The organism is Ruegeria sp. AL3, assembly GCF_056536065.1.
Genome location: NZ_JBQFJG010000001.1, coordinates 1445517 through 1672707, shown reverse-complemented (window position 1 = coordinate 1672707; position 227191 = coordinate 1445517). Strand labels below are relative to the sequence as shown.

Here is a 227191-nt window from a genome sequence, read left to right as displayed (position 1 = left end):
AGTGCAATTCGCATCATGGGATCCTGTCTGAAATTTCTGCTCTTTCAATTTCCTTCAGAATGCCTGATCTGACCGCTGTGGCAACGGTGGGATTTTCGAAAGGCGGATTCCCACTGCTTCGCCATACGATTTGTTCTTGATCCCGGCACTCAATACCCTTAAACGACCGCAATCCGGTGCCGCATTCTGCGACTCCGGTGTTTTGGTTTGATTTTCGGCTTAAAGCCCGGCTTTCTTCGGCGGGGATGTGTCAGATCAAACCAGACCAAAGGAACATTCGATCTGACCTCTGGCGGGCTGCATGCAGGACCCGGTGAAGACCAAGAGCTCTCAGGCCGTGCCCAAACTTCGTGGACCAACCACGAGCATATAGGAGTACCTGCGATGGATCTTATCGCACAGCTTGAGGCGGAACAGATTGCCGCCCTGGGGAAAGACATCCCCGACTTCAAGGCCGGTGACACCATTCGTGTCGGCTATAAGGTGACCGAGGGGTCGCGCACCCGTGTGCAGAACTACGAAGGCGTCTGCATCGCGCGCAACAACGGCAATGGCATTGCCGGTTCGTTCACCGTTCGCAAGATTTCGTTCGGCGAAGGCGTGGAGCGTGTGTTCCCGCTGTATTCGACCAACATCGACAGCATCACCGTTGTCCGCCGTGGCCGCGTTCGTCGCGCCAAACTGTACTATCTGCGCACCCGCCGCGGTAAATCCGCACGTATCGCAGAGGTCACGAACTACAAGCCCAAGGCTGGCGCCGAAGCGTAAGGAACGGAAAGATGAAAAAAGACATCCATCCCGATTATCACGTCATCGACGTCAAAATGACCGATGGCACCGTGGTTCAGATGAAATCCACCTGGGGCGCCGAAGGCGACCAGCTGGCTCTGGAAATCGACCCCTCCGTGCACCCTGCATGGACTGGTGGTTCGTCGCGCCTGATGGACGCCGGCGGCCGCGTGTCGAAATTCAAAAAGAAATACGAAGGTCTGGGCTTCTAAGTCTGACCGGTTTCGATTTCGAAAGGCCGTCCCTTGGGGGCGGCCTTTTTTGTTGGAAGCTTCCATGTGTCTTATGGACGCGAAACCGGACTAACCGAACAAGATGCGTTTTGGCAAAGGCCCAGGGATGCTACACTCCGGTTGACCAACGCTCAGCTTCCACGGAGATCCGGACATGCCCCAGTACAATGACATGATCGAGCTTTCAATCGATGATATGGATCTGATTGAAACGGCGTTGCGCGACTCGATCGCTTCGTTGTCACATGTTGCTTCGGATGAACCAGAGGACAGCAGGACCGACCGGGAAGACACGTTGAGGCGCATTCACGAACTTCTGGGCAAGCTACACGATCAGAAGGTCTTTTTTCGCCCGCAGAAAGGGGTTTACCTCGGCGGTTAGGGGCTTGGTTGTCGCGGATTGCGGGTCAATTCCGCCGCACTGTGTACAGGGGGAACCGGCCCGCGCAACAACATCAGCGCCAGTGTCATTCCGGCCAGTGCCGCAATCGCGGCAACTAACATGGCATTGTCAAAGGCGTTGTCCTGCACATCCCGCAGGGCCTTCGCCAATGTGTCTCCCGCAGTCGGATCCATCCCCGATATCAATTGCTGTATCTGGTTCGGCGTTCCGTGTGTCAGCGCATGGGCCAGATTCTCGCGCTGGGTTGACCCGGCAGGCAACGCGTCGATCACCTCGGACAGACCTCGGCGTCTGGTAATCGCTTCAGCCAGACCGCCCACCACGGCACCAAGGGTTGCTCCGAAGTAGAGACAGGCGTTGATGACCCCAGAACCCTGCCCCACATGCTGCTCGGGCAGCAGGCGCAGACCCAGACGTGGCAACAGCGAAAAGCAGATGCCCAACCCGACACCGACGATCAGCAGCTTCCACCAGATTTCGGAAAACTGCGTTGTGTTCGTTGTTGCCATCAGCAGCAGGAACCCGCAGGCCATCGCCCCCAGGCCAATGGCGATCGGCCATTGAAAGCTGTAGGGGGCAAGAAAGCGGGGTGCGGTAGCCGATATCAAAAACATGCTGAGGCTGAGCGGCATGATCGCCAGCCCCGCACCGATGGACGAATACCCAAAGGCATCGGGCGATTGGACGAATGTATTGAAATAGACGAAGAAGCAGAACAGCGTGAAGCCAGTAAAGAACATCCCCGCCGCAGCCATCAGATAACGCGGATGGCGAAAGTACCGAAGCTCGATCAAAGGATCGTCGCTGCGGCGGGATACGATGACAAGGGCAATTGTCGACACGGCCGCCACGACCAGGGGCACCAGTGTCAAAGGCGAAGTCCACCCGCCGCTTTCCCCGTTGCTGAGCGCAAAGGACAATGGCCCGAGGAAAAAAAGAATGGCAACGGCCCCCGCATAATCGAACTTTGCCCCGGCAAGGCGGGTATCGGGAACGTATTTCCGTTTGCTGACATGCAGCCCGATGGCAAAGGCCACAGCCAGCAGAACCAGGTCGGCTGCAAAGACGGCGCGCCAGCTGACATAGTGGCCGAAAGCGCCACCGACGATGGGCCCGACACCGATCGCCAGACCGACAATCGCCCCCCAGACGCCGGTAACGCTGGCGCGCTGCTCTTCGGGCGTGGCCGCCGTCAACAGTGACAGGGACGTGCCGAACAAAGCAGCCGCGCCCGCGCCTTGCGCGCCGCGCCCGATAAGCAGCATCGCCCCATCCTGCGCCAACAGGGCAAAGGCAGACCCGATTGCAAAGACGATCATGCCAAAAAAGAACACGCCCATCTTGCCGGTAATGTCACCCAGCCGGCTGACGATGCAGACAAGTGTGGCGCTGGTCACGGAATACGTGGCCATCACCCATTGCAAACCTGACGGGGTCAAATCGAACTCGGCCCTGAGATTGGGCAATATGGTGGACACAGCGGTGGTGTTGAACCCCACGACCATCATGCAGATGGCCGTCATGGCCAGCACCACGCGGGCGCGGGACTGCGGAGATACACTTGCCGAGCTCTCATCGGCCATAAAACACCCACTGACCAAGAATGTTAAATACAATCATCATCAGTTTAACGATTTCTGGCCCTGCGCATAGAGTTGCGTCAGATCCAGTAAGACAGCGCAACTGGCAGCACCAGCACAGTACCGAGCGTCGAGACAAGAATGAACCCTGCCACATCCGGCCCGTATTCCGGAACATGCTGGTCGATAAACAGATAAGTCGCCACGGAAGAAGGCATCAGGCAACACAGGATCAGCGCACCCCGCTCGGTTCCCGTGAAACCAAACAACCAGATCAGAACACTGGCAATTGCAACCGCCATCGCCAGATGCAGGGCCGTTAGCAGAACCGCGCGACCCAGGCTTTTCACACGCAGCGTCGCGAGCGTATGCCCCAGGGTCAGCAGCATGAGCGGGATGGACAATCCACCCAAGATGTCAAAGGACTTTGCGACCGGTTGCGGCAGGCTCTGCCCCGTTGCCATCAGGATCAGGGCGAGGCCCACGGCATATATAATCGGGGACGTCGCCAGTTTCCTGGGCGAGAATTCTCCGGCCGGGATCCACATGCCGACGGTGAAGATGCTGATCAGCACAACCACCACGAACGCCATGGTATAGGCCATACCTGCATCGCCCAGCGCCAGCAAAGTGATTGGCAGGCCGATGTTGCCGACATTCCCGTGCATCAACGGCGTCAGAAAGGCCCTCACCGGCAAGCGAAGAGCCTTGAGCCCGACATACCCCAACACCCCGAAACCGGCCACCGCAAGGGCAGCGGCGGTCATCATGTCAAGAAACGTGCCCACGGCCAGTTTGGTGCTCGACAGATGAGAAATGATCAATGTCGGATAGCCGACTTTTGAGACGATCCCGCCAATGACCTTGTTGTCGAAAGGCGCCTGAATCACGGCAAGAACATAGCCAATACCAGCACAGATCAGGACAGGCAGAACCACGTTCAAAACATTCAGGAACAGGTGCTCCAAGCAAAAAACTCCTTGCCGAAACCGTTTGTCGACAGTGAATCAGTGCCATTGCAATGGCAAGCGCCCTGTGTAACCCGTGCACGGCGTTGGGTTTTCCCGATTGGAGTCTGATATTGCCCGAAAGCGCCGCTTGAGGTTCTTTCCTTCGCCGCCGACACAACATATAGTGGCTGACAACAACGTGTAGTGAAGCACGGCGGGACTTGGGAATACAAGCATGGCACATATCATTGTGGTCGGGAACGAAAAGGGTGGCGCAGGCAAATCGACCGTGTCGATGCATGTGGCGACCGCGCTGGCCCGATTGGGACACAAGGTCAGCACGTTGGATCTGGATCTGCGTCAGCGCAGTCTGGGACGATACTTCGAGAACCGCAACAACTTCCTCAAGAGCTCGGACCTGACCCTTCCCAGCCCGCGCCATCACGACCTGCCCGAGATCGATGCCGCAACGTTGAAACCGGGCGAGAACATCTATGACCATCGCCTGTCTGCTGCCGTATCCCAGCTGGAAAGCGACAGCGACTTTATTCTGATCGACTGCCCGGGGTCTCACACCCGTCTGAGTCAGGTGGCGCATTCGCTGGCCGACACCCTGATCACCCCGTTGAACGACAGCTTCATTGACTTCGACCTTTTGGCGCGGATCGACTCGAAGGGCGAAAAAATCCTTGGCCCGTCCGTCTATTCCGAAATGGTCTGGAACGCTCGTCAACTGCGGGCACAGGCAGGGCTGAAGCCGATCGACTGGGTCGTTGTCCGCAACCGGGTCGGTACGCAGCGCATGGTCAACAAGGAAAAGATGCAACGCGCGATCGAAATGCTGTCCCAGCGCATCGGCTTCCGCGTCGCCTCGGGCTTTTCCGAGAGGGTTATCTTCCGCGAACTGTTCCCGCGCGGCCTGACCCTGTTGGACCTGAAGGACATAGGCGTCAAACAGCTGAACATCTCGAACATCGCCGCCCGGCAGGAATTGCGTGACATGATGAAAGAGCTGAACCTACCGGGTGTAGAGATTGATTTCTGATCAGCTGTCCCGGCGACCGCCATGCCGACAAAGTGAGCTGCGCGGCGGCTGAGCGTCACACTGCTCGCCCCGGCCGGCCCGCGAGGCGATGTCTATCTCATGACGGAGAGTACGTTTTGCGTTGGATGCTCAGACTGCATTTCCCGGATCGCATGGCGAAGGGATCTCCGAGAGCGGGCTTCGTCGGTGGCCGGATGCGGTGAAAGCCGGGCGGTCAGCTGCGGCTGATCTTCGGCGACGTGACGGTCGAGCCCGCCGCCGACACCTCGGCACGGCTCGGGGGCGACGGCATTCAGAATTCCCGGCTTCGAAGATTTCCTTCGGTCAGATGTCGTCAAGCTTCGGCTTGCAGGCCGGCTTTACGAAGACTGTTCATCAGTTTCCTCTGAAACGAGTCATCGAATTGCCAGATTGAAAAAATGTCCCGCGCCTTTGATGCGAAATTTGGCTGTAGCGCCCGCAGTTCATTCAATGACGCCTGGGCCGCTTCTTGATTCCCCAACTCACCATTCAAGGCAGCCCCCCACAGATGCGTCCAAAAGAAGTTCGGCATGTCGATTTGATCCAGAATTGTCAGGGCCTGCTGGTGGTTTCCCTGATCGAACTCATAAATGACACGCGGGAAACGATACCAGTGCGGATGGACCGGGTTCAGGGCGATGGCCCGTTCCACGAAGGTCAGCCCTTCGTCCCATTCGCCACTGAAGGCCAATCTCATTCCGTAATGCGCCAGAACAGCCGTGTCATTCGGGCTCAGATCAATTGCGACCTGACCCGCCTGGCGAAACCCCTGAATATCGCCAAGAACAAAGCGCATGTTGGCCAGCATCAAATGCCCGGCAGCCAAATTTGGATCAATCTCCACCGCCCGACGCGCAGCCGCATCCGCGGCGGCAAAAAGATCTTGGCGGTCTCCGCCAAGACTAAACCGGACTTGTTGAAGATACAGGTTGGACAGTACTGCCCACGCTTCGGCATAGTCGGGGTTTTGTTCAAGCGCTCTCAGGATACAGGCCTTGATTGCGTCGTGCCGATCAAGATCGATTGTGACCTGATAGCTGTAGTAACTCAACACGCAGTCAAGGGCATCACGGTTTCCGGGCGGGGTGCGCGCCGCCTTCTTCATCGCGTCTTGCGTAAGAACACCGTATTTACCCGCAAGTTTTCCGATCACATCCTGTATGACCATGTCTTGCGCGGCATAGATGTCACTGGGTGAGCTGCCAACCTTGTATTCGTGAACCCAGATGTAGCGCTGGCTCTTGAGGTCTATGAGACGGGCAGACAATTCTACCGTGTCGCCCATGTCCATGACACTGCCTTCCAGCGCGAAATCCGCGTCGAACTCAGCGCGCAAAGCTTGTGAATCCGTGCCCCCTTGCGAAAACCTCCGCACGCTGCCCAAAGGGAGAACCCAAATATCACGAAACCGGACCAGCTCGCTGGTCAGTTGCTGTGTAATGCCATCGGCGAAATAGCTTGGCCCCTCACCCAGAGTGTCGAATGGCAGTACCGCAACCACAGGACCCTGCGGCAACGGTTGAACCGAGAGCTGAGCCGTTTTTGTGGGCGACGCAAAAAAAGAAACCCAGATCAATTCCCAAAGCACCAAAGCCCCGAAAACAGCCAACCCAGCCCTGAAAAATCGCCGGGGGCCGAAGCCGGAAACATGAGGGGGCGCAGGCTGTGCCGGTACTGGTTCCGCCGGGGGGGCAACGCTTTCAAACCTTGGGGCATAGCCGCCCTTGGGAATGGTCAATCGAATGGGATCTGATCGGCCGGGCCCAGCATAGTAGCCGTCTATATCTTGACGCAGTCGCCTCGCTTCAAGCCTGACAATCGGATCAATTTGCTGATCGAAGGTTTCATCCCGGCCGAAAACGGACATGGCGATGGACACGCCTTTGATTTGGTCCGCGCGCCCGGCCAGATACTCATCCACGATATAAGACAGAAAAGCGCGGCGCTGGGGTGTGGCGGTGAAATCTTGATGCTTCAAAAGGCGGTGCAACTGCGCCCGAATGTCATTTTCCGATAAGCCCAACTGAAGAATCCCGGTCCCGTAAAAAGTTCCTATAAATTAAGCACTCAGAGAGCTACGGGAACGTTCATACATGGGATTGAACTCGGGTGGCAACATGTTCGCACTTCACTGATCTTTTTCTCAGGTTAGCAGGAACGTGCAGTTTGCCACGCAGGCAGGCGCCGGAGCCTCAAGGAAGTGGCATTTGTGTTCAAAACAGCTACCGTCCCGTGCGGACGGTCTGATTTTCCCTAGTGGTGTGATTTTATTGCTGCTTCCTTGTCGCTTTCGTTATTTGCATTCAACTCGACAGGAACCGTTTGAACATGGCACGCCGACATACACTTTTTTTCTCTACCGCGCTTTCGATTTTGACGGCTGGTGCCGCGGTCGCGCAGGATCACTTTGACCCCAAGGGCAAGATGCCATCGAAATTCACGGTCGAATTTCAGGAGCAGATGCGCGACTCTCTACCATTTGACGATCAGCGCGATTTTGAAGAAAGCCGCAAAGGTCTGATCGCCGTTCCGGATTATCGCCAAATCAAGACCGAAGACGGCACTGTCGCGTGGGACATCGGCAGCTATGACTTCCTGTTGGAAGAAGGGCAGGATTTCGACTCGATCCATCCATCGCTGCAACGTCAGGCGATCCTGAACATGAACTATGGTCTTTACGAGATTCTGGAAGGCAAGATCTATCAGGTGCGCGGCTTCGATCTGTCGAACATCTCGTTCATCCGCGGCGAGACCGGCTGGATCATCTTCGATCCACTGGCATCGAAGGAAACGGCGGCGGCGGCGTTGAAACTGTTGAATGACACGGTAGGCGAGTTGCCGGTCAAGGCGGTTGTCTATTCGCACTCACATGCCGACCATTACGGCGGTGTCCGTGGTGTCATCACCGATGAAGATGTGGCCAATGGGGTCGAGGTCATCGCACCCGAAGGGTTCATGGAACATGCAGTGTCCGAGAACGTCTATGCAGGAAACGTGATGAACCGCCGTCTGTTCTTCCAATACGGTGTTTTGCTGCCGCGCGATCCGCATGGTCATGTGGATCAGTCGATCGGCAAGAACATCTCGGCCGGAACCACCGGCTTGATCGAGCCGACCCGCTATGTCTCGGACGATTATGAAGAGATCACCATCGACGGTGTGCGCATGATCTTCCAGAATACGCCTGGCACCGAAGCCCCTGCCGAGATGAACACCTATTTCCCCGACCTCAAGGCGTTCTGGGCTGCGGAAAACATCACCGGCACGATCCACAACATCTATACCCTGCGCGGCGCGCTGGTCCGCGATGCGCTCAGCTGGTCGAAGCATATCAATGACGCGCTTTATGAGTTCGGGCAGGAAGCTGAGTTGATGTTCGCTTCGCATTCCTGGCCGCGTTTCGGCAATGATCGCATTCAAGAGGTCATGCGTGCACAGCGCGACACCTACGCCAACCTCAACAACGGAGTGTTGAATCTGGCTAACAAGGGTGTGACCATCAATGAGGTCCATAATGTCTATGAGGTCCCCGAAAGTCTTCGGCAGCAATGGGCTGCGCGCAGCTATCACGGCTCGGTCGAACATAACAGCCGGGCAGTGATCAACCGGTATCTTGGGTATTGGGATGCGAACCCGACCACCTTGACGCCTCTGTCGCCCCAGGACAGCGCACCACTGTATGTCGAGATGATGGGCGGTGCCGATCCGATCCTGTCCAAGGGGCAGGACTTGATTGACGCAGGGCAATACTTGCACGCAACCGAGATCCTGAACAAACTGGTCTATGCCGAACCGGAAAATCAGCAAGCCAAGGACCTGCTGGCTGATGCGTTCGAGCAGATCGGCTATCAAAAAGAAAGCCCTTCGGTTCGCAACTCGTTCCTTGGTGCCGCTTACGAATTGCGCAACGGCATCCCGCAAGGTGCAACTATCGAAACCACCGGCCCTGACACGATCCGGGCGATGGAAACCTCAATGTGGCTTGATTTCATAGCCATCCGCGTCAACAGCGAAAAGGCGGCGGGTATGGAATTCACGATCAACCTGTCGATTCCGGACCGGGATGAAAACATCGTCGTCGAGATGAGCAACGCCACGCTGACCCACATCGTTGATCGAAAGGCACCCGACGCAGACCTGTCGATCGTCTTGAACAGAGCGGATCTGGAGAAAGTCATGACCGGAGAGAGCAAGCTTGTCGATATGCTGGCGGACGGAACCGCTCAATCCGAGGGCAACACCGATGTTGTGTCGCAATTGGCTTCGACTCTGGACCAGTTTGATCTTGGGTTCGAGTTGATGCCCGGAACCGGAGCCGCGGACCTGACACCGCCAGCCAATGACTTTGCTCAACCGCCGCTGGCGAACTCAAACGGAGGCTGAGTTCTACATGGATTGAAACTGGCAAGACCCAAGTCGGCATGGATTCATGGCAGCAGGAATAAAGCTGGCAAAACCCAAAACCGGCTTGGGTCACCTTTTCCGGCAGATATCAGAATTATGTGAGGTTCTGTCGCTTGTCCCCGGTGCAGCATCGGTGGATCTGGGTTCGAACCAGATACTGGCTCAAATCCACAACATACGCGATTATCCGATCAATCCCGGCGGGTCAAAGGCGTTCCATCACGTTTTTCAGCTTCGGCACCGCTGGAAGGAATAGCCGCAGTTTCAATTGGTTTCCGATGGCCCGCCGGGGCTGTACACCGTAAACAGCTCTTTCGGTTCATTCACCCCGCGCAGCATGTAGCGACCGACCGAGACAAGCTCCTGCGCGCAGGGCTGTGCAGCGCGGGCGACATCATCCGAGATCAGGATCCTCTGACCCAAAGACCGGTGCATTCCCGCAATGCGGGCGGCCTGGTTGACAGCCGGGCCGATCACCGTGAAGTCCAGCCGGGTCTCGGACCCGATATTGCCATAGAGAATCTCGCCCGAATGCAAGGCCAGCGTATAGTTGGCCACCGGCAGACCCTGCGCGCGGCGCCTTGCGTTCAGTTCATCCATGCGGGACTGCAATAAGGGCACGGCCTCAAGCGCGGCACGGGCGTCTTCGTCGATCTCTCCGACATCGAACATTGCCATCAGGCCGTCACCCATGAATTTCAGGATGTTGCCGCCCTTGTCATGCACCACACCCACGGCGACGGCCAGATAGTCGTTCAGCATGTCGATGATCTCATGCCCCGGCAGGTCTTCGGACAGCGTGGTGAAGCCTTCGAGGTCGAAATTCCAGATCACAGCGTCGATTTGCTGCAAAGACCCACGCCGAATTTCACCCGACAGAACCCGGCGACCGGCATCCCGCCCCAGATAAACCCGCATCAAATCCTTGGCCAGTTCCTGGTTCTTGGCGGATTTGAGCGCCAGCCCCAGATGCGGCAGTACAGTTTGTATTTGGTTCAGATCGCTGTCTTCGAATCCGTTCGGTGCGTCGCTGGTCCAGGACATCAGAACACCATCGCTGACCTTTTTCGTACCGTCGGGGCGCAGTTGTCTGGCCCCTTCATATGACAGGCCGGTGGCATAATAATCGGTCGCTCCGATTTCACGCAGATCATTCAACAAGGGAAAGCGGCTGGGTTCATTATGGTCGACCAGTTTGACCCGAATTTCATCCAGATCACCGTTCAGCAGCGTATAGAGTGGGCTTTGCTGCCAAACTTCGCTGGGCGTTTCCGTGAACTCAAATTTCTCGGATTCACCGCCCGCGCCGTTGTACCAGCTGTAACCGGTACCTCCGTAAACCGGATGCAGAGTCGACTGCGCCGCATGAAAGCGCATCAACGGAATACCCATTTCCACCAATCGGGCACAAAACCCTTCCAACAGCTCTTCTTGCCCGGCGCCCTCCAGCCCCTTGCTGACCAGCCATTCGATCAGGGAATGTGAGAAAACTGAAGCGGAATCTGGCAATGTCATTTTGTTGTCCGTATCAAGTATGATCCCCATTTGGGGGCAGGCCGCGTCAATTGCCATAGGTCAGTCCAAACCAGCCAACCTTTGCAGCATTTGCCGCAATAACGCGGCCTCTTCCGGTTTGAACAGGCCTGACAGTTTCGCATCGTAATTGGCAGCTACGCCGCGCAGGTCACGATACACAGCTTGCCCTGCTGGTGTTAGTGTCAACCATTCCGCCCGCCGATCCGCTTCGTCCCGTGTGCGTTTCAGGTATCGACGCTGTTCCAGCTTGGCGACAGCACGGCTGATTTTGGTTTTGTGCATTCTGGCGCGCTCGCCGATTTCTTTGGCGGTCATCTCGCCAAACAAACCCAGATGGAACAATACCCGCCATTCGGTTCTGAGCATCCCATAGCGGCCCTTGTAAACTGCCTGAAACTCTAGCGAAGCCCGTTCGGCCGCCTGATTCAGCAGGAAGGGCAGAAAATTTTGCAGATAAAAGTCATCATTTTTTTCGGATTCATCGTGTGTCATGCTTGTTAGTTACAAAATCAACTATTACCCGACAAGCAGCAAACGGAGGAAAACGCAATGAATCGTCCGACTGATCCGCATACGCTGACACAGGCTGCGACGCCTGTCGGAACTCATGCAGGCTATATGCCTGGCTTTGGAAATGACTTTGAAACCGAGGCCCTGCCCGAGGCCCTGCCGCAAGGCATGAACAGCCCGCAACGGTGCAACTATGGTCTTTACGGAGAGCAGCTGAGCGGCACCGCCTTTACCGCCAACCCGCCCGAGCGCACCTGGTGCTATCGAATTCGCCCATCGGTAAAGCACTCACACCGTTATGAAAAAATCGATCTTCCCTACTGGAAATCGGCCCCCTGCATTGATCCGGATGTGATCAGCCTTGGACAATACCGCTGGGATCCTATCCCGCATTCCGATGAAGGTCTGAACTGGATGACGGGTATGCGGACCATGACGACCGCAGGTGACGTGAACACGCAGGTCGGCATGGCAAGCCACATCTATCTGGTCACGGAATCCATGGTGGATGACTATTTCTTTTCGGCTGATTCCGAATTGCTGGTTGTGCCACAGGAAGGACGCCTGCGATTTGCGACGGAATTGGGAATCATCGACCTGGAACCCAAGGAGATCGCTATCATTCCACGCGGTTTGCTGTACCGGGTCGAGGTTCTGGAAGGCCCTGCGCGCGGCTTTGTCTGCGAGAATTACGGTCAGAAGTTTGAACTGCCGGGTCGCGGACCAATCGGTGCCAACTGCATGGCCAACCCGCGCGACTTCAAGGCGCCGGTGGCCGCTTATGAGGATCGTGAAACCCCTTCTACCGTGACAATCAAATGGTGCGGGCAATTCCACACCACCAAGATCGGCCACAGCCCGCTGGATGTCGTGGCATGGCACGGCAACTATGCGCCCTACAAATACGACCTGCGCAACTATTGCCCCGTCGGCGCGATCCTGTTTGACCACCCCGACCCGTCGATCTTTACAGTTCTGACGGCTCCGTCCGGCCAGCCCGGTACGGCCAATATCGACTTTGTCCTGTTCCGTGAACGCTGGATGGTGATGGAAGACACGTTCCGCCCGCCGTGGTACCACAAGAACATCATGTCCGAGCTGATGGGCAACATCTACGGCCAGTACGACGCGAAACCGCAGGGCTTTGTTCCTGGCGGCACAAGCCTACACAACATGATGATCCCACACGGCCCCGACAGGGAGGCCTTCGACAAGGCGTCATACTCAAACCTGGGGCCGGACAAGCTGGACCAGACAATGTCGTTCATGTTCGAAACCCGCTTCCCGCAGCACCTGACCTCGTTTGCCGCCACCGAAGCGCCGTTGCAGGATGACTATATCGACTGCTGGACATCGCTTGAGAAGAAGTTCGACGGAACGCCGGGCAAGAAATGAGCCACCCATCGGTTCAGTTTCATTGCCGTCGTCCTGCCCGCGCTGAACATGCCGGAGTTGAACCGGTTGCCGAGCCAACGTGCCTCGGCAACCGGTGTGCAGTGACGCCTCGTGCATATGACATGCCACAACCGCGGCGGCTTCGTGCTTTTGCTATCGCCGTTCCAAAGCTAAAATCCTCTCGAACCTCTTAGAACATAACAAAATAGGGGCAAGATATGCCTTTGATGACTTCGTGGGTGGCGTCGGCCAATGACGCGACACATCCGTTCCCACTGAACAATTTGCCTTATGGTGTCTTCTCGACCGAAGGTGATGATCCCCGCTGTGGTGTGGCCATCGGTGACATGATCCTCGACGTCACCGCCGCCGAAGCCGAGGGGTTGATCACCCTGAGCGATGAGCCGCTGTTCGACATGCCGTTCTGGAACCCTCTCATGGAGGAAGGCCCAGCCGTCTGGGCGGCCCTGCGTGAGCGGCTGATCAGCCTGCTGGCCGAGGGTTCAGATGAACAAGCCAAGGTCGAACCGCTGCTTGTCAAACAAGAAGATGCGGAAATGCATCTGCCCTTTGCGGTCAGCGAATACACCGATTTCTACGCAGGCCGAAACCATGCCTTCAACGTGGGCACCATGTTCCGGGGGCCGGAAAACGCCCTGCCACCGAACTGGCTGCACATTCCCATTGGTTACAACGGCCGCGCATCTTCGGTCGTGGTATCAGGCACGGATATTCGCCGCCCCTGGGGTCAGCTGAAAGCCCCCGATCAGGACTTGCCCGCCTTCCTGCCCAGTCGCCGTTTTGACATCGAGCTTGAGATGGGCGCGATTGTCGGAACACCCTCGGATGGTCCGATCACCGTTCAGGAAGCGGATGACAATATCTTCGGCTACGTGCTTCTGAATGACTGGTCCGCGCGCGACATCCAGGCATGGGAATATCAGCCGCTGGGCCCGTTTCAGGCAAAGGCCACGGCAACCTCGATCAGCCCGTGGATCGTGACCAAGGCGGCGCTCGAGCCATTCCGCTGTGACACGCCACCCCGCGAGTTCGAGCTTCTGGATCACCTCAAGGATTGCGGCCCGATGCTCTATGACATCGATCTGGCGGTCACCATGGCACCTGCCGGGCAACCCGCCACGACGATTGCCCGGACCAATTACAACCAGATGTACTATTCCGCTGCGCAGCAATTGGCGCATCACACCACATCAGGATGCCCCATGAACACGGGCGACCTGCTGGGATCGGGGACCATTTCCGGGCCAACCAAACCTGAACGTGGCTCGTTGCTGGAGCTTAGCTGGGGCGGCAAAGAACCTCTGACATTGGACAGCGGTGAAACCCGCAGCTTCATCGACGATGGCGACACGTTGACCCTTACCGGCGCAGCTCGTGGCGACGGCTACACGATCGGCTTCGGTGAATGTGTCGGCACCGTTTTGCCCGCTCTTGAAAACCCATATTCACGATAAGGAACCCACCATGGCCAAGGCATTCGCGTCCCAGGGGGACATGTCGGAAAAAAAGATCAGCTTTACTGAAGTCGGAGAAGGGCTTTATGCCTTTACCGCCGAAGGCGACCCGAATTCGGGTGTAATCATCGGCGACGACAGCGTGATGATTGTCGAGGCGCAGGCGACTCCGCGTCTGGCAAATAAGGTGATCGAATGCGTGCGTTCCGTCACCGACAAACCGATCACGCATGTGGCCCTGACCCACTACCACGCAGTGCGTGTTCTGGGCGCAAGCGCATTCGGCGCGCAGCAGATCCTGATGTCGGACATGGCCCGCGCCATGGTCGTCGAGCGGGGTCAAGAAGACTGGGACAGCGAATTCCAGCGCTTCCCGCGCCTCTTTGAAGGGCATGAAAGCATCCCTGGCCTGACATGGCCCACCACCACCTTCAGCGATACGATGACGGTGTATCTGGGAAACCGCCGGATCGACCTGATGCATCTGGGCCGCGCGCATACAGCTGGCGATATCGTCATCCATGTGCCGGATCAGAACGTGATGTTCACCGGCGATATCGTCGAATATCACTCGGCCTGCTATTGCGGCGACGGTCATTTCAGCGATTGGGGCGACACGCTGGACGAGATCAAGTGGTTCGACGTCGACGCCATCGCACCGGGGCGCGGTGACGCGCTGGTTGGCAAGGACATGGTGAATGCGGCCATCGAGAACACCCGCGATTTTGTCGAAAGCACATACCGGCCGGCGGCGAAGGTTGCCGCGCGCGGCGGGTCCCTGAAAGAGGCCTGGGACGCAGTCCGCGCTGAGTGTGATCCGAAGTTCGCCGACTACGCAATCTACGAGCACTGCCTGCCGTTCAACGTGGCCCGCGCCTATGACGAGGCGCGCGGCATTGACACGCCCCGCATCTGGACCGCCCAGCGCGACCTCGAGATGTGGGAAGCCCTGCAAGGCTGACGAAAAACGGTCGAGTTTGATCCAGATCGTTTTTTGCGGCGGGATTCGATGAAACCATAATCTAAGACCTCCGGCGCCCGTCGCCGGGGGACAGGACATGCAGCACATCGGTGCATCTGTTTCGGGGGGAGCCCATGAACAAGATCTTTGAAACGCCGCTTTACGGATATGAACGCAGCCCGGATCAGGACAGCCCGACGCCCGTCAGGCGCAAGGTGATCGTTATCGGTGCGGGGCCGGTTGGTCTGGCCGCCGCCATCGATCTGGCCCAGCAAGGGGTCGAAGTTGTGGTTCTGGACGAGAATGACAAAGTCAGCTTCGGCAGCCGCGCCATCTGTTTTTCTCAGCGCACGCTGGAAATCGCAGACCGGCTGGGTTGCGGCCAGCAATTGGTCGACAAAGGTGTGCTGTGGGACCGGGGCAAGGTCTTTTTCGACGACCGTCAGGTCTATGATTTCAACCTTCAGCCGGACGAAGGTTATGCCAACCCGGCCTTCATAAACTTGCAGCAATACCATTTTGAAAACTTCTTTGTGGAACGCGTGCGCGAGTTGCAGACAGAAGGCGCACCGATTGAAATTCGCGGGCGCAACAAGGTTGACGCAATCGGTACGCACGAAGATCACGTTCGGCTGGAGGTCGAAACCCCCGAAGGCCCTTATACACTCGAGGCCGAATGGCTGATCGCCTGCGATGGTGCCGCGTCCCCCACCCGGCGCATGCTGGGCATCGATTTCGAAGGGCGTGTTTTCGAAGACAATTTCCTGATCGCGGACGTGATCATGGATGCCGATTTCCCCTCGGAACGCTGGTTCTGGTTTGACCCGCCGTTCAATCGCGGGCAATCCGCGCTTTTGCACAAACAACCCGACAATGTCTGGCGTATTGACCTGCAACTGGGTTGGGACATCGACAAGGAACGCGAAAAGCGCCCCGAGAATGTGATCCCGCGCCTCAAGGCGATGCTGGGCGATGACGTCGAGTTTCAGCTGGAGTGGGTCTCGATCTATACGTTCCAGTGTCGCCGCATGGAGAGCTTCCGCAAAGGGCGTGTCCTATTCGCAGGCGACAGCGCGCACCAGGTCAGCCCCTTTGGCGCGCGCGGTGCCAATTCCGGCCTGCAAGACACTGACAACCTGTGCTGGAAACTGAAACTGGTGCTGGATGGGAAAGCCCCCGAAAGCCTGCTGGACAGCTACAACGCGGAACGCGTGCACGGGGCTGATGAGAACATCCAGAAATCCAGCCGCTCCACCGATTTCATCACGCCGAAATCCGAAATGTCGCGGGTTCTGCGGGATGCGGTTCTGGACCTCAGCGAGAAGTACGAATTTGCGCGTCCGTTGGTGAATTCGGGACGCCTGAGTCAACCTTGCACCTATGACGGCTCGACCCTGAATTCTGCCGACGCGCTGGATGGCCCAGCCGAAACGCGCCCCGGCTCGGCCTGCCCGGACGCGCCGCTGGGTGATGCGTTCCTGTTGCCCAAACTGGCAGGCAAATTCACCCTTTTGACGATTGACGCGGATGCCCCGGAGGTGCTGGAAGAAGACGGGGTCGAGGTCACGCGGTTGGCGCTGTCGGTCAAGGATGACCAGACCCTGGCGCTGAAACGTCGCTATCTAGGCGACGCAACCAGCGCGGTTTATCTGATCCGTCCTGATCAGCACGTGGCGGCGCGCCGGGACAGTTATGAAGAAAACAGTTTCCGCCATGCAATCCGCAGAGCCTGTGGTAAGGAGTGAGCGAGATGTCTGACCTGATCCTTTCCCCGAATATCGACGATGCTGACGACTTCTATGCCGAGCTGCTGGCCGCGCATGAAGGGCTTGAAAAAGCCGACAGTGACGCGCTGAACGCCCGACTGGTTCTGGTGCTGGCCAATCACATCGGCGACAAGGCGGTGTTGTCTGACGCTATTCGCGCCGCCACCCTGGCCGACACGTGACGGATTCGAATGTGAGCAAAACCGTCCTTTATGACTATTGGCGGTCCTCGGCCAGCTATCGGGTGCGGATCGCCCTGAATCTGGCCGGGATCGACTATCGCGCGGTTGTCGTCGACCTGGTGGGCGGCGAACACAAAAGCGATGCACATATTGCGCGAAATCCACAAGGGTTGGTTCCGGTGCTGGATATTGACGGGCAGCGGCTGACTCAGTCTCTGGCCATTCTCGACTATCTGGACAAGACACGTGAATTGAACCTTCTGCCCGACGATGCAGCGGGGCGCGCGCGCGTGCAGGCGCTGGCCTATGCGATTGCGGTGGACATTCACCCTGTTTGCAACCTTTCAGTTGCTCGCCATGCGACCACCCTCAGCAAAGATCCGACCGACATGCCCGGAGAGTGGATGCGGCACTTCATCCGGCCGGGGTTGCAGGCCTTCGAGACCATGTTGGGTGAGTTTGAACAAACCCCCTATTGCGTTGGTTCACAGCCCGGCCTCGCCGACATCTGCCTGATCCCGCAGATCTACAATGCACGCCGGTGGAAGGTCGACTTGTCGGACATGCCGCGTCTGCTGGGTGTCGAAAAGGCCTGTGCCGATCACCCCGCATTTGTCGCGGCGCATCCTGACAGGCACGCACCCCAATAAGCTTGCACAGGTCCTGTGTGCCGGTGTGCCTAGGCGTTCGTCGCAATCGGACTTAGCTTTGTTTCATCAAAGCAAAAGAGGTTCTGATGCCCGAGATCACCGGATACCACGCCCATGTCTATTTCGACGCCGATACGCAGCACACGGCGCAACAGGTCTGCGAAGAGGCCGCCCGTCTGTTCCCCGTCCGGATGGGGCGCATGCATAGCCGCAATGTTGGCCCCCACCCGCGCTGGAGCTGCCAGTTGAGCTTTGCCGCTGATGCCTTCGATCAGGTCACTCCGTGGTTGATGCTGAACCGGCGAGGTCTTACCGTTTTCACCCACCCGGAAACCGGCGACCATCTGGCCGATCACCGCGATCGCGCGATTTGGATGGGTGAAATGCTGGATCTGGACCTGTCGATCTTTGACACGCTTCAGCCCAGCGCCCGCGCCTGATCCCGCAGAACGAATTTCTGCACCTTGCCGGTTGAAGTCTTCGGCAGGGTGCCAAACACCACGGTCTTGGGCGCTTTGAAATGGGCCATGTTGTTCCGGCAAAAGGCAATCAGCTCTGCCTCGGTCGCGGTTGTACCAGGCTTCAGCTCGACAAAGGCACAGGGGGTTTCGCCCCATTTCTCGTCTGGCCGGGCCACAACCGCCGCTTCCATTACTGCCGGGTGTTTGTAGAGAATGCCCTCGACCTCGACGGAGGAGATGTTCTCGCCGCCTGAAATGATAATGTCCTTGGACCGATCTTTGAGCGCGATATAGCCATCCGGATGCATGACGCCCAAATCGCCGGATGCAAACCAGCCGCCCTTGAAGGCCCCATCGGTGGCATTAGGGTTCTTGAGATACCCTTTCATCACCACGTTGCCCTGCATAAAGATCTCGCCCATGGTTTCGCCATCCGCGGGCACGGGCTCCATCGTTTCGGGATCGGCCACCATCAGGCCAGACAGTGCCGTATACCGCACGCCCTGCCGTACTTTCAGGGCAGCACGGTCTTCGGGTCCCTTGTCGTTCCATTCATCCTTCCAGGCACAAACGACCGAGGGCCCGTAAGTCTCGGTCAGGCCATAAACGTGCGTGACTTCGACCCCCATCGCCTCCATCGCTTCGATCACGGCGGCCGGCGGCGGAGCACCAGCGGTCATCACCTTGATCTGATGGTCAAAGTCTTTCAGTTCATCCGGCGCGTGGGCCAGCATGTTCAAAACGATAGGAGCACCGCAGAAATGGGTGACCTTCTCGTCGCGGAATGCCGCATAGATCGGCTCGGCACGCACGGCGCGCAGACAGACGGACACGCCCGCATTGGCGGCCATGGCCCAGGGGAAGCACCAGCCGTTGCAGTGAAACATCGGCAAGGTCCACAGATAGATCGAATGCTTGGGCATGTCCCAGTCCAGCAAATCCGATTGTGCATTCAGGGTGGCGCCGCGGTGGTGATAAACCACGCCCTTGGGATTGCCCGTTGTGCCGGACGTATAGTTCAGCGTGATCGCGTCCCATTCGTCCTCGGGCAGTGACCAATCAAATTCCAGGTCGCCCTCTGATATCAGGGCGTCATAGGTCAGGCTGCCAAGCCATTCACCGCCTTCAAAGCTGGGATCCTCGATGTCGATTACCAGAATATCATGATCAACCTGCTCCAGCGCCTCCTTCACGACGCCGGAAAACTCGGGGTCAACCAACAACGCCTTGGTTTCGGCGTGGTTCAGGATGAAAGCGACTATCGGAGCATCCAGACGCGTGTTGATGGCATTCAAAACGGCGCCCGCCATGGGCACACCAAAATGCGCTTCGTACATCTCGGGGATGTTTGCGGCGATAATTGATACGGTATCTCCCTTTCCGATACCCCGCGCATTCAGGGCCCCCGCCAGCCGGCGGCACCGGGCATAGGTTTCAGCCCAGGTATACCGCCGCTCACCATAAACGACCGACGGGTAATCGGGATAAACCTGCGCCGTGCGCTCAATGAAGGAGAGGGGCGACAAGGGTGTGTAATTCGCCCGGCATTTGTCCAAATGACGCTCATAGATATTGGTCGCTGCCAACTGCTGATCCTCCCTGCACTCGGTTTGCGCGACTTGAGCATAAACTTGGTGCTCTGACAAATCCGTAGTATTACGGTCCCCTTATTGACTGGCAATACGGGATGGTGCGATCTGGCCCTACTTAGATCCGGCCATTCGCGGTGATCTGAAGTATCTTAAACATATGCCGGGGCACGCCATCTCCGCACCCCGTGCACCGCACCTCACTGAAAGGACTTGTCATGGACGGCACGTTCAACGAAAACGATCTTTCCCGCGTGGTCGAAGCCGACCGCGCCCATATCTGGCACCATCTGATTCAGCATAAACCCTTTGAAACCAATGATCCCCGCATCATTGTCGAAGGCAAAGGCATGCGCGTCTGGGACCAGAAAGGCAAAGAGCATCTGGATGCGGTTTCCGGCGGCGTCTGGACTGTGAACGTCGGCTATGGCCGCGAATCGATTTGCAAGGCCGTTTACGACCAGCTGATGAAACTGTGCTATTTCGCCAATACCGCAGGCTCGATCCCCGGCTCCATCTTCGCGGAAAAACTGATCGACAAGATGCCCGGCATGAGCCGCGTGTATTACACCAATTCGGGCTCTGAAGCGAACGAGAAGGCGTTCAAGATGGTGCGCCAGATCGCGCACAAGAAGTACGGCGGCAAGAAGACCAAGATTCTGTATCGCGACCGCGACTATCACGGTTCGACTCTGGCAACCATGTCGGCAGGCGGTCAGGACGAGCGCACCGCTCAATACGGACCTTTTGCACCTGATTTCGTCCGCGTGCCGCACTGCATGGAATACCGCAAGCACGAGCTGGATGGCGCACCGGAAGAGAACTTCGGCGAATGGGCCGCAGATCAGATCGAACAGGTCATCCTGCGCGAAGGTCCCGACACCGTTGGCGCGCTGTGCCTTGAGCCAGTGACCGCAGGTGGCGGCGTGATCGAAGCGCCCGAAGGATACTGGCAGCGCGTGCAGGAGATCTGCAAGAAATACGACGTGCTGCTGCATATCGACGAGGTTGTCTGCGGCGTGGGCCGCACCGGCACATGGTTCGGTTATCAGCAATACGGCATCAAGCCGGATTTCGTGACCATGGCCAAAGGCGTCGCCTCGGGCTATGCCGCGATTGCCTGCATGGTCACCACCGAGGAAGTCTTTGACATGTTCAAGGATGATGCTTCGGACCCGATGAGCTATTTCCGCGACATCTCGACCTTTGGTGGCTGCACTGCCGGTCCGGCGGCTGCGATCGAAAACATGCGCATCATCGAGGATGAAAACCTGCTGGGCAATTGCGCGGCCATGGGTGACCGCATGATGGGCAACCTTCAGGCGCTGATGGAAAAGCACAAGGTTATTGGCGACGTGCGCGGCAAGGGCCTGTTCCTGGGTGCCGAGCTGGTCGCAGACCGTGGTTCTAAAGAGCCGGTGGACGAGAAACTGGCGCAGGCGGTTGTGGCCGACTGTATGAACCAGGGCGTGATCATCGGCGTCACCAACCGCTCGATCCCAAGCCGCAACAACACGCTATGCTTCTCGCCCGCCCTGATCGCCACGGCGGATGACATCGACCAGATCACCGACGCGGTCGATGGCGCGCTGGGGCGTGTGTTCGGATAAGTTACCTTAACGGAACCTATGAAAACCGGCGCTAAAATGCGCCGGTTTTTTCGCTCGCATGGCATCTACGCGGACTTTCCTGCCATTCCTCTAATTTCTCAGACTTCTGAGAATTCGTTGATAGAACGCGCCGTTTGCATCTTCAGCGGTAGGTTCGTTGATCAATTCCCAATCCAAATCCAGTGGTCCAGCCGGAACTAGTTGCCGCGCGATCTCGGCTGGTGTGGTTTCATCGCTGGTTCCGCTCTCCCAATCGTGAAAAGCCGATGAGTATCGAACGACCGCCCCGCTGGTGGGCAAATCCAGCGAACCTCCCTCGGCAAAAAACGTCAACCCGTCACCCATTTCTTCCCCTATGAGCTTGAGCCTAGGTCCCAATCGATGTTTGAGGATGGCGACAAAAACTATCGCAGCCGAAAACGTGAATTTATCGACAAGCACAACAACCTGCCTGCTTGCGTTTTCAGAGATGGCGTCGATCAAGGGCATCGTTTTAAGAAAGTCGCCACCGGTGTTTCCACGAATATCAATCAAGAGCGTTTTTTCCGAGCAAACGCGTACTTGTTCTGCTGCACCTGAGATGGCTTTCGGCAGCGCACCTTCTCCTGAATCGAGAAAACTGGGCAACAGTATCGAAAGCCCAAGTCCCCGCCAGCCCTTAGTCTCCACAAGTCTCTCGGGTGTCCAAGCCGGATCGGCCCGGCCATGCTCGTTTCTCGGGTAGAGCGTTGATGCAGGAACCGTATGACTGTTTTCCACTTTGAATTCGGATATCTGACCGTTCTCGTCTTGCACGCGATACTCGGTCGTTTCGTCTTTTGAGGAAAAACCGAGACGAGCCAAAGCATAGGGCCACACCAGTATAATCGATCCGATTACCCGTTTCCTTTGGCGCGTTCCTGCCAGAAATGTTCCTGAAGCGGCTTCGATTCGGCTTAATGGTGTACCGTTGACTGCAACCAGCTTTCCTCTGGGCGCAGTTGTTTCTGGTGCCTTACCAACTAACTGGATGGCAGTTCCGATGCTCACGAATCTCAGCGGGAGCACCGAGATGGCATCATTCGGAATCAGCCGTGTGTGCCCGTTGTCGGGAAGTGCCAGTAGGCGCATTGTTGAAAACAGAAAGGCCTCTTTTAGACCTTCTGAAGCGTATCTTCGGGCATCACTAATGCAACTGTCTATCACCGTCTGTTCGATCCGCCGAAAGCTGGGATCACGTGGCAAGGCAGTTTCTAAAACTTGCTCAAAGTCTTGTACCAGCGACATAGTTTAAGGTGCGCACGACTGCCGGACGATGTCCAGAGTGTGCTTAACACCGACGTCCAATCCATGGAAAACAAAAAAGCCGCCCCAAATGGGACGGCCTTTCTTTCACTGTCTCTCGAAAGAGGATCAGGCAGCCAGAGCAGCCTGAGCTTTGGCGACGATCGCGCCGAACGCTTCCGGTTCGTGCACGGCCAGGTCGGCCAGAACTTTGCGGTCCACTTCGATACCGGCCAGGTTCAGGCCGTTGATGAAGCGGGAATATGTCAGTGCTTCGTCATGCGAACGCACAGCAGCGTTGATCCGCTGGATCCACAGTGCGCGGAAGTTGCGCTTGCGGTTCTTACGGTCGCGCGTTGCATACTGGTTGGCCTTGTCGACGGCCTGACGGGCAACCTTGAAGGTGTTCTTGCGGCGACCATAGTAACCTTTGGCGGCCTTGATGACCTTCTTGTGACGGGCGTGAGTTACGGTTCCACCTTTAACGCGGGACATGTCTTAATCTCCTCTTAGCGGTCGTAGGGCATGTAGCCCTTGACGATCTTGGCGTCGGGGGCGGACAGGGTGGTGTTGCCACGGGCGTCGCGGATGAATTTCTTGGTCCGCTTGATCATGCCGTGACGTTTGCCGGCCTGGCCAGCAAGGACCTTACCGGTCGCAGTCACCTTGAAGCGCTTCTTGGCGCTCGACTTTGTCTTCATCTTAGGCATTTCCGTCTCCTTTTTCGGGTTCGGTTCCAGACGCGACTCGGCATGCCATCTCGGCCGGTCACGCGATCAGAAGCGCCGTTTACGCAAGTTCGGTCATACTGGCAAGGGGGTTTGGATCAGATTCTGCGCTTTTTGCAGGCTGATCGGGCACTGGGGCGACAGAAGCCGCCCCAGTGATTGGATTTAGTGTTCGAATTTGCGGATTTCACCGGTTTTCAAACGCTCGGAGTACGAGGCCAGCTCCTGACGCACCACTTTCATCAGGAAGTAGAGCGCAAAGACGTTGACCACCGCCATCGCAAAGATCGCCGCATCCGAGAAGTCGATGACCGGGCCAAGATTGGCTGCGGCGCCGATGACGACGAAGATGCAGAAGATGATCTTGAAGATCAGCTCTTTGGTGTGGCCCTCACCGAACAGGTAGGTCCAGGCCTTGAGGCCATAGTAGGACCAGCTGATCATGGTCGAGAAGGCAAACAGGATCACCGCAACCGCCAGGATATACGGGAAGAAACCGAATGCGCTGCCGAAGGCGGCAGAGGTCAGGCTGACACCCGAGTTGCCGTCAACAGTGGCAATCGCCGTACCGGCCTCATTCAGCATGTAGTTGCCGGTTTCCGGATCGATGATCAATTGCTGGGTGATGATGATGACCAGAGCGGTCATTGTGCAGATCACCACGGTGTCGATGAACGGTTCCAGCAAGGAAACGAAGCCTTCGGTGATCGGCTCCTTGGTCCGAACAGCCGAGTGTGCAATCGCTGCCGAGCCAACACCCGCTTCGTTCGAAAACGCCGCACGTTTGAAGCCCTGGATCAGCGCGCCAACCATGCCGCCTGCAACACCCAGACCGGTGAAGGCGCCGGCGAAGATCTGGCCAAAGGCCCAGCCGATCATATCCGCATTCATCAGGATGATGACAAGAGCAGTCAGAACATAGAGAACGCCCATGAACGGTACGACCTTCTCAGTCACCCGTGCGATGGACTTCAGGCCGCCGACGATGACCATGAAAACAACCGCTGCAAAGACCAGCCCGGTAATCCAGCCCGGATAATCGCCCACGATGCCTGCGATCTGCTGATGCGCCTGATTGGCCTGGAACATGTTGCCCCCACCCAGCGCGCCAAGGATACAGAAGATCGAGAACAAAACCGCAAGGATCTTGCCACCCGGCAAGCCCAATTCGTTGAACCCTTTGGACATATAGTACATCGGGCCACCCGAAACGGTGCCATCTTCGTACTCGTTGCGGTATTTCACACCCAGCGTACATTCGGTGAATTTCGACGCCATACCCAGAAGACCCGCCAGGATCATCCAGAAGGTTGCACCCGGTCCGCCGATGCCGACGGCAACAGCGACACCCGCGATATTCCCCAGGCCGACTGTGCCCGAAAGCGCCGTGGCCAGAGCCTGAAAGTGGCTGACCTCGCCTGCATCGTTGGGGTCGGAATAGTCACCTTTGACAAGACTGATTGCGTGACTGAAGAACCGCATCTGCACAAAAGCAAAATACAGCGTGAAGACCGTCGCAGCGATCACCAGCCACATCACGATCCATGGGAAGCTGGTCCCGGGGAATGGCGCGAAGATGAAGCTGACGAATGGACCGGTCAGATCAGCGAATGTCTGATTGATTTTTTCATCAAGCCCCGGAGCATCTTGCGCAAAGGCAGGGCTGGCGACAATGGCGGCTGCCATCGAGGCGCCGAGTTGTTTGAGCATTCTCATTTTGTCCCTCCCTTCAGTTCACAACCGTGACCGGAACATCGGCATGCATCACAAGGTTCTGGGTCGAGCTGCCGAAGATACGTTTCTTGATCCCGTCCGCCGAAGACCGGCCGACAACGATCTGCGAGCCGCCCATTTCCATTGTAATGGCGTTCAAGGTCTCGGCCACGTCGCCGTGGCGAACGACACCGTGCGCTTCAAAACCAGCCTCTCTGAGGGCCTCAACGGCAGGTGTCACGATACGTGACGTCGCCAGATCAACCTCTTCTTCCCGTCGCTTGTGACGCTGTGCGTTTTCTTCCGGTGTCTGAAAGGTGTAAGGGGACCATTCGATCACGTAAGCGACCACCAGTTCACACGACCCGATCAACTTTGCCAAATCCTTGGCAAAGGCAATCACGCGCTCACCGGTCTCTGTCCCGTCGAGTCCTATGACAATCTTTGTTGTCATGTCGTTCCTCCATTATTTTTCATTTGGCCGAGGCCCGTGCCCCCGGCAGGGCAGCCGGAACTTGGAACTTTCAATAAGACCACCCTTTGGTAAGTATCAGGAATTTTCACTAGGAATTGGGGATTTTTTTGGTCTATACTCAGTGGAAATTGTCGTTTTGCACTAAAAAAACAGGAAGTTTTACTGATTAGTAGAGAATTGGACAATATCGATCAACGCATCCTGCACGAGCTTGAGGCCAATGGCCGGCTCTCAATAGTTGAGCTTGCGGCGCGCGTAAACCTTACGAATACGCCCTGTTCCGAACGTGTGAAACGGCTGGAAAAGAACGGCTATATCAAGGGCTATAGCGCCATCGTCGACAAAGAGAGAATGGGCCTGGCCCTTCTGACCGTCGTACAGGTGTCGTTGACCGCAACGGCCGAGCAATCCCTGGAAAAATTCAACGAGGCCGTACGCGATGTGCCGGAAATCGAAAGCTGCCTGATGGTGGCAGGGTCGTTCGATTATCTTTTGACTGTCCGCACCCGCGATATCGCGCATTTCCGGATGATACTGGGCGAGAAAATCAACAAGCTGCCCGGGATTCACCAAACCAGCTCATTCACGGTCATGGAGGCCGTGAAAGAGCCGGTTGGTCAACGGGTGTCCGAGCTGTGATACCCGTTCTGGTTATTCGGGATCCGTGCTGTAGATCAGTCGCTCGTCACAAGGTGCCACGCGCAGAATGTTGGTGGTACCCGGTACGTTGAACGGCACCCCGGCGGTGACAACGATCTGGTCAGTTTCAGTTGCAAAGCCCCCTGCCCTTGCGGCGCGCGCTGCGTTTACAACCGCGCTTTTGAACCGTTCAAGCTCGGGCGTCATGACGCAGTTGCAACCCCAGCTCAGGCAGAGTCTGCGCGCCGTTCCCATCAGCGACGTCATCGCGATAATCGGAACACCGGGACGTTCGCGCGCGGTCAATGCGGCTGTCGTGCCACTTTGCGTAAAGCAGCAGATCGCTTTGATATCGGTTTTCTCGGCTATTTCACGCGCGGCGGCAACGATCCCGTCCGCAACGGTGGTTCCCTTGGCGGTACGCGAGGCTGCGATGATCTGTGTATACGTCGGGTCGGCTTCGACTTCGATGGCAACCTTGTTCATCGTCTGCACCGCTTCGATCGGATAGGCACCGGCAGCCGATTCCGCGCTGAGCATGATGGCATCGGTACCTTCGTAGATCGCCGTCGCAACGTCCGACACTTCGGCACGGGTCGGCATCGGGCTTTCGATCATGCTTTCCAGCATCTGTGTGGCGACGATGACGGGCTTGGCTGCCCCACGGCATTTACGGACCAGTCGTTTCTGGATCGGAGGCACGGCAGACACGGGCAGTTCCACACCCAGGTCGCCGCGTGCCACCATGATCCCGTCCGACGCATCAAGGATGTCGTCAAACGCCTCAACTGCCGCAGGCTTTTCAATCTTGGACAGGATCGCTGCGCGACCATCCGCAAGCGCGCGAGCCTCGAAAACGTCCTTGGCGCGCTGCACGAAGCTCAGCGCCAACCAGTCCACACCCAGTTGGCAGACAAACTCCAGATCCTCTCGGTCCTTGGCCGACAAAGCCGCCAGCGGCAGCACCACATCAGGAACGTTGACACCCTTGCGGTTCGAGATCGTGCCACCCACCTCGACCGTGCAATTTGCAAAATCCTGCCCACAGTCCTGAACGATCAGTCGGATCTTGCCGTCATTCACCAGCAGGCGCGCGCCCGGCTCTAGCGCCGCAAATATCTCGGGATGCGGCAGGCAGACACGTTTGGTGTCGCCCGCAGCAGGGTCGAGGTCGAGCCGGAAGGACGCACCTTCTTCCAGCTCCTCTGCCTCATTGGCAAAGACACCAACGCGCAGCTTGGGCCCCTGAAGGTCGGCCAGAATGGCAATCGGGCTGTCCAGATCCTTTTCCACCTGCCGAATGATCTTGTGCCGTTCGCGGATCTCATCATGGCTGCCATGGCTCATGTTCAGACGAAAGACATCCGCGCCAGCCTCGTGCAGGGCACGAATTGTGTCATAGTCATTTGACGCTGGCCCCAGCGTCGCCACGATTTTCACATTTCTCAGGCGTCGCATTGGCATAGACCTCCTTACGTCATCTCAAGTTTGCAGATCAGATTTCGCGAAATGTTACCGCAAACATCATTTCGATGCTTATTGCGCAATTCCCTTTCCAAAGCAACTGCCCTACATCTGCGGCAAACAAGATGACAGGCTCATGACATACACTCCATTTTTCGTCCACGGTGCGGATCGCCCGTCTCGCTGGCTGATTACATGCGACCATGCAACCAACACTGTTCCCCCAGACGTAAATGGTGGCGACCTCGGTCTGCCGCGCGAGGATATGGAACGCCACATCGCCTATGATGTGGGCGCGTATGAGGTGTCTAAACACTTGGGCGAGATCCTGAACGCACCGGTGATTGCCGCCAACTTCTCGCGGTTGGTCATCGACCCTAACCGGGGTGAAGACGATCCCACGCTGTTGATGAAGCTCTATGACGGGTCAATCATCCCCGGAAATCGCCATGCAGATGATGACGAACGCGAGCGTCGCCTGAATATGTGCTACCGCCCTTACCACGAGGCACTGGCACAAATGGCGGCCCTGCCCCATGCTGTGATTGTTTCGATGCATTCCTTTACGCGCCAGCTGCGCGGTCGTGAGCCCCGCCCATGGCACATTGGCGTGCTGCACACCTCGGACGAGCGGTTCTCTGGCCCGCTGATCGAAAGGCTTCAGGCCGAGGAAGATCTGTGCGTTGGCGTCAACGAGCCGTATACCGGAGTTCTGCCGGGGGATGCGATCGACAAACACTGTACCGCGTTCGGACGCCCCAACGCACTGATCGAGCTGCGCAACGACTTGATCGCAGACCATACGGGTCAAAGGGAATGGGCCGAGCGGTTGGCGGTAATCCTGCAGGACGCATTGGAAGCCGGCGACCTTTGACCGCAAGTCCTGCGCATGCTTTTCCGCGCATCACGCTGTTGTGAGCACGGCCTTCATTTCCCATATCAACGGGGAAAGGGGGTCATCATGACACAAGAGTTTTTGACGATGTTTTTTGGTTGGATGGCCGTGCTCAATATCGCGGTGCTTCTGTTTACCACCCTGATGGTTCTGCTTTTGCAGGATTGGATTGCCGGCATTCACGGCAGGATGTTTCGGATGGAACGCCCGGATGTGAAACGCGCCTATTTCAGGTATCTTGCGAACTACAAAATCCTGACGCTGGTTTTCTGCATCGTGCCGTGGCTGGCTTTGAAACTGATGTGAAAAGGCGCTTCGGCACGTCCGTTTCTTGTAACGGGTCCACTGGATTGTTAGGTCAGAAGCAACTCAATCGCCATCCGGAGCCAGATCATGGACAAGCAAACCGAAATTGAACTTCAGGCTGCCGCATTTCGCCGGTTGCAAAAGCACCTGATGGAAGACCGCACGGACGTTCAGAACATCGACATGATGAACCTCGCCGGGTTTTGTCGCAACTGCCTGTCGCGCTGGTATCAGGAAGCGGCAAACGAAAAGGGAATCGAACTGGGCAAGGATGAAGCCCGCGAGATTTTCTACGGCATGACGATGGATGAATGGAAATCGAAATATCAAACCGAGGCCAGCCCCGAGAAACAGGCCGCCTTCAAGGTTGCGTTCGAAGAAAACGTCGGCACGAAAGACTGACAGAGCTGAGCTCATGCTCTGAAACCTGATTTGCCGGCCTTTTGTGATTAGAGTATTCCGCGACGAATCCCTCGTTGGAGCGGGATCGGAAGCGATGAAAGCAGCGAGATTTACGGACGCACAGAAGGCGTTTGTTTTGACGCAGGTCGAAGAAGGCAAGACGGTTGCCGAAGTGTGCTGAGAAGCTGGGATCAGCTCGGCAATCTACTTCAAATGGAAGAAGAAGTATGCGGGGATGTTGCCATCCGACATGCGGCGGTTGCGAAAGCTTGAAGGCGAGAACGGCCGTCTGAAACGCATCGCGGCCGAACTGACGCTGGATCGGGAGATGTTGCAGGACGTCATCAAGCGAAAGCTCTGAGGCCGGATCGGAAGCGCGAGCTTATCGACGGTGTTCGGGAAGACTGGCGAGTGTCTGTCAAACGCGCCTGCAAGGTGTTGCGGTTCGACAGATCGACCTGCCAGTATGTTTCCCGGCGCACCGATCCGGCCGTCCTGAATCGGCGTATCAAGGAGATCTGCGAGACCCGTGTTCGCTATGGATACAGGCGTGTGCACTATCTGTTGCGCCCGGAGGGTTGGGCAGCCAACGTCAAGAAAGTCCACAGGATTTACCACGCAATGAGGCTGCAATTACGGAACAAATCACCAAAACGGCGGGTGAAAGCCAAGCTGAAAGAGGATCGTTCGGATGCCGTGAGGCCCAATGATGTGTGGGTCATGCCTTGCCCGATAGGCGATTGCGCAAGTGCAATCTGCCGAAAGGGACTTCGTTCATGATCAGCTTGCGACTGGCCGCAAGCTACGTATTCTGACCGTGGTCGATACGTTCTCGCGCGTCTCACCCGTCATTGCCCCAAGGTTCAGCTAAAAGGGCGAAAACGTTGTTGTCACGCTGGATCGAGTGTGTCGGCAGATCGGATTCCCAGCGACGATACGGGGGGACAACGGCAGCGATTTCATCTCTCGGGACTTTTGGATCTATGGGCCTACCACAACGGCGTTACGCTCGACTTCTCCCGCCCTGGCAAACCGACCGACAATGCTTTCATCGAAGCGTTCAACTCAAAGTTCAGGGCAGAATGCCTGAACACGCATTGGTTCCTGTCGCTGGCAGATGCTTGCGAAAAGATGGAGGAATGGCGTAGATACGACAACGAAGAAAGACCGCACAGCACCATCGGGAACATCCCACCGGCAATGCTGGCAAACCCACATGGCGATACCAGCCCGCCATGCTGAGACAAGGTGGAAGACTCTATGCCCAAGTGGCAGAAGGTTGGGTATCAGAGCAACTTACAGAACGAGCGATGAGTTGAACGAACTGCTGAATCGGGTTGTTGTTTCATACGACCATGGAGCCAAGAACCGCATCCTGGACATGCAGGGCGCTTTGATCACTATGCCCAAAAAAGCAAAACCCGCTGATGAGGCGGGCCTTGATTCCGACGACTGTTCGCTAAAGTTGGTTGCGGGAGCGGGATTTGGCCTTTGCCGAACTACTTCGCTCCTAAGCAGAAATGCCTAGACCAAATCTAATTTCGACAGTCCTGCCTGACCTGCCCCCGAGGCTCCCAGATTCATAACGAGAGTCTGCGGTTCTGGTTTTCATATTCTTCGTCGTTGATTTGGGCAAGCGCGCCGGGCGCGGAGCCCTCAAGTTGCTCAAGCGTCCGGCGCGCTTCTGCGGGCGTTTTGTTCCCCAACGATGAGTGCGGTCTGACGTTGTTGTAATCGTATCGCCACAGCGCCAGCTTTCGTCGGGCATCGCCCAGACTGTCGAACATCTCCTCGTTCAAGAGCTCATCACGCAGGCTACCGTTGAACGACTCGATGAAGGCATTCTGCTGGGGCTTACCTGGGTCGATGTAGTGCCATTCAGCACCATTGTCGTTCGCCCACTTCAGGATCGCGCGGCTGGTGAACTCTGTCCCGTTATCGCTGACAATGCTGTCAGGCTTGCCATAGACCCGCACAAGCGCATCCAGCTCCCGCGCCACGCGGGCGCCCAGCGCCGTCTCCTGACGCGACGGGCTGGGTAGTGCCGCCCGCGCACCGTGTATAAGCAGCGTGCGCAGGTATCGGTTCCCTCGTTTGGTGATACCCAGCAACTTCGGCTTGCCGCCGGTCGTCATCTGCCGCGGCACCAGACCGAGCCAGGCCGGCATGTCGCGCGCCCGACGGAATGCCTCACCGTCCCCGACCGCAGCAACCAGGGCTGTCGCGCCAAGCACACCGATCCCGGGGATCAACGTCAGTCGGCGCGCCGCCGCGTCGCACCGTGCATGGTCGGCCAGATCGTCATTCAATGCATCGATCCGCCCATCAGGCGACCGCCGCTCGGCGCGCATGTCTTCGATCAGCGTCACGATACGGGGCGACAGTTCCGACGGCGGTTCGGCATGAAACGGGCCAAGCTCTCGCTCGAGAACCTTGCGCTCCTGCCGGAACGCATGGCCGCGTTCAAGCAGGATCGCGCGAAGCTGGTTCAAGAGCGCCTTGCGCGCGGTCACCAGACGGGAGCGGACCCGGTGCAAGGTCTGCAGGTCGAGCCGATCCTGGCTTTTCATCTCGACGAAACGCATCGTTGGTCGCGTCGCCGCTTTGGCGATCCCGGCCGCATCGTTGTCATCGTTCTTCTGCGCGCGGACATAAGGGCGGTCGTATTCCGGCGACATCAGTCGCACTTCATGCCCGTTCGCGGCGAACTGGCGACCGACATGATGCGCCCTGCAGCACGCCTCCATGGCAACGGTGCAAGCCGGAAGTTTGTTTGCAAGATCGGCAAGCGTCGCCCGCCTGACGCGTCGGCGCAGAACGATCTGCCCAGTCTCATCCAGTCCAACTACGCTGTTCAGGTTCTTGCCCAGGTCAATTCCAAGGGTCACAATAGTCATCGGTTCGCTCCTTCCTCTCTGAAACAACGGCACCATAGCCTGGTACCGGCGGGAGGGGCGGGCCATTCCGCAAAAGACCCGCGCCGGTGTTTAAGTCGCTCTCGCGGCGGATTAGGAACGAAAATTCATGCGCTTACCAATCAAGACGGACTGCTAATCCGATATGAATTGACACCCGCCAAAGCCCATGACGCGCCGCCGTGCAAGACGCTCTTGGACAACCTGCAACCAGGCCAACATGTGTTGGCGGACAAGGCATATGATGCAGACTAGATCAGGGACATGATCTGGGAACAGGGGGCAATCGACGTGATCCCTCCGAAGGTCAACCGCAAACTACCCGCCGAATTTGACCCTGAAATCTACCGAGAGCGCAACAAGATCGAGCGCTTCTTTGGCAGACTGAAATCCTCGTTCCGCCGCATCGCAACCCAATACGAGAAGACATCACGAAACGTCCTGTCGATGATCAAACTGGCCTCGGTCAGGCTGTGGATCGAGTTTTATGAGTCGGCTGCCTAGTCCCGCAATCGTGCGCAGTACGAAAGTGCTTGATGCCCGATCAACTCTAAATAGGCCTTTGAAACAGTTCGATCCGGGATCCTTCCATTGCTCTCTTTCTCCCGGTCGATTTCCTCTTTCGCCTCCACATAAGCCGCGTGCTCGTTTCTTATGACTACCTCTTGCTCCCGGACGTCCTGAGTAACATCGCTGGGTTCTGGCACAACCATGTGCAAGACTTCCTCGGTCGAGCCGTGAAACTTTATTTCTTGAACCTCGTCGGGAACACTCACTCCCCACTCGCGAAGCAGACCTAGTATGCCGATTTATTGCACATCGACTTTGTCGGTTGAGATATCAAAAATGATCTTACCAAGGTGCCGTTTCTGCATTGGTGACAGTTCTAATCGAGCCATGGAAAACCACCGTTCCTGTGTATTGGTTCGAAGCTGTATTCACATCCTTCACACCCCTATCGTGTCCACAGATTTCATTGACCAATACGTTTGATTGCTTCGAACGAAACACGGTGAGGTTGTGACGCAAAATCACTGCGCTTGCACGACCTTGCAGGATACACCGTTGGGTGGATCGATGTTGTCCCATCACCAGACAGTCCCCGCATTCGGATACCTTGAACTGGCTGCGTGTGTTATCGATGCAAGCTCAGCGGTGAGCTGGGTTTAGAAGTTTCCCTTTGCGGTTTCCGCTAGGATAAGCTTGTCCAACGTCAGATCAGACACCGCGCGTCACAATCGCTCGTTTTCCTTCGTAAGCCGAACGGCTTTCTGCGCTTTACCCCCGAACAGCAAACGGCTATCTATCGCTTCAATGTGCTGCTTGGGGATTTGAACCTGCATGTCCGACTTGAAAATAACAGATCCTGAGTTCGATGCAGCATGGGAGACCGTCAAAGATTACACCATGACCAGCCGCGAACGCGGGTATGCATTGTGGTGTGCCGTCAACACGGTAATCGACAACGACATCAAAGGGTGCATTGTCGAATGCGGGGTTTGGAAGGGCGGGTCAGCGATGCTGATCGCTTTGGCGCTCAATCAGCGCGGTGCCGCACGTGATATTGTGCTTTTCGACACGTTCTCGGGCATGTCTGACCCACTGCCCGAAGATATCGATATCAGCGGGGATCATGCCTCTGTTCTCATGGCAGGCAAACACGGCCCCGAAATCGCGGAACTCGTCAAAGCCGAAGCTCCGCTTGACCAAGTTCGCGAGGCTGTCGAAAGCACCGGCTATGACATGCGTCTTGTTCGTTTTGTCGAAGGGAATGTCTGCGACACACTTCTCAAGACGCAAACGCTCGACATCGCGTTGCTGCGGCTTGATACGGATTTTTACGACAGCACACTGGCCGAGCTGAACCATTTATATCCGCGCCTGTCCCAAGGCGGCGTTATGATCATTGACGACTATGGCCATTGGCAAGGCGCCCAAAAGGCCGTGGAAGAGTATTTCCAGACGGTTGAAGAAACAGGTCACAAACGCCCGATGCTGTGGGTCATCGACTATACGGGTCGGGGTGCAGTTAAGATCGAACCCACGGGTACGACAGAGATCGAGCGCTATGACTACATCCCGCCGGGGATGGAACCGCCCGATCTGCATTCGCTGTTTCCCCACGCTGTTGCCGGGAATCCTTGGACGGTAAACTGGCCCTATCTTCGTTGCTCTGCCCCCCATGTGTGGCGGTATGACGACCGACACAAGGGCTATGTCACCGGGAATGCGTCAGTTGAAGAAGCGGCCTGTCTTTATACATTTGCCAAGCAATTTGCCGGCAAGCGCGGAATCGAAATCGGTACCTATTATGGCTGGACCGCTGCGCATCTTATGGCGGCGGGCCTTCGTTTGGATTGCGTCGATCCCGCATTCTCGATGCCAGATGTTGATTGGGACGTTCGCAATGTCTTGGACAAAGTTCCGGGATCAAATGGCTATACGCTTTGGGCAGAGTCGTCGCCCCAATGCATTAGCAAGGTAAGGGATTCGGATCCTGAACCTTGGTCCTTTGCCTTCATTGACGGCAACCATGATGACCATGCTCCGCGCGATGATGCGCGCGGAGTTCTGCCACATCTCGCAGAAGATTGCATGGTCATGTTCCACGACTTGACGTCACCATTTGTCGAAGCCGGGCTTGACGTTTTTCGCAAAGCCGGGTTTGAAACACGCATAATAAATACAATGCAGATCATAGGTGTTGCATGGAGAGGCAATGTGACCGTTCCGGATCACATACCCGATCCAAACGTGCCACACCCGTGGCCTGGACATCTACAAAAATACTTCGCCTAAAACATTCCAGTACCAACCAAAACGAGTGGGCACATGAATCGTATTTCCAGGGCCATCAAGGTACTGAACCGCAAAAGCGCTCCAGCACCGGCAATGGCTGTTAAAAGCCCCCAAGCAACAGAAACCGCATCACATCAGCGGGAGGCCTCTGAATCCATGGCAAATATCTGGGAAAACCTAGTAACACTGAACTCCGACGTTGAACCGAACTTTGAATTGCTGTCCCGGGCCGGTGAATATCTGGCGACAGATTCCAGAGCAGCTGATTGGGGCGATCTCAATTATCACGCCGCGCTTGAACGCGATCACTATCCGATCCCTGAAACCGCAGATAGGGAAGGGTATTATGGCACAGACCACTTTAGCTATTGGGCAAGCGGCCTGAAAGATGCCCGGCTTTTGGACGATGTTGTAAGACGACATGGCACCGGCGAGCTAAAAGCCTGTCTTGATCTTGGATGTGCTTCGGGGCGCGTGCTGCGCCATTTGGCACTGGAAAACCCGAATTGTCGGGCCATCGGCTGTGATATCAACCGTCTTCACGTCGAATGGTGCAACGCACATCTCCCGCCGAACTGCTCTGTGTTCCAGAACCATTCGATTCCGTCGCTGCCGATTGAAGACAATTCACTGGATGCGGTTACAGCCTATAGCGTCTTTACGCATATCGAAGCACTTGAAACCGGATGGCTTGCTGAAATTCGTCGCGTCCTCAAACCTGGGGGCATTGCCTGGCTGACGGTGCATACAGAACATACGCTGGCCGATATGAACGAAGGCTGGCCGCTTTGGAAACCGACGATGGATCACCCGGATTCACCATCGCTTTTGGATGAAAATCGGAACTTCAAAGGCGATCGCATGGTGCTGCGCTGGCTGGCTGAGCGGTCGTATTCCTCGAATGTCTTTTACAAGTCCGACTATTTGACCAGTCATTGGACGCGTCAGCTGGAATTGCTGGAATTGCGCAGACGTCATCCGAGCTTTCAGGATGTGATGCTGATGCGGAAACCACTCTGAGCAGCAGATACGTTCGTCGAACGTAAGGACCTTTTGTAAGAGAGAAATATCATGCGTGCTATTGTGTTGGGAGGCAATGGATTCATCGGCTCACATGTTGTCGATGCTTTGCTTGCCGGTGGGCACACGGTCACGGTCTTTGATCGCGTGCCAGACAAATTTCGAGACCCCCTGCCGGGGGTAAAATTTTTTCTGGGCGACTTTCAGGACAAGATGGCTATAGCCGAAGCCCTGAACGGCAAGGACGCGGTCTTTCATCTCGTCAGCACGACTTTTCCCGGTACGGCCAATCTGGACCCCAAAGCGGATGTTACCGGGAATTTGATCGGCACGCTAAGCCTAATTGAATCGATGAACTCGATGGGGATCGAACGTCTGGTCTATCTGTCGTCAGGGGGCACCGTTTATGGACCAGCCCCAGGACATCCTATTCCCGAAGATCACCCTCTTAACCCAATAAACTCGTATGGAATCGTTAAGGTCGCGATCGAGCAATACCTGAACATGTACCAAAAGAGTCATGGGCTAAAGCCGATCGCAATTCGCGCTGCCAACCCCTTTGGCCCACGTCAGGCACATACAGGCGTTCAGGGTGTCATTTCCACGTTCTTGAGACGCATCTACGAAAATGAACCGATCGAGATTTGGGGGGACGGGCAGGTCGTACGAGATTACCTGTATGTCGAAGATCTGGCCGATCTTTGCGTTAAGGCCGCCGAGACCGATTATTGCGGGGCCGTGAATGCGGGGTCTGGACAGGGCCGATCCCTGCTCGACGTGATCGATGCGATCTCGCGCGTGACCAAAACGCCGCTTGAGCCTGTTTTCAAACCTGGTCGAAAAATCGATGTGCGCTATTCCGTTTTGGATATCTCTTGGGCCAAGACGCTTTTTGACTGGGCCCCATCGGCAGATTTCGACCGAGCCTTGGAACAAACCTGGCAATGGTTGCAAAACACATCCAGTTAATGTGCAAATGCATTACACACTGCTAATATAGGCAGTACTCAGAAGACCATTAGAAATAACGTGCGACCCTCTACATTTTTGGCCATCAAATAGGACCGAAATTCAGATGCCTCAACCAGATGAAATCGAATATCTTTACGACAGGCTCGCATATTTTGAACGGAATTCGACGCGATCGTCTTGGCTATTTCGCCAATTGGGCAGAAAGATCAAATATTTCCCGCGCGATTTCTCGCGCAGATTGCGGCGCTCAATAAAGAAGCGGCGCTTGCGCAACGAGACGGCGCATCAGGTTGACACCACCACGCCGCGAAAAGCGTCACGGGGGGACGACTTTTTCATGTCCGCTGAGATGCTGAGCTTGGTTGCGAAAGCCCGCAGCTTTGATCCCGAAATCGGGGAACTTACCGGCGATGAGCCGCATTTCAAGCCGCGTGCGAATGATGCAGGCTACGAAAAATTGCGTGAGGCGACCAAGATCCTGCCAAAATCACGATACGACTCGGTTGTTCTGATGCCCGCCGGCCGCATGGGCGGCGCGGATTTGGTCGCCGCCATCCTGGTTCGAGCATTAGTCAAATCCAAGAAAGTTTTAATTCTTCGCACCGACGACTCGCACTGGGATTGCCCGCACTGGTACCCGGAAGATGTCGATTCCATTGATATTTCCCCGTATCTGAAAGACATCCAGAACCAACACCAAGGCATCCCGGTCCGCCACCGCGCGCTTTACGTCATTCTCACCGAAATCGCCGCGCCACAAATCTTTAACGTCAACAGCCGCTTGGCGTTTGAGACCATGGTGTCCTATGGGGCCCAGCTTGCCAGCCAGTTCAAGCTGTATGCGTACTATTTCTGCGCGGACCGGACCGAGAACGGCAGCGAAACAGGCTATCCTGTTCTGTTTTTCCACAACATTTTCCGCTACCTGGATGCGGCAATCCTCGATACGAAATATTTGGCAAACATACTCGAGAACCGGTTCTCCCTGCCGCTGTCAGAAACCCAGCGTCTGAAAACCATCTATACGCCCGCCCAGGTCGACGCCGAGCAACTGCCGGTTTCCGAACGCCACAAGTCAGAACCGGATCGCAGCCGCCCCCGCATCTTGTGGGGTGGGCGGCTTGATCGTCAAAAACGTTTTGATCTGGTGGTACAGATCGCCCGCGAGATGCCGGATGTCGACTTTCTGTGCTGGGGCAAGGCCGTTCTCGACAAAGCCCCTTCGATGAAAAAGGCGCCTGAAAATCTTCACCTTAATCCTCCCTTTAAGGATTATGATGAGTTGCCTTTGGGGGATTGTGACGGCTGGCTTTACACATCTGAATGGGATGGGCTGCCGACAATCCTCATTGAATTGGGCGCGTTGGGCATGCCGATCGCAGCCAGCGCCGTCGGAGGCGTCCCTGAACTCATTGACGAGGAAACCGGCTGGCTTGTTCCGGAAACCGCAAGTGTCGATGAGTATGTCGCTCAGATTCGCGCTATGATTGATGATCCCGAGGCCCGCGTGTCGCGCGGCCGCGCGCTTCAGCAACGCGTGCGGGAAAGACATTCGATGCAGGCTTTTGTCGATTCAATTGATTCAATTTAAGGCGTATATATCATGACGGATCAACCTCCTGTATCAGCCATTGTCACAGCGCATCGCGAAGGCCTTATGGCCGGGCCTGCGGCGCGCAGTCTTTTGGCCGCTGTGGCAGACGCTGAAAAGGCGGATATCAGCTGCGAGATCATCGTGGTTCTGGACATTGCCGATGACCTGACCCGCGATGTTCTGAACGGCGCATTGGGCGAACGCGCAAAATACGTCGAAAGTGCGACTGGCGATCCCGGTCTCGCACGGAACACTGGAATTGCCGCCGCCACGGGCGAACATGCGTGTTTTCTGGATGCCGATGATCTGTGGTCTGAAAACTGGATTTCAGCGGCTATCGCGGCCGCCCGGAAACGTCCCGATGCCATTCACCATTCCGCCTGCAACATGGTTTTTGGGTTCCAGAGACTCATGTTCTGGCACATGGATTCAGAAAGCGACGGTTTTGACAAATCCTATCTGGATTGGAGCAACTACTGGGATTCACTCAGTCTTGCCAAAACTCAGATCTATCGGGATACCCCGTTTGAAGCCAACGAGCTTTCCAAGGGGTTTGGCCACGAAGACTGGCACTGGAACGCGATCACGATTGCCAAAGGTATTCCTCACAAACCTGTGGCGGGCACCATGCATTTCAAACGAGCGCGGACCGATTCTCAGATGAGCAAGGTGGATTCCGTCGGCGGCATTCGTGCGCCTTTGGGCGATGGCGAAATCCTGCGCCTGCAGGACTCCTGGACCTGAACGACAGCGATATTTGGGTTGCAATAGACCTGAGCCCCCACGAGTGGGAGGCACCGCAAAGTGTGGGGCAATTACGCTGCCACTTTGCCGTCTGCGCACGCTTTCAAGGGGTCGACGCCTGTTAGACCCAACAGCACCGAGTCGAGTGTATGGCCGCCTCCTGGAGCGCAAACAGAATCTGGAGGTGAACAAGACAGATTCTTCACCAGAGCATTCTGAAATCGGTGGTTAAGTGTAATGACCTGCAATCACAATCCGTTCGGCTTGCAAACATCCCGGATTCTCGCCCGAATTAACTGCGACTATCCGGGGCGCCAAACCCACATTATTTGAGAATGAGCCCAGATTGTGTGCGACCAGCTTGCAATCATCCGCCCCGGGTTCACATTAAATGCGAATAGGATTTTGGACTTGTTTTTAAGCGCCTGCATATGTCTGGCTTCCCATCTGAGAATTGCGGCGCTGAACGTAGATACTCGGACGGGACTTCCGGACAATATTATTCAAGGTCTCTGGGCGAGTGTTCTGGGACGTCGCGGTGTCTGGGAAACCCCCGTTTCCCAGACCAGCCGTTCGGGCAAAGCGCGGCAAATTCAACGAACGAGCCCGAGTAGTACCTGGGGTTTTCTTGCTGCGCGCGCTCGCAGCAGGGATTTTGCCGCGCATGCATCATCCTGAGTTCTGCAATGCGGCGTAGAATGCGGCCATTGGCACCGGGCGCAGCGAGATTTCGTCAAGCAATGAGCAAGACGCGGGACGGAGTTGCCGTAGGGCAGGAACGCCTGAACGGCAGGAAACTGCGGTTTGTGGACATTGCCCGAATTGGACATTGCGCTTGGATGCCGGTGATTGAAGGACCTGCCGTGAGGTTCCAGGTTTCGCATTCCCGCCATTCGTACGACCTGTAGTGCTTTCAGGGTCAGCAATGACCCGGTCGCGGACGTAGCTGCCGGTTGAAGGAACCCTTCCGTCCGGCCGCTTAGGCACTGCTACCAATCAAGAATTGGGTTGCCTCTACGGATCGCATTCTGGCGATACCGGACCTCTCAGCAGGAAGTCGCTTAAGCTTAGTCGTTCCCAGTCGCACTATCACGAAACATCCTCCAGAATCTGTCGTCCTAGCGCGCCCGCTTGAGCGCTAAAAGTTGTTCAGGTTTTTTCCAGATATCCGTTTGGATTGAATGAAAGATTATATCCGAAAAAGTCGTTGTAGTTATCCATAAGGCGATACTCATCGGGATTATTTAAGAAAAACTCATGAACAGCGCGGTTCGGGCCACCATCATAACGCCAATTCGCACCTTGATCCTCGATGATGCCATCTTCGACAATAAGGCATTCACCCGTTTGCATGCGTGATTTGAAGTATTCCAATACCGCGTATGACACTTCAAACGTATGCGCACTATCCTCGATCACCATCCACGGCCTTGGCGCGGTTTTCAGTCGCTCTTCCAAATCGCTACCATCGAGTTTTAGTGCGTCGGTCTGCACAAATTCGATCCCTTCCGTCCCAACCTGCTCGTCTTGATACTGGTTAGAGCGGAAATCCACGGTGATGACCTGGGTATCAAGTCCCCATGCTCGGGTGATGTCTCGATAGAACATCGCAGCGCCGCCGTGGAACGATCCAATTTCCACGATGGTGCCCGGCTTCTTCTCAAAAAGGATCAACATATAGACGGCGAGATCAATGGGACTCTTGAGACATGTCACTCCCCGGTACTGATACTTCATCACACCAGCATGGTAAGCGGCTAAGATGTCTGGCGTGAAAGTTGATCCAAACGGTCTCGGCACAGGCGGGGTCGTACCGAAAGCACCTTCTTCATTGTCGATGTTCTGCTCTTGCGGACGCACATCGGGGTTCAAAGTGTGTTCAGCGAGCGGGTCGAGTGCTTCGGCGGGGTCTTCCTGCGCTGCAACAACCTGCATCTGAGCCGGCTCGGTTGGTAGCGATGTTGAGGGATTTGGTTTCGACGTCATTTGTTTATCCATTTGTGTAACATATCCCGAGCGGAACAATGTCACTGGCATACTGACGCTAGGATTCATGTAAGACAAGAGGTAGTATCGCAAACTTTTGGAACGACGAAAGCCAGCGATATGCTAGACGCAGTTATCCTGCGATCTCAACAAACATCCGAAAGCCGGAAGTCGTATCACTAGAGAATTGCCGCTTCCGGATCATGTTGGCGACCTCGATGCTGTCCAAAGTGGCGGAAGCGGATTCGAACGACTTAAACCCACACATGTGCCGAACACGTCGTTTTTTGAACCGATGGCCCTGTTTGTTCATGTTGGTCAAAAATTTGGACCTAATCGTCTGTACTTTGGCTGGGCAACGGAACCGCTTCAGGATTCTGTTCACTTCTCGAATGCCAGCTGCATTTGCGCCACTTTTGTCGATGACGATTTTGTTTGGGATCCCGTTGGACGACAGTGCTTTGGCAAAGAACCTGGTTGCTGCTGGACGATTTCGTCGCTCAGACAGCATGAAATCAAGGGTGTTTCCCGCTTTGTCGACCGCTCGATAGAGATACATCCACTTCCCGCGCACACGGAGATAGGTTTCGTCCATGCGCCAGAAACTCAGCGTTGGTCGCTTCTTCGATTGCGCGCTCGCGGTGAAGCTCGGCAGATATCAACGCAAAATACGGGCGTGCCCCGGGTCTCAAGTTTTACACCCACATCTCCGATCAGTTCAGCCCGTTCCACTCGACGGTCATCAACGCTACAGAAAGCGAAGCGCCCTTTGTTTTGGATGGTCTGCTTCGCCACCAATCGGGCGTCGCAATCGAAGAGCATCATGTGGACACTGGTGGCGCGACGGATCACGTCTTTGCCCTGTGTTATCTCTTGGGCTTCCGTTTCGCACCGCGTTTTCGAAACTTCAAGGATCGCAAATTGTATCTCCTGCCCGGCATGAAATCCCTGCCCATCATGGCACCCTTCATTGGCGGCACCATCAAAGCAGGTCACATTGTCGAAAACTGGCCCGAGATCCTCAGGCTGGCAACGTCCATCAAGGCCGGGACCACCACCGCATCAGCGATCCTCAAAAGCTTGTCCGCATACCCGCGGCAAAACGGACTAGCAATCGCCCTACGTAAACTGGGGCGGTTGGAGCGGACCTTGTTTGCCCTGGAATGGATGCAAAGCCTGGAATCGCGTTTTAAGATTTAGGTGGAGACCCGGTACTGCGGCTTGGCAAATTGGCCATGCGCCGTGGGGAATGTCGGTTAAGAGTGGCTTGGTCAGCGCAGCGGGCATAGGCCATCAGGCAAGGGCCGCGGCCCGGCAGACATGTAGATCGAGCCAGCCGGGGGCAAGCTCCTGGTCGAGCGCCCGCAATGTGTGCCATTGGCGGTAGATGTCGGCAATCTCGCTTAGCGGGCGCCACTTGGCAGGGTCCAGCTCGCGTCCAAAAAGCCCGCTCATTTCGCCCGTGAACTGTGCCTCGACAAAGCTGCCCTCGCGCGGGGGCTTCGGCGGGGTCTTGAATGGATTAAACCACTGGTTGACGATCTGTCCAACCTCATAGCCGCATTTAATCAAGATGTCGGGTTCGTTCCCGTCGTTCATCTCGATTGACACAAAACGAGGTCGCTGCACGCAGGACAAGAGCTGCTCACGCATGATCAAATCGCCGCCCTCCATATCACATTTGAGATAATACGGTGTGCCATAGGTCTCGAAGAGGGTCATGAGATCCACTGTCTGAACCTCGATCTCGACCGCAGTCTCCACGCCTTTTTCGGCGATGTTGCGATCCAGGCTGCCCCAGTCATCCTTATTGGGAACCGTAAAGAAAGAAACTGTCTCGCCTGCCCGGTGATACAGGGCCTTGTTAATAAGTGTCGCACGGGTTCCGAACGCACTGATGTTTTCAACCGCCGCGTTGTACAGTTCTGGCACGGCTTCGAGGCCAAGCACGCGAAACCCTTTTTTGAGATAGAACTCTGTATCATATCCTTTGTGCACGCCAAAATCGTAAATTAAGTCGTCTTGTATAGCTTGGTGCTTCACAACTACAGCCTTTCGCACGCGTTCTTCCGCTCTCTGAAGCGGTTACCCTACTCCAAGTATTTCTAGCATGTATCGCTCGAAAGCAACCTGCGAAATTGGTTGAGAGACACGCGGCCTGGCCGAGATGTTTGTTGCATGGCCGATTAATGGTCGGTTGGCCGCTTGGCGTTCTAGCATGAGCGAAATTTACGGCAAAACCTTGCGAAGCTCCAAGTAAGCAAGTCCAATGATCTCCCAAGGGCGCAAGACGCAATGATTTCAAGAGGCGGTGCCAACCTAGGGGACAAGACAATACTTGACTCCATGGATGCAGTTATCACCGCCACAAAAGGACTAGAGGATCCGGAAGCGTTGTACACTGCAGCAGCCATCGCCGCGTAAGAAGCGCGCGACACTTACAAAGACAAGCCCAACAAGATCGGCCGGGCTCGAGTATATGCTGACAAATCGATTGGCCTGGAAGATCCGGGCATGGCGGCACTCGTTCGACTGATCGATGCTTTGAAGAAATAGCAAATTTCGTTCTATCTCCCCGACTGGCGGTGTGGGTTTCCACGCCGCCTTTTTTTTCGCAATCGTTTATTGAAACGCGGCAACATTGCAGGGTTTACGAGATTTTTACCAAGATTTTTAAACCCGTGACCGTCTTGTAAAAACTGTCGTTTGCGGAAGGGGCACTAACACTTACGGTATCGAAGCAAGTGACAAGATCATTAAGATTCAAGGCTGCTTGATGCCGAAGGAGATATTCAGTTGGCAAAAATAGTTGTCGAATAGGACCGCCGTTTCCTTAGGCGTTGAACTCGGGCCCGAATAGACTTAGCCGAGCCAGCTACTTATCCTAGGGTCAGGACTCATAACCAATAAATGACGGTTGCGGCGAGGGCGATGGCGGAGAGGAAGACCTTCGGGCATCTGTCGTATCTGGTCGCCACACGCCTCCAATCCTTGAGCCTGCCGAACATGATCTCGATGCGGTTGCGGCGTTTGTAGCGGCGCTTGTCGTACTTCACCGGCTTCTTCCGCTGTTTCCTGCCAGGGATGCAGGCGCGTATCCCTTTGTCTTTCAAGGCTTCTCTGAACCAGTCGGCGTCGTAGCCACGGTCTCCGAGCAGCCAGTCGACATTCGGCAGACTGCTCAGCAATGCCCGTGCGCCGATGTAGTCGCTGACCTGACCGGCGGTGACGAACAGGTTGAGCGGCCGGCCTTGGCTATCGCAAATAGCGTGCAGCTTGGTATTCATGCCGCCTTTCGTCCGACCAATCAGGCGTGCACGCCCCCTTTTGACGCCCATGCTGGTCGCTGTCCGGTGGGCTTTGAGATAAGTCGCGTCGATCATTACGGTCTTCTTCTCGCCGTGTTCGGCGGCTAGACCGGCCATCATCCGGGCAAAAACGCCCTTGTCGCTCCATCGCTTCCAGCGATTGTAGAGCGTCTTGTGAGGACCATAGACAGCGGGAGCATCGCGCCATCGCAAACCATTGCGGTTGATAAAGATTATCCCGCTCAACACACGCCGGTCATCGACACGCGGCTTACCGTGAGACTTGGGAAAGAAGGGCTCAAGACGCGCCATCTGCGCGTCGGTCAACCAGAAAAGATCAGACATGTTCACCGCTCGTTTTTCAGCCGTGAATCATGCCGCTCGCTGAAAATCAATGAGTCCTGACCCTAGCCATGCCTGGAAGTCCCCAAGTTTCAAGATCGACTTCCCGGTGGATATGAAACTTGAGATGCTCGGAAATGCCACCGTAGGCCAGCATTCCCAAGATAATAGCGTCACGCTTTTGCCTCTCGTTTTTAATTTTTTGCAGATCATTGATGGTGTACGGCTCGCTAAGCTCAATTTCTTGCTCAAAACCACCCCAGTTAACCGTGTCTTTATTCTTACGATATACGTGCTTCTTAACGGCAGAAAACTTCAGAATGTTAGTGTCAATAAATACGTCCGCTAAGGATTTTACTTCTGTCAAAGCGACCCTTTCTTTTTGGTGAGGTTCACACGGTACTAATTGCTCATTTACGAAGCGCTACGCAATGCATTCTGTAAAAACGATGCACGGGAAACCAGCAGCTACCACACTCGTTTCAGTTGGCACTTCGGTTCCGCGAAGGAGGCCAGTACTGAGCTTCCATTTCCCTCTGGCTGACAGTGCTGACGGAGAGATCGGGTTGGTTTTCATTAGGAGAAAGAATCAGCCCCGGTTTCGCATGTGATACGTAGCCATAGTTTGCTCTCTGGCGTAGCACCACCGTAGCACCGGGTGCGGGTGCTACAAACGCAGAAAGCGCCCCTTGGGGCGTTAGTGCATTGTAATCATGTAGGTAATATTGGTTGCGGGAGTAGGATTTGAACCTACGACCTTCAGGTTATGAGCCTGACGAGCTACCGGGCTGCTCCATCCCGCGACAGTTTTTGTGACCTAGCGCTTACGCTAGTTGAGGTCTTTGGTTGGCCTATCGCTTGCGCTATTTGAGGCCGGGTATTGTGTCATCGTGTTAGAGAGATATGGGCTTTTTCTAGGTTTGGCGGTGACCTACTCTCCCGGGGCTTAAGCCCAAGTACCATTGGCGCGGCAGTGCTTAACTTCCGGGTTCGGGATGGGACCGGGTGTTTCACTTGCGCTATGACCACCAAACCGAGGAAAAGCCCATGTCGACTTTTTGCGGAGCAAGAAAGCGACGGTTGGCAGGCAGCGTATTCGCTTGCGAATGCGCGGTGCCACTCGGTTATATAATCAACCAACATCGCGGCTTGGCGCTGCGACGCTGTCCATAATCAAGGTCAGTGTATGCTTTTGGTGATTTGTCTTTCCATTACTGGATCAAATCAAGCCTATCGGGCGATTAGTACCGGTCAACTGAACGCATTGCTGCGCTTACATCTCCGGCCTATTGACGTGGTGGTCTTCCACGGCCCTCAGGGAGACCTTGTTTTGAGGGGGGCTTCCCGCTTAGATGCCTTCAGCGGTTATCCTGTCCGATCATAGCTACCCAGCACTGCCGTTGGCACGACAACTGGTCCACCAGTGGATCGTTCACCCCGGTCCTCTCGTACTAGGGGCAACTCCTCTCAAGTCTCCTACACCCACGGCAGATAGGGACCGAACTGTCTCACGACGTTCTAAACCCAGCTCACGTACCTCTTTAAACGGCGAACAGCCGTACCCTTGGGACCTGCTCCAGCCCCAGGATGAGATGAGCCGACATCGAGGTGCCAAACACTGCCGTCGATATGGACTCTTGGGCAGTATCAGCCTGTTATCCCCGGCGTACCTTTTATCCGTTGAGCGATGGCCCTTCCACTCGGGACCACCGGATCACTATGGCCGTCTTTCGACTCTGCTCGACTTGTCAGTCTTGCAGTCAGGCTGGCTTCTGCCATTGCACTCAACGAGCGATTTCCGACCGCTCTGAGCCAACCTTCGCGCGCCTCCGTTACGCTTTAGGAGGCGACCGCCCCAGTCAAACTACCCGCCACGCAGGGTCCCGGATCCGGATAACGGACCGCGGTTAGACATCAAGAGTGCGAAGGGTGGTATCTCAAGGGAGGCTCCACAGGTACTTGCGTTCCTGCTTCAAAGCCTACCACCTATCCTGCACATCACAATCCTGATGCCAGTGCGAAGCTGTAGTAAAGGTGCACGGGGTCTTTCCGTCTAACCGCGGGAAGCCTGCATCTTGACAGGCAATTCAATTTCGCTGAGTCGATGTTGGAGACAGCGGGGAAGTCGTTACGCCATTCGTGCAGGTCGGAACTTACCCGACAAGGAATTTCGCTACCTTAGGACCGTTATAGTTACGGCCGCCGTTTACCTGGCTTCAATTCAAGGCTCTCACCTCTCCTTTTAACCTTCAGGCACCGGGCAGGCGTCAGACCCTATACGTCGTCTTGCGACTTCGCAGAGCCCTGTGTTTTTAATAAACAGTCGCCACCCCCTGGTTTGTGCCCCCAGCCCCTAGTTGCCTAGGAACCGGGCCTCCTTCTCGCGAACTTACGGAGGTATTTTGCCGAGTTCCTTCAACATCGTTCTCTCAAGCGCCTTGGTATGCTCTACCAGTCCACCTGTGTCGGTTTAGGGTACGGTCTGATGGAGGGCTATTTCCAGGAACCACTCAGCAGCCCAATCAATCCGATAAGATTGAACTACACCTGTGATCCGTCACATCCTCCTGGCCTAGGAATATTAACCTAGTTCCCATCGCCTACGCCTTTCGGCCTCGGCTTAGGGGCCGGCTTACCCTGCTCAGATTAGCTTTAAGCAGGAACCCTTGGACTTTCGGCGAGTGTCTCTCACACTCTTTGTCGCTACTCATGTCATCATTCTCACTAGTGATCTCTCCACCGGATCCCTCACAGGCCGGCTTCATCGAAAGAACTCTATCCTGCGCTACCGCCTATTCGGCTACTTGAGCGCGATTACTCGCGCCACATAACCGGCGGCAATACAGGATGAGTTCTATGTCACACTACGCTCTGCTACCATGCCTTACGGCATCCTAAGCTTCGGCTCATGGCTTGAGCCCCGTTACATCTTCGCCGCAGGACAACTTGTTTAGACCAGTGAGCTGTTACGCTATCTTTAAAGGATGGCTGCTTCTAAGCCAACCTCCTGGTTGTTTTGGTCGTCCCACCTGCTTTCCCACTTAGCCATGAATTGGGGGCCTTAGCTGTAGGTCAGGGTTGTTTCCCTCTCCACTACGGACGTTAGCATCCGCAGTGTGTCTGCCATCTAGTACTCCCGGGTATTCGGAGTTTGGTTAGGATCAGTAAGCCTGTGGGGCCCCATTACCCATCCAGTGCTCTACCCCCCGGGGTATTCGGATGACGCTCTACCTAAATAGATTTCGCAGAGAACCAGCTATCTCCGAGTTTGATTGGCCTTTCACCCCTAGGCACAGCTCATCCCGATCCTTTTCAACGGATGTGGGTTCGGTCCTCCAGTAAGTGTTACCTTACCTTCAACCTGGCCATGCCTAGATCACTCGGTTTCGGGTCTGATCCCACGAACTCATTCGCCCTATTAAGACTCGCTTTCGCTACGCCTACACCTAACGGCTTAAGCTTGCTCGTGAGACCAAGTCGATGACCCATTATACAAAAGGTACGCCGTCAGCTCGCAAGGAGCCTCCGACTGATTGTAGGCGTTCGGTTTCAGGTACTGTTTCACTCCCCTCGTCGGGGTGCTTTTCACCTTTCCCTCACGGTACTGGTTCGCTATCGGTCAGCAAGGAGTACTTAGCCTTCGAAGGTGGTCCTCCGATCTTCAGACAGAATTTCACGTGTTCCGCCCTACTTAATACGTCCGTCAAAGCTTCCTATACGGGGCTGTCACCCGCTATGGCCACGCTTCCCAACGTGTTCTAGTCACTTATCCGGCTCGGCTGGTCCCCGTTCGCTCGCCGCTACTAGGGGAGTATCAATTGATTTCCTTTCCTCCGGGTACTTAGATGTTTCAGTTCCCCGGGTTTGCTCTTAAAACCCTATGTATTCAGGTCTTAAGTACCTGTTCATGCTCATTATTGATTAGCACAGCTAACAATAACAAACATTCAGGTGGGTTGCCCCATTCAGAGATCCATGGATCAAAGCTTATTCTCAGCTCCCCATGGCTTATCGCAGAGTATCACGTCTTTCATCGCCTCTTGCTGCCAAGGCATTCACCAAACGCCCTTCTCGCGCTTGATTTGATCCAGAAAAAGAAAGACTTGATATTGGCACTACCGCCTATTCGGCTACTTGAGTGCGTTTGACCGCACACAACCAAAGCTGCGCTAGTAATCAAATCGATCAAGACCGCCCAGCTGGTAACTAAAGGCAGTCATTCTTCTGAACCAAAAACATACATTTCCCGCCCCCGCCACTTGGACGAGGACAATTGAGCAACCCCATATGGTCTCCCAGCCGTGCAGCTGATCAACGCAGGTCGCTCGGGTTAGTATATTTGACTTGGACAACTCTGTTCTTTTCAGTCGCGATACACGAGACAGGGCCGGCTAGACCCAAACCGTGCCGTCCATCAGATGATGGAAACGACCGAGATCAGCGCCACACTCGGCGCGATCAAACAGTGTTGATTGATTTCTCTCTATACGATGTCAAAGCCTCCGAAGAAGCTGCGTCCAATCGGACGGTTAAGAACCCAAAGGTGCTTAACGATCTGATCGAAGCGATATGGTGGAGCCACCGCCAATCAACTTGACGATTGGCGCATCAAAAATCCCAGGCTTCACCATGACGAGCGAAGTGAGGAATGGTGGAGCCTAGGAGGATCGAACTCCTGACCTCCTGAATGCAAATCAGGCGCTCTCCCAGCTGAGCTAAGGCCCCATAAAAATCGCCCTTTGCTCCGCAAATGGCTTGGTGGGTCGAGGAGGACTTGAACCTCCGACCTCACGCTTATCAGGCGTGCGCTCTAACCACCTGAGCTACCGACCCAGTTGATTTTGCAAAGCAAAATCGACGTTGCCCGACAGGCGCTTTTGCTCGCAAAAGCTGCCGAGAGGGCCAGACCTCACAGCGTGCAGGCCTGATGTGTTCTGAAGAGATATGAGGACGGCTCGGTCCATGAGTTTGATCAACTTTGTTTGTTGATCTTCTGCTAAGTGTATCACGAGATTTGCGAACAAATCTAACTAGATACATCCTTAGAAAGGAGGTGATCCAGCCGCAGGTTCCCCTACGGCTACCTTGTTACGACTTCACCCCAGTCGCTGATCCTACCGTGGTCCGCTGCCCCCAAAAGGTTAGCGCACGGCCGTCGGGTAGAACCAACTCCCATGGTGTGACGGGCGGTGTGTACAAGGCCCGGGAACGTATTCACCGCGTCATGCTGTTACGCGATTACTAGCGATTCCGACTTCATGGGGTCGAGTTGCAGACCCCAATCCGAACTGAGATGGCTTTTGGGGATTAACCCACTGTCACCACCATTGTAGCACGTGTGTAGCCCAACCCGTAAGGGCCATGAGGACTTGACGTCATCCACACCTTCCTCCCGCTTATCACGGGCAGTTTCCCTAGAGTGCCCAGCCGAACTGCTGGCAACTAAGGATGTGGGTTGCGCTCGTTGCCGGACTTAACCGAACATCTCACGACACGAGCTGACGACAGCCATGCAGCACCTGTCACCAGGTCACCGAAGTGAAAGACCCATCTCTGGGCCGGTCCTGGGATGTCAAGGGTTGGTAAGGTTCTGCGCGTTGCTTCGAATTAAACCACATGCTCCACCGCTTGTGCGGGCCCCGTCAATTCCTTTGAGTTTTAATCTTGCGACCGTACTCCCCAGGCGGAATGCTTAATCCGTTAGGTGTGTCACCGAATAGCATGCTACCCGACGACTGGCATTCATCGTTTACGGTGTGGACTACCAGGGTATCTAATCCTGTTTGCTCCCCACACTTTCGCACCTCAGCGTCAGTATCGAGCCAGTGAGCCGCCTTCGCCACTGGTGTTCCTCCGAATATCTACGAATTTCACCTCTACACTCGGAATTCCACTCACCTCTCTCGAACTCTAGACCGATAGTTTTGGAGGCAGTTCCGGGGTTGAGCCCGGGATTTCACCCCAACTTTCCGATCCGCCTACGTGCGCTTTACGCCCAGTAATTCCGAACAACGCTAACCCTCCGTATTACCGCGGCTGCTGGCACGGAGTTAGCCGGGGTTTCTTTACCTGCTACCGTCATTATCTTCACAGGCGAAAGAGCTTTACGACCCTAAGGCCTTCATCACTCACGCGGCATGGCTGGATCAGGGTTGCCCCCATTGTCCAAGATTCCCACTGCTGCCTCCCGTAGGAGTCTGGGCCGTGTCTCAGTCCCAGTGTTGCTGATCATCCTCTAAAACCAGCTATAGATCGTAGGCTTGGTAGGCCATTACCCCACCAACTACCTAATCTAACGCGGGCTAATCCTTTGGCGATAAATCTTTCCCCCGAAGGGCACATACGGTATTACTCTCCGTTTCCAGAGGCTATTCCGTACCAAAGGGTATATTCCCACGCGTTACTAACCCGTCCGCCGCTCACCCCGAAGGGCGCGCTCGACTTGCATGTGTTAGGCCTGCCGCCAGCGTTCGTTCTGAGCCAGGATCAAACTCTCAAGTTGAAAGGCTATTGCTAACCTATCCTTGACGTTCGAACCTCTGCACATCTCATCAGGAGGCTAATCCTGATGAAGTCTTCTGTTTGATGTACACAGATTTCCTAAGAAATCAGTGAACCACTCAAACAGTGAAGCTGACACTCTATAATCGGGCCGAAACCCTAAGAGCGCGATATACAGACATTCAATCCGTCGAAACGAACCAAACCGCCCACATATCTCTTCAGTTATCCATCAATGTCAAAGAGCAATACACCCAGAGCCAAAAACCAGACCGTTGCGCCAATCCCTCAGCGCGCCCGCCTAAATCCTAACCTCAGATGCCCCCGGTCTCTCCCGAGCGTAACCGCCGCTTCCGCCGCGTCCCAGCGCCTCAGCAGCGCCGGTGAAGGGGGTTCTAAGTATAACAAACAAATCCCGCAAGCGGAAAATGACGCCGCAGAGCATTTTTTTGAAAATTCTTAGATAACCATTTAAAAACAGCATATTACAAGCGTCGAAAGCTCACCTTTCCTGTGTCGGTCGGGACTCTCTCCATCGGATGGCCACGACACAACCCGGAAGACACAAGATGGCACTACTATATATAGGGAATCGACCGACACTGAACACAAGGCTGCGCGACTCAAGTCCGTGAATCGACTCGGGACTCTGCCAGAATCTGCATTGAAAACCTTAAAGGCCAGATTTCGAACTGCATCATGCCGAGGGGGCCTACATGTTTCCGACCACACCTTGAGTGTGCCAACATTCTGAACACCAATCTTGAACATCCCACCGAGATGAGTTCTGGTCTGGGACATTCGTTTTCGACTTCTTCAGCGAGACAGGCATGACGCGTCACCTTACGTTCCCACTGGTCAGAACCGTCGGATTTGACGGAGCGCTTGTCACATTTGCGGGCACGATGTCTGAGACAGCGAACCGAGCGGCGCTAGCCTTTCGATCTGAACTGGATCGGCTTCAATGGGCAGAGGTCACGGAATCTTCTGCCACGCTGGCCTCGGCATATGTCCGGTTCGATACGCAAAGCACCACCCACCAACAGATGCTGCACAAGCTTCAAGACCTCGTCGATCAGAAGGACTGGTACAGCACACCACTTCCAACAGGCCGCAGGCTGTGGCGAATTCCGACGGTCTATGGCACCGACCTTGCGCCCCAGCTGGACGATGCCGCTGCTGCTGCCGGTCTCGCGCCGGAAGAAGCAATACGGCGGCTTGGCCAGTCCCGCGTGCGGGTTTTGACGATAGGGTTCGCCCCCGGGCAACCCTACCTTGGGCCATTACCCCTCGAGTTCAATATTCCGCGGCTGCAAAACCTGACCCCCATGGTGCCCGAAGGCGCTCTGGTTCTTGCAATATCTCAGTTTGTCCTGTTTTCCGGGCCAACGCCAACCGGGTGGCGGCATGTCGGGCAGACGGCTTTTCGGTGTTTCCGGCCCGAGACGACCGAGGCATTCGCCCTCAAGCCTGGGGATGAACTGATATTCGAACCCATTTCCCGCGAAGACCTGGAACAAATCAGAGCCAAAAACGAAGATGGCACGGGCGGAGCAACCTGCGAGGAGATTGCGCCATGAGCCTGATCGTCCACCAGATCGGCCCGGCTTGCACCATCCAGGATCAGGGGCGCTCAGGTTATCTGGACCAGGGCCTGTCCCGGTCCGGGGCCGTCGATACACTGGCCCTTCATGAAGGCGCCGCATTGCTCGGCCAAAGCCCGGAACTTGCTGCGCTGGAAATGGCCGGAATGGGCGGCACGTTCGAGGCGGCACAGAACATGCGCATCGCATTGACCGGTGCGCAGATGCAGGCCAGCATTGATGGCAGCCCCGTGGCCTGGAATGCCTCGCATCACCTGAAGCCCGGACAACGGCTGGTCATCGGTGCGCTTCTGCAAGGCAATTACGGCTATCTTCATTTGGGGGGCGGTATCGATTCAGAGGTTTTTCTTGGATCTCGATCCGCGCACCTGACGGCACGGATCGGGCGAGCGGTGAAGCCGGGCGACCGGCTGACCTGTGGCGCGGAGGCAGGCGACGCTGGTTTGAAACTGCCCCCTTCCGAACGCTTCTCGGGTGGCGTTCTGCGTGTCGTCGCCAGCTTCCAGACGTCCTTGTTTGATGACGCAACGCTTGATCGGTTTGCGCGCACCTCATTCCATCGTGGCGCACGCGCCAACCGGATGGGGATGCAAGTCAACAGTGACGGCGACGGGTTTGCGGCCACTGGCCAACTGAACATCTTGTCCGAGGTTATTTCCCCGGGCGACATCCAGATGACCGGAACCGGAGACCCGTTCATCCTGCTGCCCGAATGCCAGACCACAGGAGGGTATCCCCGCATCGCGACCGTTCTGCCCTGCGACATGCCCCGCGCAGCGCAGACACCCGCGGGCGGAGCGATCACGTTCGAATTTGTCAGCATCGAGCAAGCCACGGAATTGCACGCGGCATTCATGGCGGATCTTGCCCGCCTGCCCTCGAAAGTCGAAGCGTTGGTGCGTAACCCGCATGACATCCCGGACTTGCTGTCCTACCAATTGATCAGCGGAGTGATTTCTGCCACCGACTAAGGAGATGTGCCGATGCCAAGCGTCGATCTGAATGCCGATATGGGGGAAAGCTTTGGCCCATGGAAAATGGGCGACGACGAAAGCCTTCTGAAGATCATCACCTCGGCCAATATTGCCTGTGGCTTTCATGCGGGTGATCCGGATGTAATGGCATCGACAATGAAGCTGGCAGCCGAGAATGGTGTCGGCATCGGGGCGCATCCCGGGTTTCCCGACCTGCAAGGCTTTGGCCGCCGGAACATGAAGCTGTCTCAGGACACCCTCCGCAATCTGGTGCGGTATCAGTTGGGCGCAGCCATGGGCATGGCCAATGCGGTTGGCACCAGAGTTCGCCATCTAAAGCTGCACGGCGCACTGGCCAATATGTGTTCGCTCGATGTCGATATGGCGCGGGCCTGCTATCAGGGCGCGCTGGACGTCGATCCCGACATCATCGTGATGGTTCTTGCCGTGACGAAACAAGAAGACGCCGTGCGCGAGCTGGGCTGCAAATGGGTGGGCGAGATTTTTGCCGACCGCGCCTACAATGACGACGGAACATTGGTTGACCGCAGCCTGCCCGGCGCGGTGATCCACGACGCGGATGTCGCAGGACCTCGCATCCTGAACATGGTCCGCGAAGGCGCGATCATCACCGAAAGCGGCAAGCGGCTGGAAACATCGATCGACACAATCTGCCTGCATGGTGACGGACCAACCGCGGTGCAGATCGCCCGTTCTGTTCGTGAAAGCCTGATCGGGGGCGGTGTCGAGGTGACGAAATTCACCCGCTGAACATCATGGGTTAACGTCGGCAACCCAAATTCACGACTGTTGCCCGTACAGGCCTCAGCGCCTAGCATGGCGGGCAAACGCATATTCTGAATACTACAATTTCAAACAATGCCTTGACCCATGGCGGGCAAGAGCAAGGAGGTCGTGGAATGTCATTTGATCTGATGTCTTATCAGCCCCGGGGCGACAAGAAGAACTCGGACTTCTTCAACGAATACCTTCCGAAGATTTACGAACGCCGGACAAGCTCGGGCATTCCGGATCAGGTCGGCGCGATGCGGGCCGTCATCATTCAGGTCGAACCCGACGCGGTGTTCGACACGATGGTCGAACTTTACGTGATGACACCCTATCGGCACACCGCCAGCTATCTGGGACGAACCCACAGAGTCTCGGTTCTGCATTCACATCCCGACTATCCTGCGCTGATCCTGATGGCGCCGCTCAGCCCCGGATTCGAAGACTTTATCCCCCGCATCAATCGCATGTATCCACTGGCGCGCAACACACCGCAGACGCGCTATGTAGGCGAGGTATTTGCTGCCTGTGATCTGGACGCGCTGACCCATGCACTTGAGGATCAGAACATACGTTTCGAATATCCCGGAGATACCGAGAACCCGTTCTACACATCGGACGGGTTCCGATTCACCACCCCGTCCGATTTCACCTGCAACCGCGTCGGGTATTCGACCCACGACTTTAACGACACCGACAGTCTGGGCCTTGGGGATCGCGTGTTGCTGAGCGACACGGAACAGGCCCGTCTGGAACAGGCCGCCGCCTTTGGAACCGAAAGCAAAATTGCCCCGCTGATGCTGGGAATCGACCATCTTGCGACGCGGGTCCTGGCGGGCGAGCGCGAGGATGCGATCCTCGAGTTTCTGACCATGGTGCCCTATTATTTCTGGGGCGCTTACAACATATTCGACATGAACTCATCGACCAACGTGAACCGCAACGGCAATGTGGACGATGACAAAAAATCTCCGGCCAAGGTATTCACCGCAAACAACACGCCATCCTTCGTCAACTCCTTCGCCAAACTGCCGATGCCGACCGAGGATTTCGTGCGCAATTTTGGCCGTCGTCTGCACCACATGGCCGTCGAGATTCAGGATGGCGATCACAGCGCCGGGGAAAAGAACGTCGATTTCGTTGTGAACACCCTGAAGGACAAGGGTGTGCCGTTCCTGGCCCATGTGGTGGGCGAGTGCAAAGACGACCCGAACCTGAAACAGATCTTCTCGAAACACTCCAAGCATACCCTGCTGATTACCGAGTATATCGAGCGGTGCCACAAATATGATGGGTTCTTCACCAAGGACAATGTCGCCGCCCTAACAGCCGCCGCCGGACAGGACGAACAATACCAGCACGGTCACGTTTTCGATTGAAAAAAGGGCTGCGGAATACCGCAGCCCAGACCCATTCAGGAGAGAATATGCCGAACCTTATGATGGCCCGATCATGAAACAGGTGACGTTGCGGGCCTGCAAACGGCGACAGGCCAGATCCGCCTGTTCGCGGGTCATGCCCTGAAAGGTTGCGTCAAACCCGCGCGCGCTTTGGTTCACTTTGCGCAGCGTGCCTTCCAGTGTGGTCATTTCCGACAATGCGGTTTTCAGCAAAACCTTCTCGGCCTCATACCGCGTGGTATAGCGCCCCACATTGACCCCCCACAGGTGCCCACCTGACGAAGACAGCCGAGTGACAACCTCCTGCTCAGGCTCTGGCTGCTTGGTGGAATCCGTCGAAGCCAGAACCAGATTGTCGGGGCGCAATGCCGGACGGGTATCGGATGTTTCCACCGGCGGTGCCGTTGGTGCGATATCCGCTTCGGCAATGGCCGCCGCGATCGCGCTGTTAATGCGTCCACGATTCTCATCAGCTGTCACAGCAACCGCGCTTGCGACTTGCGTCGACGCGGAGGGGCGCCGAACCGGGCGCAAACTGGATTTTGGCGCGCCGCTCACGCTGGCGACCTGCGTCCCGACACCCAATCCGGTATTTCCAGCATAGGCCGGTCGGGCAGGTTTGCGAATGGGCGCACGGGACGGGGCGCGGCGGAAACCCAAATCCAGAAGCTCGGCAACCTTGGCATTCCGAGAGGCGCCGGACTTTCCGCCGAAAACGGTGGCGATGATGCGTTCATCCTTGCGTTTTGCCGATGCCACAAGATTGAACCCCGCCGCACGGGTGTAACCGGTTTTGATGCCGTCGGCGCCTTTGTAGGCCGCCAGCAGGCGACGGTTGGTGTTGGGAACGGTTTTGATCCCTGCATGCGTCGATTGACGCGAGAAAAGGTTATAGTATTGCGGATAGTCATACAGCAGATGCCGACCCAGCGTGGTCATGTCACGTGCGGTCGAAAGATGCCCCGCCTCGGTCAAACCATGGGCGTTCTTGAAGGTCGTGCGGCTCATCCCCATCGCCTTGGCGGTTCGCGTCATACGACGCGCAAAAGCTGCCTCGGACCCGCTGATGGCAATACCGATGGCCGTGGCAGCATCATTGGCCGATTTCACAGCAGCCGCGCGGATGAGATAGCGAAAAGCAATTGTCTGACCAGCGCGCAGGCCCAGCTTCGACGGTGGCTCGGCTGCCGCCTTTTTGGTGATCCGAACCGGGGTATCCAGAGTGATCTCACCGTTCCGCACCGCTTCGAACGCGATATAAAGCGTCATCATCTTGGTCAGCGATGCCGGGTGAAGCCTTGTATCAGCATTGCGCGAATGCAGAACCTCTCCGGTTCGGGCATCAATCACCATCGCTGCGTAAGGTGCCGCCATGGACCTGAGCGGCGCAAACGCCAGCACGCACAACACCACTATGAGAAAAAAGCCCATTCGGGCCGGAACTGTCCGCCGAATCTGCACGATTTTTGCCTCTGTCTGCCTCGCGCCGCCGGGTATTCCCGGTCAGCAAAAATTATTTTATTATCGTAAACACTATCACAGAGACTTGGTGAAATAAACCGAAAGCTGAGCATTTCGCGGTTTCGTTAGGTTGCCTGAACTGGGCTATATCTAGACAAATACTGCCCAAAGCCCACCAGATGCGCGATTGAGGCAGAACTTGGTCAACACCCGGCAGGGTTTTCGTGGAACTGCGGCCAATAGGCAACATCACTTCAGGCTATGCACCAGATCGGCCAAACCGCCCAAATCCCTCAACTCCCGGAATCGGGGACTGTCGACCGGGGCTTCGGCATGCTCCACCTCCCAGACAAGGCCGTGCGGGACATGAACCCCCCAGCTTCCTGCCTGGATCGGAGCCACAACATCAGATCGCATGGAATTGCCAACCATCATCGCGCGCGCCGGGCCATCACCATGCCGCTCAAATATCGACCGGTAAGTTTCAGGGGTCTTTTCAGACACGATTTCCACTGCGTCGAACAGATCGCCCAGACCCGACTGGGCCAGTTTGCGTTCCTGGTCGATCAGGTCCCCTTTGGTAATCAAGACAACCCGGCACAAGCCTGTCATGCCTTCCACCGCGTCGCGGGCATGGGGCAACAGCTCGATCGGATAGGCCAGCATCTCTTGCCCGGCTTCGATCAATTGGCGAATGACCGAGGCCGGCACACGGTCATCCGTGACCTCGAGAGCGGTTTCGATCATCGACAGAACAAAGCCCTTGATGCCATAGCCATAGTGTCGAATGTTGCGCTTTTCGGCCGCCAGAAGCCGCTCCATCAGATGATCCTGGTCGGCATGATCGGCCAGCAGCTCGGCAAAATGCGCCTGCGTCAGCTGAAAAAAACGCTCATTGTGCCACAGGGTATCATCCGCATCGAAACCGATTGTCGTCAGCTTGTCAGTCATCTCGTTTACGTCCGCTTGCTCTTTTCACCGGCCATCCCCACGTTATATAAGCGCGAAGATAAACCCCAAAACTGAATCGGACAGTTGCCTACGATGCTGGAAAAGACCTGGATGATGTCTGACGAACCGGACGACGACAGCGACGCGTCCGTTCTGGTACAGACGCGCCCAAAAACCAAGCGTCCGCCTTTGTACAAGGTGCTGTTGCTGAACGACGATTACACGCCGATGGAATTCGTGGTTCATGTTCTGGAACGTTTCTTCGGCATGACCCATGCAGAAGCATTCGAGATCATGCTGACCGTGCATAAAAAAGGTGTGGCCGTCGTCGGGGTCTTCAGCCATGAAATTGCCGAGACCAAAGTTGGCCAGGTTATGGATTTCGCCCGCCGGCACCAGCACCCGCTGCAATGCACCATGGAACGCGAAGAATAAGGCTTTTCGCCTGACCCTCACACATATTTGCCGGAATTGCCCATGTCCCCTCGCCTGGAACTTGCATTGCAGAACGGCCTGTCGCTGTCGTCGCCCCTCAGCGTGATCTGCCCTGTTCCAACCCATGATCTGTCGGCGCTTCCCCATGCGGCGCAGGTGGTGCAGCCGTTCAAACCTTTTTATGACCATTTTGCCGCGCAGGGCTTTGACACGGTGCCCGAGGCAGAAAACCCTTGCGAGGATGCAATTGTGTTTTTGCCGCGGGCCAAGGCGCTTGCACGGGCGATGATCCATCTGGCCAGCTCACGAGCCCGCGGCGTTGTCGTGATCGATGGCGCAAAGACCGATGGCGTGGACAGCATTCTGAAAGATGTTCGCAAAAGGGTCTCGGTCGAAGGGCCTCTGTCCAAGGCACACGGAAAAATCTTCTGGTTTCAGGCTGACCCGCACAGCTTTGCAGATTGGGCTGCGCCAAAGACGCAGATCGTCGATGGGTACCACACGGCACCGGGTGTGTTTTCAGCGGACGGGATCGATCCCGCCTCGGCCATGTTGCTGAACGCCTTGCCTGCCAAGCTGGGGCCGCGCGTGGCCGATCTGGGTGCCGGGTGGGGGTATCTGACCGCAGAGCTTTTGAAGCGCGACAACCTTAAATCCGTGCATCTTGTCGAAGCAGACCACACGGCCCTTGCCTGCGCGCGCATCAACGCCTCTGACCCCAGGGCCCGGTTTTATTGGGCTGACGCCGTTACTTGGACGGCGCCAGAGCCATTGGACACGGTTGTAATGAACCCCCCGTTTCACACCTCACGCAGTGCCGACCCCACGCTGGGGCAGGGTTTCATCGCAGCAGCGGCACGCAATCTGACGCGCAACGGAACCCTATGGATGGTCGCCAATCGCCACCTTCCCTACGAAACCACTCTGAACGAACACTTCGCTCGGGTCGATGAAGCCGCCGGCGACAACCGGTTCAAGGTGTTTGACGCCTCTCGCCCTCGGCGATAAGGCCAGCTAACCTGCCCCCAATTCAGGAGGATTCGGATGTCCTTTTCCATCGCAGGCAAGACCGCAATCGTTACAGGCGGGGCCAATGGCATCGGGCTGGCCATAGGTCGGCATTTCGCGGATGCGGGCGCAAATGTCATGTTCGCCGATATAGATGAAAAACGTCTGGTCGATGAGCTGGGGGAACAGGCAGAAGACGGCAATATTCGGTATTTCGCAGGCGACCTGCGTGAAAAGCTGACCATTGCCAATTTGCTGTCGGCAACACTGGATGCGTTTGATCAGGTGGATATTCTGATCAACGGCGCGCGCCAGGTGATCCAGTCTGATCCGCTTGATCCCGATGACGACTCGATGCGCACCTTGCTGAACCAGAACCTGATGCCTGCGCTGCGGCTCAGCCAGTTGGTCGCAAAGCGTATGATCAAACAGGCCGGGGATGACGATGAGAGCCCTGCTGGATCGATCATCAACCTGTCGTCCATCGCGGCCCGCCGCACGCATCCGGACCTGATGGCCTATTCCGTGTCGACCGCCGCGCTGGACCAGATGACACGTTCACTGGCGGTGGCGTTGGCGCCGAACCGCATCCGGGTCAATTCGATTGCGCTCGGCTCGGTCATGAGTGCATCACTGCAATCGACGCTGAGAGAGAACCGGGAATTCCGCGACGATATCGAAAAGCACACACCGCTTGCCCGTATCGCGTCGGCCACTGAATTGACGGAAACCGCGCAGTATCTGGCATCGGATGCAGCCGGATTCATCACCGGCCAGATCCTGACAATCGACGGCGGCCGCACATTGCTTGACCCTGTTGCCGCACCTGCGCATTGAGACCCATGTTCGAAACAGAAAAAAACACCGCCTCTGCCTGGTTCCGCCAATTGCGCGACGACATCGTTGCCGCATTCGAAGCATTGGAGGACAGCCACGACACCGGCCCGTTTTCAGACGCAAAGCCCGGCCGCTTTGAAGTCAAGGAAACCAAACGCCAGTCCGAGGACGGCTATGACGCAGGGGGCGGTCTGATGTCCGTGATGCGCGGCGGGCGCGTGTTTGAAAAGGTCGGGGTCAATGTCTCGACAGTTTACGGGACCCTGGGCGAACGTGCACAACAGGCGATGGCAGCACGCAAAGGCATTCCCGGGATGACCGAAGACCCGCGTTTCTGGGCCTCGGGGATCAGTCTCGTGGCGCATATGCAGAATCCCCATGTCCCGGCGGTGCATATGAACACTCGGATGTTCTGGACCCCGCACGCCTGGTGGTTCGGCGGCGGATCGGATCTGAACCCCTGCATCGAATATGATGACGATACGGCGCATTTCCATGATACCCAAAAGGCTCATCTGGACCCGCATGGACCCGGACATTATCCACGCCTGAAAGAGTGGGCGGACGAATATTTCTATATCCCCCACCGCAAACGCGCACGCGGCGTGGGCGGTATTTTCATGGATGATTATTGCACCGGAGACTGGCAGGCCGATTTCGCCCTGACTCAGGATATCGGTCGGGCTTTCCTGCCCGCTTTCGTGCCATTGGTTGAAAAACGGCGCGCACAGGGTTTCTTGGACGCCGACAAAGACACCCAGCTGGTGCATCGCGGTCTTTATGCGGAATACAATCTGGTCTATGACCGCGGCACCAAGTTCGGACTGGAAACCGGACATGATCCGGACGCGGTTCTGATGAGCCTGCCACCGATGGCGAAATGGGTCTGACGCTCAGAACGTGTCCATGATGAAGTTGTCATAGCAGTAGTTCTGCGCCGACGACGCCGACATGTTGGCCCCGACTTTCCTGACGGTGATGGAATATCCCGGCTTGGTATCCGCCCCCGGCGGCGGGGTCAGCGAGAATTGCACGGTCCGGACGCCGGGTTCATAGGCGCGCCAGATATAGATCCGTTGGTTGTTTGGCACGCCCAGACTGCGGATCGCGTAATCCCCAATTCCACACCAATAATTCACGGGCGCTGAGGATCCGATGGCCTTGACCTCGTAGACACCGTCCGGCATCGGCGTGATTTCCGTACGGAATTGCGGCCGAACGGACAGGCCGAACCCGACAGCCTCGGCCATCGCAGGTATCGACAAAAGCACGGCAGCAGCCAAAGTCTTGAATGAACGCATAATCCAGATATCCCGAAACAAGGGTCCGATACCAATAGCATAGTCGGGACGACCTGCGAGTAAAGCAGGACAGGCCAACGAGCCGGCAACACTGACCACATCAAAGAATTTATTCTACCCATATTGCAGGAAAGCAGTACACTCGCTGTAGACTTTTGGTTCCCGTTACACTGTTGGGCATCTCTTTGAGCAAGACGTTTCCAAAAGACTGGTTCGACTTCACGCCGGAAAAATATGCGGATCTGGGCGCTATGTTCTATCTGGCGGGTTTGACGAAAACACATCAGAAACGCAGTCTGGCACAGGTTTTGTACGCTTTCGAAACTCCGTTTCGCCTGGGCCAGTACCATATCTTCCGGCAGCACGGATTCCCTCGTGGTTTTGTCACCTTCGCCGGGCTCAACCCCGAAGCCGAGTTCCGTTATGCGGTGAAAGAAAAACCCCTTTCCGACACGGACTTTACCAGCGGATCATCCTTCTGGATCATTGATCTTGTGGCTCCGTTTGGACAGACCAGCCAAATTGTTGATATCCTCAAGCAGGAAATCCCGCACCCGCGTGTGCGCACCAACCGGATGGACAGTGACATGACACGCAATCGCATCGTCGAATGGACGCGGGATGAAGCGGGCGAGGTTCACATGCGCCTGTATCGCAAGAAGGAATTTGAACGCGTGTTGCAGCAAGGCGAGGGTTAATTGGTTTCAGTTCCGATCACAGGTGAACTGACCGGGGATGTGACTGGTTTTCCACCCAACGTTGAGACGGGACAACCCACTCTGGACAATGGAAACTTCAATCCGGTCACGCAAACCTGGACGATTGCGACACAACCCGCCAACGGCACCGCCTCGATCGACCCGAACACGGGAGAGTGGACCTATACCGTCGACCCGACGTTTTTCGATGGCCTCGACAAAGGCGAAGTCGTCTTCGATTCTTTCTTCATCAGCGTCTCGGGTACAACACAAGCCGGCCCATTCACCCTTCCATTCACCGGCACACCGGACCCGGTGGAAGTGGTCATCCGGATCGAGGGCGTCTGTTTTGCGGCCGGAACCCTGATCGAAACTGAAAGCGGCCCGCTTGCGATCGAAACGCTGGACGCGGGTCATATGGTGGCCACTGCCGATCACGGTCTGCAACCTATCCGCTGGATCGAAAGCAGCAGAATTCCACCCGAACGATTATGCGATGAACCTGCTTTGCGCCCCGTTCGTATCTCGGCGGGCAGTCTGGGGCCGAACGAACCCTCACGAGACCTTCTGGTGTCGCAGCAGCACAGGATCCTGGTCAAAGGCCCGAAAGTCGAGCTGCTTTTCGGCGCATTCGAAGCCCTGGTTGCCGCCAAACACCTGTGCGGATGGCCCGGCATCTGCATCGATACATCGGTTCAAACGGTCGAATATCTCCACGTCCTGCTGGACCGGCATGAGATCCTGAACGCCGAAGGCGCGCAGGCCGAAAGCCTGTTTCTGGGGGAAGAGGCCCTTTATTCGCTGTCCTCTGAGGCATTGCGGGAACTGGCTTCGATATTCCCCGACAGACCGACCTCGGGTCACACCGGGTTCGGGCGCGCGGCTCGTCTGATACTGCGCGAACACGAAGCCCGCGCCCTCGCCTGAGCCTAGCTGCTGGCCACAATGCGCCCGCCGACATCCTGCGGGGCCAATGCAACCGTCTTGATCACGGCATAACATGTGCTGCCCGGTTTCAGGTTCAGGGCCGCAACAGATCGACGCGTAACCCGCGCAAGCACATTGCCCGCCGGCGTCTTTACCGACACGATGGCACCCGGCCCCTCGCCTGACCGGATCGAGTCCACGGTCCCGCCAAGCACGTTCAGCGCCGAAAGCCCCTCGGGTTTGTTGTTCGACAGGATCACTTCCTGAGCGGGTATCCGAATCCGCAAGTTTGCCCCGACCTCATGCGCGACACGAGGCAGAAACAGCCGCGCGCCATTGGCGTTCAACTCTGTCAGCCCGTCGGAATGATGCTTTGCAACCTGAACCTGCAACACGGCCCCGACGGCACGAATTCCCGCAGGGGCGACTGACGGGTCGGCAAGCATTTTGGATGCGGGCCCGTGGCGAACTGCCTTGCCATCCTGCAACGCAACAACGGACGTTGCCAACCGGGCCACTTCGGCGGCAGAGTGGGTCACATAGAGGATCGGAACCGAGACCTCGTCCCTGAGACGCTCGAAATAGGGCAAGATTTCCGCTTTTCGCTCATCATCCAGTGCTGCCAACGGTTCATCTGCAAGGATCAACCGCGGGCTTGCCAACAAGGCCCGCCCGATGGCGACGCGCTGTTTCTCACCGCCTGACAACCCGGCAGGTCTGCGGTCCAGCAGATGACCGATGCCCAGCATGTCGATGACCCTGTCGGGGTCTTCGCGGCGTGTGTTTTTCGGCGCAAACCTACGCCCATAGGCAAGGTTCTGGCGCACGGTCAGATGGGGGAACAACCGCCCTTCCTGAAAAATATACCCCAATCGGCGCCGATGCGGCGGCAGCCACAGGCCCTGTTCCGTGTCGAACAGAACCCAGCCATCTACCGACACCCGGCCCGCCTGGGGCCGCAACAACCCTGCCACGGCATTGACGATGGTGGTCTTGCCCGATCCCGAGCGCCCGAACAGCACCGTCACGCCCGGTGGCGCATCAAAACTGACATCCAGATCGATCCCCGACAGATGGTGGTGCAACCGAACAGACAGGCTCATGATCCGGCCACCCGAGCTGCAGCACGCCGCCCCACATACTCCGACAGCAACAACGCGCTCATTGCGATGACGATCGATATCAGAACCAGCCGCGTCGCGGCTGCCTCGCCGCCCGGGACCTGCAAAAAGGCGTAGACAGCCGAAGGCAACGTCTGCGTCTGACCCGGGATGTTGGACACGAAGGTAATCGTCGCACCAAATTCACCCATGGCCTTGGCGAAGGCCAGAATAGCCCCGGCTATGACACCCGGTAAAATCATCGGCAAGGTCACCGTACAAAACACCATCGGACGCGACGCGCCCAGAGTTGCCCCGGCCTGTTCCAGCTTCGGGTCCACCGCTTCGATCGACAAACGTATCGCCCGGACCATCAAAGGGAAGGCCATGATCCCGGCGGCAAGGGCCGCGCCTGTCCAGCGAAAGGCCACTACGATCCCGAACTCGGCGAGAAACCGGCCCAGCGGCCCTTGAATGCCGAAGGTCAGCAACAGCAGGTATCCGGTGACAACCGGCGGCAGGATCAAAGGCAAATGCACCAGACCATTCAAAACCTGCCGTCCGGGAAACCGCCAACGCGCCAGAGCATAAGCGACAAATATCCCAAACGGCAAAGTCGCCAGCGTCGCCCAGAAAGACACGCGCAATGAAAGCTTCAAAGCTTCCATTTCGGCAGGCCCCAACCAATCCAAGGCAATCACCTGACCGGCAGGGTAAATCCCTGCTCCAGAAATACAGCCGTGGCTGCATCCGTTTTCAGGTGTTCAAGAAAGGCGTGTGCTCCTTCTTTTGCATTGAGGGTCAGTGCCGCAGGGTAAATTATCGGTGGATGCAGATCGGCAGGGAATGTCGCAACGACTTGGACCCTTTCTTCCACCCTGGCATCTGATTGGTACACGATCCCAAGCGGCGCGGCCCCTGCCGCCACCAGAGCCAGCGCAGCGCGCACATTGTCGGCCTGCGCCACCTGTGTCCGCACAGCCTCCCACTGGTTCAGACTTTGCAAAGCAGCTTTGCCATAGATACCGGCAGGCACCGCGTCGACCAGTGCCATGGCCAGATAGCCGTCTTTCAAGTCCGCCTTGAGGTCATATCCGGGCTGGATCTCACCCACTTGCGCATGATCTTCAGCCCCGATCAGAACCAGGCCGTTGCCCAGCAGATCAACCCGAGAGTCTGCCCGGATCAAACCGTCCTGCTCCAACACATCCATCCAATCCGTATTGGCCGAGACAAACACATCCGCAGGCGCGCCTTGCTGAATCTGCCGGGCGAGGACCGACGACGCCGCATAGGAAACGGAAACGCTCTGACCGGTCTGCTCATCGTACCCTGCAACGATTTCATCCAATGCGGTCTTGAGGCTGGCCGCTGCAAAGACCAGAATGCCTTCTGCACCGGCCTGAATCGGGGCCAGCGCCGTCATGCCAAGGACCAATGCCACCATCCAAAATCGGCGGGCGAAGGATAGGGTCATGTACACTCCCGACCGGTTTGCTTCAGTCTCTCTGGGGATATCGGACGTCACCGGTGGCGCGCAAGCGCCTTTGGCCATTTACACATGATGGGTCGCAGGTTGAGCAAGGCGGTTTCCATCGATCCGTCTTAAAATGTGCTGCCCACCTTCCAGCCCGAGAGGCGCCCCGAACGCCCGCCTGTTCGGCCTACTGCTGACAATATGCCCCGTTGGACGGCCGCCAGCGAAGGAACGCAAGAAAATCTTCCAGACCCTCTTGCACCTGCCCGCAGGCTTGGCTAAATGCAGCATCACGGGTGATTAGCTCAGTTGGTAGAGCGCTTCGTTTACACCGAAGATGTCGGGAGTTCGAGTCTCTCATCACCCACCATCCTTTCCCCCAAAATTTCTGCGCTGTTCCGCATCCGGGGCCAATCATCATTGATGCCGGTCCCGAAAGTCTATCGCGAATAAAACCCTTCTCGCAATTCCTGCCTGAGACGCAGACGCTCGGGGTATTCTTTCAGAAATTGTTCGGGGGGGGTGCCCTCCCAGACTTGCGCGTAAACCCGCATCTTGTTGCCGCCATAGATCTTTTCGAGGTCTTCATCGGAATAACCTCTTGCCCAGAGATCATCGGTAATTGCCGCAAGGATTTTGGCCAACTCACCGTTGCCGGTCGCCCCTTTGTTGAACGCGTCGATCATATAGCCGCCATCATCATACATGCTGGCGTTTGCAGTCGCGAACTGCACAACCAATTCAGTCGAGAACATGTCATCCGTTGCGATCCCAACGTGGTCGACCCCAACAAGTTGAACATAGTAGTCGATCATGTCGACGGCTTGCTTGGGTGAGATATCTTCAGGCCAAACGCCGTCCATCATCCATTCAGTGAATGTCGGAGAAACATAGCCGCCCGATTTGGCCGCACGCAGGGCCTCGTCATCGGGAATGGCCCGATAACACCCGCGTGGCGTCGCACCGGGTTCGTTTGCGTAAAGGCCGGCAGGAACCGAATGCGTGTAAACATAAGGCACGCCGGGATAGTTTTCGTCCATGTAGTCCATGGCGTCGTTGGCCGTTTTGGAACCCGTGTGGCTCAGGTCCAGAAGGATGCCGAAACGCACCATTTCATCGATCACCGACTTGCCCCAAGGGGTCAGACCGATATCGCGCCCGTTATAGGCCGCCAACTGCCCCGACCCGGTGCGGAAGATATCGTTGTAGGCCAGGATCATACTCTTGATCCCCATATCCTTAAGCAACGCCATCTTCCTCAGGTCGCCATCCAGAATCGTCGCCGTCTGGCTGTTCCAGATGACCGCCGTCTTGCCTTGAATATGGGCGGCTTCGATATCGCGGGTTTCATTCACGATCAGGTAATTCTCTGGCTGTTGCGCCATCGCCGACCGGAAGTGGTAGTGCTGATCAAGAAAGGTCTCAAAAGACATATCCGCTGCGGCCAGCGTCATCTCATGACCTGTTATTCCGTTGTCCCGAGCCCGCGCGAAGTAAGTGTGCAGCTGTTCGTCTTCAGTCCAGCCGGTGCCGTAGGGGCTGGCCAACATGCCAAGCACGATTGTGTCATTCACAAATTGCTTTGCTTCATCCGACGCATCCCATGTCTTGCTTTCCTCGCTCGCGTGCAGCGCGGCACCGGATACGATTGCAATGGCGCTTGCGGCCAACCAAGTTTTCATGACTGAGCCTCCCAAATTGGTTTCGTGTGAGTTGCTGCTTTCGAGCCGCATCAAAAAACGATCCGGGTGCGCAGGCTGAACAACGTGATGCTATCCTGATTGGCGTTCAGCAGCGGATTGGAGATGAACTGTAGTGACGGCGTGATTTGCAGACCGGGTGAGATTGAAAAGCGATAGAATGCTTCCAGCGTGAACTGATCGCCGTCGATGTTTCTTGCTTCGGCCCAGTTCAAACCCAAACCGGCCAGATCGGTGTTTCGACCGTAATAGCCCAGCCCGGCAGAAACCGAACGATCATACAGCGCTGCCGTGCCTTTCGACGCCCCTGCCCGAACGAACGGCATCCATTTGTTGTCGACAAACCAAGCCGCGGAAAACACGGCGCCATAATCTTCTGCACGGCTGCCATCGTCGGCCGCATCTGCATGCCAGAGGGTCAAATGGACATTGTCGAAATAGATGCGATCAAAGCCCGAAGTGTAGCCAATCTCAAACGATTTGAAGAGATTGCCGTCCCTGAACACGTCAAGACTTGGATCCGACGGATCGGCGTTTGCGTCTGCAACGCTGGCAACGGCGTAGAAGTTTTTGCTCAGCTTTATCCCACCGGCAATGCCAATTCCCTGGTTGGGTGTGTTGATTGTCGGGTTGGTGTTGAACGACAGGTTTTGGAACCCGCTGTAGGGGCTGACCAATCCATAGATATCCACAAAGTCCGTTACATCAATCTGGCCGACTTGCAGCGTCCACGCGCCGTTCTCGGCCCTTTGGGTCCAGAACAGGTTGGTCAGCAACAAACCATTGTCGTTGAAGGCTGTCCCGGTGATCGACAATGCACCTCCGTCCAGCCCAAGGAATTGCGGGGCAACATCGGTGTATCCGTGCCGATCTTCGATTTTGAATGTCAAAGAACCCCGCTCGGTTGCCTGCCAACTGCCGTAGACACGCGCGATTCCACTTGCGGCCTCACCAGTTCCCAAATCAGCGTTCGTGGATTGGCCCAACGCCAGGTAATCCACGTTGAACCGAAACCCGCCCTCGGCCAGCCGGTCTTTCCACCGAAACCAACCCGGCGCGATGTTGCGCGGAAATTCGGAACGGTAATGCGGATCGGTCAGGCCATCGCCAGGTTTCAGCTCGGCCTCGACCGAAGAAGGCCCGGACAACCCCTGCGCAGACGCCGTACCCGCGCAGGCAATGCTCAATGCGGCAACAAGGCGCCCTATCATTCCGACGCCTTTGCGCCGCCAGTTTTACGATTGCCAGCAGCTCGGACGCGATCGGCTGCACGCTGTCTCCATTCCAGACCGTCGGCCTTGGTTTCCAGCGTTTCAACGCTGTCCGTCTCCAGTTTGAAGGTCGCATTCATCGGCACAAGCCCATCCACGACCATCATGTTCTGAACCGAGGGTTCAATCGTCAGCCTACCTGTAAGCCGAACGGGTTCATGGAAGTAACTGGGGGCCCAGTCGCCGTTCAACCGCACCCGGATCATCTGATTGGGCGGAGGCGGGGGCATGTGGCTGCACATCCCGCGTTCTGGCACCAAATATGCAACCGCTCGCCCGTCCGGATCGTTCGGCGCGGGAATGGCAAAGCCTGTCAGCGTAACACTCTGGCCATCGAGTTGCGGATTTCCGTTTGTTCCTGCCTTTCTTCGCCGCTCTTTCACAGCCTCTCGCTGATCGAGCAGCCAGTCGACATCAACGCCACCCTCGGCCAAGGCGTCTTCAGTCTCGGTCAGAAGCTCTTGCCATTTCTGTCTTTCCTCAACGCTGCCGACATCCTGCTGCAACCTGCCGCGCAAGCGCACGACGAAGAGGACATCGTCAAACTGTTCAGGGCTCAGATCACGATAAGGGTCATCGAACACCTGCACCGACGGGTCCGGAAGGTCAGACCAGTCAAGCGTCGCATGGGGCGTTGCCATTGCGGAATGACCGCTCAGGACAAAGCCAGCGAAAACTGCGGCGCGAAACCAAGGGAACATCAAATCTCTCCAACCGTTATTTGGGTCAGTCCAGTGTGTTCTTGTATATCACACCGTCCTTCATAATCAGTCGGATCGTTTCCGGGCTTTCCGGCCTCGGGTCGGCGCCAAACCATTGATCCCCGGTTCCAACGACGGAAAAGTCTTCAAGTGGGTTTCCGTCGATCAGCAGGATATCAGCATAGGCCCCTTCCTCGATAACGCCCAGATTGCCTTCGGGATAGGGGTTCATGAACGGTCCGGACAAAGCGGCGATTTCACCGCCAGTAGATGTCATTGCGACCAACGATGCGTGAGAGCCAAAGAACTCATTATTGAGATGTTTTTCATAGGCAATTTGAATATTGCAGGCAGCTACAGAACCTACGCAATCCGTGTGAAACCCTCTTTTAGCTGGGCACTCATTCATGTTTTTTATGTAGTCGCCGAAAGCCTGCGTGGCGGACTGTGCCTTTCGTAAGCTGGCTGGGACATCTCGAATGGCAGGAATATCGAAGAGATTTGGATCAAATGCCGTGAGATTGGTTGTGATGTAGGCTCCTTTCTCTTCCATCAGCGCTGATATTTCACAATCAAACATGAAACCGTGTTCAATTGATCGCACACCAGCATTCAGTGCCGCCATGATCGTTTCCTTGCGGTAGGAATGGGCCATGACGTAGCTTTCGTATTCGTTGGCAACCTGCACGGCCGCTTCTAACTCTGCCGTCGATCCAGCCAATAACTGCCACGGGTCAAACACTGAAACTACACCGCCTGATTGCATGTACTTCAGTTGTGTTGCTCCCATCCGAAAGTTGTTACGAGCAAACTTGTACATTTCGGAGACACTGTCGACTTCTTGGGCCATATTCAGACGGCTGAAATTTGAAGACTGGCCAACAGGTGCTGTAAAGTTGGCGAAATCAGCATGGCCACCACGCGTACTTAGAAAAGCAGCCGCAGGGTAGAAACGCGGCCCGACAATAGTCCCGGTGTCGATTGCGCGGCGAAGCCCTCCATTAGCGCCACCTGCATCTCTTACGGTGGTAAAGCCTTGCATTAAGTACATCTCAGCCATTTGAGTGCCGTGAATCGCGAGGTCTTCCCAAGTGCTGTTGGCTTCCATTGCGGGCAACGTGGGTCCTGGCAGCATCAGGTGTGCATGATTTTCGATGAAGCCGGGGGTCAGTGTCCGCCCTTCTCCGTCAATAACCGTAGCATTGGGGGCATCAATCACTTCAGTTGATACGGCCTTAATCAGGTTGCCCTCGACCAATACGCTGGCATTCTCGATACGTTGCTCATTCACGCCATCAAAGACGTGCACATTGGTGAACAGCGTTTGAGGATCTTCTTGATCCTGAGCCTGCGCAGCCACCGAAAAACCAAAAACTGCCGCGACCATTACCGCCGGGCAAAGGGATATTCGCATGTTGGTCATAGGTCTTCCCTTCACATTCACGTTTTACCGAACGTAGCCCGAAAACTCTTGGGCGGGTTGCCACTTTTGGATTAACATGTGCGAATGTGACCGCAAAAAAGGCCACTGAACGAAACCATTGGTTTAAAAAAGGGTGACGGACGTGCCACTCAGCTCCACTTCTGAAGCGCATAGCGAAGGCTTTATCCGCCTCGCGCTGGCCGCCCCGTTTCTGCAATATCTCACCGACCGCAGGATCAATCCGCAACCGGCCTTGGATCAGGTCGGCTTGAAGGCCGACCTGCTGTCCGACCCATCTGTCTATGTCCACTCGGAACTGGTCTATGGTCTGTTGAATGCCTTCTCAGAGTTGTCAGGGGATCGATACCTTGGCCTGAATGTAGGAGAGACATTTGACCTGCAAGGATGGCCGCCGTTCGCTCGGTCGTTGCAATCCTCGAACACTCTGTTCGAGTTTTTTGCCCGGTTCGTCAGGCTTGTGCCACAAGAGTCCAACTCCGTGCGGCACAGCCTTGTCGTGGAAGCAGACAAAGCGATCTATCGGATCGCGCGGCAACAGGAACCAACCGTTCCGCCCGTTCAGGTTACCGGGTTCGGGGCTGCCATCTATGTGCGCCTGTTGCAAAGCGTGGTCGGAAACGCGTGGGATCCGTCCCGGGTGCGATGGGAAAGCAGATACATCCTTGGCTTGCCACGCGGTTACAAAGGTATCGAAGTCGGTCTTGGACCCAACCCCGGAATGCAGATCAGTTTTCCCGTGGAATGGTTGTTTCTACACCATGCGGCAGAGGAGTCCGAAGCGCCGACAGCCACGATTCGACACAATGAAGACGTCACCGTAGTGGCCGCTTTGCGGTCTGTCCTGCGTGGAAAACTGGATGAGTCAGAGCTGGGGCCGGAGGTTGTGGCCGGATTGCTGGGTATCCAGCCCGAGCGGTTCCTGAAAGCACTTCAGAAACATCAGACAACACTTCCCCGAGAGGTAAGGCGTCTGCGGGTCGATGTCGCCAAGAAGCACCTCAGAGAAAGCAAAATGACAGTTGCCGAGATCGGCCTCATGCTTGGCTATTCCGACAAGTCCCACTTCACTCGGTTTTTTCGAAACCAGACCGGTGTGACGCCAACCAAATTCCGCCTTGGATAGCACCTGCGCTGCGAATGGGCGGGTTGGCGTTCCACTGCTTCTCTCATGTGTGTCCACCAAGGGATGGCAAGAGTTTTTGCCACGGTCATGGAGCCAATGCCAAGGGTTGAAAAAGCTGTTGCCCCACGGTCCTTTTGGCAACGCATGCGCCGTCACGCATGCCTGTTGCGGCTCGATCGGACGTGACTTTGAAGACGGCAGGAGAGGATATGCCCTTGAACCGTTCCGCAGTTTATGCAACTTCAAATCGCTGACAACGCCAAGCATTTCTAAGAAATCGTGCGCTTGGCGGTAATGCAAGACGGCGTCTTGGTGCATCTGCGGATTGGAAAATGCGCTTCGGTTATGCCGAAGATGTCAGGAGTTCGAGTGTCTCATCACCCACCTTTTTGCCTTCAAAATTTCGACGCTCAAACACGCTTGAATCGTCGCGGCAGAGTTGCAACCGGTTGCAAGTTCAGGTCGATGATGCATAATGCTCGGGCAATGCCAGACTTATCTGTTTTCCTGCCTCGCTGTAATCGGAGTCCCGCAGCGTGAGCGTGACCCTGAAAGACGTGGCCGCCTTGGCCGGTGTATCGCGATCTGCGGTGTCGCGCACCTTTACCGAAGGTGCCTCGGTTTCCGCAAAAACGCGCAGCAAGGTTGAAAAGGCCGCGCGAGAGCTGGGCTACAGCCCCAATGCTCTGGCTTCGTCGCTGACGACCGGGCGCACCAAACTGATCGGGTTGATTTCGAACAACTTTCACAACCCGATCTTTCTGGAAGTCTTCGACCAGTTTACACGCGCCTTACAGGAACGCGGCCTGCGCCCGCTGATCGTGAACCTGACGGACGAGACCGAGCCCGCCAATTCCGTACGCATGCTGCGGCAATATTCGGTGGATGCGGTGATCGTCGCCTCGTCGACCTTGCCGCCCAGCTTTGCCAAAGCGTTCCACGATGCGGGCGTGCCGGTTGTGCACACGTTCGGCCGGTCTGCCACCTCGCCCGAGGTGCATGTGGTCGGGATCGACAATGTGGAATGCGGCCGCATGGCCGCGCGCGAGCTGGTCGCGCGGGGTTATGCCAGCGTGGGCTATCTGGGCGGGCCGCAGGATGCGACCTCGTCCCTGGACCGGCAGCGGGGCTTTTTCGAGGAAATGGCCAACCATCCGCAGATTCCCGTCAACCACTCCTTCGCCGGAGCTTATTCCTTCGAGGCCGGCCGGGCCGAGATGCTGCGCCTGCTGGCGGGTGATCCTGCGCAGGCCTATTTCTGCGGCGACGACATCCTGTCGATCGGGGCGCTGTCGGCGCTGGCCGATCACGGGCTGAAACCGGGCACCGATATCGGGATCATCGGCCTGAACGACATGGAGATGTCGCGCTGGGAATATATCAACCTGACGACTATCCATCAGCCGATCAAGCAGATCATCACCTCGTCGGTCGATCTGGTGGAAGAGATGCTGAAGGCGCCCGATCGCTACCCCGAGGCACGGATTTTCCCCTGCCGGGTGGTCGAGCGAGGCACGTTGCGGCCCCGCCCCTGATCAGCGGAACATCGGCGGGCGGGCGTCTTGCCAGGCACCATCTGCCTTGCCCGACACAACAGCCGCGTGCACCGCTGCGATCGATCGCACGCCATCCGCTGCGGTGGGCAGGCCATCCCGGCTTTCACCGCGGATCGCATCCGCCAGATCACAATAGATATTGGCTACGGCCAGCGGGAAGCCTTCGGGGTGCGCGATGGCGACCCGAGACAGGCGCTGCACTTCATCATGAAGCCCCCCCTCGCCCTTTTCGATGATCTGGGTGCGCCCTCCTACCGGGGTGTAGATCAACTGGTTGGGTTGCTCTGACGCCCAGCGCAACCCGCCGGTTTCGCCAAAGACCTGAATGTCAAAGCCATGCTGGCGCCCGATCGCCACAGAAGATGTCCAAAGACGCCCGACTGTGCCGCTTTCCATCCGGAAGTTGATCATTGCATCGTCTTCCAGTTCCCGGCTTGCGATCGTTGAGGCCATATCAGCCGAAAGCGTCTTCACCTCATCATCGCAGATAAAACTGGCCATATGCAGGGCGTGGATACCGCAATCGGCGAACTGCCCGGAAACCCCTGCCATCGCAGGGTCATAGCGCCAGCGCACGCGCGGATTGTCCGCATCGGTGGCATCCCCATGATGGCCGTGGCTGAAATTGGTCACCACAAGACGCACCTGTCCGATTTCGCCTGAGCGCACCATAGCGCGGGCCTGCCGCACCATCGGATAGGCGGAATAGCAATAGTTCACCGAGCAGATCTTTCCCGACGCTTCGGCGACGCGGACTATTTCCTCACCCTCTTCTACAGTCATGGTCATCGGTTTTTCACACAAGACATTGAAGCCCGCCTCAAGATAGGCCTTGGCGATCTCGAAATGCGTCGAATTCGGAGTGGCGATTGTCACCAGATCGATCCGGTCTTCACGGTCCTTCTCACCGGCCAGCATCTCTTGCCAGTCGCCATAGGCGCGATCAGCGGCAACACCCAATCGCTGCGCGTATTCCCGGCCCGCTTCGGGCCGGTGATCCAGCGCGCCTGCGGCAAATTCAAACAGCCCGTCAGCCTGTGCCCCCAAGCGGTGCGCGGGGCCAATCTGGCTGCCTTCACCACCACCGATCATGCCCCATCTCAACTTAGCCATGGTCATCGTCTCTCATTAGAACTTTTTTGTTTGAGCGATCAGAAATCGCGGATGTCTTTCCACTGCCGCTGCTCTGACGATGCCAAGGCGGCGGCAAGCACCCGGTTGACCTCATGCCCGTCGCGAAAGGTGGGCCAAGTGGCCTTTCCGGTGTGGACGGCCTGAAGAAAGTCTTTGGCCTCGATAATGATCTGGTCCTGATAGCCTGTTCCGTGGCCCGGACCCTGGCAGAAGGGCTCGTAATCCGGATGCGCCGGTCCGGTCAGGATTTTTGTGAACCCACGGGACGCTTCGGGTCCTTCCCGCTTGTAGAGCCACAGCGCGTTCTGGTCTTCCTGATCGAACCGGATGGCGCCCTTTGTTCCCGATATTTCATAAGCATAGCCCATTTTCCGCCCCGTCGCGACGCGGCTGAAATACAGGTTGCCCATAACCCCGTTTTCAAAACGGCACATCATCTGGGCATGATCATCATTTGTCACTTCACCACCCGGTCGGGTTTTGTGAACCGTTTCAACGTCCGCCATCACACGCGCGATCGGTCCAACCAGCGCCAATGCACCGTTGACCATATGCGGTGCCAGATCTCCGATGGTGCCATTGGCCATGCCCGTCGTACGCCAGGAGGCAGAAGCGTGCGGGTCGGCATAGAAATCCTCGGTGTGTTCGCCCCGGAACCAGGTGATATCCCCGATTTCACCATTTGCAATAAGCTGGCGTGCGTATTGCGTCGCAGGCGTACGAACATAGTTGAACCCCACCATGTTGACCGCGCCCGACGCTTCGGCAGCAGCAACCATGGCCAGACTGTCCTCAAGCGATGCGCCCAATGGTTTTTCACACAAGACCGGTTTACCCAGTGCAAAAGCTGCTTCGGCAATCTGACGATGTGTCGATTGAGGCGAGGCGATGACGATTGCCTGAACCTTGGGATCCTCAACCAATACCCGCCAATCATCGGTCGCTCGGTCAAAACCGTAGGCCGTCCTGTAACGTTGGGCGCTTTCGGGGCTGGAGGCACAGATGACCTCGAGCCGGGGTCTCAATGCCGTGTTGAACACCGCGCCGACCGCTGACATGGCCACGGAATGGGCCTTGCCCATATAGCCGCCGCCGACGATTCCAATTCCGATTTCAGGCATCTGCAACGGCTCCGAACATATCATTTGCAACCGGTTGCAAAATCAGTATCGTGTGAATCGATTCAACGCAAGGTCCAAACTTTGCCGACCCATTCTGCCGGAGGACAAAACTTGAGCGTTTTGATGGATGGTATCAAAGGAAACCGTTTCGCCGTTCTGGGGCGTGCGGGTATGGACCTTTACGCAGACCCAATTGGTGTCAAAAGCGAGGATGCCAGCACGTTTCATGCCGACCTTGGTGGTTCTTCTGCCAACATTTGTGCCGGGCTGGTCAAGTTGGGCAGCGAGGCGTCGCTGATCACGTCCGTCTCGAACGATGCGATTGGGCGGTTCTGCCTCAACCGGTTGCGGCATTACGGGGTGGACACATCCTATATCCGCATTCTGGGCGGCGAATACCGCATGTCTTTGGCCGTGTACGAAAGCCGGATCGAGGACTTTCAGAATGTGATCTATCGCAACGGGGCCGTTGATTTCCAAGTCACGAAAGAGGATATGGACAGAGTCGATTATTCATCTTTCTCGGCAATCATCTCGGCTGGAACGGTCTTTGCGTCCGAACCGTCGCGCAGCGCCACATTCCAGGCCTTCGAGAACGCCCGAAGCGCAGGACTGCCGATCATCTTCGACATCGATTACCGTCCGTACAGCTGGCCCTCGGCCGAGGTGGCTGCCGAAGTTCTGTCGCGGGCTGGCGAAGCCAGCGACCTGATCGTCGGCAATGACGAAGAATTCGGATTCATGGCCGGCGGCATCGAAAAGGGTTTTGCCAAAGCGCAGGAACTTGCCCAAAAACCGGGTCGGATCGTCATCTACAAGATGGGCGAAAAAGGTGCTGTCACCTTTGTGGACGGGCAAGAGCTGCGAACCGGTATTTACCCGGTTACGGCCGTCAAACCCAACGGGGCTGGCGACAGTTTCATGGCCGGGCTTCTGGCCTCGATCGCGGCGGGGCACGATCTGAAAGACGCCGTCATGCGCGGTTCGGCCTGCGCGTCGATCGTGGTGTCGCATCCCGGTTGCGCACCCGCCATGCCAACGACACCAGAACTGGACGCGTTCCTCGCTTCGCATCCCGGCCCGACCACATAGGAGAGTACCATGCATATCGCGCCCTATGACAATCGGAACAAACCCATCGTAGACGCCGATGATCCGACCGTTCCGCTGAACTATTTCAACATCGTCAAACTGAACATAGGTGAAGCGTTCGAATACCAGGTGCCGGGCTACGAGACCTGCATCGTGCCCGCCACCGGCAGCGTCGACGTGGACGTCGAAGGCGTGCGCTTTGCCCATCTGGGTAATCGGGGCGAGGATGTCTGGGATGGCGAACCCGAGGGAGCCTATGTCCCGTCGGGAGCACGGGCGCAGATGGTCTGCGTGTCAGAGGCTGCCGAGGTGTTCGTGGCAGGCGCAAAGTATGACAAGGTGCTGGATCCGTTCGACGTGCGCGAGCACGACCTGGTGCAATACGGCAGCGACGACACCAAGACCCACCGCAAAATCAAGCACATCCTCGGCCAGAAACAGCATGACAAGGTCGGTCGCCTATTGGTGAGCGAGCTGTTCACCGTCGGTCAGGGCGGCTGGTCGGGCTTTCCCAGCCACAAGCACGACACCAACCGCCTGCCGGACGAGACCCGGCATGACGAAACCTACAATTTCCGCTTCAAACCCAACTGGGGCTCGGGCCTACAGATGCTGCAACGCGAGGACAACGAGCCGGGCGATGCCTATCACATCGTCGATGGCTCCACGATCTGCATCGACAAGGGCTATCACCCCTGCTGCGTGCTGCCGGGATACGAGATGTATTACTTCACCATCCTCGGCGGGCTGACCCAGCGGTCGCTGGTACAGTATTTCCAACCCACCCATGCCTATCAGATCGAAACGATCCCGGGCATCAAAGACATGATCGCCAAATTCAAATGACCCTCGTTACGCTCAAAGACGTCCTGCAACCCGCCTACGAACAGGGCTATGCCATCGGCGGCCTGGTGACGCTGGGCTGGGAAGACATGCGCGCCTATGTCGCCGCCGCCGAGGCCGAGAACGCCCCGGTGATCCTGCAAGCCGGACCTAGCTGCCGCGAGCACACGCCGCTGCCGATCCTGGGCAAGATGTTCCGGTATCTGGCCGAAAACGCCACGGTGCCCGTCGTGGCGCATCTGGACCACGGCTATACCTTCGAGGACTGCAAGATCGCGCTGGACAGCGGGTTCACCTCGCTGATGTTCGACGGGTCGCGCAAGCCCTTGCAGCAGAACATCGATGAAACCGCCGCGATTGCCGAAATGGCCCATGCCGCCGGGATCTCGTGCGAGGGCGAGATCGGCTTCGTCGGCTATTCCGGCGGTGAAGGTTCCAACGGCACGGATCCCGAGGAAGCCGCGAAGTTTGCCCGCGACAGCGGCGTGGACGCGATGGCAATCTCGGTCGGAAACGTCCACCTTCAGCAAAAAAAGGAAGGTGGTCTGGACGAAAACCGCATACGCCAGATCGACTCCATGACCGACGTTCCACTGGTCATCCATGGCGGATCGGGTGTGCCGGTCGAACAGCGCGCGCGGCTGGCGCGTGAAACCGCGATCTGCAAATTCAACATCGGGACCGAGCTGCGCATGGCCTTCGGCACCGCCCTGCGCGAGGCCGTAAACCGCGACCCCGACCGGTTCGACCGGGTAACGATCCTGAAGGAAACGCACGACTCGGTTGAGGCTGCTGCCCGCACGGTGATCCGCGCCTTTGGTGCGCCACCGCAGCGGTAACGCTTAGAGCGTGAATGCCGACCGGAAGGCGTTTAGCGCGTCTTCCGGGTCGCCTGCGGCGAAGGCTTCCATCCCGACCGGGCCGCGATAGCCCAATTCGTTCAACGCACGCGCCACGGCGGCATAGTTGATCTCACCGGTTCCGGGCTCGCACCGACCGGGATTGTCGGCCACCTGCACCTCTCCGATCCAGGGCAGGCATTTTTCGCACCAGCGGATCAGATCCCCCTCGCCGATCTGGGTATGGTAGAGGTCGAGATTGATCCGCAACTGCGGACGATCAACCGACGAAACCAAGGAAAGCACGTCCGCCGTTGACCCGAACGGACAGCCTGGATGGTCCAGCAGGTTCAGGTTTTCAAGCGTGAACACCACATCTTCGGCCTGGGTCAGATCACAGATCCGGTTCAGGGTGTCCCTGGCCTTGAGCCACATCGGCCCTGTGACCTCGTCATGTTGCCAGATCGGTATGCCACCATCACCCAACCCGGTGCCGTGCAGATTCAGACGCGCAACGCCCAGACGCTTGCCGACCTGAATTGTTTCGGCCGCCGAGGCCAGCAGCATCTCGGCCCCGTCATCGTCGGCCAGCCGCCCCTGAAGATAGCCGTTCATGATGGTGAAACTGGCGCCGGTTGCGACCAGTCTGGGAATATCGAGCTCCGGCCAGTTCCACAGCCCGACACCGAACCCCATCTCGGCCAGCCGGGCGGCGCGCCAATCCATCGGCCTGTCCAGCCACAGCATCTCGGCACAGGCCGCAAGTTGAAACGGTTGAGGCATTGATTTCTCTTTCGGTATGGAAAGACTTAGATCGACCCGCCTTCGACCATGAAGTTCCCGGCACTGCACATGGCCGCGTCGTTCGAGGCCAGAAACAGCACCATCCGCGCCACATAGACCGGGTCGATCGGGTCGGGCAGGCACTGACGGTCGATCTGCTTGGCCAGAGCCTCGGGGGTGACCCACAGATCTTTCTGGCGCTGGGTCATGATCCAGCCGGGCACGACCGTGTTGACGCGGATACGGTGATCGCCCAGCTCGCGCGCCATGGTGCGGGTCAGTCCATGCACAGCGGATTTGGCGGTGGCATAGGCAGGGAAACCCGCCCCGGCCTCCCACCACGAATTCGAGCCAATATTGATGATCGAACCTGCACCCCTGGCGATCATTCCGGGTGCCACCGACTGAATGGCAAAGAACATGTGGCGGATATTTGTCGCCATGCGCTCATCCCAGTAGTCAGGCGTGACGTCGCGCCAGTCGTGCCGGTCATCCCGGGCCGCGTTGTTCACCAGAACACCCGCCTCGCCCAGCTCTTCAACCAATTGCCCTATTGCGGCGTTCATCTCGTCAATGTCGCGAAGATCGCATTGGGCGAATGCATGCTCTCCGTCCAGTTCGGAAAGCAAAGCAAGCCCGGCATCGGCGTTGAGGTCCAAAAACCCAACCTTTGCCCCCTGTTCGGCAAAGGCCCGAACGGTTTCCGCGCCAATTCCGCCGGCGCCGCCGGTGATGAAAACAGTCTTCCCTGCGAGGCTTGGGTAATTGGCAAAAGTTTGGCTCATCCGTCACGCTCCATGATCCATTCGACCTCGGGGGCCGGCACGAACCGCCATTTCCGCAGCGGTCCGGCCATGACGTTCAGATAATACATCTCGAACCCATAGGGCGCACCGCAAGGGTGATGGCCACGCGGGACAGTCACAACGTCGCCATCGGATACCGCCATCGTCTCATCCAACTGGCCGTCATCGGTGTAAACCCGCTGGATCCCAAATCCGTTCGACGGGTTCAGGCGGTGGTAGTAGGTCTCTTCCAGATAGGTGATGTGGGGATAGTCATCTTCGTCGTGGCGGTGGCTGGGATAGGACGACCAGTGGCCGTTCGGCGTGAACACCTCGGTCACCAGCAGGCTGTCGGCGTAATCCTCGGCCTCCATCGCGATGTTGTTAATATAGCGTGTGTTTGCACCCTTTCCACGTTCAGTCAGGGTTATCCCGTCCGGACCGATCCGCCGGGCCTCGTGGCCGCCCTTGCCCGGGGCTGAACACACGGCGATCACACAATCGGTTTCGGCCACGGCCTCCCATTCGGTTCCGTTCGGCAGATAAAGGCAATGAGGCGGGGTCTTTTCAAAGACGTTCATCCGCTCGCCCAACACGCCCCAGTCCTGCCCGGCCCCGGTGATCTTTGCCTTGCCTTCGACCATCACCAGAATGACCTCACGATCCGCAGTCCCTTCGTTTGCGCGATCCCCGGCCTTCAGATGATAAAGCCCAAAGCCCACGTATTTCCATCCAGCGCTTGACGGAGTGATGTCATGTACCTTGCCGCGGGTTCCGATCGGTTTCTTCAGCAGGTCTGCCATTCTTGATCTCCTTCTTGGGCGGCCCCCGAGTGCCCGCCTGTGTTGTATTCAGGCAGCTTGCCTTTGGTTCCGGGCCGATAGGGACTGGGCCAGCTGCGCCTGAGTCCATCTTTCCGCAACCGCGCGACGCAGAATATCCGCCTGGCTTTCCGGCGCATTGCCCCCGACCGGGGGGTCCGTGTCCAGATTGGTCGGGAAGGGATAGCCCTCAGCCGTGGCCGCAATTGCGGCCTCCACCTGCGCTGCGTCCAGCGCTCCGCGCTGTTTTAAGGCGATCAGTGACGGGAACACCGCCACGGACATCGCCCGTCGATTTACCGACTCCATCGCGCGCCCGAAGGCAGATGAGATTTGCAGCAGGTTTGCCATGCGATTGATGTTGGCGCTGCTGTTCGCGCCCGCCGCATGGAACAGCGCCGGATTGAAGAACACCGCGTCACCCTTTTCCAATGGCAACTGGATACAGCTGTCTTCGAAATGCGCCCGGTGTGCTTCATCGTGGAACGCCAGATAGCCCGGCGGGTAGAGCTGCGAGAACGGTAACAACTTGGTCGGCCCGCTTTCCACCGGCATGTCACAATGCGCAACCGCCCCTTGCAGGGTCAGCGAGGCCGTCACCAGATGAGCCTGTGCCGGATAACTGGCCGCGCTTTCGGCGCTTTGAAACCCAAGGTGATAATCCCGATGCGCCTGTTGCGCCTTGCCACCGGGGCGCACCTGATTGATCTGCGCGGTCATTTGATAGTTCGGCCCCAGCCACGCCTCGCAAGCCGCTGCAATGGCCACATTCCCGAAATAAAGCGCAAAGCCCTCGGGATCGCGCAAGCACTGTTTCTGCAATGCGTTCCATATCCGGTCATTCGCGCCCGAGGCCGCGAAGTGGTCACCTTCTCCGGCCCCGCCCTGACGTTCTTCCTCGATGATCTGATGGAACACAGCGGTCGCCCGGTCGATCACGGACGTATCCACAAATGCGCCTTTTAGAACGATCACACCCGCAGATTTGTCCAGCACATACGCCCATTCCGCCAGCAGCGCTTTTCTTTGATCAGCCTTCTCCAACGCCGGGCGCAGCGCATGCATATCATAGATCGGAACGTTCTTTTGCACCGATGCGGCATGAGGCACCGCACCGGTTGTCAGGTTTTGCGAGGTCAACACCTTGAATTCGTCCAGATCACAGGATTCCCGGTCGAAATAGCCGACATATCCAAGGTCCTGTTGTACCATGACGCGCTCCTCTCTGATGGCTTCGGTGTTGCCCCGTTTGGGGTGGTGATCTATGGGGTGATCTTCAGCCCGGCCTTGCCGCAGACCTCGACGATGTGGTCATAGCCCATTTTCGAGTACTCGTAGGGCGGCGCCTTGGCCGGGTCCTGCTCTGCCTCGACCACGATCCAGCCGCTGTAATCCATTGCTTTCAGTGCATTGGCCACGGCCTGAAAGTCGATGCAACCATCGCCCGGCACGGTGAACGCGCCCGCGATCACCGCATCCAAAAAACTGCGATTGTTCTCACGCGTGTCCTGTACGATTTCAGGGCGGATATCCTTGAAATGCACGTGATGCACCCGGTCGCCCCAACGGTTCAGCGTGGCCATCACATCGCCGCCACCAAACAGCAGATGGCCGGTATCGAAACACAGGCTCAATTCGGGGCCTGACCCCTCCATCAGCCAGTTCACCTCATCTTCGCTTTCGATGATCGTGCCCATGTGATGGTGATAGGCCATCGGCATGCCCTGATCTGCCATCCATTTGGCAAGCTCGGTCAGCTTCCCCGCATAGGCCAGAACCTCGTCCCGCGACAGTTTGGGGCGATCATTGACAGGCGTTCCAATCTGTCCCTGGACGGTATTGGAGCATTCGGCATAAACGATGCACGGGCTGTTCAGCGCAACGAATTGTTCGACCTGTTCGCGCACGACGGCGATCTCGGCGTACAGGTCGTTGACCAGCGTGCTGCCCGAGCACCACCCCCCACACAGCGCGATGTCATTTGCGTCCAGATAGGCCCGCAACCCTTCGGTGTCGGCGGGCATCCTCTGGCCGCGTTCGACACCTGTATAGCCGATCTCGCGCGCTTCTTTCAGCGCCTGCTCCATCGTGTAAGCTGCGGTCAGGTCCGGCAGGTCGTCATTCTGCCAGGCAATCGGAGAGATACCGATCTTCACGCTCATTTCGTGTTTCTTTCCTTGATGGCGACTTCATAGGCCGCGCGTTTTTCATTCACTTCGGGGCGGGTGCTGACCTCGGGCACCGCCACTTCCCACCAGGTTCCGCCATATTCGGTCGATGGATAGGGATCGGTGTCGATCACCACGACATAGGGGCCTTTGACCTCATCGCGTTTGGCCAGCGCGTCTTCGAGCTCGGCAATCGAACTGACCTTGACCGAAGTCGCCCCCATCGCTGCCGCATGGGCGGCAAAATCGATGGCTGATTTTGTCTCGTGCACAGTGTGGTCGAGAAGGTTGTTGAACTCGGCCCCGCCTGTCCCCATTTGCAGACGGTTGATGCACCCAAACCCGCGGTTGTCCGTGACGACAACAGTGAACGAAATCCCCATCATCGCCGCCGTCGCCATTTCCGAGTTGGCCATCATATAAGTGCCGTCACCGGTAAAGCAGATCACGTCGCGGTCGGGCTGGGCCATCTTGATGCCCATGGCACCGGCGATCTCATACCCCATGCAGCTGAAACCATATTCCATGTGATAGGCTCCGGGGCGTGGTGCCTTCCAAAGCTTGTGCAGCTCACCCGGCATCGTTCCGGCAGCGCACATCGCAACAGTGTTTTCCTTGGCGGCCCGCTGCACGGCGCCGATCACCTGCATATCCGTGGGAAGTGCATTGCTGTCCGCAGGGGCATCCGTCAGCGCATCAACTTTGCCGAACCAATCAGATTTCAATGCCGCGGGCAGATCCGGCGCGCGATGGCCGCCCAGCGCGTCACTGAGTTCATCCAGACCAACCCGAGCGTCGGCCTGCAACGGCATCGCTCCGTGCTTTTCGGCGTCATAGGCGGCGGTGTTCAGGCTGATCAATTCCCGCTCGGGGTTCGCAAACAACCCCCATGACCCGGTGGTGAAGTCCTGAAACCGGGTGCCGACGCCCAGCACAAGATCCGCCCTTGCGCAGATGTCGTTGGCAGGTTCGCCTCCGGTCACACCAACAGGACCAAGGTTGAGCGGATGATCCCAGGCCAATGCGGACTTGCCGGCCTGTGTCTCGGCCACGGGGATATTGTGTGCCTCGGCAAAACGCTGCAACGTGGCGGTTGCGTCCGAATAATGCACACCTCCGCCGGCAACGATAACGGGGCGCTTGGCGGCCTTGATCGCGGCAACGGCGCGCGCCAGTTCCCCCTCATCCGGGCGAATGCGGCGCTGATACCAGACGCGCGGCTCAAAGAAGCTTTCAGGATAGTCATATGCTTCGGCCTGCACATCCTGACAAAAGGCCAGCGTCGCCGGGCCGCAATCCGCCGGGTCCGTCATCGTGCGGAAAGCGCGCGGCAGAGCCGTCAGCAGATGTTCCGGGCGGGTGATGCGGTCGAAATACCGGCTGACCGGTCTGAAACAATCATTCGCACTGATGGTTCCATCCGAGAACACTTCGGGTTGCTGCAAAACCGGATCGGGGCCACGCGTCGCAAATACATCGCCGGGCAGCAACAAAACAGGCAGACGGTTCACGTGGGCCAGAGCAGCGGCCGTGACCATGTTGGTGGCCCCCGGTCCGATCGACGATGTCACCGCCATGGCGCGTTGCCGACCCAACTGCTTGGCATAAGCAATAGCGCTGTGTGCCATGGTCTGTTCGTTGTGACCGCGATAGGTGGGAAGACTGTCTTTCACCCCATGCAGCGCCTCGCCCAGACCGGCCACGTTGCCATGGCCGAAGATCGCCCACACACCTGCGATGAACGGCTCTCCGGCCTCGTTCATCTGCGCGCCCAGATAGCGCACCAGAGCCTGCGCCGCGGTCAATCGGACTGTTTTGCTCATCATGATCCCTTTCAACTCGGAGCCGCCATCGGCGGTCCGCGGGTTTTCTCATTTGCGAAGGTGTCAGGCCTTTTGCCAGAGCCTGAAATCAGAGTGGCGTCAGGTGCCACCGCCCGATGGATGCCCCCCGTGAGGGCATCCGAGTGTCTTGCTTTAGACAGTACCGCCCAGCGATCCCTCAAGCTCGGCCATTTCCTGACCACCGGCCATCAGGTCCTGCAACTCTTCGGGTGTGATTTCACCGCGTTTGGCAGTGCCCAGAGTTTTGCCGCGGTTCAGTACGGTAAAACGATCGCCCACCGCCAGCGCATGGCGCACGTTGTGGCTGATGAAAACCACGCCGACACCCTGGCTGCGCACCCGGTCGATCGTGGCAAGAACATTCGACGTCTGACGCACACCAAGCGCCGAGGTCGGTTCGTCGAGGATCAGGATCTTGGCGCCGAAATACACCGCCCGCGCGATGGCCACAGTCTGACGTTCGCCGCCGGACAATGTCCCAACCGCCTGATCCGGTGCGCGCAGATTGATGCCCATCTTGCGCATCTCTTCCATGCAGACTTCGTTTGCATGATCCACATCGAACCGCTTGAGCAACCCTTTGCCCTTTGTGGGTTCGCGCCCCATGAAGAAATTGCGCGTCACGCTCATCAGCGGGATCATCGCAAGATCCTGAAACACGGTCGCGATGCCCGCTTCCATCGCATCGCGCGGCGTGTCGAAATGCAACGGCTGGCCTTCGAACAAAATCTCGCCCTTGGTGGGTTTGTGAACCCCGGACATGGTCTTGATGAAGGTGGACTTGCCCGCGCCGTTGTCGCCCAGCAGGCAATGGCATTCCCCGGGCTTGACGTCAAAGCTGACGCCAGCAAGTGCGATGATATTGCCAAAGTGCTTTTCGATGTCTTTCATCTGAACGATGGGCGCCTGATCGTCGACGGCATCGCCATGGTGGAACTTGGTGTCTTCGGTCATATCAGCGCTCCCCGGTTACGCGCTTGCGGATCGCGTTGTTGAACAGAACGGCAATCAACAGCATGGCACCCAGGAAGACCTGGAACCAATCCTGATCAAAGTCGGTATAGGTCAGTCCGATGACGACCATTCCAAAGATGATCGAGCCGAAGAAAGCCCCGATGGCCGAGCCGTATCCGCCGGTCAGCAGGCAGCCGCCGATCACCGCGGCGATGATCGCCTCGAATTCTTTCTGGAACCCTCGCCGCGCATCGGTCGAGCCTGCGTCCATGACGGTAATGATCGCCACAAGGGCGGCACAGCACGCCGTCAGCATGAACAGTGAAACCTTGACGCGGTTCACCGGTACACCCGAATTGGATGCAGCCGTGCTGTCACCACCCGAGGCGAAAATCCAGTTCCCTACCGGGGTACGCAGCAGAACGTAGGTCGCCGCCAGTGTAATGACGATGAACCACAGGATTTCGACCGGAATACCCGGGACCTTGGGCGCGCCGCTTTTGAATGTATCGATCATGCCGTTGGCGGCCAGCCATGCGAACAGGCTGCCGAATGCTTCGCCCGAAAAGAAGGGGGCCAGCCAGTCGTTTTCGACCGCGTCGCGCACGCCGCGCAGTTGGGTCGAACCGCCTGTCGCCATTTTCAGCCCCACCAGTGACAGGCCACGAAGGATGAACAGAAACGCCAGCGTTACAATGAACGAAGGCAGGCCCGAACGGATCACGATATTGCCGTTGACCGCACCGACACAGGCCGCAAATACGAATGTCATTGGGATGGCAAAGATCAGCGGCAATTGCCAGGTCACGACGCAGACGCCGAAAAACAGCCCCGAGAACGCGACCATCGATCCGATCGACAGGTCGAACTCTCCACCGATCATCAGCAGTGCCGCACCGATCGCCAGGATACCCAACTGTGCCGCAGGGGTCATGAAGTTCATGACACCGGCAAGAGTGAACATCGATTCATCTGCGGTGATCGCAAAGAACACGAATACCAGAACCGCCCCTGCAATGGCGCCCAGCTCGGGTCTTTTCATCAGTTTGGTCAGGAACGGTTCTTTCTTGACCCTTTCGTCCGACAGGACGGGCGCTGATTCACTCATGGTTTCCTCCCAATTCGGTGAGACCGGCGCGTTGGCGCCGATCCTGTTGTTTGTCGGATCGCGCCGAAATCAGCGGATACCCTGCGCGGACAGTTCGATGACCTGTGCGGCCTTGTCCTGAGTGATCAGGTTCGGACCCGAAGGCACGTCGCCGCCCGGCATCAGGCCGTATTTGGCGTGCAGACCCATGAAGTTCACCGACAGGTAGCCCTGAAGGTACTGCTGCTGGTCAATGGCAAAGGCCGCGTCACCATCCACGATTGACTGGAGGAAGTTGGCCGACAGGTCGAACGAGGCAACATTCAAATCCCGCCCCGAGGCTTTGGCCGCGGCGACCGAAGGCTCGCCGGCCGAGCTCGCGCCCAGCGCCATAACGGTATCGACGCTTTCGTCAGCGGCCAGCGCGGCGGCAACTTTGGACTCGATCTCGGACGGATCGTTCGAGGTCGGCAGAACGGTTACTTTACCGCCAAACCCTTCGGTGAAGCCTTCACAGCGCAGGTCAAGTGATACGTTGCCGACCTCGTGGTTGACACAGATCGCATTGGTTCCACCCATCGAGGCCAGCTTTTCACCAGCCGCCTTGCCCGCATCATATTCGTCCTGACCCACATGCAGCAGAGCGCCCAGTTCCTTGGCCACTTCCGCACCCGAGTTGATCGAGATCACCGGGATACCGGCGGCAACCGCACGTTCGATTGAGGGGCCAAGCGCATCGGCATCCGGGATCGAGACGATCAGTCCGTCAGGCTCCTGGTTCACGGCGGCGTCGATCAGCTGCGACATGGCAACCATGTCAAAGGTCTCAGGTGCACGATATTCCACATTCACACCGACATCTTTTCCGGCCTGCTCTACGCCGTTCTTCACGACGTTCCAGAATGCGTCATTGGCCTGGCCATGCGACACGACCACGATTTCCTGCGCAAATGCAGGTGTGGCCAAGGCCAGTGCCCCTGCAGCAAGCGCGCCTTTAACGAATTTCTTCATTTCAGTTTCCTCCCAATGGTTCAGTCTGATCTTCTGTCGGGGTACCGGCCCCAATCATCCGGCTGTGCCGAATCTCAGTGGCTGCGGCGCTGGGCCGAGCTGGTATTAGTTTGAAGAATTTCGATCATTTTGCAACCGGTTTCAAAATCTCTTCCATCCGAACGGGCTTTCCCGTCTGCGCTGACAGGGTCGCGGCCTCGGCCATCGCCAGCGCTGCAACACCGTCCTTCAGCGTGACCGGAACTTCGGATCCACTTTCAACAGCGTCGACAAATGCGGCCCATTCCACACGGTAAGCAGGCATGTAGCGTTCCAGGAAGAAATAGGTCGGCTTGGCCCCCACCACACCGTCCGCCGTTGACTTTACGACAGTGTTTTCCAGCATGTTCTGAGCCTGTAGCAACCCCTCGGACCCCAGCAGTTCGACCCGCTGGTCATAGCCATAGGCCGCGCGCCGCGAATTCTTGATGACCGCGATGCGGCCATCCGCGTAAGTCATTGTAACTGCAGCTGTATCCACATCCCCCGCGGCGCCGATTTCAGCATCCACAAGCGAGGACCCAACCGCCGAGATCGTTTCGGGAACGTCCCCCATCAGGAAGTTAGCCATGTCAAAATCATGGATCATCATGTCCCGAAACAAACCGCCAGACACCTTTACGTAGCTGACAGGTGGTGGCGCCGGGTCAAAAGATGTGATCGACAGGAGCTCTGCCTTGCCGATCTCACCCGCATCCAACCCCGCCTTCAAGGTCGCAAAATTGGGATCAAATCGCCGATTGAACCCTATCATGACCGGCTTGCCGCGTTCCGCGACGGTATTCAGACAATCCGAGGCGCGCTTCAGGTCCAAATCAACGGGCTTTTCACACAGGACGGCTTTTCCTGCGCCTGTCGCTGCTTCAATCAGGTCAGAATGCGTATCTGTTGGAGTTGCAATCAGAACCGCGCCGATTTCCGGATCCGCAATGATCTCTTCGGAACTGCGCGCCTCGGCCCTATGATCACTGGCAAGGCTGGCCGCGGCCTCGGTCAAGGCATCGGAAACAGCAATGAGTTTGCTGCCCGGATGCAATGCAATCGCCTGCGCATGAACACGCCCGATGCGCCCGGCACCCAACAATCCGACGTTCAACATACAGATCTCCCGAATCTTGTTGTTGCGCGCAACAATGATTCTATTTGCAACCGGTTGCAATATTTTTTTCGCCACCTTGGCGCTTTTACGGCCCAGGCCCCAAATCACCCTGAAAAATTCGCGTTATGATCCCGGATCCTGATCCGCCGGCTGCAACCCACACGCTGAAATCCGCGCATTGGCCATCCTACGGGAATCCCCCAATTTCGGAACATGGTGAATCAGGTTAATGTTTGGTTAAGGAACACACACTACCACTCTGTGACCCCTTAGAAGGGCTGGCATGACCCCCTCGTCCAGCCCTTCATACCTCACCCGACAACCGCGAAGAAACAGCCCGCATGCGGCCTGACGTGTTCATCGAAATCGAAATTCGAGAATGGCGATCCCTGAAGGACTCGAACCCTCAACCTGCTGATTAGAAGTCAGCTGCTCTATCCAGTTGAGCTAAGGGACCGCTGCACCCTTCTTGCGGTTTTTACGAGCGGGGTTCAAGAGCCAAGCGCATGAATGCGCTGTTCGGATCGTCACTGTACCCAAAGATCGGTCCGCAATAGGAATAACCCAACGCTTCGTAAAGCTTGCGGGCGGCATCATACTCTGGAAGATGCTCTGCCCCGGTTTCCAAAACCAAAGCTTTGACGCCTTCTGCGCGCGCCAGATCGGCCAGATGAGCCATCATGACACGCGCCAGTCCGCGCCCCCGTGCCTGTGCGAGGATATGCACCGATTTCACCTCGGCCGTGCCATCGGGCAACAGCTTCAAGGCGCCGCAGCCCAAAGCCTGCTGATCGTCGTAAATCGCACAGAATCGAATGCCCGATCCGGCCAGTGATTCTGCACTCATCGTATGGTTGCTTTCCGCAGGGCCGGCCGATTCGCTGTGAGCGAAATGAGCTTCCACTATCGGGCGCAACACGTCCGAGGTCGGGTCTGCCTCGCGAATTTCGATCATTCAGTGTGTCCAGGGCCCACGGCGGTCGGTGGCGAAGTTTTCTCCGTATCCGCGTGCGCGCAGGTTGGGTTTGCGCTTATGCGGCTCGCTGACCTGCGCATCGATGCCATTGTCCCTGGCATAATCCATCGCCTCTTTCTTGGTGTCGAATTTCAGGCGTATCTGGGTTTGCGTGTCATTGGATGATGTCCAGCCCATCAGCGGATCAACCTCACGTGCCGAAGCGGGGGCATATTCCAGAACCCACTTGCGGGTCTTGGCCATTCCTGAAGTCATCGCATTCCTTGCAGGCTGGTAAATCCGTGCGCGCATGTCGCCTCTCCGTACTCACTTGGCTGGACCTGTTTATGCGTCAGAGCGCAGCCCGGGACAAGACAACAATTGTCGCGGATTGTCGAAGCAAGCCAATGACAGAAACTGTCATCAGGGCCAACTATGATCTTCGACAAGTCAGCCGAAGGATAAGCAGATGATCCATCGTGAATGCATTCTGGACGTCAACGCAAACCCCGGGAACAACCGGGCGATGCCCTCGACCGAAGCCCATGCCGTGATCGCCGGCAAACCGATGATGACGAAGGCTCTCATCGGCGACCTTGCCGCGTTGGCCGGCAAGGTTGGCTCGGATCACAATCCGGATGCGTATCTGCCCAGTTTCAAAACTGGGGAATTTGTACCGGATCAGCCCTTGCAGTTGGACAAAATAAGAACAAATGTAGGGGCCTGATCCGGAGCCTGCCCATGCCATACGCCCATTCCGACAAGACTCAAATGACAACCGAAGATGTTCGGGCCCGCCTGAAACTGGAAGGCGGCAAACGGTTTGTCATGCATACGGAGTTCGCCCCCGCAGGAGACCAGCCAACCGCGATCAAGGAACTTGCAGGCGGCATTCTGGATGGAGAGCGCGATCAGGTTCTGTTGGGGGCGACCGGTACGGGCAAAACCTTCACCATGGCCAAGGTGATTGAAGAAACCCAACGCCCGGCCATCATCCTCGCCCCCAACAAGACATTGGCGGCGCAGCTTTACGGAGAGTTCAAGGGGTTTTTCCCGGAAAACGCGGTCGAATATTTCGTCTCCTACTACGACTATTACCAGCCCGAGGCCTATGTCGCGCGATCGGACACGTATATCGAGAAGGAATCGCAGATCAACGAACAGATCGACCGGATGCGCCACTCGGCCACGCGGGCGCTGCTGGAACGCGACGACGTGATCATCGTGGCCTCGGTCTCGTGCATCTATGGCATCGGCTCGGTCGAGACCTACGGGGCGATGACACAGGATCTGAAGGTCGGACACGAATACGACCAGCGGCAGGTGATGGCCGATCTGGTGGCCCAGCAATACCGCCGCAACGATCAGGCCTTCCAGCGCGGCAGCTTCCGGGTGCGGGGCGACAGCCTTGAAATCTGGCCTGCCCACCTTGAGGATCGCGCCTGGAAATTCTCGTTCTTCGGTGAAGAGCTGGAAAGCATCACCGAATTCGATCCGCTGACCGGCGAGCGCGCCGCGACGATGGAACAGGTGCGCGTCTATGCGAACTCGCACTATGTCACGCCGAAACCGACGATGCAGCAGGCGATCATCGGCATCAAAAAGGAACTGCGTCAGCGGCTGGATCAACTGGTGGGCGAGGGCAAGCTGCTCGAGGCGCAGCGGCTGGAACAGCGCACCAATTTCGACCTCGAGATGCTCGAGGCCACCGGCGTCTGCAACGGGATCGAGAACTACTCGCGCTATCTGACCGGCCGCGCGCCGGGCGAGCCGCCCCCGACCCTGTTCGAATTCATCCCCGACAACGCCATCGTTTTTGCCGACGAATCCCACGTCAGCGTGCCGCAGATCGGCGGCATGTATCGCGGCGACTACCGGCGGAAATTTACGCTGGCCGAACACGGGTTCCGCCTGCCCTCCTGCATGGACAACCGTCCCCTCAAATTCGAGGAATGGGACGCCATGCGCCCGCAATCCGTCTTTGTCTCTGCCACCCCGGCGAAGTGGGAGATCGAACAGACCGGCGGTGTCTTCACCGAACAGGTGATCCGCCCCACGGGTCTCTTGGACCCCGAGGTCGAGATCCGCCCGGTCGAGATGCAGGTCGACGACCTGCTGGACGAGGTGCGCAAAGTTGCCGCCAATGGCTTCCGCACGCTGGTCACCACGCTGACGAAACGCATGGCCGAGGACCTGACCGAATACCTGCACGAACAGGGCATCAAGGTCCGCTACATGCACTCGGATATCGACACGCTGGAACGCATCGAAATCCTGCGCGACCTGCGGCTGGGGGCCTTCGACGTGCTGGTGGGCATCAACCTGCTGCGCGAGGGGCTCGACATCCCCGAATGCGGCCTGGTCGCCATTCTGGACGCCGACAAGGAAGGCTTCCTGCGGTCCGAGACCTCGCTGATCCAGACCATCGGCCGCGCCGCCCGCAACGCCGAAGGCCGCGTGATCATGTATGCCGACCGTATCACCGGCAGCATGGAGCGCGCGCTGGAGGAAACCAATCGCCGCCGCGCCAAGCAGATCGCCTATAACGAAGAACACGGCATCACGCCCGAGACGGTGAAGAAGAATGTCGAGGACGTTCTGGCCGGGCTCTATCAGGGCGACGTGGACATGAACCGCGTCACCGCCACCATCGACAAGCCGATGCACGGCGCCAACCTCGAGGCCCATCTGGACGGTCTGCGCGACCAGATGCGCAAAGCCGCCGAGAACCTGGAATTCGAAGAGGCCGCCAATATCCGGGATGAGATCAAACGTCTGGAAGCGGTCGATCTGGCCGTCGCCGACGACCCCATGGCGCGCCAATGGGCGGTCGAGAAAGCCTCGGAAGACGCGGTGAAATCACGCGGACGGTCAACGGCTGGCAGGCCGGGGCAGCGGGGTGGGAATGTGAAGCGGAGGAAGAGGTGATACGACGAGCTGTTTGATATGTTCCCAAACGAACGTCTTTGGTACCAATTTCTTTAGATTCTAGCCCCAAACTGCTGCGCTCGTAGCGTCGTAAAATTTCACTTCCAAGGGATTTCCAACACCTCTGTTCTCTGCCATTGCCTGAGCCTTGGTGGCAATCGACTGATTGGGCGCACTCCTCGGATCGCCGTGCAAGCTCACGTAGATGGTTTTGCACCTACCTCGAGCAATCTCCCTCAAAATGTGATTATCATTGTCAGCCAACGAGTGACCATGAATGAACAAACAGCTGTTTTTCTGATCAACGTTAGCTCTGAAACTTTTCAGGCACTGAAATAGATACGCGTTGTGTTGGATTTTTATGGCTTTTTGTACTGTGTCGCCTTCTGCGACAAATAATGGAAGCCGACCTGACATCATCGCTTGCCAAGATTGATCTTTCAGCCTCTCATCTTTTCTAATCCACGTAAATTTTTGAAGTTCGTTTCCAGCATCGAACAGGTGAAGTGCGCCGTGGAGATAATAGACGTTCGAACGCATTCGACTACCTTCACCTTGCCAAGTAACGTAGTCCTCTTTTTGACGTGGATCATCATCTCCAAAGCCATCAACTGATTTAAGATCAACTTTAGATCCGTCAGAGAATTCAGTGTGCATCAATGTCCAATATAGCAGCAAGTCGTAGTTCAATGTGTAGACGTTGCCACTGGCGCTAGTGCCTATGAAGTTATTGAGAAAATGCCGACAATGGAGAAACTCATCTTCATCCAAGTCGAACGGCCCATCTGGGTGGTTTCTAGTCACAGTTCCAATTAGTATTTTCTTCAGATCGTCCGCATCCTTCTGCATCGCTTGTCTTGGGCTCGAACTGCTTGGATAGTAAACTTTTGCAATCGACGCGGCGTTCTCAAGTGCTTTGATTGCAACTTCAAAATCTGTTGTTCTCAGTGCTTTGAAAACGTCTGGTAGATTGGGGTTCTTCGAGAAATCTGCATTATCAAAAAGCGATCCATAGGTGAAAATCTTCGGTTTACAGGCAATGCTAAATCCGTTTCCGAGCAGTAGGTGACGTTTATTGTAAATCGAACTATCGTCGAGCGCCTTTTGGAATGTAAGCAATTGCATTTATTGATCCAATCGGAGTTGTCTAAATAATATCCATCTGAGACCTAATGCAAATATCACTTTGAAAACTCATGCAATGGTAGAATTTGTCGCGCCTAAATACTGCCTTAAGATGGCACAATCCGGGTTGCAGCCCAGCGCCCTCTCCTCCACGTTTGAAATCACAAATTGTGATTCCAAACGGTTGCCATGACGAACCCGAAGACCCTGCCCAGCACCCATGAAGTCCAAAGCGCCATTCACCGGGTGCGCGGCACCCGCGTGGTGCTGGCCGAGGATCTGGCGCAGTTCTACGGAAAATCCGTCAGCGCGTTCAATCAGGCCGTCTCGCGCAACAAGGATCTGTTCGAGGGCTACCGCTTTCAGCTGACCGATGCCGAGGTCGCCGATTTGCAATCACAGGATGTGATTTCAAAACCCAAGGGCCGTGGTGGGCGGCGGGTCAATCCTTGGGTCTATACGGATTACGGCGTGGCCATCGCCTCGGCCCTGTTCAAGGACCCGCGCGCGATCAAGATCACCCGGATGATCACCGAGGCCTTCGTTGACGGCGCAAATGCGCTGGCAGAGACCCCGCGCAGCGTGCCGGAAATCCTGCCGCCCGAGAACGCCCCGACCCCGCTGTTGCCCAATGGTGAGCAGTTGCGCGATCTGGCCGAAAACATCCTCGATTCCGGGCAGCAGAGCCTTGTCGATTACATCGCCAACCCCACCACCAAGCGCCAGCAGGCCGTGGCGACAATCATGAAGACCCTGGCCGAAACCGCCGGCGAAGAGGTGCGCACCCAGCACGAGCGTCTGCGCCTGCGCATCGCTGAACGGTTGGCTGCGGGCGATTATGCCGATGATGACGACCGCAAGGGGTTGCTGGACCTGCTGAATGCGATGAAAGGCTGACGCAGCCCTTGCCCCGGACCTTTCGGCCGCTAGACTCCGCACCATGCGCGTTGTCCTGTTATCATTGATCCTCGGAACACCCGCCGCCGCGTGGGAAGCAACGGTGGGCCAGATCTGCACCCTGTCACACGTGACGGACACGGCAGAGATATTCCTGACCTATGACCCCGCAAAGCCGCTCTATACCCTGTCCGTTACCCGCAAGACCGAAGGTTGGACCAATACCCCATGGTTCGCGATGCGGTTCCAGGGGCCAAACCCTATCGAAATCGCCACTCCGCATCATGTTCTGTCCGACGGTGCATCGATGCTGACGGTTACCGATACCGGATTTGGAAACGTGCTGGACGGGCTGGAATACAACCTGACCGCCTATGTGTTTACGCAGGACAGGGTGAGTGAATTTCCCTTGGACGGTGCAGCGCCCCAGGTTCGCATTTTCCGCGAATGTGCCGGGGCCCAGCTGTCCTAACCGGGTCAGAAATCGAACAGATCTTCCAGAAAGCCGCCTCTTTTCTTTTTCTTGCGATAGCCGTGATCCGCCCGGTCATCGTAGCCGGGTTGTGGCGGAGAATACGCTGTCGAACGCTCGATGATCTTGTCCAGTTCGCCCCGATCCAGCCAGACACCTCGGCATTGCGGACAATAGTCGATTTCAACCCCGTTTCTGTCCGTGATGACCAGTTGAGTTCCGTCAATCGGGCATTGCATCATACGATCTCCTGTTTTGCCATCCATATGAGATGGGGTTGATCCGCTGCATTGCCATCCCACTGTTACATGACGCCCGTTCGCTTGAGGCTAACTGGATGACACAGGCAACCGGCCCCGGCCCGAGCAGATTTTCTGGACTTCGCGATTACAACCGTCAGGGGCGCACGAACTTGGCCGTTCCAAGAGACCGCTGTTGCGGTTCGGGATTGTTGTGAACTGGCGGCGCAGTTGCCCGGGGCGGGCTGGTAGCGCCACAGGCGACCCCGTCGCCATCCGGGTCATTACGCTTGTGATAACCCGCCTGCCCCTCGTAAAACGGCCCCACCCCCAGCGACTGCGTTGCATCACACCCTGCCAATGCGATCAGGTGGATCACCGCCTCTTCCCGCTCAAATTCGGACAGGCGCAGAAAAACACCCGTGGCGATCAGCACGGTGGTCAGCGGCAACAACAGAACCATGACCAGAATGCGTATCGGAGACAGCGCATGCCTGCGCGTCGCCTCTGCGCGCCGGTGTCGTCTGGACGGCCGCGGCTTCGGATCAGGCGTATCCTGCGAGGGTTTCTTGAACAGCATTGTCTGATCTGTAACGTCGATTTGTGGCAAAGCCGAGGCAATCCCATATCGCTGAGGTAAAACAAATGGCGCAATCCATTTCAGGCACTTAAAATGACAGGGAACCGTCATCTGCCCGATTTTTTGCTGCCGAACCGATATCGTGACCCAATCCGATCCTTATCAGACGCCCGACGCAGCGGCGCGCTTGCAAGCACAGGACCTTCTCTTTCAGGCCAAATTTGCCGCGCTGGCCTTTCTGCGCCCTGACACCGGGTTGCCGTCTGTCTCGCGGATCGCGCTGGCCACGGATGAAGCAGGTTGCCCTGTTTCGCTGATTTCAACCCTTGCGGAACACACGCGCGCGCTGAGCGCTTGTCCCAACTGCGCCCTTCTGATCGGAGAGCCCGCAGACAAGGGCGACCCGCTGACCCATCCGCGCCTGACATTGCACGTGATCGCTCAGCCAGTTCACCGGGACATGGCAGGCTATGGTGACTTGCGCGACCGGTACTTGGCGCGACGGCCCAAAGCGAAACTCTATATCGATTTCGCCGATTTCGGACTGGTCCGGTTCGCCATCCAAGACGGCCTTTTGAACGCCGGATTTGGCAGGGCCTGCCGCCTTACCGCACAGGATTTCTAGCCATCAGCGGACCACATGCACGGCACATGCCGCATGACGAACGACATGAGACGCGGTAGAGCCCAGTAGCAGGTCCTGCATCCCCGGCCGGTGGGACGCAATTATGATCAGATCGGGTTTGTTCGCCTCGGCCCAATCCAGAATGGTCCGGCCGGAATGTCCTTCGATCACCAAACCCTTTGCATTCGGCAGCTGCGATGCCAGTTCATCCAGTTCTGCCTGAATCGCCTTGCGCGCCTCTGTCAGGTATTCGGACGGCATGTACGAGATTGCATAGTTGGGAATATGCTCGACCACATGCAACAATGTCACCTGCGCGTCTGGCGTGGCCAGAATCCGGGCCAGCTTCAAAGGCCCGGATGTATCTCTTTCAACATCGAACGAGATGGGGACCAGAATGTTGTGATACATGATGTGAGCCTCCGTTTTTGCAGGCTAACTTTGAAACAGATACGAATTGCAGGCTTTGATTCAGGTCAGGAACTGCCGAATGTCTCAGCGACGTCATACATGACCGGTTCAAAGCTTTTGCAGAGTTCGTTGATCTTGCGGTTGCGATCGCGCATTTCAGGCGTGCGCAGCATGGCAAGGAAATCTTCGCGGCGTTCCCATTGCGAATAGTTTGCTATTCGGGTTTGCGCGTCATTGACGTGCAGCCCGGCGGAAACGAAACCTGGCTGCTTCGAAATGAATTCGGCATAGGCATCCGTCAGAGCTTCCAGAAGGTCCTGACAGGTGCCGGGCGTCATTTCAAAGGTCGTGATAACTGTTTGAACACTGGCGTTTTTGGCGATTTTCAGCATCGGGATTCTCCACTTTCTGTCCCAAGCCTAACACATCAAAATGAAACGTCGCCTATTTCCTGCCGTTCTTGCAAACCGGGTCTTTCATTTACAGTCAGATCAGAGTGAAATGGCCACCCGTTTCGGGGTGGCCAGACAGCCTTTTAACGTTCCATGCGCATCAAAACCGAGGCCGTACCCTTTACATGCTCTGGCCAACGCAACAGAAAACTGTCGCCTGTCGCCCCCTGTTCGACCTCAACATGAGGCGCGCTGAAGACGTGGTTGTTGAACACCCCCGAGAGCACACCGATCGTCGCAACCCCATCGCAGCTTCTTGCTTTGCCGTCGAAAGGCAACTGCCCGTTTGCCGAAACAGGCCAAAGATTGGACACCGAGTTCTGCGTATAACGAACCCTCAACGGGTTTGCGGATTTCCTTGTTACGCCATGATACGTATTGTTCTGGAAGGTCACGTTCGAGTGCCTGTCTTTGTTCAAGTCGGCAAAGCTTGTATCCACCCGATCCGCTCGAAAGATTTCACCGCTCGTGGCACGGAACTTGTTGCCGGTCACGACCAGGCCATTGAGAAAATGCCCGGGCCCATAGGGACGAATGACGATGAAACTGAACCAGGACGGGGCCTGACTGGAATAAAAGATGTTGTCCGTGATGCTCATTGCACTGAACGAAAAGCCACTCGTGTAGGTCGGCGACGGGTCGCGTTCATTCGTCCATTCGACGAAACAGTTGTCGACATAATTCTCGGCGATAGTGGAACTGTTGTAGGTGCCGATCATGATCAAACCGGCCGTACGCACACCTTGCGGGATGCTATCGCCCTGAAAGACATGGTTGCCCAGAATCATGTTGTTGTCACCGCCCAGAACAGCGAAATGTCTGAAGCGCACGGCTCGGTTGTGGCGCAGCTTCACATCGTTTGAATTGGTATTCAACGCAATGGAATATCGGTCCGTGACGACAAGGGATTCTTCTGCTGACAGGAACTGGCAATTATCGATTAGCATACCCTTGCACCCCGTTCCGGTCGACGTGATCCCCCGGTTTTTCGGGCGGCTGATAAAACAGTCGCTCAACGAAAACGTACTGCCGGAGGCCGCCAAACGAATTCCGCTGCATCGGCTGTTGCACTGAAATTCGATCTGTTCCATGCCGAATTTCCGAAGCGTGCTGAAGCCGCTGAAATCCAGCAGGTACTTGAGTGAATAGAATGTGAAAGACTGGGTCCCCGAAGCCCCCACAAGAGGCGCACTCAGTGTGATCTCACCCGCACCGACATTCTTTGACCGTACATAGATTTCGCGCCCGACTCCGCTGCCGGCAACGTAGGACCCAACAGGAATGTTGGCGACATTCGCGACATTGGTCAGACGCGTTTTGTCCGACGGATCATAGGTCGCAGTCGAGGTGAACGTTTCGGTATCCCACGCCGAACTGCTTTTGACATCAAACTGACCATTCCGGATCACGCGACGGGTTGAAAAACCACTCTGCTTGTTGGGAACCGCTGCGGCCATGTCGATCGGCGCGGTGACGGAAATCTTGCGACCACCCAAATCCAGCGAGTCATGATCCGAATTGTTCAGAAGGGCCTGAAACGCTTTTTTGAACGCCAGTTCTTCGTCTCCGAAAGCCGAGATGTAAGCCGGCAGATGGAAATCCTTTGTCAGCAACAGCATCTTGTCATCCGGCATGGTGACTGTGCCTTCAAAGTCCATTTCGGACGTCATACTGGTGTTTTCGGCCAGATGATAAGTCCCTTGCGGAACGTAAACCCGACGGCCACCCGCCGCCTGATCGGCCGCTTCAAACGCAGCTGAATCATCCGTCACACCGTCGCCGATGGCCCCATAGTCGCGCACATCCACAACACTGATCATCTCACGCAGGAAGACACCGGTGACATCCGTGATCTCCAGGTCGTCGACACGCACCAGCGCCCCATTCGCGCCCTCAATATCCAGACCAAAATGGCCATACAGGGCGGCCAGCATCCAAGGCATGTCCACGCCGGGGCGTTTGCCGGTTCCGACAATCGCCGTTATTTCATGCACTCCTCCATAGCCTGACAGCTGTGTTGCAGGCCCCTGCTCCACAACACCTGACACATGCGTGTCCCCCGCGCCCCCGGCCCAGGCCGCTATGCGCACCGACGGCAAAGGGCCGCTGATCGCCTTGACCCGCGCTTTGATCTGCAAATAGCAACCAGGCAAAATCGGCGTCTGGCCCATGTATCGAAGCTGTTGGGTGGTTTGGACTTTCAGGATCTCCAGACAGCCACCAAAATCGGCATCCGCAGGCACGAAAACCCCCGTGCCGGATCCACCATATGTGGGCGAGCCGGGCGTTCCGTCCCCCGCAGACCAAACGTTCAGGCCATTCGCGAATTGAGGCGGCATGAAGACGATGCCGTCAGTGATTGCCTTGTTCATTGAAAACCCTTTCTAAATCGCGCCACGCCAATCTGGCGACGCGTCCAAACCCCGTGTCCAGGTCCGCCCCGAACGCGTCAGTCTGAATACCGAAAGAGAATTAACCACGGCTCATATCACCGTGACGGTGGTGTTGCCTCAGGCCGCAGGGTCAGCGTTGCCCAACAATTGGACGCCATTGATTTTCCAACCGTCCTCCAGAGGGATCATCTGATAGTCCAATATGTGCACACGCCCATTTGCATCCGTGATCATCACCTTCTGCCACAAGGCTCCTGCAATTTCACGCAACTCCAGAAAACGTATGTCGGCAGGACGCCAGACCATCGGATATCCATTGCGCACCATCTGTCCGAAATTGTCGGGGTTCTGAAAAAGGCGCTGGATGCTGGGGCTGGCAAAGGTGAAGGCCGTGGCAAAATCATCCGCCTTGAAGGCCTGTATCTGCGCCGAAATGTTTGCTTCGATCTCTGCGTTTTGCGCAAACGCGCCCGACCCCAGCCCAACACTCAGGGATACAGCAAGCAAAAATCGACGCATGGGGCCACCTCCTGCAAAAAAGAGTAGCCCCATAGGGGATCAGGTCAAATCAGACCAGCTCTCCGGCCAGCGCCTTGTCGATCAGGCCAATTGTCTCTGGCACACCGTACAGCGCGATAAAGCCGCCAAAACGCGGGCCCTGCGATGCACCCAGAAGCACTTCGTACAACGCCGTGAACCAACCGCGCATGGGGTCGAACCGCTCACGCCCGATGGAATAGACCACTGATTGGAGCGCCTCGTCCTCGGTCGGGCCATCATAAGCCTCAAGCGCGGCTTTCAGCGCTTCCAGCGCCTCGCGCTCCTGATCCGTGGGTGCGCGATGTTTGCGCGTTGGTTTGACGAAATCGTTGAAGTAGCGAACCGCAAAGCCCGCGGCCTGATCCAGATCGGGATGGCTTTCAGCCGTTGCTTCCGGCGCATAGCGGCGAATAAAGCCCCACAGCGTCTCCTTGTCTTCCGCGCCCGAGACCGACGCCAGGTTCAGCAACATCGCAAACGGTACGATCAGGGTCGATTCTGGAACGTCGCCACCGTGAATGTGCCAGACCGGATTGTTCAACTGAGCTTTCAGGTCCTGCCCCGGATAGGCGCGCAGCTGCTGATGATACTCATCATAGGCTCTCGGGATCACGTCGAAATGCATCCGCTTGGCCGTCTTGGGCTTTTGGTACATGAAATACGCTAGGCTTTCAGTCGGCGCATAGGTCAGCCATTCGTCAATCGAGACACCATTGCCCGACGATTTCGAGATCTTCTGGCCATTCTCATCCAGAAACAGCTCATAGCTGAAATGCTCGGGCGCGCGGCCGCCCAATGCACGGCAGATCGCGTCATAGATCTTTTCGTTGGTAGCATGTTCTTTGCCGTACATCTCAAAATCGACACCCAGCGCTGCCCAGCGCGCCCCGAAATCCGGCTTCCATTGCAGCTTCACGTTGCCACCGGTGACGGGAACGGTCCATTCCTTGCCGTCTTCATCATCGAATGTGACGGTATAGGTCTCTGCACACACTTTCTTCATCGGCACATACAGAACCCGACCGGTTTCCGGGTGGATCGGCAGGAAGATCGAATAGGTCTGCTGGCGTTCTTCCCGCAGGCTTTTCAACATGATGGCCATCACGTCGTCATAGCGTTCAACTGCACGCTTCAGAATCTCGTCGAATTGGCCCGAGCGATAGAAATCACGCGCCGAATAGAACTCATATTCGAATCCGAAGGTATCGAGGAACCGGCGCAGCATCGCGTTGTTGTGCTCGCCGAAGCTGGGGTATTCGCCAAACGGATCGGGAACCGAAGTCAACGGGCGCTGCAAATGTTCCTCAAGCGCCTCCGGGTTGGGCACGTTGCTGGGCACCTTGCGCATCCCGTCCAGATCGTCTGAAAAACAGATCAACTTGGTCGGCATGTCCGAAAGCGCCTCGAACGCGCGCTTGACCATCGTGGTCCGCGCGACCTCGCCGAACGTTCCGATATGCGGCAAGCCAGACGGGCCGTAACCAGTTTCGAACAGCACATACCCCTTTTCCGGAGCGCCCTTCTGATAGCGTTTGAGCAACCGGCGCGCCTCTTCAAAAGGCCAGGCCTTGGACGACATCGCGGTTTCACGCAGTTCAGACATTTCAATGTGCTCCATCGGGGAAAGTGCCGCGGTCACCCCATGCAACCGGACCGGCCCCTCCTATTGTGCCAGTGCAGCATGAGTCAATAAAGCAGTGGCGCAATTCGCGACACACTGCGCCAAAAAAACAGTCGCCTTCGGGCAGGTAGGGAAACGTACCTTGGCCCGCAAATACTCTGCCCGGGATATCTGCGCTGAATTTTCACCGGCCAGCCTTGCTCAGGCCACAATGGTGGGCCGATTGTTCACCCGAAACAAAAAAGACACGGGCGCGGGCGCAAACTTGACCCGGTTGTTTCGCACGCTCACCCGGCAGTGTTAGACAAAGGCGACACGGGGGGTTCCCCGGACCAGAGGAAACGGGATGCGACGCGAAACCACCAACCGTATACGCTTTGTACTCGAAGATATCGTGCCGCCTATCCTGCGTGACAGCGCCGCCTTTCATTGGCTGGCATGCAGGGTTTGGGGCGACCATATCACGCGCCTTGCCGAATTCCGTGAACGTGCAACCTATCTGACGGATGACGAATACGAAAGACTCTACCGCGATCATCCGCGTGTGCATCAGGGCACCGACAATTCCGAAGCCTGCATCAAGCGGATTGCCAAGGATATCGTCGGGCAAAGCATCTGCGATGTCGGCTGCGGCACCGGAGTTCTTTTGCAACGCATAAAGGCCGCCCGACCCGACATCACGCAACTGACAGGAGTGGATTTCGTCGTCGATGATGCGGCAGCCATCGACAATATCGACTATGTCGCAGCTCGGATCGAAGAACTACCGTTCGAAGACAACAGCTTTGACACCGTAATCTGCACCCACGTGATCGAGCATCTTCTGGATTACCGGCAAGCAATCGCTGAACTGCGTCGTGTCGCGCGAAAACGCGTCATTATCGTCGTCCCGCGTGAACGCGAAAGCAGGTACACCTTCAATCCGCATTTCAACTTTTTCCCCTACACCCACAGCTTTCTGCGCGCGGTGCATCCCAGCCCGGACATCCATGTCTGCGAAGATCTGGGGCGCGACATCTACTATTGCGAAGACCGCCCCGGGGAAAAATCAGAACCGGAGCATCAAGGATGACTCCGCCCGCCCCAACGACACTGGTCTGGGTTGGTTTGCTGTGCACACCAGTTATGATCTCGGCCGGGCAAATCCTGTTCAAACTGGCAGGAAACCGGATTGACGGGCGCGAAGCCACCGGAATTGCGGGCCTCATCCAGACGCTGTTCGATCCTTTCCTTCTGACAGCCTTTGCCATCTATGGCTCGGCTACGGTGCTGTGGGTGTATGTCCTGCGGTATCTGACCCTGTCCCAGGCCTACCCTTTCATGGCCCTCAGTTTCGTTCTTGTGCCACTGGCCTCGCACGTCTTCTTCGGCGAAACACTTGGGTTGCGCTACTGGCTGGGGGCCGCGCTTTTGATTTCGGGAATGATGGTCATGAATACCTGATCGCGCGGGGGTGGATGAAACAAGGTGTTGAACCTGACCCGCTGCGCTCATATCGTGCGTCCTCGAACGACCCCAATCAGGACCATCCCATGACCGAGCAAGTGCCCCACCCGATGTCCCCGCAGGATTGCCTTGTGGCGATCATGGTTGCAGTCTCGGCGTCTGACGAAAACATCCGAACCGCCGAGCTGGTCAAGATCGAAGTCGCCGTGAACATGCTGCCGGTCTTTGCCGGGTATGACATCGATCGGACCCGTCGTGTATCACAGATTGTTTTTGACCTGTTCGAACAAGAAGACGGTTTGGATGCGCTGTTTGGCCTGATCCGTGAAAACCTGCCCGAGCGTCTGAACGAAACGGCCTATGCGCTGGCTTGCGATGTTGCAGCCGCCGACGGTTCGCTCGCTGAAACGGAACTGCGCCTGCTGGAAGAAATCCGGTACGAACTGAATATCGACCGGCTGCATGCCGCCGCAATCGAACGCGGGGCACGCGCGCGCCACACGGTCTGATCTGGGCAATCTAAGGGTTTCAGCTTCCGTAGAGCGAACCCCAACGTTCCAGCAAGGCCCGTTGCAGTTTCCGCGACCTGCGGTTCCAGCTGCGCGCGCCTTCAGGCCGTTCGCGTTGTGCGCGAGGAATCTTGGCGCGGTGGGCCACGTCCGCCGTAAAAATGGCAAAGGCAAGATCGACCCCGTCCACCGTTGTCAGGAAACCGCCCAACCCGGATACGAAGTTCAATGTGCCTGTCTTGGCATCGACCTTGATCGGGTGGTTCTTGACCGGCCGCCCATTGCGATCCGTCAAGGCAAAAGGCTTCATCAATGGGCGCAATGCGCCCATTTTCCGGGCCGCGACCAGGGCCGCAACCAGATCCGCCGGCACCATACGCGAGGCATCGCCAAGACCGGAATGATCGACCATCGCGATCCCGTTCACGCCAAAGCTCTGAGACGCCCAACGGTTCATCTCGGCCGCCGACTCCGCCAGGTTGCGCGGGTCAACGCCCCGCGCTTTGGTTGCGGCCAGCCCAACCATCTCGGCCGTCAGGTTCGTCGAGTATTTCAGCATCCCGCGCAAAATACTGTTCAATGGATCGCTGCGATGCACCACAAGGTCGACGCCTTTTGGCGTCTCTCGTGTCACTTGCACCCGATTCAAAACGATTCCATTGGATCGGGCTAAAGTACGAAACACATCACCCGCGTACAATGCGGGCTTGCGCACAGGCAGCCAGCGCGCCCCGCCATTGCCCAGCGCGCCCTTGGCCACGGTCCAGCGGTCCTGCCGCGCACTTGGCTGATAGGTATAGATAGGCAAGCTGCGGTTCTCGACCCGCATGGCTGCCACATCCACTGCCGGCACATATCGTGCGCTGCGTGCATCCATGGTCACATCGTACCCCTTGCCGGCACGCTTCCACTCGAAATGGACCCGATTGAAATTCAACGATATCCCGCTTACCGCCGGGCTGTACCCCACATGATCCGGCTGTCCGGGATCAATGCTGAACACGAAGGGCAGCGCCCCGTCATAGACCTTGAAAGCTCCTCGAACCTCGGTGATTCCGGCCTCGCGCAGGTTGGCCGCCATCGTGGCCAGCGCATCCGTATCCAACAGCGGGTCACCCCCGCCTGCCAGTATCAGATCGCCATGCAGAATCCCGTTTTCAATTGGCCCATCTGCGATCAAACGGGTTTCGAACCGGTGGTCAGGCCCCAGAACGTCCAGCGCGTAAAGCGCGGTCATCGCCTTGCCGACACTGGCCGGGGGCAAGCCCGCACCTTCACCAAAAACCTCCAGCGGCTTTCCGGTCGCCACATCCGCGACGGCGAAAACAACTTCGCCCGTCAACCCTGCGGCTGCAACCAAACGCTCGGCACCACTCAACAGCGCCGCACGCGCGCGCGGTCTGAGCGAGACCAGCGGCGCCTGCGCCAAACCAGTTGCCGGGATCAGAGACGCCCCCAATCCTCCCAGAAACTCACGACGTGAAAAACGACCAGCCATAGTTGGAATAAAATCCCACAGATCAAATGCGCGCAACCACTCGCTGCGATTATGCGCCGGGCAAGGCTATTCCGGCAACACTTCCGCGCGCCATTCGCCGCGCGTCCGAATCTCAGTGGAACTGACATCAACCATCGGCACATTCACGAAACACCAGGCCGGAGCCTGCGCCCGCCCCAAAAGATGCCGCGCCTGCCCGTCGATCCTGTACTTGGCATAGACCCGTGCCGCCCTGGACATCCGGGCAGATATCCGGTCGCCGGGCCGCGCGACCACACCGACAGGGACACTGTCCATGATCCCTCGCCAGTCTTTCCAGCGGTGAAACTGCGCCAGATTGTCCGCCCCCATCAGCCACACAAATCGGACCTGTGGATACAATCGCTGCAACACTGTCAGAGTATCCGCAGTCGCGCGTGTACCTGTGAGCGCCTCGATGTCCGTCACTTCGACACGCGGATGCTGCATCACATTCCGCGCTGCCGCCATTCGCTTGTCCATGGGCGCGGGCCCGCGTTCCTTCAACGGATTGCCCGGCGATACCAGCCACCAAACCCGATCCAGCCCGAACGCCTTTATCGCTTGAAGCGTGACATGCACATGGCCCTGATGCGGTGGATCAAACGACCCGCCGAACAGACCGACGACCTGCCCAGGTCGCGCATAGGGTATGCCGTACCGCTCCATACCCTGCTGATGTTCAGAACTGCGAGGCGTTGTCAATCAACAGGTTGCACCACATCACCCAGCCGAACCCGCCCGGGTCGCACGACTTCGGCGCACCATCCTCCGTGCCCACGCACGGAGGAATAGCCGCCTTTGCCCAGCGCTTCTTCCATCCGGCTGCACGGCGCACAAATCACGGTGAGGCGCAAAATTGCCTCGCCCACCTGCACCTCGCGCCCTTTGAGCGCCGTCAGATTGATCCCCGAAACCACCAGGTTGCGCCGCAGGATTTCAGGCGCAACCGGCCCCTGCCCCAGATAAGACCCAATCGCCGCCAGATGCTCCTGCTGGATCAAAGTCACTGCTCTCTTGCCAACGCGGGCGCGGTCACTGATCAGACCGGCCTCAGTAATCACGGATTCCTCCAGTGACACCATCTCGGCCCGGCGCTCTGGTCGCGCTCCGATCCAAGTCACGCAACCGGGCTGCGCCCAACCCGCAATCAACTCGGCCAGTTCCGACATAACACCCCCATTTACAACGCGCCCACACTATGCCGCCCGACCCAAAGACGAAATTCACAAAACCACCAGCTTGCCCCGCCCGTCCCGCTCGGATATCCAGCGTTTCAACCAAATTCCCCGACCCAGAGGACGCGACATGGCTGCCTATCAATATGTCTACCACATGCAGGGTGTCTCCAAGACCTATCCCGGTGGCAAGAAGTGTTTTGAAAACATCCACCTCAGCTTTCTGCCCGGCGTGAAAATCGGTGTCGTCGGCGTCAACGGCGCCGGTAAATCGACGCTGATGAAGATCATGGCTGGCCTGGACACCGACTTCACCGGCGAGGCATGGGCCGCCGAGGGGGCCAAGGTCGGCTATCTGCCGCAGGAACCGCAACTGGACGAATCCCTGACCGTTCGCGAAAACGTCATGCTGGGCGTGGCCGGGAAAAAGGCCAAGGTCGACCGCTTCAACGAGATCGCGATGGAGATCGCCGAGAACTACTCGGACGAGCTGATGGAGGAAATGACCACCCTGCAGGACGCGATCGACGCGGAAAACCTGTGGGATCTGGACAGCCAGATCGATGTCTCGATGGAGGCGCTGCGCTGCCCGCCGGACGACGCCGATATTGCCAATCTTTCGGGTGGTGAGAAACGCCGCGTGGCGCTGTGCAAGCTGCTGCTGGAAGCGCCCGACATGCTGCTTCTGGACGAACCGACCAACCACCTGGACGCGGAAACCATCGCCTGGCTGCAACAGCACCTGATCGACTACAAAGGCACCATCCTGATCGTCACCCACGACCGTTATTTCCTGGATGACATCACCGGCTGGATTCTCGAATTGGACCGCGGCCGTGGCATTCCGTACGAGGGCAACTACTCCGCGTGGCTGGAACAAAAAGCCAAACGGCTGGAGCAGGAAGCGCGCGAAGACAAGTCCAAGCAAAAGACCCTACAGCGCGAGTTGGAATGGATGCGTCAGGGCCAGAAGGCCCGTCAGGCTAAATCCAAGGCCCGGATCAACGCCTATAACGAGTTGGCGGAACAGTCCGAGCGCGAAAAGCTGACCCGCGCCCAGATCGTCATCCCCAACGGCCAGCGCCTTGGCGGCAAGGTGATCGAGGTCGAGGGTCTGTCGAAACATATGGGCGACAAGCAACTGATCGAAGGGCTGGACTTTGCCCTGCCCCCCGGCGGCATCGTCGGCGTCATCGGCCCCAACGGCGCGGGTAAATCGACGCTGTTCAAGATGCTGACCGGTCAGGAACAGCCCGACAGCGGCACCATCACGCTGGGCGACACGGTCGAACTGTCCTATGTCGACCAGTCCCGCGACGACCTGAAAGACAACGACACCGTATGGGAGGCGATCACCGGCGGCGCCGAGATCATCCAGCTGGGTGACGCGCAGGTCAATTCCCGCGCCTATTGCTCGTCCTTCAACTTCAAGGGCGGCGACCAGCAGAAAAAGGTCTCTCTGCTGTCAGGCGGTGAGCGCAACCGCGTCCACATGGCCCGCCTGCTGAAAGAGGGCGGCAATGTCCTGCTGCTCGACGAACCGACGAATGACCTCGACGTCGAAACCCTGCGCGCGCTGGAAGACGCCCTGGTCGACTTCGCCGGCTGCGCCGTGGTCATCAGCCACGACCGTTTCTTCCTCGACCGGATTTGCACGCATATTCTGGCCTTCGAGGGTGACGCCCATGTTGAATGGTTCGAGGGCAACTTCGAGGATTACGAAGAAGACAAAAAGCGCCGCCTGGGACCGGATGCGCTGGAGCCCAAGCGGTTGAAACATAAGAAGTTTGCGCGGTGACGCCTGACGGGACAGGTGACGATGATCAGAAAAATACAGGTTCGCGGACTGAATAGCGCGCTACACTAAAAGGGGCCGGGTCATGGGCCACAACGGTTACGGAACATTCTGGTCTGGACCATCCCTCGGTCCGCTTGAACAGGCCTGCCTGTCGTCCTTCGTGCAGGCCGGTCAGCCGATCACCCTGTATTCCTACGACCCGCATATCGCAGGCGTCCCGGACGGGGTCGTCCTGCGGGAGGCATCACAGGTTCTGGCCCTGACAAACAGTTTGGAACGCGTTCTGTCACTGCATACAGCCCGCTTTTCCGATCTGTTCCGGCTGAAGATGATGCAAATGGAAAATCTGGTCTGGGTTGATTGCGATGTGTACCTGTTGAAACCGGTCACCTTCGAGGAAAACCTGATCACAATCGGACGCGCCTTTCGGGATGGAACCAAATTTCTGTGGAATGGCGTCATGTACCTGGACCCGGCCTCAGATATGTTCGTCGACTACCTGTCGCTGACCACCGCCGACACAATCCAATTTCGCGACGGTTGGGATGCAAAAGTGGAAACCGGCGTCGAAAACAAGTCGGCACGGGACATGTTCACCAGATTGGGAGAGGTGAATTTCTTTTCCGACGACCTTCCGCGAAACTTTTTCGGCCCGATCTTGTTGACTCTGCTGGCCCGGGATCACCAGCAATCGGAACTCATTCCCCCTCGGGTCCACTATCCTTTCGGGGCACCTAAACTGCGAAAGAACACGCACGATCCCATCGGGTTTCCGCTGGCCTATCCAAAGCAAAGCGAAACCATACACTTCTTCGGCTCAATGGTGCGCAAGACGTGCGGCACGTATTGGAACCCCGAGACAAAGTCCTATGACCGGCTTCCTTCCGGAAGCCTGCTCGACCAAGCGCTGAACGGGACACTTGCCCGGAACTGCCTTTAGGCGGTGATGCCTGGCGTACGTGGCTGGCAGGAATACCCTCAGAATTGAAGCCTTTGGATGAGATAACACCCCATCTTGAGCCACCAAACGCTCCCCCAGTCACACCACCGCTCCATTCCGGATCAACCCGACCCCCGCGGATATCGCGATAGATTGACGATTTCGGCCAATCGGTTGGATGCTTCCCCAGCCCGCTCATGAATGCGGCCGCCAAGCAGCAGCGGCTCAGCATAAAATACATAGGACTGATTGCAGGGGCAGCACCTTTCCAGATCGGTTTCCGCGAAACCTTCCGCCCCCACACCAATAAGCCCGGTCTCCGAGCCTTCCGATCGGGGCTCACTGCACCAAAGTTCAAAGGAAACGATTTCAACCTTTTCTGCCAGGTCCTGTTCCCGCTCTGTGAGTTCCAGCAACCGTTCGTGCATTTCTGGGTTTAGCATCCAGGCCGTAAACCAAAACGCGTTTGGCCAGTGTGCGGTTTTCACGGCCACAGAAGAAGTTTGATACTCTCTCTTGTCACCCGGTCCCAACACTGCTAAACGCACCCAATCTTACGGCCTCGGATTCGTTCCGGGGCCTTAGATATTTTGAACCGGGGACCTTCGGGGCCCTATACCCTTGGCACCTACGGGGGCCTCTCACATAGCGGGGAACCCCCTCGCACTTGCTAAACGGAAGACAGAAAGCATGGCACTCAAGTCGTACAAGCCGACGACGCCGGGCCAGCGCGGGCTGGTGCTGATCGACCGTTCGGAGCTTTGGAAAGGACGTCCGGTCAAGTCTCTCACTGAGGGTTTGACCAAATCGGGCGGCCGGAACAACACCGGACGGATCACTTCACGCCGCCGCGGCGGTGGCGCAAAGCGTCTCTACCGGATCGTTGACTTCAAACGGAATAAATTTGATGTCGCGGCAACCGTCGAGCGGATCGAATACGACCCGAACCGGACCGCATTCATCGCACTGGTAAAATACGAAGACGGCGAGCAGGCATATATCCTGGCTCCGCAGCGTCTGGCTGTTGGTGACAAGGTCATCGCGTCGGCAAAAGCTGACATCAAGCCGGGCAACGCAATGCCGTTCTCGGGCATGCCGATCGGTACCATTGTCCACAACATCGAGATGAAGCCTGGCAAAGGCGGTCAGATCGCACGTGCGGCCGGTACATACGCTCAGTTCGTTGGTCGCGATGGCGGCTACGCTCAGATCCGTCTGAGCTCGGGCGAGCTGCGCATGGTCCGTCAGGAATGCATGGCCACCGTTGGTGCCGTGTCCAACCCCGACAACTCGAACCAGAACCTCGGTAAAGCCGGTCGTATGCGCCACAAAGGCGTACGTCCGTCGGTTCGTGGTGTTGCAATGAACCCGATCGATCACCCGCACGGTGGTGGTGAAGGTCGTACCTCGGGTGGCCGTACACCGGTTACACCGTGGGGTAAGGACACCAAGGGTAAGCGTACCCGCAACAAGAACAAAGCGTCCCAGAAGCTGATCATCCGCTCGCGGCACGCCAAGAAGAAGGGACGTTAATCTATGTCTCGCTCTGTTTGGAAGGGTCCTTTCGTCGATGCTTATGTGCTTAAAAAAGCCGAAGCAGCGCGCGAGTCGGGCCGCAACGAAGTCATCAAGATCTGGTCGCGTCGTTCCACCATTCTGCCCCAGTTCGTGGGTCTGACCTTTGGTGTGTACAATGGCCAGAAGCATATCCCGGTAAACGTCACGGAAGACATGATTGGTCAGAAGTTCGGTGAGTACTCGCCGACCCGGACCTATTATGGTCACGCCGCAGACAAAAAAGCGAAGCGGAAGTAAGTCATGGGCAAGGAAAAGAACCCCCGCCGCGTGGCTGAAAACGAAGCAATGGCGAAAACCCGCATGCTTCGCACCAGCCCGCAGAAACTGAACCTGGTTGCGCAAATGATCCGCGGCAAGAAAGTCGAGAAGGCTCTGACCGACCTGACTTTCTCGAACAAGCGTGTCGCGCAGGACGTCAAAAAGTGCCTGCAGTCCGCAATCGCGAATGCCGAAAACAACCACAACCTGGACGTTGACGAGCTGATCGTCGCCGAAGCATGGGTTGGCAAGAACCTGGTCATGAAGCGCGGTCGCCCGCGTGCCCGTGGCCGTTTCGGCAAGATCATGAAGCCGTTCTCGGAGATCACCATCAAGGTGCGTCAAGTTGAGGAGCAAGCCTAATGGGACATAAAGTCAATCCGATCGGCATGCGCCTGCAGGTCAACCGCACCTGGGACAGCCGCTGGTACGCTGACACCAAGGATTACGGTGATCTTCTGCTGGAAGACATCAAGATCCGTGAGTTCATCCAGAAAGAGTGCAAGCAGGCCGGTGTTGCACGTGTGATCATCGAACGTCCGCACAAGAAGTGCCGCGTCACGATCCACACCGCACGTCCGGGTGTCATCATCGGCAAGAAAGGTGCAGACATCGAAGTTCTGCGCAAGAAGCTGGCCCAGATGACCGACAGCGAACTGCACCTGAACATCGTCGAAGTGCGCAAGCCCGAGCTTGACGCGCAGCTGGTTGCCGAGTCGATCGCTCAGCAGCTGGAACGTCGTGTTTCGTTCCGTCGCGCAATGAAGCGCTCGGTTCAGAACGCCATGCGCATGGGTGCCCTGGGTATCCGGGTGAACGTCGCTGGCCGTCTGGGCGGCGCCGAAATCGCACGGACCGAATGGTACCGCGAAGGCCGCGTGCCTCTGCACACCCTGCGTGCCGACATCGATTACGCACATGCCGAAGCGATGACCCCCTACGGGATCATCGGGATCAAGGTCTGGATCTTCAAAGGTGAGATCATGGAGCACGATCCGCAGGCACGTGACCGTAAAGCACAGGAACTCCAGGACGGCCCTGCACCTCGTGGTGCTGGTGGCGGTCGTCGCTAAGGAGGGAAAGATATGCTTCAACCAAAGCGTACTAAATTCCGCAAGATGCACAAAGGCCGGATCAAGGGCGAAGCCAAGGGCGGCTCTGATCTGAACTTTGGCACCTACGGTCTGAAAGCCCTGCAGCCCGAGCGCGTCACCGCACGCCAGATCGAAGCTGCACGTCGTGCCATGACCCGTCACATGAAACGTCAGGGTCGTGTCTGGATCCGTATCTTCCCCGACACTCCGGTCACTGCAAAGCCGATCGAAGTTCGTATGGGTAAAGGTAAGGGTTCGGTGGACCGCTGGGTTTGCAAGGTCAAGCCCGGTCGCGTGATGTTCGAAATCGACGGCGTCAATGACGACATCGCCCGCGAGGCCCTGCGCCTGGCCGCGATGAAGCTGCCGATCAAGACCCGCGTCGTGGTTCGCGAAGACTGGTAAGCGATCCGGGGGTTTCCCCGTTCGTGATATATTTGACCCCCGTCGGGAAACCGGCGGGGGTTATCATTTGGGGGCGCTGCCCCCGCCGCGGCAAGCCGCGACTCCCCCGGGATATTTATGGCCAGATGAAGCAGGGGATCTGGATTTCATCTGGCAAAAAATATCCCGGAGCGCGAGGCAGAGCCTCGCAAAAGAGCCATCGCAATCGCGGTGAAGCTGGGTTAAGAGGGCGCTATGGCACAGATTGAATCACTCTTCGTAACCCGTCTCTACCGCGCTGCATTGTCTGAGTTTGATCCCAGGATCGACCCGGAAGAACTGGAAAACTCGTGCCTTGTCATTGCCGCGGACGATGAGGCCGGGCAGGATTGGTGTGAGGAAAACGGCTATCCCGGTTATACCAGTTATGCCTCGCTGACTGATCTGCCATGGCGGTTCCCGATCTTTGCCGATTTGGTCAAAGTGCTGGATCAGCATGTGGCGACCTTCGCCAAGGATCTGGAATTCGATCTGGGCGAGGGAGAGTTGAAGCTCGAGGACCTCTGGATCAATATCCTGCCCGAGGGCGGCATGCACTCCAGCCACCTGCACCCGCACAGCGTGATCTCGGGCACGACGTACGTGTCGATGCCCGAGGGGGCAAGTGCGCTGAAGCTGGAAGACCCCCGCTCGGGCCGTATGATGGCGGCCCCAACGCGGATCAAAGGTGGGCGGCGCGATTTGCAGCCCTTTATCTATATGAAGCCTCAGGTCGGCGACGTGCTGCTGTGGGAAAGCTGGCTACGCCACGAGGTGCCGATGAACATGGCCGAGGAAGAGCGGATATCGGTCAGTTTCAACTATCGGTGGGACTGAACGCTCCCACCGAATACCGGCATCTTGAATGTCAGCGAACACCGTTGGTACTTCGCTCAGAATGAGCTTACGCCCTGTCAGCTGGCAGGTGAAGGCCAAGCAAATTCTGGACGAAGCGCTTCATATACCGGTCGTCCGTCATCAGGCTTGGGGTACCCTTTGCTGTCATCATAAAACGCGTGGTAAGTCGCTGCCGGAAACTGGCTGTCATCATACCCCATCACGTTGGGTACAGCCACGCGTATGCGCTTTTGCTTATCATCAAGCATCAGCGCGGCCCCGCACTCTGAACATGTGCAAAGCTCTAAAGGGCCATCGGGATTGTTGGCGTTGAATGGTTGACGGTTCATCTTATCTTCGGGGTCTGCTGACAGGTCTGAGTAGTTAAAAAACGCAACATGGGTTGTGTGCTGTCCGGTCACGGACTTACAGACATCACAATGGCATTCATGGTTGTCTATCGGTTCTGCCGCTGCGACTATCTTGACGTGTTCACATCCTCCTGAATAAGGACTGGTCATTTTCTTACCTCCTCTGTGAACTTCAGGCTTTTGGGCCTTCTCTATTGGGCGCCGAACGCGGCCTGTTGGCAATACAGACCTTGGCCTGAGTTTGGAGGAGGAATACTTCGCGGAACCTTTGTGGTTGGCCACCTGCTCAGCGACCGGGAGCAACTTATTCCCTTGGCGTAAAGAAGACGTCAAACTTACCCTTGCCACCCACCCCCTAAACCCTTATACGACGGCATCCTGCAAGTCCCCCGGCCGAGTCGGGGGGTTCGTATGTCTATCATTCATCCACCAGGTCCAAGGTGACCCTGCAAGGGGGCCTTCTGGTGTTTTGAGCAAAGGAAAAAGGCGATGAACGCCCAAGAACTGCGTGACAAGACCCCGGACCAGCTCCGCGAGGAACTGGCCAACCTGAAGAAAGAAAGCTTTAACCTGCGCTTTCAACAGGCAACCGGTCAGCTGGAAAATACAGCTGGTATCAAAGCGGCCCGCCGCAATGCTGCCCGCGTCAAAACCATTCTGAACGAAAAGGCCGCTGCCGCGGCATCGGAGGAGTAATCCTATGCCCAAGCGTATCCTGTCCGGAGTAGTAACCAGCGACGCCAACGAGCAGACCGTGACTGTTTCGGTTGAACGCCGTTTCAAGCACCCGCTGCTGCAAAAAACCGTTCGTAAGTCCAAGAAATACCGGGCTCATGACGAAAAGAACGCCTTCAAGGTCGGCGACACTGTACGCATCATCGAATGCGCGCCGAAATCGAAGACGAAACGTTGGGAAGTTCTGGAGGCGTAAGCCCCCAGACCTTTCCATTTGTCGAAACCCTGGGGGAATTAACAAGACCAGCCCCCACAGGTCGGGAGAAACCACATGATCCAGATGCAGACCAATCTGGATGTCGCTGACAACTCCGGCGCACGCCGAGTTCAGTGCATCAAGGTCCTGGGTGGTTCCAAGCGTAAATACGCCTCCGTCGGCGACATCATTGTCGTCTCGGTGAAGGAAGCCATCCCACGCGGCCGCGTAAAGAAAGGTGACGTCCGCAAGGCCGTCGTCGTGCGCACCGCCAAGGAAGTCCGTCGCGAAGACGGCACCGCGATCCGTTTTGATCGCAACGCCGCCGTCATCCTGAACAACAACAACGAGCCAGTCGGTACCCGTATCTTTGGCCCCGTTGTTCGTGAACTGCGCGGCAAGAACTTCATGAAAATCATCTCGCTGGCTCCGGAGGTGCTGTAATCATGGCTGCTAAACTCCGCAAAGGCGACAAGGTCGTCGTGCTGGCCGGCAAGGACAAGGGCAAAGAGGGAACCATTTCCTCGGTTGACCCCAAGGCCGGTAAAGCTGTTGTCGATGGCATCAACATCGCCATCCGCCACACCCGTCAGTCGCAGAACTCGCAAGGTGGTCGCCTGCCTCAGGCAAACCCGATCGACCTGTCGAACCTGGCACTGCTGGACAAGAACGGCAAAGCAACCCGCGTTGGCTTCCGCATGGAAGGTGACAAGAAGGTGCGCTTCGCCAAGACCACAGGGGACGTGATCGATGCTTGATTCCGCAACCTACACCCCGCGTCTGAAAGCTCAGTACGTCGAAACCATCCGTGCCGCTCTGAAAGAAGAGTTCGGTTACAAGAACGACATGCAGCTGCCCAAGCTGGATAAGATCGTTCTGAACATCGGTTGTGGTGCCGAGGCCGTCAAAGACTCGAAGAAAGCAAAAGCTGCCGTCGAGGATCTGACTGCGATTGCCGGTCAAAAGGCCGTTGCAACCAAGGCGAAGAAGTCGATCGCGGGTTTCCGCGTCCGTGAAGACATGCCGCTGGGTGCGAAAGTGACCCTGCGCGGTGACCGGATGTACGAATTCCTGGATCGTCTGATCACCATCGCGCTGCCGCGCGTTCGTGACTTCCGCGGTGTAAAGCCTTCTTTCGATGGTCAGGGCAACTTTGCCATGGGCATGAAAGAGCACATCGTGTTCCCGGAAATCGATTTCGACAAGGTCGACGAGGTCTGGGGCTTGGATATCGTAATTGCCACCACAGCGAAAACCGACGCTGAAGCAAAGGCACTGTTGAAAGCGTTCAACATGCCGTTCAACGCATAAGCGCCGGGAGGATTGAGACATGGCTAAAAAAGCAATGATCGAACGCGAAAAGAAGCGCGAACGCCTGGTGGCCAAATATGCCGCAAAGCGTGCCGAGCTGAAAGAAATCGCGAATGACGAGAGCAAGCCGATGGAAGAGCGCTTCAAGGCGCGTCTGAAACTGGCGAAACTGCCGCGCAACAGCTCGGCCACTCGTCTGCACAACCGCTGTCAGCTGACAGGTCGTCCCCACGCTTACTACCGTAAGCTGAAGGTCAGCCGTATCGCGCTGCGCGAGCTGGGTTCTGCTGGTCAGATCCCCGGCATGGTGAAATCGAGCTGGTAAGGGAGACATAGATATGAATGATCCTATCGGCGATATGCTCACCCGTATCCGCAACGCGCAAATGCGCGGCAAGTCCACCGTTTCCACCCCGGCTTCCAAGCTGCGCGGTTGGGTTCTGGACGTGCTGGCGGACGAAGGCTACATCCGTGGCTATGAAAAGACGACCGGTGAAAACGGTCATCCGGCCATCGAAATCAGCCTGAAGTACTACGAAGGCACCCCTGTTATTCGCGAACTGAAGCGGGTCTCGAAGCCCGGCCGTCGCGTATACATGGGCGTCAATGACATCCCGCAGGTCCGTCAGGGACTGGGTGTGTCGATTGTCAGCACTCCGAAAGGTGTGATGTCGGACGCAAACGCTCGCTCCAACAATGTTGGCGGCGAAGTGCTCTGCACCGTCTTCTAAGGAGGTCTGCAATGTCTCGTATTGGTAAAAAGCCGGTCGAGCTGCCCAGCGGCGTTACTGCCACTGTGTCGGGTCAGACCATCGAAGTGAAAGGTCCGAAAGGCACCCGCAGCTTTACCGCCACCGACGACGTAACGTTGTCGGTTGAAGACAACGTGGTCAAGATCGACCCCCGCGGCATGTCCAAACGTGCCCGCCAGCAGTGGGGCATGAGCCGCACCATGGTTGCCAACCTGGTAACCGGTGTGACGACCGGCTTCAAAAAAGAGCTGGAGATCCAGGGTGTTGGTTACCGGGCTCAGATGCAGGGCAACACCCTGAAGCTGAACCTGGGTTACAGCCACGATGTTGATTTCACTGCTCCGGAAGGTGTCACCATCACCGCCCCGAAGCAGACCGAGATCGTTGTGGAAGGTATCGACCAGCAGCTGGTGGGCGAAACCGCGGCGAAAATCCGCGAGTGGCGCCGCCCCGAGCCCTACAAAGGCAAAGGCATCCGCTACAAGGGCGAGTTCATCTTCCGCAAGGAAGGCAAGAAGAAGTAAGGACGAACACAATGGCAAACAGCAAAAGAACCCTGTTTCTGAAGCGCCGCCTGCGCGTTCGGAACAAACTTCGCAAGGTCAACGCGGGTCGTCCGCGTTTGTCCGTACACCGTTCGAACAAGAACATCTCTGTTCAGCTGATCGACGACGTGCGTGGCGTGACCCTGGCCTCGGCATCGACCCTGGAAAAAGATCTGGGTGTAGTTGGCAAGAACAACGTCGAAGCGGCCACCAAAGTGGGCGCGGCCATCGCCGAGCGTGCCAAGAAGGCAGGCGTCGAAGAGGCCTATTTCGATCGTGGCGGCTTCCTGTTCCACGGCAAAGTGAAGGCTCTGGCCGACGCTGCGCGTGAAGGCGGCCTGAAGATCTAAGACTTGCGGGCAGCTTTGCGGCTGCCCCGATGATCCGGGGGCCTCGGCAACAGTCGGGGCTCACTTGGATTGAAGAAACGGCGCCGTATGCGCCACATGAGAAAAGGGATGCCAAATGGCAGAACGTGAAAACCGTCGGGGCCGTGGCCGCGACCGTGAAGAAGCACCGGAATTTGCAGATCGTCTGGTTGCGATCAACCGCGTGTCGAAAACCGTAAAAGGTGGTAAGCGCTTTGGCTTCGCCGCTCTGGTGGTTGTCGGCGATCAGAAAGGCCGCGTCGGCTTTGGCAAAGGTAAAGCGAAAGAAGTACCTGAAGCCATCCGTAAGGCGACCGAGCAAGCCAAGCGTCAGATGATCCGCGTGCAACTGCGCGAAGGTCGGACCCTGCACCACGACATCGAGGGCCGTCACGGCGCTGGTAAAGTGGTAATGCGCACCGCGCCTGAAGGTACTGGTATCATAGCCGGTGGTCCGATGCGTGCTGTGTTCGAAATGCTGGGCGTCAAGGACGTTGTGTCCAAATCGCTGGGCTCGCAGAACCCGTACAACATGATCCGCGCCACCATCAACGGCCTGCAGAAAGAGCAGAGCCCGCGTTCGGTTGCCGCACGTCGTGGTAAAAAAGTTGCCGACATCCTGCCCAAGCGGGACGAAGCACCGGCTGCTGAAGCCGAAGCGTAAGGAGAGCGACCCATGGCAAAAACCATCGTCGTCAAGCAGATCGGTTCTCCGATCCGCCGCCCCGCCGAACAGCGCGCAACCCTGATCGGCCTGGGCCTGAACAAGATGCACAAAACCCGTGAGCTGGAAGATACCCCTTCGGTCCGCGGCATGATCCGCAAGATCCCGCATCTGGTAGAGATCGTCGAAGAGCGCGGCTAATCCCGCAGCTTCGAAGACTTAGAAACGCCTCCGACCTCGGTCGGGGGTGTTTTTGTTTAATGGCTTGCCTGCCGGTGCCGTAAACTGATCCTCCTTCAATTCACCTTGAGCGCATGCCGCCTATGACTCGACGCATATAGTTCATGAATTGTGTGCGCTCAGGGTCATTCAAGACCTGTAATGCATCGGCATTCACGTTCTGAGCTGCCTCGTAGGCGCTGTCGCGAAGTGCTGCGGCCTTCTCGGTCAACCAAATCAATTGAGCCCTGGCGTCAGCAGGGTTCTTCGTTCTTTTGATCAAGCCATCACGTTCCATACGGTTAAGCGTGTTGGCCAATGTCGCCTGTTCGACGTCAATTTTGGTCAGCAGATCCTTTTGCGTCACACCGTCTTTGAGCCAGAGTTCCAGCAAGATTGGGAATTGCCCGACGACGATGCCAAAGGGCGCAATGCGTTGCTGCAACTCTTTTGCGAACAATCGTGCCATGTGGTTAACCAGATACCCGGCCGAGTTTTCTTTTTCGAAGTCCATGTCCTGGATTTACACTTGAATAGCATGCTATGCAATTTTATATAGCTTGCTATATTTTAGAATCGAAGGGAACCGAAATGGCTCGTATCAAAGAGTTGGACACGATCGTCACGCTGGCAGATCAGATGCAGACCGAGGAAGGACCGGTGGTGCTGATCAACCTGTTTACGGTGGACGCCGAAGACGAAAAGGCGCTGCTTCGGGCATGGGCGCATGATGCGGATTTCATGAAATCGCAACCGGGATATATCTCGACCCAGCTCCATCAGGGTATCGCGGGCAGTTCGACCTTTGTGAACTACGCGATCTGGCAGAACGTGCAAAGCTTTCGCGACGCATTCACTCAGCCCGAGTTCCAGCGTCGGATCGCGGACTATCCAGCAAGCGCAGTGGCCCGGCCACATCTTCTTCGCAAGCTCGCAGTCGAAAACCACTGCGTCGCCTGACCCTCATTTGGGAGTAGCAACATGTTAAGAACCATCCACCCCATCGCCGGAGTAGTAGGCTTTCTTACGATACTCGTATTCTGGACATCCACTTTGTACAGTGAGTTATTTGCAAACCATGAGACCGTCGCGGCAGTAAAGTCCATGATCGTCAGCGGGCTCTTTGTTCTGGTGCCTGCAATGGTGATTGTCGGTGCATCCGGGGCGACACTTGGGCGTCGCCGAAAAGATGCCCCTACGCTCACCAAAAAGAAAAGGATGCCGATCATTGCTATGAACGGGCTCATCGTCCTTGTTCCAGCCGCCGTCTACCTGAGCGCAAAGGCAAACGCGGGCTCGTTTGATACCAGCTTCTATATTGTACAGATCATCGAACTGATTGCCGGGGCGACCAATCTGACACTGATGGGGCTGAGCATACGTGATGGTCGGGCGATGGCCGCCCGCAATAAAACGCGCGAAAGAAATGAAAGCGGCGTGTGATTGACGTGGCCCACGACATGTATAGCCATTCAACAGATGCATATCGGCTAGACCAAAATCTGCGTTGTTAGCGATAGCAAACGCTCCTATCTCTGCCTTGTCCAATGAAGGAACTCAAAAGGAAACGTCAGGGAATACGCCCTGATACGAGAAAGGAATACAGAGATGACAACTGCAACACTGACCCATACCGGCTTCAACTTCGGCACCCGGATCGCTGACATGGTCACACGGATCAAAACAGCCCGTGCACGTGCTGCTGAGTATCAGCGCACCTATACCGAGTTGCAGCGCCTGACCAACCGCGAACTGGATGACATCGGCATCCGCCGCTGCGACATTGCAGATATTGCGCACAAGCATGTTTACTGCTCGTGATCGCGGATATCCCAGTGCAAGACACAAAGGCGCCGCACGGCGCCTTTTCTGTTTCCGGGAGAAGCCCGCAGAACGGCCACAGAGCACCTAAACGCCCCCTCATTCTGCCGAAGTACGCTACCCCTACTGTGTGACGCTAATATCGGGTCCATGCCCCCTGCTGGATGTCGGGGACTATGGCACCATCTCAAAGCTCGTGGCTCGACCGAACATGGCAAGGCCGCAATATGCGTGTGCGCTCTGCTGACGCGCCGGAGGCCACCAGACCCTATGGTCGCCTGCGGCAGCTGCTGGCGCATGACGCGGGCCGAAACGTCTTGAAACACACGGTGTCCGGATTGGCATTTCACACTTGAACAGGTTGATTGGGTGGTTTGTCATCTGCACCTTTATCTTCTGCAACGCGCAGTCCTGGTCGCAGTGATCCAGAACCGACGGGCCACGTGCTTTGAGCTGAGCAGGCAATGCCCCTGCGGACGATTCTCGGTGTAACGGGCAGCTCAAAACGGGACGTGGCCGGTGCGTGAAACTTGAAGATACCCAGGCGCAGATCTGCCCTTGCGTGTTCCAACAACGTGCCAGAAGTCTGGGCGAACCCGGGCGGATCAGTCTTTCCGACCACATGGCGACCCTTCATCAAAGAAATCGTATCCACATCGGCACGGTCCAATTTAAGGCCATCGGTAACGGACAACGGCCCCGACGGGTGAAACCGCCGGGCCGTGATCAGCCGCTCATGTTGGGTCAAAAAATATCGCTCTTATACGACTTGAGTGCCATGCTTTCTGTCTTCCGTTTAGCAAGTGCAGGGAGTTTCACCGCTATGTGAGAAGCCCCCGCAGGTGCCAAGGGCATAGGGCCCGAAGGTCCCCGGTTCAAAATATCTAAGGCTCCGGAACAAATCCGAGGCCGTAAGATTGGGTGCGTGAAACAGGGTTGGGGGTGGGTGTCCAGCCAGTTATGACATGAGTTTGAACCAAGACCGTACTGCCAGATTCAACCTGTCTTGTTCTAGCTCGTCAGTTGGATTGCAGTGGGCTATTGGCCCTCTGAGCAGATTGAGTTGATTTGTAATATTACTGACTGCCGTTTTTGATGAGAAAACCGGATCGAATACATCCCAATTGTCTGTAATAAGCTGAGATAACTCGCCAAAAGTTGTATAGTCGATAAGATTATATGATCTTGGCGTTATTCCACTATCGACTTCTTTTTGGTGCCTTTGCTGCGCTGGTTTTCTGACCCTGTCTTCATGAACCCTAGAGCTCAACCACCAATCCGCTCCTTCTGCTTCAACCATCGTATCTTTCACCAAACGGCGAATCGAGTTTTCCAGGCAGTAGAAAACCTCGTAGAATTCAGACATTCTCGCGGCTTCTTGCCTAAGGCCAGCTTCAAACTGTTCGTAATCCGAAGCCTTTCTATTTTTGGCCTTACTGGGCTTTAGACCCAGCTCAACGCCGTGCTCGTTTTCAACAGCCTCTAAGTCAGTCACTATTTGGAGCCCTGTCATACCAAAGGCCCGGATCAATCCATCTGGCCTCTTAGGCATCGTCTTCCCTCAACAAGTTTTCTTTCAAGCTCTTAAAAATGGCATTGAAAACGGCTTGATCCGAAGTAGCGGGTAAGTTGAGGTTAATCGTGTACCCTAAGTTCAATCCGATGCCTTTTGCTGCTGAACTGTGATCACTTTCATGTCGCGGTTGTGCCGCTTCAACACCGCGGCCCATTTCGACTTTTTCCACTTCTTCGGTTTGAAGTTCGGTTTCATCACCATCAAAGCTCGCAAAGTTTTTTAACGCTTTAATGCAGTTGAACGCATATTTTACCGGTTTGGAATCGTGAGCTTGTCCTGTTTCTTCAACTAGTAACCCTAGTAGCTTCTCATCGCTCAACTCGTGCATGTATTCACTTCGTACATACAATGGCGCATAAGCTAATCGAATGCCTTGAGCCACAGCCTGCCCCGAAGTAGTTGGGTTTCGAAATTTCGTGTACAATTCAGTCGGCCTGCCGTCGCCCGACGCAAATCCTATCTTTTTTAAGAATGTAGTCATTTGGTCACCGGAGCCTCCCGGGATCTTCAAGATGGTTTTGACAAAATCTTGACTTACGCGATCAGGCACCGCAGCGCTCTTTATGGCGTCCAGTGCTTTCTCAATGTTACCCGCCGAAGTAATGTATGGTAGTGAGGCCACAATCTTCTCTATTAAATTGAATGGGCAGAAGCTACGCAACTTTTCGCAGAACCACAATTGACCTCTAGCAAACAGTTCAAATGCAAACAATAAATCTCGCTTTCGCGAGGGACGTCATCTCTTTCCAAAAACAGTTTCGAATAGGCGCGGAACAAGGCCGAAGGCCGCCGCGCCAGCATCTGCCCGTCGCGGCGGGCCGGCGCTTTGGGGACGTTTGCGCCTCGCTATTAGTTCGGATGTATCTGGCGCCATAAAGCGCACCGATCAGCCGCTGCAGTGCCATCCCACGGGCAGTCGCTGGCGCGGCTTTTACTCTGGTCCCACAAAAAACCCCCGCTTACGCGGGGGCCTTTATCTCTCTTCAAAGACGGGTCCGATCAGAGACCGGTGGTCACGTCGATGGTGTTACCCTCTTCCAGGGTCACATAGGCCTTCTTGACGTCTTTCCGCTTGCCCAACTGGCCGCGGAACCGCTTGACCTTGCCTTTGGTCACGGTGGTGTTCACCGCTTTGACCTTCACACCAAACAGCGCCTCAACGGCCTCTTTGATCTGCGGCTTGTTGCTGTCGATCGCCACTTCAAAGACAACCGCGCCGTTTTCGGACGCCATGGTCGACTTTTCGGTGATAATCGGCTTGCGGATCACGTCGTAGTGTTCTGCCTTCGCGCTCATTTCAGACGAGCCTCCAGTGCTTCGACAGCCGCTTTGGTGAGCACCAGGGTGTCACGCTTGAGGATGTCATAAACGTTTGCACCCATCGACGGCAGGATATCCAGACCTTCGATGTTGCGCGACGCCTTCAGGAAACCTTCGTTCACGGTCGCGCCGTCGATGACCAGAGCGCGTTTCCAGCCCAGGTTTGCAACCTGTTTGGCCAGTGCGGCGGTCTTGCCTTCGGCTTCGGCGTTCTCGATCACAACCAGTTCACCTGCTTTGGCTTTGGCCGACAGAGCGTGGCGCAGGCCAAGCTTGCGGAACTTCTTCGGCAGGTCGTGGCCGTGCGAACGAGGGGTCGGGCCCTTGTAGATACCACCCTTGCGGAAGATCGGCGCGTTGCGGTCACCATGGCGTGCGCCACCGGTGCCCTTCTGGCGATAGATCTTCTTGGTCGAGTAGCTGGTTTCCGAGCGGGTCTTGACCTTGTGGGTGCCGGCCTGCGCGTTGTTGCGCTGCCAACGGACCACACGGTGCAGGATGTCCGCACGCGGCTCGAGACCGAACAGATCGGCGTTCAGCTCGATGTCGCCGGCTTTGCCGCCGTCCAGTTTGATTACATCAAGTTTCATGCTTCACCACCTTCCGCGGGAGCTTCTTCCGCAGGTGCATCAGATGCAGCCGATTTCACAGCAGCCGGGAAAGGCAGGCCCTCCGGTGCTTTCTTCTTCACGGCGTCCTTGACGGTGACCCAGCCCGATTTCGGTCCGGGAACGGCGCCTTTGATGAAGACCAGACCACGCTCGGCGTCGGTTTTGACGACTTCCAGGTTCTGGGTCGTTACACGGGCAGCACCCATGTGACCGGCCATCTTCTTGCCTTTGAACACCTTGCCCGGGTCCTGACACTGACCGGTCGAACCGTGCGAACGGTGGCTGATCGAAACACCGTGCGAGGCGCGCAGACCACCGAAGTTGTGGCGCTTCATCGCACCGGCAAAGCCTTTACCGATCGAAGTACCCGAAACGTCAACTTTCTGACCTTCCAGGAAGTGTTCTGCCGAAATCTCGGCACCCACTTCGATCAGGCCATCTTCGGAGACGCGGAACTCGGCCAGCTTACGCTTGGGCTCGACCTTGGCAGCGGCATAGTGACCGCGCATGGCTTTCGAGGTGCGTTTTGCCTTGGCAGCACCGGCGCCCAGCTGAACGGCAGTGTAGCCATCTTTGTCAGCGGTCCGCTGTGCAACGACCTGCAGGTTGTCCAGGTGAAGAACGGTCACAGGGATCTGCTTGCCGTCTTCCATGAACAGGCGGGTCATGCCAACTTTTTTTGCGATAATACCAGAGCGCATTCTCATACCCTCCGATTACGACTGCAACTTGATCTCGACGTCCACACCAGCAGCGAGGTCGAGCTTCATCAGCGCGTCAACGGTCTGGGGGGTCGGATCAACGATGTCGAGAAGACGCTTGTGCGTGCGGATCTCGAACTGGTCGCGGGATTTCTTGTCAACGTGAGGGCCACGGAGAACCGTGAACTTCTCGATCTTGTTCGGCAGCGGGATCGGTCCGCGCACGTTCGCGCCGGTCCGCTTGGCAGTGTTGACGATCTCTTGCGTGCTGGCATCCAGAACGCGATAGTCAAATGCCTTCAGCCGAATACGGATGTTTTGGCTTTGCATATTAACAGCCTTTTATTCAGGCGTTGGAGTTGAGAGGAGGACAGACGCGCATCGCCAACCCTCATCGAACCCAAAAGGCGGGAATCACCCCGCCTTGATGTTCTTATTGAGAACCCGCGCGTATTAGTGGGGTTGAGGGGGTTTGGCAAGGGGTTTGTTGGCGTGCTTAGACTTGGTCAACATAGTTTCAGCCTAAACCCCCAATTTCTTTAATTGGAAACGGAGTGTTCTCTTCTCGACACAACCCCTGAGATACGTCACAAGAAGAAAAAACACTTTTAGGAGCAGTCATTGGAAGATCTCTCAACGCTGTACGTTTTTCTCGATGAGGGTGGAAATTTCGATTTTTCTAAGAATGGAACGAAGTTCTTCAGCATCACTTCAGTCAGTATGAGAAGACCGTTCCGGCTACATACAAGTTTGGATACATACAAGTACGACTTAATCGAACACAGGATCCAACCTCGTATAGAGCTTCAGCATTTTCATTGTGCTGACGACAATGCTCACGTGAGGCGTCGTGTTTTTGAAATGTTGGCCGAAGGACTGACCGAAAATTCAGTCGATACCGTTCTGGTGGAAAAGTCCAAGACTGGACCCGCGCTGCAAGCCCCAGAAAAGTTCTATCCTCGCATGCTTGGCTATCTGCTGAGGTACGTTGTTGAAAGCACGCGAGAAGGAATCGGTGAAGTAGTAGTTATTACCGACTCTATTCCTGTCGCACGCAAGCGCAGAGCCATAGAAAAAGGTTTAAAAACAATTCTCAAGGAAATGCTTCCTTCCGACACGCCCTATCGAGTCATGCACCACGCTTCAAAGGCGCACTACGGCCTACAAGTCGCAGATTATCTAAATTGGGCGATTTATAGAAAGTGGGAACACGGAGATACTGCTGCATATGACGCAATCCGCCACTTGATTCAGAGCGAATTCGATATTTTTCGAACCGGAATGCGCCATTACTATTAGAAAATTTGACCCCCCCAACTACCAAACGGAGAACCCCTTGGGTTCTTATCATTGGGGAGGAACCTTTAGTTCGAATATAGCGAACAAACTATAAAGTGCAAGTTAATCGCTCCGGCGCACCTTCGAGTAGATTGATTGTGCTTCAATCGAAAAGGCCGCCCCGGTGTGGAGCGGCCTTCTTTGGTTCGACGGTGTGGGCTCTCATTGCTCTTTCAGAGCAACTGCCGCCCACCAGTCGGCAAAGCCGACTTACTCGATGATTTTCGACACGACGCCGGCGCCGACGGTGCGGCCGCCTTCGCGGATGGCGAAGCGCAGGCCGTCTTCCATCGCGATCGGAGCGATCAGCTCGACGGTGAAGCCGACGTTGTCGCCAGGCATAACCATCTCGGTGCCGGCCGCCAGGGTCACGGTGCCGGTCACGTCAGTTGTACGGAAGTAGAACTGCGGACGGTAGTTCGCGAAGAACGGAGTGTGACGACCGCCTTCTTCCTTGGTCAGGATATAGGCTTCGGCTTCGAACTTGGTGTGCGGAGTAACCGAACCCGGCTTACACAGAACCTGGCCACGCTCAACGCCGTCACGGTCGATACCGCGCAGCAGGGCGCCGATGTTGTCGCCCGCTTCACCGCGATCCAGCAGCTTGCGGAACATTTCAACACCGGTACAGGTGGTTTTCTGAGTGTCACGGATGCCGACGATTTCGATCTCGTCGCCAACATTGATCACGCCACGCTCGACACGGCCGGTCACAACGGTACCACGGCCCGAGATCGAGAACACGTCTTCAACCGGCATCAGGAACGGCTTGTCGACTTCACGCTCAGGGGTGTCGATGTAGTCATCAACAGCCGCCATCAGTTCGCGGATCTTCGCTTCGCCGATTTCCGGGTTGTTGCCTTCCATCGCGGCCAGAGCCGAACCTGCAATGATCGGAATATCGTCGCCAGGGTATTCGTAGCTGGACAGCAGTTCGCGAACTTCCATCTCAACCAGTTCCAGCAGCTCTTCGTCGTCGACCTGGTCAACTTTGTTCATGAACACGACCATCTTCGGGATGCCAACCTGGCGGCCCAGCAGGATGTGCTCGCGGGTCTGCGGCATCGGGCCGTCAGCGGCGTTCACAACCAGGATCGCGCCGTCCATCTGCGCCGCACCGGTGATCATGTTCTTGACGTAGTCGGCGTGGCCGGGGCAGTCGACGTGCGCATAGTGGCGGTTGTCTGTCTCGTATTCCACGTGGGCGGTCGAGATGGTGATGCCGCGCGCTTTCTCTTCCGGCGCACCGTCGATCTGGTCATACGCTTTGAAGTCACCGAAATACTTGGTGATTGCTGCGGTCAGCGTGGTCTTGCCGTGGTCAACGTGGCCAATCGTGCCGATGTTGACGTGCGGTTTTGTACGCTCAAACTTTTCCTTTGCCATGATGGCCTCCTTTTTCGGTAATGAAGGGAGCGTGATACCCACGCTCCCTCAAATCTTCGCTTATGCGTATTTCGCCTGGATCTCGTCCGAGATGTTCTGCGGAACCGGATCGTAGTGGTCGAACTGCATGGTGAACTGGGCACGGCCCGACGACATCGAACGCAGAGTGTTGATGTAGCCGAACATGTTTGCCAGCGGAACGAACGCGTCGATCGCGATTGCGTTGCCGCGCGGTTCCTGACCAGACACCTGGCCACGACGCGAGGTCAGGTCGCCGATGATACCGCCGGTGTATTCTTCCGGAGTGATCACTTCGACCTTCATGATCGGTTCCAGCAGCTTCGCGCCAGCTTTGCGCATGCCTTCACGCATACACATACGGGCCGCGATTTCGAACGCCAGAACGCTCGAGTCAACGTCGTGGAACTTACCGTCCAGCAGGGCAACCTTGAAATCGATCACGGGGAAGCCAGCCAGAGGGCCGCTGTCCATGACCGAATTGATGCCTTTTTCAACACCGGGGATGTATTCCTTCGGAACGGCACCACCAACGATGCGGCTTTCGAACGAATAACCTTCGCCCGCCTCGGTGGGCTGGATCTCCAGCTTGACTTCCGCGAACTGACCCGAACCACCCGACTGTTTCTTGTGGGTGTAGGTGTGCTCGACCGGCATCGAGATGGTTTCACGATAGGCCACCTGCGGTGCACCGATGTTCGCTTCAACCTTGAACTCGCGCTTGAGACGGTCCACCAGGATGTCCAGGTGAAGTTCGCCCATGCCCTTCATGATGGTCTGACCCGATTCCAGATCGGTTTCCACACGGAAGGACGGGTCTTCGGCGGCCAGACGGGCCAGACCCTGAGACATTTTCTCCTGGTCGCCCTTGGTTTTGGGCTCGACCGCGATCTCGATCACCGGATCGGGGAAAGTCATGGTTTCCAGAACCACCGGATCCTTCGCGTCACACAGGGTGTCACCGGTGGTGGTGTCTTTCAGACCCGCCAGCGCGATGATGTCGCCTGCAAACGCTTCTTCGATCTCTTCCCGGTTGTTCGAGTGCATCATCATCATACGACCGATGCGCTCTTTCTTGCCTTTGGTCGAGTTCAGGATCGAGTCACCCTTGTTCAGCACGCCCGAATAAATCCGGGTGAAAGTCAGCGAACCGACGAAGGGATCGTTCATGATTTTGAACGCCAGGCCCGAGAACGCCATGTTGTCGTCAGCACGACGGGCGATGTCACGAACTTCTTCCTCGTCACCGGGTTTGAAGCCCATGTAATCGACAACGTCCAGCGGGCTGGGCAGATAGTCGATCACAGCGTTGAGCAGCGGCTGAACGCCTTTGTTCTTGAACGCAGAACCACCCAGTACCGGAACGAACGCGATTTCCAGTGTGCCCTTGCGCAGCAGTTTACGCAGGGTCGGAACGTCGGGCTCATTGCCTTCCAGGTATTCCATCATCGCGTCGTCGTCCATTTCGACGGCCGCTTCGATCATCTTACCGCGCCATTCTTCAGCCATGTCTTTCAGGCTGTCGCGGATGGGGGCTTTGATCCAGCTTGCGCCCAGGTCTTCACCCTGCCACAGCCATTCTTCCATGGTGACCAGGTCGATCAGACCTTCCAGCTCAGATTCGGCGCCAATCGGGATACCAACCGGAACAGCACGTGCGCCGGTGCGGTCTTCGATCATGCGAACGCAGTTGAAGAAGTCTGCGCCGATCTTGTCCATCTTGTTAACGAAAACCATACGCGGAACCTTGTAGCGGTCAGCCTGACGCCACACGGTTTCGGTCTGGGGCTCAACACCGGCGTTTGCGTCCAGAACGCAGACGGCACCGTCGAGAACCGCCAGCGAGCGTTCGACTTCGATGGTGAAGTCAACGTGGCCGGGGGTGTCGATGATGTTCAGGCGGTGCTTGGGGGTATCGGCGGTTTTACCGTCCTCGGTGCGTTCCCAGAACGTGGTGGTCGCAGCCGAAGTGATGGTGATGCCGCGTTCCTGCTCCTGCTCCATCCAGTCCATGGTGGCTGCACCGTCGTGCACCTCACCGATGTTGTGGGATTTACCAGTGTAATACAGGATACGCTCCGAGCAGGTGGTCTTACCTGCGTCGATGTGCGCCATGATACCGAAGTTACGGTATAGTTCGAGCGGATATTCGCGTGCCATTTGGATAAGCCTCTAGAATTACCAGCGGTAATGGCTGAAGGCTTTGTTCGCCTCGGCCATCTTGTGGGTGTCTTCGCGCTTCTTAACGGCAGTACCGCGGGACTGTACGGCGTCCAGCAGTTCGCCGGCGAGGCGTTCTTCCATGGTGTTTTCGTTGCGGCCGCGCGCAGCGGTGATCAGCCAGCGGATGGCCAGTGCTTCGCGGCGCTCGGGGCGCACTTCGACCGGAACCTGATAGGTTGCACCACCAACCCGGCGCGAGCGAACCTCGACCGACGGTTTGATGTTGTCGAGCGCTTCGTGGAACACTTCGACAGGAGCGCGCTTTACCTTGCTCTCAACGCGATCAAACGCGTTGTAAACGATGCGCTCTGCGACCGACTTCTTGCCGTCGATCATCAGGTTGTTCATGAATTTGGTCAGTACCTTGTCGCCAAATTTGGCGTCAGGCAGGACTTCGCGTTTTTCGGCGGCGTGACGACGTGACATATCAGCCTCTCCTTCTTACTTGGGACGCTTCGCGCCGTATTTCGAACGACGTTGCTTACGGTCTTTGACGCCCTGAGTATCCAGAACACCGCGCAGGATGTGGTAACGCACACCGGGAAGGTCTTTTACACGGCCGCCACGGATCAGAACAACCGAGTGTTCCTGCAGGTTGTGGCTTTCACCAGGGATGTACGAGATGACTTCGAACCCGTTGGTCAGGCGCACCTTGGCAACCTTACGCATCGCCGAGTTCGGCTTTTTAGGCGTTGTGGTATAGACACGTGTGCAGACACCGCGCTTTTGCGGGCACTGCTCCAGGTGCATGGACTTCGAGCGTTTGACTTTGGGCTGCCGCGGCTTGCGGATCAGCTGTTGAATAGTTGGCATTCCGGTTCTTTCCCCGTTTTGCAACACACATGACATGCACGCGCGTTGCGTGCGGCTAAATTCGCTGCACTTATGCGTCCACAAGCGCAAAACCCACGAGCGTTCCCATTCCGAGGTGAACGTCGCGGTTGGTTCTCAGAGGGCGCGAACTGCAAAATTGTCCGGGCCTTGACCAGTTCATTACTGGAATCGGCTACGGGGCGGCCCCCGGTACCGAGATGACGCGCGTATAGGGGGAGTCGGCCCAAGTGTCAACAGCACGATACCGGCGCCCCGGCGCGCGCGTTGAATGCAGCCTGTAGGATTGCCATTCCTGCGCGCCGCTGTCCCGGTTGCGGCTGAACCGCCGCAAGGGCATAGTCGGGTCGAATATCTGCTGATGGATTACAGATGCAAGTGATTGGCCTTTGCCGGTTTTCCTATCCCGCAACCGGCGGTTTTCGGCTGAACCGGGATACGATCGAAGAGCAACGGCAATTTCTGTATGCCCCCGACAGGCTGGAAGAACGCTTTCGTCTTTTCGAGGCGATCACCCTGCCAGGTTTTCGCACCCAGACCGATGAGACGTTCGAGTTGTTTGTTTTGACCGGGACGTGCCTGCCTCAGATCCATGCGGACCGGCTGCGCGACCTGACCGCCGGGATCAAACAGATCCGTATCATTGCAAAAAAACCAGGGGATCATAAGCAGATTGTACGAGAGGTGCTGAACACCGCCCGCGCGGACCCGCATCAGCCGTGCCTACAGTTTCGGCATGATGACGATGACGCCGTTTCCGTTGATTTCATAGAACGCCTCCGCGCTGCCGTTGTCGAAAACACAGGGCTGATGCTGCAGAGCGAGTCCGTCGGTATAGATTTCAATCAAGGGTACATCGCCCGGCGCGAAGCCCACGGAATTCGGGCAGCTCGGGTCTATCGATCGCTGCTGGGCGTTGGCCTGGGCATGCATGTTCAAGCCGGAAGCACGCGGACGATATTTGACCGGTTGCACAACAGGCTCGCCCGGTTCATGCCCGTGGTCAGCTATCCGGACACGCCCATGTGGGTTAGGATGCTGCACGATTTCAACGACTCGGACCACGCGCGCAAAGATACCAGCGAGTTGTCGCCTTTCACGCCTGAACAGGCTGAAGACTTGCGGGTACGGTTCTCGATCGACCCTGACGCGTTCGAGGCCAGATATGCGGCGCGCTGAGAAAATGCAGGTCATCGGTCTTTGCCGGTTTTCCTATCCCGCAATTGGCGGCTTTCAGACAACGCACGAGAGTGTCGAAGATAGACGGCAATTCCTGTACCAGCACGACAGGTTGGAAGAACGGTTTCGCCTGTTCGAGACGGTCGCCCTGCCCGGTTTCAAAAAACAGTCCGACGAAGATTTCCAGTTGGTGATCGTGGTCGGCCACTGCCTTCCCAAGCTGGCATTTGACCGCCTCAACGATCTGACCGGTGGGCTGAAACAGGTGCGCATAGTCGCGAAACCTCCGGGGCGTCACAGAAAAGTCATGCAGGATGTCCTGAATTCGGCACGGACCGATCCCGACCAACCCTGCCTTCAGTTTCGCCACGACGATGATGATGCAGTTGCCGTGGATTATGTCGAGCGGTTCCGGGGCTGTGTCAGGGAATGTGTCGGCTTGTTCGAAAGGCACGCGATGGTCGCCGTTGACTTCAACTGCGGTTATCTGGCCCGCGCCAATTCCGAGGGGATACAGGCCACGCGCGTGCATCGCCCGTTGATCACTGCCGGTCTGGGAATGTACGTGCGGGGCGGGCAGCGGAAGTCGATCATGAATTTTGCCCATAACAGGATCAACCGCGCGATGCCCGTTGTGACCCGACCCGACAGTCCGATGTGGGTAAGAGGATTGAACCGGTTCAATGACTCACCGCGAACCAGAAACATGGATGTCGCGCTCAACCCTCTTACCCGGCAGCAGGAGCTCGAGTTTCAAACCCGTTTCGCCATTGATCCGGACATGGTCAGACGGAGTCACGCCAAGCCCTGACGCGCACGTGCCCGGAACAAGGTGAACAGACCGGCACCCACGATCAGGACAGCACCCAGCATCGTCAGGCTGTCAGGCCATTCGTCAAACACGACCCAACCCAACCCGAGCGCCCAGATCAGACTGGAATATCTGAATGGTGCAACGAATCCGACATCTCCCTGACGCATGACCATGACGCTGAACAAATAGCCAAGCAGCACAAACACGGCCGCCGCCGCGACCAGGGAACCCGCCGTTGCCGAAACCACAACCCATCCTTCGAAAACCGAGGCTATTGCCGCGGCCCCCGCTATGGAAACCGAGGTGGCAAGGGTAACCAGCATTGACGGCACGTCGGCTGACATGCGTCGCGTGATGAGGTCCCGAACTGTAATCGAAACCACTGCAACCAGCGCATAGATGGAATACACGCTGAACCCCTCTGGCCCGGGTCTTACGATCAGCAGCATTCCGACGAACCCCACGGCGATTGCCAAAGCGCGTCGCCAACCAACCTGTTCGGAAAAAACCAAAGCAGCACCCAATGTTACCGTAAGCGGCAATGCCTGAAGAATGGCCGTAACATTGGCAAGCGGCATGTTCTTCAGCGCCGTCAGGAAAAAGAATGTCGCCGCCAGCTCTGCAAGGCAGCGCAGTGCAACCAGCCACTTGTCATGGCGCGAAAAATTCAGATGCAACGTGCCCAGTGACCGGGCAAGTACATAGATCAGAAATACAGCCAGGAACCCGCGCATGGCCACCAACTGAAACAATGGCAGATCCTGCAAGGCAACCTTCACCAGCGTATCGTTCAAGGTAAAGGCAGCCATGCTGCCCATCATCAGCAAAGCGCCTTTGGTGTTTGGAGTCATGCTGCTTCGGGCTCCGGGGCTATTGATCGCCCCGCATTGGCCGCCGAGTCGGGTTGGATGTCAATAACGCACCACGGGGTACAGAGATCATCAACCGAATGGGAGGATGGTCCCGAACAGGTTCAGGCTGGAAGGCTCTGTCGTGTCTTTTACAAACTCAACCCAGTCTTCCCCGTATACAAGTTCGAAAAACACAGGATATTTCCACACGAAATTATGAAAGGAAAAGGTCGTCACCAACGCACCAACCGTGAGCGCCCCGGCGAACTCTCGCAGTTTACCTTTCAAAAACAGCATAACCATGATGCAGGCCCCGCCTGCGAGGCCGAGGCTGACGAAATCCTGCGTTCCCACCTTGCCGGGCACCGGAATGCCAACCGATTGATATTGAATCAGGCGGGACAGGAAGACCGCAATAACACCCAGTATAAAAGCCCCCAGAAACGCAGCGGGATAACCCAGACGTTGCCAGATACTCTCGGTTCGAGGCAGAGGCGACTTGCGTGTGCTTTCTTCTGAACGCTTCTTGATCCGTGCCACACGGTCCTCGAAAGAGTTGCCTTTGGTGTCCATTGTTCAGCTCAATATAATCCGAAAACACAGAATATCGCTAAACCACCGATTGCAGAACCACAAGCCTGATGCAATCGGGTCAAAGGCTGTGCTCTGTCACGAAGGTTCACAATTGCGCACCTGGAGCGGCAACAAAAAAGGCCCCACGAAATCGCAGGGCCTTTTTTTGGTTTTGAATGACGCGGTTTATTCGCGGCTTTCCGGTGTTTCGACCAGAACGTCCAGCTCATCCCCGACCATATCATCATCCATGATCGGTGCGGCCAGGGCGGCGGCGGCCTCGGCCTCTTCCCGGCGGGCTTCGATCACCACATTGTCACGCGACTGCGCGATGTGGCGGACAGCCTGCGTTGCCCCTCCGGTACCGGCGGGGATCAGACGACCGACGATGACGTTCTCTTTCAGGCCGACCAGCTTGTCCTTCTTGCCCTGAACCGAAGCTTCGGTCAGCACGCGGGTGGTCTCCTGGAACGACGCCGCCGAGATGAACGAGCGCGTCTGCAACGAGGCCTTGGTGATCCCCAGCAGGATCGGCTCACCCTGAGCAGGGCGACCACCGCGAGCGATGGTCTTCTCGTTGGCCGCGTCGAACTCCTGCTTGTCGACATGTTCGCCCTTCAGCAGGGTGGTGTCGCCCGAATCCAGGATCTCCCACTTCTGCAGCATCTGGCGCACGATTACCTCGATGTGCTTGTCGTTGATCTTCACGCCCTGCAGACGATACACGTCCTGCACCTCGTCGATCATGTAATCCGCCAGCGCTTCGACACCCATGATGGACAGGATGTCATGCGGAGCCGGGTTACCGTCCATCAGGTATTCACCCTTCTGGATGAAGTCCCCTTCGGCCACCGGGATGTGCTTGCCCTTGGGCACCATGTACTCGATGGTCTCCATGGACTCGTCAGCCGGTTCGATGCTGATGCGGCGCTTGTTCTTGTAGTCGCGGCCAAAGCGCACGTAACCATCGGCCTCGGCGATGATCGCGTGATCTTTCGGACGGCGGGCTTCGAACAGTTCGGCCACACGCGGCAGACCACCTGTGATGTCCTTGGTCTTGGCACCTTCGCGCGGGATACGAGCGACGACGTCACCGGCTTCGACCTTCTGGCCGTCTTCGACCGACAGGATCGCATCCACCGACATCGGATAGTGAACCGGGTTGCCCGCATCGTTGCGGACCGGCTCGCCATCTTCGCCAACCAGAATGATCTCGGGCTTGAGGTCGCTGCCCTTGGGGGCGGCGCGCCAGTCGATCACGATCTTCTGGGTCATGCCAGTTGCTTCGTCGGTCTCGTCGCGGACAGCGAGGCCCGAAACCAGATCGACATATTTTGCAGTACCGGCTTTCTCGGCGATGATCGGCAGGGTGTAGGGATCCCACTCGAACAGCTTGTCACCACGGGCCACCTTGGTGCCGTCCTTGACGAACAGCTTGGAGCCGTAGCCCAGCTTGTGGCTGGCACGCTCTTCGCCGTGTTCGTCCTTGATCACCAACTTCATGTTCCGGCCCATGACCAGGCTTTCGCCTGCTGCGTTGACCAGAATCTGCGGGTTCTCGAAGGAAACGATACCTTCCTGGCTGGCTTCCTGGAACGACTGCTGACCACCCTGCGCAACACCACCGATGTGGAAGGTCCGCATGGTCAGCTGTGTACCGGGTTCACCGATCGACTGCGCCGCGATGATGCCGACAGCTTCACCTGTGTTCACCATCGTACCGCGTGCAAGGTCACGACCATAGCAGGTTGCACAGACGCCTTCCTCGGACTCACAGGTCAGAGGCGAGCGGATGCGCATCGACTGAACGCCGGCTTCGTCGATCGTGTCGGCCATACGTTCGTCGATCAGCTGACCGGCTGCGACGATCACCTCATCGGTGCCCGGACGCAGAACATCGTCAGCCGCCACACGGCCCAGCACACGTTCGGCCAGCGAGGCGACAACCTCACCGTCGTTCACGGCTGCTTCGGCGGTGATCGCACGCTCGGTGCCGCAGTCGATCTCACGAACGATGCAGTCCTGCGCCACGTCCACCAGACGACGGGTCAGGTAACCCGAGTTTGCCGTCTTCAGAGCGGTATCCGACAGACCCTTACGGGCACCGTGGGTCGAGTTGAAGTACTCGAGAACGGTCAGACCTTCCTTGAAGTTCGAGATGATCGGCGTCTCGATGATGTCACCGTTCGGCTTGGCCATCAGGCCGCGCATACCGCCCAGCTGTTTCATCTGAGTGACCGAGCCACGCGCACCCGAGTGGGCCATCATGTAGACCGAGTTCGGCTCCATGTCCGACCCGTCTTCGGCCTTGGCAACGTCCGAGATCGTGCTCATCATCGCCTCGGTCACGCGGTCGTTACACTTCGACCAGGCATCGACAACCTTGTTGTACTTTTCGCCCTGAGTGATCAGGCCGTCCATGTACTGCTGTTCAAAGTCTTTCACCTGACTGCGCGTTTCGTCGACGATGCTCCACTTGTCGTCCGGGATGACCATGTCATCCTTGCCGAACGAGATGCCCGCCTTGAACGCTTCCTTGAAGCCCATCGACATGATCTGGTCACAGAAGATCACCGACTCTTTCTGACCGCAGTAACGGTAGACGGTGTCGATCACCTGCTGCACTTCTTTTTTCCGCAACAGACGGTTGACCAGATCGAACGGTGCCTTGTTGTTCATCGGCAGCAACGCACCCAGACGCAGACGGCCCGGAGTGGTTTCATAACGCTTCTGAACTTCGTTGCCTTCTTCGTCGATCTGCGCGATCCGGGCAGTGATTTTCGAGTGCAGATGCACCTCGCCCGCGTCCAGCGCATGCTGAACTTCGTCGATCGACCCAAAGACCTTGCCTTCGCCCGGCATGCCTTCACGTTCCAGGGTCACATAGTACAGACCCAGGATCATATCCTGCGACGGAACGATGATCGGCGCGCCGTTTGCAGGCGACAGAACGTTGTTCGTCGACATCATCAGAACACGGGCTTCCAGCTGCGCCTCAAGGCTCAGCGGGACGTGAACGGCCATCTGGTCGCCGTCGAAGTCGGCGTTGAAGGCCGAACAGACCAGCGGGTGCAGCTGGATGGCTTTACCTTCGATCAGGACCGGCTCGAACGCCTGAATGCCCAGACGGTGCAGCGTCGGCGCACGGTTCAGCATGACAGGGTGTTCGCGGATCACCTCGTCGAGGATATCCCACACTTCGGGACGCTCTTTCTCGACCAGTTTCTTCGCCTGTTTCACAGTCGAAGACAGACCCTTGGCTTCAAGGCGCGAGTAGATGAACGGCTTGAACAGTTCCAGCGCCATCTTCTTGGGCAGACCACACTGGTGCAGCTTCAGCTCGGGGCCGGTCACAATGACCGAACGGCCCGAGAAGTCGACGCGCTTACCCAGAAGGTTCTGACGGAAGCGGCCCTGCTTGCCTTTCAGCATGTCCGACAGCGATTTCAACGGACGCTTGTTGGCGCCGGTGATCACGCGGCCACGACGGCCGTTGTCGAACAGAGCATCCACGGATTCCTGCAACATCCGCTTTTCGTTGCGGACGATGATGTCAGGCGCGCGCAGCTCGATCAGACGCTTCAGGCGGTTGTTCCGGTTGATGACGCGGCGATACAGATCGTTCAGATCCGAGGTCGCGAAACGGCCACCATCCAGCGGAACCAGCGGACGCAGTTCCGGCGGAATGACCGGGATCACGGTCATCACCATCCACTCAGGCCGGTTGCCCGACTCGAGGAAGGATTCAACAACCTTCAGACGCTTGATGATTTTCTTGGGCTTCAGCTCGCCGGTTGCTTCGGCCAGATCAGCGCGCAGCTGCTCGGCTTCGGCTTCCAGATCGATCTGGGCCAGCATCTCACGGATGGCTTCGGCACCGATATTCGCGGTGAACGCGTCCATGCCATAGGCATCCTGCGCGTCCATGTACTCTTCTTCGGTCAGCATCTGGCCATAAGACAGGTCGGTCAGACCGGGCTCGATGACGACATAGTTTTCAAAGTACAGAACACGTTCCAGATCGCGCAGCGTCATGTCCAGCATCAGACCGATGCGGGACGGCAGCGATTTCAGGAACCAGATATGTGCAACGGGCGCGGCCAGTTCGATATGGCCCATACGCTCGCGGCGGACTTTTTGCAGGGTGACTTCCACGCCACACTTTTCGCAGACAACGCCGCGATACTTCATCCGCTTATATTTGCCGCACAGGCATTCGTAATCTTTGATCGGGCCAAAGATACGCGCGCAGAACAGACCGTCACGTTCAGGCTTGAACGTCCGGTAGTTGATGGTTTCGGGTTTCTTGATCTCACCATAGGACCAAGACAGAATCCGTTCAGGGCTGGCCAATGAGACTTTGATTTCGTCAAAGACTTTCGGCGGCGTCAGCGGGTTGAACGGGTTGTTGGTGATTTCCTGGTTCATTTGTTACCTCAAATCTTGCGGAAGGGGGGACGGGAGAAAGGGCAGCGCCCTCACTCCTCAACCTCCGCATCCAGGAGTTCCATATTCAGGCCGAGGCCACGGACTTCTTTCACCAGAACGTTGAACGATTCCGGTACGCCCGCTTCAAAGTTATCCTCGCCCTTGACGATCGACTCATAGACCTTGGTCCGGCCGGCGACGTCATCCGATTTCACCGTCAGCATCTCCTGCAGGGTGTAGGCGGCGCCGTAAGCTTCCAGAGCCCAGACCTCCATCTCACCAAAGCGCTGACCACCGAACTGCGCCTTACCACCCAGCGGCTGCTGGGTGACCAGGCTGTACGGCCCGGTCGAACGCGCGTGGATTTTGTCGTCCACAAGGTGGTGCAGTTTCAGCAGGTACTTGATGCCCACGGTGACCGGACGCGCGAATTGCTCACCGGTACGACCGTCGAACAGGATCGACTGACCGCTTTCCGAGAAGCCCGCGCGCACCAGCGCGTCGTTGACGTCAGCCTCTTTGGCGCCGTCAAAGACCGGGGTTGCGATCGGAACACCGCGAGTGACGTTGCTGGCCGCTTCGATCAGGTGGTCCTCGTCCATGCCGCTGATGCCCTCTTCATAGACATCCTCGCCATAGGCGTGTTTCATCGCGTCACGTACCGGCGTCAGATCGCCCGAACGGCGGTATTCCTGTAGCGCCTCATCGATGTTCAGACCCAGACCGCGTGCGGCCCAACCCATGTGGGTTTCAAGGATCTGACCAACGTTCATACGCGACGGCACACCCAGCGGGTTCAGACAGAAGTCAACCGGCGTACCATCGGCCAGGAACGGCATGTCTTCCATCGGAACGACCTTGGAGATCACACCTTTGTTCCCGTGACGACCGGCCATCTTGTCGCCCGGCTGCAGCTTACGCTTCACGGCGATGAAGACTTTGACCATCTTCATCACACCCGGCGGCAGGTCGTCACCACGACGGACCTTCTCGACTTTGTCCTCGAAACGGGCGTCCAGAGCACGCTTTTGCACTTCGTACTGCTCGTTCAGAGCTTCGACGATCTGTGCGTCCTGCTCACCTTCCAGCGCCAGCTGCCACCACTGACCGCGGGTCAGGGTTTCCAGCAGGTCCTCGGTGATCACCGACCCTGCCTTGACGCCTTTCGGGCCTTTGACAGCGGTTTTGCCCAGGATCAGGCCTTGCAGACGCGCATAGATGTTGCGGTCCAGGATCGCCAGCTCGTCGTCCCGGTCACGGGCCAGACGTTCGACTTCCTCACGCTCGATCTGCAGCGCACGCTCGTCTTTCTCGACGCCGTGACGGTTGAAGACACGAACCTCAACGACCGTACCGTAATCGCCCGGCTTCACGCGCAGCGAGGTGTCGCGCACGTCAGATGCTTTTTCGCCAAAGATGGCGCGCAGCAGCTTTTCTTCCGGGGTCATCGGGCTTTCGCCCTTCGGAGTGATCTTGCCAACCAGAATATCGCCCGGCTCAACATCCGCACCGATGTAAACGATGCCCGCCTCGTCGAGGTTGCGCAGCGCTTCTTCACCGACGTTCGGGATGTCGCGGGTGATCTCTTCCGGACCCAGCTTGGTGTCACGGGCGGCGACTTCAAACTCCTCGATATGGACCGAGGTGAAGACGTCGTCACGCGCGATACGTTCCGAGATCAGGATCGAGTCTTCGTAGTTGTAACCGTTCCACGGCATGAACGCGACGACCACGTTCTTACCGAGCGCCAGTTCACCCATATCGGTCGACGGACCATCGGCAATGACTTCGCCCTTCTGGACGGTGTCACCCACCTTGATCAGCGGACGCTGGTTGATGCAGGTGTTCTGGTTCGAACGCTGGAATTTGCGCAGACGATAGATGTCAACGCCAGCGTCACCCAGTTCAAGATCTTCGGTGGCTCGGATAACGATACGCTGGGCATCGACCTGGTCGATGATACCGGCGCGTTTCGCCTGAATCGCAGCACCCGAGTCGATCGCAACCTTTTCCTCGATCCCGGTACCGACCAGCGGCGCTTCGGCGCGCAGCAGCGGAACCGCCTGACGTTGCATGTTCGAGCCCATCAGAGCGCGGTTGGCGTCGTCATTTTCTAGGAACGGGATCAGCGATGCAGCGACTGAGACCAGCTGTTTCGGCGACACGTCGATCAGATCCACATTCTCGCGCGGGGCCAGAGTGTAGTCACCGGCCTGACGGGTCGAAACCAGATCGTTGATGAACTTGCCATCCGCATCCAGCGTCGCGTTCGCCTGCGCCACGGTGTGACGCATTTCTTCGGTCGCGGACATGTAGTGAACCTCATCGGTCACCTCGGCGTCTTTGACGACACGGTACGGTGTTTCGATGAAGCCATACTTGTTCACGCGGGCGAAGGTGGCCAGCGAGTTGATCAGACCGATGTTCGGACCTTCGGGCGTTTCGATCGGGCACATCCGGCCATAGTGGGTTGGGTGAACGTCGCGCACCTCAAAGCCCGCACGTTCACGAGTCAGACCACCGGGGCCAAGCGCCGAAAGACGGCGTTTGTGGGTAACCTCGGACAGCGGGTTGGTCTGGTCCATGAACTGCGACAGCTGCGAGCTGCCGAAGAATTCACGAACCGCGGCCGCCGCCGGTTTCGCGTTGATCAGGTCCTGTGGCATGACGGTGTCGATCTCGACTGACGACATACGCTCTTTGATTGCGCGCTCCATGCGCAGCAGGCCGACGCGGTACTGGTTTTCCATCAGTTCGCCGACCGAACGCACACGACGGTTGCCGAGGTGGTCGATATCGTCCACATCGCCTTTGCCGTCGCGCAGCTCCACCAGCGCCTTGATACAGGCCACGATGTCTTCGCGGCGCAGGGTACGCAGGGTGTCAGGCGCATCCAGTGCCAGACGCATATTCATCTTCACGCGGCCAACAGCGGACAGATCATACCGCTCGCTGTCGAAGAACAACGTGTCGAACAGAGCCGACGCAGCCTCGACGGTGGGCGGCTCACCCGGACGCATGACGCGGTAGATGTCCATCAGCGCGCTTTCACGGTTCAGGTTCTTGTCCTGAGCCATGGTGTTGCGCATGTAGGGGCCGACATTGACGTTGTCGATGTCCAGTACCGGGATGTCGGTGATACCCGCGTCGATCAGTTCCTTGACGGTACCGCCGATCAGGTCGCCATCCTTGTCGTATTCCAGGGTCAGCTCATCACCGGCTTCGACATAGATCGCGCCGGTTTCTTCGTTGATGATGTCCTTGGCGACAAACTTGCCGACGATGTGATCAAACGGAACCAGCAGATCAGTGACGGTGCCTTCGTCGATCAGCTTCTTGACCGCGCGTGGGGTAACTTTCTTGCCCGCTTCGGCAATCACTTCACCGGACTTGGCGTCAACCAGATCATAGGTCGGGCGGGTGCCGCGCACGCGCTCGGGGAAGAACGGTGTCACCCAACCCTTATTCTTGTCCAGCTTGTAGGACACGGTGTTGTAATACGCGTCCATGATCGCTTCCTGATCCAGACCCAATGCATAAAGCAGGGTTGTCACAGGCAGTTTGCGGCGACGGTCGATCCGGGCGAACACGATGTCCTTGGCGTCAAACTCGAAGTCCAGCCAGCTGCCGCGATACGGGATGATGCGGCAGGCAAACAGCAGCTTGCCCGAGGAATGCGTCTTGCCCTTGTCGTGGTCAAAGAACACGCCGGGCGAACGGTGCATCTGCGATACGATCACACGCTCGGTCCCGTTCACGACAAAAGTGCCGTTCGGCGTCATCAAAGGCATATCGCCCATGAAGACATCCTGCTCCTTGATGTCCTTTACCGATTTTGCGCCGGTGTCCTCATCGACATCGAACACGATCAGACGCAAGGTAACCTTCAGCGGTGCGCTGTAGGTCATGTCGCGCTGCATGCACTCTTCGACGTCGTATTTGGGTTTTTCCAGATCGTATTTCACGAATTCCAGAACGGAGGTTTCGTTGAAATCCTTGATCGGGAAAACCGACTGGAACACGCCTTTGATGCCTTCGCCGTCAGTGGGCTGCTCTGCATCGCCGGAGCGCAGGAAAAGATCATAAGAAGATTTCTGGACCTCAATGAGGTTCGGCATTTCCAGCACTTCGCGGATTTTGCCGTAATATTTACGAAGACGTTTCTGGCCAAGGAACGTTTGAGCCATGTCAGATGTCACCTTTCGATGTTCTCAGCGGGCAAAGACACCGTCGGGCCCCGGCATCTTGCACAATCGAGACAACACGTCCGGATCAATTCATGGCCACCGTCCCGAAGGCGGCCTCCCGATCCGAAAACCGTGTCTTAGAAAACGCCTCGCGTCTTGAGGCCCTTTCTAAGACAGGTTCGGCTGGACCCGGATTTCTCCGGACCCAGCCAAATTTTTTGGCACATCAGCGATGCACCTGAGGATAAGCTTAGGCCAGCTCGACTTCGGCGCCAGCTGCTTCCAGCTTGGCTTTGACGTCTTCTGCTTCTGCTTTGTCCACGCCTTCTTTGATCTTGCCGCCGGCTTCGACCAGTTCTTTGGCTTCTTTCAGGCCCAGGCCGGTGATGCCGCGAACTTCTTTGATGACGTTGATTTTCGATGCGCCGGCGTTCTTCAGAACGACGTCGAATTCGGTTTTTTCTTCCTCAGCTGCACCGCCGGCGTCGCCAGCTGCACCTGCGACCATTACGGCGCCGCCAGCTGCGGGCTCGATGCCGTATTCGTCTTTGAGGATGGTTTTCAGTTCTTGTGCTTCCAGCAGGGTCAGACCCACGATGCTTTCTGCGAGTGCTTTCAGATCAGCCATTTTATCAGCTCTTTCCGTTTACAGTGTGTGTTCCAACGTCAGGGCAAATGCCCCACGCAGATCATTCAGTGCCAACCGCTTACGCAGCTTCCGCCTTCTCTTCGATGGTGGAAAGGATGCTTGCGATATTGCTTGCAGGTGCGCCAATCGCGCCGGCGATGTTCGAAGCAGGTGCGCCAATGCAGCCCACGATCGAAGCAATAAGCTCCTCGCGAGACGGCATTTTCGAAACAGCTTCGACGCCTTTGCGGTCCAGAGCGTTCTCGCCCATTGCACCGCCAAGGATTTCGAACTTCTTGTTCTCCTTGGCGAAGTCCTCGGCCACTTTGGCTGCTGCCACAGGGTCCTCGGAATAGGTCAGAACGGTCATCCCTGTCAGCAGGTCGGCCATGCTTTCACACGGCTTACCCTCAAGGGCGATTTTGGCGAGCCTGTTTTTGGCAACACGCACGGAACCGCCCGCTTCGCGTGCACGCGCGCGCAGGTCCTGCATCTCGGCAACTGTCAGACCGGCGTAGTGGGCAACCACTACGACGCCAGAGCTTTCGAAGATTTGGCCGAGTTCCTCGACCACTTTCTCTTTCTGGGCTCTATCCACAGTTCTCTCCAAGTTAGGGGCGAAATCTCACCCCGGCTCATATTTGCCGCAGCTTTCGCTCCGGCGTTCAGGTCCTTGTTACGGGATTGGCCAAAATGCGCCCGAGGGTGGGACCCCCAGAATTCTTTGGTCTTACCCGTCTCAGGCAGGGAATTAAGGGGCCGAATGGACCCACCCACCGTCTTGGACGAAACGAAACAAAGCGCACGACGAATCGCACGCTTTGTTCCGCAGGTCTTCTTAGGGCAGATGGGCAGGGTTTCCAAGGGGTAAATTTGGGTAATAGGAAGGCAGATCCGAGGTATGTTGGTTATGCGCTTCCGTAGCCTCGCAAACTTCCGAAGGAATAACGACTTTGCGGACAAATCTTGTCGAACGAGTTGCTTCTTTGATTCGGTTTGAAGTCCACTGACGCTGCACTTTCGCTGTAGCACGCCATCGCAATTTCCACCTATTGGCTTCACAATCAAGATAACACCGGCTACGGCGTTACTAAGTCTCAAGCCCTGCCGAAAAGCGAGCCACTCGAAAGGAAAAAGTCTTTGCGATTGATTTTGATTTCTGCCTACTTCTTAGTGCTGTCTGGAATGGCATCCGCACAAGAAGGCCAAGTACTCAAGAAGGCTTCAATTTCAGGCTGGAATGTCTCGAAATTCCAAACGCCAAAAGATGGGCTAAGCTGTCAAGCTTTTAAGTGTAACTCCGGAAATTGTAACGTCGACACCGCAGAGGCCGTCGTCCGCCTGTGGGGGTCAGCACGGCGCAAAGCCGTTACACCGATGATCGGTATGAAAGCCACAAGGTCTGGGGCAAGCAACGCGAGTTTAACCGTGGCAGATCAGTCTTTTCCGCTTAGTCAGGCCCAAGAGTCGCGCGGTAAACTGTTCATCGCGACGCGCCCAGAGGACGACGTAAAGATAGTGCGTCTTATGTCGCAAAGGGGGGCTGACTCAGTAACATTTTCTAGCAACAAGGGCAGCGCCACATTCCGTTTGTCGGGCGCAAATCGCGTCCTGAAGTTTTTTCAAAGAGAATGCGGGATTCCGTTGCCCTAAACCAAGATCGCTGAGTTGGGCTACATTGCCGACATTTGACCGATCGTAAAAAGATCCCGGGCAGTTCGCACCACCCGGGATCAAATCTTCAAGATATGCGCTAAGGCTTACTCGCCCGACGCCTCTGCCACATCCAGAGTCACACCCGGGCCCATGGTCGAGCTCAGCGCGATTTTCTTCATATAGGTGCCTTTGGCGCCCGACGGTTTCGCTTTGGCAACAGCCGAGACAAACGCGCGGACGTTTTCAGCCAGTTTGGCTTCGTCGAACGACGCTTTGCCAACACCGGCATGCACAACGCCGCCTTTTTCCGCCTTGAACTGAACTTCACCGCCCTTGGCTGCTTCCACGGCCGCTTTCACGTCCATGGTCACGGTACCAACCTTGGGGTTCGGCATCAGGTTGCGGGGGCCCAGAACTTTACCCAGACGACCGACGATCGGCATCATGTCCGGGGTTGCGATGCAGCGATCGAATTCGATGGTGCCGCCCTGAATGGTTTCCATCAGGTCTTCTGCGCCAACGATGTCCGCACCTGCTTCTTTCGCCTCATCGGCCTTGGGGCCACGAGCGAAAACAGCAACGCGCATCGCTTTACCGGTGCCGTTCGGCAGGCCGACAACGCCGCGAACCATCTGGTCCGCGTGGCGGGTGTCAACGCCCAGGTTCAGTGCGATTTCGATGGTCTCGTCGAATTTCGAGGTTGCATTGGCTTTGACCAGGGCAACTGCTTCTTCAACCGACAGGTTTTCCTTGCCGGCGACAGCTTCGCGCGCAGCGCGGGTACGTTTACCGAGTTTTGCCATCTTACTTCACCTCGATACCCATAGAGCGGGCCGAGCCCAGGATGATCTGCATTGCGCCTTCGACGTCGTTGGCGTTCAGATCTTTCATTTTGGCTTCGGCGATTTCACGAACCTGCTTCGAGGTCACGGTGGCCACGGTCTCACGACCGGGGTTTTCCGCGCCACGGGGGCGGTTACGCTTGCCGACCGGCTTCAGACCAGCTGCTTTTTTCAGGTAGTAAGACGCGGGTGGCGTCTTGATGTCCATGGTGAAGGACTTGTCCTGATAATAGGTGATCACGGTTGGGCAAGGTGCGCCCTGCTCCATGTCTGCGGTTTTGGCGTTGAACGCCTTGCAGAATTCCATGATGTTGATGCCGCGCTGACCCAGCGCCGGACCAACTGGCGGCGACGGGTTCGCCTGACCTGCAGGAACCTGCAGTTTCATTGTACCAGCAAGCTTCTTGGCCATTTGGTTTTCCTTTCAACTTGGGTGAAACGCGTCCCACCCAGATTATGTTGCGTGGTCCGGTCCGGGATCGCGACCCCGGCAACCTCCCACGAGAGAATCTCGCCCGAAGACGATAGAGGCGGCGTTTACATGGGATCAGGAGAGATGACAAGTGGTTGGCGCACCATTCGGGTTGTACCGAATCAAACCCTGAGAGGATTCTTGCTGCCTGCGTGATTACACGCGAATGTCCGCGCGGTTTTAAGTTCCTCTAACAATCAGCAAAGACATGTAAAACCGCCAGTTTGCCGCCAATTGAACGCGACATTGGCGCTTGCTTCGCCACAACGCAGATGACCGTGCTATACTCCTTAAAAATTGTGATTATTGGTGGAGGTTAATTATGATACTTCGTTTAGCTTTAATTCTTGGCATCGCCTTTTCTCTTGCTGCTGCCATCCCTCAAACGGCGCGGGCCGACGCTGGAGAGTTTCTCGGTGGTGCGGTCGTCGGCGGGATCGTTGGTTACGCAATCGGCAAGGACCAACAAAAGAAGAAATCTCAGAGAACAACTACATCGAACCGCACCTATCGGTCAGGCATTCCGTCGACCACGCAAGGCGCGCAAACCCAGACCGCGCTCAATTACTTCGGATACAATGCAGGAAGGGTCGATGGTCAGGTCGGTCGTGGCACCCGGTCCGCAATCGAACGCTATCAGGCCTCGATGGGTTATCCTATAAACGGCTATGATTTTCAGCCGTATCAGTATGATTTTCTGATGCAAGCCTACTATTGGGCCACAAGCGGTGGACAGGCAACGACTCAACTTGCGGGCCAACCGCTTCTGATGGCGTATCGCCGTCAGGTGCAGACGGGATCTGCTTTGGCTACTGCCCCTCAGGCGCCGGCACAAGCCGCCCCGGCACAACCTGTTCCGGTTGCGACACCGCAAGAACCTGAGCCGGAGACAACCGAAACAACGTCTGCCAGCCTGCCGAGCCTGTTTTCCGGCGGCACCGGAGGCCCGTCGCTGGCCAATCGCTGTAGCGGGGTCATGCTGCAAACATCTACCAATGGCGGCTATACGACCCTGGCGAACATGTCCGATCCCGACTTTGCGCTCAGCGAGCAGTTCTGTCTTGCCCGCAGCTACGCGATGGCGCGCGGTGAAGATCTGATTCAGGATATCCAGGGGCTGACGCCGGAGCAGGTGAGTGCTCAATGCGACTCGTATGGTGAAATGGTGGCGCCTCAGGTTGATGCTCTGTCTATCAATTCGAAAACCGAGGCTGAAACCCAGATGCGCAAGCTGGCGCTGGACTCGGGCCTCAGCCCCCAAGACCTTGCCGCGACAAGTAAGGTTTGCCTTGCGATTGGCTATCGTCAGGACAACATGGATGCCGCGCTTGGGTCTGCCCTGATGTTGGTCGCAATGGGTGAGCCCGCCTATGGCGAACTGATTGGCCACCATCTGCGCGAAGGCTTCGGTGTACAGAAACGTCGCGATCTTGCGATGCAGTGGTATGACGCGAGCCTGTCGGCCCTGGACGCCGGATCGCAGGCTGTGTTCCTGCCCTCGCAGACCGACCGCCCGCAACTTTTGCGCGCGGCCATGGTGCAGGCGCAATAGGTCGACACGTTTTCAGCGAATACCCAAACAAAAAACGCCGCGTTGCCCTTGGCATCGCGGCGTTTCAATTCTCGAGGAGTGTTTCCTCAGCTCTGCTTGGTGACCTGCGTGAAATCCAGCTCGACCGGAGTTTCCCGGCCGAAGATCGAAACCGAAACCTTCAGCTTCTGGTTTTCGTCGTCCACACCTTCGACCATGCCGTCGAAATCTTCGAACGGGCCATCGTTGACTTTGACCTTCTCACCGACCTCGAAGCTGATCATCAGCTTGGGTGCTTCTTCACCTTCCTGAACACGGTTCAGGATCTGGTTCACTTCGGCGTCGCGCATCGGCATCGGGCGGCCTTGCGGGCCCAGGAAACCGGTGACGCGGTTGATCGAGTTGATCAGGTGGTACCCCTGATCCGACATTTCCATATGCACCAGAACGTAACCAGGCATAAATCGGCGTTCGGTCGTGACCTTCTTGCCCCGGCGCACTTCGATCACCTCTTCGGTGGGCACCAGAACTTCGTCGATATCGTCCTCAAGGCCCTGTTCAGCCACCGACGTGCGGATCTGTTCTGCGATCTTCTTTTCGAAATTCGAAAGAACGCTGACCGAGTACCACCGTTTCGCCATGAACCTGTCGTCCTTGTTTGTCTTCGGGGTATCAAGCGTACCGGACACACCCGTCATTAAAATCTTGCCACGCCATCCGGAATAAAAAGCGGCGCGCAGCCCGAATCGCCACACGCCCATTCCGAATAGTACCGCGTCACCTACTCTGACATTGCCCGCAGCGCAAGGGGGCAGAGACGTTTCAGCGCGCTGATCCCGTCTAGCTGAAAGCACCCAGGATCAGTTGAAGACCACCCCGGATACCCAAATCGACCAAAGCGAAAAATACAGCCGTCAGCGCCGCCATGATGAAGACCATTACCGTGGTCAACAGCACCTCGCGCCGGGTCGGCCAGACGACCTTGGAGACTTCGGCACGGACTTGCTGAATGAACTGGATCGGATTGGTGGTGGCCATTTGGCGTGTTCTCTCTGCTAGCGGATGGGCCGGACATAGCCGGGCATTGCGGCAATTTCAAGGGCAGTTGGTTCAACTCTGCCTCTATGGGGCATTCGTTCAGGGTTTGGGTTTGTCATCCCATTCGTCGCTCAGGATCCGGCGCGCGTCACCTTCGGGGTCTTCGTACTGGTTCGTACGAACGGTATATACGAAGGCCGCCAGACCAACGCCCCCCAGGAACAGGGAAATCGGGATCAGATAAGCAAGCACTTCCATTCAGATTACCTCAACCGCAGGGCGTTCAGGGACACGGTAATGGACGAGGTCGACATCGCCAAGGCCGCGATCAGCGGTGTCGCCAGTCCGATCACGGCCAGAGGAACGGCGATCACGTTGTAAACGGTTGCGATCTGGAAGTTTTCGCGAATGCGTCTGGTGGCTTTGACGGCCGTGTCACACGCATCCGCAATGGGCGAAAGATCATTGCCCAACAGCACGATATCTGACGCGACCCGCGCCGCATCCAGCGCAGAGGCCGGAGAGATCGACACATGCGCCGCCGCCAAAGCGGCGGTATCGTTCAGCCCGTCGCCAACCATCAGAACTTTGTGGCCTTCATCGCTGAGATCCTGAATGCGTCTTGCCTTGTCCTGCGGCAAAGCCTCGGCAATCCAATCCGCAATTCCCAGTTTTTCCGCCAAGGCGCGCACCGCCCCCTGCGAATCCCCTGAAATCAGAAGTACACGCTTGCCCGAAGCACGCAGGGCATCCACCGCCTCAGCGGCGCCCGGGCGCAACGCGTCCGAGAATCGGAAGGCCACGGGTGCGTCCTCGCCGATTGCCAGCCAGGCCGAAGTGTCTGTGCCCTGATCCGCGCCGACCCAGGCCGCCCGCCCCAGACGAACACGCTGACCACGGAATTCGCCCTCGGTGCCATAGCCGGGAACCTCGGCTACTCCCCGCACATTTGCTGGTTTGATGCCTGCCGCACGCGCCGCTTTTGCCAATGATACGGACAAGGGATGTGCAGAAGCCTCGGCCAGCGCCAGAGCGACCTCGACCTTGGCCCGTGCATGGTCTGCCAGATTGACCAGTTCCGGTGCGCCGGATGTCAGCGTTCCCGTCTTGTCGAATACAACTGTGTCAGCTTCGGACAGCCGTTCCAGTGCCGTGGCGTGCTTGATCAGCATTCCCTTGCGGAACAACCGGCCCGACGCGGCCGTGGTTACCGCTGGCACGGCCAGACCCAACGCACAGGGGCAGGTAATAATCAGAACAGCCGCCGCGATGTTCAGCGCCGTGCGCAAATCACCGGAATAGATGTACCACCCAACAAAGCTGAGCGCCGACAGAATGTGAACGCCGGGCGCATACAGCTTGGCAGCCTTATCGGCCAACGAGGTGTACCGGGACCGGCCAGACTCGGCGATGGCGACCAGATCAGCCATACGATGGAGCGACGTGTCTTCCCCGACCGCCGTTGCCCGGATTGTCAACGGACCCGTCAGGTTGACTTCACCCGCGCTCACAGCCTGCCCGGCCTCGGCAAAGACTGGCACCGTCTCGCCCGTCAGAAGGGATCGATCCAGTTCGGACTGACCCGACACGATCTGGCCGTCCACGGGCATGCGCCCACCCGGTCGGACAAGGATCAGATCACCGACGCGCAACTCGGCAACGGGAACTTCATCTTCAACCCCATCGGCGACACGAACGGCGCGGGGAACTTCCAACGCGGTCAATTCTTCGGCCGCAGATCGCGCCGCGGCACGGGTGCGGTAATCCAGATACCGTCCGGCCAGCAGAAAGAAGGTCAATGTCAGGGCTGCGTCGAAATAGGCATGCTCGCCGCTCAACGCGGTTTCCCACAGCGACGTGACCAGCGCCAACAGGATCGCCAGTACAATCGGCACATCCATATTCAGCCGTCGCACGCGCAGGGCGCTCCAGGCATTGGCAAAGAACGGCTGGGCCGAGAACGCAATGGCCGGCAGCGCGATGGCCGCTGAAATCCAGTGGAACATGTCCCGCGTTGCATCCGTCGCACCGGACCAGACCGACACCGACAGCAACATCACGTTCATGGATGCAAACCCGGCCACGGCCAGCCGCATCAGAAGATCACGCCCGGCCTTGTCCGTCTGGGTTGCGGACAAAGCCCCCGGATCAAGCTCATGTGCTTCGAATCCTGCCTGTTCAAGCACCGGGATCAGATCGCTTGCACGCGTTTCCGGCGTGGCTTTGATCATCGCGCGTTTGAGCGTCAGGTTCACCCGGGCGTCTTCGACACCGGGATGCGCGTTCAGTTCACGCTCGACCGTCGCGATACAGGCCGAGCAATGAATGCCCGGCAGCGACAAAGCGATCTGCACATCCTCCGGTATGGGCCGGGCCGGTTCTGCCGGGGCCGCAAGGCAGCCCGGGCAGGCTGCTGTGCCGGATGAAAGCTGAGCCGTCATGCTTACCCCTTTACGTAAAGCGGGACGCGCTGCGAGAATTCGGCGCCGTTTCCGTCACGCGCCACCAACCGGATGTTCCAGTTGCCCTTGCCCAGTGTAGCAGGCGTGGCATAGGCTGTACCGTCGAACGTAAAATCCGGCACGAAGTCGTCGCGCACATGGGTTGCCCGACCGACCACGGCCTGCAATTCGCTCACCTCAACCGGCGCACCGCTTTCGTCGGTGATGTGCAGGATCAGAAGGCCGCCTTTGGTTTCCGCCCGAACTGTCCAGCCCAGCGCCTGCTGCTCTTTCAGGCGCTCGTTGAACTCCTGGCTGGCGACGTAGGAGTTCTTGACCTCCAGCCCGGGAAAGGTTTTCACCGCATTGTACGCCAGCACGAGGTTCACCGCGATGATCACGCCAAAAGCGCCGACAAACACGGCAAGGGCGTGCTTTCCGGTGAATTTACGTTCGGCCATGATCAGTTCCCTCGTCCGTTGAACGTGGTGTCCTTGTATGCGCGTTCGCCGCTGCTGAGGTCTTCGACCCAGATCCGTACTGGTGTCGCATCTGCTGCGGCCGGATCGCTATTGCGGGAGGCCACGATATATACACGGGTCAATTGTGCCGTATCCGCCGTGACATTCACAGTATCGATATTGGTTCCCTCGATTTCCAGTCGCATCGCCGGATCGCCCGCCAATGACAGTTTGAAAAGACGGTCCTCACCGTGCTTGTTGCGCAGACGAACGTCATAGGTGTTGCGGATTGTACCGTCCGACAGGGTGACGAAAGTGGGGTTGCGAACCGGTGCAACAGTCAGATCAATGTCAGAACGGATGAAGAGCGCAAACAGCAGCCCGAACCCGACCAGCGCCCACAATGCGGTGTACAAAATCGTACGCGGCCTCAGAATGTGCTTCCAGACATTCTTGGCGGGCTCGCCGGATCGCTCGTGGGCTTCATCGCTTAGCGCCATGTAGTCGATCAGCCCTCGTGGCTTGCCGATCTTGGCCATCATGTCATCACACGCGTCGATACAAAGGGCACAGGTGATACATTCCAGCTGCTGGCCATCCCGAATATCGATCCCGACAGGGCAGACATTCACGCAGGCCATACAGTCGATGCAATCCCCCAACTCAGAATCGGCCGTCCGCTTGCCTTTGCCGCGCGGTTCACCCCGCCATTCGCGATAGCCGACAACCAGCGTGTCCTCATCCATCATGGCCGCCTGAATGCGCGGCCAAGGGCAGGCATAGATACAGATCTGCTCGCGGGCGAACCCGCCGAAGAAGAAGGTTGTACCCGTCAGGATCAACATCGTCGTATAGGCAACGGGATGCGCGTTGCCCGTCACAAGATCACGGGCCAGCGTGGGTGCATCCGCGAAATAGAACACCCAGGCACCACCTGTCGCCAAACCGATCAGAAACCAGACCGCCCATTTGGTGACCCGCAAGCGAGCCTTTCGGAAATCAAGCTTTTCCTGACGGTGCAGGCGCAGGCGGGCGTTTCTGTCGCCTTCAATCCACCGCTCGACCAGAATGAACAGGTCCGTCCAGACGGTTTGCGGGCATGCATATCCGCACCAAACGCGACCCAGAGCCGACGTAAACAGGAACAGACCCAAACCTGCCATGATCAGCAGACCAGCGACAAAGTAGAATTCGTGCGGCCAGATCTCGATCCAGAAGAAATAAAAACGTCGATTTGCAAGATCCAGCAGGACAGCCTGATCAGGCAGGCTGGGGCCGCGATCCCATCTGATCCAGGGCGTCACATAGTAAATGCCCAGCGTCACGATGAGGATGATCCATTTCAGGTTTCGAAACGGCCCCGAAACACGTCTTGGAAAAATCGGCTCACGCGCGGCGTAAAGGCTGGGGGCGGGATCGGAATCGCTCACTGGCTGGCTCCACAAATGGGTCTTCTGAAGACGTCTTGTTCCAGATCATGCCTAGGCGAACTTTGACATGGGTCAAAAAGCGCATCGAGCAAACATCTTTTGAAGATCCGCCCTTCTTACCGAGGCTGGAAATCAGGTATTTTACCCGATTTTGAGCCTATTTTGGCGGAAAATCTGCTTGTGGCGCGATACCAGCTGCACGTGGTACATGCAGTTTTCCAAGTACCGACCAATTGTCGCAGCCCCGGGTCAGCCCTGCCCGAACGCGGGTGATAAGCCGTCGTTGCAAAGAACGGAATGGCAAAACAAAAGGAATTCAGTGTAAAAAAGCACCGGCTGTTCAGGAAACGCGCGAACAGATGGAACAGCCGGTGCTACAGCCTTCGGGCGGCCAGCCGCCCGAAGGTGCCCTCTAGGTCTTACTGGCCACCACCCAACTGGTGGACATAGGCGGATACCGCACGGATCTGCGCCTCGGTCAGGCGGGTATCCCAGTTCGGCATGACGCCAAAGCGGCTGTAGGTCACTGTTTCGGTCAGAGCTTCTTCGCTACCGCCATAAAGCCAGATCGCGTCGGTCAGGTTCGGCGCCCCCTGGAAGATGTCACCTTTGCCATCTTCACCATGGCAGGACACGCAGTTGTCTTCGAAGACAACCTTGCCCGCCTGTGCCGCCGCGTCATCGGTCTGAGCATTGCTCAGCGACATGACATACTGAACCACCTGCGTGATTTCGTCATGCTCCAGGATTTCACCGAAGGCAGGCATCTCGGAATAGCGCGCATCGTCACTTTCTTCGTTCCGGATACCATAGCTGACGGTGTAGACGATATCTTCCATCGTACCACCCCACAGCCAGGCGTCATCCAGCAGGTTCGGGAAACCCGGCGCGCCCTGCGCACCGGAACCGTGGCACTGCGCACACCATGTACGGAACACGGCACCGCCAGAGTTCACGGCATATTGCTGAAGCTCAGCGTCCTGCGCGATGTCTTCCAGCGGTGTTTCCACCAGTTTGGCGTTCCAGGGTGCATTTGCCTCTTCGAATGCGACCATCTCCTGCTGGACCAAAGCCCGAGAAGACCAGCCCATGACGCCGGCGGTGGCCGACTGGACCAGGGGCCATGCTGGATACATAATCGTGTAGATCACGCCCCAGAAGATAGTGGCGTAGAAGGTCCACAGCCACCAGCGCGGCATCGGGTTGTCGAACTCTTCGATCCCGTCCCAGCTGTGCCCGGTTGTGTTCGGATCACCCGGCTGTTTTTCAGGTGTCTTGCTCATTGCCGCGCCTCCTTGGATGTGGCGGGTTTGTCTTGATGCCGGAAGGGGATGTTGGCGGTGTCCTTGTATTCCTTGCTGGCACCGGGGCGGAAAACCCAGATGACGATACCAACGAAGAAGGCGAACAACAGCAGCAGCATCCAGCTATCCGCGAACTGCCTGAGAATTGTGTATTCTTCCATCACGATCCTCCTTTAGCGGCTTGCGTCCGGGGTGAAGGTCGAGAAATCGACCAACGTGCCCAGCATCTGAAGATAGGCAACCAACGCATCAGCTTCGGTCAACTCGGGCTGGCCGTCGAAGTTGCGCACGTTGACCTTGTCACCATAGCGCTCCAGCAGCCCGTCATAGTCGCTGTCCGGGTCAGCCTGAGCGAGGAAGTCGGCTTGTGCGTTTTCCAGCATCTCTTCGGAATAAGGCGTCCCGACCAGAGCATTGGCGGCCATCACATCACCGATGTACTTGCCGTCAATTTTGCGATGTTCGAGGAAGCCGTATTTCGGCATCACCGATTCAGGCACAACGGATTGCGGATCCCGCAGGTGGTCGACATGCCATTGATCGGAATAGCGGCCACCGACACGCGCCAGATCCGGTCCGGTCCGTTTGGACCCCCACTGGAACGGGTGATCGTACATCGATTCCGCCGCCAGCGAGTAGTGGCCATAGCGTTCGACCTCATCCCGCATCGGACGGATCATCTGACTGTGGCAGACATAGCAGCCTTCGCGGATGTAGATCTCGCGACCCGCCATCTCGAGGGGGGTGTAAGGGCGCATGCCCTCCACCTTTTCGATTGTGTTCTCAAGATAGAACAGCGGGGTGATCTGTACGATGCCACCGATGGTCACGACCAGAAAGCTGAAGATCAGCAGGAGGGTCGCGTTGGTCTCGAGGATCTTGTGTTTGTCGAGAATTGCCATTGCTCCGGCCCTCCTTATTCAGCCGGGACCGCGACGGTCAGGCTGGCCTCTTTGGCCGGCGCTTTCCGCACAGTCATCCACAGGTTGTAGCACATGATCAGCGAACCGGCGACGAACATCACGCCACCCAGAGCACGCACCACATACATCGGGAACTTGGCAGCCACGGTGTCGGCGAACGAGTTCACCAGGAAGCCGTTGGCATCCACTTCGCGCCACATCAGGCCTTCCATGATACCGGTGACCCACATCGACGCGGCGTAAAGCACGATACCGATGGTGGCGAGCCAGAAGTGCCAGCTGACCATTTGCAGCGAGTACAGACGCTCACGCTTCCACAGGACAGGCACAAGGAAGTACAGCGCACCAAAGGTGATCATGCCGTTCCAGCCCAACGCGCCCGAGTGCACGTGACCAATTGTCCAGTCGGTGTAGTGGCTCAGCGAGTTCACCGCGCGAATCGACATCATCGGGCCTTCGAAGGTGGACATGCCGTAGAAGCCGACCGAGATCACCATCATCCGGATCACAGGGTCGGTGCGCAGCTTGTCCCACGCGCCCGACAGGGTCATCAGACCGTTGATCATACCACCCCAGGACGGCATCCACAGGATCACCGAGAACACCATGCCCAGCGTCGAGGCCCAGTCAGGTAGCGCAGTATAATGCAGGTGGTGCGGGCCGGCCCAGATGTACAGGAAGATCAGCGCCCAGAAGTGGATGATCGACAGCTTGTACGAGAACACCGGACGCTCGGCCTGCTTCGGAATGAAGTAGTACATCATGCCCAGGAAGCCGGCAGTCAGGAAAAAGCCCACCGCGTTGTGGCCATACCACCACTGGATCATGGCATCCTGCACGCCCGACCAGACGATGACCGATTTCGAACCCCAGATGCTGACAGGAACGGTCATGTTGTTGACCAGATGCAGCATGGCGACGGTGACGATAAAGGCCAGATAGAACCAGTTGGCCACATATATGTGGGGTTCTTTCCGCTTTATGATCGTACCCAAGTAGACAGCCAGATAGGCGACCCAGACAATGGTCAGCCACAGATCGACATACCATTCAGGTTCGGCATATTCCTTGGACTGCGTTCCGCCCAGAACATAACCCGTCGCCGCCAGCACGATGAACAGCTGATAGCCCCAGAAAACGAACCAGGCCAGATTGCCGCCCCAAAGCCGCGCCGCGCTGGTACGCTGAACGACGTAGAACGACGTTGCGATCAATGCGTTGCCGCCAAAGGCAAAAATCACTGCCGACGTATGCAGCGGACGCAAACGACCGAAATTCAGATACCCCTGTGCCCATTCAAAGTTCAGCACCGGAAAAGCCAGCTGAAATGCGATGAAGGTCCCGGCCAGAAACCCGATCACGCCCCAGAAGGCGGTTGCGATCACGCCATAGCGGATCACGTCATCCATGTATTCGCCCGAGCGGTCGACTAGAATATCTGGCTCGTCAGTGTTTCGAAGCGTCCAGATAAACAGGCCACCGGCGATAAGCATCACCAGCAGTGCATGTACCTGATACGCCAAATCGCGTGCATAATTGGTTCCGATCGCTGCAAACAGCGCGATCAGACCAAGCACGATCAGCTTGATGTAATTCGACATATTGCGTCCCTTTGCCATGCCCCGCGCGTTTTTGATTCTTATACGCGCGAAACCCATTTGACTGGCTGCCGTTCTGAAGCACGGCGGCTGTTACTGCTTTGATCTGTATCAAGACAGTTCTGCGTTTTCTGTGACACGCATTGTAAAGGAAACAGGCCAACTGGTCACATGAGACCAAATGCCCGAATCATGAGGTCGCAATGACTTACAAATCTCTACTCACTGTCATGACCGAAACGCAGACAGCACCCGCCGCTCTGGCGCAGATGGTGGCCCTGGCGGAATCGCAGGATGCACATGCCGAAGCCCTGTGCCTTGGCGTCGATCGCAGTCAGACAGGTTACTACTATGCGGGTGCCAATGCGCTGATCGTTCAGGAAACACTGAGCCGGGCCAACGCCGAGGCCCAGGAGCTGTTAAACTTTGCCAATGACTACCTTGGCAAGTCCGGCGTTCGCTGGTCCGCCGAGCATGGTGTCGCGCAGATTGCCGATATCGGACGCCATGTCGCGCATAGGGCACGGTTTTCCGATCTGGTGGTCCTGCCGCACCCTTATGGAAAAGACCGCGGTGCCGAGGCCGAGCCCATCATCGAAGCCGCCATGTTCGAAGGGCATTGCCCGGTTCTGGTCGTACCGGACGACGTCGAGCCCCTGACGGTGCCGCGCAATATCATGATAGGTTGGAACGAAAGCGTAGAGGCCATGTGCGCCATTCGTCACGCCCTGCCCTTCCTGAAACAGGCCGAGCTGGTCCGAATCGTGGTCATCGATCCGCCTCGCCATGGTCCGGACCGGTCTGATCCGGGCGGAATGCTGTCACAGATGCTGTCCCGTCACGGGGTCAAATGTGAGATTGATGTGCTAAGCAAAAGCATGACGCGCGTGTCGGATATTCTCAACCGTCACGCATCCGATACAGAATCGGATCTGATCGTCATGGGCGCTTACGGTCATTCCCGTTTTCGCGAGGCCATTCTGGGCGGCGCAACACGCAACATGCTGGAGCAGTCTGGCGTACCGGTATTCCTGGCCCATTGATACGCCCATCAAAAGCCGCCCGACTTGGCGGCTTTTGTCATCCTCTCTTTTGTCATCCTCTGCGGATCAGGCCTATCAGGAACAACAGGATCACGGCACCTGCTGTTGCGAATAGGATAGACGACAACAGGCCGCCGCCAACGGCAAATCCAAGCGCCGGAAATATCAACCCCGCCAGAAACGCGCCTACGATTCCGACAACTATGTTTCCGAAAAGGCCAAAACCCCTGCCCTCCATGATCTTTCCGGAAAGCCAACCGGCGATTGCGCCGACCAAAAGCATTGCCAACAAACTGGTAAATTCCATGCCGAGCTCCTGAATTAGATATCCCGCGAAAAAGACTGCGGCGGCTGTCAGTGGTCAAAAGCCTATTACGTCAGACCGGAAAGCCGCCATCCGAATCGTCACCCGCCTCTTCCATCAGGCGGCCCAGATCGGGGATGGTCACGTGCCGCTTTCCTTCAAGCGTGATCACCCCGTCTTTTTTCAAAGCTGATATCTGGCGACTGACCGTTTCCAATGTCAAACCCAGGTAATCCGCCATTGCTTCTCGGGTCAGGGGCAGGTCGAACACAATGGGTCCTGATACAGCTTTTTGACTGATTGAACCGTCCCGGCGGGCGATAATTGACAACAAACTGGCAATCTTCTCACGCGCCGTTTTGCGCCCCAGAACCAGCATCCACTCGCGGGCGGCATCAAGCTCGTCCAAAGTCATCTGCAAAAGACGATGGGCGATATGCGGGGTGTGGTCCATCAACTCTTCGAACGGTTTCTTGCGGAAACAGCACATCACGACATCCGTCGTAGCCTGAACATCATAAGGCGCAGTATCGCGACCCGGGCGGCCAACAAAGTCGCTTGGCAGCAGCAGACCAACCATTTGGGTGCGGCCATCTTCCATCGTCTGGGTCAACGACGCGATTCCGGCCACAACCGAGCCGACAAAACTCATCTGATCCCCAGACCAGATAATCGTCTGACCCGCCTCAAAACTGCGGTAATATTTAATGCTTTCAAGCTCTTCCAGCTCATCGGCATCACAACGGGCACAGACGGCGCGATGACGAATCGGGCAATCTCCGCAATTTGAATGGTCAAATTGTGCTTTTACTGTCATGCGCGTTCCCACTTGATCTCCATCAAAGCACCTGTGTCGCCTGTCGCATAAGGGTATCGCCATGATAGTGAAACCACAATTGGCAAAGCTTGGACTTTTTGACGCGAAAGTACCGCGTTACACAAGCTACCCCACCGCCCCCCACTTCAACAACGACGTGGGAGCAGATATGTTTGGCGACTGGATTTCCGGGATCAAACCCGGCAGTGCAATTTCGCTGTACATTCATGTCCCATTCTGCCGCAGGTTATGCTGGTTCTGCGCCTGCCGGACACAAGGCACACAAACCGACAACCCGGTAATCGCCTATGTCGATGTTCTGAAGGCCGAACTGGACCTTCTGGCGGCACGTCTGCCTGAGGGTGTGGTCCTGTCGCGTCTGCACTGGGGCGGCGGCACACCAACGTTGCTGAACGCCCAATTGATGCGCGAATTGGCACAACACATCCTGGGTATCGTCCCCATGGGGCCGGATGCCGAATTCTCGGTCGAGATCGATCCGAACGAGATTGACGAGGCGCGTCTGGATGCGCTGGCTGACGCGGGCATGAACCGCGCCTCGATTGGGGTGCAGGATTTCGATGACGAAATCCAGAAAACCATAGGCCGTATTCAAAGCTATGACACCACGCGCGACGCTATCGACATGATCCGTGAACGTGGCATCACCAGCCTGAATGCGGATATTCTTTACGGCCTGCCACATCAGACCAAGGCGCGCATGACGGAAAGCGTACAGAAACTCCTGTCGCTCAGCCCGGATCGCGTGGCACTTTATGGTTATGCCCACGTACCCTGGATGGCCAAGCGGCAGCAGCTGATTCCGTCGGACGCACTGCCAACGCCCGAACAACGTCTTGAACTGTTCGACACAGCCCGGCGTTTGTTCCTTTGGGACAATTATGCCGAAATCGGCATCGACCATTTCGCCACTCAGGATGACGGGCTGACCCACGCGTTGCGCGCGGGCCGCCTCAAGCGGAACTTCCAGGGTTACACCGACGATCAGGCCGATGTTCTGATTGGTGTCGGGGCCAGCTCGATCTCGCGCTTCCCGCAAGGTTACGCGCAGAACGCTCCGGCCACCTCTGCCCATACCAAAGCCATTCGCGATGGGCAGTTTTCGACATCCCGAGGGCACCTTTTCAAAGGTCAGGACATTCTGCGTGCCCGCCTGATCGAAGCATTGATGTGCGATTTCAAGATCGACTCAGCAGAAATCCTGCGGGATCACGATATTTCAGCCTCTGACCTGGACGAGATGTATCACGCAGCCAATGCATCTTTCGACGGGATGCTGCAAATCACTGAAGCCGGGCTTTTCATACCGCCCGAAGCGCGCGCGCTGACCCGGATGATCGCCCGCAGCTTTGACGCCTATGACCTCAGCAAAGCCGGGCACAGCTCGGCCATCTGACCCTTTTTCGGCGGGCAACATTCGGCCCGTGACGCGCAAAAAACATCAGGGGCTTGACGCACGCCTGCGGTTTTTCCCACACTCATGCTGTAGGGCGGCATCTCGCTCTGCGGTCTGAGGCGGGCAAAATACAGACAACCCTTGTCGGCGCCAACGCGTCGGTCGGTCCCTTTCGTGTAGCCAATCTGCAACCTGAAAGAGGGACAACACTCATGCGCGTTTTCACCGTCCTCGGGCCCAGCCAATCGGGCAAATCTACGCTTGTCGAGGCCATCAGCCGCCTCGACGGGCGCCCCACCACATTCGATGTTTCCGGAACCGTGCATTTGCACGGTTTTTCTTACCTGGACGAGCCCTGGTGCGCGATCGACGTCGATGGGGGCGGCGATGCGCTGGCCTATGTTGGCCCCGCAATGGCGATTTCGGACGCCGCCGTGGTCGTGGTGCCCCCAGACCCAAATGCCGCCGTTCTGTGCGCGCCCTACCTGCGGTTGGTCGAAGAGGCCGGCATCCCCTGTTTTCTGTTCATCAACCGGATGGACAACCCCAATGGCCGCGTCCGCGATATCATCGCCGCTCTGCAAACATACTGCACCCACCACATTGCCCTGCGTCAGGTACCGATCCGCGAAGGGGATACGATCATCGGGGCGGTTGATCTGATCTCGGAACGGGCCTGGAAATATCAGGAGGGTCAGCCCTCGGCCCTGATCGAACTGCCTCAATCCGTCGAAGACCGCGAGCAGGAAGCGCGAACCGAGCTGCTCGAAACCCTGTCCGATTTTGATGACAACCTGCTGGAACAACTGATCGAAGACAAACAACCGCCAAGTGGCGAGGTCTATGATCTGGCGGCACAGGTTTTGCAGAACCATCAGTTGATTCCCGCCTGCCTGGGTGCCGCAAGTCACGGCAACGGGCTGACGCGTCTGATGAAGGCGCTGCGGCACGAAGCCCCCGAATTTGACATCGCCGCCGGGCGCGACGAGGCCGCTGACAGCGCCCGCGCCATTGCCGGTTTCGCGGATGTCAAAAAACACATCGGAAAAATCGTGGTTCTGCGCGGCCTGGGGGACGGCGTGCAAGCCCATGAAGCCTTGGGCGGTGAGACCGTCGGCAATCTGACAACGCTGGATGCCAAAACCCAGATCGCCACGCTGGAGGCCGGGCAGATTGGTCTGGCGGTGAAATCCGATCACCTCGAACCCGGCTACCTCTACGACAGCAATTCGGCGACGGAACTGCCGGAATGGGCGGCCTCGCATCCGGTGGCGCATCGTCAGATCGTCTCGCCCGCGCATGAGCGGGACGATGTGCGCCTGTCAAACGCCCTGAGCCGCTTGGCCGAAATCGACCCTGGCCTTCACCTGCAACAGGATGAGCTTACCGGCCATGCCGTTCTTGGGTCTCAAGGTCCGCAGCACATGCGACGCGTGACCGCCAAGCTGGCCGAGGATTTCGGGATCGAGATTGAAGCCGACCCGGTCGAAACCGCCTATCGCGAAACCATCCGAACACCTGTCGAACATCGCCACAGACACCGCAAACAATCCGGCGGGGCTGGGCAGTTCGCGGATGTGGTGATCTCGGTCGCGCCGCTGCCGCGCGGATCTGGGTTCCAGTTCGAAGAGGTGGTCAAGGGCGGCGCGGTGCCCAAGAATTACATTCCATCCGTGGAACAGGGCGCCAGAGACGCGCTGGAGCAAGGACCCGAGGGTTTTCCGGTGGTGGATGTGAAGGTCACGCTGCATGACGGCAAGCATCACAACGTAGACAGTTCGGATTATGCCTTCCGTACCGCGGGCAAGAACGCCGTGCGCGAAGCGCTGCCTCAGGCCAAGCCCGTTGTTTTGCAGCCGATCCTGAACGCTGAAATCCACCTGCCTTCTGATTTTGTCGGCGACCTCGTGCCGACGATCAGCTCTCTGCAAGGGCAGGTTCTGGGATTTGAGGGCAACCCGAACGCATCAGGCTGGGAGATTTTCAACGCTCTGATTCCCTCCGTTGCCGAAGATGAGTTGCATCGCACTCTTGCCAGTGCCACGCGCGGAACCGGGTGGGTCAAGCTGAGCTTTGATCACTATGAAGAACTGCGCGGGCCGGTGCCGAAAACGGCGGCCAAAGAAAAAGCCAGCGCCTGATGGCCTGACGATGGCGGGCTGATCTCAGCCCGCCGCAGCAATCAATTCGCGGGTATAGTCGGTCTGGGCATTTTCGAACAAATCCTCGGCCGTGCCCATTTCAACCACATCTCCGTTTCGCATGACGATCACCTTGTGCGACATCGCCCGCACAACTTTCAGGTCATGGCTGATGAACAGATACGCCAGCCCGTATTTCTTTTGCAGATCGCGCAGCAGATCGACGATCTGAACCTGAACCGTCATGTCCAGCGCGCTGGTCGGTTCGTCCAGAACCAGCAGCTTGGGCCGCAAGACCATCGCGCGCGCAATGGCTATGCGCTGACGCTGACCGCCCGAAAACTCGTGCGGATATCGGTCCATGGCCGCAGGATCCAGGCCCACTTCGGTCATCACCTCAGCGACCAGCTCGCGCGGCGCGCGATGAGGATCAATGTTGTGAATGGCCAGACCTTCCGCGATGATCTGCTGACAGGTCATGCGTGGGCTGAGGCTGCCGAACGGGTCCTGAAACACGATCTGCATATCCTTGCGCAGCCGGCGCAATTCGCTGGTAGACCATCTTCGCACATCCTGATCGCGGAAGGTGATGCCGCCTTCGGACGCGATGAGGCGCATGATCGCAAGCGCCAGCGTGGTCTTACCCGACCCGCTTTCGCCCACGATCCCCAAGGTCTCACCCGCGCGTACACTCAGCGTGGCGTCATTCACCGCCTTCACATAGCCGACCGTGCGTTTCAGAAACCCGCGCTGGATCGGGAACCAGACTTTCAGATGATCCGTACGCGCGACTTCCTCGGCATCTGTTGCAACGGCGTCTGGCTGACCCGAAGGTTCCGCGGCCAGGAGCTTGCGGGTATAGGGGTGCTGCGGGTTGTCGAAGATCTCGGCGGTCGCGCCGGTCTCGACGATCTCACCATCCTTCATCACGCAAACCCGGTCGGCGATGCGCCGCACAATGCCCAGATCGTGGGTGATGAACAGCATCCCCATGTTTTCGGATTTCTGCAAACTGGCCAGCAACTCGAGGATCTGTGCCTGAATGGTTACATCCAACGCCGTCGTCGGTTCATCGGCGATCAGGATGTCCGGCTTGTTCGCCAGCGCCATGGCGATCATCACGCGCTGCCGCTGTCCGCCAGACAACTGGTGCGGATAGCTGTCCAGCCGGTCTTCGGGGTCGCGGATACCGACCTTGTTCAACAGTTCAAGAATTCGTTCGCGCGCGACATCGCCCGTGACCCCCTGATGCAGGGCCAGCGATTCCGCCATCTGCTTCTGGATCGTGTGCAGCGGGTTCAGCGATGTCATCGGCTCCTGGAAAATAAAGCTGATGTCATTGCCGCGCACATCCATCAGGCGTTGCTCCGAGGCGCCGATCATCTCCTGCCCGTCATAGGTGACGGACCCTTCGACGATCGCGCTGTCGCCCAGCAACGATACGGTGCTGAGCGCGGTGACAGATTTGCCCGACCCGGATTCGCCCACCAGCGCCACGGTTTCCCCGCGATCGACATGGAATGACACGCCCCGAACCGCAGCACTGATCCGACCGTCCTGCCGGAACGAGACTTTCAGGTTGTTTACATCCAGCAGGCTCATGAGAAAGTCTTTCTGGGATCGAACGCATCCCGTACGCCTTCAAAGATGAAGACCAGCAGGGACAGCATGATAGCAAAGGTGAAAAAGGCCGTGAAAGCCAGCCATGGGGCCTGAAGGTTCTGTTTTGCCTGCAAGGTGAGCTCCCCCAGCGAGGGGGCCGAAGACGGCAGACCAAAACCCAGATAATCCAGCGAAGCCAGCCCGCCTATGGTGCCCGTGACGATGAAGGGCATGAAGGTCAGCGTGGCCACCATTGCGTTGGGCAGCATGTGGCGGAACATGATCGTCATGTTGCCCACACCCAATGCCCGTGCAGCGCGCACATATTCAAGGTTTCGCGCCCGCAGGAATTCTGCGCGCACCACGCCAACCAGCCCGGTCCAGCTGAACAGGATCATCAACGCGACCAGCAGCCAGAAACTTCGCCCCAACACCGCGAACATGATGATGATGACATAAAGCGACGGGGTTGCGGACCAGATCTCGATGATCCGCTGAAAGATCAGATCTAGCCAACCGCCGAAGAAACCCTGTACGGCACCGGCGAAAATACCGATCAGGCTGGCAGCACCCGTCACCAGCAGCGTGAACAGGATCGACAGGCGGAAGCCGTAAATCACCCGTGCCAGCACATCGCGCTTGGTGTCATCGGTGCCCAGCAGGTTCTGGCCGTTGGGCGGCAAGGGTGCAGCCCCGGGGCGGTCCACAGACGTGTTGTAGGAATAAGGGATCAGCGGCCAAAGCGACCAGCCACGCTCGAACCCCTCCGCCTGGAACGTACCGGCGTCGATCTGTTCGATAATGCCTTCGGGATCGTCAAAACAGTCTTCCAGGCCGCCGCTGTCTATCAGACACTGAACCTCGGGGTCGCGATAGATCGCCTCTGTCTGGAAGTCTCCGCCAAAATCGGTTTCCGCGTAGAAGTTGAAGACCGGCATGTAGAACTCGCCCCGGTATTTCACCAGAATCGGTTTGTCATTGGCGATGAACTCGGCAAACAGCGACAGGCCGAACAACACGGCGAAGATGATCAACGACCAGAAGGCGCGCTTGTTGCGGCAAAAGTTGCTCCAGCGGCGCTGGTTCAGGGGGGACAATGCCATTTACCCCTCCCGCTTTTCAAAATCGATGCGCGGGTCGACCAGCACATACATCAGATCGCTGATGATGCCGACCACCAGCCCCATCAGGCCAAAGATGAACAGCGTGCCGAAAATCACCGGGTAATCCCGCGCCACGGCGGCTTCAAAACCCAGACGTCCTAGACCATCAAGTGAGAAGATCGTTTCGATGATGATCGAACCTCCGAAGAACACGCCGATGAACACGGCCGGAAATCCGGCTATGACGATCAGCATCGCGTTGCGGAACACATGGCCATACAGCACTTTGCGTTCGCTCAGGCCTTTGGCGCGGGCGGTCATGACATATTGCTTTTTGATTTCATCGAGAAACGAGTTCTTGGTCAGCAGCGTCAATGTCGCAAAGGCCGAGATCGTCAGCGCGATGGTCGGCAACGCGATATGCCAGAAATAATCTGCGATTTTGCCAAAAAGACTCAGGCTGTCCCAGTTGTCAGATGTCAGCCCCCGAAGCGGGAAGATCTGCCAATAGGATCCACCGGCGAAAAGCACCAACAGCAGAATGGCAAACAAGAAGCCAGGGATCGCATAGGCCACGATGATCGCTGCGCTGGTCCACGTGTCGAACTGCGAACCGTCCCTGATCGCCTTGCGAATGCCCAGAGGGATCGAAACCAGATAGGCGATAAGCGTTGACCACAGGCCCAGCGAGATCGAGACCGGCATTTTCTCGAGCACCAGATCAATCACGCTGATCGAGCGGAAATAGCTCTCGCCGAAGTCCAGCGTCAGATAGTTGCCCATCATGATCAGAAAACGTTCCAGGGGCGGTTTGTCGAAGCCGAATTCCTTTTCAAGTTCAGCAATGAACTCGGGCGGCAGGCCCCGTGCACCGACATATTTGTCGTCGAAAACGCCGCCCGCCGGCTCTGACCCCGCGCCGGCATCGCCCGCACCCGCAAAACCGGCGAAAACATCCCCCTGACCTTCGATCTGGGCAATGATCTGTTCAACCGGCCCGCCAGGCACGAATTGTACCAGCGTGAAGTTGACGATCATGATGCCCAGAAGGGTCGGGATGATCAGCAACAAACGTCTTAGAATATAGGCGCCCATGTTATCGCAGCGCGCCTTTCGCTTTCAGTGCAGCCTCTTTTTCCGGATTGATCCACCACAGATCCAAATAGCCCAGCGAATAAGGCGGCAGGTTTTCCGGGTATTCATACATATCGTAATATGCCACCCAGTGGTCAGCGATGTATCCTACGGGGATCACGAAGAACTCGTACCGCAAAGCGCGATCCAACGCCTTCAACGCCATGTCCTGATCCGCCTGATTGTCAGTATCAAAGGATGCTTCGATGATTGCGTCAACCAATGGGCTTGCCAATCCGGCCGGGTTGAAAAGACTGAATGCGGCCTCTTCCGACCCGTACATCTGGCTCAACCCGCCACCGGTCGACAAAAAAGACCCGTAACGAGTGGAATAGACCATGTCATAGTCCCGCTCGCGGCTGCGCAGCGTGTATTGCGCCGGGTCAACCTTTTCCGCCGACGCATCCACGCCAATGGCTTGCAGGTTCTGGACATAGGTTTCAATCATCGTGGCCGTCGAAGTCGGCAGGTTTGAAGGATAGGGGATATTAACCTTCAGTGTCTGCCCTTCCGCGTTACGCCGCACGTTGCCATCGCCGACCGGCCACCCGGCCTCGTCCAGCAGTTTCGCGGCTTTTCGCAGATTTCTGCGATCGTTCAGGCGCGCGGGGTTTGACTCGTGAACCGTCACGGCAGGTTCTGAAAGAAGGTCCTCGGGCACAACCTCACCCAGCGTTTGAAGAAACGCCAGTTCATCGCCCTCGGGCAGGCCTTGCGCTTCCAGCGGGGTGCCTTGTGTAAAGGAATTGCGCGGTGAATTCAAACCAAACAGCAGGGATTCATTTGCCCATTCGAAATTGAAGGCCAAGGCAAGGGCCTTGCGTACGTTCTTGTCGGAAAACTGCGGTTTTCCGAGATTGAAGACGAAGCCGGACGGTGTTGGCGGGCTGCCATCCGGTATCTCGTCCCGTACGATCACACCTTCGTTCAGCTTCGGAAAATCATACGCCGTCGCCCAAAGCTTGGGATCACTTTCAATCCGCAACGTGTATTCACCGGCCTTGAACCCCTCGAACGCCGCTGTCTGATCGGCGAAATACTCGACGCGAATGGTATCGAAATTGTTGCGACCGACATTGAATGGCAGATCCTTACCCCAATAGTCGTCACGTCGCTTGTAAACGATACGGCGATTGATGTCATAGCTGTCGAGTTTATAGGGACCCGAGCCGACCGCCACTTCCAGACGCGGCTCATCCAGACGCCGGGACTCGTCCGCCTCGAACCATGCTTTCGAAAAGACGGGGGTCGACCCGACGGTCTCGATCAAACTGCGGCGGGTGACTTCCGGATTGAACGTGAATTTGACCGTGTGATCATCCAGCGCTTCGGCCCCCGTCACCATGCGGCCCACGGCTTGGGCGTAGGAAGGCAGGCCCTGTTCGATGAACAGGCGATGGCTGTAGACAACATCTTCGGCCGTCACCGGCGTGCCATCCCAAAAGGTTGCTTCGGGTCGCAAATGGAAAATGACGTAGTTGCGCCCTTCATCATATTCCAGACTTTCCGCCAGCACGCCGTAATACTGCCCGACACCGTCATCAGAGCTTTCGAACAGGCGGTCATATTGCAGCGTCGTCAAGGCGCCTGCGCGCCCCTTGCGGGAATAGGGATTCAAGGAATCGAACGTCCCCGAAGCCGCCAAGGACAACTCACCACCTTTGGGCGCATCTGGATTCACGTAATTCAGATGCGGATAGTCAGCAGGGTAATCCAGATTGCCGAAATACGAATATCCATGACTGCGGGTAACCCCCTCATCCAATGCCAAAGCAGCTTGCGGTGAGAGCAGAACAGCACAAAGCCCGAATATGCCAGCCAATGGCCTGACCTTAAGATCACATGCAGCAGGCATTAGGGATATCATGGGGCTCATCCTCTGGGTTATTGTAATCTTTTATGTCGCATACGCTAGCTAATGTGCCAACGCTGACAGTTTCAAGTTTAGAATGCGTGAGCGCTTTGTGAAGTTCCCTTCAGACAAAAAAAGCCGCTGCGCGGGGCAGCGGCTCTGAACTTCAATGGTCTCTCAGGCAATCAGTTGCCAATTGTCTGCAGATAAGCAATCAAGTCCGCGCGGTCCTGAGGTTTTTTCAAGCCAGCAAAACTCATCGATGTTCCCGAGATATAGGCGCTTGGGCGTTCCAGGAAGGCATCCAGCGCTTCGGGCGTCCAGTTGCCGCCATGGGCCTGCATACTGGCTGAGTAACCGGTGAAACCTTTTGCCGAGGCAACCGGGCGATCAACTACGCCATACAGGTAAGGGCCGGTTCCATTCGCCCCGTCTTCCAGCTTGTGGCACGCGGTGCACTTGCGGAATACTTTCGCGCCCTTCTCAACGTCAGCGGCGGCCAGCAGATCTTCAAAGACCACTTCTTCGCCGTCGGCGCTTTCGCCCGAGCTTTCGGTTTCGATAATGTAGGCGGCCTCAGCCGAGCCATGGCCACCGGAAGAATAGAGGATGTCAGCCCCCCATTTGGCCAGAAGCAGCACCAGGAAAGTGCCGAACAGGCCTGCGGCGGCCTTCGTAACTGTCATCGTGTCGAACATTGATCGCGTGTCCATTTCAGCTGTCTGCGCAGGTGTCTAAGGCTTCCACTTGCGAGAGGCAAGGTATAGACACCGCGACGAAACGACCAAATCGCGAACTTGTTGCATGGAATCGACCAAATGACCAATCGCATTGCTTTTCAGGGCGAACCCGGCGCCTACAGTCACGAGGCCTGCCGCAACGCACGACCCGAAATGGAGGCCTTGCCCTGCCGCACATTCGAGGATGTGATCGAATCAGTTCGCTCGGGCGCGGCCGATCTGGCGATGCTGCCGGTCGAAAATACGACCTACGGTCGGGTTGCCGATATTCACCGGCTGTTGCCCCATAGCGGGCTTCACATCATCGATGAAGCGTTCGTGCGTGTTCACATCAACCTTCTTGGTGTACCCGGCGCAAAACTGGAAGACATCACCGAAGCGCATTCGCATCTGGTGCTGCTGCCGCAATGTTCAGAATTTCTGAAAGAACACGGTATTCGTGGCCGTGTCAGTCCCGACAATGCCCGCGCCGCGCGCGAAGTGGCCGAAATCGGGGACTTGCATTCCGCCGCTCTGGCAAGCGAGCTTGCGGCTGAAATCTACGACCTGAACGTGCTGGCCCGCCATATCGAGGACAATGACGACAACACGACCCGCTTTCTTGTCATGTCACGCGAAACGGATTTGTCCCGCCGGGGCGATCATGGGATGATCACCAGTTTCGTGTTTCAGGTCCGCAACATCCCGGCCGCGCTGTACAAGGCCATGGGTGGCTTTGCCACCAACGGGATCAACATGACCAAGCTGGAAAGCTATATGGTCGACGGGTCCTTTACGGCAACGCAGTTTTATGCGGATATTGTTGGACATCCCGAAGACCGCAACGTGCAGCTGGCAATGGACGAACTGGAACACTTCACGACCAATGTCGAGGTTCTTGGCGTCTACCCTGCGGCCCATCCTCGCGGCTGACAGGTCACGCGAAAGACTGGCTGAATTCCGATTGGCGCAGGTCACTGCGCCATGCCTGAAGAATTGTCTGCACGTTGGCTTCAATGCCGTCCATAGAATCAATCTCGATATCGTAAACTCTACCAGCATGGATCATGGTTTGGTCCCGCTGGGCGCTTCCCACCGGACGGTCGCCGCGTAATCGTTCGCGCGCGTTCAACTCGGGAACCGGGCAATGGACAGCTACGAACAGAACATCAAACGGGCGCAAGAGGTCGCGCAAATCTTTGTCCCACCCCGGCGTATCCAGAATATGTTCCAAAATCAAATTGTTGCCCGAGGCCGCGTAGGCAGCTAGCGACTGATGAAACCCATCAAAGACAGTCGATCGGTCGTCGGACCAATCGAACTCGCCACGGCGATAGCGATCCAGCGGCAGAACACCAGAATCGCGAAGGTGGTCGATCGAGATATGCCAGAACGGCTTCTCTATCTTCTGCTGCAAAGCCTGCGCGATTGTCGATTTTCCACTGCTTGATGCGCCATGCAGAAAAATAATGTGCGACATCCGAGGTTTCTTTTCCAATCCTTGCCCCGATCAGCCCAGCGGACGCCGTTCACGCCCCGTGCAGGTGACGCTGTTCCAGTTCACGCGCAAACTCGCTGAACCGCACCTGGAATTGCTTGCGGAACTTTGACTGTCCAAGCTTCATGGACTGCAACAGCAACCGCGCGGGCAAGGACTTTGCGGCCAAGGACATCTCGATGCTCAGGCGTGTCCGGCGCGGAGACAAGGCCAGAAAATCTACTGTCGTCAGGCCGGTCATCCCTTTGCTGGCCGCCTCGAACCGCATTTGCGACGGCTTGTCGAAATCCGTCATCACCACCGACATCTGGCGCGGCTTTCCACGCAACTTGAATTCGGTTTTCCATTCAGTGCCGGCAACCACCATCGCATCAGTGTCCAGACGCCGCACGTCGATGCCACGACGCATCGCCATACGTTCGAACCTTTGGAAATCCGACACCATGTCGAACACCGAATTGATCGGGGCTTCGATATCTTCGCGCGCTGAAAACTGCATAATAACCTTTGCTGTTTATGGCTTCACCAGTTTTTCTTCAGTCCAGCGTATCCGCAAGCCAGTTCTGAAGCAGAAAATGAGCGATAGCCCCCTTGCGAGCCGGCAACAACCGGGGATGTTCGCCGGCAAATGCCTGCATCATTTCGGATTTGCTGACCCACATCGCCTCTTCGATCTCGACCGGATCGATAACGATGTCACGCGACAGGGCCTCGCCGGCGCATCCGAACATCAGGGATGCCGGGAACGGCCAGGGCTGGCTGGACAGGTACGACACCGCACCAACCGGTACGCCTGCCTCTTCCATCACTTCGCGGCGCACCGCCGCTTCGAGCGTTTCGCCGGGTTCGACAAATCCCGCCAGCAAGGAAAACATTCCCTCGGGCCAACCCGGAGACCGCCCCATAAGCACGCTGTCCCCATGCGTAATCAGCATGATCACAACCGGATCCGTGCGCGGAAAATGTTGCCCGCCGCATGACGGGCAACTGCGCTGCCATCCCGCTTGCGACATATCGCTGGCTGCGCCGCAGCGAGCACAGAAGCGATGTGTTTCGTGCCAACCGACAACCGCCTTGGCCGATGCGGCCAACTCGGCATCACGAGGCGACAATCGCGCCATGATCCGGCGGAGCTCGGCAAAAACATGCCCTTCAGGCAAATCCGGGTGCTGCTGTTCGGATCTGTCCACGAACTCTCCCAGGCCGGTCAGATCCAATCCCTCTGCCCCCCAGGCCGAGATATCTGCGGCAAACAGGGGTGCGCCCTCTGCGCTCAGGCCCAAAAAAACCGGTGCTTCGATCACGCCGCCGGGGCCATCGCATACCAGCGGGTGGGTCATCTGCGTCAGGGCAAGCTGATCCAGCGCCGCGCCCACGACCAGAAGCTTGCCTCGCCACAACAATATGCATCGCGCAGCAGGGTCGCCCGCCATCTCGGACAGCTTCTCTGAATCCCCACGAAGATGCGCTGCCCGATTCAGGCCCGAGCCGCCGAAAGTCACCTGCTCTGCGTTTTTCATTGGAATTCCTTCTGGTCTTGCGCACAGGGCTGCCATGTCTCAGGCCCTGTTGCAATGGCAATTCAAGGCGCAAAACGCAGGGACACGCCACCGAAAAGCCGCATGGCGGCCCCGGAAAAATCATCTAGACTGCGTTTTGATGATTTTAGCCCATTACCACACTCAAAAGCAGAACAACAAAAGTGAAGCAAACCCCATCGACGCAGGTGCAACCCACAAAAGACCGTGGGCGTATTCGTATTCTTGCCACCTCCGACGTGCATATGCATCTGACTGGTTTTGACTATTACGCGGACACACCGGACCCGACGCTTGGGCTGACACGCACCGCCAGCCTGATCCGCAAGGCCCGACACGAGGCCACAGACGCGCTGGTGCTGATGTTCGACAACGGGGATTCGCTTCAGGGAACGCCGATGGGCGAATGGGCCGTTCGGAACGACAATCCCCACCCGATGATGCAGGCATTCAAGGCGCTGGACTATGATGCGATTGGTCTGGGCAACCATGATTTCGGGTTCGGGCTGCCAACATTGGACAAGACCCTTGCACAAGCCCCGTGCCCGGTTCTGTGCGGCAATCTTCATCGGTCCGGAGAACACCAATCTTGGCAGCGTTTTGCGATCCTTGACCGTATCGTTAGGGTGGGAAACAAGGATGTGCCCATTCGCGTCGGCGTGTTTTCGGTGCTGCCACCGCAGACAACACGTTGGGAAGAACACAATCTGAACGAAACCGTAGAGGCGGACGACATCGTTGTCGCGGCACAGTCCCTGACGCGTATCTTGCGCGAAAAGGGGTGCGATCTGATCGTGGCGCTCGCCCATTCCGGGCTTGGACACCCGGACACAGCGACCGACACTGAAAATGCCGTTATTCCCCTAGCCGCGATCGAGGGCATCGACGCTGTCGTCGCCGGGCACACGCACCTGACCCTTCCCGCACGCACCAGCGCGCAAACCCCGAATGTGGATTACGTGAAAGGGCTGGTGCATGGAACGCCGGTTGTCATGCCCGGTTCGGCAGGCGCATATCTTGGAGTAATCGATCTGGCCGTTACCCTAGAGCCCCAGTCGGGGCTGCGTGTTGTCGACAGCCACGCCGAATTGCGCCCGGTTTCGGTGGGCGGCACCGCGATTGGCGAAGATTTGGAATTCGCGCATCTGGTTGAACCCGCACATCAGCAGACCCGTCAGGACATGGCCGCGCCCGTTGCGCGCGTCTCGGACACATTGCACAGCTATTTCAGCTTCTGTGCGCCGGATCGTGGGTTGGCGCTTGTGGCCGCCGCACAGGCAGCCACGTTGCGCCCTTTTTTACACGGCACCACGCTTGCAGAGCTGCCGCTGTTGTCAGCCGCGTCGCCGGCCAAATGCGGCGGACGCTCTGGCCCCAGGCACTATACGGACGTGCCGCTCGGCGAAATCTGTCTGCGTCACGTGGCGGACCTGCATGTCTTTCCAAACGAATTGCGCGCGGTTCAGATCACGGGCGCGCAGCTGCTGGAGTGGTTGGAGATGTCAGCCAGCGCATTCAACCAACAATTCCCCGACGCCGAAGCAGAGCTATTCGACCGGGATCGGGCGGGGTACAATTTCGATGTCATCTTTGGCCTGTCCTATCAGATCGACCCGTCGCAACCGGCGCGTTACGATGTCGGGGGGCAAATGATCCATCCCGGCCACAGGCGGGTGCATCATCTGACTTGCGCAGGCCAAGCCGTGCAACCCGATCAGGCATTTGTCGTTGCGCTCGATAATTATCGCGCAAGCGGAGGCGGACATTTCCCGCATGTGTCATCGGCCCCTGCCATAGATCTGCCCCCGCTGGATATCCGGGACATTTTGCGGGATTACATGACGCACCGCCTGCCACCCGACCCATTGGCCCGGCAACCTTATCCGTTCTCGCTGATGCCGAAATCGGGGATGAAGACCATTCTTCGGACAGGGCCCGGTGCTTTGAAATATGTCGACGAATTGAACAGGTTCGCCCCCAAGATTCTGGAACCTGACAAACAGGGTTTTGCGCGCATTCGCCTGACGCTCTGACGGGTTGTCTTTTGCCGAAGCCTTCCCTATATCCAGAGTCGAGAGGTTGGCGCGGGCGAGCGCCTCGCCAACCTGGTCAGGTCCGGAAGGAAGCAGCCACAACGAGCCCCGCTTGGGTCGATGTCCAACCTCTCACTTTATGAACCTTAATGAACCTTGGCCGCAGGAGGGCTTTATGATTGTAGCAAAGACCCTTCGGGCAGCACGGTTCTGACCTCACGGTATCAACTGACTGCCTGAACACATGACCCGGGGATGAGCGATTGCCATCCGTCGGGAGTGCTGTTTCTGACGACAGGCAGACCAATGTTTCTTACACTTTCGGACCTGGGATGGTCCTCTCACTTTGCTGCGCAACACGCGGCTTATCCTTCCTGCACACCTTTTCGCATCACTTCCGTTCATCGGGACCGCCTGATCGGGCTGAACCCGGATGGTGAAGTCCCGTTGCTGACCCTTGATCAGTCAACCGGCACCTATGCCGTTGGCGACTGGGTTCTCACCGACGACGACAAACGCGTGCGCCATTTGCTCGACCGGCGCAGCCTGCTGCACCGGCGCGCCGCCGGAACAGGTGCCGCGACGCAACTGATCGCAGCCAATGTCGATGTGCTGATCATCGTCAGTTCCTGCAATGCCGATTTCAATCTGCCCCGGCTGGAACGATATCTGGCGCTTGCGCATCAGGCCGGGTGTTACCCGGTCGTCGTTCTGACGAAGGCCGACAAATCGGCGGACCCTGACAGTTTCTCGGGACAGGTACAATCATTGGACCCGTTCCTGACGGTTCTGGCGATCAACGCGCTGGACCCGGCAGAGGTTGAAAAGGTTCTGTCCTGGTGCCCCAAAAGCCAGACCGGAGCGCTGGTTGGCTCGTCGGGCGTTGGCAAGACGACGCTTGCCAATACCATGACCGATCAGGATCTCGCCACCTCGGACATTCGCGAGGATGACGCGCGGGGCCGGCACACGACGACCGCTCGGGCACTGCACCGGATGCGCAACGGCGGCTGGTTGATCGATACACCCGGTATGCGCGCGTTGCGCCTGCTGGACGCTCAGGACGGGATCGACGACGTTTTCTCGGACCTTGCCGCGTTGAGCCGGGACTGCCGTTTTTCGGATTGCCAGCACAACTCCGAGCCCGGATGTGCCGTGCAAAAGGCGATCAGCCACGGCACGCTTGACCCGGCTCGATTGGACCGGTGGCGCAAGCTTCGGCGCGAAGATCAGCGCAACTCAGAAACTGTCGCGCAGTCCCGGGCGCGGGACAAAGCGTTCGGCAAGATGGTCCGTGGCGTCATGAAGGAAAAGAAGCTTCGTAACCGGTGATGGCAGGACGGTGCCCGGCCCGTCCTGCGCCGCGTCTGGTCAGGCGATCAGTCGCGGCCAAACCGCTGCGTTGCGCCGGGCAAATGCTCCGATGTGTCCAACCTCAGGCAACCCGAAATCGGCGGGGCTCAGCAGGTGACGGTTGGCATCGGGGCCGTATAGTTCCGCAAGCCGCCAAACCGCTTCCGGCGGCACCATCTGGTCGTCCTCGAAGGTGAGCAAATCCACGGGCGTTCCAGAATCCTTCCACTGCGCCGCAGGTAACTCATGCCCGATTTCAGGCACATAATTCAAAGGCGCGGTACACCATTTGCGCCACTGCCAATAGACCGATGCCGGCAGGTCCGAGCCAAACCCGATCGCCTTTCCGGGAAGGTAGCCAAGGGCTCGGGCCAAAAGCGGAGCATGGCCGTACCAGAACAACCCCGCCAAACCCCGATAGGGCCACGGATGGTCGCTTAGGGTCACAAGCCCCGAACACACACAGATCATCCGGTCAATCAGATCGATATCCGGTTGCACAGGCCCCAACATCGCGCCGACGGAATGGCCGATGGTCCAGTGTTTCGCATTCGGGTATCGCCGACGCATTTCCGCCCGTGCCGCGGGCATGTCGATCAAGGCCCAATCCGCCATGGTCGCACGCGAGTCTTTCAGGCGGCCGGTCAAGGAATGCCCATAATCGCGATAGTCATAGGTCAGGCAGGCCATACCCTTCTCAGCGGCAAGCCATCGTGCGAAATGACGGTAATAATCACGCGGCACACCCGTTGCACTGTTCAGCACGACGACGATTTCGGGCGAAGTCAGCGGGCTATACAATCGGGCGGACAGTGTTTTCTGCCCGGAAGGAAAGCGAAACTCCTCGGTCAATACCGTTTGCTCTGTATCCAACATGATCTCTTGCTTTTCGCTTGGTAAATCCGGTTTCCGAACCTCGACACCCTCGACATTATGCATGAACCTACATCGTATCCAGCATGACCAAGCGTCCGGCCAAAAGATCGGCTTGACTCGATGCGTACTCAAACGCTAGCGGTTGTGTGATGGTTTCCGGCCTCCACAAGGGGTCGGGATGAAAAGGGAACACGGTGCGGTAATGTCTGGTCATGCAGGCAACAACCAAATCCGCGACTGCCCCCGCAACTGTAAACGGTAAGCGATGCCAAAACACCACTGGCCCCAAAGGCTGGGAAGGTCGGCAAAGCGATGACCCGCAAGTCAGGAGACCTGCCATCGGAAACGAAACCGAAACTCGGACGGGGTGTCCGGGCAGGTCCTGACGGCATCACGCTGTCCCACCTGTCCCAAATATCCTGTCCACCACGCGCGGAGGGCGCAGGATGATCTGGAAGACAAAGACACATGAATTCAGTGCAACAGTATGTCAGCGGACGGGCAAAACCTGTCCCGCTTTGGCGCGGCTGGCGCGCTCGATATCCGAAGCCATGGCCCAGGCGACCTCGGCCACAAGTGACGATTTCGAGATTGAGGGCAGCAGCGAGCTGTCACATTGCAGCGAAGGATGTCATGCAATTTTCCGCGCGCAATCAGACCGCATTCGTGTCTTTTGCGGGACGCAGCCCGAAACCGCGATTGAGCCGCTGAACGGCTATGCCGACCTGATCTTCGGAAACACGTTCAGTGCGATGCCATCCGGCGTCGTGAAAACCCCACCCTGCGCGATGATCGAAGTTTCCACGATCCGGCCTCGAAAACCTGCTTGCGCGCCCGCGCAGATTTCAATCTGAGTCCAGACTGACCTGTGCCTGGGCACGCCGAGAGGCCCAGGCCAGTTGCGCATCCGTTTCGACGGCGCAAGGGCGCACCGCCCGCAATCGTTGCAGCGCCGTGTCCGCGCCTTCGCCGCATTCGACCATCAGCCGCAGGACAATCATACCTGACCTGCCACAGCCCCCGCGGCAGTGTACCAATACGCGACCTCCGCCGGACAGCGCGTGCCGGGCCGCGGCGCTGACGGACGGCCACGCGTCATCAATCGCTTTTGTCGGCGCTCCGAAATCTTCGATCGGCAGGTGAACCCATCGGCTGGCGCGGCTTTGAATATCGCTTCCAAATTCCTGCGCCCCGTCCTGAAGCATTTCGACATCCGTCGTCATCGAAACAACAAGCCCCGGCTGCCAGGCTGCGATCATATCCAGATCGCTGGAGTAATCTCCGCCGCGTCCGGGCATCGAGGTCAGCGCCAGCGTTCCGCCACCGACTTGCAGGGCGTAGATCACCAACTGCGACATGAATCCTGTCCTCCCCAAAGAACTCTATACAAAAATGAGCCATTAAATCCGCTGATGCAGTTTAGTGCGAAAGCGACTCGTTTCTAAATCAAAAATCATCGTGCCACGCTGTGGACGCGGGCAACGGTGGCCACTACGCTGTGCCCAAGCACCGAATCCCAACGAGAAGACATGACAGACAGCTCCAGCCCCGCCTATCAGGTTCTCGCCCGCAAATATCGCCCGGAAACCTTTGCCGATCTGGTGGGTCAGGATGCCATGGTGCGCACCCTGAAAAACGCGTTCGCGGCCGACCGGATCGCGCAGGCCTTCATCATGACCGGTATTCGCGGCACCGGCAAAACCACGACCGCAAGGATCATCGCCAAGGGGATGAACTGCATCGGACCCGACGGAACCGGTGGCCCCACGACCGAACCCTGCGGTCAGTGTGAACATTGTGTCGCCATCATGGAAGGCCGCCATGTAGACGTGATGGAGATGGACGCCGCCAGCCGTACGGGCGTCAACGACATCCGCGAGATCATTGACAGTGTCCGCTATCGCGCCGCCAGCGCGCGTTACAAGATTTATATCATCGACGAGGTTCATATGCTCTCGACCAGTGCGTTCAACGCGCTGCTCAAGACGTTGGAAGAACCGCCCGCGCATGTGAAGTTCATCTTCGCAACCACTGAAATCCGCAAAGTCCCTGTCACTGTGCTGTCCCGCTGCCAGCGTTTCGACCTGCGCCGGATCGAACCCGAAGACATGATTGGCCTGCTGCGCAAGATCGCCGAAGCGGAAAACGCCCAGATCGCCGAAGACGCGCTGGCGCTGATCACCCGAGCAGCGGAAGGATCGGCCCGGGATGCGACCTCGTTGCTGGATCAGGCGATTTCGCATGGGGCTGGCGAGACGACCGCCGATCAGGTCCGTGCAATGCTTGGACTGGCAGACCGTGGCCGGGTTCTGGACCTTATGGATATGATCCTGCGCGGCGATGCCGCCGGAGCACTTACCGAGTTGAGCGGCCAATACGCCGAAGGCGCAGACCCGCTGGCGGTGCTGCGCGATCTGGCCGAGATCACGCATTGGGTGTCCGTCGTGAAGATCACGCCTGACGCGGCGCAGGATCCGACGGTTTCTCCGGATGAACGGACCCGGGGCCAACACATGGCCGAGGCTCTGCCGATGCGGGTTCTGACCCGGATGTGGCAAATGCTGCTGAAGGCGCTCGAGGAAGTCTCGGCTGCGCCCAACGCCATGATGGCCGCTGAAATGGCCGTTATTCGCCTGACCCATGTGGCGGATTTGCCCAGCCCCGAAGAGCTGATCAAACGGTTGCAAGATGCCCCGCCACCGCCGCCGGGCGGGCCCAATGGCGGCGTTTCGATATCCCGACCGGGCGCCGGTCCGGCGCCGGCTGGCGCGACCCATCCACCTGCCTACGCGCCGTCCCCTCGCGGTTCCGGTGGCGCACCGGTTGCAGCCCTGGCGCAGGATGCCCAGACGGCCCTTGCCCATTACCCGACCTTCGACCACGTGGTGGAACTGATCCGGACCAATCGCGACGTAAAGTTGCTGGTCGAGGTGGAAAACGGCGTGCGCCTCGTCTCCTATCAACCCGGACGAATCGAATTCACACCCGCCACCCAGGCACCGGCGGATCTGGCGCCACGACTGGGCACTGCCTTGCAACGCTGGACAGGAAATCGGTGGGCTGTCTCGATCGTCTCGGACGGAGAAGCCCCCACGATTGCAGAAGTCAGGGATGAGGCCGAGCTCGCACTGAAATCCGAGGCCGAACAACATCCTTTGGTGCAGGCGGTACTGGCGCAATTCCCAAAGGCGAAAATCACTAGGATCGAAACGCCGGAGCAACGCGCCGCCAAGGTCGAGACCGAAGCGCTTCCCGAGGTGGAAGACGAGTGGGACCCGTTCGAGGAAGACTGACCCCGCGGCCCGTCACCCCCCGTTTCAAACGAAGCTGACCGAGGTTTCGATCGAACACATCCGCCAGCATGTCTCAGATCGTTTGTTGCGACATCGGCCAGCGGATGGCGGCCCGTGACAATTCTGATCCGAATGCCGCGTAGCCATTCGAACCCCGCCCAGATTTTCTGTGTTCCGTGCAATCAGTCTCGGCAGCAGACCATATGCGCGCCAAGGACGATCTGCGCTTGTCGGGCCTGCTGGCAAATATGGTGTCGCAGATGGTTAGCACGTTCCTGCTGACGCCTGCGCTGATCAACATGCCGACCGGAACGGATGAGCCTCCGACCGGCGGGAGAACCCTTGTGCCATGTCGCTGCTGCCCGTATCTAGAGCGCAAACGGAGACACAGGAGAATACTATGCTGAAAGGACTCGGCGGGCTTGGCGGTCTGGGCGACATGGCCAAGATGATGAAATCCGCGCAGGACCTGCAAACCAAGATGACCGAAATGCAGGAAGAGCTGAACAACATGATGGTTGTCGGCGAATCCGGTGCAGGCCTGGTCAAGGCAACGGCGACGGCCAAGGGTGAACTCAAAGGTCTGGATATCGACCCTTCCATCTTCAACGGCGATGACAAGGAAGTGGTCGAAGACCTGATCCTGGCCGCCATCAAGGATGCGCAGACCAAGGCAACCGAACGTTCGCAGGCTGAAATGGCCAAGCTGACCGAAAGCATGGGCCTGCCCAAAGACATCAAGCTGCCGTTCTGAGCTTCATCTTTTCCCAAATACTCCCGCCGGAGGCTCCCTCCGGCGCAATGCAGGATTGGCCATGAGTTCGAACAGCGACATCGACAACCTGATCGACCTGATGGCCAAACTGCCGGGCCTGGGCCCGCGCTCGGCCCGCCGCGCGGTTCTGCACCTGATCCGCAAACGCGCCCTGCTGCTGACGCCCCTCTCGGACGCGATGCAACAAGTGGCCGCCACCGCCCGCGAATGCCTGAACTGCGGCAATGTCGGCACCACCGATATCTGCGACATCTGCAATAGCGAGGCCCGAGCGACCGGCGAGCTGTGCGTGGTCGAAGACGTCGCCGACCTCTGGGCGATGGAGCGTGCCGGAGTGTTCAAAGGGCGCTATCACGTTCTGGGCGGCACGCTGTCGGCGCTGGACGGTGTCGGCCCCGACGAGCTGCGCATTCCCCGCCTCAAGGACCGGGTTGTGGCCGAAGGAATTTCCGAAGTCATCCTGGCGCTGAACGCCACCGTCGATGGCCAGACCACCGCCCACTACATCGCCGATCAGCTTGAGGGGCAGGTCCGCCTGACTTCGCTGGCGCAGGGTGTGCCGATTGGCGGCGAACTCGATTATCTGGACGACGGGACGATCACGGCCGCGCTGCGGGCGCGGAAGGAACTGTAGCTCTAACTTACCGGTTCTTTTTTCGCGAGGCCTTTGCGCTAGGCGGTGCCAGCGCAACGCACGATGCACGCTCAAGTATCGCGGTAACTAGCTTGACAGCTGTACAGTTATTGGATGAGTTTCTTTCTGTTAATTCCACGGATTATCAAACACGATGAAACACTTAGCGTTTTTTTGCAATTATTGGTGCTTTCGCCTCGCCCTTGGCCGCTGAAACTCTCTACTTATTCGAAGACACGCACGATTTACCGCCGCCATACAAACAATAGTGGAGCGCAATTCCAGAAGACAATAGGTATGATGAACAAACACACAGACACGTCTATGTTCGCGGTGAAGGTAAGTATGGCGATTTTTTCGGCGTTCTATACGTTGATTGCATTAACCCTGAATACTCCGAATGGTTAGCTGTCGGAGGATCGCTGAATTCAGAAGACGTTCCAAACCAGGCAATTGTTAACCTGAGACTTGAGATCTGTTCCAACGGCGAGGAGACCTGACACGGCGCGCGGGAAATTAATGGATTGTCTAACTTCTACAACAATTTACAATGACATGAATAGATTGTCTGATTTGTGGATATGCTATGACCCGCCTTCTCGCCCTCGCCTTCGCCGCTTTGACAGCCACCTCCGCCCTAGCCCAAGACCTCATCGACAAGGGCTTTGTCGACGGCTGGAACATCATGATGGACCCCGCGCTTGGCAACGGGTGCCTGATCCAGACGGTGTATCAGGATCTCTCGGTGGTGCGGCTGGGCTATGATGCCTTGGGCAATCGTGGGTATTTCGCCGTGTACAACAAGGCATGGGGCGACATTAAACAGGGTGAGAGTTATCCGATCCGCTTTGATCTGGACGGCAAAAGCTATGATGCGACGGCCATCGGGTTCAACGAACGCGACGTGCCGGGCGCAACCGTGTTTTTCACTGACCGGAGCTTTGTGAACGCCATCGCTCAGAACAAAACGATGACCGTCTATAACCCGGCAGGTGAGGTGGTGATGGCCATCGATCTGAAAGGCACCGCCAAGGCGCTGGACTATGCGCGGGATTGCCAGAACAAAAAGCTTTAACGAATCGGATCGAACAGCGCGTCCTTGGCCGTGCAGTCGCGGATCACGTCGCGGCCACAGGGTACGGGATCAAGATCGCGGGACAGGCACAGGCGGACTTCTTCGATATAGCCCTGTTTGCAGGTGATCGTGATCATGTCGCGCTCCAACTCAGGGTTGGCCTTCAGGAATGCCTCCTCGACCACCGAAGCCGGCAGTTTGACGGATGAATCCAGCTTGCGGAACACCTCAGGGCGCTTGACGGCTTCGTAAGCCCGCCGGGACAAGGCAAAGTAGTCGGATGCCGACAATCCCGAGCATGTGCCGTGTTTCTTCCATTGATGCCAAGCAAGGCCAGAACTGCCTTGTATGTCCTCCATTTCCCGCGTCGTGCGTCGCGAAGGTGGGCCTTCCGGGGTACGGCAGTAGGACGGCCAGCCCTGATGGAACTGTGGCCATAGCCCGTGCAGTATCCAGCCGTGATCATGCCGATCGTCACATTGATCCGAGCCGCGCGCGTCACCTTCGCGGGCGCACCAGTTGGGCGACCAACTGAGCGACAGCACGTAGTAATCGAACTCGCCCGCCTTTTCGCCCTCGGCCGGCGCAGCGACCGCGCTCAAGACCCACAAAACCAGCCCCGTAATCCCTTGGCGCATTCGCCTCTTCCCTTCTTGCCTTTGCGCGACTATATACGGGCCAAGTTCCCCGACAACGGAAACCTGCCCCAAAACCAAGGGGCCGCCGAATTCCGGCGACGGGACAGATGTATGTATAGGAGACGGGCTGATGGCAAAACCGCTTATGGCCAAGGCAACCGCCGTATGGCTGGTGGACAACACCACGATCAGCTTCAAGCAGATCGCGGATTTCGTAGGAATGCACGAGTTGGAAGTGCAGGGTATCGCTGATGGCGACGTCGCCGCCGGCGTCAAGGGCTTTGACCCGATCGCCAACAACCAGCTGACCCAGGAAGAAATCGACGCGGCACAGAACAACCCGCTTCACAAGCTGAAGCTCAAGTTCAACCCATCGGCCGCCGGCGAGGAAAAGCGCCGTGGTCCGCGCTACACGCCGCTTTCGAAACGTCAGGACCGTCCGAACTCGATCCTGTGGCTGGTCAAGTTCCACCCGGAACTCAGCGACGGCCAGATTGCCAAGCTGGTGGGCACCACCAAACCCACCATCCAGTCGATCCGCGAACGCACGCACTGGAACATCGCCAACATGCAGCCGATTGATCCGGTTGCTCTGGGTCTGTGCAAACAGTCCGAACTGGACACCGCCGTGCAGAAAGCGGCGGCCAAGAAAGCGGCTGAAGGCGGCGTGATGAGCGATGACGAACGTCGCAAGCTGGTCTCGACCGAGCAGTCGCTGGAAATGGACGCAGCGCCGAAAATCCCGACCGCAATTGAAGGTCTGGAAACCTTCTCGCTGTCCGACGAACCGTCGGAAGAGAAAGACGACGAGCCGATCATCGACGCAGACAGCTTTTTCAACCTGCCCAAGGGTGGGGCGGATGACGAAGACGAAGACGATCTTCGCCCGTAACGCGCAAACAGCCTCGGCCATGACGGCTGGGGCTTTTTTCACGGACTTGCCATGCTGAACGTTCTATCTGCGGTATTTGGCCCGCATCGCGCCGTCACGATTTATGCCTTTCTGAAAACGTGGGGGCTTGGTCTGGCCGGCGGCGTTGTCATGATTGCCATCGTCACGACATTGTTTCTGCTGGGGGATGAAGGCGAACACGAGCATGAGGCGTTTCTGACCGTCCCGGTTCTGTCTGCAACTCCGGTGAACGGAGATCTGAAGAACGGCGTCGTGGCATCTGTCCGCTTGCCGGATGGGTCCGCCACATCGATTACGTCTACAGATGCGCAGATTTCGCAGACAGTGGGCACGACGGCCTGTATCGAAAAACGCGTTTACCTCGAAAGCGGAGAAGCCCGGTACCGGCTCAAACTGCCACGTCTGTGCGACGGTAGTTGATCGACGGCACCGAACGGATAGAAGCCGCCCGATGTGACACCGGGCGGTTTTTGCGTTCATACCAATTGAAAGATGATACCAGCCACGATTGCGCCACCGACCCCCAGGGTCAGATAGGTTGCAAAGACACGTGGTTTGACCAATGACCAGACCGCAGCCATCGCCGGGATGGAACTGACAGCACCGGCAACCATGAACGACATGGCCGCACCCGCTGTCATACCTTGCTCCATCAACCCTGCCAGCAAAGGCGGCGCCACGTACGAGTTCAGGTATGCCGGCATACCCACCAGCGCAGCAACGACGATCGGCAGCACGCCTTCTCCGCCAACCACGCCGGCGATCAGGTCGGCGGGGATATAATTGACCAAAAGCGCCTCGAGGACATAAGCCAGCGCAAGCCATTTCAACAGGAACAGACCGTTGTGCACGAATTCCGAACGGAACCGGGCGCGACGCTCGGGCTCCTGCCAGAATGTCCAGACCGGCTTGGTATCCGTTTTCGGACCACATCCGCAGCACCCGGAGGGCTTGTATTCGCGCAAAGGCTGGGCAAACGCGCCTTTGCGCATAAGCAACCGAACCGCGAACCCGCCGAACAGGCCAAGCGCAACCGCCGCAACAGCCTTGCCGATGGCAAAGGGCCATCCCAGCGCACCGGCGGTAATCAAAAGCGTAGGCGGATCGATCAAGGGTGAGCTGAGCCAGAACGCCATGACCGCGGACAACGGCGCACCAAGGGCCAGAAGACCCGCAATGAAGGGAATAACCTCGCAAGAACAGAAGGGGGCAAGACCACCGAACAAGGCAGCCAGAAAGATCATCCGGGTCTCGCGCCCCTCAAAGGCACGCGCCACCATCACCTCTGCGCCGGTCGCCTTGAGGTAAGACAGCAGAAGCACTGCAAACAGAATATATTGCCCTGTATGCGCCAGAGCCTTGGCTGCAAATGTCACCACCTCGGGCAAGTTTCCGGGATCCAGGATTGCCACCGCCGCCAGAATGACGACGATCAGCGTCCAGGGTGTCTTGATCAGGTCCAGCGCCATTTTGGCAGTCATGCGCGGGTTCTGTGTCAATTCAGCCATCGTTCGCAGCCTTTCCAACTTCGTCAGCGCAGCACTCGCTGAGAATGAATTGCGCCAGATTTCTCAATTCGTCGTAATTGGCGCGGTTGATCGTGGTTCGACCGACCTTTTCCTGTTCGACCACTCCACCGGCCGCAAGAAACCGCAGGTGATGGGCCAGGGTCGACGGGGCAATCCCGGTCCGGTCCTGTATCTCGCCAACGGTCAATCCGGCTTTGCCAGCCCGGACCAGCGTCTTGAGGACTTTCAGCCGAGCTTCAGAGCCCATGGCAGAAAATCCGGCAGCAGCAGCTTCCCACATCCACTATCACCATTAAACTAGTTTTCTAGTCATTTAGTCCGAAGGAACTCTCCGGTCAACCCCGCCGACAAAATTTCGTGACTGCGATGTAAGTCCAGATTGCCCCGGCCTTAAGTCCACCCTATAAGCAGGCATGGGGATTTCGGTCGATACGTTCTTTCTTGAGCTCAATGGTCAGGGCACATTGCAGGCCCAGATCCAGCAGATGATTGCCGAAGGCATCTTGTCCGGTCGCTTTCACGTCGGAGAAAAACTCCCTTCGTCACGCAAACTGGCCGCGCATCTGGGGGTCAGCCGAATAACGGTGACATTGGCCTACACCGAACTGTTGGCCAATGACTACCTGACCGCCAAGGGGCGGTCGGGATATTACGTTTCGCAAAACGCACCTGTCCCCCCCAAGTATTCGCCTGTCCAGCGCGGCACAGAATCCGTTGACTGGGACAAGGCACTGGCGCGTCGCTTTCTGGACAGCGACGTGCTGCCAAAACCCAGCGACTGGCGAGAATACCGTTATCCGTTCATCTACGGGCAGGCTGACCGAACCTTGTTTGACCACGCCAACTGGAGGTTATGCGCCGTCCGCGCGTTGGGACATAAGGACTTCGATTCGCTGACCGGCGATTACGTGGATCAGGATGATCCGTTGTTGATCGAATTTATTGCCCGTCACACTCTACCTCGCCGTGGCATCGCGGCCCGCCCCGAAGAGATCTTGATCACTCTTGGCGCGCAGAACGCGCTCTGGCTGGCATCGCGTATCTTGCTGACCCACAATCGCACGGCCGTGATAGAAGACCCATGTTACTATGCGCTGCGAAGCCTTCTGAACCATTGGGATTGCGCGGTCACGCCCTTGAGTGTGGACCGGGACGGTCTGCCGCCCGAAGCGATTCCCGACGAAGCAGACGTCATCTTTACCACCCCCAGCCATCAAAGCCCGACAACCGCGACGATGCCGATCGACCGCCGCAACCAGTTGCTGGACCGAGCACGCGAACTCGACGCGATGGTCGTCGAGGATGACTATGAGTTTGAAATGGCCTTCCGAGGCGCCCCTTCGCCGGCGCTGAAATCCATGGATCGGGATGGGCGCGTGATCTACGTCGGCAGTTTTTCCAAGTCGCTGTTTCCAGGATTGCGACTTGGATACATGGTCGGCTCAGAGCCCTTTATCCGCGAGGCACGCGCGCTGCGTTCATTGGTTCTGCGTCACCCACCAGGCCACATTCAGCGCACGGCGGCGTATTTCCTGTCGCTGGGCCACTACGACGCGCAAATTCGGCGTATGTCAAAGGCCTTGCAAGAGCGGCGCGACGCGATGGACAAAGCCATCGCGGAAAGTGGGCTGACCGTGGCTGGACGGGGTGTGATTGGCGGCTCTTCACTGTGGATGTCAGCCCCTGAGCATGTCGACACAACTCAACTGGCATTAAGACTGCAAAACCAGGGTGTTCACATCGAACCCGGCGCACCGTTCTTCTCGGGGCCGGACAGACCACAGAATTTCTATCGCCTGGGCTATTCCTCAATTCCAACTAACCGCATCGCGACCGGCGTGAAACTGATCGCAGACGCAATTCGGGCCGTTTGAGCCTTATCTGGACCTAATCCGGCTTTCGTTTTGGCCCTAACGCAGGTCGCACCCTTGCGCCAAAACCATATCAAACGCCGGGTGCAGTGCCCGGTTTCACTCACTCTTGGTTGGAGAGCACCCTTATGAAAATGACGACGGAAGAGGCCTTTGTTAAGGTTTTGCAGATGCACGGGATTGAGCATGCGTTCGGGATCATTGGATCTGCGATGATGCCGATCTCGGACTTGTTCCCGAAGGCCGGGATCATGTTCTGGGACTGTGCGCATGAAGGCAGCGCGGGGATGATGGCGGATGGCTACACCCGTGCGACCGGCAAGATGTCGATGATGATCGCGCAGAACGGCCCCGGCATCACCAATTTCGTGACCGCCGTGAAAACCGCCTACTGGAACCACACGCCGCTGCTGCTGGTCACTCCGCAGGCGGCGAACAAGACCATCGGTCAGGGCGGTTTCCAGGAAGTTGAGCAGATGAAGCTGTTCGAGGACATGGTCGCCTATCAGGAAGAGGTCCGCGACCCGACCCGCGTCACCGAGGTTCTGAACCGCGTAATCATGAAAGCCAAGCGCGCCAGCGCCCCGGCCCAGATCAACATCCCGCGTGACATGTGGACCCAGGTGGTCGATATCGACCTGCCCGCCATCGTCGAGTTCGAGCGCCCTGCGGGCGGCGAAACCGCCGTGGCGCAGGCGGCCGAGCTGCTGTCGAACGCCAAGAACCCGGTGATCCTGAACGGTGCGGGCGTGGTGCTGTCCAAGGGCGGGATCGAGGCCTCGAAGGCGCTGGCCGAGCGTCTGGATGCGCCGGTCTGCGTGGGCTATCAGCACAACGACGCCTTCCCCGGCAGCCACCCTCTGTTTGCCGGTCCGCTGGGCTACAACGGCTCGAAAGCCGGGATGGAGCTGATCAGCGAGGCGGATGTTGTCCTGTGCCTCGGCACCCGTCTGAACCCGTTCTCGACCCTGCCGGGCTATGGCATCAACTACTGGCCCGCGGATGCGAAGATCATCCAGGTCGACATCAACCCTGACCGTATCGGCCTGACCAAAGCGGTCAGCGTCGGCATCATCGGCGACGCCGCCAAGGTGGCAAAGGGCATTCTGGCCCAGCTGAGCGACACCGCCGGTGACGAAGGCCGCAAGGAGCGCAAAGAGCGCATCGCGCAGAAGAAATCGGCCTGGGCGCAGGAACTGACCTCGATGACCCACGAGGATGACGATCCGGGCACCACCTGGAACCAGCGTGCCCGCGCGGCCAAGCCCGACTGGATGAGCCCCCGCATGGCGTGGCGCGCCATTCAGGCGGCCCTGCCGAAAGAGGCGATCATCAGCTCGGATATCGGCAACAACTGCGCCATCGGCAACGCCTATCCATCGTTTGAAGAGGGCCGCAAATACCTGGCGCCGGGCCTGTTCGGCCCCTGCGGCTATGGCCTGCCGGCCATCGTTGGTGCCAAGATCGGCTGCCCGGATGTGCCGGTCGTGGGCTTTGCCGGTGACGGTGCCTTTGGCATCGCGGTGAACGAACTGACCGCGATCGGCCGCGAGGAATGGCCCGCCGTGACCCAGATCGTGTTCCGCAACTACCAGTGGGGCGCGGAAAAGCGCAACTCGACCCTGTGGTTCGACGACAACTTCGTCGGCACCGAGCTGGACACCAAAGTGTCTTACGCCGGTATCGCGCAGGCCTGTGGCCTGAAGGGTGTCGTGGCCCGCACCCAGGACGAGCTGACTGCGGCGCTGAATCAGGCGATCGAGGATCAGAAGAACGGCATCACCACGCTGATCGAGGCCCTGATCAACCAAGAGCTCGGCGAGCCTTTCCGCCGCGACGCGATGAAAAAACCCGTCGCCGTCGCCGGAATCTCCGCCGATGACATGAAAGCTCAGGAAGCGTAATCAAAGGACGAGGCCACAGCGCATGACAATGACACCAATTGAACTGTTGCGTCAGAGCGCCCCGGCCTCGCGCCCTGTGATTTCTTTATGCGAAGGCAGTGATCCCCGCGTTGTTGCGGGGGCGCTGGCCGCCCAACAAGCCGGACTGGCCGATGTCATTCTGGTCGGTCCACAAGCCGAGGTCGACGCCGCCCTCAAAAACCAGAACGCCACTCGCTCTGACGGCGTCATGGTTCACGACCCGGCAACCTCGGACCTGACCGAGGAATTTGCTCAAACCTATTTTGAACTGCGCCAACACAAGGGCGTCGATCCGGCCAAGGCCCGAGCCGCCGTTGAAACACCGCCAGTCTATGCCGCCATGCTGGTACGCAGCGGGCGGGCCACTGGAACCGTAGGTGGAGCCGTTCACACGACCGGAGACATTGTACGCGCGGCCATTCAGGTGATCGGCATGGCCCCCGATGCCGGAATGGTATCATCCTTTTTCCTGATGTACCCGCCGGAAGACGCTCAACCCGGAGCGCGGGCGATGCTCTATTCGGACTGCGGCCTGGTCATCGATCCCAGCCCTGACGAGTTGAGCAAAATTGCCGTCGCCTCGGCCAGATCGGCGCGCGCACTGCTGCGGGTTGACCCCAAGATTGCCATGCTCAGCTTTTCGACCAAAGGCAGCGCAAAGCATCCCGATGTCGACAAGGTGATCGAGGCCACTGAAACACTGCGTCAAAGTTCCCCGGATCTCGAGGTCGACGGCGAGCTTCAGTTCGACGCGGCCTTCGTGCCCTCGGTCGGGGATCGCAAATCGCCCGGATCTTCGGTCGCCGGTCAGGCCAACGTGATGATCTTTCCCAATCTCGACGCGGGCAATATCGGCTACAAGATCACGCAACGACTGGGGGGTTACACCGCAATCGGCCCGGTTCTGCAGGGGCTGGCCCGACCCGCCAACGATCTTTCCCGCGGATGCAGCGCCGAAGACGTGACCCAGATGATCGCCGTGACGGCACTGCAAGCTATCAGGAAATAAAACTCAGAACTCGCGTCGTCTTCAGAACGATGTTCTCAAATCGGAAGGAAAGTGAAACAATCCTCCCGACATAACCGACAGGACCCGCCAATGACCCATCAGCAGCCGATCCTTGAAACGTCTCCGAAAGTTTCGGACGAGGTCCGCAAAACCACCTGTTATATGTGCGCCTGCCGCTGCGGCATCAACGTTCACATGAAAGATGGCAAGGTAGCCTATATCGAAGGAAACCGGAACCACCCGGTCAACAAGGGTGTGTTGTGCGCCAAGGGCTCTGCCGGGATCATGCAGGTCAACGCCCCCTCTCGCCTGCGCAAACCGCTGAAGCGTGTCGGCCCACGCGGCTCGGGTGAATTTCGCGAAATCGAGTGGGACGAGGCGCTCAGCACTGCCGTGGGCTGGCTGAACGAACTGCATGAAACCGCACCGCAGAAGCTGGCTTTCTTCACTGGCCGCGACCAGAGCCAGAGCTTCACCAGTTTCTGGGCCCAGAATTTCGGCACTCCGAACTACGCAGCCCACGGCGGCTTCTGCTCGGTCAATATGGCGGCCGGTGGCATTTACACGATGGGCGGCGCTTTTTGGGAGTTTGGGCAACCCGACTGGGATCACACCAAACTGTTCATGCTGTTCGGCGTCGCCGAGGATCATGACAGCAACCCGATAAAAATGGGGATCGGCAAGATCAAGGCGCGCGGCGCACGGGTGATCGGAGTGAATCCGATCCGGTCGGGCTATAACGCAGTTGCCGATGACTGGGTTGGCATCACACCCGGAACAGACGGGCTGTTCATTTTGTCGCTGATCCACGTCCTGATGAAAGCTGGCAAGATCGATCTGGATTACCTGAGCCGCTATACCAATGCGCCGGTTCTGGTGAACGCAAGCGAGGGTGCGGAAAAGGGCCTGTTCCTGCGCGACGAGGATGGCAAGCCGCTGGTTATTGATCGCAAGACGGGCAAGCCAACCGCATTCGACAAGCCCGGCGTGCGCCCGGACCTGTCGGCGACCTATGACAAGGACGGTGTAACGCACCGTCCCGTTTTCCACTTGATGGCCGAGAAATACCTCAGCAACGAACACGCGCCCGAGGCGGTAGCCGATCGCTGCGGCATTCCCGCCAAACGTATCCGGGCTATTGCCGCCGAAATCGCCAGGGTCGCTTTTGACGAGGCGATCCAACTGAATCAAGAATGGGTTGATTTTCGGGGTGAAAAGCACTCGAAGATGATTGGTCGTCCCGTCAGCTTCCATGCCATGCGGGGCATTTCGGCCCATGCCAACGGATTCCAGACCTGCCGCGCACTGCACGTGCTTCAGATCCTGCTGGGAACAGTCGAGGTGCCGGGCGGTTTCCGCTTTAAGCCACCCTATCCCAAGCCGGTCGAAGCGCACCCGACGCCCCATGGCGACAGGCGTCCGGGACGCCCACTGAACGGCCCGCATCTGGGCTTTCCACGAGGTCCCGAAGACCTGCTGCTGGATGACTGCGGCACGCCGCAACGCATCGACAAAGCATTCACCTGGGAAAACCCGATGTCCGCGCACGGGTTGATGCATATGGTGATTTCGAACGCGGCTGCCGGTGATCCCTACAAGATCGACACGCTGTTCATGTATATGGCGAACATGTCGTGGAACTCCTCCATGAACACCAAAGGTGTGATGGAGATGCTGACGGCCAAGGCCGAAGACGGCAATTACATCATCCCGCGCATCATCTACTCCGATGCCTATTCTTCGGAAATGGTGGCCTATGCCGACCTGATCCTGCCCGACACCACCTATCTTGAGCGGCACGACTGTATCTCCCTGCTGGATCGCCCGATCTGCGAGGCCGACGCCGCAGCAGACGCCATTCGCTGGCCGGTGGTCAAACCCGACCGTGACGTGCGTGGTTTCCAGTCGGTTCTGATCGAGCTGGCCAACCGTATGAGCCTGCCGGGTTTCACGAATGAAGACGGCAGCCCAAAGTGGAATGACTACGCAGATTACATTGTCAACCACGAACGACGCCCTGGCATCGGCCCGCTGGCCGGCTTCCGGGGTCCAGACGGCGACAAGGAAGGCCGCGGCGAGGTCAATCCGGATCAGCTGAACCGGTATATCGAAAACGGCGGATTTTATGTGGCGCATATCCCGGAAGGCGCGGATTACTACAAACCGTGGAACACCGCCTATCAGGACTGGGCCGTCGGGATGGGCATCTATGACAGCCCTCAGCCCTATCTGTTCCAACTCTATTCCGAACCGATGCGCCGGTTCCAGCTGGCTGCCGAAGGTCACGGAGACCGCCAGCCGCCCGAGCACCTGCGCCAGCGCATCAAGGACACCATGGATCCGTTGCCGATCTGGTACGAAACCGATCAGCAGGGCAATGAAGGCTTCACCGTCAACGCCCTGACGCAGCGCCCAATGGCCATGTATCACAGTTGGGGCACACAGAACGCATGGCTGCGCCAGTTGCACGGGCAAAACCCGCTGTACGTCCCGACCAAACTGATGCGGGAACACAACCTGCAAGACGGAGACTGGGCAAAAGTCAGCTCCCCCCACGGTGAGATCACCGTGCCGGTGATGGAGATGGCCGCGCTGAACGACAACACGGTCTGGACATGGAACGCCATCGGCAAACGCAAGGGCGCCTGGGCCTTGCAGGACGACGCACCAGAAGCGACCAAAGGTTTCCTGCTCAATCACCTGATTCACGAATTGCTGCCGTCCAAAGATGATGGAATGCGCTGGGCCAATTCGGACCCAATCACTGGTCAGGCGGCATGGTTCGACCTGAAGGTCAAAATCGAAAAAGCCGACGCACCTGCCGATGCGCAAAGCCAGCCGAATTTCGACCCGATCAAATCTCCTGTCGGAACCGGCCCTGAAAACCTGGCCTGGAAGGTGGGCAAATGACCCGGATCCGCACTTCATCTGGCCAAAAATATCCCGGGGGTGAATTGAGCCGCAGGCTCAAGAGGGGGCTGGCCCCCTCACCTGCCCTCCACAGCAGAGGTTCACTGACATGACCCAGCTACCAAACTCCACTGACCGCAAGATGGGCCTGGTCATCGACCTGGACACCTGTGTCGGCTGCCACGCCTGCGTTATTTCCTGCAAAGGCTGGAACACAGAAAATTACGGCGCCCCTCTTTCGGATCAGGACGCCTATGGTGCAAACCCTTCGGGCACCTTTCTCAACCGCGTGCATTCCTACGAAGTGCAACCTGCCGACGGGCATGCCCAGCTGATCCACTTCCCGAAATCCTGCCTGCATTGCGAAGACGCGCCCTGTGTTACCGTTTGCCCCACCGGCGCCAGCTACAAGCGGGTCGAGGATGGCATCGTCCTGGTCAATGAAAGCGATTGCATCGGATGCGGCCTGTGCGCCTGGTCCTGCCCTTACGGTGCGCGGGAACTGGATGTGGCCGAAGGTGTGATGAAGAAATGCACACTTTGCGTGGACCGCATCTACAACGAAAACCTCCCCGAGGTCGACCGTATCCCCTCCTGTGTTCGCACCTGCCCTGCGGGCGCAAGGCACTTTGGTGATCTGGGCGACCCTGACAGCGATGTCAGCCAGCTGGTTGCAGAACGGGGTGGCATGGACCTGATGCCGGAAATGGGAACCAAACCCGTCAACAAATACCTGCCCCCGCGCCCCAAGGACACCGTGGAAGACCAGATCGACATACTGGCCCCCCTGCTGGCCCCCATCGCTGACGAGCCCAAAGGGTTCCTCGGCTGGCTCGACAAGACGTTGGAGAAACTCTGATGCATCCCGCACCCTCCGTCATTCTGTTCACCACCCTGTCCGGTCTGGGATTTGGACTGCTGTTCTTTCTTGGCCTGGGGTTTCCGGCTGTTTCGGGTTGGGTGGCTTTTGTGTTCTTCGCCATTGCCTATGGTCTGGCCGTCGGCGGGCTTTTGGCTTCGACCTTCCACCTGGGCCATCCGGAACGGGCCTTGAAAGCCTTCACTCAATGGAAAACCAGCTGGCTCAGCCGTGAAGGTTGGTGTGCCGTACTCGCGCTGGTCGTCATGGGGCTCTATGCAATTGGCGTGGTGTTTCTGGACCAGCGCTGGGGTTTTCTGGGCTGGATCGGCGCAGGGTTGTCGCTGGCCACAGTGTTCACGACATCGATGATCTACACGCAGCTCAAGACCATCCCACGCTGGAACATGAACCTGACACCTGCCATGTTCCTCAGCTTCAGCCTGGCCGGTGGTGCCTTGCTGGCAGGTCAGACAAGTGCAGCTCTGCCGCTGCTGCTGATCGCGGCGCTGGTGCAGATACTGTACTGGCGCAAAGGGGATCAGGCGTTTGCATCATCGGAAACTGATCTGGGTACAGCCACCGGGCTTGGCGCACGCGGTTCCGTCCGCGCCTTTGAGCCGCCCCATACCGGCACCAATTATCTGCTGCGAGAGTTTGTTCATGTGGTCGGGCGCAAACACGCCGAAAAACTGCGGCTGATCTCGTTCGTTCTGGCATTCGTGCTGCCGGTTCTGCTGTTGTTGTTGCCGTTCAATCACGTCTTCGCCCTGCTGGCCGTGGCCTCGCATCTGGCAGGTGTTGCAACGTCGCGCTGGCTGTTCTTTGCGCAGGCCGAACATGTCGTGGGGCTGTATTACGGCAAACGCTGAGGGGGCTCTGCCCCCGCCGCGGCAAGCCGCGACTCCCCCGGGATATTTTTAGCCAGATGAAGTCTGGATATATGGAAAAGAAAGGGCGGCGCTCGAGGTTCGAGGCCGCCCTTCGTTGTATTCTGAAATACCAGTCAGATCAGGCCAGCATGGGCCATTGCGGCCTCGATTGCATCCTTGGTGCTGTTTTCCAGCTCGGTCAGGGGTGAGCGGACTTCGGTGCTGCAAAGGCCCAGTTTGCTGAGTGCATATTTGGCACCGACCAGGCCCGGCTCGATGAAGATCGCCTCATGCAGCGGCATCAGTTTGTCCTGATACTCCAGCGCTTTTGCGTAATCCCCTGCCAGTGTCGCCTGCTGGAATTCGGCGCAGAGCCTGGGGGCCACGTTTGCGGTGACCGAAATGCAGCCAACACCGCCGTGTGCGTTGAAGCCAAGTGCGGTGGCGTCTTCGCCGGACAATTGGCAGAAATCTGCGCCGCAAGTTGCACGCTGCTGGCTGACACGGGCCAGATCGCCCGTTGCATCCTTGACCCCGACGATACGGGGAAGCTTGGCCAGTTCACCCATCGTGGCAGGTGTCATGTCAATGACTGAGCGGCCCGGAATGTTGTAGATGATGATCGGGATATCCGCGGCCGCATGCAGCGCCTCGAAATGCGCGATCAGGCCACGCTGAGTCGGTTTGTTGTAATACGGCGTAACGACCAGTGCCGCATCCGCTCCGACTTTTTCCGCGAACTGAACGAAGCGGACAGCTTCGACCGTGTTGTTCGACCCGGCACCGGCAATGACCGGAACGCGGCCCGCAGCGGTTTTGACGACCTCTTCGATCACTGTTTCATGCTCTTCGTGGCTGAGCGTCGGGCTTTCGCCGGTTGTTCCCACAGGCACCAGCCCGGTCGAGCCTTCGGATATCTGCCAGTCCACCAGATGTTTGAGCGTCTTCAGGTCCAACTCGCCGTTGTTGAACGGGGTGACGAGGGCTGGCATCGAGCCTTTGAACATGACACGCTCCTTCAAGGTGCATTTTGCAGTTTTTACGCCGCGGTCCCTCACGTTTCCAGCTTTGTGAGTTGATCCCGGCGACGCACGGTTTATCCTCACAGGCTCTATCCTCGGTTGGTTAGGAAATGCAAGGGATGACACGCTTTCTGGCACTGTTGACTGCTGTGATTCTGTATTCGGTGACTGCGACGCATTCAGCACGGGCAGATGCTGCTGCTGATTTGCGCGCTGGACTTACCGAAATGCGCAAAGGCGACTGGAACGCAGCGTTGCGCGTATCCGGCCAGCGTGGTTCTGTATCGCGCGATATCATTGTCTGGCACTGGCTGCGCGAGGGCTTCGGCAGCTCTGGCGACGTGTTGGTGTTTCTCGAACGTCGCCCGGACTGGCCCGGGCTGGCATGGTTGCGCCGCAAGAGCGAGCCTGTTTTCACCGGTGCCGATCCAGACAGGGTTCTGAAATTCTATGCCGGCATGCCGCCTCAGACGGCAGAGGGCGCGTTGAACTTTGCCGTCGCTCTGAAAGCCAAGGGACGCATCGGAGAAGCGGAGGCCGACATTGTGACCGCTTGGCGCACCATGCCAATGGGTTCGGGTCTGCAAAAAAGCTATCTGGAAAACTTTGCCAAACTTCTGAAGCCGCATCACGCGGCGCGCTTGGACAGAATGCTGTGGGACGGTCATCTTGTAAGCGCCGGGCAGATGTTGCCTTTGGTCGGTTCAGACGAACGCAAACTGGCCGAAGCACGGATAGCATTGCAGAAACGCCAACCCGGTGTGGACACCAAGGTGGCAGCAGTTCCCAAGTCTCTGGCGGATGCGCCCGGGCTGGCCTTCGATCGTTTTGTCTGGCGCGACAAGAAAGAACTGGATGACAGCGCCGTCGATCTGATGCTGGCACGCTCTACCGGGCCTGACGCCCTGGGTGAGCCTGACAAATGGGCCGAGGGACGGCGCCGTCTTGCACGGCTTGAGATGCGATCGGGCCGTGCGGCGCGCGCCTATGACGTGGCCGCCAATCATCACATGACCCCCGAAATGGGTTACGGCTATGCCGATCTTGAATGGCTGGCCGGTTTTCTGGCGCTTCGCAAACTGAATGATCCTGCCACCGCCATTCGCCACTTCCAGAACTTTTCGGACGCCGTGAAATCTCCGATCTCGAAAGGCCGTGGTGGCTATTGGCTTGGGCGCGCTTACGCGGCATTGGGTGACGCGGACAAGGCGTATGACGCCTATGCGATGGGGGCCGACTACCAGACCTCATTCTACGGTCTGTTAGCCGCAGAACGGATCGGACGACCGTTTGATGCAGAACTGGCCAATCCGCGGCGCGCGCCGCATTGGCGGCAGGCGGAATTTGCCGATTCCAGCGTTTTGGAGGCCGGATTGCTGTTGCTGAAAGCCGGAGAAGCAAACCTGTCCGAACGGTTCCTGACCCATCTGGTCGAAAGCCTTGATCCAGTACAGGCCAATCAATTGGGCGATCTGGTGATCGAACTGAAACAGCCGCATCTGGCCGTGATGATCGCCAAACGGGCGGCAACTACGGGAACCGTTCTGCCCGCAGCCTATTACCCGGTCCATCCCGTTGCAGATATGCGATTGCCGATGGCCAAGGAAATGACATTGGCCATCGCGCGCCGTGAAAGCGAGTTCGACCCGGTCGTCGTCAGCGGTGCGGGTGCACGCGGCCTGATGCAGGTAATGCCCGCCACGGCCAAGCTGGTCGCGGGCGAGCTGGGCATTCTCAGCGGCCATCAGACGGGACGATTGACCACGGACTGGCAATACAACGCAAAGCTTGGGGCCAACTATCTTTCTGGTCTGGCGGCCGATTTCAACGGCAACGTTGTGATGATGGCGGCGGGGTACAATGCGGGGCCACGGCGCCCGATCTCGTGGATGGAACGCTATGGTGATCCGCGCACAGGCGAGGTCGATATCGTCGACTGGATCGAGACGATCCCGTTCAGCGAAACGCGGAACTACGTGATGCGCGTGACCGAAAGCCTGCCGGTCTACCGTGCCCGCCTGGGGCAACCCGCCCTTCCGGTTCCTTTCTCGCAGGAGCTGATCGGATCATCTCTGGCGGCGTTCGCGCCATAAGGTGAACAAACCTGCGGCCACGACGATGGTTGCGCCCGCCACGACTTCGGGGCGCAACGTTTCGCCAAAGATCGAAATACCCAGGATCGCGCTCCAGACCAGGTGAAAATATGCAAAGGGTTGAACCGCACTGGCTTCGGCCATCTCATAGCACTTGATCAACAGCCAGTGCCCGAACACCCCACTGACGCAAAGCAGTGCCATCCAGAGCCAGTCGCCGCGCGCCATCGGCTCCCAGAACCACATGCCAAACACGGTCATCGCCACGGCACCGGCGACACCGGTCCAGAAAAAGCTGGTCGCCGCGCTGTCCTGACGGGCGACATATCGCGTCAAAAGTCCATAGATCGCAAACAGCAAAGCGGAAATCAAAGGTATGACAGCCCATGGGTTAAAGACCCCGGCGCCCGGTTGCAGGATGATCAGAACGCCGATGCAGCCGACACCGATCGCGGCCCATCGCCGCCATCCGACCTTTTCGCCCAGCACCGGCCCGCTCAACGCGGCGACAAGCAAAGGATAGCAGATGAAGACGGCCATACTGTCGATCAGGCCAAGGACCGTAAAGCCGAACACCGCAATGCAGATCTCGGCCGCCAGCAACAAGCCCCGCACGATCTGCAAACCCAACTGACTTGTCTTTGTGGCCGCCTTCAGTCCACCGGGGGCCCGGGCGGCCAGAGCGATGACAAAAGCCGCAAAGAACCAATAGCGGATCATGACCACCATGTAGGTGTTATAGGTTCCGGCCAGATGGCGCGAGATACCGTCCTGCAAGGCAAAGACAATTGTCGCGCCCACCATCAAAGCGATGCCCGCACCGACATTGTTCGTCTGGGTCATGCTTTGTGTGCCCGTGTCATGTGCCGCTTGCGACCATAGCCGGGTGTGCGGGTTACGTTGAAACCGGCGCTTTCAAGCCCCCGGCGCACAAAACCCGCGGCTGTATACGTGGCAGCTGTACCGCCTTTGACAGTGTGGCTTGCCACGTCCTGCATCAGGTCCGCGCCCCACAATTCAGGGTTCTTGGCTGGTGAAAACCCGTCGAGAAACCAGGCATCTGCCACACCGTCCCAGTTCGGCAATGTCTTGCGTGCATCGCCGATCACCACCTCAAACCGAAGCGAATCCAACATACACGTGCGCCCTGTCCAATGCGCCAGAAACCGGCTGCTCCACGGATGCAATTCGGGAAAGGCCCCAAGCGCGCGCTGCATGTCGTCCGGTGCCATAGGAAAGGCTTCGAAACTGGTAAAGCGCAATGGCCCTTTCTGGCCGGATGCCTCCCATTCCGACCAGGCGGTCAGCAGGTTAAGGCCGGTGCCAAAACCCAACTCGGCAATGTGAAACCCCGGCGCAAATCGCGCAGGCAAATCATTTCCCGCCAGAAACACATGGCGCGTCTCTTCCAGCCCGTTCTGTAACGAATAATATGGGTCGTCGAAGCGATCCGAGACCGGTATCTGATCTTCGGTCCACGTCAATTCGGCGCGCTGGTCTGCCATTGGGGAATCCTGTAGCTAAGCGGCGCGACACTGAACAAGGAAAAGGGAATTGGCAATGGTCGATGTGACGGTTCGCGGCGCAGGGATTTTCGGCCTGTCCATCGCCTGGATTTGTGCGCGCCGCGGCGCGAAAGTGCAGGTTGTCGATCCGTCCGGTCCCGGCGCCGGGTCCAGCGGAGGTCTGGTCGGCGCCTTGGCCCCGCATGTGCCGGAAAACTGGAACGCCAAGAAAGCATTTCAGTTCGACAGTCTGATCATGGCTGAACCGTTCTGGCGACAGATCGAAGACACCGGCGGGGTTTCACCCGGCTATGGCCGGCTGGGCCGCCTTCAGCCGATCCCGGACGCGCGTGGTCTGGAACTGGCCCGCCAGCGCGAAGGCACCGCAGATAAGCTTTGGCAAGGTCGGGCGGAATGGCGTGTCATCACCGCGACCCAAGCGGGTTCATGGTGCCCACCCAGCCCCACAGGCTTTGTCATTCGCGATACGCTGACGGCACGAATGCACCCCCGGCGGGCCTGTGCCGCGCTGGTCGCAGCACTGGAGGTCATGGGCGTTCACATTGTCAGTGAAGCCGAGGACAAGGGGCAGGTCATCCACGCCACGGGCCTTGCAGGATTGCAGGAACTGAACGACGCCTACGGCAAGACCGTCGGAAATGGAGTCAAAGGGCAGGCCGCCCTGTTGCGCTTCGACGCAGGGGAAGTGCCGCAACTATTCGCCGACGCGATTCACATTGTGCCGCATGCAGACGGAACACTTGCGGTCGGATCGACCTCGGAACGGGATTATGAGGACCCGACCAGCACGGACGAAGCTCTGGACGACGTGATAGACCGCGCCACGCGCGTCCTGCCCCTTTTGCACGGGGCCGAGGTGATCGAACGCTGGGCTGGTGTGCGCCCGCGCAGCAAAAGCCGAGCGCCGATGTTGGGCGCCCATCCCCTGCATCAAGGGCAGTACATCGCCAATGGCGGGTTCAAAATCGGTTTCGGCATGGCCCCCAAAATCGCCGAGGTCATGGCCGATCTTATGCTGGAAGATCGGGATACGATCCCTGATGAGTTCCGGCCCGAAGCCTCATTGTGACTGGGCGACGGCTTGCATGCATTGCCGCCCGTCAGGGCCGCGCACCCACATGTTTGCACCCCTCCGACACAACTGGGCAGTTTCGAAATGCATCAATGGCGAAGTCGCGCGGAACGAAAACGAGGCGAGCGGACCGATCAGGTCAACCGCGAAAAGCATCAGAAGCTGCGCCAGAAGCGGCCCGTGCACGACCAGCCCGCCATATCCTTCCACATCGCGCGCATAGTCCAGATCATAGTGAATACGGTGGCCATTGAAGGTCAGGGCCGAGTATCGAAACAACAACGTTGAATCGAACCCGACTTCGCGGCAATCGGTCTCATCGGTGCGCGCTGTGGGCGGTTGGGGCATTTCAGCATCCGGCGCAGGATCTTCGCGATAAACAAGATCCTGCCACTCTGTCATGCGCAACTGACCGTTCTGCCAGATCTCGTGCCGCAACGTGACAAAGCCCAACGGGCCGGACCGCCCCACCTTGGCGTTTTGACTTTCAAGAACCGATTTCTTTTCGGCGGTGATCCCTGCGATCAATGGCGCATGAAAGGTCAACCGCCCGCCGGCCCACATTCTGCGCGGCAACCCCATATCCGGGATCAAGCCCCCAACCTTGGGATGCCCATCCCGACCCAATGCGGCGGCCGGTTGAGGGGTCCAGAAATAAAGCTGATGGAAGAAGGGCGGCAATTCCGAACCACTGGCGATCGTTGGCACACCACCCAGCGCGACCTGAAATGCGGCCGCGCGGGCCGGATCCAAGAGATCGGTCTGTCGCTCTTGCGTCATTTGCCTGACCCGCGATCAGAAACCGGCCTCGGCCCGGAGTTTCTGCATCAAGTCATGCAAGGACTTTTCGTACCGGTCCGAACGCAGCTTTCCCTGATCGTCGAATTCGTTCGAACTGTTCGCCAGATGGATTTCGGGCCCTTGCAGGATGCGCGGCTGAAATGGAACCATACAGGCCCGCAGGATCATCTGCGCCCGTTCCCCGCCTGCACGACCAGCGGCCGCCGACATTACCGCAACCGGTTTGTCGACCCATGGATTGCCTTGCGTTCGGCTGACCCAGTCCAGCGCGTTTTTCAGAACGCCTGATGGACCCTTGTTGTACTCTGGTGTCGAAATGATCACCGCATCGGCCTGTGCGATCTGATTGGCTAGCGTATGAACCGCCTGGGGAATCCCTTCTTTGTCTTCCAGATCACCGTCGTAGAGGGGCAGGTTCAAATCCGCTTCGACAAAGCTTGCCGGATCGAACAACCGTGCCGCCTCGCGCAGAAGCTTACGGTTGGTCGCGTTCTGGCGCAGGGACCCGGACAGGCCAAGAAGGGTCGGTTGGGACATCGGGAAAGCTCCGTTTCTGTGTTTGGCGCAAGTTAGATCGAGATCACCCCGATCCAAACCCCATTTGACGCACAGTCATTGCGCAAACCGAGCCGCCCATTGGGCGGCCCCGCTGTTCACGCCGCGCAGTGGTTACGCGTTCCCGCTGGGCAGCACGACAATCTCGACACGCCGGTTTTGCGATTTTCCTTCCGGCGTCAGGTTGGACGCGACAGGGTTGTTTTCGCCCTGCCCGATCGTGCGAATACGGTTGTAGCTGACACCGTTGGCCTGAAGGATATCGGCCACGGCATTCGCGCGGCGCTCTGACAGGCCCTGATTGTAGGTTGCGTCGCCGTCGCTGTCAGTGTGCCCGATGATCTGCACGTTCGAATTCGGGTAGTTGACCAGATTCTGGCCCACTTTCACCAGATCAGACCGCAACGCCGGGCGCACAGTCGAACTGTCGGTGTCAAAGGTGATGTCATTCGGGACCGTCACAATCAGGCGATCGCCTGCGTTGACGATTGTAATTCCGTCATTTGCCAGTTGTTGGCGCAGCTCCGCAGCCTGCTTGTCCAGTTGATTGCCGATCACGCCGCCCCCGGCAGCACCGATTGCAGCACCGGCCAACGCGCCCAGACCGGGGTTCGAATTATTGGCAATTGCCCCGATTCCAGCGCCGACCAGCCCACCCAGAACGGCGCCCTGTTTGGCGTTCTGGTTCGGGTCGTCCTGTACTTTCAGCGTGCCCGGGTCGGTACAGGCCGCCAACACAAGGGCTGAACACAAACCTGTGGCCACGAAAAACTTGGAAATCGTCATGATATCACCTTCTGCTCCAGCACCCGTTATTCGGGCGTGCTTCGTTTTCCTCAGTATATCACTGTGCAGGCTTGGCGGCTCAAGCTACAATGCGGTGAAGTCGGCGAATACCCGCCAAACACGTATTCAAACCGCTTCAACGAACGTTTCTGCATTCTGCTGTTCCTGCCAGAGCTCGCGCAATGACCTGCTTTGTCCTGAAAAGCTATCTTCGGTGCATTCACTGGACCAGATACGGTCGGTGCGGAAATGGCGAAACCCGTTGCGCAATTCGCACCAGCCTGCCAACATCGTGCATTCGATGTGATAGATCAGCGCCACAGGGCGCACGACCCGAACCGTGCGTTCGCCTTCGCTATCTTCATAGGTGATACGGATTTTCCGCTCTGCCCTGATGGCTTCGCGGTAATGCGCGATCGAAACGCAACCCTTGTTTGGATCATCCGCCGGGGCACCCCATGGGGCAACCTGCAACCAATCCGCTGGGCAATGCAATGCGTCGATCTTCTGGCATATCCGGCTGGCGGCCCTTTGAAGGTGACTGTCGCCGGTACGCGCAAGAAGAGACAGGCCAACCCACAAGGCCTCAACTTCTTCTGCATCGAAATTGAGCGGCGGCAGATCATAGCCGCGCCGCATCACGTACCCGATACCGGCCTCACCTTCGATGGGCGTCCGTTGCGCCTGCAACTCGGCAATATCCCGATAAACCGTGCGCACGGACACCTCCAACCTTGCGGCCAGGGCCTCTGCCGTGACCGGAGCGCCCGCAGCCCGCAGGATCTGGATGATTTCAAACAATCGGGTCGAACGGCGCATTGCATCCTCCTGTCACCATGCTGACACCCTAGCACACCCCACTGACAAGAGGGTGTCAGGAGTGATGGGCCAGATTGAATTGGCATCGAAAGAAGGAGCACGAAAAATGCCATACCTCGACACCCATGTCATGATGACACTCAGGCTGGGGCAATGGTCTCAGGACCATACCCTGCGCGCCTTCGAGATCGAGCGCGAAATCGCCATGGCCCGGCAGTGCAAGCAGCCCGTATCAAAGAAACGATCCAGACGATTTTCGCTGGGAAATCTAAAGATGCTCTGGACCAGCACGGCCTGAGATCAGAACTCGGGCCGGGCCCGAAACTTCATCGAAACCCCACCTTCCGGGTGTTTCAGACGCAGTTCTTCCGAATGCAGCATCAATCTGGGGAAGTCCAACGCATCGCCCGTCGCATAGAATGGATCGCCCAGGATCGAGTGGCCCAGCGCCTGCATATGGACGCGAAGTTGATGAGACCGGCCCGTTTTGGGAAACAGACGCACACGCGTCGTATCGCCTTCGGTCTTCACGACACGCCAGTCCGTCACGGCAGGTTTGCCCGTCGCGTGGCAAACCATCTGTCTGGGTCGGTTGGGCCAGTCCACGATCAGAGGCAAGTCCACGGTGCCGGTCTTGGGTTCCAGCTGCCCCCAGACTCGGGCGATATAGGTTTTGCGGGTCTGACGCTGCTCGAATTGCATGCTCAGGTTGCGCTGTGCGTGCGGTGTTTGGGCAAAGACCATGACACCGGACGTGTCACGGTCCAGCCGGTGCACCAGCAGTGCTTGTGGAAATGCATCCTGCACCCGGGTCAACAGACAATCTGAAAGATGCGCGCCCCGCCCCGGAACCGAAAGCAGGCCCGAAGGTTTGTTCACCACGATCAGCTGTGCATCTTCATGCAACACATCCAGCGGGGTTTGAGGGGGATCATAGGTGTCGCTCATGCAGGGTGCCTATCCCAGCTCGTGACCTCCCGCAACGTCGTCCTTGCATGCCCGCCGATGTTCGGTGACCTTCTCTTCAAAAGCGGAGGAGATGCCATGCACCCGACAATTGAACGCATGCAAGAGGTTGTCGCAAAGGGCGATGAGACCTTGATCCATCAGCTCCTGGCCGAAGATGTGCAGTTCCTGCCGCCCACATACTACAGCACCTGGACAGGGCGCGCTCCGGTCGCTGCCGTTCTGGGGCATGTCGGGCAGGTGTTTTCAGATTTTCGTTATCGGCGCGTCATGGGCGACGGGAAAGACTGGGCATTGGAGTTTCAATGCAAAGTCGGTGATCTGGATGGTATCGGCGTGGATCTTGTTACGTTGAACGACGATGGGTTGATCCAGGTTTTCGAGGTCGTCATGCGCCCCTACAAAACGGTAGGTGCCTTGCGCGATGCCATGATGGCGCGGGTCATGACAGACGCTCGTTTTCTGGAATTCAAAAACGCGCTGAGCTGACAATGCCTCGTTCCCTAGCTGCCGATCAGATTTTGCGGGTTCCGTTGCTTCCGGTGCTTGCCACGCAGGGGCTATCGGTGCGAAGGAACGCGCAGTTGCTGCCGGATCCGACTGGCCCGCGCGAAGGCCGCACAGGGCGCGGGCCACGTCTGCGGCTTTTGATCACCGGTGACAGCTCGGCTGCCGGAGTGGGCGCAGGCACGCAAGATCAGGCGTTATCCGGTCATCTGGTCAACCGTCTGGCCGGCCACTATGCGGTCGAATGGCGGCTGGAAGCGACAACCGGGCACACCACCCAGGACACGATCGACCGCCTGTCGCAAATGGACGGCGAGTTCGATGCTGTCGTTACGGCACTCGGAGTCAATGATGTCACCCGTGCCGTAACACGCCAGCAATTTGCGCGCCGTCAGACCCGCCTTATCCGCTTGCTTTCAGAAAACCTGGGGGCTCGTCGCATCGTCGTAACCGCTGTCCCGCAGATGAACAGGTTTCCGGCCCTACCACAGCCGCTGGCCTGGGTGCTTGGATGCCAGGCCGCGCGCCTGGATCAGGGGTTGCAAGAGGTTGCGGCTGCATTTCCGCATGTTCAACATCTGCCACTCGACCTGCCGGACGACCCGGCATTGGCTGCACCGGATGGCTACCATCCCAGCCCCCGGGCGTATGCGCTCTGGGCGGATGCAGCCGTGCGTCTGTTGCTTCAGGCCTGACCGCGCGCCTGCCGGATTATAGGGATCGAGTAAACGACCAGAGCCGCCCAGATCAGTGGGAACGCGATCATCCGGCCCGTGTCTATCTTCTCGCCGAACAGGGTTATCGCTGTAATGAAGATCATGGTCGGCGCGATGTATTGCAGGATGCCCATCGTGGACAGACGCACCAGTTTGGCGCCATTTGCATAAACCAGCAATGGCACCGCCGTCACGACCCCTGCACAGGACAACAACAAGGTGTCCGACATCGCGACACCGAAATGACCAGTGCCCCGCACACCCAGAAACGTGACATAGACCAGCGCCGGGATCAAAAGGATCAGGACCTCAAGCAGGAAACCCTGGTTCGGCCCAATCGGCAGCGAGCGCTTGAAGAACGCGTAGAACCCCCAACTGATCATCAACCCAAGAGCCGCCCAAGGCAAACGACCGGCTTCCACCACAAGTACCACCACACCCAGCGCGGCCAATCCGACCGCGAACAGTTGTGTCCGTGTCAGGGGTTCTCTCAACAGGATTGCCCCCAGCGCGATACTGAATAGGGGGTTGATGTAATACCCCAACGCCGCATCCAGTGCGTTGCCCGTGGAAATGGCCCATACGTAAATCGCCCAGTTCACGGAAATAAGCGCAGCGGTCAAAGCGGCCATACCCAACATCTTCGGATTGCCAAGCGCGGCCTTCAGATCCCGGGTTCGGCCCAGGACAACCAGCAACAACCCGGCCACAGGCACTGACCAGATAACACGGTGCGCCACAACCTCGACCGCGCCCATATGATCCAGCGCTTTCATGTACAGAGGCAAGAACCCCCACAGGACATAGGCCGTGACTGCCAGCGCAAGCCCTTTTGGTGTGTCCGTGTTCTGTGAAGGTAGAAGCGTGTCTGCCACATCGGGTCTCCGGTTGATACCGGTTCGGTTTAAGGCAGAAATGAACGGGTTGAAAACTCTGAAAACAGTGAAGTGTCATATAACAATGTTTGATGAGTTGTCAGACCACGCTTTTCAGGTGAGGTCTGAAATGCGAGGCTCTGCCTCGCGCTCCGGGATATTTGTGGCCAGATGAACAAGGGACCCGCTCTTCATCTGGCCACAAATATCCCGGGGGAGTCGCCGAAGGCGGCGGGGGCAGCGCCCCCACCAAAACCCGTGGTCACACCTTCACCCGTTCGGATTTCGGATCATACATCGGCTTGAGCGACGCTTCGGCTTTGACCTTCACGCCACACACATCGATCTCGTAGCTCGAGGCCAGCACGTCGGCAGCCTTTTCCCCCTCGCAAGGCACATAGCCCATGCCAATCGCGCCTCCCAGCGTGTGGCCATAGTTGCCCGAGCTGAGATAGCCCACATACTCGCCATCGCGGATGATCGGTTCATTGTGGAACAGCAGCGGCTCGGGATCGGTCAGGCGGAATTGCACCAGGCGCGATTTCGGCCCGCTTTCCTTGCGAGCGATCACCGCCTCGCGACCGATGAAGTCGCAGCCCTTGTCCACCTTGACGGCAAAGCCCAGCCCGGCATCCACCACGTGATCCTCGCAGGTGATGTCATGGCCGAAATGGCGGAAACCCTTTTCGATCCGGCAGCTGTCCATCATGTGCATGCCGCAAAGCTTCAACCCCATGTCCTGCCCCGCCTCGTGCAGCGTTTCAAAGACGTGGCCCGCCATGTCGGACGAGACGTAGATCTCCCAGCCCAGCTCGCCCACATAGGTGACGCGGTGGGCGCGGGCGAGGCCCATACCGATCTCGATCTCCTGCGCGGTGCCGAAGGGGTTTGCCGCGTTCGAGAAATCGTTGGGCGAAACCTTTTCCAGCAGGGCCCGCGTATTCGGACCCATCACCGCCAGAACGCCTTCACCCGCCGTGACATCGGTGATGACCACGTTGAAGTTCCCCGAATGACGCATCATCCACGTCTGGTCCGCCAGGCGCGTCGCCGCCGGGGTGACCACCAGATAGGCGGTCTCGGAAAGGCGGGTCACGGTGACGTCCGCCTCGATCCCGCCGGAACGGTTCAGAAACTGCGTGTAGACGATCTTGCCATTGGGCACCGCATAATCACCGCCACCGATATAGTTCATGAACTTCTCGACATCGGGGCCCTCGACCCGGATCTTGCCGAAGGAGGACATGTCATACATGCCCACGTTCTCGCGCACCGCGCGGTGTTCGGTGGCCGAGTTCTCGAACCAGTTCTGACGCTTCCAGCTGTAGCTGTATTCGCGTTCCTGCCCTTCGTTGGCGAACCAGTTGGCGCGCTCCCACCCGGCCAGTTCGCCGAACACGGCACCGTGTTCATTCAGGTGGTGATGGAATGGCGTCCGGCGCACGCCCCGCGCCGTGGCTTTCTGGCGATAGGGATAGTGATCAGCGTAGAGCAATCCCAACGTTTCTTTTGAGCGTTCATAAAGGTATTTCTTATTGCCCTGAAACGGCTGCATCCGACCGATATCCACATCGCCCAGATCAAAGGGCTTTTCACCGGCATCCATCCACTCGGCCAGCGACATGCCTGCGCCACCGGCGGACTGGATACCGATCGAGTTGAACCCGGCGGCGACCCAGACATTGTCCATCTCGGGCGCAAGGCCAAGGTGATAGGCGTCGTCGGGTGTGAAGCTTTCGGGGCCGTTGAAGAAGGTGTGAATACCCGCCTCGGACAGCATTGGCATCCGGTTGCACGCCGCTTCGAGGATCGGTTCGAAGTGGTCGAAATCCTCGGGCAGTTGGTCGAACTCGAAGCTGTCGGGAATACCGTTCATGGCCCAGGGTTTGGCATTGGGCTCGAATGCGCCCAACATCATTTTGCCCGCATCTTCCTTGTAGTAGGCGCATTCATCTGGCACCCGCAGAACCGGCATCTGGCTCAACCCTTCAATGGGTTCAGAGACGATGTAGAAATGCTCGCAGGCGTGCAGCGGCACATTCACGCCGGCCATCTTGCCTACCTCGCGCCCCCACATTCCCGCGCAATTGACAACCATATCACAGGCGATATGCCCTTGGGATTGCCCGTCATCACTGACCCAGTCGACACCGGTCGCGCGCCGTCCGTGCCGGGAAATCCCGGTCACCTTCACCCGTTCCTTGATCAACCCACCGCGTTGACGCGCACCCTTGGCCAACGCCAAGGCAATATTAGCAGGATCTGCCTGGCCATCGGTTGGCAACCAAACGCCACCTGCCACGCCGTCGAGGTTGATATGCTCATATCGCTCTTTGACTTCGGTCGGAGAAAGCTCTTCGACCGGCACGCCAAAGGCGCGGGCCATTGCCGCATTTCGGTGAAGCTCCTCCAACCGCTCACTGGTCAGGGCGACCGAAACGGACCCGACCTGACGTAGGCCGGTGGCGACACCGGTCTCTTCCTCAAGGCCCAGATAGAGCTCTGCGGAATAACGCGCCAGTTTGGTCATGTTGGAAGACGCGCGCAGTTGCCCGATCAGGCCCGCCGCGTGCCAGGTGGTGCCACTGGTCAGTTGCTTGCGTTCTAGCAGAACAACATCGGTCCAGCCCTTCTTGGTCAAATGATAAGCGACCGAGCATCCGATGACGCCACCGCCGATGATGACCACTCGGGCCTTGCTGGGAAGATCAACCATCCTGAAATCTCCGCTGTGTCAGGTTTGGCATAGATTGCCATGAAAGATCGACGGCAAATGCATCAAAAGCGTCACAGAATCCGAAGTTTTCACCGATGTGATGCGGCTCGCTTTTGCCGGCGTACGACAAAGGGCGTGACCCCGAAGAAGCTTTTGTACACGGACGAAAACCCGTTCGGAAAACCACAGGCCAATCCAATTTCGCGTACGCTCATCGTGGTGTTCAGCAACAGGTTATTTGCCTTGGCCAGTCGCATTTCCCGGTAGAATCCGTTGGGAGTGGTTCCAAAAAAGGTTTTGAACTTGCGCTCGAGGGACCGGTTCGACAGGTGCAGCGATTCGACGATCTGATTGATAGGCAGGGGGTCTTCGATATTGGCCTGCATGAGCTTTATGCACTGATCCAGCTTCGAATCGCCGGTCGCCGTCAACTTGGCGCCCGAAAATGGCTGCATCGAAGCGAAATCGCGGATGTTCTCATGCAGCATGATGTCGGCCACGGTCATCTTCGCAGGCCCCGAGATATGGCGCCCGATCACCGCCAAGGCGATATCCGTCGTGGCCTCCATCCCGGCACATGTCACAACCGCGCCCTGTTCGGTTGCGATCGACAGCTTGGCTTCGAACCGGGCACCGCGTTCCCGCAGGAACGATGCGTTTTCCCAATGGGTTGCCAAGTCGGCTGTTCCCTGCTCGTCGATATAGCGGCTGGCGGCTTCGGCCAGCAGGAACACCTTGGCGTCCCGGAAGGTATAGTCCGACACCACCCGCCCCAACGACAAATCCGGATGGTCCGGGTCTGAATTGCCGATTACGAACAGGTAATCCGCCCTTGGCTGTGACGGCACCGCTTCTGTTTGAACCACGGCGTCACTGCTGCTGGCAATCGGGCCACCTTTGAGCGAGCGATAGGTGAAGGAGAACGGAGGGCTTGGGCATACGCGGTTGGCCAGCCTCAATACCTCTACCAACGACGCCAGCTCCAACAGCACGAAACCCGGCGCGACAAGGATGTCGAAATGCCGGATGGCCTGCTTTGGAGCGTCCGAAGTAGATTTTGCCGCCATTTTCTTCAAACGATGTTATGACCGGCGGCCCGCAACCGGTTCGCCAGTTCTTCGATATGATCCGGCCCGATTTCGCAGCACCCGCCAACAATCGTTGCCCCCTGATTGATCCACCGCATCACCTGATCCGCATAAGCCCTGGGGCCAAGGTCATGCCGTTCTTGCAGGGAATCCACGGTCGGCGCATCCTGAAGGAAATCATCCGTAATATGCGTGAAGCCATTGGCGTAGGCCCCGTAAGGCCGGTTCATGCCGGACAGAACCTCGAGCGCCGCCGGGATCGCCTCGGGGCGCGAACAGTTGATTAACACGGCATCGGGCGAAAACTCCTCCATCAACGGTGCAATGTCCGCCAACGGTTCGCCGGACCTGAGAAGGCTGCCATCGTCATCATTGACCGACAGGGACAGCCAAACCGGTTTTCCGCATCCGACCGTGCCACGCAATGCGCCCTCGGCCTCTTGCACCGAGGACACGGTTTCGATCAAAAACAGATCGACCCGCGCGGCCATCATGGCCACAAGTTCAGCGAACTTTTCAGCCGCATCCGCAGGGTCCGGGTTAAGGTCGGGGCGATATGAAGCGAGCAATGGCCCCAGTGCACCCGCGATCCGCCCCCCGGTTTCCGCGCGGGCGCGTTCGGCCTGTGTCAGGGCGGTGTCGATCAGGGTAGGCATCTGATCCTCTATCCCCACCCGCACCAGGCGAGAGCGATGGACGGCATAAGTATTGGTTGTCGCGACCGTCGCACCCCGGCTGAAATAGTCGCGGTGCACTTCCGCAACCAAATCGGGGTGATCGATCATCACGCGCGTCGACCACAGCGGTGTCGCCCGGTCGCCACTGCGTTTTACCAGTTCCTGCCCGATAGAGCCGTCCAAAAGAGTGATATCCGCCATGTCATTACTCCTCAGGGCACCAATACCAGTTTTCCCGGAAGAGTCTTTGACTGAAAATCAGCCTGTGCAATACCAATATCCTTCAACGGATAGGTCCGGGAAACCAGTGGCTTGATCCGTCCGGTATTCACCAGTTCGACAAGACGGGCAAAGACTTCGGGCGCCTGGTGCGTGCACCCATGTATGGTGATGTCGCGCAGATATATGTCCCGCAGATCAGCTTCGACAATCGGGCCTGCTATTGCCCCCGAAACGGCATAGTGCCCGCCGGATTTCAGGGAAAGGATCAGCGACGGCCAGGCCGGGCCACCCACAACATCGATCACCACATCGAACTTATCCTGCGGCAGCGGGTCGTTCCGGTCAAACGTATTCTCGGCCCCCTGGGATTTCACGATCTCGGCTTTCGTGCCCGCTGTTACAGCCCAAACCGACGCCCCGCGCAGGGCGGCCAGTTGCACCGCCGCCAGCCCGACGCCACCCGAGGCGCCGGTGATCAGCACATTGTGCCCGGCAGTCACGCCTGCGCGGGTCAGCAGGTTTTCCGCCGTCCCGAAGGCGCAAGGAATGGCGGCGATTTCCACGTCCGAAAGAGGCGAGGCGCTGACGTCATAGAGATCATCGGCTTCAACCAGACAATACTGGGCAAAGGCCCCATCGATTTCGGAACCAAGCGCAATGAAGCCCTGCGGGTTTCCCGGGCGCGGACGCGGCAGGTTTATCGGACAGGTCACGCGCTGCCCGGGTTTGAAGGCAACACCCGGCCCAACCTGTTCCACGATGCCACAAAGATCTCCGCCCTGAATGCGGGGAAAGTGCAATGCACCGCCCCAACCGCCCGCTTCGACCTTCTGATCAACGGCATCCGTCGCACCGGTGACGCCCGAGGAATACCAACCGACCCGTGTGTTGATATCCGTGTTGTTCACACCTGCGGCAGCGACCCGAACAAGAACTTGCCCTGCCCCGGGTTCAGGAGCCGGAATATTATCACGCCATTCCAGAACCTCGGGTCCACCGTGATCCGTCAGGTAAACGCCCGACATGATATTGGGAATCGTCATCTCAGACCTCATCATCCGAATGTTTCGGACTGTGGCTCGTGATCCTCAGCCCACATCAACGCGATCCACATCAACAAGGAAACCAACCCCGCCTTCCGGACAACAGAATGTCCCGGCATGGCTGTCGTGGCGATGAAGGCCAAGTGCGAAGCTGGCCTTCACGTTGTCTTCCATCAGTGTGTAGGCTCCGCCCGTGTCCTGACCGGAAACTTTCACGAAGGTATGGTCGTTTTCCCAGTCATAGTTGGGACCTTCACCAGGTCCCATCTTGGAATATCGCGGGCGCATGGGGGCCTCCTGTTTGTCAGGCGCGCAGCCGCTCGTTTGCGGGATCCCACAGCGGCTGATCCTCCTGTACCACGGCGCGGCACTTCTGGCCGTAGATTTCAACCTCGAGCTCGGTACCGGGGTTTGCAAGTTCTGACTTGATCATGCCCAGCGCGATGGATTTGCCGACGCGGTAACCCCATGCGCCGGAAGTGGTCTCGCCCACGATCTGATCGCCCTGCCAGATGCACGACATGTAAGGCGCATCGCAATCACCTGCGTCGACAGTCAGGGTGACGAACGACTTTTTCACACCCTGCTGCTTTTCGTTCAGGATTGCAGCCTTTCCGGGGAAGTCCTGTGGCTTGTCCAGTTTGACAAACCGCTCCAAACCCGCTTCCAGCAGCGAGTAGTCGGTGCTCAGATCACCCTTCCATGCGCGATAGCCCTTTTCGATGCGCAGGCTGTTCAGTGCATACATGCCGAACGGCTTGGCCCCGGCGGCAAGGATCGCGTCATAGATCGCGGGCATGTGCTCGTTCAGCGCGTGCACCTCCCAGCCCAGTTCGCCAGCAAAGGACACGCGGATCAGGTGGGCGGGTTGCCCGGCCACGGTGGCGGCCTGATGGGTCAGCCAGCCCAACGAAAGGTCGGCATCGGTCAGACCCGACAGGATCTCGCGCGATTTGGGTCCTGTCACGATCAGGGTGTCGCGGGTGGTGGTCACGTCCTCGACGGTGACGCCCGCGGGCATCGTGTTCATCAGGATGTCGCGGTCGTGCCATTGCGCGGTGGCGGCGGTGATCATCACGAACTCATCCTCGCCCAGTCGCATGCAGGACATCTCGGTCAGGATGCGGCCGCGGTCGTCAGCGATGTAGACCAGGTTGATCCGCCCCACTTTGGGCAGGCCGCCGGTGACCAGCCCGCGCAGCGTCTCGGCCGCGCCTTCGCCTTTGACGACGAAGCGCGAGAAACCCGGCAGGTCGAGCACGCCGCAATGGTCGCGCACCGCTTCGCATTCTTCCTTGATCCGTTGCTCCCACGGGCCCGAGCGGCCCCAGGTGTGGGTGCTTTCCTCGGAGGTATCGTCCCCCGGCTGCGCAAACCAGTTGGCGCGTTCCCAGCCATTGTAGGCCCCCATGACACCGCCCAGTTCCTTGACCTTGGCATGTACCGGCGACAGCTTCTTGTCGCGTGCGGCGGGCCATTCGTGATAGGGGAAGTGCATGGCGTATTCGTTGCCATAGACCTCCATACCCTTTTGATTGCAGTAGTCCTGATCGGTGTAGTCGGTATAGCGGCGCGGATCGACGGCCCACATATCCCATTCGGTGGCGCCATCCACGATCCATTCGGCCAGTACCTTGCCCGCGCCGCCGCCTTGGGCGATGCCGAAGGTGAAGGTATGCGCCTCAAACGCGTTCTTGACGCCGGGCATCGGGCCGATCAGCGGCAGGCCATCGGGCGCATAGGGGATCGGCCCGTTGATCACGCGCCCCACGCCCGAGGTCGCCATCAGCGGTACCCGCTCCATCGCATCGGCGACAATGTCCTCGATCCGGTCCAGATCGTCGTTCCACAGCTGGAACGAGAAATCTTCGGGCATCTGGTCGTCCTCGGTCATCCAGTGCCCCTTGCAGTTGGGCTCGTAGGGGCCGAGGTTGAAGCCGTTCTTCTCCTGCCGCAGGTAGTAGGAGATATCCACGTCGCGCAGCAGCGGCAGCTTGCCGCCGCTTTCCTTCGACCAGGCCTCGATTTCGGGGATTTCCTCGGTCAGCAGGTACTGGTGGCTCATGACCATCGCGGGTACGGTGCGGCCACCATAGGGCTTGAACCATTCACCCACACGCTGGGCATAGTAGCCCGCGGCGTTGACGACATAGTCGCAGCCTATATCGCCCTTTTCGGTATGGACGGTCCAGGTGCCGTCGCCATGCTGGGTGACGCCAGTTGCCGGACAGAAGCGGATGATCTTCTGGCCCATGTCACGCGCGCCCTTGGCCAGCGCCTGCGTCAGTTGTGCCGGGTCGATGTCACCGTCGGTCGGGTCATACAGAACACCCTCAAGATCATGAGTTTCCAGGAAAGGGTAGCGTTCCTTGGCTTGCTCCGGCGTCCACATCTCCATCGGAATTCCCTGATAGCGGCCCATCGACATGGCCCGCTGGAACTCCTGCATCCGTTCCTTGCTGTGCGCCAGACGGATCGACCCCGAAACATGGTAGTTCATCGGATAGTCGACCTCTTCGCCCAGACGCGAATACAGTTCGGTCGAATAGCGCTGCATGTTCATGATCGCCCACGAGGTCGAGAAGGTCGGAACGTTACCGGCCGCGTGCCAGGTCGAGCCTGCGGTCAGTTCGTTCTTTTCCAGCAGAACGCAGTCGGTCCAGCCTTTCTTGGCCAGATGATACAGCGAGGAAGCCCCCACCACACCGCCACCGATAATGACCACGCGTGCTTTTGTCGGAAAATCACTCATGAGTTTTGGTCCCTGTTACTGTGCCCGTTGGGGCAGATCGTCCGTGATGTCGTAATAGTCGCCCTTGTCAGCCACAAAGATGTGCCTCGAGAGCTTTTGGCCCGTGGGCGCATCGAACGCGCCCATGGCAATCGAAATCGTGTCCTCTTCGGTATGTTGCCAGAAGAGGAATGAACCGCATTTGCTGCAAAACCCGCGCCGTGCGATGTCTGATGCACGGAACCACTTCAGCGTGTCGCGGGCCGAGAAACTCAGGTTGTCCTGATGGGTCGTGGTCGAGGCCCAGACGTGGCCGGATTGCTTTCGACACTGCCCGCAATGGCAGGCTGAAGGCGGAGAAAGGTCTCCGTCGATGGTGAAAGCAACTGAACCGCAAAGGCAGGACCCTCTGTACATAAGATTACCCCCTTGCCGCAGGCGCGGTGCTGGTTCCCAACAACACGCCGTAGATTATGAAACAGGCCGCCATCACCCGGCGCACCCAGATGTTGAATACTGCGCCTAGTGCCGCCTTGCCCATCAAAGCGCCCAAAACGGTAAAACCGGTATAGCTGAGCGTTGTGATTAATAGTGCGGTTGGCATAATCACGACCATCTGCTGCCAGATCGGCACGTCCGGCTGCACGAATTGCGAAAACGCGGCCAGATAGCCCGCGACGCTTTTTGGGTTGATCGTGGCCACTGCCAGCGCGTGCAGATAAACGTGCCGGGCCGGGCGTTCCGAGACCGGAGCGGGCTTGCCGGCATTCATCCATCCCCGCAGGCCCAACCAGATCAGAAAGCCCGCACCGACCAACTTGGCCACGAAAAACCCGGTCGGAGATGCCGCAATCAGGGCTGTGACGCCCAGCGCGGATAGGATCAAAAACATGCTAGCCTGCGTCAGTATGGCCAATACACCCATCATGGCCTTTGGAAACGGCAGGCTCATCCCGTTCGAGATGCAGTTGACCGCGTTAGGCCCCGGTGTGGTGACGAATACCACCCAGAACAGCGCGAAAATGGACCACGCCTCGAATGACATCAGTACACCGGCGGAGCAATGACCCAGATGGCCACTGCAGGCTCTTCATAGGGGTTGGCCCATTGATAAGGTTCATGTTTGATCCGAAAACTGTCGCCCGGCCCCACCAGGAATTCACGCGACCCGATCGTCAGATTCAATCGACCTGAAATCATATAGCCCACTTCCTGAGTCGGGCGGTTGGCCGGTGTCTGCATCCGTGAATTTGGCTCAAAAGTGGAATGCACCATTTCGAAATCATCAGTCAGATCCGGCGACAGCAACTCTTCGATCAGCCCTTCTTCGCCCGACCCCATCGGGCGACGCGACCCGGCGCGCACAACGTAGCCCAATTCGTTCGCAGGGGCGGCTGAATGCGCAAACAGCATCGACATTGGCACGCCGAGGCATTCGGCAATCTGGCGCAGGTCCGAGATTGAAGGCTCGGACAAATCGCGCTCGACCTGGCTCAACCAACCGACAGAGCGATCCAGCCGAGTTGCAATCTCGGTCAGGGTCAACCCTCGGGCCTTGCGCAAGGCCCTCAGGTCAGCACCAAGGGTCGCGCTTTGGGGGGCTTGGCTGTTCACAGGCCGCTCCGAATCTTGTGAAATTCTTCCTTCGTTTTTCACGATGAAGCAAGCCAGTGAAATTTCCAAGCGTTTTTTCACGCCCGGTTTAAATGGGGTGTCGATCATCATCGTGTGCGAAAGACAGAATTGAGGAGCAGAAGGCGCACAGGCCCCTGAAACACCAGAAAAACCGCAGGGGCGCAGCAGCCGGATTTCAGTGTTTGCCGTACAAGGGCTTCATTTCAAAAAGACAGCACATATCGTTGCCCCGTCGTGCTGCGGCGACATGGGAAACCCTTCGCGACAGAAACAGATCTGGAAAAGCCTGGATCGTGCAAAGCCCGCCCGGCCTTAGAATTGAAGACCGGCAAAAACCTTCACTTCATCCAACACATGTTGAGGCCAACGACGGGTGAAACTGTCGGCGATCGTTTCGCGCTTTTCCGGCTCAAGCCCGGCAAGCAAGCTGGGAAAGCGGCGGCGATTTCTGGGCAGCGTCCACATTTCGATACCATTTTCGAAACAGTAACGGGCAAAACGCACATCGACGAACTTCTCGCTGCCTTCCATGTATTCCAGTGTCGGGAACAGCGACCCGGACACCATGACGGTTCCGGTTCCCAGCTGGTGCACCCTGGTCGAGTAGGTCAGCCGTTGGTTCATACGCAACAACGTGCGCTGCCGTATCGACTTGGGCGTCGGGTTTGTGAACGTCGTGGCATGATAGCCGAAGACACGCTTTTCCAGTCCGACGCCCCGCGCCCGGCGTATGGTCTGACGGACATAGTTGTCCGCATATTCGATATCATCGTCGACCAGAAAAACGGTATCTGCCGGATCCGGTTGGAAAATGAACTTGCCGACATCCTTGTAATCCCGGTCGGGGATCACGGCGGTGACGTTGTCGAACTCACCCAGAAAATCGGGAACTTCCTGATATTCGTTCAGGCAGATGAAAACTCTGTCGACCTGATGCGCGATGCTTGCCACCGAATGGGGCAATACGCCGATGCGATCCGGGAATGTCGCCATATGGGCGCGTCTGATCCCTTTTCGAGGCGCTTCATCCGCGACCGTCGGATTGATGTCAGACTCTTGCATCCCTGAGAAACACCCCAAAACGAAACTTCGCTATGGATTCTGATAGGAGATCGCTTCGAAGCCTGCAAGATGAAGTCAGCCGGGCCCTTCATTCGCCCGGGAATCCCTTGGGTTGATGCACATCCGCAACGACCGCAGCGGTCAGTGCCCGGCAAACACTGCGGTCAAAATGCCTTCCAGATTTTGCGCATCCTGTTGCGTGAAAGCATCCGGCTGGTCGCTGTCAATGTCAAAAACGGCGATGACTTGTCCCGACGAATCCCGCACGGGCAGAACCAGTTCGGACCGGGTTGAGCTGGCGCAGGCGATGTGACCCGGAAACGCATCGACATCCGGCACCAGTTGCGTTTCGCCCGTTCTTGCTGCGGCACCGCAGACGCCCCGTTCGAACGGGATGACCAAACAACCATGCCCACCCTGATAAGGGCCGATCTTCAGAACGCCCGGTTCGGTGACACGATAAAACCCGGTCCAGTCGAAACGATCGTCGGAATGGTGAACCTCGCAGGCGACAGTCGCCATAAGAGCAACCTGGTCCGTTTCGCCTTCGGTCAGGGCCGCGATGGTTTTGGCAAGCGTTTCATAATCGGCAGTCATTGATTGCAACCCCTTCGGATGGTCGGGGGCACGGCCCCCGAACCCCCGGAGTATTTGGAAAAAGATGAAGGGTCAAACGCGTTCGATGGCAATGGCCGTGCCTTCCCCCCCGCCAATGCAGATCGCCGCGACGCCCCGTTTGAGGTTACGTTTTTCCAGCGCATTCAACAACGTAACGATGATGCGGGCACCCGAGGCACCGATGGGATGGCCTAGGGCGCAGGCGCCGCCATTCACATTCACCTTGTCTCGTGGCAAGCCCATTTCGTGCATGAAAGCCATCGGCACAACCGCGAAGGCCTCGTTCACTTCCCACAGGTCGACGTCATCCTTGCTCCAGCCAATGCGTGACAAGAGCTTCTGCGCCGCCGGAACCGGAGCCGTCGTGAAAAGGCCGGGGGCCTGAGCATGACTCGCATGCCCCAAAATCCGGGCCCGAACCGTCATGCCCCGCGCTTCGGCGGTTTCTGCCGACGCAAGAACCAGCGCCGCCGCGCCGTCCGAAATCGAAGACGAGTTGGCGGCCGTCACCGTACCGTCCTTGCGGAACGCAGGCTTCAGCGTCGGGATCTTCTCGGGGCGGGCGGATTTTGGCTGCTCATCTGTCTCCAGCAGAATTTCACCTTTGCGCGTCCGGACGGTAACGGGTGTGATTTCCTGATCGAATGCGCCATTTTCCTGCGCAGACAGCGCGTTGGACAAAGATTGCAGCGCGTATTCATCCTGTGCTTCACGGGTGAACTGATACGCCTCGGCACAGTCTTCGGCGAAAGTCCCCATTAGACGGCCTTTGTCATAGGCATCTTCAAGGCCGTCGAGGAACATGTGATCAACCACCTGACCGTGGCCAATGCGGGCACCGCCGCGCATCTTGGGAAGAAGATAGGGCGCGTTGGTCATGCTTTCCATGCCGCCCGCAATCATCGTATCTGCATGACCCAATGCAATTTGGTCGAAGGACATCATAGCGGCCTTCATCCCCGAACCGCACATTTTGTTCAGCGTCGTGGCGGGTACCTCTTCGCCCAATCCCGCCGCGAATCCGGCCTGCCGCGCAGGTGCCTGGCCCTGCCCCGCCGGCAAAACGCAGCCCATCAGCACTTCGTCGACCGTCTGCATACCTGCCTGCTGCAAAGCCGCGCGGATTGCTTCGCCCCCGAGGTCAGCCGCAGCAACACCGTCAAACATGCCCTGAAACCCGCCCATCGGTGTACGGGCGGCCCCTGCTATAACAACGTCTCTCATCCGGGTTTTCCTCCTGCTTTCGGGCTCTTGAATACCGAATGGTAAGAATTGCCGTCTAGCGTATTTCTACGACTCAATTTCAGTTTGGAAGGCGGCAGGATCATGGGGCTGACCAGCAAGACAACCGGCGAAACTCAGATCATCACCGTTCATGCCGACCGGATCGATGCTGCAATGGCCATTCAGTTCAAGGAAGACATGCGCACCAATACCGAGGACAGCGCTCATCGCGTTGTGCTGGATCTGTCCGATGTCGAGTTCATTGACTCCAGCGGTCTGGGTGCAATCGTTGCTTCAATGAAACAGCTGGGAAAAGACCGGAGGCTTGATCTGGCCGGGTTGCAGCCAGTGGTCGAAAAAGTCTTTCGCCTGACACGCATGGATACGGTTTTCAGACTTTTTGAAACTCTGGATGACGCGTTGTCAGAGACAGACGCCTGACGGCAGCAGGGGATAGATGGCGTGGAGCCGATTGAAAACAAGACCTGCCTGGAATTGACCTTCCCTGCGACGGAATCAGAGGCCAGCGAGGGCATTGCAAAGCTTAGCGTCGGTCTGGCGGAACGGGGATTGCCCCCGCATAAAGCCGGCGATGTGAAGATTGCTTTGGCTGAAGCCATCAACAACGTCGTGGAACACGCTTACAATGGCATCGCCGCGGCCAAGGTTCAGGTCACCTGCCGGCTGGACAGGGATCTTCTGGACATCTTGATCTCGGATACGGGGCGCCCGCTGCCTGGATACCGACTTCCGGATGGCACCCCTGCTCCGATGGGAACGGATCTACAGGACCTCCCCGAAGGTGGGTTCGGCTGGTTCCTGATCCATCGCCTCACCAGTGATATCCGGTACGAGCGGCGCGGTGGATGCAATCGTCTGTCCCTGCGGTTTGATTTTGAACCCAACGGGTGATCGACCACAATTGGTCACAATAAGGTCATTTTCGAAACATTGTCGCGCCGCAAACAACCACCATACAGTGACTCGTAGCTCAGATAGCTTCCCTCGGCGCCACATATCACAGCCCCCACCCAGTGAATGGCGCCGAGGAACTTCCCATCCTGAAATCGCTGGACAATCGCTGATCAGTGAATAGCTTTCTCTTGTTCTAACGAGAGAGAATTCGCCATGCGTGATCTGCATAATCCGGGCCGATCCGAAGTTTTTGCCACGCAAGGCATGTGCGCAACGTCGCATCCGCTGGCGGCCAAAGTGGCCATCGATACCTTGGGCCAGGGCGGCAACGCGATGGATGCCGCGATTGCCGGGGCTGTTCTTTTGGGGATTTGCGAACCACAGATGACCGGATTGGGCGGCGATTGCTTCGTTCTGTTCAATCGTGCCGGCGAAAGCAGTATACGCGCGCTCAACGGATCGGGCCGCGCACCGGCTGCCGCGCAGTCCCAGATGTTGCGCGATCAGGGCTTGTCATCCGTACCTTTGGGCGTGCCGGATGCCGTGACCATTCCCGGAGCCGTAGATGCCTTTTGCCACCTGGCCCAGACCGAGGGTCGCCTGGGGTTGGGCGCGATTTTGAAACCGGCGATTCATTATGCTGAAGCGGGTGTTCCGGTGGCTCCTCGGGTCGCTTTCGATTGGAAATCAGGTGCCGCAACACTTCAGGGCGCCGCCCGCGACCACTATCTGATTGACGGGCAAGCCCCGTCGATCGGGCAGGTTTTCCGTGCGCCGGGACAGGCGAAGGTATTGCGCCAGATCGCGGCCCACGGGCGCGACGCGTTCTATTCAGGTGAAATCGCCGATGATATAATCACCGCGCTTTCGGAAAGGGGTGGTGTCCATTCCGCTGAGGATTTTCATCACACAAGATGTACTGAAACGCAGCCGATACATGGGGCCTACAAAGGTGTGGATCTGGTGGAACATCCGCCGAACGGTCAGGGCGCAACCGCGATTTTGCTACTGAATATCCTCAAGCATTTTGACATGGCCTCGATGGATCCATTCGGAGCGGAGCGTATTCATATCGAAGCCGAGGCCACCAAGCTGGCCTATGACGCTCGAAACCGGTTCATCGCGGATCCCGACCACATGGCGAGAGTAGAGCGCTTTCTGGATCCGGATATCGCTGCCAGACTGGCTGCTTTGATCGATCCCCAAAAGGCGATGCCTGCTGCGGCGCCTCTGACCGAAGCGGTTCACAAGGACACGGTTTACATCACCGTCGTCGACCGCGACCAAATGGCTGTTTCGTTGATCTATTCGATCTTTCACAGCTTTGGATCCGGTATCGCGTCGGAAAAATACGGCATATTGCTGCAAAACCGCGGGGCAGGATTCACATTGCAGCCCGGCCACCCCAACGAACTGGGCGGCGGCAAACGTCCGATGCACACGATCATTCCGGGAATGTTGGCGCAGAACGGTCGGGTCACGATGCCATTTGGTGTCATGGGCGGTGCCTATCAGCCAACCGGACACGCGCGCTTCGTGTCAAATCTTGTCGATTTCGGGCTTGGGTTGCAGGAAAGCATCGATGCGCCACGCGCCTTCTTTGACGGATCAGTTCTGAAACTGGAGCGTGGCTACAGCGACGAGATCGCGAAACAATTGTCCGATATCGGCCATAATATTGAGATGCCGGAAACACCACTTGGCGGAGCGCAAGCGATCCGAATCCGAAAAGACGGTGTTTTGGAGGGTGCCAGCGACCCACGCAAAGATGGCTGCGCCCTTGGATACTGATCTGCGGCAGACCTACGCCCGCCGGTTCGGCGCACTTAGTTCAGGTGGAAATGCAGGGGGTATGCACCATCTTCGAACGGTCCGAACATATTGGGAATATCCGGGTGCTCGACCGGTTCGCCTGAATAGTCTGCAACCAGATTTTGTTCTGAAACATAAGCAACATAGAAGGATTGGTCGTTCTCGGCCAGCAGATGGTAGAACGGTTGCTCTTTCCTTGGGCGGCTGTCTTCCGGAATGGCCTGATACCATTCTTCGGTATTCGAAAACTCGGGATCCACGTCAAAAATCACCCCTCGAAAAGGGTGTTTCTTGTGACGAACCACCTGGCCCAAGCCGTATTTTGCACGTGTCTTTAGCATTGTATCAGCCCCCAACGCTTTTTTTACCCGTTTCCGGGCGGAAAAGCCAATCATTGATGTGAAAATCAGGGAAACAGTCTGTGAACCTTATACTGACAGTGTTCGAAATCGTGGCGCCGGTTTTTCTATTGGCGGCTGTTGGTTTTACATGGGTTAAGCTGGGTTTCGAATACCGCCTGCAATTCGTCACCCGCTTTGCAACGATGCTGGCAATGCCCAGTCTGATCTTTGTTGCCCTGATGCAAACCGAGATCCCGGGCAATGATCTGTCACGCTTCACAATGGCGACACTGGTCGCAAATCTGCTGCTGGCGGTGTTGTTCTGGCTGATCGTTCGAGGGCTGAGACTGGACCCGCGAACATACCTGTCGCCTTTGATCTTCGGCAATACCGGAAATCTGGGCCTGCCGCTGTGCATCTTTGCCTTTGGTCAGATTGGTCTGGGATATGCTGTTGTCTTTCTGTCAGTTACCGCATTGTTTTCTTTCACTTACGGGATTTATCTGGTCGCCGGGAAAGGGGCGTGGGGACAGGTTGCGCGCCAACCAATGGCTTGGGCGACGATCCTTGGCGCAGTGTTTTTGTGGCAAGGATGGCAGACGCCGACATTTCTGACCAACACGCTGGAGCTTTTGGGGCAAATGGCCGTCCCGCTGATGTTGGTCACGTTGGGTGTGGCAATCGCCCGCCTGACTTCGCACAGCCTGGGGCGGGCGCTGTGGCTGTCAGCGCTGAAACTGGCGGTGTGCTTTGCGCTGGGATGGGGAATCGGACGATGGTTTGATTTGGATACGATCGCATTTGGCGTTCTGGTTCTTCAAATCTGTACGCCGGTTGCAGTAACCTCTTACCTGTTGGCCGAACGGTTTGGGGCCGATTCCGACGCCGTCGCCGGCATGGTCATGGTGTCCACCGTGCTTTCCGTTGCGGCGTTACCGGCTATTCTGGCTATCATTTTATAGCGATTGTGATTTCCTAAGCGCTCAATCTGCGCTAGAATACACAAAAAAAGGCACGAGGCACATGAGCAGAATTCTTTTCGTACTCCTGGGGGTGCTGCTTCTGGCATCCTGTGGGGGCGGCTCTAAACAGCCGCCCAGCAGATTAAACGATGCGTGCAGTATTGCGCGTGAAAAACCCGACTATATCAAAGCCTTCAAGAACACCGAGCGCAAATGGGGCGTTCCGGTTCACGTTCAGATGGCGACCATCTATCAGGAAAGCCGGTACAGGCATGATGCGCGCACTCCGCATAGATATGTATTGGGCGTCATCCCAATGGGCCGTCAAAGCAGCGCTTACGGCTATGGTCAGGCACTGGACGGCACGTGGGAACAATATCAGCGCGAAACAGGAAAACGTCGGGCCAAGCGCGATCGCATTCGCGACGCCTCGGATTTTATCGGCTGGTACATGAACAAAAGCTACGAGCGTAACGGTATCCACCCGGCAGATACGCGCAATCAGTACCTGGCCTATCACGAAGGCCATACAGGCTACGCCCGTGGCAGCTACAACAGCAAATCCTGGTTGTTGAACGTTGCCAATGACGTGGACGCACGCGCACAACTATATCAGGCACAGTTGGCGAACTGCCGGTATTGATACGTACAAGCGGGTCAGCGATTGCCTGACCCGCTTCTCTTTTTGTCCGAGAACAGCTTCTGATCAAGGCGACCGCCTTCATTCAGGGCGCCCAGCAATACCGTCGTCTGGCTGCCCGCATTGTCGTGAATCACCCACTTGCGCAGCTCGACTGGATTGTCCGTGAACATCAGTTCGATCCGACCCGCTTCGGGGTTCTTGGGATCCTGCGCGGTGACAACGGTGGCCGTGCCGTCAAAGCTGTGACCTACAACCATATTTGCCTGGCTCAGGTTCACGTTTCGCGCCAGCACGATGGACAGTGGTGTGCGCTTAAGCGGGTATTGCTCGGGCGGCTGGTTCGATTTCGGATCAAAGATCTGAACACTTCCGGATCTTGCCAGCACCACGGCACTGTTGGGCGGGTCATATTCAAACCGCATCTTGCCGGGGCGCTGCATCCACAGCTTGCCGGTGCTCAGCGAGCCATCGTCATTCACCTGGGTGAATGTTGTCTGAACCGTCTTCAACCCGTTCAGGTAATTGGAAATCTGCGAGAGCGGCAGCTTCTCCGCCGCCCATGCGGCGGGTGCGGCCAGTGTCAAAGCAAGGGCAAAAGCAATCTGTTTCATGCCGTACAGATAGGTCTTCTGCCCTTGTTATTAAATATCCTATTGCTCGGGGACGAGGATTTCGCGTTTCCCGACATGATTTGCTGACGAAACAACACCTTCGTCTTCCATTTGCTCAACAAGCCGTGCAGCTTTGTTGTAGCCAATGGCAAGTTTTCGCTGAATATACGAGGTCGAGCATTTGCGATCCTTGATCACGATTGCCACCGCCTGATCGTACAACGCGTCCTCTCCGTTCGTATTGCCGCCAGTGTTCAGGCCCAAAACGGCATCGATATTGTCAGCCTTTTCTTCGGCCGGACCGTCGACAACACCGCCAATGTAGTCCGGTGGACCAAACTGTTTCAGGTGGTTGACGACTTCCTCGACCTCTTCATCCGAGACAAAGGGCCCGTGGCAGCGGGTAATCTTGGCACCGCCAGCCATGTAAAGCATGTCGCCCTGCCCCAGCAGCTGTTCGGCCCCCATTTCACCCAGAATGGTGCGGCTGTCGACTTTCGACGTCACCTGGAAGGAAATCCGCGTTGGGAAGTTCGCCTTGATCGTACCGGTGATCACGTCGACCGAGGGGCGCTGTGTGGCCATGATCAGGTGAATGCCCGAGGCCCGCGCCATCTGTGCCAGACGCTGGATGCAGGCTTCGATTTCCTTTCCCGCCACCATCATCAGGTCGGCCATCTCATCGACGATGACAACGATATAGGGCATCGCTTCGGGCGCGAATTCTTCAGTCTCGAACGTTGGTTCACCGGTTTCATCGTCAAACCCGGTTTGCACCGTGCGGCTGAACATCTCGCCTTTGGCCAACGCATCCTTCACCCGGCCGTTATAGCCTGCGATGTTGCGGACGCCCATTTTGGACATCTTGCGATAGCGATCTTCCATCTCGCCCACGACCCATTTCAGGGCGACCACCGCCTTTTTCGGGTCGGTCACAACAGGCGACAGCAGATGCGGGATACCGTCGTAGACCGACAGTTCCAACATTTTCGGGTCGATCATGATCAGGCGGCATTCATCCGGTGTCAGCTTGTACAGCAGTGACAGGATCATCGTGTTGATCGCCACTGATTTACCCGAACCCGTGGTTCCCGCAATCAGCAAGTGCGGCATCTTCGCCAGGTTCGCCACGACGGACTCGCCGCCGATATCCTTGCCCAAGGCCAACGGCAGTGCCTGGTTGCCATCGCCGAAATCACGGCTGGCCAGGATTTCGCGCAGAACCACCATTTCGCGATTTTCGTTCGGTAGTTCGATACC

General features: G+C 57.6%; 229 protein-coding genes, 5 tRNA genes, 3 rRNA genes, 1 other RNA gene, 2 pseudogenes and 1 riboswitch (2 of these 241 only partly in view). Of the genes and pseudogenes, 109 read left to right on the top strand and 131 right to left on the bottom strand.

The annotated features are described in order from the left end of the window. Positions 1–14 carry the start of a glycoside hydrolase family 25 protein gene (locus ACR3E6_RS08465; protein WP_210093792.1) on the bottom strand. It extends 787 nt beyond the left edge of the window, so the window shows 14 of its 801 coding nt (coding positions 1–14); the start codon lies at positions 12–14; the stop codon falls past the left edge of the window. 370 nt (positions 15–384) lie between these two features. Between ACR3E6_RS08465 and rplS the strand changes: the two genes are divergently transcribed. The 3 genes from rplS (at position 385) to ACR3E6_RS08450 (ending at position 1404) form a co-directional block, all read left to right on the top strand. Then, on the top strand, positions 385–768 hold the full coding sequence (gene rplS, locus ACR3E6_RS08460) for a 50S ribosomal protein L19 (protein ID WP_152457026.1): 384 nt from the start codon (positions 385–387) through the stop codon (positions 766–768). An 11-nt stretch (positions 769–779) separates the two neighbouring features. Further along, positions 780–1001, top strand: coding sequence for a 50S ribosomal protein L31 (rpmE, locus tag ACR3E6_RS08455; RefSeq protein WP_050605278.1), 222 nt, complete (start codon positions 780–782; stop codon positions 999–1001). 175 nt (positions 1002–1176) lie between these two features. Further along, positions 1177–1404: a hypothetical protein gene (locus ACR3E6_RS08450; protein ID WP_480486694.1), complete on the top strand. Its 228-nt coding sequence runs from the start codon at positions 1177–1179 to the stop codon at positions 1402–1404. Here ACR3E6_RS08450 and ACR3E6_RS08445 read toward each other — a convergent pair. Beyond that, positions 1401–3008, bottom strand: coding sequence for an MFS transporter (locus ACR3E6_RS08445; protein ID WP_171724820.1), 1608 nt, complete (start codon positions 3006–3008; stop codon positions 1401–1403). The genes ACR3E6_RS08450 and ACR3E6_RS08445 overlap by 4 nt on opposite strands. Before the next feature lie 77 nt (positions 3009–3085). Continuing rightward, positions 3086–3973: an AEC family transporter gene (locus tag ACR3E6_RS08440; RefSeq protein ID WP_480486692.1), complete on the bottom strand. Its 888-nt coding sequence runs from the start codon at positions 3971–3973 to the stop codon at positions 3086–3088. 217 nt (positions 3974–4190) lie between these two features. Here ACR3E6_RS08440 and ACR3E6_RS08435 point away from each other — a divergent pair, with 217 nt between their 5' ends. Then, entirely contained in the window at positions 4191–5000 is an 810-nt protein-coding gene (locus ACR3E6_RS08435) for a division plane positioning ATPase MipZ (RefSeq protein WP_152457022.1), read from the top strand. A 334-nt stretch (positions 5001–5334) separates the two neighbouring features. Here the strand turns inward: ACR3E6_RS08435 and ACR3E6_RS08430 are convergent, their stop codons facing one another. Further along, positions 5335–6999: a tetratricopeptide repeat protein gene (locus tag ACR3E6_RS08430; RefSeq protein ID WP_480486689.1), complete on the bottom strand. Its 1665-nt coding sequence runs from the start codon at positions 6997–6999 to the stop codon at positions 5335–5337. 350 nt (positions 7000–7349) lie between these two features. Between ACR3E6_RS08430 and ACR3E6_RS08425 the strand changes: the two genes are divergently transcribed. Beyond that, on the top strand, positions 7350–9404 hold the full coding sequence (locus ACR3E6_RS08425; protein ID WP_480486687.1) for an alkyl/aryl-sulfatase: 2055 nt from the start codon (positions 7350–7352) through the stop codon (positions 9402–9404). 46 nt (positions 9405–9450) lie between these two features. Next, positions 9451–9681, top strand: a complete 231-nt coding sequence (locus tag ACR3E6_RS08420) for a hypothetical protein (protein ID WP_209835266.1) — start codon at positions 9451–9453, stop codon at positions 9679–9681. Between the two features lie 8 nt (positions 9682–9689). On the opposite strand, the gene ACR3E6_RS08415 is transcribed toward ACR3E6_RS08420, so the two are convergent. Both ACR3E6_RS08415 and ACR3E6_RS08410 read right to left on the bottom strand, forming a co-directional pair. Next, complete coding sequence (locus ACR3E6_RS08415) at positions 9690–10940, bottom strand: adenylate/guanylate cyclase domain-containing protein (RefSeq protein ID WP_171637654.1); 1251 nt, start codon at positions 10938–10940, stop codon at positions 9690–9692. A gap of 60 nt (positions 10941–11000) precedes the next feature. Next, complete coding sequence (locus ACR3E6_RS08410) at positions 11001–11453, bottom strand: MarR family winged helix-turn-helix transcriptional regulator (protein WP_171120356.1); 453 nt, start codon at positions 11451–11453, stop codon at positions 11001–11003. A gap of 57 nt (positions 11454–11510) precedes the next feature. Between ACR3E6_RS08410 and hmgA the strand changes: the two genes are divergently transcribed. The 7 genes from hmgA (at position 11511) to ACR3E6_RS08375 (ending at position 18340) form a co-directional block, all read left to right on the top strand. Beyond that, positions 11511–12866, top strand: coding sequence for a homogentisate 1,2-dioxygenase (hmgA, locus tag ACR3E6_RS08405; RefSeq protein ID WP_171232726.1), 1356 nt, complete (start codon positions 11511–11513; stop codon positions 12864–12866). 218 nt (positions 12867–13084) lie between these two features. Further along, positions 13085–14341, top strand: coding sequence for a fumarylacetoacetase (fahA, locus tag ACR3E6_RS08400; RefSeq protein WP_480486684.1), 1257 nt, complete (start codon positions 13085–13087; stop codon positions 14339–14341). 10 nt (positions 14342–14351) lie between these two features. Then, positions 14352–15302, top strand: coding sequence for an MBL fold metallo-hydrolase (locus tag ACR3E6_RS08395; RefSeq protein ID WP_039541551.1), 951 nt, complete (start codon positions 14352–14354; stop codon positions 15300–15302). Between the two features lie 134 nt (positions 15303–15436). Continuing rightward, positions 15437–17047: an FAD-dependent oxidoreductase gene (locus ACR3E6_RS08390; protein WP_171637659.1), complete on the top strand. Its 1611-nt coding sequence runs from the start codon at positions 15437–15439 to the stop codon at positions 17045–17047. A 5-nt stretch (positions 17048–17052) separates the two neighbouring features. Next, positions 17053–17250 (top strand): DUF2783 domain-containing protein, encoded by a 198-nt coding sequence (locus ACR3E6_RS08385; protein ID WP_171637661.1) that lies wholly within the window; start codon positions 17053–17055, stop codon positions 17248–17250. An 11-nt stretch (positions 17251–17261) separates the two neighbouring features. Next, on the top strand, positions 17262–17900 hold the full coding sequence (gene maiA, locus ACR3E6_RS08380) for a maleylacetoacetate isomerase (RefSeq protein WP_171724816.1): 639 nt from the start codon (positions 17262–17264) through the stop codon (positions 17898–17900). Positions 17901–17986: 86 nt separating this feature from the next. Beyond that, positions 17987–18340 (top strand): DOPA 4,5-dioxygenase family protein, encoded by a 354-nt coding sequence (locus tag ACR3E6_RS08375; protein WP_152457005.1) that lies wholly within the window; start codon positions 17987–17989, stop codon positions 18338–18340. Here ACR3E6_RS08375 and ACR3E6_RS08370 read toward each other — a convergent pair. Further along, positions 18319–19947 carry an acyl-CoA synthetase gene (locus tag ACR3E6_RS08370; protein WP_480486682.1) on the bottom strand — a complete coding sequence of 543 codons (1629 nt, stop codon included), beginning with the start codon at positions 19945–19947 and terminating at the stop codon, positions 18319–18321. The two genes, ACR3E6_RS08375 and ACR3E6_RS08370, sit on opposite strands and share 22 nt — an antisense overlap. Positions 19948–20168: 221 nt before the next feature. Here ACR3E6_RS08370 and ACR3E6_RS08365 point away from each other — a divergent pair, with 221 nt between their 5' ends. Next, a complete protein-coding gene (locus ACR3E6_RS08365; protein WP_171637665.1) occupies positions 20169–21560 on the top strand; it encodes an aminotransferase family protein in 1392 nt (463 codons plus the stop codon). A 90-nt stretch (positions 21561–21650) separates the two neighbouring features. Here ACR3E6_RS08365 and ACR3E6_RS08360 read toward each other — a convergent pair whose 3' ends face one another. From ACR3E6_RS08360 to ACR3E6_RS08340, 5 genes are all read right to left on the bottom strand, one after another. Beyond that, positions 21651–22826, bottom strand: coding sequence for a S41 family peptidase (locus tag ACR3E6_RS08360; protein ID WP_480486680.1), 1176 nt, complete (start codon positions 22824–22826; stop codon positions 21651–21653). A 126-nt stretch (positions 22827–22952) separates the two neighbouring features. Beyond that, complete coding sequence (gene rplT / locus ACR3E6_RS08355) at positions 22953–23318, bottom strand: 50S ribosomal protein L20 (RefSeq protein WP_093965154.1); 366 nt, start codon at positions 23316–23318, stop codon at positions 22953–22955. A gap of 14 nt (positions 23319–23332) precedes the next feature. Then, positions 23333–23533: a 50S ribosomal protein L35 gene (gene rpmI, locus ACR3E6_RS08350; protein ID WP_010443552.1), complete on the bottom strand. Its 201-nt coding sequence runs from the start codon at positions 23531–23533 to the stop codon at positions 23333–23335. Between the two features lie 183 nt (positions 23534–23716). Further along, complete coding sequence (locus ACR3E6_RS08345) at positions 23717–25267, bottom strand: alanine/glycine:cation symporter family protein (protein WP_480486678.1); 1551 nt, start codon at positions 25265–25267, stop codon at positions 23717–23719. Between the two features lie 13 nt (positions 25268–25280). Further along, positions 25281–25718, bottom strand: coding sequence for a universal stress protein (locus ACR3E6_RS08340; protein WP_171724812.1), 438 nt, complete (start codon positions 25716–25718; stop codon positions 25281–25283). A gap of 198 nt (positions 25719–25916) precedes the next feature. On the opposite strand from ACR3E6_RS08340, the gene ACR3E6_RS08335 reads away from it, so the two are divergent. Next, a complete protein-coding gene (locus ACR3E6_RS08335; RefSeq protein ID WP_480486676.1) occupies positions 25917–26378 on the top strand; it encodes an Lrp/AsnC family transcriptional regulator in 462 nt (153 codons plus the stop codon). A 12-nt stretch (positions 26379–26390) separates the two neighbouring features. Here ACR3E6_RS08335 and pyk read toward each other — a convergent pair whose 3' ends face one another. Next, positions 26391–27836, bottom strand: a complete 1446-nt coding sequence (pyk, locus tag ACR3E6_RS08330) for a pyruvate kinase (protein WP_171637669.1) — start codon at positions 27834–27836, stop codon at positions 26391–26393. Positions 27837–27978: 142 nt separating this feature from the next. On the opposite strand from pyk, the gene ACR3E6_RS08325 reads away from it, so the two are divergent. The 4 genes and pseudogenes from ACR3E6_RS08325 (at position 27979) to ACR3E6_RS08310 (ending at position 30687) form a co-directional block, all read left to right on the top strand. After that, positions 27979–28716 (top strand): N-formylglutamate amidohydrolase, encoded by a 738-nt coding sequence (locus ACR3E6_RS08325; protein ID WP_209835259.1) that lies wholly within the window; start codon positions 27979–27981, stop codon positions 28714–28716. A gap of 87 nt (positions 28717–28803) precedes the next feature. Continuing rightward, complete coding sequence (locus ACR3E6_RS08320; protein WP_171637671.1) at positions 28804–29043, top strand: DUF6868 family protein; 240 nt, start codon at positions 28804–28806, stop codon at positions 29041–29043. 87 nt (positions 29044–29130) lie between these two features. Beyond that, the gene (locus ACR3E6_RS08315; protein ID WP_152456994.1) at positions 29131–29445 is read left to right on the top strand and encodes a DUF1244 domain-containing protein; all 315 of its coding nucleotides are present in this window, start codon (positions 29131–29133) and stop codon (positions 29443–29445) included. Between the two features lie 94 nt (positions 29446–29539). Further along, a pseudogene (locus ACR3E6_RS08310) lies at positions 29540–30687 on the top strand (IS3 family transposase). A gap of 338 nt (positions 30688–31025) precedes the next feature. Here the strand turns inward: ACR3E6_RS08310 and ACR3E6_RS08305 are convergent. Then, positions 31026–32342: an IS110 family RNA-guided transposase gene (locus ACR3E6_RS08305; RefSeq protein ID WP_480486673.1), complete on the bottom strand. Its 1317-nt coding sequence runs from the start codon at positions 32340–32342 to the stop codon at positions 31026–31028. Here ACR3E6_RS08305 and ACR3E6_RS08300 point away from each other — a divergent pair. The 8 genes from ACR3E6_RS08300 (at position 32226) to ACR3E6_RS08265 (ending at position 40397) form a co-directional block, all read left to right on the top strand. Further along, complete coding sequence (locus ACR3E6_RS08300) at positions 32226–32615, top strand: transposase (RefSeq protein ID WP_480488112.1); 390 nt, start codon at positions 32226–32228, stop codon at positions 32613–32615. The two genes, ACR3E6_RS08305 and ACR3E6_RS08300, sit on opposite strands and share 117 nt — an antisense overlap. A gap of 9 nt (positions 32616–32624) precedes the next feature. Continuing rightward, entirely contained in the window at positions 32625–32864 is a 240-nt protein-coding gene (locus ACR3E6_RS08295; RefSeq protein WP_209835257.1) for a transposase, read from the top strand. 837 nt (positions 32865–33701) lie between these two features. After that, positions 33702–35159, top strand: a complete 1458-nt coding sequence (locus ACR3E6_RS08290; protein ID WP_480486671.1) for a class I SAM-dependent methyltransferase — start codon at positions 33702–33704, stop codon at positions 35157–35159. 156 nt (positions 35160–35315) lie between these two features. Continuing rightward, positions 35316–36179 (top strand): class I SAM-dependent methyltransferase, encoded by an 864-nt coding sequence (locus ACR3E6_RS08285; RefSeq protein ID WP_480486669.1) that lies wholly within the window; start codon positions 35316–35318, stop codon positions 36177–36179. 51 nt (positions 36180–36230) lie between these two features. After that, on the top strand, positions 36231–37148 hold the full coding sequence (locus tag ACR3E6_RS08280; protein WP_480486667.1) for an NAD-dependent epimerase/dehydratase family protein: 918 nt from the start codon (positions 36231–36233) through the stop codon (positions 37146–37148). Between the two features lie 106 nt (positions 37149–37254). After that, a complete protein-coding gene (locus ACR3E6_RS08275) occupies positions 37255–38742 on the top strand; it encodes a glycosyltransferase family 4 protein (protein WP_480486665.1) in 1488 nt (495 codons plus the stop codon). Between the two features lie 12 nt (positions 38743–38754). After that, positions 38755–39489, top strand: a complete 735-nt coding sequence (locus ACR3E6_RS08270) for a glycosyltransferase family 2 protein (protein ID WP_480486663.1) — start codon at positions 38755–38757, stop codon at positions 39487–39489. Positions 39490–40229: 740 nt separating this feature from the next. Further along, positions 40230–40397, top strand: coding sequence for a hypothetical protein (locus ACR3E6_RS08265; RefSeq protein ID WP_480486661.1), 168 nt, complete (start codon positions 40230–40232; stop codon positions 40395–40397). Between the two features lie 241 nt (positions 40398–40638). On the opposite strand, the gene ACR3E6_RS08260 is transcribed toward ACR3E6_RS08265, so the two are convergent. Beyond that, the gene (locus ACR3E6_RS08260; RefSeq protein WP_209835251.1) at positions 40639–41487 is read right to left on the bottom strand and encodes a CmcI family methyltransferase; all 849 of its coding nucleotides are present in this window, start codon (positions 41485–41487) and stop codon (positions 40639–40641) included. Between the two features lie 121 nt (positions 41488–41608). Then, positions 41609–42130 carry an IS6 family transposase gene (locus ACR3E6_RS08255; RefSeq protein ID WP_480488110.1) on the bottom strand — a complete coding sequence of 174 codons (522 nt, stop codon included), beginning with the start codon at positions 42128–42130 and terminating at the stop codon, positions 41609–41611. Between ACR3E6_RS08255 and ACR3E6_RS08250 the strand changes: the two are divergent. Continuing rightward, a pseudogene (locus tag ACR3E6_RS08250) lies at positions 42130–42675 on the top strand (Tn3 family transposase); the annotation flags it as partial. The gene ACR3E6_RS08255 and the pseudogene ACR3E6_RS08250 sit on opposite strands and share 1 nt — an antisense overlap. A 93-nt stretch (positions 42676–42768) precedes the next feature. Here ACR3E6_RS08250 and ACR3E6_RS08245 read toward each other — a convergent pair. The 9 genes from ACR3E6_RS08245 to ACR3E6_RS08205 all read right to left on the bottom strand — a co-directional run bounded on the left by ACR3E6_RS08245 (position 42769) and on the right by ACR3E6_RS08205 (position 51627). Then, on the bottom strand, positions 42769–43536 hold the full coding sequence (locus tag ACR3E6_RS08245) for an FkbM family methyltransferase (protein ID WP_209835250.1): 768 nt from the start codon (positions 43534–43536) through the stop codon (positions 42769–42771). A gap of 836 nt (positions 43537–44372) precedes the next feature. Then, entirely contained in the window at positions 44373–45128 is a 756-nt protein-coding gene (locus ACR3E6_RS08240; RefSeq protein WP_480485407.1) for an IS5 family transposase, read from the bottom strand. A gap of 46 nt (positions 45129–45174) precedes the next feature. Continuing rightward, positions 45175–45492, bottom strand: coding sequence for a hypothetical protein (locus tag ACR3E6_RS08235; protein ID WP_480486659.1), 318 nt, complete (start codon positions 45490–45492; stop codon positions 45175–45177). Between the two features lie 359 nt (positions 45493–45851). Further along, positions 45852–45928, bottom strand: a tRNA-Met gene (locus ACR3E6_RS08230). Positions 45929–46043: 115 nt separating this feature from the next. After that, positions 46044–46158 (bottom strand): 5S ribosomal RNA (gene rrf / locus ACR3E6_RS08225). A gap of 187 nt (positions 46159–46345) precedes the next feature. Beyond that, a 23S ribosomal RNA gene (locus ACR3E6_RS08220) occupies positions 46346–49208 on the bottom strand. A 566-nt stretch (positions 49209–49774) separates the two neighbouring features. After that, positions 49775–49850: transfer RNA gene (locus tag ACR3E6_RS08215), tRNA-Ala, on the bottom strand. A 31-nt stretch (positions 49851–49881) separates the two neighbouring features. Next, positions 49882–49958 (bottom strand) — tRNA-Ile (locus ACR3E6_RS08210). A 213-nt stretch (positions 49959–50171) separates the two neighbouring features. Beyond that, positions 50172–51627 (bottom strand): 16S ribosomal RNA (locus ACR3E6_RS08205). The 16S, 23S and 5S rRNA genes sit together here with 3 tRNA genes alongside, the layout of an rRNA operon. 829 nt (positions 51628–52456) lie before the next feature. Here ACR3E6_RS08205 and ACR3E6_RS08200 point away from each other — a divergent pair. From ACR3E6_RS08200 to ACR3E6_RS08185, 4 genes are all read left to right on the top strand, one after another. After that, positions 52457–53206, top strand: a complete 750-nt coding sequence (locus ACR3E6_RS08200) for a 5-oxoprolinase subunit B family protein (RefSeq protein ID WP_480486657.1) — start codon at positions 52457–52459, stop codon at positions 53204–53206. After that, positions 53203–54201, top strand: a complete 999-nt coding sequence (locus ACR3E6_RS08195) for a 5-oxoprolinase subunit C family protein (protein WP_209835342.1) — start codon at positions 53203–53205, stop codon at positions 54199–54201. The genes ACR3E6_RS08200 and ACR3E6_RS08195 overlap by 4 nt, the downstream gene beginning before the upstream one ends. Before the next feature lie 12 nt (positions 54202–54213). Then, entirely contained in the window at positions 54214–54975 is a 762-nt protein-coding gene (locus ACR3E6_RS08190; RefSeq protein WP_171725053.1) for a LamB/YcsF family protein, read from the top strand. A 149-nt stretch (positions 54976–55124) separates the two neighbouring features. Then, a complete protein-coding gene (locus ACR3E6_RS08185) occupies positions 55125–56372 on the top strand; it encodes a hypothetical protein (protein ID WP_480486655.1) in 1248 nt (415 codons plus the stop codon). Positions 56373–56429: 57 nt separating this feature from the next. Here the strand turns inward: ACR3E6_RS08185 and ACR3E6_RS08180 are convergent, their stop codons facing one another. Continuing rightward, complete coding sequence (locus ACR3E6_RS08180) at positions 56430–57824, bottom strand: D-alanyl-D-alanine carboxypeptidase family protein (protein WP_210093701.1); 1395 nt, start codon at positions 57822–57824, stop codon at positions 56430–56432. Between the two features lie 279 nt (positions 57825–58103). After that, complete coding sequence (locus ACR3E6_RS08175; protein WP_171637982.1) at positions 58104–58805, bottom strand: HAD family hydrolase; 702 nt, start codon at positions 58803–58805, stop codon at positions 58104–58106. A 93-nt stretch (positions 58806–58898) separates the two neighbouring features. On the opposite strand from ACR3E6_RS08175, the gene clpS reads away from it, so the two are divergent. The 4 genes from clpS to hemF are packed head-to-tail and all read left to right on the top strand — an operon-like array spanning position 58899 to position 61975. Beyond that, complete coding sequence (gene clpS, locus ACR3E6_RS08170) at positions 58899–59240, top strand: ATP-dependent Clp protease adapter ClpS (protein WP_152456986.1); 342 nt, start codon at positions 58899–58901, stop codon at positions 59238–59240. A 42-nt stretch (positions 59241–59282) separates the two neighbouring features. Next, positions 59283–60248 carry a class I SAM-dependent methyltransferase gene (locus ACR3E6_RS08165; RefSeq protein WP_171725057.1) on the top strand — a complete coding sequence of 322 codons (966 nt, stop codon included), beginning with the start codon at positions 59283–59285 and terminating at the stop codon, positions 60246–60248. A 36-nt stretch (positions 60249–60284) separates the two neighbouring features. Then, positions 60285–61085, top strand: coding sequence for an SDR family NAD(P)-dependent oxidoreductase (locus tag ACR3E6_RS08160; protein ID WP_171637986.1), 801 nt, complete (start codon positions 60285–60287; stop codon positions 61083–61085). Positions 61086–61090: 5 nt separating this feature from the next. After that, positions 61091–61975, top strand: coding sequence for an oxygen-dependent coproporphyrinogen oxidase (hemF, locus tag ACR3E6_RS08155; protein WP_480486652.1), 885 nt, complete (start codon positions 61091–61093; stop codon positions 61973–61975). A gap of 3 nt (positions 61976–61978) precedes the next feature. Here the strand turns inward: hemF and ACR3E6_RS08150 are convergent, their stop codons facing one another. Beyond that, positions 61979–62386: a hypothetical protein gene (locus ACR3E6_RS08150; RefSeq protein ID WP_152456982.1), complete on the bottom strand. Its 408-nt coding sequence runs from the start codon at positions 62384–62386 to the stop codon at positions 61979–61981. A 185-nt stretch (positions 62387–62571) separates the two neighbouring features. On the opposite strand from ACR3E6_RS08150, the gene ACR3E6_RS08145 reads away from it, so the two are divergent. Continuing rightward, the gene (locus ACR3E6_RS08145) at positions 62572–63084 is read left to right on the top strand and encodes a toxin-activating lysine-acyltransferase (protein WP_171637991.1); all 513 of its coding nucleotides are present in this window, start codon (positions 62572–62574) and stop codon (positions 63082–63084) included. Further along, the gene (locus tag ACR3E6_RS08140) at positions 63085–64011 is read left to right on the top strand and encodes a Hint domain-containing protein (protein ID WP_480486650.1); all 927 of its coding nucleotides are present in this window, start codon (positions 63085–63087) and stop codon (positions 64009–64011) included. A 2-nt stretch (positions 64012–64013) separates the two neighbouring features. Here ACR3E6_RS08140 and modC read toward each other — a convergent pair whose 3' ends face one another. Genes modC through modA form a run of 3 tightly spaced genes read right to left on the bottom strand, consistent with a single transcriptional unit; the run spans position 64014 to position 66588 of the window. Next, a complete protein-coding gene (modC, locus tag ACR3E6_RS08135; RefSeq protein ID WP_480486648.1) occupies positions 64014–65114 on the bottom strand; it encodes a molybdenum ABC transporter ATP-binding protein in 1101 nt (366 codons plus the stop codon). Beyond that, positions 65111–65803 (bottom strand): molybdate ABC transporter permease subunit, encoded by a 693-nt coding sequence (modB, locus tag ACR3E6_RS08130; protein ID WP_209835334.1) that lies wholly within the window; start codon positions 65801–65803, stop codon positions 65111–65113. The genes modC and modB overlap by 4 nt, the downstream gene beginning before the upstream one ends. A 5-nt stretch (positions 65804–65808) precedes the next feature. Continuing rightward, positions 65809–66588 carry a molybdate ABC transporter substrate-binding protein gene (gene modA, locus ACR3E6_RS08125; protein WP_480486646.1) on the bottom strand — a complete coding sequence of 260 codons (780 nt, stop codon included), beginning with the start codon at positions 66586–66588 and terminating at the stop codon, positions 65809–65811. A gap of 294 nt (positions 66589–66882) precedes the next feature. Here modA and ACR3E6_RS08120 point away from each other — a divergent pair. Then, a tRNA-Val gene (locus ACR3E6_RS08120) sits at positions 66883–66958 on the top strand. Positions 66959–67028: 70 nt separating this feature from the next. Here ACR3E6_RS08120 and ACR3E6_RS08115 read toward each other — a convergent pair. Genes ACR3E6_RS08115 through ACR3E6_RS08100 form a run of 4 tightly spaced genes read right to left on the bottom strand, consistent with a single transcriptional unit; the run spans position 67029 to position 71683 of the window. Next, a complete protein-coding gene (locus ACR3E6_RS08115; RefSeq protein WP_480486644.1) occupies positions 67029–68270 on the bottom strand; it encodes a membrane dipeptidase in 1242 nt (413 codons plus the stop codon). Between the two features lie 50 nt (positions 68271–68320). Beyond that, positions 68321–69499, bottom strand: coding sequence for a carbohydrate porin (locus ACR3E6_RS08110; protein WP_171638000.1), 1179 nt, complete (start codon positions 69497–69499; stop codon positions 68321–68323). Then, positions 69496–70260: a DUF3299 domain-containing protein gene (locus ACR3E6_RS08105; protein ID WP_480486642.1), complete on the bottom strand. Its 765-nt coding sequence runs from the start codon at positions 70258–70260 to the stop codon at positions 69496–69498. The genes ACR3E6_RS08110 and ACR3E6_RS08105 overlap by 4 nt, the downstream gene beginning before the upstream one ends. Before the next feature lie 25 nt (positions 70261–70285). Next, a complete protein-coding gene (locus tag ACR3E6_RS08100) occupies positions 70286–71683 on the bottom strand; it encodes a metal-dependent hydrolase family protein (protein ID WP_171118964.1) in 1398 nt (465 codons plus the stop codon). Positions 71684–71825: 142 nt separating this feature from the next. Between ACR3E6_RS08100 and ACR3E6_RS08095 the strand changes: the two genes are divergently transcribed. Further along, entirely contained in the window at positions 71826–72827 is a 1002-nt protein-coding gene (locus tag ACR3E6_RS08095) for an AraC family transcriptional regulator (protein ID WP_171725064.1), read from the top strand. 536 nt (positions 72828–73363) lie between these two features. Then, a complete protein-coding gene (locus tag ACR3E6_RS08090; protein ID WP_171638007.1) occupies positions 73364–74362 on the top strand; it encodes a substrate-binding domain-containing protein in 999 nt (332 codons plus the stop codon). On the opposite strand, the gene ACR3E6_RS08085 is transcribed toward ACR3E6_RS08090, so the two are convergent. Both ACR3E6_RS08085 and ACR3E6_RS08080 read right to left on the bottom strand, forming a co-directional pair. Beyond that, positions 74363–75496 (bottom strand): Gfo/Idh/MocA family protein, encoded by a 1134-nt coding sequence (locus ACR3E6_RS08085; RefSeq protein WP_171638008.1) that lies wholly within the window; start codon positions 75494–75496, stop codon positions 74363–74365. 38 nt (positions 75497–75534) lie between these two features. Then, complete coding sequence (locus ACR3E6_RS08080; RefSeq protein WP_480486640.1) at positions 75535–76638, bottom strand: Gfo/Idh/MocA family protein; 1104 nt, start codon at positions 76636–76638, stop codon at positions 75535–75537. A gap of 123 nt (positions 76639–76761) precedes the next feature. On the opposite strand from ACR3E6_RS08080, the gene iolC reads away from it, so the two are divergent. Genes iolC through ACR3E6_RS08065 form a run of 3 tightly spaced genes read left to right on the top strand, consistent with a single transcriptional unit; the run spans position 76762 to position 79412 of the window. Next, positions 76762–77730 (top strand): 5-dehydro-2-deoxygluconokinase, encoded by a 969-nt coding sequence (gene iolC / locus ACR3E6_RS08075; RefSeq protein ID WP_171638012.1) that lies wholly within the window; start codon positions 76762–76764, stop codon positions 77728–77730. A 9-nt stretch (positions 77731–77739) separates the two neighbouring features. Continuing rightward, positions 77740–78576, top strand: a complete 837-nt coding sequence (locus ACR3E6_RS08070) for a 5-deoxy-glucuronate isomerase (protein ID WP_171638014.1) — start codon at positions 77740–77742, stop codon at positions 78574–78576. After that, the gene (locus ACR3E6_RS08065; protein ID WP_480486638.1) at positions 78573–79412 is read left to right on the top strand and encodes a class II fructose-bisphosphate aldolase; all 840 of its coding nucleotides are present in this window, start codon (positions 78573–78575) and stop codon (positions 79410–79412) included. The genes ACR3E6_RS08070 and ACR3E6_RS08065 overlap by 4 nt, the downstream gene beginning before the upstream one ends. Before the next feature lie 3 nt (positions 79413–79415). Here the strand turns inward: ACR3E6_RS08065 and ACR3E6_RS08060 are convergent, their stop codons facing one another. The 13 genes from ACR3E6_RS08060 to ACR3E6_RS08000 form a co-directional block, all read right to left on the bottom strand. Next, positions 79416–80195 carry a TIM barrel protein gene (locus ACR3E6_RS08060; protein ID WP_480486636.1) on the bottom strand — a complete coding sequence of 260 codons (780 nt, stop codon included), beginning with the start codon at positions 80193–80195 and terminating at the stop codon, positions 79416–79418. A 26-nt stretch (positions 80196–80221) separates the two neighbouring features. Beyond that, positions 80222–80980 carry an SDR family NAD(P)-dependent oxidoreductase gene (locus tag ACR3E6_RS08055; RefSeq protein WP_171638020.1) on the bottom strand — a complete coding sequence of 253 codons (759 nt, stop codon included), beginning with the start codon at positions 80978–80980 and terminating at the stop codon, positions 80222–80224. Continuing rightward, complete coding sequence (gene iolB / locus ACR3E6_RS08050) at positions 80977–81783, bottom strand: 5-deoxy-glucuronate isomerase (protein ID WP_171638022.1); 807 nt, start codon at positions 81781–81783, stop codon at positions 80977–80979. The genes ACR3E6_RS08055 and iolB overlap by 4 nt, the downstream gene beginning before the upstream one ends. A gap of 48 nt (positions 81784–81831) precedes the next feature. Continuing rightward, positions 81832–83013, bottom strand: coding sequence for a phytanoyl-CoA dioxygenase family protein (locus ACR3E6_RS08045; protein ID WP_480486633.1), 1182 nt, complete (start codon positions 83011–83013; stop codon positions 81832–81834). Between the two features lie 50 nt (positions 83014–83063). Beyond that, positions 83064–83963: a myo-inosose-2 dehydratase gene (iolE, locus tag ACR3E6_RS08040; RefSeq protein WP_480486631.1), complete on the bottom strand. Its 900-nt coding sequence runs from the start codon at positions 83961–83963 to the stop codon at positions 83064–83066. After that, positions 83960–85792 (bottom strand): 3D-(3,5/4)-trihydroxycyclohexane-1,2-dione acylhydrolase (decyclizing), encoded by a 1833-nt coding sequence (iolD, locus tag ACR3E6_RS08035; protein ID WP_480486629.1) that lies wholly within the window; start codon positions 85790–85792, stop codon positions 83960–83962. The genes iolE and iolD overlap by 4 nt, the downstream gene beginning before the upstream one ends. Positions 85793–85945: 153 nt before the next feature. Next, positions 85946–86767, bottom strand: coding sequence for an ATP-binding cassette domain-containing protein (locus ACR3E6_RS08030; protein ID WP_152459131.1), 822 nt, complete (start codon positions 86765–86767; stop codon positions 85946–85948). Between the two features lies 1 nt (position 86768). Further along, complete coding sequence (locus ACR3E6_RS08025; RefSeq protein ID WP_171118992.1) at positions 86769–87875, bottom strand: ABC transporter permease; 1107 nt, start codon at positions 87873–87875, stop codon at positions 86769–86771. A gap of 69 nt (positions 87876–87944) precedes the next feature. After that, positions 87945–88865, bottom strand: coding sequence for a sugar ABC transporter substrate-binding protein (locus ACR3E6_RS08020; RefSeq protein ID WP_171638033.1), 921 nt, complete (start codon positions 88863–88865; stop codon positions 87945–87947). A 124-nt stretch (positions 88866–88989) separates the two neighbouring features. Then, positions 88990–90003, bottom strand: a complete 1014-nt coding sequence (iolG, locus tag ACR3E6_RS08015) for an inositol 2-dehydrogenase (protein ID WP_480486627.1) — start codon at positions 90001–90003, stop codon at positions 88990–88992. Between the two features lie 380 nt (positions 90004–90383). Next, positions 90384–90460: transfer RNA gene (locus tag ACR3E6_RS08010), tRNA-Arg, on the bottom strand. Positions 90461–90481: 21 nt separating this feature from the next. Further along, on the bottom strand, positions 90482–90958 hold the full coding sequence (locus ACR3E6_RS08005; protein WP_171638037.1) for a GNAT family N-acetyltransferase: 477 nt from the start codon (positions 90956–90958) through the stop codon (positions 90482–90484). Next, positions 90959–91270, bottom strand: coding sequence for an ETC complex I subunit (locus tag ACR3E6_RS08000; protein WP_152459136.1), 312 nt, complete (start codon positions 91268–91270; stop codon positions 90959–90961). Between the two features lie 157 nt (positions 91271–91427). Between ACR3E6_RS08000 and ACR3E6_RS07995 the strand changes: the two genes are divergently transcribed. Then, the gene (locus ACR3E6_RS07995) at positions 91428–91685 is read left to right on the top strand and encodes a hypothetical protein (protein ID WP_171638041.1); all 258 of its coding nucleotides are present in this window, start codon (positions 91428–91430) and stop codon (positions 91683–91685) included. A gap of 14 nt (positions 91686–91699) precedes the next feature. After that, positions 91700–93886: an excinuclease ABC subunit UvrB gene (gene uvrB, locus ACR3E6_RS07990; RefSeq protein ID WP_480486624.1), complete on the top strand. Its 2187-nt coding sequence runs from the start codon at positions 91700–91702 to the stop codon at positions 93884–93886. Positions 93887–93946: 60 nt separating this feature from the next. On the opposite strand, the gene ACR3E6_RS07985 is transcribed toward uvrB, so the two are convergent. Then, positions 93947–95011, bottom strand: coding sequence for a DUF4917 family protein (locus tag ACR3E6_RS07985; protein ID WP_480486622.1), 1065 nt, complete (start codon positions 95009–95011; stop codon positions 93947–93949). Positions 95012–95200: 189 nt separating this feature from the next. Here ACR3E6_RS07985 and ACR3E6_RS07980 point away from each other — a divergent pair, with 189 nt between their 5' ends. Both ACR3E6_RS07980 and ACR3E6_RS07975 read left to right on the top strand, forming a co-directional pair. Further along, positions 95201–95908 carry an ORF6N domain-containing protein gene (locus tag ACR3E6_RS07980; protein WP_480486620.1) on the top strand — a complete coding sequence of 236 codons (708 nt, stop codon included), beginning with the start codon at positions 95201–95203 and terminating at the stop codon, positions 95906–95908. A gap of 43 nt (positions 95909–95951) precedes the next feature. Next, a complete protein-coding gene (locus ACR3E6_RS07975) occupies positions 95952–96380 on the top strand; it encodes an excinuclease ABC subunit B (protein WP_480486618.1) in 429 nt (142 codons plus the stop codon). 5 nt (positions 96381–96385) lie between these two features. Here the strand turns inward: ACR3E6_RS07975 and ACR3E6_RS07970 are convergent, their stop codons facing one another. Then, positions 96386–96619, bottom strand: a complete 234-nt coding sequence (locus ACR3E6_RS07970) for a TFIIB-type zinc ribbon-containing protein (protein ID WP_171169092.1) — start codon at positions 96617–96619, stop codon at positions 96386–96388. Between the two features lie 157 nt (positions 96620–96776). Beyond that, positions 96777–97199: an excalibur calcium-binding domain-containing protein gene (locus tag ACR3E6_RS07965; protein ID WP_480486616.1), complete on the bottom strand. Its 423-nt coding sequence runs from the start codon at positions 97197–97199 to the stop codon at positions 96777–96779. A 142-nt stretch (positions 97200–97341) separates the two neighbouring features. On the opposite strand from ACR3E6_RS07965, the gene ACR3E6_RS07960 reads away from it, so the two are divergent. Beyond that, positions 97342–97824 (top strand): HugZ family pyridoxamine 5'-phosphate oxidase, encoded by a 483-nt coding sequence (locus ACR3E6_RS07960; RefSeq protein WP_210093747.1) that lies wholly within the window; start codon positions 97342–97344, stop codon positions 97822–97824. A gap of 3 nt (positions 97825–97827) precedes the next feature. Here the strand turns inward: ACR3E6_RS07960 and ACR3E6_RS07955 are convergent, their stop codons facing one another. From ACR3E6_RS07955 to ACR3E6_RS07935, 5 genes are all read right to left on the bottom strand, one after another. Beyond that, the gene (locus ACR3E6_RS07955) at positions 97828–98235 is read right to left on the bottom strand and encodes a universal stress protein (protein ID WP_480486614.1); all 408 of its coding nucleotides are present in this window, start codon (positions 98233–98235) and stop codon (positions 97828–97830) included. A 65-nt stretch (positions 98236–98300) separates the two neighbouring features. Further along, complete coding sequence (locus ACR3E6_RS07950) at positions 98301–98627, bottom strand: antibiotic biosynthesis monooxygenase family protein (RefSeq protein ID WP_152459145.1); 327 nt, start codon at positions 98625–98627, stop codon at positions 98301–98303. A 143-nt stretch (positions 98628–98770) separates the two neighbouring features. Beyond that, positions 98771–101059 (bottom strand): glycosyl hydrolase family 28-related protein, encoded by a 2289-nt coding sequence (locus ACR3E6_RS07945; protein WP_480486612.1) that lies wholly within the window; start codon positions 101057–101059, stop codon positions 98771–98773. A gap of 138 nt (positions 101060–101197) precedes the next feature. After that, positions 101198–101599: a DUF4864 domain-containing protein gene (locus tag ACR3E6_RS07940; RefSeq protein WP_480486610.1), complete on the bottom strand. Its 402-nt coding sequence runs from the start codon at positions 101597–101599 to the stop codon at positions 101198–101200. 49 nt (positions 101600–101648) lie between these two features. After that, the gene (locus ACR3E6_RS07935) at positions 101649–103223 is read right to left on the bottom strand and encodes a lysine--tRNA ligase (protein WP_480486608.1); all 1575 of its coding nucleotides are present in this window, start codon (positions 103221–103223) and stop codon (positions 101649–101651) included. Positions 103224–103587: 364 nt separating this feature from the next. On the opposite strand from ACR3E6_RS07935, the gene ACR3E6_RS07930 reads away from it, so the two are divergent. The 3 genes from ACR3E6_RS07930 (at position 103588) to ACR3E6_RS07920 (ending at position 105196) form a co-directional block, all read left to right on the top strand. Then, entirely contained in the window at positions 103588–104313 is a 726-nt protein-coding gene (locus tag ACR3E6_RS07930) for a class I SAM-dependent methyltransferase (RefSeq protein ID WP_480486606.1), read from the top strand. Then, positions 104310–104684 carry an EamA family transporter gene (locus tag ACR3E6_RS07925; RefSeq protein ID WP_216600271.1) on the top strand — a complete coding sequence of 125 codons (375 nt, stop codon included), beginning with the start codon at positions 104310–104312 and terminating at the stop codon, positions 104682–104684. The genes ACR3E6_RS07930 and ACR3E6_RS07925 overlap by 4 nt, the downstream gene beginning before the upstream one ends. 89 nt (positions 104685–104773) lie before the next feature. After that, positions 104774–105196 (top strand): tellurite resistance TerB family protein, encoded by a 423-nt coding sequence (locus tag ACR3E6_RS07920; protein WP_152459150.1) that lies wholly within the window; start codon positions 104774–104776, stop codon positions 105194–105196. 19 nt (positions 105197–105215) lie between these two features. Here ACR3E6_RS07920 and dacB read toward each other — a convergent pair whose 3' ends face one another. The 3 genes from dacB to ACR3E6_RS07905 all read right to left on the bottom strand — a co-directional run bounded on the left by dacB (position 105216) and on the right by ACR3E6_RS07905 (position 107884). Then, complete coding sequence (dacB, locus tag ACR3E6_RS07915; RefSeq protein ID WP_480486604.1) at positions 105216–106694, bottom strand: D-alanyl-D-alanine carboxypeptidase/D-alanyl-D-alanine endopeptidase; 1479 nt, start codon at positions 106692–106694, stop codon at positions 105216–105218. Positions 106695–106760: 66 nt separating this feature from the next. Then, positions 106761–107381 (bottom strand): nicotinate-nucleotide adenylyltransferase, encoded by a 621-nt coding sequence (locus ACR3E6_RS07910; RefSeq protein ID WP_210093754.1) that lies wholly within the window; start codon positions 107379–107381, stop codon positions 106761–106763. A gap of 32 nt (positions 107382–107413) precedes the next feature. Further along, positions 107414–107884 carry an MOSC domain-containing protein gene (locus tag ACR3E6_RS07905; protein ID WP_171638071.1) on the bottom strand — a complete coding sequence of 157 codons (471 nt, stop codon included), beginning with the start codon at positions 107882–107884 and terminating at the stop codon, positions 107414–107416. A gap of 136 nt (positions 107885–108020) precedes the next feature. Here ACR3E6_RS07905 and ettA point away from each other — a divergent pair, with 136 nt between their 5' ends. Together ettA and ACR3E6_RS07895 are read left to right on the top strand one after the other, a co-directional pair. Continuing rightward, a complete protein-coding gene (gene ettA / locus ACR3E6_RS07900; RefSeq protein ID WP_210093755.1) occupies positions 108021–109688 on the top strand; it encodes an energy-dependent translational throttle protein EttA in 1668 nt (555 codons plus the stop codon). An 82-nt stretch (positions 109689–109770) separates the two neighbouring features. Continuing rightward, positions 109771–110628 (top strand): hypothetical protein, encoded by an 858-nt coding sequence (locus tag ACR3E6_RS07895; protein ID WP_480486602.1) that lies wholly within the window; start codon positions 109771–109773, stop codon positions 110626–110628. 122 nt (positions 110629–110750) lie between these two features. Here ACR3E6_RS07895 and ACR3E6_RS07890 read toward each other — a convergent pair whose 3' ends face one another. Beyond that, positions 110751–111122 (bottom strand): hypothetical protein, encoded by a 372-nt coding sequence (locus ACR3E6_RS07890; protein ID WP_480486600.1) that lies wholly within the window; start codon positions 111120–111122, stop codon positions 110751–110753. 196 nt (positions 111123–111318) lie between these two features. Here ACR3E6_RS07890 and rplB point away from each other — a divergent pair, with 196 nt between their 5' ends. From rplB to ACR3E6_RS07860, 6 genes are all read left to right on the top strand, one after another. Beyond that, a complete protein-coding gene (gene rplB, locus ACR3E6_RS07885) occupies positions 111319–112161 on the top strand; it encodes a 50S ribosomal protein L2 (RefSeq protein WP_170356688.1) in 843 nt (280 codons plus the stop codon). 3 nt (positions 112162–112164) lie between these two features. Next, positions 112165–112443 carry a 30S ribosomal protein S19 gene (gene rpsS / locus ACR3E6_RS07880; RefSeq protein WP_068348022.1) on the top strand — a complete coding sequence of 93 codons (279 nt, stop codon included), beginning with the start codon at positions 112165–112167 and terminating at the stop codon, positions 112441–112443. A 3-nt stretch (positions 112444–112446) separates the two neighbouring features. Further along, entirely contained in the window at positions 112447–112827 is a 381-nt protein-coding gene (rplV, locus tag ACR3E6_RS07875; protein WP_039538267.1) for a 50S ribosomal protein L22, read from the top strand. Next, complete coding sequence (rpsC, locus tag ACR3E6_RS07870) at positions 112827–113537, top strand: 30S ribosomal protein S3 (protein ID WP_171638079.1); 711 nt, start codon at positions 112827–112829, stop codon at positions 113535–113537. Before rplV ends, rpsC begins: the two co-directional genes overlap by 1 nt. Positions 113538–113549: 12 nt before the next feature. Next, positions 113550–113963 (top strand): 50S ribosomal protein L16, encoded by a 414-nt coding sequence (gene rplP / locus ACR3E6_RS07865; RefSeq protein ID WP_117872242.1) that lies wholly within the window; start codon positions 113550–113552, stop codon positions 113961–113963. Between the two features lie 234 nt (positions 113964–114197). Further along, positions 114198–114818 carry a 2OG-Fe(II) oxygenase family protein gene (locus ACR3E6_RS07860; protein ID WP_480486598.1) on the top strand — a complete coding sequence of 207 codons (621 nt, stop codon included), beginning with the start codon at positions 114198–114200 and terminating at the stop codon, positions 114816–114818. A gap of 77 nt (positions 114819–114895) precedes the next feature. On the opposite strand, the gene ACR3E6_RS07855 is transcribed toward ACR3E6_RS07860, so the two are convergent. Continuing rightward, positions 114896–115339 carry a GFA family protein gene (locus tag ACR3E6_RS07855; RefSeq protein ID WP_209835310.1) on the bottom strand — a complete coding sequence of 148 codons (444 nt, stop codon included), beginning with the start codon at positions 115337–115339 and terminating at the stop codon, positions 114896–114898. Between the two features lie 339 nt (positions 115340–115678). On the opposite strand from ACR3E6_RS07855, the gene rpmC reads away from it, so the two are divergent. From rpmC to rpmD, 11 genes are all read left to right on the top strand, one after another. Beyond that, positions 115679–115885 (top strand): 50S ribosomal protein L29, encoded by a 207-nt coding sequence (gene rpmC / locus ACR3E6_RS07850; protein ID WP_010437082.1) that lies wholly within the window; start codon positions 115679–115681, stop codon positions 115883–115885. A gap of 4 nt (positions 115886–115889) precedes the next feature. Beyond that, positions 115890–116120: a 30S ribosomal protein S17 gene (gene rpsQ, locus ACR3E6_RS07845; RefSeq protein ID WP_171638085.1), complete on the top strand. Its 231-nt coding sequence runs from the start codon at positions 115890–115892 to the stop codon at positions 116118–116120. Positions 116121–116195: 75 nt separating this feature from the next. Further along, entirely contained in the window at positions 116196–116564 is a 369-nt protein-coding gene (gene rplN, locus ACR3E6_RS07840; RefSeq protein ID WP_008757934.1) for a 50S ribosomal protein L14, read from the top strand. Positions 116565–116566: 2 nt separating this feature from the next. Then, positions 116567–116878 (top strand): 50S ribosomal protein L24, encoded by a 312-nt coding sequence (rplX, locus tag ACR3E6_RS07835; RefSeq protein WP_152459159.1) that lies wholly within the window; start codon positions 116567–116569, stop codon positions 116876–116878. Next, positions 116871–117431 carry a 50S ribosomal protein L5 gene (gene rplE, locus ACR3E6_RS07830; RefSeq protein ID WP_171638087.1) on the top strand — a complete coding sequence of 187 codons (561 nt, stop codon included), beginning with the start codon at positions 116871–116873 and terminating at the stop codon, positions 117429–117431. Before rplX ends, rplE begins: the two co-directional genes overlap by 8 nt. Before the next feature lie 19 nt (positions 117432–117450). Continuing rightward, positions 117451–117756, top strand: coding sequence for a 30S ribosomal protein S14 (gene rpsN / locus ACR3E6_RS07825; protein WP_010437098.1), 306 nt, complete (start codon positions 117451–117453; stop codon positions 117754–117756). A gap of 13 nt (positions 117757–117769) precedes the next feature. After that, positions 117770–118162 (top strand): 30S ribosomal protein S8, encoded by a 393-nt coding sequence (gene rpsH, locus ACR3E6_RS07820; RefSeq protein WP_068340741.1) that lies wholly within the window; start codon positions 117770–117772, stop codon positions 118160–118162. A gap of 11 nt (positions 118163–118173) precedes the next feature. Continuing rightward, entirely contained in the window at positions 118174–118707 is a 534-nt protein-coding gene (gene rplF, locus ACR3E6_RS07815) for a 50S ribosomal protein L6 (protein ID WP_152459161.1), read from the top strand. Between the two features lie 11 nt (positions 118708–118718). Next, complete coding sequence (rplR, locus tag ACR3E6_RS07810) at positions 118719–119078, top strand: 50S ribosomal protein L18 (protein WP_058283506.1); 360 nt, start codon at positions 118719–118721, stop codon at positions 119076–119078. A 115-nt stretch (positions 119079–119193) separates the two neighbouring features. Beyond that, the gene (rpsE, locus tag ACR3E6_RS07805; protein WP_170328768.1) at positions 119194–119760 is read left to right on the top strand and encodes a 30S ribosomal protein S5; all 567 of its coding nucleotides are present in this window, start codon (positions 119194–119196) and stop codon (positions 119758–119760) included. 12 nt (positions 119761–119772) lie between these two features. Further along, positions 119773–119961: a 50S ribosomal protein L30 gene (gene rpmD / locus ACR3E6_RS07800; protein WP_050605831.1), complete on the top strand. Its 189-nt coding sequence runs from the start codon at positions 119773–119775 to the stop codon at positions 119959–119961. A 100-nt stretch (positions 119962–120061) separates the two neighbouring features. Here the strand turns inward: rpmD and ACR3E6_RS07795 are convergent, their stop codons facing one another. Beyond that, the gene (locus tag ACR3E6_RS07795; RefSeq protein ID WP_480486594.1) at positions 120062–120493 is read right to left on the bottom strand and encodes a MarR family winged helix-turn-helix transcriptional regulator; all 432 of its coding nucleotides are present in this window, start codon (positions 120491–120493) and stop codon (positions 120062–120064) included. Positions 120494–120570: 77 nt separating this feature from the next. On the opposite strand from ACR3E6_RS07795, the gene ACR3E6_RS07790 reads away from it, so the two are divergent. The 4 genes from ACR3E6_RS07790 (at position 120571) to ACR3E6_RS07775 (ending at position 122629) form a co-directional block, all read left to right on the top strand. Then, entirely contained in the window at positions 120571–120939 is a 369-nt protein-coding gene (locus tag ACR3E6_RS07790; protein WP_480486591.1) for an antibiotic biosynthesis monooxygenase family protein, read from the top strand. Positions 120940–120960: 21 nt separating this feature from the next. Continuing rightward, positions 120961–121422, top strand: a complete 462-nt coding sequence (locus tag ACR3E6_RS07785; protein ID WP_171638093.1) for a hypothetical protein — start codon at positions 120961–120963, stop codon at positions 121420–121422. Positions 121423–121587: 165 nt separating this feature from the next. Next, complete coding sequence (locus ACR3E6_RS07780; protein WP_171638095.1) at positions 121588–121800, top strand: DUF1127 domain-containing protein; 213 nt, start codon at positions 121588–121590, stop codon at positions 121798–121800. 523 nt (positions 121801–122323) lie between these two features. Next, positions 122324–122629: a hypothetical protein gene (locus ACR3E6_RS07775; RefSeq protein ID WP_480486589.1), complete on the top strand. Its 306-nt coding sequence runs from the start codon at positions 122324–122326 to the stop codon at positions 122627–122629. Between the two features lie 129 nt (positions 122630–122758). On the opposite strand, the gene ACR3E6_RS07770 is transcribed toward ACR3E6_RS07775, so the two are convergent. The 6 genes from ACR3E6_RS07770 to rpsJ all read right to left on the bottom strand — a co-directional run bounded on the left by ACR3E6_RS07770 (position 122759) and on the right by rpsJ (position 126338). After that, a complete protein-coding gene (locus ACR3E6_RS07770) occupies positions 122759–123295 on the bottom strand; it encodes a Swt1 family HEPN domain-containing protein (protein WP_480486587.1) in 537 nt (178 codons plus the stop codon). Positions 123296–123344: 49 nt separating this feature from the next. Next, entirely contained in the window at positions 123345–124088 is a 744-nt protein-coding gene (locus tag ACR3E6_RS07765) for a DUF5343 domain-containing protein (protein WP_480486585.1), read from the bottom strand. 287 nt (positions 124089–124375) lie between these two features. Further along, positions 124376–124672 (bottom strand): 50S ribosomal protein L23, encoded by a 297-nt coding sequence (locus ACR3E6_RS07760; protein ID WP_068348029.1) that lies wholly within the window; start codon positions 124670–124672, stop codon positions 124376–124378. Continuing rightward, entirely contained in the window at positions 124669–125286 is a 618-nt protein-coding gene (rplD, locus tag ACR3E6_RS07755; protein ID WP_155148664.1) for a 50S ribosomal protein L4, read from the bottom strand. The genes ACR3E6_RS07760 and rplD overlap by 4 nt, the downstream gene beginning before the upstream one ends. Further along, positions 125283–126008, bottom strand: a complete 726-nt coding sequence (gene rplC, locus ACR3E6_RS07750) for a 50S ribosomal protein L3 (protein WP_152459170.1) — start codon at positions 126006–126008, stop codon at positions 125283–125285. Before rplC ends, rplD begins: the two co-directional genes overlap by 4 nt. A 15-nt stretch (positions 126009–126023) precedes the next feature. Then, a complete protein-coding gene (rpsJ, locus tag ACR3E6_RS07745; RefSeq protein WP_008756422.1) occupies positions 126024–126338 on the bottom strand; it encodes a 30S ribosomal protein S10 in 315 nt (104 codons plus the stop codon). Positions 126339–126629: 291 nt separating this feature from the next. On the opposite strand from rpsJ, the gene ACR3E6_RS07740 reads away from it, so the two are divergent. Next, positions 126630–127307 (top strand): DUF3800 domain-containing protein, encoded by a 678-nt coding sequence (locus ACR3E6_RS07740; RefSeq protein ID WP_480486582.1) that lies wholly within the window; start codon positions 126630–126632, stop codon positions 127305–127307. Between the two features lie 249 nt (positions 127308–127556). Here ACR3E6_RS07740 and tuf read toward each other — a convergent pair whose 3' ends face one another. Genes tuf through rpsL form a run of 4 tightly spaced genes read right to left on the bottom strand, consistent with a single transcriptional unit; the run spans position 127557 to position 131786 of the window. Next, the gene (gene tuf, locus ACR3E6_RS07735; protein ID WP_171725214.1) at positions 127557–128732 is read right to left on the bottom strand and encodes an elongation factor Tu; all 1176 of its coding nucleotides are present in this window, start codon (positions 128730–128732) and stop codon (positions 127557–127559) included. Positions 128733–128792: 60 nt separating this feature from the next. Then, the gene (gene fusA / locus ACR3E6_RS07730) at positions 128793–130910 is read right to left on the bottom strand and encodes an elongation factor G (protein WP_170347258.1); all 2118 of its coding nucleotides are present in this window, start codon (positions 130908–130910) and stop codon (positions 128793–128795) included. An 18-nt stretch (positions 130911–130928) separates the two neighbouring features. Further along, a complete protein-coding gene (gene rpsG, locus ACR3E6_RS07725; RefSeq protein ID WP_480486579.1) occupies positions 130929–131399 on the bottom strand; it encodes a 30S ribosomal protein S7 in 471 nt (156 codons plus the stop codon). Between the two features lie 15 nt (positions 131400–131414). After that, entirely contained in the window at positions 131415–131786 is a 372-nt protein-coding gene (gene rpsL / locus ACR3E6_RS07720; RefSeq protein ID WP_005621086.1) for a 30S ribosomal protein S12, read from the bottom strand. A gap of 390 nt (positions 131787–132176) precedes the next feature. On the opposite strand from rpsL, the gene ACR3E6_RS07715 reads away from it, so the two are divergent. Then, positions 132177–132983 (top strand): putative rhamnosyl transferase, encoded by an 807-nt coding sequence (locus tag ACR3E6_RS07715; RefSeq protein WP_480486577.1) that lies wholly within the window; start codon positions 132177–132179, stop codon positions 132981–132983. Between the two features lie 4 nt (positions 132984–132987). After that, complete coding sequence (locus ACR3E6_RS07710) at positions 132988–133794, top strand: glycosyltransferase (RefSeq protein ID WP_480488108.1); 807 nt, start codon at positions 132988–132990, stop codon at positions 133792–133794. On the opposite strand, the gene ACR3E6_RS07705 is transcribed toward ACR3E6_RS07710, so the two are convergent. The 8 genes from ACR3E6_RS07705 to rplK all read right to left on the bottom strand — a co-directional run bounded on the left by ACR3E6_RS07705 (position 133779) and on the right by rplK (position 147374). After that, a complete protein-coding gene (locus ACR3E6_RS07705) occupies positions 133779–134648 on the bottom strand; it encodes a DMT family transporter (protein WP_171725118.1) in 870 nt (289 codons plus the stop codon). The genes ACR3E6_RS07710 and ACR3E6_RS07705 overlap by 16 nt on opposite strands. A 90-nt stretch (positions 134649–134738) precedes the next feature. After that, positions 134739–135188, bottom strand: a complete 450-nt coding sequence (locus ACR3E6_RS07700; RefSeq protein WP_171725117.1) for a hypothetical protein — start codon at positions 135186–135188, stop codon at positions 134739–134741. Between the two features lie 219 nt (positions 135189–135407). Then, a complete protein-coding gene (gene rpoC, locus ACR3E6_RS07695; protein WP_480486574.1) occupies positions 135408–139649 on the bottom strand; it encodes a DNA-directed RNA polymerase subunit beta' in 4242 nt (1413 codons plus the stop codon). A gap of 50 nt (positions 139650–139699) precedes the next feature. Further along, positions 139700–143836, bottom strand: coding sequence for a DNA-directed RNA polymerase subunit beta (gene rpoB / locus ACR3E6_RS07690; protein WP_480486572.1), 4137 nt, complete (start codon positions 143834–143836; stop codon positions 139700–139702). Positions 143837–144086: 250 nt separating this feature from the next. Next, positions 144087–144464, bottom strand: coding sequence for a 50S ribosomal protein L7/L12 (gene rplL / locus ACR3E6_RS07685; RefSeq protein ID WP_152459178.1), 378 nt, complete (start codon positions 144462–144464; stop codon positions 144087–144089). A 79-nt stretch (positions 144465–144543) separates the two neighbouring features. Beyond that, a complete protein-coding gene (gene rplJ / locus ACR3E6_RS07680) occupies positions 144544–145062 on the bottom strand; it encodes a 50S ribosomal protein L10 (RefSeq protein WP_171638240.1) in 519 nt (172 codons plus the stop codon). Between the two features lie 1162 nt (positions 145063–146224). Continuing rightward, on the bottom strand, positions 146225–146923 hold the full coding sequence (rplA, locus tag ACR3E6_RS07675; RefSeq protein ID WP_480486570.1) for a 50S ribosomal protein L1: 699 nt from the start codon (positions 146921–146923) through the stop codon (positions 146225–146227). A gap of 1 nt (position 146924) precedes the next feature. Next, complete coding sequence (gene rplK, locus ACR3E6_RS07670) at positions 146925–147374, bottom strand: 50S ribosomal protein L11 (RefSeq protein WP_037314971.1); 450 nt, start codon at positions 147372–147374, stop codon at positions 146925–146927. 382 nt (positions 147375–147756) lie between these two features. On the opposite strand from rplK, the gene ACR3E6_RS07665 reads away from it, so the two are divergent. Continuing rightward, entirely contained in the window at positions 147757–148986 is a 1230-nt protein-coding gene (locus ACR3E6_RS07665) for a peptidoglycan-binding domain-containing protein (protein WP_480486568.1), read from the top strand. A gap of 86 nt (positions 148987–149072) precedes the next feature. Here the strand turns inward: ACR3E6_RS07665 and nusG are convergent, their stop codons facing one another. The 10 genes from nusG to ccoN form a co-directional block, all read right to left on the bottom strand. Continuing rightward, positions 149073–149606 carry a transcription termination/antitermination protein NusG gene (nusG, locus tag ACR3E6_RS07660; RefSeq protein WP_152459924.1) on the bottom strand — a complete coding sequence of 178 codons (534 nt, stop codon included), beginning with the start codon at positions 149604–149606 and terminating at the stop codon, positions 149073–149075. 199 nt (positions 149607–149805) lie between these two features. After that, entirely contained in the window at positions 149806–150003 is a 198-nt protein-coding gene (gene secE, locus ACR3E6_RS07655; RefSeq protein WP_050605011.1) for a preprotein translocase subunit SecE, read from the bottom strand. 99 nt (positions 150004–150102) lie between these two features. Continuing rightward, on the bottom strand, positions 150103–150261 hold the full coding sequence (ccoS, locus tag ACR3E6_RS07650) for a cbb3-type cytochrome oxidase assembly protein CcoS (RefSeq protein ID WP_152459183.1): 159 nt from the start codon (positions 150259–150261) through the stop codon (positions 150103–150105). Between the two features lie 5 nt (positions 150262–150266). Continuing rightward, a complete protein-coding gene (locus ACR3E6_RS07645; RefSeq protein WP_480486565.1) occupies positions 150267–152444 on the bottom strand; it encodes a heavy metal translocating P-type ATPase in 2178 nt (725 codons plus the stop codon). A 2-nt stretch (positions 152445–152446) separates the two neighbouring features. Beyond that, on the bottom strand, positions 152447–152905 hold the full coding sequence (locus ACR3E6_RS07640) for a FixH family protein (RefSeq protein WP_171638250.1): 459 nt from the start codon (positions 152903–152905) through the stop codon (positions 152447–152449). A gap of 2 nt (positions 152906–152907) precedes the next feature. Further along, the gene (gene ccoG / locus ACR3E6_RS07635) at positions 152908–154335 is read right to left on the bottom strand and encodes a cytochrome c oxidase accessory protein CcoG (protein ID WP_171638252.1); all 1428 of its coding nucleotides are present in this window, start codon (positions 154333–154335) and stop codon (positions 152908–152910) included. 419 nt (positions 154336–154754) lie between these two features. Then, positions 154755–155618, bottom strand: coding sequence for a cytochrome-c oxidase, cbb3-type subunit III (gene ccoP, locus ACR3E6_RS07630; protein ID WP_171638254.1), 864 nt, complete (start codon positions 155616–155618; stop codon positions 154755–154757). Next, positions 155615–155800 (bottom strand): CcoQ/FixQ family Cbb3-type cytochrome c oxidase assembly chaperone, encoded by a 186-nt coding sequence (locus tag ACR3E6_RS07625; RefSeq protein ID WP_050605006.1) that lies wholly within the window; start codon positions 155798–155800, stop codon positions 155615–155617. The genes ccoP and ACR3E6_RS07625 overlap by 4 nt, the downstream gene beginning before the upstream one ends. Positions 155801–155812: 12 nt before the next feature. Next, a complete protein-coding gene (gene ccoO / locus ACR3E6_RS07620; RefSeq protein WP_152459189.1) occupies positions 155813–156541 on the bottom strand; it encodes a cytochrome-c oxidase, cbb3-type subunit II in 729 nt (242 codons plus the stop codon). A gap of 14 nt (positions 156542–156555) precedes the next feature. After that, positions 156556–158163, bottom strand: a complete 1608-nt coding sequence (ccoN, locus tag ACR3E6_RS07615) for a cytochrome-c oxidase, cbb3-type subunit I (protein ID WP_171638257.1) — start codon at positions 158161–158163, stop codon at positions 156556–156558. Between the two features lie 200 nt (positions 158164–158363). On the opposite strand from ccoN, the gene ACR3E6_RS07610 reads away from it, so the two are divergent. Beyond that, a complete protein-coding gene (locus tag ACR3E6_RS07610; RefSeq protein ID WP_171638259.1) occupies positions 158364–159203 on the top strand; it encodes a universal stress protein in 840 nt (279 codons plus the stop codon). A gap of 52 nt (positions 159204–159255) precedes the next feature. On the opposite strand, the gene ACR3E6_RS07605 is transcribed toward ACR3E6_RS07610, so the two are convergent. Together ACR3E6_RS07605 and fnrL are read right to left on the bottom strand one after the other, a co-directional pair. Continuing rightward, positions 159256–159510, bottom strand: a complete 255-nt coding sequence (locus ACR3E6_RS07605) for a GlsB/YeaQ/YmgE family stress response membrane protein (protein WP_152459192.1) — start codon at positions 159508–159510, stop codon at positions 159256–159258. Positions 159511–159580: 70 nt separating this feature from the next. Beyond that, positions 159581–160324: a transcriptional regulator FnrL gene (gene fnrL / locus ACR3E6_RS07600; RefSeq protein WP_171638263.1), complete on the bottom strand. Its 744-nt coding sequence runs from the start codon at positions 160322–160324 to the stop codon at positions 159581–159583. Between the two features lie 61 nt (positions 160325–160385). Here fnrL and hemN point away from each other — a divergent pair, with 61 nt between their 5' ends. Both hemN and ACR3E6_RS07590 read left to right on the top strand, forming a co-directional pair. Beyond that, positions 160386–161741, top strand: a complete 1356-nt coding sequence (gene hemN / locus ACR3E6_RS07595) for an oxygen-independent coproporphyrinogen III oxidase (RefSeq protein WP_171725112.1) — start codon at positions 160386–160388, stop codon at positions 161739–161741. A gap of 212 nt (positions 161742–161953) precedes the next feature. After that, positions 161954–163882 (top strand): elongation factor G, encoded by a 1929-nt coding sequence (locus tag ACR3E6_RS07590; RefSeq protein ID WP_480486561.1) that lies wholly within the window; start codon positions 161954–161956, stop codon positions 163880–163882. A 24-nt stretch (positions 163883–163906) separates the two neighbouring features. On the opposite strand, the gene ACR3E6_RS07585 is transcribed toward ACR3E6_RS07590, so the two are convergent. From ACR3E6_RS07585 to ACR3E6_RS07565, 5 genes are all read right to left on the bottom strand, one after another. Further along, positions 163907–165484 carry an ABC transporter ATP-binding protein gene (locus ACR3E6_RS07585; protein WP_480486559.1) on the bottom strand — a complete coding sequence of 526 codons (1578 nt, stop codon included), beginning with the start codon at positions 165482–165484 and terminating at the stop codon, positions 163907–163909. Continuing rightward, positions 165481–166587: an ABC transporter permease gene (locus ACR3E6_RS07580; protein ID WP_209835521.1), complete on the bottom strand. Its 1107-nt coding sequence runs from the start codon at positions 166585–166587 to the stop codon at positions 165481–165483. The genes ACR3E6_RS07585 and ACR3E6_RS07580 overlap by 4 nt, the downstream gene beginning before the upstream one ends. Further along, positions 166588–167682: a microcin C ABC transporter permease YejB gene (locus ACR3E6_RS07575; RefSeq protein ID WP_152459198.1), complete on the bottom strand. Its 1095-nt coding sequence runs from the start codon at positions 167680–167682 to the stop codon at positions 166588–166590. It abuts the gene before it with no gap. Position 167683: 1 nt separating this feature from the next. Continuing rightward, positions 167684–169588 (bottom strand): extracellular solute-binding protein, encoded by a 1905-nt coding sequence (locus ACR3E6_RS07570; RefSeq protein WP_480486556.1) that lies wholly within the window; start codon positions 169586–169588, stop codon positions 167684–167686. A 170-nt stretch (positions 169589–169758) separates the two neighbouring features. Next, on the bottom strand, positions 169759–170271 hold the full coding sequence (locus tag ACR3E6_RS07565) for a c-type cytochrome (protein WP_152459925.1): 513 nt from the start codon (positions 170269–170271) through the stop codon (positions 169759–169761). 120 nt (positions 170272–170391) lie between these two features. Here ACR3E6_RS07565 and ACR3E6_RS07560 point away from each other — a divergent pair, with 120 nt between their 5' ends. Further along, positions 170392–171225: a prephenate dehydratase gene (locus ACR3E6_RS07560; RefSeq protein ID WP_171638275.1), complete on the top strand. Its 834-nt coding sequence runs from the start codon at positions 170392–170394 to the stop codon at positions 171223–171225. Positions 171226–171229: 4 nt separating this feature from the next. Here the strand turns inward: ACR3E6_RS07560 and ACR3E6_RS07555 are convergent, their stop codons facing one another. The 3 genes from ACR3E6_RS07555 to nudC are packed head-to-tail and all read right to left on the bottom strand — an operon-like array spanning position 171230 to position 173310. After that, positions 171230–171772, bottom strand: coding sequence for a chloramphenicol phosphotransferase CPT family protein (locus tag ACR3E6_RS07555; RefSeq protein ID WP_480486554.1), 543 nt, complete (start codon positions 171770–171772; stop codon positions 171230–171232). A gap of 49 nt (positions 171773–171821) precedes the next feature. After that, positions 171822–172289 (bottom strand): SRPBCC family protein, encoded by a 468-nt coding sequence (locus tag ACR3E6_RS07550; RefSeq protein ID WP_480486552.1) that lies wholly within the window; start codon positions 172287–172289, stop codon positions 171822–171824. Positions 172290–172326: 37 nt separating this feature from the next. Then, positions 172327–173310, bottom strand: coding sequence for an NAD(+) diphosphatase (nudC, locus tag ACR3E6_RS07545; RefSeq protein ID WP_171638280.1), 984 nt, complete (start codon positions 173308–173310; stop codon positions 172327–172329). A 182-nt stretch (positions 173311–173492) separates the two neighbouring features. Here nudC and ACR3E6_RS07540 point away from each other — a divergent pair, with 182 nt between their 5' ends. From ACR3E6_RS07540 to rsgA, 3 genes are all read left to right on the top strand, one after another. Beyond that, complete coding sequence (locus ACR3E6_RS07540) at positions 173493–175361, top strand: bifunctional 2',3'-cyclic-nucleotide 2'-phosphodiesterase/3'-nucleotidase (RefSeq protein WP_480486549.1); 1869 nt, start codon at positions 173493–173495, stop codon at positions 175359–175361. Positions 175362–175400: 39 nt separating this feature from the next. Next, positions 175401–175499, top strand: an RNA gene (gene ffs / locus ACR3E6_RS07535) — signal recognition particle sRNA small type. Between the two features lie 168 nt (positions 175500–175667). Next, positions 175668–176693 (top strand): ribosome small subunit-dependent GTPase A, encoded by a 1026-nt coding sequence (gene rsgA / locus ACR3E6_RS07530; protein ID WP_480486547.1) that lies wholly within the window; start codon positions 175668–175670, stop codon positions 176691–176693. A gap of 39 nt (positions 176694–176732) precedes the next feature. Here the strand turns inward: rsgA and ACR3E6_RS07525 are convergent, their stop codons facing one another. After that, complete coding sequence (locus tag ACR3E6_RS07525) at positions 176733–177653, bottom strand: alpha/beta hydrolase family protein (protein ID WP_480486545.1); 921 nt, start codon at positions 177651–177653, stop codon at positions 176733–176735. 70 nt (positions 177654–177723) lie between these two features. Continuing rightward, a riboswitch (cobalamin riboswitch) is annotated at positions 177724–177945 on the top strand. Between the two features lie 91 nt (positions 177946–178036). Between ACR3E6_RS07525 and ACR3E6_RS07520 the strand changes: the two genes are divergently transcribed. Further along, positions 178037–178444, top strand: a complete 408-nt coding sequence (locus ACR3E6_RS07520; protein ID WP_171638282.1) for a hypothetical protein — start codon at positions 178037–178039, stop codon at positions 178442–178444. Here ACR3E6_RS07520 and ACR3E6_RS07515 read toward each other — a convergent pair. Next, positions 178436–178948, bottom strand: a complete 513-nt coding sequence (locus ACR3E6_RS07515; RefSeq protein ID WP_171638284.1) for a protein-tyrosine phosphatase family protein — start codon at positions 178946–178948, stop codon at positions 178436–178438. The genes ACR3E6_RS07520 and ACR3E6_RS07515 overlap by 9 nt on opposite strands. 171 nt (positions 178949–179119) lie before the next feature. On the opposite strand from ACR3E6_RS07515, the gene ACR3E6_RS07510 reads away from it, so the two are divergent. From ACR3E6_RS07510 to ACR3E6_RS07495, 4 genes are all read left to right on the top strand, one after another. Further along, positions 179120–180883, top strand: a complete 1764-nt coding sequence (locus ACR3E6_RS07510) for a DNA polymerase III subunit gamma/tau (protein WP_480486543.1) — start codon at positions 179120–179122, stop codon at positions 180881–180883. A gap of 400 nt (positions 180884–181283) precedes the next feature. Further along, positions 181284–181637, top strand: a complete 354-nt coding sequence (locus ACR3E6_RS07505; protein WP_171725104.1) for a YbaB/EbfC family nucleoid-associated protein — start codon at positions 181284–181286, stop codon at positions 181635–181637. 61 nt (positions 181638–181698) lie between these two features. Continuing rightward, a complete protein-coding gene (recR, locus tag ACR3E6_RS07500; RefSeq protein WP_480486540.1) occupies positions 181699–182292 on the top strand; it encodes a recombination mediator RecR in 594 nt (197 codons plus the stop codon). A 586-nt stretch (positions 182293–182878) separates the two neighbouring features. After that, the gene (locus tag ACR3E6_RS07495; protein ID WP_171638293.1) at positions 182879–183367 is read left to right on the top strand and encodes a hypothetical protein; all 489 of its coding nucleotides are present in this window, start codon (positions 182879–182881) and stop codon (positions 183365–183367) included. Here the strand turns inward: ACR3E6_RS07495 and ACR3E6_RS07490 are convergent. Then, positions 183364–184005, bottom strand: a complete 642-nt coding sequence (locus ACR3E6_RS07490; RefSeq protein WP_480486538.1) for a ribonuclease T2 family protein — start codon at positions 184003–184005, stop codon at positions 183364–183366. The genes ACR3E6_RS07495 and ACR3E6_RS07490 overlap by 4 nt on opposite strands. Positions 184006–184135: 130 nt before the next feature. Here ACR3E6_RS07490 and ACR3E6_RS07485 point away from each other — a divergent pair, with 130 nt between their 5' ends. Beyond that, the gene (locus ACR3E6_RS07485; protein WP_171638297.1) at positions 184136–184897 is read left to right on the top strand and encodes a DUF1013 domain-containing protein; all 762 of its coding nucleotides are present in this window, start codon (positions 184136–184138) and stop codon (positions 184895–184897) included. 51 nt (positions 184898–184948) lie between these two features. Then, positions 184949–185338, top strand: coding sequence for a hypothetical protein (locus ACR3E6_RS07480; protein WP_171725100.1), 390 nt, complete (start codon positions 184949–184951; stop codon positions 185336–185338). Positions 185339–185394: 56 nt separating this feature from the next. On the opposite strand, the gene ACR3E6_RS07475 is transcribed toward ACR3E6_RS07480, so the two are convergent. Together ACR3E6_RS07475 and ACR3E6_RS07470 are read right to left on the bottom strand one after the other, a co-directional pair. Further along, positions 185395–186426, bottom strand: coding sequence for a permease (locus ACR3E6_RS07475; RefSeq protein ID WP_210093885.1), 1032 nt, complete (start codon positions 186424–186426; stop codon positions 185395–185397). After that, complete coding sequence (locus ACR3E6_RS07470; RefSeq protein WP_171207031.1) at positions 186419–186727, bottom strand: ArsR/SmtB family transcription factor; 309 nt, start codon at positions 186725–186727, stop codon at positions 186419–186421. The genes ACR3E6_RS07475 and ACR3E6_RS07470 overlap by 8 nt, the downstream gene beginning before the upstream one ends. Before the next feature lie 133 nt (positions 186728–186860). Between ACR3E6_RS07470 and pdxR the strand changes: the two genes are divergently transcribed. The 6 genes from pdxR (at position 186861) to ACR3E6_RS07440 (ending at position 195893) form a co-directional block, all read left to right on the top strand. Continuing rightward, positions 186861–188321 carry a MocR-like pyridoxine biosynthesis transcription factor PdxR gene (gene pdxR / locus ACR3E6_RS07465; protein WP_171638305.1) on the top strand — a complete coding sequence of 487 codons (1461 nt, stop codon included), beginning with the start codon at positions 186861–186863 and terminating at the stop codon, positions 188319–188321. A gap of 125 nt (positions 188322–188446) precedes the next feature. Continuing rightward, positions 188447–190222 carry a sulfoacetaldehyde acetyltransferase gene (gene xsc / locus ACR3E6_RS07460; protein ID WP_480486534.1) on the top strand — a complete coding sequence of 592 codons (1776 nt, stop codon included), beginning with the start codon at positions 188447–188449 and terminating at the stop codon, positions 190220–190222. 22 nt (positions 190223–190244) lie between these two features. Continuing rightward, the gene (pta, locus tag ACR3E6_RS07455) at positions 190245–191252 is read left to right on the top strand and encodes a phosphate acetyltransferase (RefSeq protein WP_209835471.1); all 1008 of its coding nucleotides are present in this window, start codon (positions 190245–190247) and stop codon (positions 191250–191252) included. A 90-nt stretch (positions 191253–191342) separates the two neighbouring features. Then, positions 191343–194162 carry a molybdopterin oxidoreductase family protein gene (locus ACR3E6_RS07450; protein ID WP_209835470.1) on the top strand — a complete coding sequence of 940 codons (2820 nt, stop codon included), beginning with the start codon at positions 191343–191345 and terminating at the stop codon, positions 194160–194162. Positions 194163–194271: 109 nt separating this feature from the next. Beyond that, the gene (locus ACR3E6_RS07445; RefSeq protein WP_171172200.1) at positions 194272–195021 is read left to right on the top strand and encodes a 4Fe-4S dicluster domain-containing protein; all 750 of its coding nucleotides are present in this window, start codon (positions 194272–194274) and stop codon (positions 195019–195021) included. After that, entirely contained in the window at positions 195021–195893 is an 873-nt protein-coding gene (locus ACR3E6_RS07440) for a dimethyl sulfoxide reductase anchor subunit family protein (protein ID WP_209835469.1), read from the top strand. The genes ACR3E6_RS07445 and ACR3E6_RS07440 overlap by 1 nt, the downstream gene beginning before the upstream one ends. Positions 195894–196027: 134 nt before the next feature. Here the strand turns inward: ACR3E6_RS07440 and dapA are convergent, their stop codons facing one another. Continuing rightward, positions 196028–196900 carry a 4-hydroxy-tetrahydrodipicolinate synthase gene (gene dapA, locus ACR3E6_RS07435; protein WP_171637693.1) on the bottom strand — a complete coding sequence of 291 codons (873 nt, stop codon included), beginning with the start codon at positions 196898–196900 and terminating at the stop codon, positions 196028–196030. A 134-nt stretch (positions 196901–197034) separates the two neighbouring features. On the opposite strand from dapA, the gene ACR3E6_RS07430 reads away from it, so the two are divergent. Next, positions 197035–199008, top strand: coding sequence for a lytic transglycosylase domain-containing protein (locus tag ACR3E6_RS07430; RefSeq protein ID WP_480486531.1), 1974 nt, complete (start codon positions 197035–197037; stop codon positions 199006–199008). Here ACR3E6_RS07430 and ACR3E6_RS07425 read toward each other — a convergent pair. After that, positions 198982–199851 (bottom strand): DMT family transporter, encoded by an 870-nt coding sequence (locus tag ACR3E6_RS07425; protein ID WP_171637697.1) that lies wholly within the window; start codon positions 199849–199851, stop codon positions 198982–198984. The two genes, ACR3E6_RS07430 and ACR3E6_RS07425, sit on opposite strands and share 27 nt — an antisense overlap. Continuing rightward, entirely contained in the window at positions 199848–200513 is a 666-nt protein-coding gene (gene mnmC2, locus ACR3E6_RS07420; protein WP_480486529.1) for a tRNA (5-methylaminomethyl-2-thiouridine)(34)-methyltransferase MnmC2, read from the bottom strand. The genes ACR3E6_RS07425 and mnmC2 overlap by 4 nt, the downstream gene beginning before the upstream one ends. A gap of 55 nt (positions 200514–200568) precedes the next feature. Here mnmC2 and ACR3E6_RS07415 point away from each other — a divergent pair, with 55 nt between their 5' ends. After that, positions 200569–201603 carry an NAD(P)/FAD-dependent oxidoreductase gene (locus ACR3E6_RS07415; protein WP_480486527.1) on the top strand — a complete coding sequence of 345 codons (1035 nt, stop codon included), beginning with the start codon at positions 200569–200571 and terminating at the stop codon, positions 201601–201603. Here ACR3E6_RS07415 and ACR3E6_RS07410 read toward each other — a convergent pair. The 4 genes from ACR3E6_RS07410 to ACR3E6_RS07395 form a co-directional block, all read right to left on the bottom strand. Continuing rightward, positions 201595–202386 (bottom strand): HTD2 family dehydratase, encoded by a 792-nt coding sequence (locus ACR3E6_RS07410; protein WP_480486525.1) that lies wholly within the window; start codon positions 202384–202386, stop codon positions 201595–201597. The genes ACR3E6_RS07415 and ACR3E6_RS07410 overlap by 9 nt on opposite strands. A gap of 15 nt (positions 202387–202401) precedes the next feature. Beyond that, a complete protein-coding gene (locus ACR3E6_RS07405) occupies positions 202402–202944 on the bottom strand; it encodes an NADPH-dependent FMN reductase (RefSeq protein ID WP_480486523.1) in 543 nt (180 codons plus the stop codon). 132 nt (positions 202945–203076) lie between these two features. Further along, positions 203077–203748, bottom strand: a complete 672-nt coding sequence (locus ACR3E6_RS07400) for a YiaD family glycine zipper/OmpA-like lipoprotein (RefSeq protein WP_480486521.1) — start codon at positions 203746–203748, stop codon at positions 203077–203079. Positions 203749–203874: 126 nt separating this feature from the next. After that, positions 203875–204567, bottom strand: coding sequence for a helix-turn-helix transcriptional regulator (locus ACR3E6_RS07395; RefSeq protein ID WP_171637703.1), 693 nt, complete (start codon positions 204565–204567; stop codon positions 203875–203877). Between the two features lie 106 nt (positions 204568–204673). Here ACR3E6_RS07395 and ACR3E6_RS07390 point away from each other — a divergent pair, with 106 nt between their 5' ends. After that, the gene (locus ACR3E6_RS07390; RefSeq protein ID WP_170345624.1) at positions 204674–204865 is read left to right on the top strand and encodes a hypothetical protein; all 192 of its coding nucleotides are present in this window, start codon (positions 204674–204676) and stop codon (positions 204863–204865) included. A 2-nt stretch (positions 204866–204867) separates the two neighbouring features. On the opposite strand, the gene ACR3E6_RS07385 is transcribed toward ACR3E6_RS07390, so the two are convergent. Continuing rightward, positions 204868–205515 (bottom strand): RluA family pseudouridine synthase, encoded by a 648-nt coding sequence (locus tag ACR3E6_RS07385; protein WP_171637705.1) that lies wholly within the window; start codon positions 205513–205515, stop codon positions 204868–204870. Positions 205516–205611: 96 nt separating this feature from the next. Between ACR3E6_RS07385 and ACR3E6_RS07380 the strand changes: the two genes are divergently transcribed. Both ACR3E6_RS07380 and ACR3E6_RS07375 read left to right on the top strand, forming a co-directional pair. Continuing rightward, positions 205612–206022, top strand: a complete 411-nt coding sequence (locus ACR3E6_RS07380) for a nuclear transport factor 2 family protein (protein WP_171637706.1) — start codon at positions 205612–205614, stop codon at positions 206020–206022. Positions 206023–206024: 2 nt separating this feature from the next. Continuing rightward, a complete protein-coding gene (locus tag ACR3E6_RS07375; protein WP_480486518.1) occupies positions 206025–206735 on the top strand; it encodes an SGNH/GDSL hydrolase family protein in 711 nt (236 codons plus the stop codon). On the opposite strand, the gene rarD is transcribed toward ACR3E6_RS07375, so the two are convergent. The 13 genes from rarD to ACR3E6_RS07310 form a co-directional block, all read right to left on the bottom strand. Next, on the bottom strand, positions 206726–207631 hold the full coding sequence (gene rarD, locus ACR3E6_RS07370) for an EamA family transporter RarD (RefSeq protein ID WP_480486516.1): 906 nt from the start codon (positions 207629–207631) through the stop codon (positions 206726–206728). The genes ACR3E6_RS07375 and rarD overlap by 10 nt on opposite strands. A gap of 262 nt (positions 207632–207893) precedes the next feature. Continuing rightward, positions 207894–210347 carry a GcvT family protein gene (locus ACR3E6_RS07365; protein WP_171724931.1) on the bottom strand — a complete coding sequence of 818 codons (2454 nt, stop codon included), beginning with the start codon at positions 210345–210347 and terminating at the stop codon, positions 207894–207896. An 89-nt stretch (positions 210348–210436) separates the two neighbouring features. Further along, positions 210437–211414, bottom strand: a complete 978-nt coding sequence (locus tag ACR3E6_RS07360) for a GlxA family transcriptional regulator (RefSeq protein ID WP_171724930.1) — start codon at positions 211412–211414, stop codon at positions 210437–210439. Positions 211415–211419: 5 nt separating this feature from the next. Beyond that, positions 211420–212313 (bottom strand): homocysteine S-methyltransferase family protein, encoded by an 894-nt coding sequence (locus ACR3E6_RS07355; RefSeq protein WP_480486514.1) that lies wholly within the window; start codon positions 212311–212313, stop codon positions 211420–211422. 11 nt (positions 212314–212324) lie between these two features. After that, positions 212325–213377 carry an alcohol dehydrogenase family protein gene (locus tag ACR3E6_RS07350; protein ID WP_480486512.1) on the bottom strand — a complete coding sequence of 351 codons (1053 nt, stop codon included), beginning with the start codon at positions 213375–213377 and terminating at the stop codon, positions 212325–212327. Positions 213378–213422: 45 nt separating this feature from the next. After that, positions 213423–213665: a cupin domain-containing protein gene (locus tag ACR3E6_RS07345; RefSeq protein WP_171637719.1), complete on the bottom strand. Its 243-nt coding sequence runs from the start codon at positions 213663–213665 to the stop codon at positions 213423–213425. Positions 213666–213681: 16 nt separating this feature from the next. Then, entirely contained in the window at positions 213682–216129 is a 2448-nt protein-coding gene (locus tag ACR3E6_RS07340; protein WP_209835460.1) for a GcvT family protein, read from the bottom strand. Between the two features lie 15 nt (positions 216130–216144). Beyond that, positions 216145–216525, bottom strand: a complete 381-nt coding sequence (locus ACR3E6_RS07335; RefSeq protein ID WP_171724927.1) for a GFA family protein — start codon at positions 216523–216525, stop codon at positions 216145–216147. A gap of 4 nt (positions 216526–216529) precedes the next feature. After that, on the bottom strand, positions 216530–217153 hold the full coding sequence (locus ACR3E6_RS07330) for a LysE family translocator (protein ID WP_171724926.1): 624 nt from the start codon (positions 217151–217153) through the stop codon (positions 216530–216532). After that, positions 217153–217722 (bottom strand): helix-turn-helix domain-containing protein, encoded by a 570-nt coding sequence (locus ACR3E6_RS07325; protein ID WP_171331727.1) that lies wholly within the window; start codon positions 217720–217722, stop codon positions 217153–217155. The genes ACR3E6_RS07330 and ACR3E6_RS07325 overlap by 1 nt, the downstream gene beginning before the upstream one ends. 333 nt (positions 217723–218055) lie before the next feature. After that, on the bottom strand, positions 218056–218805 hold the full coding sequence (locus ACR3E6_RS07320) for a hypothetical protein (protein WP_171637729.1): 750 nt from the start codon (positions 218803–218805) through the stop codon (positions 218056–218058). 141 nt (positions 218806–218946) lie between these two features. Beyond that, positions 218947–219402: a GAF domain-containing protein gene (locus tag ACR3E6_RS07315; RefSeq protein ID WP_171724925.1), complete on the bottom strand. Its 456-nt coding sequence runs from the start codon at positions 219400–219402 to the stop codon at positions 218947–218949. Positions 219403–219474: 72 nt separating this feature from the next. Beyond that, the gene (locus ACR3E6_RS07310) at positions 219475–220647 is read right to left on the bottom strand and encodes a thiolase family protein (protein ID WP_480486509.1); all 1173 of its coding nucleotides are present in this window, start codon (positions 220645–220647) and stop codon (positions 219475–219477) included. A gap of 102 nt (positions 220648–220749) precedes the next feature. Here ACR3E6_RS07310 and ACR3E6_RS07305 point away from each other — a divergent pair, with 102 nt between their 5' ends. The 3 genes from ACR3E6_RS07305 to ggt all read left to right on the top strand — a co-directional run bounded on the left by ACR3E6_RS07305 (position 220750) and on the right by ggt (position 223353). Next, the gene (locus ACR3E6_RS07305; RefSeq protein WP_171637735.1) at positions 220750–221088 is read left to right on the top strand and encodes an STAS domain-containing protein; all 339 of its coding nucleotides are present in this window, start codon (positions 220750–220752) and stop codon (positions 221086–221088) included. A gap of 21 nt (positions 221089–221109) precedes the next feature. Further along, positions 221110–221559 (top strand): ATP-binding protein, encoded by a 450-nt coding sequence (locus ACR3E6_RS07300; RefSeq protein ID WP_171637737.1) that lies wholly within the window; start codon positions 221110–221112, stop codon positions 221557–221559. 216 nt (positions 221560–221775) lie between these two features. Next, complete coding sequence (gene ggt, locus ACR3E6_RS07295; RefSeq protein ID WP_480486507.1) at positions 221776–223353, top strand: gamma-glutamyltransferase; 1578 nt, start codon at positions 221776–221778, stop codon at positions 223351–223353. Between the two features lie 35 nt (positions 223354–223388). Here the strand turns inward: ggt and hspQ are convergent, their stop codons facing one another. Next, positions 223389–223715, bottom strand: coding sequence for a heat shock protein HspQ (gene hspQ / locus ACR3E6_RS07290; RefSeq protein ID WP_050604943.1), 327 nt, complete (start codon positions 223713–223715; stop codon positions 223389–223391). Between the two features lie 80 nt (positions 223716–223795). On the opposite strand from hspQ, the gene ACR3E6_RS07285 reads away from it, so the two are divergent. Both ACR3E6_RS07285 and ACR3E6_RS07280 read left to right on the top strand, forming a co-directional pair. Continuing rightward, positions 223796–224677: an AEC family transporter gene (locus tag ACR3E6_RS07285; protein WP_171724922.1), complete on the top strand. Its 882-nt coding sequence runs from the start codon at positions 223796–223798 to the stop codon at positions 224675–224677. A gap of 61 nt (positions 224678–224738) precedes the next feature. Continuing rightward, positions 224739–225320: a transglycosylase SLT domain-containing protein gene (locus ACR3E6_RS07280; protein WP_152459251.1), complete on the top strand. Its 582-nt coding sequence runs from the start codon at positions 224739–224741 to the stop codon at positions 225318–225320. 14 nt (positions 225321–225334) lie between these two features. Here ACR3E6_RS07280 and ACR3E6_RS07275 read toward each other — a convergent pair whose 3' ends face one another. Together ACR3E6_RS07275 and ACR3E6_RS07270 are read right to left on the bottom strand one after the other, a co-directional pair. Next, positions 225335–225931 carry a LolA family protein gene (locus tag ACR3E6_RS07275; protein WP_170345603.1) on the bottom strand — a complete coding sequence of 199 codons (597 nt, stop codon included), beginning with the start codon at positions 225929–225931 and terminating at the stop codon, positions 225335–225337. Between the two features lie 39 nt (positions 225932–225970). Beyond that, on the bottom strand, positions 225971–227191 hold the end of the coding sequence (locus tag ACR3E6_RS07270) for a DNA translocase FtsK (protein ID WP_480486504.1). Its footprint extends 1701 nt past the window's final position; only the last 1221 of its 2922 coding nucleotides appear in the window; the start codon falls outside the window, past its right edge — the gene reads right to left on this strand; the stop codon is at positions 225971–225973.

Bases quoted from the DNA above. Each gene is read 5' to 3' on its own strand.
- rplS (WP_152457026.1), top strand. From the start codon at position 385: ATGGATCTTATCGCACAGCTTGAGGCGGAACAGATTGCCGCCCTGGGG.
- rpmE (WP_050605278.1), top strand. From the start codon at position 780: ATGAAAAAAGACATCCATCCCGATTATCACGTCATCGACGTCAAAATG.
- ACR3E6_RS08450 (WP_480486694.1), top strand. From the start codon at position 1,177: ATGCCCCAGTACAATGACATGATCGAGCTTTCAATCGATGATATGGAT.
- ACR3E6_RS08445 (WP_171724820.1), bottom strand. From the start codon at position 3,008: ATGGCCGATGAGAGCTCGGCAAGTGTATCTCCGCAGTCCCGCGCCCGC.
- ACR3E6_RS08435 (WP_152457022.1), top strand. From the start codon at position 4,191: ATGGCACATATCATTGTGGTCGGGAACGAAAAGGGTGGCGCAGGCAAA.
- ACR3E6_RS08425 (WP_480486687.1), top strand. From the start codon at position 7,350: ATGGCACGCCGACATACACTTTTTTTCTCTACCGCGCTTTCGATTTTG.
- ACR3E6_RS08420 (WP_209835266.1), top strand. From the start codon at position 9,451: ATGGCAGCAGGAATAAAGCTGGCAAAACCCAAAACCGGCTTGGGTCAC.
- ACR3E6_RS08415 (WP_171637654.1), bottom strand. From the start codon at position 10,940: ATGACATTGCCAGATTCCGCTTCAGTTTTCTCACATTCCCTGATCGAA.
- ACR3E6_RS08410 (WP_171120356.1), bottom strand. From the start codon at position 11,453: ATGACACACGATGAATCCGAAAAAAATGATGACTTTTATCTGCAAAAT.
- hmgA (WP_171232726.1), top strand. From the start codon at position 11,511: ATGAATCGTCCGACTGATCCGCATACGCTGACACAGGCTGCGACGCCT.
- fahA (WP_480486684.1), top strand. From the start codon at position 13,085: ATGCCTTTGATGACTTCGTGGGTGGCGTCGGCCAATGACGCGACACAT.
- ACR3E6_RS08395 (WP_039541551.1), top strand. From the start codon at position 14,352: ATGGCCAAGGCATTCGCGTCCCAGGGGGACATGTCGGAAAAAAAGATC.
- ACR3E6_RS08390 (WP_171637659.1), top strand. From the start codon at position 15,437: ATGAACAAGATCTTTGAAACGCCGCTTTACGGATATGAACGCAGCCCG.
- ACR3E6_RS08385 (WP_171637661.1), top strand. From the start codon at position 17,053: ATGTCTGACCTGATCCTTTCCCCGAATATCGACGATGCTGACGACTTC.
- ACR3E6_RS08375 (WP_152457005.1), top strand. From the start codon at position 17,987: ATGCCCGAGATCACCGGATACCACGCCCATGTCTATTTCGACGCCGAT.
- ACR3E6_RS08365 (WP_171637665.1), top strand. From the start codon at position 20,169: ATGGACGGCACGTTCAACGAAAACGATCTTTCCCGCGTGGTCGAAGCC.
- ACR3E6_RS08360 (WP_480486680.1), bottom strand. From the start codon at position 22,826: ATGTCGCTGGTACAAGACTTTGAGCAAGTTTTAGAAACTGCCTTGCCA.
- rplT (WP_093965154.1), bottom strand. From the start codon at position 23,318: ATGTCCCGCGTTAAAGGTGGAACCGTAACTCACGCCCGTCACAAGAAG.
- rpmI (WP_010443552.1), bottom strand. From the start codon at position 23,533: ATGCCTAAGATGAAGACAAAGTCGAGCGCCAAGAAGCGCTTCAAGGTG.
- ACR3E6_RS08345 (WP_480486678.1), bottom strand. From the start codon at position 25,267: ATGAGAATGCTCAAACAACTCGGCGCCTCGATGGCAGCCGCCATTGTC.
- ACR3E6_RS08340 (WP_171724812.1), bottom strand. From the start codon at position 25,718: ATGACAACAAAGATTGTCATAGGACTCGACGGGACAGAGACCGGTGAG.
- pyk (WP_171637669.1), bottom strand. From the start codon at position 27,836: ATGCGACGCCTGAGAAATGTGAAAATCGTGGCGACGCTGGGGCCAGCG.
- ACR3E6_RS08325 (WP_209835259.1), top strand. From the start codon at position 27,979: ATGACATACACTCCATTTTTCGTCCACGGTGCGGATCGCCCGTCTCGC.
- ACR3E6_RS08320 (WP_171637671.1), top strand. From the start codon at position 28,804: ATGACACAAGAGTTTTTGACGATGTTTTTTGGTTGGATGGCCGTGCTC.
- ACR3E6_RS08315 (WP_152456994.1), top strand. From the start codon at position 29,131: ATGGACAAGCAAACCGAAATTGAACTTCAGGCTGCCGCATTTCGCCGG.
- ACR3E6_RS08305 (WP_480486673.1), bottom strand. From the start codon at position 32,342: ATGACTATTGTGACCCTTGGAATTGACCTGGGCAAGAACCTGAACAGC.
- ACR3E6_RS08295 (WP_209835257.1), top strand. From the start codon at position 32,625: ATGATCTGGGAACAGGGGGCAATCGACGTGATCCCTCCGAAGGTCAAC.
- ACR3E6_RS08290 (WP_480486671.1), top strand. From the start codon at position 33,702: ATGTCCGACTTGAAAATAACAGATCCTGAGTTCGATGCAGCATGGGAG.
- ACR3E6_RS08285 (WP_480486669.1), top strand. From the start codon at position 35,316: ATGGCAAATATCTGGGAAAACCTAGTAACACTGAACTCCGACGTTGAA.
- ACR3E6_RS08280 (WP_480486667.1), top strand. From the start codon at position 36,231: ATGCGTGCTATTGTGTTGGGAGGCAATGGATTCATCGGCTCACATGTT.
- ACR3E6_RS08275 (WP_480486665.1), top strand. From the start codon at position 37,255: ATGCCTCAACCAGATGAAATCGAATATCTTTACGACAGGCTCGCATAT.
- ACR3E6_RS08270 (WP_480486663.1), top strand. From the start codon at position 38,755: ATGACGGATCAACCTCCTGTATCAGCCATTGTCACAGCGCATCGCGAA.
- ACR3E6_RS08265 (WP_480486661.1), top strand. From the start codon at position 40,230: ATGAGCAAGACGCGGGACGGAGTTGCCGTAGGGCAGGAACGCCTGAAC.
- ACR3E6_RS08260 (WP_209835251.1), bottom strand. From the start codon at position 41,487: ATGGATAAACAAATGACGTCGAAACCAAATCCCTCAACATCGCTACCA.
- ACR3E6_RS08240 (WP_480485407.1), bottom strand. From the start codon at position 45,128: ATGTCTGATCTTTTCTGGTTGACCGACGCGCAGATGGCGCGTCTTGAG.
- ACR3E6_RS08200 (WP_480486657.1), top strand. From the start codon at position 52,457: ATGACGCGTCACCTTACGTTCCCACTGGTCAGAACCGTCGGATTTGAC.
- ACR3E6_RS08195 (WP_209835342.1), top strand. From the start codon at position 53,203: ATGAGCCTGATCGTCCACCAGATCGGCCCGGCTTGCACCATCCAGGAT.
- ACR3E6_RS08190 (WP_171725053.1), top strand. From the start codon at position 54,214: ATGCCAAGCGTCGATCTGAATGCCGATATGGGGGAAAGCTTTGGCCCA.
- ACR3E6_RS08185 (WP_480486655.1), top strand. From the start codon at position 55,125: ATGTCATTTGATCTGATGTCTTATCAGCCCCGGGGCGACAAGAAGAAC.
- ACR3E6_RS08180 (WP_210093701.1), bottom strand. From the start codon at position 57,824: ATGGGCTTTTTTCTCATAGTGGTGTTGTGCGTGCTGGCGTTTGCGCCG.
- ACR3E6_RS08175 (WP_171637982.1), bottom strand. From the start codon at position 58,805: ATGACTGACAAGCTGACGACAATCGGTTTCGATGCGGATGATACCCTG.
- clpS (WP_152456986.1), top strand. From the start codon at position 58,899: ATGCTGGAAAAGACCTGGATGATGTCTGACGAACCGGACGACGACAGC.
- ACR3E6_RS08165 (WP_171725057.1), top strand. From the start codon at position 59,283: ATGTCCCCTCGCCTGGAACTTGCATTGCAGAACGGCCTGTCGCTGTCG.
- ACR3E6_RS08160 (WP_171637986.1), top strand. From the start codon at position 60,285: ATGTCCTTTTCCATCGCAGGCAAGACCGCAATCGTTACAGGCGGGGCC.
- hemF (WP_480486652.1), top strand. From the start codon at position 61,091: ATGTTCGAAACAGAAAAAAACACCGCCTCTGCCTGGTTCCGCCAATTG.
- ACR3E6_RS08150 (WP_152456982.1), bottom strand. From the start codon at position 62,386: ATGCGTTCATTCAAGACTTTGGCTGCTGCCGTGCTTTTGTCGATACCT.
- modC (WP_480486648.1), bottom strand. From the start codon at position 65,114: ATGAGCCTGTCTGTTCGGTTGCACCACCATCTGTCGGGGATCGATCTG.
- modA (WP_480486646.1), bottom strand. From the start codon at position 66,588: ATGACCCTATCCTTCGCCCGCCGATTTTGGATGGTGGCATTGGTCCTT.
- ACR3E6_RS08115 (WP_480486644.1), bottom strand. From the start codon at position 68,270: ATGAAAACTTGGTTGGCCGCAAGCGCCATTGCAATCGTATCCGGTGCC.
- ACR3E6_RS08110 (WP_171638000.1), bottom strand. From the start codon at position 69,499: ATGATAGGGCGCCTTGTTGCCGCATTGAGCATTGCCTGCGCGGGTACG.
- ACR3E6_RS08105 (WP_480486642.1), bottom strand. From the start codon at position 70,260: ATGTTCCCTTGGTTTCGCGCCGCAGTTTTCGCTGGCTTTGTCCTGAGC.
- ACR3E6_RS08100 (WP_171118964.1), bottom strand. From the start codon at position 71,683: ATGACCAACATGCGAATATCCCTTTGCCCGGCGGTAATGGTCGCGGCA.
- ACR3E6_RS08085 (WP_171638008.1), bottom strand. From the start codon at position 75,496: ATGGCTAAGTTGAGATGGGGCATGATCGGTGGTGGTGAAGGCAGCCAG.
- ACR3E6_RS08080 (WP_480486640.1), bottom strand. From the start codon at position 76,638: ATGCCTGAAATCGGAATTGGAATCGTCGGCGGCGGCTATATGGGCAAG.
- iolC (WP_171638012.1), top strand. From the start codon at position 76,762: ATGGATGGTATCAAAGGAAACCGTTTCGCCGTTCTGGGGCGTGCGGGT.
- ACR3E6_RS08070 (WP_171638014.1), top strand. From the start codon at position 77,740: ATGCATATCGCGCCCTATGACAATCGGAACAAACCCATCGTAGACGCC.
- ACR3E6_RS08065 (WP_480486638.1), top strand. From the start codon at position 78,573: ATGACCCTCGTTACGCTCAAAGACGTCCTGCAACCCGCCTACGAACAG.
- ACR3E6_RS08060 (WP_480486636.1), bottom strand. From the start codon at position 80,195: ATGCCTCAACCGTTTCAACTTGCGGCCTGTGCCGAGATGCTGTGGCTG.
- ACR3E6_RS08055 (WP_171638020.1), bottom strand. From the start codon at position 80,980: ATGAGCCAAACTTTTGCCAATTACCCAAGCCTCGCAGGGAAGACTGTT.
- iolB (WP_171638022.1), bottom strand. From the start codon at position 81,783: ATGGCAGACCTGCTGAAGAAACCGATCGGAACCCGCGGCAAGGTACAT.
- ACR3E6_RS08045 (WP_480486633.1), bottom strand. From the start codon at position 83,013: ATGGTACAACAGGACCTTGGATATGTCGGCTATTTCGACCGGGAATCC.
- iolE (WP_480486631.1), bottom strand. From the start codon at position 83,963: ATGAGCGTGAAGATCGGTATCTCTCCGATTGCCTGGCAGAATGACGAC.
- iolD (WP_480486629.1), bottom strand. From the start codon at position 85,792: ATGAGCAAAACAGTCCGATTGACCGCGGCGCAGGCTCTGGTGCGCTAT.
- ACR3E6_RS08030 (WP_152459131.1), bottom strand. From the start codon at position 86,767: ATGACCGAAGACACCAAGTTCCACCATGGCGATGCCGTCGACGATCAG.
- ACR3E6_RS08025 (WP_171118992.1), bottom strand. From the start codon at position 87,875: ATGAGTGAATCAGCGCCCGTCCTGTCGGACGAAAGGGTCAAGAAAGAA.
- ACR3E6_RS08020 (WP_171638033.1), bottom strand. From the start codon at position 88,865: ATGAAGAAATTCGTTAAAGGCGCGCTTGCTGCAGGGGCACTGGCCTTG.
- iolG (WP_480486627.1), bottom strand. From the start codon at position 90,003: ATGTTGAACGTCGGATTGTTGGGTGCCGGGCGCATCGGGCGTGTTCAT.
- ACR3E6_RS08005 (WP_171638037.1), bottom strand. From the start codon at position 90,958: ATGATCGAAATTCGCGAGGCAGACCCGACCTCGGACGTGTTGCGCCCG.
- ACR3E6_RS08000 (WP_152459136.1), bottom strand. From the start codon at position 91,270: ATGCGCGCACGGATTTACCAGCCTGCAAGGAATGCGATGACTTCAGGA.
- ACR3E6_RS07995 (WP_171638041.1), top strand. From the start codon at position 91,428: ATGATCCATCGTGAATGCATTCTGGACGTCAACGCAAACCCCGGGAAC.
- uvrB (WP_480486624.1), top strand. From the start codon at position 91,700: ATGCCATACGCCCATTCCGACAAGACTCAAATGACAACCGAAGATGTT.
- ACR3E6_RS07985 (WP_480486622.1), bottom strand. From the start codon at position 95,011: ATGCAATTGCTTACATTCCAAAAGGCGCTCGACGATAGTTCGATTTAC.
- ACR3E6_RS07980 (WP_480486620.1), top strand. From the start codon at position 95,201: ATGACGAACCCGAAGACCCTGCCCAGCACCCATGAAGTCCAAAGCGCC.
- ACR3E6_RS07975 (WP_480486618.1), top strand. From the start codon at position 95,952: ATGCGCGTTGTCCTGTTATCATTGATCCTCGGAACACCCGCCGCCGCG.
- ACR3E6_RS07970 (WP_171169092.1), bottom strand. From the start codon at position 96,619: ATGCAATGCCCGATTGACGGAACTCAACTGGTCATCACGGACAGAAAC.
- ACR3E6_RS07965 (WP_480486616.1), bottom strand. From the start codon at position 97,199: ATGCTGTTCAAGAAACCCTCGCAGGATACGCCTGATCCGAAGCCGCGG.
- ACR3E6_RS07955 (WP_480486614.1), bottom strand. From the start codon at position 98,235: ATGTATCACAACATTCTGGTCCCCATCTCGTTCGATGTTGAAAGAGAT.
- ACR3E6_RS07950 (WP_152459145.1), bottom strand. From the start codon at position 98,627: ATGCTGAAAATCGCCAAAAACGCCAGTGTTCAAACAGTTATCACGACC.
- ACR3E6_RS07945 (WP_480486612.1), bottom strand. From the start codon at position 101,059: ATGAACAAGGCAATCACTGACGGCATCGTCTTCATGCCGCCTCAATTC.
- ACR3E6_RS07940 (WP_480486610.1), bottom strand. From the start codon at position 101,599: ATGCGTCGATTTTTGCTTGCTGTATCCCTGAGTGTTGGGCTGGGGTCG.
- ACR3E6_RS07935 (WP_480486608.1), bottom strand. From the start codon at position 103,223: ATGTCTGAACTGCGTGAAACCGCGATGTCGTCCAAGGCCTGGCCTTTT.
- ACR3E6_RS07930 (WP_480486606.1), top strand. From the start codon at position 103,588: ATGCGACGCGAAACCACCAACCGTATACGCTTTGTACTCGAAGATATC.
- ACR3E6_RS07925 (WP_216600271.1), top strand. From the start codon at position 104,310: ATGACTCCGCCCGCCCCAACGACACTGGTCTGGGTTGGTTTGCTGTGC.
- ACR3E6_RS07920 (WP_152459150.1), top strand. From the start codon at position 104,774: ATGACCGAGCAAGTGCCCCACCCGATGTCCCCGCAGGATTGCCTTGTG.
- dacB (WP_480486604.1), bottom strand. From the start codon at position 106,694: ATGGCTGGTCGTTTTTCACGTCGTGAGTTTCTGGGAGGATTGGGGGCG.
- ACR3E6_RS07910 (WP_210093754.1), bottom strand. From the start codon at position 107,381: ATGGAGCGGTACGGCATACCCTATGCGCGACCTGGGCAGGTCGTCGGT.
- ACR3E6_RS07905 (WP_171638071.1), bottom strand. From the start codon at position 107,884: ATGTCGGAACTGGCCGAGTTGATTGCGGGTTGGGCGCAGCCCGGTTGC.
- ettA (WP_210093755.1), top strand. From the start codon at position 108,021: ATGGCTGCCTATCAATATGTCTACCACATGCAGGGTGTCTCCAAGACC.
- ACR3E6_RS07895 (WP_480486602.1), top strand. From the start codon at position 109,771: ATGGGCCACAACGGTTACGGAACATTCTGGTCTGGACCATCCCTCGGT.
- rplB (WP_170356688.1), top strand. From the start codon at position 111,319: ATGGCACTCAAGTCGTACAAGCCGACGACGCCGGGCCAGCGCGGGCTG.
- rpsS (WP_068348022.1), top strand. From the start codon at position 112,165: ATGTCTCGCTCTGTTTGGAAGGGTCCTTTCGTCGATGCTTATGTGCTT.
- rplV (WP_039538267.1), top strand. From the start codon at position 112,447: ATGGGCAAGGAAAAGAACCCCCGCCGCGTGGCTGAAAACGAAGCAATG.
- rpsC (WP_171638079.1), top strand. From the start codon at position 112,827: ATGGGACATAAAGTCAATCCGATCGGCATGCGCCTGCAGGTCAACCGC.
- rplP (WP_117872242.1), top strand. From the start codon at position 113,550: ATGCTTCAACCAAAGCGTACTAAATTCCGCAAGATGCACAAAGGCCGG.
- ACR3E6_RS07860 (WP_480486598.1), top strand. From the start codon at position 114,198: ATGGCACAGATTGAATCACTCTTCGTAACCCGTCTCTACCGCGCTGCA.
- ACR3E6_RS07855 (WP_209835310.1), bottom strand. From the start codon at position 115,339: ATGACCAGTCCTTATTCAGGAGGATGTGAACACGTCAAGATAGTCGCA.
- rpmC (WP_010437082.1), top strand. From the start codon at position 115,679: ATGAACGCCCAAGAACTGCGTGACAAGACCCCGGACCAGCTCCGCGAG.
- rpsQ (WP_171638085.1), top strand. From the start codon at position 115,890: ATGCCCAAGCGTATCCTGTCCGGAGTAGTAACCAGCGACGCCAACGAG.
- rplN (WP_008757934.1), top strand. From the start codon at position 116,196: ATGATCCAGATGCAGACCAATCTGGATGTCGCTGACAACTCCGGCGCA.
- rplX (WP_152459159.1), top strand. From the start codon at position 116,567: ATGGCTGCTAAACTCCGCAAAGGCGACAAGGTCGTCGTGCTGGCCGGC.
- rplE (WP_171638087.1), top strand. From the start codon at position 116,871: ATGCTTGATTCCGCAACCTACACCCCGCGTCTGAAAGCTCAGTACGTC.
- rpsN (WP_010437098.1), top strand. From the start codon at position 117,451: ATGGCTAAAAAAGCAATGATCGAACGCGAAAAGAAGCGCGAACGCCTG.
- rpsH (WP_068340741.1), top strand. From the start codon at position 117,770: ATGAATGATCCTATCGGCGATATGCTCACCCGTATCCGCAACGCGCAA.
- rplF (WP_152459161.1), top strand. From the start codon at position 118,174: ATGTCTCGTATTGGTAAAAAGCCGGTCGAGCTGCCCAGCGGCGTTACT.
- rplR (WP_058283506.1), top strand. From the start codon at position 118,719: ATGGCAAACAGCAAAAGAACCCTGTTTCTGAAGCGCCGCCTGCGCGTT.
- rpsE (WP_170328768.1), top strand. From the start codon at position 119,194: ATGGCAGAACGTGAAAACCGTCGGGGCCGTGGCCGCGACCGTGAAGAA.
- rpmD (WP_050605831.1), top strand. From the start codon at position 119,773: ATGGCAAAAACCATCGTCGTCAAGCAGATCGGTTCTCCGATCCGCCGC.
- ACR3E6_RS07795 (WP_480486594.1), bottom strand. From the start codon at position 120,493: ATGGACTTCGAAAAAGAAAACTCGGCCGGGTATCTGGTTAACCACATG.
- ACR3E6_RS07790 (WP_480486591.1), top strand. From the start codon at position 120,571: ATGGCTCGTATCAAAGAGTTGGACACGATCGTCACGCTGGCAGATCAG.
- ACR3E6_RS07785 (WP_171638093.1), top strand. From the start codon at position 120,961: ATGTTAAGAACCATCCACCCCATCGCCGGAGTAGTAGGCTTTCTTACG.
- ACR3E6_RS07780 (WP_171638095.1), top strand. From the start codon at position 121,588: ATGACAACTGCAACACTGACCCATACCGGCTTCAACTTCGGCACCCGG.
- ACR3E6_RS07760 (WP_068348029.1), bottom strand. From the start codon at position 124,672: ATGAGCGCGAAGGCAGAACACTACGACGTGATCCGCAAGCCGATTATC.
- rplD (WP_155148664.1), bottom strand. From the start codon at position 125,286: ATGAAACTTGATGTAATCAAACTGGACGGCGGCAAAGCCGGCGACATC.
- rplC (WP_152459170.1), bottom strand. From the start codon at position 126,008: ATGCGCTCTGGTATTATCGCAAAAAAAGTTGGCATGACCCGCCTGTTC.
- rpsJ (WP_008756422.1), bottom strand. From the start codon at position 126,338: ATGCAAAGCCAAAACATCCGTATTCGGCTGAAGGCATTTGACTATCGC.
- tuf (WP_171725214.1), bottom strand. From the start codon at position 128,732: ATGGCAAAGGAAAAGTTTGAGCGTACAAAACCGCACGTCAACATCGGC.
- fusA (WP_170347258.1), bottom strand. From the start codon at position 130,910: ATGGCACGCGAATATCCGCTCGAACTATACCGTAACTTCGGTATCATG.
- rpsG (WP_480486579.1), bottom strand. From the start codon at position 131,399: ATGTCACGTCGTCACGCCGCCGAAAAACGCGAAGTCCTGCCTGACGCC.
- rpsL (WP_005621086.1), bottom strand. From the start codon at position 131,786: ATGCCAACTATTCAACAGCTGATCCGCAAGCCGCGGCAGCCCAAAGTC.
- ACR3E6_RS07715 (WP_480486577.1), top strand. From the start codon at position 132,177: ATGCAAGTGATTGGCCTTTGCCGGTTTTCCTATCCCGCAACCGGCGGT.
- ACR3E6_RS07710 (WP_480488108.1), top strand. From the start codon at position 132,988: ATGCAGGTCATCGGTCTTTGCCGGTTTTCCTATCCCGCAATTGGCGGC.
- ACR3E6_RS07705 (WP_171725118.1), bottom strand. From the start codon at position 134,648: ATGACTCCAAACACCAAAGGCGCTTTGCTGATGATGGGCAGCATGGCT.
- rpoC (WP_480486574.1), bottom strand. From the start codon at position 139,649: ATGAACCAGGAAATCACCAACAACCCGTTCAACCCGCTGACGCCGCCG.
- rpoB (WP_480486572.1), bottom strand. From the start codon at position 143,836: ATGGCTCAAACGTTCCTTGGCCAGAAACGTCTTCGTAAATATTACGGC.
- rplL (WP_152459178.1), bottom strand. From the start codon at position 144,464: ATGGCTGATCTGAAAGCACTCGCAGAAAGCATCGTGGGTCTGACCCTG.
- rplA (WP_480486570.1), bottom strand. From the start codon at position 146,923: ATGGCAAAACTCGGTAAACGTACCCGCGCTGCGCGCGAAGCTGTCGCC.
- rplK (WP_037314971.1), bottom strand. From the start codon at position 147,374: ATGGCCAAGAAGCTTGCTGGTACAATGAAACTGCAGGTTCCTGCAGGT.
- ACR3E6_RS07665 (WP_480486568.1), top strand. From the start codon at position 147,757: ATGATACTTCGTTTAGCTTTAATTCTTGGCATCGCCTTTTCTCTTGCT.
- nusG (WP_152459924.1), bottom strand. From the start codon at position 149,606: ATGGCGAAACGGTGGTACTCGGTCAGCGTTCTTTCGAATTTCGAAAAG.
- secE (WP_050605011.1), bottom strand. From the start codon at position 150,003: ATGGCCACCACCAATCCGATCCAGTTCATTCAGCAAGTCCGTGCCGAA.
- ccoS (WP_152459183.1), bottom strand. From the start codon at position 150,261: ATGGAAGTGCTTGCTTATCTGATCCCGATTTCCCTGTTCCTGGGGGGC.
- ACR3E6_RS07645 (WP_480486565.1), bottom strand. From the start codon at position 152,444: ATGACGGCTCAGCTTTCATCCGGCACAGCAGCCTGCCCGGGCTGCCTT.
- ACR3E6_RS07640 (WP_171638250.1), bottom strand. From the start codon at position 152,905: ATGGCCGAACGTAAATTCACCGGAAAGCACGCCCTTGCCGTGTTTGTC.
- ccoP (WP_171638254.1), bottom strand. From the start codon at position 155,618: ATGAGCAAGACACCTGAAAAACAGCCGGGTGATCCGAACACAACCGGG.
- ACR3E6_RS07625 (WP_050605006.1), bottom strand. From the start codon at position 155,800: ATGGAAGAATACACAATTCTCAGGCAGTTCGCGGATAGCTGGATGCTG.
- ccoO (WP_152459189.1), bottom strand. From the start codon at position 156,541: ATGGCAATTCTCGACAAACACAAGATCCTCGAGACCAACGCGACCCTC.
- ccoN (WP_171638257.1), bottom strand. From the start codon at position 158,163: ATGTCGAATTACATCAAGCTGATCGTGCTTGGTCTGATCGCGCTGTTT.
- ACR3E6_RS07610 (WP_171638259.1), top strand. From the start codon at position 158,364: ATGACTTACAAATCTCTACTCACTGTCATGACCGAAACGCAGACAGCA.
- ACR3E6_RS07605 (WP_152459192.1), bottom strand. From the start codon at position 159,510: ATGGAATTTACCAGTTTGTTGGCAATGCTTTTGGTCGGCGCAATCGCC.
- fnrL (WP_171638263.1), bottom strand. From the start codon at position 160,324: ATGACAGTAAAAGCACAATTTGACCATTCAAATTGCGGAGATTGCCCG.
- hemN (WP_171725112.1), top strand. From the start codon at position 160,386: ATGATAGTGAAACCACAATTGGCAAAGCTTGGACTTTTTGACGCGAAA.
- ACR3E6_RS07590 (WP_480486561.1), top strand. From the start codon at position 161,954: ATGCGCGTTTTCACCGTCCTCGGGCCCAGCCAATCGGGCAAATCTACG.
- ACR3E6_RS07585 (WP_480486559.1), bottom strand. From the start codon at position 165,484: ATGAGCCTGCTGGATGTAAACAACCTGAAAGTCTCGTTCCGGCAGGAC.
- ACR3E6_RS07580 (WP_209835521.1), bottom strand. From the start codon at position 166,587: ATGGCATTGTCCCCCCTGAACCAGCGCCGCTGGAGCAACTTTTGCCGC.
- ACR3E6_RS07575 (WP_152459198.1), bottom strand. From the start codon at position 167,682: ATGGGCGCCTATATTCTAAGACGTTTGTTGCTGATCATCCCGACCCTT.
- ACR3E6_RS07570 (WP_480486556.1), bottom strand. From the start codon at position 169,588: ATGATATCCCTAATGCCTGCTGCATGTGATCTTAAGGTCAGGCCATTG.
- ACR3E6_RS07565 (WP_152459925.1), bottom strand. From the start codon at position 170,271: ATGTTCGACACGATGACAGTTACGAAGGCCGCCGCAGGCCTGTTCGGC.
- ACR3E6_RS07560 (WP_171638275.1), top strand. From the start codon at position 170,392: ATGACCAATCGCATTGCTTTTCAGGGCGAACCCGGCGCCTACAGTCAC.
- ACR3E6_RS07555 (WP_480486554.1), bottom strand. From the start codon at position 171,772: ATGTCGCACATTATTTTTCTGCATGGCGCATCAAGCAGTGGAAAATCG.
- ACR3E6_RS07550 (WP_480486552.1), bottom strand. From the start codon at position 172,289: ATGCAGTTTTCAGCGCGCGAAGATATCGAAGCCCCGATCAATTCGGTG.
- nudC (WP_171638280.1), bottom strand. From the start codon at position 173,310: ATGAAAAACGCAGAGCAGGTGACTTTCGGCGGCTCGGGCCTGAATCGG.
- rsgA (WP_480486547.1), top strand. From the start codon at position 175,668: ATGTTTCTTACACTTTCGGACCTGGGATGGTCCTCTCACTTTGCTGCG.
- ACR3E6_RS07525 (WP_480486545.1), bottom strand. From the start codon at position 177,653: ATGCATAATGTCGAGGGTGTCGAGGTTCGGAAACCGGATTTACCAAGC.
- ACR3E6_RS07520 (WP_171638282.1), top strand. From the start codon at position 178,037: ATGATCTGGAAGACAAAGACACATGAATTCAGTGCAACAGTATGTCAG.
- ACR3E6_RS07515 (WP_171638284.1), bottom strand. From the start codon at position 178,948: ATGTCGCAGTTGGTGATCTACGCCCTGCAAGTCGGTGGCGGAACGCTG.
- ACR3E6_RS07510 (WP_480486543.1), top strand. From the start codon at position 179,120: ATGACAGACAGCTCCAGCCCCGCCTATCAGGTTCTCGCCCGCAAATAT.
- ACR3E6_RS07505 (WP_171725104.1), top strand. From the start codon at position 181,284: ATGCTGAAAGGACTCGGCGGGCTTGGCGGTCTGGGCGACATGGCCAAG.
- recR (WP_480486540.1), top strand. From the start codon at position 181,699: ATGAGTTCGAACAGCGACATCGACAACCTGATCGACCTGATGGCCAAA.
- ACR3E6_RS07495 (WP_171638293.1), top strand. From the start codon at position 182,879: ATGACCCGCCTTCTCGCCCTCGCCTTCGCCGCTTTGACAGCCACCTCC.
- ACR3E6_RS07490 (WP_480486538.1), bottom strand. From the start codon at position 184,005: ATGCGCCAAGGGATTACGGGGCTGGTTTTGTGGGTCTTGAGCGCGGTC.
- ACR3E6_RS07485 (WP_171638297.1), top strand. From the start codon at position 184,136: ATGGCAAAACCGCTTATGGCCAAGGCAACCGCCGTATGGCTGGTGGAC.
- ACR3E6_RS07480 (WP_171725100.1), top strand. From the start codon at position 184,949: ATGCTGAACGTTCTATCTGCGGTATTTGGCCCGCATCGCGCCGTCACG.
- ACR3E6_RS07475 (WP_210093885.1), bottom strand. From the start codon at position 186,426: ATGGCTGAATTGACACAGAACCCGCGCATGACTGCCAAAATGGCGCTG.
- ACR3E6_RS07470 (WP_171207031.1), bottom strand. From the start codon at position 186,727: ATGTGGGAAGCTGCTGCTGCCGGATTTTCTGCCATGGGCTCTGAAGCT.
- pdxR (WP_171638305.1), top strand. From the start codon at position 186,861: ATGGGGATTTCGGTCGATACGTTCTTTCTTGAGCTCAATGGTCAGGGC.
- xsc (WP_480486534.1), top strand. From the start codon at position 188,447: ATGAAAATGACGACGGAAGAGGCCTTTGTTAAGGTTTTGCAGATGCAC.
- pta (WP_209835471.1), top strand. From the start codon at position 190,245: ATGACAATGACACCAATTGAACTGTTGCGTCAGAGCGCCCCGGCCTCG.
- ACR3E6_RS07450 (WP_209835470.1), top strand. From the start codon at position 191,343: ATGACCCATCAGCAGCCGATCCTTGAAACGTCTCCGAAAGTTTCGGAC.
- ACR3E6_RS07445 (WP_171172200.1), top strand. From the start codon at position 194,272: ATGACCCAGCTACCAAACTCCACTGACCGCAAGATGGGCCTGGTCATC.
- ACR3E6_RS07440 (WP_209835469.1), top strand. From the start codon at position 195,021: ATGCATCCCGCACCCTCCGTCATTCTGTTCACCACCCTGTCCGGTCTG.
- dapA (WP_171637693.1), bottom strand. From the start codon at position 196,900: ATGTTCAAAGGCTCGATGCCAGCCCTCGTCACCCCGTTCAACAACGGC.
- ACR3E6_RS07430 (WP_480486531.1), top strand. From the start codon at position 197,035: ATGACACGCTTTCTGGCACTGTTGACTGCTGTGATTCTGTATTCGGTG.
- ACR3E6_RS07425 (WP_171637697.1), bottom strand. From the start codon at position 199,851: ATGACCCAGACGAACAATGTCGGTGCGGGCATCGCTTTGATGGTGGGC.
- mnmC2 (WP_480486529.1), bottom strand. From the start codon at position 200,513: ATGGCAGACCAGCGCGCCGAATTGACGTGGACCGAAGATCAGATACCG.
- ACR3E6_RS07415 (WP_480486527.1), top strand. From the start codon at position 200,569: ATGGTCGATGTGACGGTTCGCGGCGCAGGGATTTTCGGCCTGTCCATC.
- ACR3E6_RS07410 (WP_480486525.1), bottom strand. From the start codon at position 202,386: ATGACGCAAGAGCGACAGACCGATCTCTTGGATCCGGCCCGCGCGGCC.
- ACR3E6_RS07405 (WP_480486523.1), bottom strand. From the start codon at position 202,944: ATGTCCCAACCGACCCTTCTTGGCCTGTCCGGGTCCCTGCGCCAGAAC.
- ACR3E6_RS07400 (WP_480486521.1), bottom strand. From the start codon at position 203,748: ATGACGATTTCCAAGTTTTTCGTGGCCACAGGTTTGTGTTCAGCCCTT.
- ACR3E6_RS07395 (WP_171637703.1), bottom strand. From the start codon at position 204,567: ATGCGCCGTTCGACCCGATTGTTTGAAATCATCCAGATCCTGCGGGCT.
- ACR3E6_RS07390 (WP_170345624.1), top strand. From the start codon at position 204,674: ATGCCATACCTCGACACCCATGTCATGATGACACTCAGGCTGGGGCAA.
- ACR3E6_RS07385 (WP_171637705.1), bottom strand. From the start codon at position 205,515: ATGAGCGACACCTATGATCCCCCTCAAACCCCGCTGGATGTGTTGCAT.
- ACR3E6_RS07380 (WP_171637706.1), top strand. From the start codon at position 205,612: ATGCACCCGACAATTGAACGCATGCAAGAGGTTGTCGCAAAGGGCGAT.
- ACR3E6_RS07375 (WP_480486518.1), top strand. From the start codon at position 206,025: ATGCCTCGTTCCCTAGCTGCCGATCAGATTTTGCGGGTTCCGTTGCTT.
- ACR3E6_RS07365 (WP_171724931.1), bottom strand. From the start codon at position 210,347: ATGGTTGATCTTCCCAGCAAGGCCCGAGTGGTCATCATCGGCGGTGGC.
- ACR3E6_RS07360 (WP_171724930.1), bottom strand. From the start codon at position 211,414: ATGGCGGCAAAATCTACTTCGGACGCTCCAAAGCAGGCCATCCGGCAT.
- ACR3E6_RS07355 (WP_480486514.1), bottom strand. From the start codon at position 212,313: ATGGCGGATATCACTCTTTTGGACGGCTCTATCGGGCAGGAACTGGTA.
- ACR3E6_RS07350 (WP_480486512.1), bottom strand. From the start codon at position 213,377: ATGACGATTCCCAATATCATGTCGGGCGTTTACCTGACGGATCACGGT.
- ACR3E6_RS07345 (WP_171637719.1), bottom strand. From the start codon at position 213,665: ATGCGCCCGCGATATTCCAAGATGGGACCTGGTGAAGGTCCCAACTAT.
- ACR3E6_RS07340 (WP_209835460.1), bottom strand. From the start codon at position 216,129: ATGAGTGATTTTCCGACAAAAGCACGCGTGGTCATTATCGGTGGCGGT.
- ACR3E6_RS07335 (WP_171724927.1), bottom strand. From the start codon at position 216,525: ATGTACAGAGGGTCCTGCCTTTGCGGTTCAGTTGCTTTCACCATCGAC.
- ACR3E6_RS07330 (WP_171724926.1), bottom strand. From the start codon at position 217,153: ATGTCATTCGAGGCGTGGTCCATTTTCGCGCTGTTCTGGGTGGTATTC.
- ACR3E6_RS07320 (WP_171637729.1), bottom strand. From the start codon at position 218,805: ATGCAAGAGTCTGACATCAATCCGACGGTCGCGGATGAAGCGCCTCGA.
- ACR3E6_RS07315 (WP_171724925.1), bottom strand. From the start codon at position 219,402: ATGACTGCCGATTATGAAACGCTTGCCAAAACCATCGCGGCCCTGACC.
- ACR3E6_RS07310 (WP_480486509.1), bottom strand. From the start codon at position 220,647: ATGAGAGACGTTGTTATAGCAGGGGCCGCCCGTACACCGATGGGCGGG.
- ACR3E6_RS07305 (WP_171637735.1), top strand. From the start codon at position 220,750: ATGGGGCTGACCAGCAAGACAACCGGCGAAACTCAGATCATCACCGTT.
- ggt (WP_480486507.1), top strand. From the start codon at position 221,776: ATGCGTGATCTGCATAATCCGGGCCGATCCGAAGTTTTTGCCACGCAA.
- hspQ (WP_050604943.1), bottom strand. From the start codon at position 223,715: ATGCTAAAGACACGTGCAAAATACGGCTTGGGCCAGGTGGTTCGTCAC.
- ACR3E6_RS07280 (WP_152459251.1), top strand. From the start codon at position 224,739: ATGAGCAGAATTCTTTTCGTACTCCTGGGGGTGCTGCTTCTGGCATCC.
- ACR3E6_RS07275 (WP_170345603.1), bottom strand. From the start codon at position 225,931: ATGAAACAGATTGCTTTTGCCCTTGCTTTGACACTGGCCGCACCCGCC.